Consider the following 225,314-nt stretch of genomic DNA (forward strand, 5'->3'; position numbering starts at 1 on the left):
CCTCGGCGAAAAGGTCGATATCGGCCTACTCCCCTTCGTACAGGCACAGCTCATGGCAAGGTGTCTGCGTGGAGATCTGGATGGTTATCCCGCATTCTTGTGGAAGTGAAGGGGAATTGCATCATGATGGTTTTAGTCAGTTACGATGTCAGCACCAGCTCCTTCGGCGGTGAAAAACGGTTACGCAAGGTCGCCAAGGCCTGCCGCGACCTTGGCCAACGGGTGCAGTTCTCTGTCTTCGAAATCGAAGTGGAGCCAGCGCAGTGGACGCAATTGCGGCAACGTCTGTGCGACCTGATAGATCCTACGGTAGATAGCCTGCGCTTCTATCACCTTGGCGCCAAATGGGAAGCGCGCGTCGAACATATCGGGGCAAAGCCCAGTCTGGACCTGAAGGGGCCACTGATCTTCTGATGCGAACCCCAAGCGTCCTGCAAATACCCAGCAGACTCGCGCTCCCCCTAAGCAATTGATCCATAAGAATAAAGGCTCATCGCGGATTCGTGTGGGTGCCTTGAGGCCCCTGAATCTGCGTTGAGCCTTGGAAACAGGCCCTTTCCACCGTCCCAGAAGGTGGTACATCCTGTGCTGACTTCTTGACGCGGTGTTCTGCATGAAAACGGGCCGTCGGCTGAGTGAGTTGTTTTCCTTCCCCGGCTTTGCGGCGGAGTCCACGCTCAAGGGCGTGTTCGGCGCCCCGAAGGCGCGGATCGTGACCTTGCGGCGCCGAAAAAAACGGCCGTGTGTTCCAACTGTGGCCATCGGTGTCGCAGCCGCTACGACAAGCGCCTGTGCCGCGCCCGCGACTTGCGGGCGGCCGGCTGGATGCTGTTCGTGGAGTTCGAGCGCTGGCGGGTCGATTGCCCGGGGTGCGGCGGCGTGCACGTAGAGCGGCTGGACTGGCTGGCCAAGAATCCGCGCTACACCGAGCGATTCGCCCTGCATGTGGGCAATCTGTGCCGAAGCATGACGCACAAGGCCGTGGCTGAGCTGGAGCGCCTGCACGACAGCACGGTCAAGGAGCTGTCCAAGCTGTACATGGCCGAGCAGGTGCGCCGGGCGGGGACGCCGGCGCCGCGCGCCATCGGCATCGACGAGATCGCGATCCACAAGGGCCATGACTACCGCGTTGTGGTCAGCGATCTGGAGCGCGGCCGACCGATCTGGTTCGGCGGCAGTGGGCGCACCGAGGCGGACATCGACCAGTTCTTCGCCGAATTGGGCCCAAAACGTAGCGCCGGCATCGACGTGGCGGTGATGGACATGTGGCGGCCGTTTCGCAACTCGGTGGGCAAGAACGTGCCCAACGCCAGCATCGTGTTCGACAAATTCCACATCATGCGCCACCTGTCCGACGCGCTCGATCAGGTGCGGCGCGACGAGTACAAGCGCCTTCAAGGCCAGGATCGCAGTTACATCAAGGGCCAGCGTTACACCCTGCTGAGCAATCGCGAAAACCTCACCCTGGACGGTCGAAAGGCGCTCGCCAAGTTGCTGGCGGCCAACAAACGTCTGAACACGGCGTACCTGCTGAAAGAGTCCTTCGGACAGCTGTGGAGCTACCGCACCGAGCGTGGTGCACGGGAGTTCTTCGAACGCTGGAAGCAGAGTCTGCGCTGGCAGCGGCTTGCGCCCTACCAGACGTTCGTGGGGATGATCGAGCGGCACTGGGACGGCATCGCGGCGTACTGCAGGCCGGAGAACAAGGTCAGCCTCGGCCTGGTGGAAGGGCTCAACAACAAGATCCGGGTCATCCAGCGCAGCGCCTACGGCTATCGCGACGAGGAGTTCCTGAGGCTCAAGATCATCGCCAGCTTCCTGCCCGCGCTACCCGAAAATGCTCGATTGCACCCACAGTGATCCGCGAAGACCCAGAATAAATTTATATTTTTGCAAAAATACTGAGAGAAATTCGGCTTCCTCGTGTCCGCTCGTCAAGAGGTTCGCGGAAAGCCCAGTTTTTTTGTAGTTCTGGCAAACCCTTTATGCTAGGGCAGTCGCGCCCTCACGGGCGCGTGGATTGAAACAATGATGGTTATATGATGGTTAGGCGGCGCCCCGGTCGCGCCCTCACGGGCGCGTGGATTGAAACCCCTTAAGCGCCTGGCGCCTAGTATTTATATATGCGTCGCGCCCTCACGGGCGCGTGGATTGAAACGCTTCAACTACTGCATCGCGCGAAATTTTACTGTGTCGCGCCCTCACGGGCGCGTGGATTGAAACCTTTCGATAGTGGTATTGCAGAAAATTCGCTGCGCGTCGCGCCCTCACGTAAGCGTCCGCCAACCTCACCTATACAAGCAGCCAGCAGCCCGTTGGGATATCGCGTTCTTCCCAACGGATCTCCCCGATGTCTTCAAAGCACGATGATTGGTCCCACCGCATTGCTGCCTGGTCCGCCAGCGGCGCCACGCCATCGGCGTGGTGCCGCGAGCACAGTGTCTCGTTGAGCAGCTTCACCTACTGGCGCGGCAAACTTGCAGCGTCCGCAGCGCCTGCAGCACTTCCAGCCACACTACCGCTGCACATCACCCCCGCCGTTCCCACGACCAGCGTGGAGATCCGTCTCGCCGGTGGCATCAGCCTCAGCGTGGCGGCCGGTGATCCGTAAGCGTCCGCCAACCTCACCTACCCCGAAACCTCACTCCGTGCGCAACGGCAGCAATTGATCGATGTCCCGATCCAAGGTCGTCGGCAGCCGCGCCAGGGTGTCATGCAGCCAGGCATGCGGTTCGATACCGTTGGCCTTGGCGGTGGCCAGTAGGCTCATGATCGCCGCCGCGCGCCTGCCCGCCTGCGCTGAGCCGGCAAACAGCCAATTCTTGCGTCCCAGCGCCACCGGACGAATCGCGTTTTCGATCAGGTTGTTGTCGATCGGGTAACGTCCGTCCTGGACATAACGCGTCAGCGCGTCCCATCGCTTGAGCGTATAGGCCAGTGCACGCGCGGTGCCGCTGTTGCCCATCACCGTCTGCTGCAACTCCAACAACCAGCAGTTCAGCCGCGATAGCACCGGCACGGCGTGTTCTTGTCGGTAAGCCAGACGCTCATCGGGCTTCAGCGCGCTGGCTGCCGCTTCGATGGTGTAAAGCACGCCGATGCGCGCGATCGCTTCAGCCGCAATCGCGCTGCCGCTGGCCGCATGCTGCTCATGCCACTTGCGCCGGGCGTGGGCCCAACACCCCAGCTCCGTGACACCCTGCGCAAAGCTGGCTTTATAGCCGCTGTAGTCGTCCACCATCAGTGCGCCGCGCCACTTCCCAAGGAAATCGCGTGCGTGCTGGCCGCTGCGGCTGGTCTGGAACTGGAATACCACCATCGGTGGATCGGCGCCCGGGTGGTGGGCGGTGGCATACGCAAACAGATACGCACGCTTGGAGGAGCCTGCTGTTGGATCCAGCAGCTGCACCGGGGTTTCATCGGCATGCAGCACCGATTGCTGCTGCATCCGCACCGCCAGGCGGTCGGCCAACGGTTGCAGCGCCACGCCGATGGCGCCGATCCACTCGGCCATCGTGCTACGCGACAAGGCAACGCCGCTGCGTGCATAAATGGCTTCCTGCCGATACAGCGGCAAGTGATCGACATACTTTGCGACAGCGACCTGGGCCAGCAGGCTGGCATCGGCCTGGCCGCGCTCGATGATCGCCGCCGCCACCGGCTCGGCGACGATCAGCTCACAGCGACGGCAGCAATACTGCGGGTACACATCGCGCTTGACGTAGAACTCCAGCGGCTTGCAGGCCAGACGCTCGCTGACATGCTCGCCGATGGCCACCAGCGCGCTGTTGCACTGCGGGCAGTTGCAGTTGGCCGGCTCGTGCCGAGTTTCTACACGCTCAAGATGCTCGGGTAACGGCTTGCGCCCGGCGTTTGCTGCACGCCGACGCTTCTGGGTCACCGCTGCGGTCTCGCCCTCGGCCTGGAGCGCGGCCAACTGCGCTTCCACTGCGGCGATATCGGCGGCCATGGTGTCTTCGAACAGCTGGCGCTGGTCCGGGTCCATGCGCTCGGTCTTGGCCGAGAATTGCAGCCGGCGCAGGCGGGCGATCTCGGCGGTGAGCGCGGCGATCTGCGCATCGCGCAGGGTGATGGTGCGTTCGCGCGTATCGATCAACGCCTGCTGGCGTTCAATGGTGGTCTGCGCGGTCGCAAGCAAGGCGCGTGCAGCCTGGCGCAGCGCATGTGGATCATCAATCGTATCGAGGGCGGACAGGTCCATGTCCGCCACGATGCCATGGGTTACAGCTGCCGCACACCTGCCATTGGTGCAATGGACAATCGCTGCCAGTCCACGCCTGCACACAGCCAGGCCCACTGCTCAGCGCTCAAGGTCCACGCGGTATCGCCCACACGCGGCCAGATGAAGTGTCCCTGATGCAGCCGGCGCGCGCACAGCCAGACACCATGACGATCAACGCACAGCACCTTGAGGCGGCTACGCGCGCGATTGACGACGACGTAGGCCTCGCCCTCGGCCACGGGGCGATCCAGCAGTGACTGCATCTGCAGCAAGAGCCGGTCCATGCCACAGCGCAGATCCACCGGGGCGGTGACAAGATGCCACGCCGACACGCTCAGCATGCACCAAGCTCGCGCAGCAGACGCGCAAGCCAGCCCGGATCACCGGCCGCCACGCTGAGGCTGATGCCACCGGCGAGACGGATCTCCACGCTGGTCGTGGGAACGGCGGGGGTGATGTGCAGCGGTAGTGTGGCTGGAAGTGCTGCAGGCGCTGCGGACGCTGCAAGTTTGCCGCGCCAGTAGGTGAAGCTGCTCAACGAGACACTGTGCTCGCGGCACCACGCCGATGGCGTGGCGCCGCTGGCGGACCAGGCAGCAATGCGGTGGGACCAATCATCGTGCTTTGAAGACATCGGGGAGATCCGTTGGGAAGAACGCGATATCCCAACGGGCTGCTGGCTGCTTGTATAGGTGAGGTTGGCGGACGCTTACGGTGATCCGGGCTGGCTTGCGCGTCTGCTGCGCGAGCTTGGTGCATGCTGAGCGTGTCGGCGTGGCATCTTGTCACCGCCCCGGTGGATCTGCGCTGTGGCATGGACCGGCTCTTGCTGCAGATGCAGTCACTGCTGGATCGCCCCGTGGCCGAGGGCGAGGCCTACGTCGTCGTCAATCGCGCGCGTAGCCGCCTCAAGGTGCTGTGCGTTGATCGTCATGGTGTCTGGCTGTGCGCGCGCCGGCTGCATCAGGGACACTTCATCTGGCCGCGTGTGGGCGATACCGCGTGGACCTTGAGCGCTGAGCAGTGGGCCTGGCTGTGTGCAGGCGTGGACTGGCAGCGATTGTCCATTGCACCAATGGCAGGTGTGCGGCAGCTGTAACCCATGGCATCGTGGCGGACATGGACCTGTCCGCCCTCGATACGATTGATGATCCACATGCGCTGCGCCAGGCTGCACGCGCCTTGCTTGCGACCGCGCAGACCACCATTGAACGCCAGCAGGCGTTGATCGATACGCGCGAACGCACCATCACCCTGCGCGATGCGCAGATCGCCGCGCTCACCGCCGAGATCGCCCGCCTGCGCCGGCTGCAATTCTCGGCCAAGACCGAGCGCATGGACCCGGACCAGCGCCAGCTGTTCGAAGACACCATGGCCGCCGATATCGCCGCAGTGGAAGCGCAGTTGGCCGCGCTCCAGGCCGAGGGCGAGACCGCAGCGGTGACCCAGAAGCGTCGGCGTGCAGCAAACGCCGGGCGCAAGCCGTTACCCGAGCATCTTGAGCGTGTAGAAACTCGGCACGAGCCGGCCAACTGCAACTGCCCGCAGTGCAACAGCGCGCTGGTGGCCATCGGCGAGCATGTCAGCGAGCGTCTGGCCTGCAAGCCGCTGGAGTTCTACGTCAAGCGCGATGTGTACCCGCAGTATTGCTGCCGTCGCTGTGAGCTGATCGTCGCCGAGCCGGTGGCGGCGGCGATCATCGAGCGCGGCCAGGCCGATGCCAGCCTGCTGGCCCAGGTCGCTGTCGCAAAGTATGTCGATCACTTGCCGCTGTATCGGCAGGAAGCCATTTATGCACGCAGCGGCGTTGCCTTGTCGCGTAGCACGATGGCCGAGTGGATCGGCGCCATCGGCGTGGCGCTGCAACCGTTGGCCGACCGCCTGGCGGTGCGGATGCAGCAGCAATCGGTGCTGCATGCCGATGAAACCCCGGTGCAGCTGCTGGATCCAACAGCAGGCTCCTCCAAGCGTGCGTATCTGTTTGCGTATGCCACCGCCCACCACCCGGGCGCCGATCCACCGATGGTGGTATTCCAGTTCCAGACCAGCCGCAGCGGCCAGCACGCACGCGATTTCCTTGGGAAGTGGCGCGGCGCACTGATGGTGGACGACTACAGCGGCTATAAAGCCAGCTTTGCGCAGGGTGTCACGGAGCTGGGGTGTTGGGCCCACGCCCGGCGCAAGTGGCATGAGCAGCATGCGGCCAGCGGCAGCGCGATTGCGGCTGAAGCGATCGCGCGCATCGGCGTGCTTTACACCATCGAAGCGGCAGCCAGCGCGCTGAAGCCCGATGAGCGTCTGGCTTACCGACAAGAACACGCCGTGCCGGTGCTATCGCGGCTGAACTGCTGGTTGTTGGAGTTGCAGCAGACGGTGATGGGCAACAGCGGCACCGCGCGTGCACTGGCCTATACGCTCAAGCGATGGGACGCGCTGACGCGTTATGTCCAGGACGGACGTTACCCGATCGACAACAACCTGATCGAAAACGCGATTCGTCCGGTGGCGCTGGGACGCAAGAATTGGCTGTTTGCCGGCTCAGCGCAGGCGGGCAGGCGCGCGGCGGCGATCATGAGCCTACTGGCCACCGCCAAGGCCAACGGTATCGAACCGCATGCCTGGCTGCATGACACCCTGGCGCGGCTGCCGACGACCTTGGATCGGGACATCGATCAATTGCTGCCGTTGCGCACGGAGTGAGGTTTCGGGGTAGGTGAGGTTGGCGGACGCTTACGGATGATCCGATCTACTTGAAGCTGCTTCTGGACCATGGCGGCGATCCGAACACGAGAAATGCAAACGACGAAACGTTGCTTTTGCAAGCATTCCTTACTCAAAACAAATGGGAGAGCGTGAAGCTGCTGGTGGAGCGGGGGGCGGATGTAAATGCCAAGAGTCAGGGTGTTCCTATCCTTTTCAATTATGCTGCTCGTGGTGGTTTTGAGCAGGCCTACTGGCTACTTGAACATGGTGCAGATCCAGGAGAAGGAAGCCCCCCTCCGCTTCCAAAAAATCTTTCTATCGTAGAAAGTATTTTTTGGCACCCTGGCAATCCAAATGATCCAACCTGGCAGCGCAAGTGCCAGCAATGGTTGTTGCAGCGGGGCTACCAACGCCCCCCTTTACCTGAAAATTTCCGAAGTATGCGTAAATCCTTCGGCTTCCCATCCGAAGAAAAAGACATTCCGTTACTTTGATCGATCACTGAAGAAGGATTTTTCAAATGTCGACTCTCGCAGACCACCAGCATCAGCGCACCGTACTTGAGCAACTGCGGACTAGCAGCGATCCAATAGCCCGGCAGCATGCCGAAGAATTGCAACCGCTCTATCACGACCGTGAAATGGCCGGGCTAGCCGATGATGTGTATGACTCGGCCAAAGGCGAAGGACGGCCGAGCGCCGGATGGATTCGCGCCAGCGAGCATCTGGACAAGCTGCGCGAGTACGCGCCGCAGCTGAACATGACTGACGATCAGATAAGAGACTTGCTGAAGCCTGACAGTTCAGGCTTCCGCGCCGAAATCTACCTCCCCGACCCTGCCATCCTCGGCCCGGGCTACAAGCCCACCGTGGCATACAAAGGCTCGGCCGGTGAAGTCCTGACACCCGACCGTCTCCGCCCCACTGGCAGCGAAGACTTTGTCGCCAACAACTTCCCCCAGTCGGTAGGGTTGAGGACCTATTGTTACGACCGTGCGATGAACCATGCTACATCGCAAGGTGTGCAGGTGGGGCGCAGCCTGGGTGGGCGGGGTAGCGCACGCCGTGCAGCGCGCTTTGCACAGGCCGCTTGCCAGGTCTAGGCTAAGGGCATCTTCGGCCGGCAGACAAGCGCTGGCCGCCTTCACCGCTTCATAAAGGGATGCGCCGTGTCCAGGCTGGTACGAATCCTCGTTCTGTCGTTGTCTTTGGTCTGCGCCAGCTGCGGCGGCGTGTCGTTGCCTGCGCCTGCGCAGCAGTCGGCGTATCCGCTGCGCTCGTATTTCCCCGATCCCAAGGCACAAGCGCTGGCGCTGGCCGCCGAACATGGCAACGTCGAGGAAGTGCGGCGGTTGATGAAAGAAAAGCATGTCGATCCTGATGTGATCTTCTCCAAGGACGGCTACCCGCTGCTGATGTGGCCCATCCTCACGCAGAACCCGGAGGGATTGCGGGCGATGCTGGAGAATGGCGCAGACCCCAATGCACGCAAGCTACACCCGCAGCAGAATACGACGCGATTCAAAGGGCGCTACGAAGACAATGCGATGATCTGGGCAGCCAAGCAAGAAGATTCGATCTATCTGAAATTACTGCTCGATCATGGCGGCGATCCGAACGCTCGTAACTCCAATGGCGAAACGCTGCTTCTGCAAGCATTTCTTACTCAGAATAAATGGGAGAACGTGAAACTACTGGTGGAGCGCGGAGCGGATGTGAATGCCACAAGTCAAGGCTCTCCCATAATTTTTCATTACGCAGCCAGGGGTGGGTTCGAGCAGGTCTTTTGGCTGCTTGAACATGGCGCAGATCCAAAAATAAACGATCTAACGAGGAATCCTGACGGCTCACATGAATATCCCGTGGTCGCAGATGTATTTTGGCATCCGGGGAATCCAAATGACCCAACCTGGCAACGCAAGTGCCAGCAATGGCTGCTGCAGCGCGGGCACACTCGCCCACCACTACCAGATTACTTACAAAAGATGCGCAAAGCCTTCGGCTTCCCCTCCGAAGAAAAAGACATTCCGTTACTTGGATCTTCGCGGATCACTGTGGGTGCAATCGAGCATTTTCGGGTAGCGCGGGCAGGAAGCTGGCGATGATCTTGAGCCTCAGGAACTCCTCGTCGCGATAGCCGTAGGCGCTGCGCTGGATGACCCGGATCTTGTTGTTGAGCCCTTCCACCAGGCCGAGGCTGACCTTGTTCTCCGGCCTGCAGTACGCCGCGATGCCGTCCCAGTGCCGCTCGATCATCCCCACGAACGTCTGGTAGGGCGCCAGCCGCTGCCAGCGCAGACTCTGCTTCCAGCGCTCGAAGAACTCCCGTGCACCTCGCTCGGTGCGGTAGCTCCACAGCTGCCCGAAGGACTCTTTCAGCAGGTACGCCGTGTTCAGACGTTTGTTGGCCGCCAGCAGCTTGGCGAGCGCCTTCCGACCGTCCAGGGTAAGGTTTTCGCGATTGCTCAGCAGGGTGTAACGCTGGCCCTTGATGTAACTGCGATCCTGGCCTTGAAGGCGCTTGTACTCGTCGCGCCGCACCTGATCGAGCGCGTCGGACAGGTGGCGCATGATGTGGAATTTGTCGAACACGATGCTGGCGTTGGGCGCGTTCTTGCCCACCGAGTTGCGAAACGGCCGCCACATGTCCATCACCGCCACGTCGATGCCAGCACTGCGTTTTGGGCCCAATTCGGCGAAGAACTGGTCGATGTCCGCCTCGGTGCGCCCACTGCCGCCGAACCAGATCGGTCGGCCGCGCTCCAGATCGCTGACCACAACGCGGTAGTCATGGCCTTTGTGGATCGCGATCTCGTCGATGCCGATGGCGCGCGGCGCCGGCGTCCCCGCCCGGCGCACCTGCTCGGCCATGTACAGCTTGGACAGCTCCTTGACCGTGCTGTCGTGCAGGCGCTCCAGCTCGGCCACGGCCTTGTGCGTCATGCTTCGGCACAGATTGCCCACATGCAGGGCGAATCGCTCGGTGTAGCGCGGATTCTTGGCCAGCCAGTCCAGCCGCTCTACGTGCACGCCGCCGCACCCCGGGCAATCGACCCGCCAGCGCTCAAACTCCACGAACAGCATCCAGCCGGCCGCCCGCAAGTCGCGGGCGCGGCACAGGCGCTTGTCGTAGCGGCTGCGACACCGATGGCCACAGTTGGAACACACGGCCGTTTTTTTCGGCGCCGCAAGGTCACGATCCGCGCCTTCGGGGCGCCGAACACGCCCTTGAGCGTGGACTCCGCCGCGAAGCCAGGGAAGGAAAACAACTCACTCAGCCGACGGCCCGTTTTCATGCAGAACACCGCGTCAAGAAGTCAGCACAGGATGTACCACCTTCTGGGACGGTGGAAAGGGCCTGTTTCCAAGGCTCAACGCAGATTCAGGGGCCTCAAGGCACCCACACGAATCCGCGATGAGCCCGTTACTTTGATCGATCACTGAAGAAGGAGTTTTCAGATGTCCACTCTCGCAAATCACCAGCATCAGCACACCGTACTTGAGCAACTGCGGGCCAGCAGCGATCCACAGACCCGGCAGCACGCCGAAAAACTGCAACCGCTCTATCACGACCGTGAAATGGCCGGACTTGCCGACGATGTGTATGACTCGGCCAAAGGCGAAGGACAGCCGAGTGCCGGATGGGTTCGTGCCAGCGAGCATCTGGACAAGCTGCGCGAGTACGCGCCGCAGCTGAACATGACGGACGATCAGATAAGAGACTTACTGAAGCCTGACAGTTCAGGCTTCCGCGCCGAAATCTATCTCCCGGACCCTGCCGTCCTAGGCCCGGGCTACAAACCGACCTTGGCATACAAGGGATCCGCAGGCGAAGTCCTGACGCCGGACGGGCTACGCCCCACCGGCAGCGAAGACTTCGTCGCCAACAACTTCCCGCAATCAGTGGGCTTGAAGACCGATTACTACGACCGAGCAATGAGTCTTGCATATCAGTTAAGTCGCGCGCATCTCGACTTCGAAATCACCGGCCACTCCCTAGGCGGCGGCATGGCCTCCGCAGCCGCCGCCGTGACCGGTATGCACACCACCACCTTCAATGCCGCCGGCCTGCATCCGCTCACCGCCCAGCGGTTTGCCCAGGAAAATGGGCTGCCGGTCTACGACCCCCAGCAAAGCGTCATCGCCTACCAGGTCAGCGGCGAGGTCCTCAACGACGGCATCCAGCAGAATATCCATCGCCTGGATGCGTTCCGGCGCGCAGAACTCGGCGCGGTGCTGAAGGAAACCTGCACCGTGCTCAATGAGTTGCCGCAAGGCAAGGCCTTGCTGGCCAGCCAGCTGGATGCAACGCTGCCGGCCCATGCACAACCGGCAGCCCACGCGTTCCTGGACCGGCTGCAACACGGCAACACCGCACAACTGTTGCGCGAATTGCCGTTGGCCGCTGGCCAGATGCAGCCGCTGCTGGCGGCCAAGCAGCATGCAACCGATGGTCAAGCCATCGTCGATCGCCCGGCGCGGCTGTCGCTGCGCGATGTTTCCAATTTCGCCGGCCCCGCACTGGATGCGCTGCACGTCACTTCGCAAGGTGTGCGGGTGGGACGCAGCCTGGGTGGGGTGGTCGCCGAGTCGGGCCAGGTGGCAGGCCAGGGGCTGGACGCTGCGGGCGACCTGGCACAGCGCGCGGCACTGGCCGCAGCGCAGATCCGCCAGTCGACCACCCAGCGGCTGGGGGCGGCGGCGGGAGAAGGCGTGGAGCAAGCTGGTGCACTCGCCGCACAGGGGCGGCAGGTCCTGGGCGAGGTACAGGCCGGTGCGGAGCGGTTGCAGGGGCAAGCGCAGGGCGAAGCCGCATCGTTGGGCGCGGCGGCGCTGCGTGGTCTGGGCGGGATGCTGCCGCAAGGGTTGGAGGCACAGCTCACTGCACAGGCCGAGCGCCTGGCGCAGGCCGGTGCGGCCGCAGAACAACGCGGGCAGAACCAGGCCACACAGCTCTTGCATGAAGCGGCCGATGACGCCCGCCAGATTCGCCAGCATGGCCAGGTAGCCGGCCAGGCGTTGAATACGGCCGCCAGCCAGGTTGGGCAGGCCGAACACGCCAGCTGGACCGCGGCAGGAGCCCAGGCCAATGCGCTGCTGGACACGACAGGACGGTATGCCACGGCAGCCTCCGCACTGGCACCCGAGATCTACGCCACGCAGGCCGGCGTGGCCACGGCCGCGGTGGCCACCTACGCCACGCACAACCCGACCAATCCGCAAGGCCTGTTCAATCTGGGCAAGACGGGTGAATTCGCCAGCAAGCTGGGCGACAGCCTGGACGAGGCCACCGAACGACACCTGATGACCGAAACCGTGCTGCCCAGCATGGACGCGCTCATCCAGGAGGTCGAACGCAAGGCGCGCACACAGGCCGCGCCGGAGCAGGCCCAGACGCAAGCCGCCGCGCTCGGACCGGGCGACCGCGGCACCGAGGTGCAGGCGCTGCAAGCCAGCCTGATCCAACTGGGCATCAACGAACGCATCAAGACGCCCGTAGCGATCAACGGCCTCTACGACCAACCCACCCAGCGCGGCGTACAGGCGTTTCAGTTGATGCACGGCATGGACGAGGTCAACGGCATCGCCGACCACCACACCCGTGCAGCGGTGCAACAGCAAGCCAGCGTTGCCATTGCCCCGCGCGACATGGTTCCACCGTACAGTGCGCCTGCCGTGCAGGCCACCACGGCCACGGCTGCGAGCGCATCGGTTGCAAGCGCACCCGAGCGCCTGCAAGTGGAGCTCTCCGCGCAACAACAGCAACAGGCGCTGGAACAGCAACGCCACTGGCAACTGCACATGGAGCAAACGGTGCAGCAGGAGCGTGAGCGGCTGGCAGAGGAGGAAAAGGCCGCCGCGCAACGCGAGCAGGCCACCGTGGCAAGCGACGACGCACGCCAATCGCCCGGCCTGCTTCCCTTCAGTGACCCGGCGCATCCAGGCCATGCCTTATACGCAGACGTCAAGCATCGACTGGATGCCAAGGGCACGCCGTTGCCGGAGGACCGCCTGACCCAGGTCACCGCAGCTGTCTACATCGACGGCTTCCGAGCTGGCTGGCGCGGACGGGTGGATGTGGTCAACGAGAACTTCTTTGCACAGCACTACGACGACATTACCAAGCGCGTGAATATGTCACTGACCGGTGCGGCACCATCGGTGCAGGAATCGATGCAGCAGGTACAGACGCATGCACTCGAAACCGCGCGGCAGCAGGAAGCCATTGCGCAAGCCAGCCGGGATCAGCCAACCCCACCGGTGCCGGTCGTATGAAGACCATGCACCACGGTTATGCGCTAGTGTTCACCCGCACGCCCGCACACATGGGCGCCGACGCAGGATAGGCGGTGAAATGACGGACACGACCACGCTGGCAAGCGCGGCATTTGCTGCATTCGAGCACGCCGACTGGCATGGCCTGCAGCAGGGCCCTTACGTGGTGTACCTGCTGGCGTATGCACGGCGAGATGCGTTCTACATCGATGTGGCAAGCGACTTGCTCGCTATCGAAGGGCGATGCCGGCATCTGGTGGCACAACAACGCGCCACCCTACCCGAGCCCGGTGTGAGGGCGCTATTGATGACGTGGTTCGAAGTGTGCAACGACCCCGCAGCTGCGCAAGCACGCGCGAACGAGATCCGTCGTTGGACGCATGCGTGGCAACGACGGCTGGTTGAGACCTTGAATCCGCAATGGCTGGACCTAGCGGCGTATGCCCTTGGATTTCCAGGCAAGCTGGCACAAGTGGGAGAGCGCCAAGTCCAATTCAGCACCATCCTCAATTCCGGCGACACATGATGCACCTGACCCGACGGGCCGTGGGCCAGCAGCACAGAGCCGGGGCGCACTGGCACCCTGCCCGCTCCGACGATTGCCTTCACCACTGATCGTTGGCGTGACCGGCCTGTTGCGCGGCGAGCGGAGCAGCGAAGGCCGGCTCAGCCCGCCATGCCGTTGTGCCGCAACAGCGCATCGATGGTTGGCGCGCGGCCGCGGAATGCACGGAAATTGTCTGCGGCGCTGCGACTGCCGCCGCGCGAGAGGACCTCCAAGCGGAAGCGGGAGCCGGTGTCGGCCACCTGATCGGGCGCTTCTTCGAACGCGGCGTAGGCATCGGCGCTGAGCACTTCGGCCCATTTGTAGCTGTAATAGCCGGCCGCATAGCCGCCGGCAAAGATATGGCTGAACTGATGCGGGAAGCGATTCCATGCCGGCGGGCGATTGACCGCCACCTCGTCGCGCACGCGCTCGATCAGCTGCAGCACGCTGTCCTGTGCCGGGTCGAAGTGGCTGTGCAGCTGCATGTCGAACAACGCAAATTCCAGCTGGCGCACGGTGAACATGCCGCTCTGGAAATTGCGCGCGGCCAGCAGGCGGTCGAACAGGTTGCGCGGCAGCGGTTCGCCGGTCTGCACATGCGCGGTCATCGCCTGCACGCGCTCCCATTCCCAGCAGAAGTTCTCCATGAACTGGCTGGGCAGCTCCACCGCGTCCCACTCCACGCCGTTGATGCCGGCCACGCCGAGTTCGCCGATGCGGGTGAGCAACTGGTGCAGGCCATGGCCCATTTCATGGAACAGCGTGGCAACCTCGCCATGCCGGAACGTGGCCGGTGCATCGCCGCTGCCGCGGCCGAAATTGCACACCAGATACACCAGCGGCGTCTGCACGCCGTTGGCGGTGTCGCGGCGATTGCGGCAGTCATCCATCCAGGCGCCGCCGCGCTTGCCTTCGCGCGCGTACAAATCCAGATAGAACTGGCCGACCAGCGCGCCCTGCGCATCTTCCAGGCGATAGAAACGCACATCCGGATGCCACACCGGCGCGCTATCCGGCGTGACCGTCAGCCCGTACAGGCTGTGGATCACATCGAACAGGCCGGCCAGCACTTTCGGCTCGGTGAAATACTGCTTCACTTCCTGTTCGGAGAAGCTGTAGCGCGCCTGCTTGAGCTTTTCGCTGGCATAGGCCAGGTCCCAGGCCTGCAGTGTGTCCAGGCCGAGTTCGTCGCGGGCGAAGGCTTCCAGTTCGGCGCGGTCACGCTGCGCATAGGGCTTGGCACGCACCGCCAGGTCGCGCAAGAACCCCATCACTTCATCGGGGCTCTGCGCCATCTTGGTGGCGATGGAATACTCCGCGTAGCTGGCAAAACCGAGCAGCTGCGCCAGCTCGGCGCGCAGCGCCAGAATGCGATCGATGTTGGCGCTGTTGTCCAGCGCGGCATCGCCGAATTCGGAGGCACGCTCGGCGTTGGCGCGATAGAGCGTTGCGCGCAGCTCGCGGTTATCGGCATCGCTCTGCACCGGCAGATAACACGGCATCTGCAGAGTGAACTTCCACCCCGGCACGCCGTCCTTTTCTGCCGCAGCGCGCGCGGCGGCGATCACTTCGGCCGGCAGACCGGACAGCTGGGTGTCGTCTTCGGTCACGTACGACCAGGCATCGGTGGCATCGAGCACGTTCTGCGAGAACTTCGCCGCCAGTGCCGACAATTCTTCCTGGATCTGTGCAAAGCGCGCCTTGGCGGCGTCATCCAGCTCCGCACCGCCGAGCCGGAAATCGCGCAGCGCGTTGTCCAGTACCTTGCGCCGGGCTTCATCGTAGTGCGCAGCGTCCGGCGACTGCGCCAGCGCCTTGTACTGCGCGTACAGCGCCAGGTTCTGCCCCAGCGCGCTGCCGAAGCGGCTCACCTTGGGCAGGTTGCTGTTGTAGGCCTCGCGCAGCTCGGGGCTGTTCATCACTGCCTGCAGATGGCCCACCTGCCCCCAGGCGCGCCAGAGCCGCTCGGTGGCATCGTCCAGCGGCACCACGAAACTGTCCCAGCTGACCGGGCTGACCTGTTCGGCGGCCTTCACTGCCGCCTCGGCCTGCGCCAGCAGCTGGTCGATCGCCGGGCTCACATGCTCGGGACGGATCGCATCGAAGGACGGCAGTCCGGAGAGGTCGAGCAAGGGGTTGGTCATGGAGCGCTCCGGCGGTGGACTGGATCAGGGGAAGGGACAAGCGGCACGCGGCGGTGCACACAGGTGCATGCACCATCTATCGCAACGATATGGCGGTCATTCCAGCGCCGCACAAGGCAGCGGCGGCAATGCGCCGCCGTTCACGGCGCTGGCGATGGCCGCGTCGCTGTCGGCGGTGTCGAGCTCGCGCGCCGCATACCAGGCCGGGTCGTAGTAGCTGTGCGCGTAACGCTCGCCGGCATCGCACAGGATGGTGACGATGGAGCCCTGGCGGCCTTCCTCGCGCATGCGCTGGGCGGCCTGCAGCACGCCGACGAAGTTGGTACCGGTGGAACCACCCACGCGGCGGCCCAGGGTGGCGCTGACGTGGCGCATGGCCGCCAGGCTCAGCGCGTCGGGCACTTTCACCATCGCATCCACGCAGGTGGCAATGAAGCTGGACTCCACCCGCGGCCGGCCGATGCCTTCGATGCGCGAGCCGCCGGTGATGGCCAGTTCCTTGGGGCACTGCCCGTCTACCGCACGGCAGTAGCCGTCGAAGAACACCGACACTTCCGGGTCGGCGCACAGGATGCGGGTGGCGTGGCGCCGGTAGCGCACATAACGCCCCAGGGTGGCGCTGGTGCCGCCGGTGCCGGGGCTGCAGACGATCCATTCCGGAATCGGGTGCGGCTCTTCGGCCAGCTGCTTGAAGATCGATTCGGCGATGTTGTTGTTGGCGCGCCAGTCGGTGGCGCGCTCGGCATAGGTGAACTGGTCCATGAAGTGCCCGCCGGTCTCGCGCGCGAGCTGGTGCGAGACGCTATCCAGGTCGCAGGCGCGCTCCACCAGATGGCAGCGCCCGCCCTGGAACTCGATGGCGGCAATCTTTTCCGGCGAGGTCGAGGCCGGCATCACCGCGATGAAAGGCACCCCCAGCAGCCGCGCGAAATACGCTTCGGACACGGCGGTGGAGCCGCTGGAGGCCTCGATCACCGGGCGGCCGGCACGCAGCCAGCCGTTGGTCAGCGCGTACAGGAACAGCGACCGCGCCAGCCGGTGCTTGAGACTGCCGGTAGGGTGGCTGGACTCGTCCTTGAAGTACAGGTCGATGCCTGGGTAGCCCGGCAGGTCCATGGGAATCAGGTGGGTGTCGGCCGAACGGTTGAAATCGGCCTCGATCTTCTGGAGGGCGGCGGCCACCCATTGGCGCTGCGACATGGCAGGACTGTGCGACGAAGGAAAGGTCGATTCTACCGCCGCTGGACGCGCCCCCGAGGTGGGCGGTCATCGGGCGGACAGTCGGGCGCCTATGCTATGCTCGCCGGACCTGTTCCCGCCGCGAGCGCCCGTGCTGCGTTGCCTGCTCCGCCTGCTGCTGTGCCTGTGCCTGGTTGCCAACACGGCCACTGGCGCGTGGGCGTCGGTGGGCATGGCCATGCCGCAGGTAGCCATGCCGCCAACTGCCGATGCTGCTGCGCTTGGGATGGGGCATATGGCAAGTGCCAGCTCCATGCCCTGTCATGAGGACATGGCGCCGCCAGCACCGACCCAGCCCGACAGCACGCCCAGCCACGCGCACGCGGCCGACTGCTGCAAGCTGGGCAGCTGCGACTGCCTGCAGCACTGCAGCCTGGCCTTGCTGACCCTGCCAGCGGTGCCCGCCGGCCTACCTGGCCCCCCGTCCCTGCCCGCGATTCCAGCCGTCGGGCGCGGCAACCCGGTGCCTGAACAACCGGTTCGACCTCCCATCGGCTGAGCGCAGCCGACACCCCGGCGGCGCTCAGCGTCAGCTGCGTACACCGGTCGCAGGAATCTTCCCGCCCCGTGTGTTCACGCCCGCTCACCGCGTCGCCCATGCCCCTGTGCCGTTTCGCGCGGATGTGTTGGCTGCCCTGATCGCTCTTCGCCCTGCATCGATGGATGCCGGATTTCTCAGCGATGCGTTGCGTCTACCGGTCCGGTGGGCGCATCGGAGGTGTCATGTCGTCCGATACTCCTGTCTTCACCCCAACTGCCAACCACGGAATCAGCCGGCGCCGTTTCGTGCAGGGCCTGGCCCTGGGCGGTGTTGCCGCCACCGGCCTGTGGCGCGGCGATGCCCGCGCTGCCGGCGCGATGGCCACGCCGGTGCTGCGCGGCAGCAGCCAATCACTGCAGATCGGCCAGCGTCCGGTCAATTTCACCGGGCGCACGCGCCCCGCCATCACCGTCAACCAGAGCCTGCCGGCACCGATCCTGCGCTGGCGCGAGGGCGACACGGTGAGCGTGCGGGTGCGCAACGCCCTGCCCGATACGCCTACCTCGGTGCATTGGCACGGGCTGCTGCTGCCGGCCAACATGGACGGCGTGCCGGGCATGAGCTTCGACGGCATCGCGCCGGGCCAGGAGTACCACTATCGCTTCGCGCTGCGGCAATCCGGCACCTACTGGTACCACAGCCATTCCCTGTTCCAGGAACAGGCCGGTCTGTACGGCGCCATCGTGATCGATCCACTGACACCGCCGCCGTATCGCTACGATCGCGAGCATGTGGTGCTGCTCTCGGACTGGACCGACCTGGATCCGGCCGCACTGTTCCGCCGCTTGAAGCAGATGCCCAGCCACGACAACTACGCCCAGCGCACGGTGGGCGATTTCCTGCGCGATGCGCGCGAGGACGGCGTGCGGGCAACGCTGGCCGATCGCGGCATGTGGGGACGCATGCGCATGACGCCGACCGACCTGTCGGATGTCAACGCCAATACCTACACCTACCTGCTCAATGGCGTGGCGCCGGCCGGTAACTGGACCGGATTGTTCGCGCCGGGCGAAAAGGTGTTGCTGCGTTTCATCAACGGCGCGTCGATGACCTACTTCGACATCCGCATCCCCGGCCTGCGCATGACCGTGGTGGCGGCCGATGGCCAGTACGTGCATCCGGTCAGCGTGGACGAGCTGCGCATTGCCGCAGCCGAAACCTTCGACGTGCTCGTCGAGCCGATCGGCCAGGACGCCTTTACGCTATTTGCGCAGGACATGGGACGCACCGGCTTCGCCTGCGGCACGCTGGCAGTGCGCAACGGCCTGCAGGCACCAATTCCGGCGCTGGACCCGCGCGCGATCCTGACCATGCAGGACATGGGGCATGGCAATGGCATGACGCACGCAGCCCATGCCATGCAAGCAGGCGATGCCATGCAAAGCGACCCGCATGCCGCTCACGCGATGCCAATGCCGATGCCGATGCCGATGCCGATGCCGGCACAACATGCGCACACCGCCAACACGGCATCGGACAAGACCCCCCACCATCTCGCCAGCGAAGACGGCAACCCGCTGATCGACATGCGCAGCAATGCCACCGCACCGCGCCTGGACGACCCCGGCGTGGGCCTGCGCGACAACGGCCGCCGTGTGCTGCGCTACGGCGACCTGCACAGCCTGTTCGAGGACCCGGATGGCCGCGAACCCGGGCGCGAGATCGAACTGCACCTGACCGGGCATATGGAAAAGTTCGCCTGGTCGTTCGACGGCGTGGCGTTCGCCTCGGCCGAGCCCCTGCGGCTGCGCTACGGTGAGCGGCTACGCATCGTGCTGGTCAACGACACCATGATGCAGCACCCCATCCACCTGCACGGCATGTGGAGCGACCTAGAAGATGCCGATGGCAATTTCCAGGTCCGCAAGCACACCATCGACATGCCGCCGGGCACGCGGCGCAGCTATCGCGTGCGCGCCGATGCACTGGGCCGTTGGGCCTATCACTGCCATCTGCTGTACCACATGGAAGCAGGCATGATGCGCGAAGTGCGGGTGGAGGCATGAGCATGCGCGCGCTACGCCCGCTGGTGATAAGTACCTGGTTGTTCAGTGCATCGCTGGCCGCGCAGGAACAGACGCATGCGATGGATGCCGCTGCCCATGGCGAGCATGCAGCCGCGCTGCAGGCCGACGACAACGCAGCTTTCCCCGCCTCGCCAGACTCGCAGGCAGCAACGGCTGATGCGCCACCAACCGCGCAAGAGGCCATGCCAGTAACGCCGATGGACCATGCGCAGAGGTCGCATGCGGAAATGGACCATGCCGCAATGCATCACGCCCAGATGGAGCACGCCGAGACAGAGCACGCTGCGATGGATCATCATGCGATGGGCCATGGTGCACACACCGCAGCGCCACCCGCATCCCCGGCCAGCACCGCGTTGCCACGCGAACCGATTCCCGCAGTGACCGACGCAGAAATCGCTGCCGCGTTTGCGCCACTGCAGGCGCACGCGATGCACGGGATGGGCATCAACCATTACATCCTGCTCGATCGCCTGGAAGCGGTCGACACCGATCGCGGCACCGGCCAGGACTGGGAGGCGCGTGCATGGATCGGTGGCGACATCGACCGCCTGTGGCTGCGCAGCGAAGGCGAACGCGCCAACGGCCGCACGCAATCGGCGACGTTCGAAGCGTTCTACGGTCACGCGATCTCGCCCTGGTGGGATGTACTGATCGGCGCTCGCCAGGATCTTGCATCGGACGATCGTCGTAGCTGGGCCGCCATCGGCATCCAGGGCCTGGCACCGTACAAGTTCGAGACCGAAGCCACCCTGTCCCTGGGCAACGCCGGGCGTGCCGCGCTACGCCTGGAAGGCGAGTACGACGTGTTGCTGACCAATCGCCTGATCCTGCAACCGCGGCTGGAAGCCGATATCGCGCTCACCGACGATGACCGCCGCCGCATCGGCAGTGGCCTGGAACAGGTACAAGCGGGCCTGCGGCTGCGCTACGAATTCACCCGCCGCTTCGCGCCCTACATCGGCTGGGTGCATACCCGCCGCTTCGGCGATGCCGCCCGCAATGCCATGGCGGACCAGCAAGCCCCACACGACAGCCAGGTTGTTGCCGGCATCCGCATCTGGTTCTGACACCGTGCTGCCTGCCTCGCCAGTATCGTCCTACCGGCCACGCTTGCCGCCGCAGGCAAGCGCGCGCCGGACGCCGAGCCACCGGCTGGCAATCGGCGTGCCCGCCGATCGCGGTGGACGCATGCGACAAACCACTCGACCCTCTGACACACCCCGGGCAGCGCATGCCGCAGACGCGCCGCCCACCCACCCCTCGCTAAACTGTCTACCCCACGCGCCTGTCCCGCGCGCCCGATTCGACCGAGGAGACCGCAATGCCTTTGACCGACCTGCAACATGTCCCCGGCGCCAGTGCCGCCCCCGCCGACACCCACGGCTTCGTCTTCAACCACACCATGCTGCGCATCAAGGATGCACAACGTTCGCTGGATTTCTATACCCGCGTCCTGGGCTTCCGCCTGCTCGATGCACGCCACTTCGCCGATGCGAAATTCAGCCTGTACTTTCTGGCCTTGCTGCCGGCGAGCACCGCCATTCCCGACCAGGATGACGAGAGGCGGCTGTGGATGGCCGGCATTCCCGGCGTGCTGGAACTCACCCACAACCATGGCACCGAAACCCAGGAGGGCACGGTGTATCACGATGGCAACAGCGACCCGCGCGGCTTTGGCCACATCTGCGTGTCGGTGCCGGACATCCACGCCGCCTGCGCCCGCTTCGACAGCCTGGAGGTGCCCTATCAAAAACGCCTGGAAGACGGCCGCATGAAGCACCTGGCCTTCATCAAGGACCCGGATGGCTATTGGGTGGAGATCATTTCCAATACCGCGCTGGCGTAGGCGGCAGCTCACCTGTGTGTCGTGCGCCGCAAACGGCGTGCGTCGCACGCGACGACGACTGCATGCGTGAAGGCGCTGTGCCGCCGCTGCGCCAGTCCGGCCGGCCGACCGGCCGGTAACAGCACGCGCTCAAACGAGTGAATGGACACGTCACCGGGCTGGAGTAGACTTTTTCCGCCCTTCGCAATGGATGCATCCCAATGCTCGTCAGGAAGATTCCACTGATCCTTGCGCTGGCAACGGTCGCTGCGTGCAAGCCGGCACCGCCGCACACCGCCGCCGCCACGCCAACCACCGCCAGCACCGCCCCCCACCCTTCAGACAAGGATGCCACTGCCATGCAGGATGCGACCCAGGCTACCACCCAGCAATTGCAGCCGCCGCGCCCGGACAGCGTGCTGTACTTCATCAGCAACGTCGATGGTGACGGCGCACTGTCGTACGAGGTCGCAAACGGCAGCTGGATCAATTACTGGTACGGCTTCGAATTCACCCTCGGCGGCACGCGCTATTACACCGGATTTGCCTGGGAAACCCCCGAGCTTTACGGTGCCGATCGCGAGAATCACTCCCCCGCCCCAGAGACCAAGGTCACCCTGGCCCATGCCACTTTCGTCACCAGCGCACCGGGCAGCAAGTCGCCGTGGAAGCTGCTGGGCGCCGAACCGTATATCGGCGAATTCGGCGGTATGGAACAGGCCAATACCATCGACACCGCGCGCAAGCCGCAGACCCAGGTCACCGACGATGGCCGCCTGGTCCTGGCGCTGCCGACCTGGAGCCTGCAGTCCGGGGTGCGCATCCTGTCCTACGACCTGCTGGCGTTCAATCCAAAGGACACCGCCGAGGTCGACGATACGCACTGGACCTATGTGGGCAACCTGCCGGCCGGCCAGGACAACAGCGCCAATTGCGGCGAAGATGCGCCCGGCAAGATCGCCTGCGTGAAGAACGCCAGCACGCTGGCATTCGTCCAGCAGCCGGGCCTGCCTGGCGTCCGCGTCACGGTTTCCGGTGATCCCTCGGCGAACGGGGGTGACGCGGCGGTGCAATACCGCTACGATAGCGCCCGCAAATCGTATGTGCCGACCCCTTGACACAGGACCAAAGGAATTGGTTCGGGCGGCGTACCGCTGCAGCCGCGTGGCTGCGGCACTCAATGAAAGGATGATGAGCGATGCCGACCAATTACTCACGAGCCGAAGTGCTCGACATTATCGAACGTGAAGCGCAGGAGCGGAATATTCCGCGCGACGACTTCTTTCGATTCGCCTACGCGGAAACCGGCGGCAGTTTCAACGAGCTGGCAAGCCGTGGCCCGAACGGCGCCAAGGGCTTGTTCCAGTTCACGCCGCCAACTGCTGCCGAGTACGGTATTTCAGGACGCGAACTGGATGCGGTGGCCAACACCGATGCGGCAGCCCGCCTCTACCTGAATAATCGTAACTCGCTGGTGGACCGGCACGAACGCGATGGCCGGCCCTACCTGTCGGGCAAGCCCGAACCCGATGGCCTGGACATGTACATGGCCCATCAGCAGGGAGCCGGTGGCTATCGCTCCATCCAGGCCGCGATCGCCACCGGGTCCTTCAGTCTCGACGGCACGCGCGCCAACATCCTCAACAACATCGGTGGAAAAGAGCTGCAGTCCTTGACCGGCGTGGATGCGGCCACGTTCAGGGCCATGTCCGACAAGGGCATGGCGCAGACCTTCATCCAGTACTGGGATACGAAGATGGACCGCATCCATCTTCCAGAAAAAGGCATCCAGCCGCTGACCGGGCAACCGCAGGCCCCGTCGCCTAGCCAGGCAACGCCTGCGCAATCGGCAGCACAACCGGCAGCGCCCACGCCGGCGGGCACGCAGCCCATCGCCCTGGGTGCGGCCTACGCGCTGACGAACAAATACGACCATGTGAAATACGGCCTTGGCGCCAAGGATCCGGACCAGGGCAGGGTCGATTGCTCGGGCTGGGTGGTCGAGATGCAGAACGCCACCATGGACGAGATCAACCGTGGCGCGGGCAGGGCGATTTTCAGCAAGGCCGACAAGTTCAGCCCGGGCTTCGATAGCGCCTCCGAATTGCTGCGCAAGGCCGAGCAGCGCTCCGGCGTGCTGATACAGGGCAACGAGGTCACCGCCGACAAGCTCAAGGAAGGCATGATTATCGGCGAGGACAACGGTGCCAAGAGTTGGGATGCCGGCCGCTACAAGGGCATCGACCACATCACCATGGTGGTGCGCGACCCCAAGGATGGTGAGCTGAAGATCAGCCAGTCGCGCGGCGGCGAGGGTGTCGAACTCAGCTCGCTGGAGACCTACCTGGAACGCAAGCACGCCCGGGGCGTCAAGCTCTTCGCCAGCGACCCGCTCGCCGAGGCACGCGAACTGCTGCAGGACCGCAGCCACGACAGGCAGCAGTCGCAGGGCAGCGACACGCACCGGCCCGCAGCTGCGCAGGCTGGCGCGGGCACCCCCGGTGTGCTGCGCGAGGACGCGCACGGCCCCGAGGTCCAGAAGCTGCAGCACACCTTGCAGCTGCTCGGCTACCGCGATGCGAACGGCAATGCCTTGCAGGCCGATGGCGCGTATGGTTCCCGCACCGGCGAAGCGGTCAAGGCGTTCCAGCGCGCGCACGGCCTGCAGGACGACGGCATCGTCGGCCGCGATACCTTCAATGCGCTCAAGCAGGCCGACAAGGCGCCCTTGCTGTCGGAAAAGACCAATCCCGACCATCCGCTGTACACCCAGGCGGTCGGCAAGCTGGAGCAACTGGGTCCGCAGGCGTTTCCCAACCGGCGCGCACTGGAAAATGCAGCGGGCGCACTGGCGTTCGAAGCCAAGGTGGGCGGCATGCAGCGCATCGACATGGTGGTGCAGAACAAGGACGGCAGCGGGCTGTTTGCCGTGCAGGGGCAACCCAACGATCCCGCGCATCAACGCATCTATGCCGACAAGGCAGCCGCGTCGGAGCGCTCACTGGAACACAGCAGCACTGCGCTGCGACAGGAAGCCCAGGCGCAGCAGCCTTCGCAACAGCCGCAACACCAGCACGATCCCCAACGCAATCCGTCACAGCCGGTGATCTGACCGGACGCTCCGGCGATGCAGGACCGGGCCAGACGTTACCGACGTCCGGCCCGGTCCTGCTGACGGTGGCGGCACGCCGCCACTGCTTCAGTTGGACGCCGCCACCGCCGCGGTATCGGGAAACCATTGCGGCAGGCCGTCTGCGAACCTGGCCGCGCACTCGTCCGTATAGGCCTGCGCCGCCTGCTTGACCAGGGCGTAGTTGTCGGCCTCCCACTCCTGCAACGACGCGGTGCGCGGGGTTGGCACGCACGCCATGTGCACCCGGCTCGCCTTGCGCCTGAGCAAACCGGTGCGTTCTCCACCGATGGTCACGCTGTAGCGCAGCTCATAGGGCGAGTTGGCGTCGGACAGGCTCTGATAGATCAGCGCCCAGTCGGACATGACCACCTGCAACGGGAAGGGATCGACTGGAATCGCGCCCGGATGCCCGGCGAAATAGCGCTTCAGCTGTCCGTTGACCGCATCGCGCTGCAGGACATAACCGGGATTGCCGATGTCCTTGATCTTCTCGCCCCTCAGTTGGTCCTTGCTGAAGCTCGACGCCACCAGGCCACGCGCGAACAGACTGGCTGCAACCTGCAATCCGACAGAGGCGCCGGTATGGCCGCGCCGCACCACGCGCAACATGTCGTCGCCATTGGGCAGGCCGTCCGCGCCCAGGTTCAGCTGTGCGCTCAACGGCAGCTGCAACGCCCAATCCGCCGAGGAAGCGATCGCCGCATCGGTGCCGTCGGTGGCGGACGCAGGCGCTGGCGCCTGCTCTGCCACGACCAGGGTCCCGGCTGCAGCCGCTGCCGCATACGCCGTTGCGGCCGAAAAATCACCACCGACGAACGCCGGTAGCACGGCGCTCGCCTCGGCGCTGCGCGTTGGCGTACAGAAGCTGCTGGCCGCACGCATCTGCGTCTCATGAAACCCGATGCCGTTGACCTGGTGCACGGCGGCCGACTGGCCGTACTGTTCGACCAACTTGGCGATCACCGCCTCGGACACCGGCTGCTGCGCACACACGTTGGTCGCGGCGATGCGCGACCAGGCGAATTGCAAGGCCGGGTCCTGCCCCATGGCGTCTTCGCCGACGAAACCGTGGTCGTAATGGTAGGCATAGATCGCAGGATCGATCTCGTGCAGCGTCATCCCGCCCTGACCGGCGTAACCGGGCGGAATGCCCTGCGCCGTCGCCACGCCGGCTGCGGCGAGCAGCCCGGCCAAAATACAGATCCGCATCGTGTCCTTCCCATGGAATAAGTGCCGCACTGCGCGCCCCCACGCAGTGCGGCAAGACATCACCGCACAGGCTGTGCGGCGGTCGCTGGCACAGGATCGACCCATCCGGAACACTGCAGCGTCGCCCGGCGGATCAAGTCTGCCGGGATAGTGTGGGCCGCTGCTGGTGTTTTGGCAGTCGGGACGGTCCCCACCGCGCTGTCGGGACGTCCCCCGTGCCGGGCTTATGGATCAGGCATGCAGGATCCCGCTGCTCGCGCACTGCCACTGACGCGGCGTGCGCAGTGCGGCCAGGGTATGCACCAACTCGCGATAGCCATCGGCCAGTTGTGCGAACAGGCCGGCATCGCTGCAGCGCGTGTCGGCCACCCCGGCATAGGCGCCGCGCCCCAGGTCGATGAAGTAGTCCACGCTGAGACGGCGGCGCTGCGCCACGCCGGGGAACAGCCCGGCAATCAGCAGGCAGCCATCGCCGACATCGCGCAACAGGTCGGCGCGCACGCTGCCCACCTGCTCCTGCGCATGCAGCCAGGCCAAGGCCTGGGTGCGCGAGAGCAGATGCGCATCGCGCTGGAAGCGCAACAGCACGAACACCAGATACTGCTCGCGCGATTCGTCCAGCGGACGCGCGGTCCGCTGCCCCGCCTCGCGCACCAACGCCTGCCACAACTCGGCCGGCGCGCCCTGCTTGAAAGACTCGTGCATATGTCCCCCTGCGTGGTGTGGACCCTCGCCAGGAGCTTATGCAGGAACCGGGCCAGCGGACTGGCACTGCGCATGGACGAGTGCCAGGCGGCCGGCACCGATCGCGCCCCGCCGTGCTCAAGCCGTGGGGATGATCACGACGCTGACGCCGATGCCGGCCTGGCTGTCCTCCAGATCCCTCTTGAGCAGGTCCGCGTTGACGAGCAGCCGCGACGGATCGTAGATCAGGCATACAAGGTGCCGGCACCGGGGGTTATTGGAATAGCGCACGATGTCGATGCTCAGCTCGTTGGTGATCTCGCGATCGCGTAGGCCAGCGCGGGTCATCTTCACTTCGATGGCGATCTGCTCCTCGGCCAGCAGGAAGTCGATACGCGAGTGGTTGCCGGCATAGCTCGGCGTGTATTCCTCCGGATGCAGGTACGGGTAATGCACCTTCAACAGCGCGTGCAGGGCGTCCTGCACGTCGTACTCATCGGCGAAGGCCATCGCAGGCCGCGATGCGTGCCTGATCCCGAGTTGCTGGACGAAGACATGGAAGCGCCGAAGCAATGGCAACAGCGCCGCCACGCCAGTCTCCGCGCCGGCGCAGGGAGGCAGCACCACGAGAGAATAGGTGTGTTCGAGCACCTGCTCCTCGAAGCGTCGCTGCGCATCGGGTGGCTTCCGGATCACCGCGTGCAGACACAGGCACAGGCCGATCATCAGCACCAGATAACCGACCAGATACAGCGGATCGAGCCTGATCGCGACATGCGGTACGTAGCGATACCGTGCCGGTGCGGCGTGGCCTGCGCCCGTCATCTCCGGTGCACGCATCAATCGATAATAGACGACAACGATCAGCCCGTCGCTCGATCCGCTGCTGGCATACAGGTCGTGCAGGTCCGACGGCAGATCCGCCGCGCCAGCCGCCGACGCCGACGCCGACGCCGCGTTGTAGCGCTTGAGCCGCTCGAACATCGGTGCGGTCGTGGCCTGGAAACTCTCCGATGTCAGGAACTGGATGGCTCTCGGATTGCGCAGGTCGTGCGGCAGGAAAAACGACCAGATACACACCATGTAGGCCAGCGTGAGCAGCAGCGCGGATGCGATGAGCGCGTAGGCGCAAAGGCGTCGATAGCGCTGCAACCGCAGGACCAGGGTCGCCAGCGAGGGGGTGTCCTGGCCATGGCCGGTCTTCGATTCCTGCATGACGCACTCCTTGATCGTTCAGACGTCGATGCCGGCACTTCGCCGCCACCGCAGACAGCACGGCCTGCCATGCCGCCGCCCTGGTCGACCGCGGCTGGCATGGATGGCCGCGTCATTCCACCGTGACGGACTTGGCCAGGTTGCGCGGCTTGTCCACGTCGGTGCCTCGCGCCAGCGCGGTGTGGTAGGCCAGCAGCTGTACCGGGATGGTGTGGATCACCGGCGACAGCACGCCGGCATGGCGTGGCGTGCGGATCACATGCACGCCTTCGGACTCGCTGAAGTGGCTGTCCTGGTCGGCGAACACGAATAGTTCGCCGCCGCGCGCGCGCACTTCCTGCATGTTGGATTTGACCTTCTCCAGCAAGCGGTCGTTGGGCGCGATCACCACCACCGGCATGGCCGCGTCCACCAGCGCCAGCGGGCCGTGCTTCAACTCGCCGGCTGGATAGGCTTCGGCATGGATATAGGAGATTTCCTTGAGCTTGAGCGCACCTTCCAGCGCGATCGGATAATGCAGACCACGCCCCAGGAACAAGGCGTTTTCCTTCGCAGAGAATCGCTCGGCCCAGGCCACGATCTGCGGCTCCAGGCTCAAGGCGTGCTGTACGCTGCCGGGCAAGAAGCGCAGCTGCTCCAGGTACTCGGCTTCTTCGGCTTCGTTGATGCGGCCCTGCAGCTTGCCCAGCACCATGGTGAGCTGGAACAGCACCGCCAATTGCGTGGTGAAGGCCTTGGTCGAGGCCACGCCGATCTCGGCGCCGGCACGCGTGTAGCACACCAGCTCGCTGGCACGCGGGATCGCGCTCTCGGGCACGTTGCAGATCGATAGCGTATGCAGGTGCCCCAGCGATTTGGCGTATTTCAGCGCTTCCATCGTGTCCAGCGTTTCGCCGGACTGGGAGATGGTGACGATCAGGTGCCTGAGGTTGGCATGCGCGGCGCGGTAGCGGTATTCGCTGGCAATCTCCACGCTGCACGGCAACCCGGCGATGGCTTCGATCCAGTAGCGTGCCGTCATGCCGGCGTAGTAGCTGGTGCCGCAGGCCAGGATCTGCACGCCGTCGATGTCGCGCAATACCGCTTCTGCGTTGGGACCGAACAGCGATGCCGGGAATCCCTTCGCATCGATCGCCGCCTCGATGGTATCGGCCAGCGCACGCGGCTGTTCGTGGATTTCCTTCTGCATGAAATGGCGGAACGGGCCGAGCTCCAGCGAGGCCAGCGACACATCCGACAGATGCAGCGGGCGCTCGACCGGTGCGTTGTCGCCATCGAAGATACGCACGCCATCGCGGCGCAGCTCGGCGGTGTCGCCCTCTTCCAGGAAGATCACCTGGCGGGTGGCCTGCACGATCGCCGAGACGTCGGAGGCGACGAAGGTCTCGCCCTCGCCCACGCCGATCAGCAACGGGCAGCCCATGCGCGCGCAGACGAAGCGTTCCGGCTCGGCCTGGCTCATCACCGCCAGCGCATAGGCGCCGGTGAGTTCCTTGACGGTACGCTGCAAGGCGGCCAGCAGGTTGCCGGCATCGCCCAGGTGGTGGTGGATGAGGTGGGCGATGACTTCGGTATCGGTCTGCGACTCGAAGGTGTAGCCGAGCGCACGCAGCTTTTCACGCTGTTCTTCGTGGTTTTCGATGATGCCGTTGTGCACCAGCGCGATGCCGTCGCTGATGTGCGGGTGCGCATTGGCTTCGGTCACGCCGCCATGCGTGGCCCAGCGGGTATGGCCGATGCCGAGCATTGCCTCGAACTGCTCGGCGTGTGCGGCCTGGGCCATTTCGGCCACCCGCCCGGTGCGGCGCACCCGGCGAAGCTGGTCGCCATCGAGCACCGCGATACCGGAGGAGTCATAGCCGCGGTACTCCAGTCGCTTGAGTCCTTCGATCAGGACCGGTACCACATCGCGCCCGGCGATCGCTCCGACAATGCCACACATAGGGACAGCTCATGAGGAAAGAAGATCGGCATTTTAGCGTGTCCGCTGTTGTCCACTGCATGACCGCAGCCGGACAGCGTGTCCGCCCGAGTGTCCGCGGACACTGCGGACACTTGCAAACCCGCCATTAACTCTATGTATTTCAAATACTTGGGAGTTGGCACGACGCCTGCTTTGTCCTCTGTGACGCCATCGAGCACGCCCGCCATGATTCGTGACACTTCCGCCCAGGACCAGGTCATCCGCACACCCGCCCAAGCTGCGCCGTGGCGTCGCTGGCTGTGGCCCGGGGTGGCTGCGATCGCGGTGCTGGCCGGCGTCGGCTGGGCAGTCAGCGCCTGGAGCGCGGGCAGCCGCTCCTTCGATGCCAACCGGGTGCGCATTGCCATTGTCACCCAGGGCGAGCTGGTCCGCGACATCGCCGCCGATGGCCGGGTGATCGCCGCCAATAGCCCGGTGCTGTACGCCATCTCCGCCGGCACGGTGACGCTGAGCGTGGTGGCCGGCGACGTGGTCAGGCAGGGCCAGGAGCTGGCGCGCATCGACAGCCCCGAGCTGCGCAGCAAGCTGGCACAGGAGCAAGCCACCCTGGCCGGGCTGGAGGCCGAATCCAGCCGCGCCGCGCTGGATGCCACGCTGGCCCGTGCCAACGCCAGCAAGCTCACCGACCAGGCCAGGATCGACAAGCAGGCCGCCGTGCGCGACCTGGAACGCTACCAGCGCGGCTTTGACGGTGGCGCGGTGCCGCAGGTGGACCTGGCCAAGGCCCAGGACACCTTGAAGAAGACCGATATCGATCTGCAGCACGCCCAGCGCGATGCGGCCTTGAAGAGCCAGGGCGCGGACCTGGACTCGCGCAACAAGCGCCTGCTGGCAGACCGCCAGCGCGCGGTGGTGGCCGAGGTGCAGCGCCAGGTGGACGCGCTCACCCTGCTGTCGCCGTTCGATGGACAGGTGGGCCAGGTGCAGGCCGTGCAGCACACCCAGGTGGCAGCGAACGCGCCGATCCTGGGCGTGGTGGACCTGTCCAAGTTCGAGGTCGAGATCAAGGTGCCGGAAAGCTTCGCGCGTGATCTGGCGATCGGCATGCCGGCCCAGCTCACCAGCGGCAACGGCGAGCCGTTCCCCGGCGCCATCTCGGCGGTGTCGCCGGAGGTGGTCAACGGCGAAGTCACCGCACGCATCCGCTTCACCGACAAACAACCGCCCGGCCTGCGCCAGAGCCAGCGCATGAGCGCGCGTGTGCTGATGGATACCCGCCGCAACGTGCTCAAGGTCGAACGCGGCCCCTTCGTCGAACAATCCGGAGGCCGCTACGCCTACGTGATGGATGGCACCACCGCCGCGCGCCGCCCGGTCAAGCTCGGTGTCAGCAGCCTTGGCGAAGTGCAGGTGCTGTCCGGCCTGCAGGCAGGCGACCGCGTGGTGGTCTCCGGCGCAGACAACTTTGGCGACGCACCGCGCGTCACCGTCCACTGATCCTCTTTCACACCTCACCTTTCGCAAAGGAATCGGCAATGCTCAAGATGCAAGCGGTCTCCAAGGTCTTCCGCACCGAACAGGTGGAAACCCACGCGCTGCGGTCGCTGGACCTGCATGTGCGCGAAGGCGAGTTCGTGGCGGTGACCGGGCCCTCCGGCTCGGGCAAGACGACCTTCCTCAACCTGGCCGGCCTGCTGGAAACCTTCACCAGCGGGCAATACCTGCTCGATGGCGAAGACGTCAGCCACCTGTCCGACGACGCGCGCTCGCGGCTGCGCAACCGCAAGATCGGCTTCATCTTCCAGGGCTTCAACCTGATCCCGGACCTCAACCTGTTCGACAACGTCGATGTGCCGTTGCGCTACCGTGGCATGCCCGCCGCCGAGCGCAAGCAGCGCATCGAAGAGGCCCTGACCAAGGTCGGACTGGGGTCGCGCCTGAAGCACTACCCCACCGAACTGTCCGGCGGCCAGCAGCAGCGCGCCGCCATCGCCCGCGCACTGGCCGGCAGTCCGCGCCTGCTGCTGGCCGACGAACCCACCGGCAACCTCGACTCGCAGATGGCGCGCGGGGTGATGGAACTGCTGGAAGAGATCAACAGCCAGGGCACCACCATCGTCATGGTCACCCACGACCCGGAACTGGCCGCGCGCGCGCAGCGCAACGTGCATATCGTCGATGGCCAGGCCACCGATCTGGAGCGTAATCCCAGCCTGATGCGTGCGCGCGATCTTGCACCCACCCAGGCCGACTGAGGAGAGCGCCCATGTTCGGTTACTACTTCACCCTGGCGCTGCGCAGCTTCCGCCGCAACAAGGTACTCACCGCGCTGATGGTGCTGGCCATCGCGCTGGGCATCGGCGCCAGCATGACCACCTTGACGGTGTTCCATGTGTTGTCGGGCGATCCGATCCCGCAGAAGAGCGATCGCCTGTTCTATGTGCAGGTGGATGCACAACCGAAGGCCGGTTATCAGCCTGGGGAGGAGCCGGATTACCAGTCCACCCGCTTCGACGCCGAAGCGCTGCTGCGCGAGAAGCGTGCCAAGCGCCAGGCCATGATGACCGGCGGCAATGTGGCGATCGAACCGCAGAACGGCGCAATCACTCCCTTCAAGATGAAGACGCGCTTCACCTCGGCCGATTTCTTCCCGATGTTCGACACGCCGTTCCTGCAGGGACAGGGATGGTCGAGCGCCAGCGACGAGCGGCACGAGCGCGTTGCGGTGATCGGCAAGGCGCTGAACGACAAACTGTTCGATGGTGGCAACAGCGTCGGGCGCGAGCTGCGCGTGGATAAGCACACCTTCCGCATTGTCGGCGTACTCGATACATGGGAGGCCGCTCCGCGTTTCTACGACATCACCAGCACCTACGGCTCGGACGAACAGCTCTACGTGCCCTTCAGTACGGCGATCGAGCTGAAAATGAGCCATGAGGGCGGAACCAACTGCAATGGCAAGGCCGAAGGCGGCGATACCACCGCCCTCAATGCCCCCTGCAGTTGGGTGCAGTATTGGGTGGAGCTGGAGAACGCAAGGCAGGCCAGCGATTACAAAGCGTATCTGGAGAACTATTCCGATCAGCAACGCAGTGCCGGGCGTTTCACCCGCCCCAACAACGTGCGCTTGCGCAACGTGATGGAGTGGTTGGACCACAACAAGGTCGTACCGGGTGATGTCCGTCTGCAATTGTGGCTGGCGATGGGCTTTCTGCTGGTCTGCCTGCTCAACACGGTGGGCCTGCTGCTGGCCAAGTTCCTGCGGCGCAGTGGGGAGATCGGCGTGCGCCGCGCGCTGGGTGCATCGCGCCGCGCCATCTTCGCGCAATGCCTGGTGGAGGCGGGCACGATCGGCCTGGCCGGCGGCATCGGCGGGTTGGCGCTGGCGTGGCTGGGCCTGTGGGCGGTGCGCCAGCAACCGGTGGAGTACGCCTCATTGGCGCATCTGGATCTCACCATGCTGGTGCTGACGTTCGCGATCGCGGTCTCCGCCAGCCTGATCGCCGGCCTGTTGCCGTCCTGGCGGGCCATCCAGGTCGCCCCGGCATTGCAGCTCAAATCGTCCTGATCCTCACGCCCGCGGCGCTGCAGCGGGCCAAGCCCACCCCTCCAAGGTCAGTCCCATGGACATCCGCCCTATCGTTTCCACCCTTCGCCGCCACAAGACCGCGGCCGCGCTCATCGTGCTGGAGATCGCGCTGGCCTGCGCCATCATCTGCAATTCGCTGTTCCTGATCGGCAACCGCGTGGAAACGCTCGGGCGCGCCAGCGGCGTTGCCGAACAGGAACTGCTCAGCATCTCCTTGGGCGGCATCGGCACGCAGACCAACGCCGACGTGCGTACCCAGGAAGACCTGGCGGCGCTGCGCGCCATCCCTGGCGTGCGCAACGCGGCCATCACCAATCAGATGCCGTTCGTCAATTATTCGTCCAACACCGGATTGTCCCTGACCCCGGAGCAGGAGCGCTCCACGCTCAATGCCGCGCAATACCTGGTCAGCGAAGGCAGCTTGAAGGTGCTTGGCCTGCAACTGACAGGCGGGCGCGACTTCACCCCGGAGGAATACATCAGTCTGGAAAAAGCAGACAACGACGACAGCGTTCTCAAGAAAGGCCTTCCGATCCTGCTGACGCAGGCCGCCGCAGACAAGATGTTTCCCGGCAACAGCGCACTGGGCAAGACCGTCTACTCCGGCGACGTGCCGATGCGGGTGATCGGGATCGTGCATACCCTGGCGCGCCCGAACAACGTCAATGGGCCGGAACAGCGGCACTACTCGATGCTGCTACCGATCCGCGTCCCCTACACCGAGGGCCAGTACATCCTGCGTGTCTCCGATCCGTCACGCCGGCAAGAGGTGCAACAAGCTGCGGTGGCGGCCTTGATGCGGCTGGACAACAGCCGTCTGGTCCTGAAGCAGCAGACCTACACCGAGATCCGCGACAGCTATTTCCGCGACGACCGCGCGATGATCTGGCTGCTTGGGGCGGTCTGCATCGCACTGCTGATCGTCACCGCGCTGGGCATCGTCGGCCTGGCCAGTTTCTGGGTGCAGCAGCGCACCAAGCAGATCGGCATCCGCCGCGCGCTGGGCGCCACACGCAGCCAGATCCTGCGCTATTTCCAGATGGAGAATTTCCTGCTGGCGACGATCGGGATCGTGCTCGGCATGCTCATGGCCTATTCGATCAACGTCTGGCTGATGGCCCGGTATGAATTGCCGCGGCTGCCCGCGATCTACCTGCCGGTCGGTGCGCTGCTGCTCTGGCTGCTTGGCCAGGTGGCGGTGTTCTGGCCGGCCCGCCGCGCCGCCGCCGTGCCGCCCGCAGTCGCCACCCGCAGTGCATAGGCAGACCCTTGCCCTACACGAGACCAGCCTTCCATGAACTCGAAACCGCAAAAAATCCGAAGTCTCCTGCTCGCTGCCCTGTCGCTGTTCTGTCTCCAGGCATCTGCAGAAGAACTGGCCGGCAATACCGGAGCCGACCTGCGCTCCACCATCGCCGCCCTGGACCGCGAGGTCTTTGACAGTTTCAACCGCTGCGCCGATCCTGCGCAGCTGCAGAAGCACGCCGGCTACTTTGATCCCGCCGTCGAGTTCTACCACGACACCGGCGGAGTGACCTGGAACCGTAACGCCATGCTCGCCAATACCCGCGAGCACGCCTGCGGGCACTACACCCGCGAACTGATTCCTGAAACCCTGAAGGTCTATCCGGTGCGTGACTTCGGCGCGATTTCCCAGGGCCAGCACCGTTTCTGCGATACAGCGACCGGCAAGTGCGAAGGGCTTGCCGACTTCGTGATGGTCTGGCACGTCCACGACGGGCAATGGACGATCACCCGCGTGCTGAGCTACGCCCACCGCTCCGCGGCGAACGACTAGCCGTTACGATGGCGTCCCACCGGATCCAATCCATCATGTCCCAGATCCTCATCATCGACGACAACACCGCCGTGGCCACCGCGCTGGAGGTGCTGTTCTCGCTGCACGACATCGAAGCGCAGCACGCGTCGTCGCCGCAGGCCGGACTGGCGCTGCTGGACGAGCGGGCGTTCGATCTGGTGATCCAGGACATGAACTTCACCGCCGACACCACCTCCGGCGAAGAGGGCGAGGCCTTGTTCGCGCAGATCCGCCAGCGCCACCCGGATCTTCCGGTGATCCTGCTCACCGCCTGGACCCATCTGGGCAGCGCGGTGGGGCTGGTCAAGGCCGGTGCGGCGGACTACATCGCCAAGCCCTGGGACGACACCAAGCTGCTGACCACGGTCAACAACCTGCTGGAACTGTCCGAGGCGCGGCGCGAACTGGAACTCCGGCGCGAGCGCGAGCGACGCGGCCGCGATCAGTTGCACCAGCGCTACGACCTGCGCGGCGCGGTATTCGCCGACCCCGCCAGCGAACGTGCCATCGCACTGGCCTGCCAGGTGGCACGCTCGGAGCTGCCGGTGCTGATTACCGGCCCCAACGGCAGCGGCAAGGAAAAACTCGCCGAGATCATTCAGGCCAACTCCGCAGTCAGGCACGGGCCGTTCATCGCGGTCAATTGCGGCGCGTTGCCGGGTGAGTTGATCGAAGCGGAGTTGTTCGGCGCCGAGGCCGGTGCCTATACCGGTGCCAACAAGGCGCGCGAAGGCAAGTTCGAAGCCGCCGACGGCGGCACGCTGTTCCTCGACGAGATCGGCAACCTGCCGCTGGCCGGGCAAATGAAGCTGCTGCGCGTGCTGGAAACCGGGCGCTACGAGCGGCTGGGCTCCAACCGCGAGCGCCACGCCAAGGTGCGCGTCATCAGCGCCACCAATGCCGACCTGCCGGCAATGATCCGCGATGGCAGCTTTCGCGAGGATCTGTATTACCGGCTCAACACCGTGGAGATCGCCTTGCCCGCACTGGGTGAACGGCCCGGCGACATCGGGCCGCTGGCCGAGCACTTTCTTGCCGGCGCCAAGCCACTGTCCACCCAGGCCCATGAGGCGCTGCAGCGGCACGCCTGGCCAGGCAATGTGCGCGAACTGCGCAACGTGCTGCAGCGGGCCGGATTGCTGGCGCAAGGCGCGCGCATCGAGATCGGCGATCTCAACCTGCCGCGCGCCGCCGCGCCACGCCCCGTCGCGCCGGCCGGCAGCGAGCCGGACCGTGCGCGCATCGAGCAGGCACTGGCACGCGCGCAGGGCGTGATCGCCCAGGCAGCCGCCGAGCTGGGGCTGAGCCGACAGGCGCTGTACCGGCGCATGGACCGCTACGGCATCGGCAGCGAATGAGCATCGGCATGCGCCAGCGCTCCTTCACGTTTTCGCTGTTTCTGCGGTTGCTGCCGGTGCTGGCGCTGGCCGCCGCCCTGCCCTGGCTGCTGGCGTACTGGCTGGACCGCGGCTGGGAGGTGACGGTGTTGTCGGCGCTGGTCCTGCTGACGGCGATGTGGTGGAGCCTGAGCCATGCGACCGCCCCGATGCGCTCGCTGTTCCGCGCGCTGGCCGGCACCACCAGCAGCTACCGCGACGGCGAATACAACTTCGGCGTGCACTGGCGCGGCAACGACGAACTGGCGCAACTGGTGCAGGCGCATGCGGAACTGGGCGATGTGCTGCGCGCGCAGCGGCGCGACCTGGTGCAGCGCGAATTGATGCTGGACACCATGCTGCAGAACACCCCGGTGGCGATGCTGCTCGTCGTCGCCGGCGGCGACGGCGTGCGCCGGATCGGCTTTTCCAACAATGCGGCGCGCAAACTGCTGCACGGCGGACGCAAGCTAGAAGGCCAGCACCTGGACGACGTGCTTGAACGCATGCCCGGCGAACTGCGCGACGCGCTGGCGCGCGGCGGCGACTGCCTGTTTGCGGTGCGCGAAGACGGCGATGACGAGGACGACGAACAGATCTACCACCTGTCGCGGCGTAGCTTCCATCTCAATGGTCGTGGTCACGAGTTGCTGCTGATCCGCACCCTGACCACCGAATTGCGCCGCCAGGAAGTGCAGACCTGGAAGAAGGTGATCCGGGTCATCAGTCATGAACTGAACAACTCGCTCGCACCGATCGCCTCATTGGCGCATTCGGGCGCCGAACTGCTGCGGCGCGAGCGCACCGACCGGCTGAGTACGGTGTTTGAAACCATCGAAGAACGCGCCCGGCATCTGGAAGGATTCATCCGCGGCTATGCGCGCTTTGCCAAACTGCCGCAGCCGCAATTGCAGACCATCGAGTGGGCGCCCTTCCTTGGCCGCCTGCAGCAACAGATCCCGTTCGACCTGCAAGGCGACCTGAGCGAGGTGTGCAGCCGCATCGACGCCGCGCAGATCGAGCAGGCACTGCTTAACCTGCTGAAGAACGCGCACGAAGCCTGCGACGAAGCGCAGCCTCCCAACAGCGACGTGGCGCTGCGCGTCACGCGGGTACCGCAATGGCTACGTATCGAGGTACTCGATCGCGGCAACGGCATGAACGAGGCGGTGCTGCACAACGCGCTGATGCCGTTCTACTCCACCAAGCGCAATGGCACCGGGCTGGGCCTGGCGCTCACCCGCGAGATCGCCGAAGCGCATGGCGGGCGTCTTTCGCTGCATAACCGCGAACACGGCGGGCTGTGCGTGACCTTGCTATTGCCGTTGGGCGCAGCTCCGCGCACGTCGTAGGAGCGCACCCGGGCGCGACGGGCATTACCGGTAACGCCGGTCGCGCCCGGGTGCGCTCCTACGCGTTCGGTGCGAATACCAGCAGCGCCGCCTACTTCTTGCTGGGCCGCTTCCACCCTTCGACCACGGTCTGCCGCGCACGCGTCACGCTGAGCTGGCCCACCGGCGCATCGCGGGTGATGACCGAGCCGGCGCCGATGGTGGCCATCGCGCCGATCTCGACCGGCGCCACCAGCGCGCTGTTGGATCCGACGAAGGCACCATCGCCGATGATGGTCTGCGACTTGTTCACGCCATCGTAGTTGCAGGTGATGGTGCCGGCACCGATGTTGACCTTGCTACCGATCGTCGCATCGCCCAGGTAGGTCAGGTGGTTGGCCTTGCTGCCCACGCCCATCGCGACCTTCTTGGTCTCCACGAAATTGCCGATATGCACGCCATCGGCGAGCACCGTCCCCGGCCGCAGCCGCGCGAACGGACCAATCTGCACCGCACCTTCGGTTACCACGCCTTCCAGGTCGCAGTGCGCACGCACCTGCGTGCCGGGACCGAGATTGACGTCGCGCAGCCGGACGAACGGGCCGATCACCACGCCATCGCCCAGAACGACCTCGCCCTCCAGGATCACGTCGATGTCCAGTTGTACGTCGCGCCCCACCTGGACCGTGCCGCGCTGCTCCACGCGCGTGGGGTCGGCCATGCGTACGCCTTCCAGGCACAGCGTGCGGGCGGCGCGATGCTGCCACGCGCGTTCGAGCTGCGCGAGCTGCCACGGATCGTTGGCGCCCTCCACGTCCTGCGGGTCGGCCACCTGCACCATGTCGGCCGGAGTGAAGTCGGCGGCGGCGCTGGCGAAGACGTCGGTCAGATAGAACTCGCCCTGCGCATTGTGATTGGACAGACCGGACAGCCAGCGGCGCAGTGCGGTGGATTCGGCGGTGAGGATGCCGGTGTTGACGGTGCGCAGCCGGCGTTGCTCCTCGCTGGCATCCTTCTGCTCGACGATCGCCGCGACCTTGCCTTCCGGGTCGCGCACGATGCGGCCGTAGCCGGTGGGATCGGCCAGCTCGGCCACCAGCACCGCCATGCGGCCGGGCGCCTGCAGCAGCTCCTGCAGGCTCTGGCTGCGGATCAGCGGCACATCGCCATACAGCACCAGCACGGTCGCCGCGTCGGGGATGGCATCCATCGCCTGCTGCACCGCATGCCCGGTGCCCAGCTGCTGATGCTGCTCGGCCCAGTGCAGATCGGCTTGTGCTGCGAATGCCGCCCGCACCTGGTCGCCGCGATGACCGTAGACCACATGGATCGCCGCTGGCTGCAGTTGCCGCGCGGTGGCGATCACATGCGCCAGCATCGGCTGGCCCGCCAGCGGCTGCAGCACCTTGGGCAGCGCCGAGCGCATGCGCTTGCCCTCTCCGGCAGCCAGGATCACAACGTGCAAAGGCAAAGTCATCAACGCTTTCCGGCAACCATGAAGTGCCCGAATTCTAATCGCTGCGCAACCAGGCGTCCCGCCTGGGCAGAAGCGACCTATTGCAGTAACGGTACGTGAGCGCCGCGACCGTTAGGATGGGCGCCCTTTCGCTTCCCCGCGCACGCATGAGCCTGTTCCGCCAAGGCAGCCAGTTCACCCTGATCGGCGCGCTGCAGCTGGCGGTGGATTGCGGCATCTTCATCGCCGGCACCGCCGCCGGCCTGCCCGCCGTGCCCGCCAACCTGCTCGGCCGCATCGGCGGGGCGGCCCTGGGCTTCTGGCTCAACGGCCGCTTCACCTTTGCCCGGCAGGATGGCGCACGCCTGGGCTGGCAGCGCTTCCGCCGCTTTGCGGTGATGTGGCTGATATTGACCCTCATCAGCACCTGGCTGGTCTCGGCCACCGTTGAGCTGGTCGGCCTGCGTCAGGCCTGGCTCGCCAAACCGCTGGTCGAAGGCGGGCTGGCGGTGGTGTCGTTCTTCCTGGGCCGGCAGGTGGTGTATCGCTGAGCCTAGCCTGTGCCTGTCAGCCTGCGGCGGCGACGCAGTCAGTGCGGTCGGCTGTCGATGCAAACCCGCGTGGCACAGGCCCCGCTAGCTGCAGCAACCAAACGCCACCTGCCTGCGCGCTGGCAGGTGATCGCCGCAGAGGCTCCCTTCGCGGCCTACCTGTCCGCTGCCGGCGTGGCGCGTTGGGCGGGCGGCTGACAGAAATCGCCAAGACTGCGCACCAGGGCCGCGTGGTGCACCGCGTCCAGCTGCCATTTCGCCACATAGCGCGCGGCAGCACGCGCGGTGGCAGACGGACAATCGAGCGCCTGCCGTTGCGGGGCCGCCTGCGCAAGTGCATCCAGCAGCTCGCCTTGCAGCTGATCCAGGCGCGCGCGCAACGCGGCCAGATCCGGCCGCGCGGTATCCGGCGCGCGGCCACGCTCGTGCCAGCGGTTCAACAGCGCGTACTGCACCGCCTTGTTGGCCTCGATCTGTGCGGTAAAGAAACGCACGGCGTCGTCCGGCTCCAGTCCGTGCGCCGCGGCCTGATCGCGCACGCTCGACACCACCGCCGCCTCGCGCGTCTGATCCAGCACTGGCTTGCCGCTGTCCCATTTGCTCAACGCCACCGCATCGCCGATGGCATTGCGCTGCACGATGCGGTCCAGCAGCGGATCCAGCGACGGCTGGCTACGTGCCGGCAAGGCACAGCCCAGCAATGCGGCGGCCAGCGCGCCAGTCAGTACGTAACCACGAAAGCGATCTACCAAGCGGGTCATGCGGTCATCCTCAGTGACAGGTCGGCCATGGCAGTGACGCCTGGGCATCGACCACGGTGCGAGCGTGCAGTGTGCCTGTTGGTCGCAGAACCAGGTTTTTTGCCGCGCAAGCGCGGCTTCATAAACGAAAACGCCGACCCAACGGTCGGCGTTTCCACTCCACACCTGCGTGTGGCAACACTGCTGGATCGCATCACGCGCCCATCAAGGGTCGATCAGTCGATCAGTCGATCAGTGCTTGAGGTTGCGGCGCAGGCGTTCCAGCGCCTGCAGCTGCACCGTTGCCTCGGCCAGCTGACGCTGTGCCTGCGCCACATCCACCGTGTTGCCGCGGTTGGCCAGCAGCCGCTCGGCCTCTTCCTTGACCTTGCGCACGGCCGCTTCGTCGATGTCCTGCGCACGCACCGCGGTGTCCACCAGAATGGTCACCACCTGCGGCTGCACTTCCAGGATGCCGCCGGAAATGGCGAAGTCCAGCTGTTCGCCACTGGCGGTGGTCACCACCACCTTGCCCGGCTTCAGGCGGGTAATCAGCGGCGCGTGCTTGGGCGCGATGCCCAGCTCGCCCAACTCGCCGGTGGCCACGACCAGCGTCGCCTCACCGTGGAAGATTTCCTTCTCGGCGCTGACGATGTCGCAACGGATAGTGCTCATGCTGCCTCACTTTGTGAGGCGGGGAATTGGGAATCGGGAATCGGGAATGGGAAGAGCGGCTGGCTGCGCACTCTTCGTGATCCCGTACTTCCAACTCACCTACGACCCGCCTTTACGATTCCCGATTCCCGATTCCCGATTCCAGCCGCACAGCGGCTGGGATCGCATCAGGCCTTGGCGCTCATCTTGTTGGCTTTCTCGACGGCTTCTTCGATGCTGCCGACCATGTAGAACGCCTGCTCCGGCAGGTGGTCGTATTCGCCGTCGCAGATCGCCTTGAAGCCGCGAATGGTGTCCTTCAGCGAGACGTACTTGCCCGGCGAGCCGGTGAACACTTCGGCCACGTGGAAGGGCTGGCTGAAGAAGCGTTCGATCTTGCGTGCGCGCGACACCGACTGCTTGTCTTCTTCGCTCAGCTCGTCCATGCCCAGAATCGCGATGATGTCCTTCAGTTCCTTGTACTTCTGCAAGGTCTGCTGCACGCGCTGGGCGGTGTCGTAATGCTCGTGGCCGATCACCAGCGGATCCATCTGGCGGCTGGTGGAGTCCAGCGGATCCACCGCCGGGTAGATACCCAGCGAGGCGATGTTACGGCTCAGCGTGACGGTGGAGTCCAGGTGGGCGAAGGTGGTCGCCGGCGACGGGTCGGTCAGGTCGTCCGCAGGCACGTACACGGCCTGGATCGAGGTGATCGAACCGCTCTTGGTCGAGGTGATGCGTTCCTGCAGCACGCCCATTTCTTCGGCCAGGGTCGGCTGGTAACCCACTGCCGACGGCATACGGCCGAGCAACGCGGACACTTCGGTACCGGCCAGCGTGTAGCGGTAGATGTTGTCCACGAACAACAGCACGTCCTTGCCCTTGCCGTTCTCGTCCTTCTCGTCGCGGAAGTACTCGGCCATGGTCAGGCCGGTCAGCGCTACGCGCAGACGGTTGCCCGGCGGCTCGTTCATCTGGCCGTACACCATCGCGACCTTGTCCAGGACGTTGGAATCCTTCATCTCGTGGTAGAAGTCGTTGCCCTCGCGGGTACGCTCGCCCACGCCGGCGAACACGGACAGACCCGAGTGCGCCTTGGCGATGTTGTTGATGAGTTCCATCATGTTGACGGTCTTGCCGACGCCGGCGCCGCCGAACAGGCCCACCTTGCCGCCCTTGGCGAACGGGCACATCAGGTCGATGACCTTGATGCCGGTTTCCAGCAGCTCGGTGCTGGAGGACTGGTCTTCATACGACGGCGCGCCGCGGTGGATTTCCCAATGATCCGATGCCTGCACCTCGCCGGCCTCGTCGATCGGGCGACCCAGCACGTCCATGATGCGGCCCAGCGTGCCAGCACCGACCGGCACCGAGATGGCGCGTTCGGTGTTGGTGGCGACCAGGTTGCGCTTCAAGCCGTCGGTGGAGCCCAGCGCAATCGTGCGCACCACGCCGTCGCCCAGCTGCTGCTGCACTTCCAGGGTGATTTCGGTGCCATCGACCTTGAGCGCGTGATACACCTTCGGCACTTCATTGCGCAGGAATTCGACGTCGACGACCGCGCCGATGATCTGAACGATCTTGCCCTGACTCATTTGGATAACTCCACTCATGTCTGTTCGATTCTGGTGTCGGGAATGGGGAATCGAGAATGGGGAATGGGAAGATCAAGAGCACCGACGGCCTTGCCTATTCCCGTTTCCCGATTCTCCATTCCCGGCTACACAGCGGCCGCGCCGCTGACGATTTCCGAAATTTCTTGGGTGATCGCCGCCTGGCGCGCCTTGTTGTAGACCAGTTGCAAGGTGCCGATCATCTTGTTGGCATTGTCGCTGGCGGCCTTCATCGCCACCATGCGCGCCGCGTGTTCGGAGGCCACGTTTTCCAGCACGGCCTGGTACACCAGCGACTCGATGTAACGCGTCATCACGTGCTCCAGCACGGTCGCGGCATCGGGTTCATACAGGTAATCCCAATCGTGGTGCGCCACCTTGTGCTCGGCGGCCGGCAGCGGCAGCAGCTGGTCGAAGCTGGCCTTCTGCGTCATGGTGTTCACGAAGCGGTTGTAGACCAGATAGACGCGGTCCACCTTGCCTTCGATGAAGGCATCGATCATCACCTTGATGACGCCGATCAGCTGCTCGACCTGCGGGCTGTCACCCAGGTGGGTCACGCTGCCGACCATGTTGACCTTGACGCGACGGAAGAAGGCCGAGGCCTTCTGGCCGATGGTCACCACGTCGATCTCGGCGCCGCTGTCCTGCCAGGGACGCACTTCGCCCAGCATCTTGCGGAACAGGTTGTTGTTCAGACCGCCGGCCAGGCCGCGATCGGAAGAGATCACGATGTAGCCGACCCGCTTGACCTGCTCGCGCTCGACCAGGAACGGATGCTGGAAATCGGTGCTGGCCTGCGCCAGATGCCCGATCACCTGCTTCATCGCCTGCGCATACGGACGCGAGGTCTTCATGCGGTCCTGCGCCTTGCGGATCTTGGAGGCCGAGACCATTTCGAGCGCGCGCGTCACCTTGCGGGTGTTCTGCACGCTCTTGATCTTGGTTTTGATTTCGCGTCCGCCTGCCATTGCTCGCTCGCTTCGCTCGTGGGATTCGGGATTGGGGATTCGGGATTGGCGAAAGCCCCCGAAGTCACCTCACCTACAAACCCCTAAATACCTGAATCTGAAGATCCGGAGTGGTGACCAGGAGCGTTCAAGCCCTCAGATCACCGCCTTTACGAATCCCGAATGCCCAATCTCGAATCCCGGCTTCTTTACCAGGTGCCCGTGGTCTTGAACTCTGCGATGCCCTTCTTGAACGCGGCTTCGATGTCGTTGTCCCAACCGCCGGTGCTGTTGATCCTGGAGACCAACTCGCCCTGGGTGTTGGCGAAGTGCGCGTGCAGGCCTTCTTCGAACGCCAGCAGCTTGTTGACCGGCACCTCGTCGAGGTAACCCTCGTTGACGGCGTAAATCGACAGCGCCTGGTTGGCGATGGACATCGGTGCGTACTGCTTCTGCTTCATCAGCTCGGTGACGCGCTGACCGCGCTCGAGCTGCTTGCGGGTGGCTTCGTCCAGGTCCGAGGCGAACTGCGCGAATGCTGCCAGCTCGCGGTACTGCGCCAGCGAGATACGGATACCGCCGGACAGCTTCTTGATGATCTTGGTCTGGGCCGCACCACCGACGCGCGACACCGAGATACCGGCGTTGACGGCCGGACGGATACCGGCGTTGAACAGGTCGGTTTCCAGGAAGATCTGGCCGTCGGTGATCGAGATCACGTTGGTCGGCACGAACGCGGACACGTCGCCGGCCTGCGTTTCGATGATCGGCAGCGCGGTCAGCGAGCCGGTCTTGCCGGTCACCGCACCGTTGGTGAACTTCTCCACATATTCCTCGGACACGCGCGCGGCGCGCTCCAGCAGGCGGGAGTGCAGGTAGAACACGTCGCCCGGATAGGCTTCGCGGCCCGGCGGACGCTTGAGCAGCAGCGAGATCTGGCGGTAGGCCACGGCCTGCTTGGACAGATCGTCGTACACGATCAGCGCGTCTTCGCCGCGGTCCATGAAGTATTCGCCCATGGTGCAGCCGGCGTACGGGCTGATGTACTGCATCGCGGCCGACTCGGACGCGGTTGCCGCCACCACCACGGTGTGCGCCAGCGCGCCGTTCTCTTCGAGCTTGCGCACGATGTTGGCAACGGTCGAGGCCTTCTGGCCGATCGCCACGTACACGCACTTAATGCCGGTGCCCTTCTGGTTGATCACCGCATCGATCGCCAGCGCGGTCTTGCCGGTCTGACGGTCACCGATGACCAGCTCGCGCTGGCCACGGCCGATCGGGATCATCGCATCGACCGACTTGTAACCGGTCTGCACCGGCTGGTCGACCGACTTGCGCCAGATCACGCCCGGGGCAACACGCTCCACCGGTGCGGTCTGGGTGGCGCCCAGCGGGCCCTTGCCGTCGATCGGCTCGCCCAGCGCGTTGACCACGCGGCCGAGCAACTCCGGACCCACCGGCACTTCCAGGATGCGGCCGGTGGTCTTGGCCACGTCGCCTTCGCGCAGGTTTTCGTAATCGCCCAGCACCACGGCGCCGACCGAATCGCGCTCCAGGTTCAGTGCGAGCGCGAAGGTGTTGTTCGGCAGTTCGATCATTTCGCCCTGCATCACGTCGGCCAGGCCGAAGATGCGCACGATGCCGTCGGACACGCTGGTCACGGAGCCTTCGTTGCGCGACTCTGCGGACAGCTTGACCGCCTCGATGCGGGTCTTGATCAGGTCGCTGATTTCGGAGGGGTTGAGCGTGGTTGCCATCGTTCAGTCCTAGGTGCCGGCCGCAGGGGCCATGCGTTTATGTGAATTCAGTGGGCGAGCGAGCTTTGCAGACGTGCAAGCTTGCCCTTCAGCGAGCCGTCGATGACCACCTCGCCGGTGTCGATCACCGCGCCGCCGATCAGCGAAGCATCCACCGCCGTGGTGATGTCCACTTCGCGGCCGAAGCGCTTCTTCAGCGCAGCGGCGATCGTATCCAGCTCGGCCTGGCTCATTGCAGCGGCCGAGGTCACGGTGGCTTTGACAACATGTTCGGCATCGGCACGCAGTTGTTCGTACAAGCCTGCCACTTCCGGCAGCAGCGCCAGCCGCTGCGCTTCGGCCAGCACGCCGAGGAAACGCAGATAGTCATCGCCCGCCTGCGGCGGTGCCAGCAACGTCACTGCCTGTTCCTGGCCCAAGGCCGGGTTGAGCAGCAGCGCGGCCACGCGCGCATCGCCGGCCACCTGCGCCGAGAACGCCAGCGCAGCGGACCAGGGCGCGAAACTGCCGCCCTCACGCGCGATCGCAAACGCGGCACGGCCGTAGGGACGGGCAAGTGTGAGGGCCTGACTCATCGCTTAAATCTCCGCCGCCAGCTCGTCGAGCAGCGCCTTGTGGGCGTTGGCATCGATTTCGCGCTTGAGCAGCTTCTCGGCGCCGCTGACCGCCAGCACCGAGACCTGCTTGCGCAGTTCTTCGCGGGCACGGGTGGCAGATGCGTCGATTTCGGTCTGGGCCAGATCCTTTTGACGGTTGGCTTCGGCAATGGCCTCCAGCTTGGCCGCTTCGATGATCTGGTTGGCGCGCGCGTGGGCCTGATCGATGATCTCGTTGGCCTTGGTGCGTGCGTCCTTCAATGCTTCGTTGACCTTTTCCTGCGCCTGCGCCAGATCCTTCTGACTCCGATCGGCAGCCGCCAGACCTTCGGCGATCTTTTGCTGACGCTCTTCGATCGCCTGCAGCAGCGGCGGCCAGATCTTGGTCGCGACGATCCAGATCAGACCGGCGAAGGCCAGCGCCTGGGCAAAGATGGTAAGGGTGATATCCATGGGTCGCTCAATCGCTGTTTAGGGGTGAAAACGCCGCCGCAATGGCGACGCTTTCCGACCTTCATCCGCGAAGGCAACCACAACGGTTGCCTCCACATCCTGCTACCGCTGGATCAGCCGGCAGCCTGCGACAGACGCTCGATGAACACCTGGGCCAGCGGGTTGGCGAAGGCGAACAGCAAGCCGACGGCGACGCTGATGATGAACGCGGCGTCGATCAGGCCGGCGGTGATGAACATACGCACCTGCAGCACCGGGATCAGTTCCGGCTGGCGCGCGGCCGATTCCAGGAACTTGCCAGCCATGATGGCCAGACCGAGGCCGGCACCCAGCGCGGCCAGGCCGATCATGATGCCGACGGCGAGGACGGTGGAGCTCTGGACTTGAGCGAGGTTGGTCAGGACGGCGAGGTACATGGTGATCTCCGAACGAAAGTTTCTAAGGGTGATGGATGAAGCGGAATGAAGCAGATGCAGGGTGACGCAAACTCAGTGACTGTCTTCGGCCAGGCTCAGATACACGATCGACAGCATCATGAAAATGAAGGCCTGCAGCGGAATCACCAGCAGGTGGAACAGCATCCAGCCGAGGCCGAATACGCCGCCAGCGACCATGCCGGCGATGCCCGCACCGCCCAGCACCCAGATCAGCAGGAAGACGATCTCGCCGCCGAACATGTTGCCGAACAGTCGCATCGCCAGCGAAATCGGCTTGCTCAGCCACTCGACGATGTTCAGGAGCAGGTTGAACGGCATCATCCACTTGCCGAACGGCGCCGTCAGGAATTCCTTGGTCATGCCGCCCACGCCCTTGGAGCGCAGCGAGAAGGCGATCATCAGGAAGAACACGCTGATCGACATGCCCAAGGTGGCATTGACGTCGGCGGTGGGCACCGGCTTCCAGGCGTGGATGCCTGCCCAGCCCAACGGGATGGCAATGAAATCGGCCGGAATCATCTTGATGAGGTTCATCAACAGGATCCAGAAGAAGATCGTGATCGCGATCGGCGTCACCAGCTTGCTGCTGCCGTGGTAGGTGTCCTTGGCCTGACGATCCACGAACTCCAGGCAGATCTCCACGAACGCCTGCCACTTGCCCGGCACGCCGGCGGTGGCCTTGCGGGTGGCCAGCCAGAACGCGACCACCATGACCAGGCCCATCAACACGGCCATGACCAGGGTGTCGAGATGGATGGTCCAGAACGTACCGCCACCCTCGCGAACCGGGTAGACCAGGTTCTGCAGGTGGTGCTGGATATAGGAGGTAGGTGTCGCTGCCTCGCCCGCCATGTGTACGTAGCCTTTTTAGTTCGGATCAACGCCTGGCCAGAGCCAGAACCTGAAAAATCAGCCCGATGGCGATACCCGCCAACAGGGCCAGAGGAGGCAGCCGCCACAAGCCGAAGCCCAGCGCCAGCGCCACGAAAACCAACACCCACTTCACCACCATGGCCAGGATCAGCCGGACCATGGCAATGCCGGCCGCCTGGATACCGCCTCCAAGCGCGGTGCGTGCCGCCACCCAACCGCCCAGCACCGTCGCCAACCCGGTCAATGCCACCCCGGCAGCGTACCGGGGACCAACCAGCAGCAACCCCAGACTGGTTATAGCTACAGCAGCAAGCGGATATACCGCAGCGCGCAGCATCAACCGCCGACCCGCCTCAACGGAGTTCAGCACTACGGTTACCTTGCGTATGAATGGGTGGGAAGCGCAGCTGCGCCTCGTCGAGCCGCGAGAGTATAGCAATGGGACAAATTGCGAGACAACCGGCAGAGGTCACGCGCGCGACGCAGCACGACATGGCATGTCGCGCTGCGTCACCCCGCGACGGCGGATGGAACTTTGCCACACATCGGCGGTCACAGATGGCGAGGCCTGCACATCCTCGTCGAAAGGTCGCACCGCAGGCTGCGTCCGGGAGCCCCGGGAGACCCGGGCTCCTGCTTTTGCAGGCCGCTGCCACGCCTGTCACTCTCCCATCGACGGTCCAATCCCGGATCCTTTGCCTGCCGGCGCTGCCACGGGCGGCGAAGCTTGCGTGCGGCAGCTGGATCCCTGCGCAATTGGCACTACGTTCCGTACTACAGAGCATGCGTTACCGCACAGTTTGCGCCTGCCGCCAAATCGATCGCTGACACCGGCTACTGCGCGCGACGCCTGCGCCCCTTGCCGATCCGGACCGTTTTGTCCGATTGCTATGTCCGCCTTCACGGATATGCGACGCGTCCTTCACTTTTGAAAGACGCCGCGCTACCGATAGTGCGCGCCACTGGCCCAACGGCCTGACCATCCAAGCAATCGGAGCTCCCATGAAACACCTCCTCGCACTGGCGATCCCGTGCGTGCTGGCCGCCGCCTACGCCGCGCCTGCCCACGCCGAAGATACCGACGACCGCTTCCAGCTTCGCCTGGGTGCGATGAATATCGACAACGACAACACCCTGCGCGGCAATACGCTGCTGGCCGGGAACAATGTCTCGGTCAACGAAGATTTCGAACTGGGCGGCAAGGAGTGGGAGCCGCGCGTGGATGGCGTGTTCCGTATCAGCACCCGCCAGCGCCTGATCTTCGACTACTTCAAGTACGACAAGGATCGCCGCGAGACGCTGACGCAGGACCTCAGCGCCGCTGGCGTCAGCGTGCCGTCCGGTAGCTTCATCAAGGGTGAGCTGAAGTACCAGGTCGCCAGCCTGGTGTACGACTACTCGGTGATCGATTCGCCGGAATTCAGCCTGGGCCTGCAGCTCGGTGCGGAATACGCCAAGGTCGAGGCCAATGCCTATGCCGACCTGGGCAGCGTGTTCGAAGGCGAGGTGCTGAACGAAAGCGCCGATGGCGCCGCACCGGTGGTCGGCATCCGCTTCACCGCGCGCCCCAGCGAACACTGGCTGTTCAATGTGCAAGGCCAGTACCTCAACACCAGCTGGGGAAGCTTTCGCGACTACGATGGCGACCTGAGCCGAGCCAACGCCATCGCCGAGTACCGCTTCACCAAGAACTTCGGCCTGTTCGCCGGATATGACTGGTTCAAGCTCGATGTCGATCGCAGGGGCCGCGATGGCTTGATCGGCCTGAAGCAGGAATTCAAGGGCCCGGTGGCCGGCGTGACGCTCGCGTTCTGATCTGCTCCACCCTCGTACCCGAGAGGCCCGCGTTTTGCGGGCCTCTTGCGTTCTGGGCGCAGCCATAGGGAACGATGCCAAGCACTGCCCTGCCTGGCGCACCGGGTGAACCACTTCGCAGCATTCCAATACCACGACGCCCCGCACATGGCGGGGCGTCGTGGAAGACCAAGCGCGGGCGCTTATTTCTTCTTGGGGATGTACAGGTCGGTGATGGTGCCGTCGTAGACTTCGGCCGCCATGCCGACCGACTCGCTCAGGGTCGGATGGGCGTGGATGGTGTGGCCGATGTCTTCGGCTTCGGCGCCCATCTCGATGGCCAGGCCGATCTCGGCCAGCAGGTCGCCGGCATGCACGCCGACGATGGCGCCACCGATGATGCGGTGGGTGTCTTCGTCGAAGATCAGCTTGGTGAAGCCTTCGGTGCGGCCGATGCCGATCGCGCGGCCGCTGGCGGCCCACGGGAACTTGGCCACGCCGACCTTCAGGCCCTTGGCCTTGGCCTCGGTCTCGGTGACGCCCACCCAGGCGATTTCCGGGTTGGTGTACGCCACCGACGGAATCACCCGTGCCACCCACTCTTTTTTCTCGCCGGCAGCCACTTCGGCAGCCAGCTTGCCTTCGTGGGTGGCCTTGTGCGCCAGCATCGGGTTACCGACGATGTCGCCGATGGCGAAGATGTGCGGCACGTTGGTGCGCATCTGCCGGTCCACCGGAATGAAGCCACGCTCGGTGACCGTGACGCCGGCCTTGTCCGCGCCGATCTTCTTACCATTGGGCGAACGGCCCACCGCGACCAGCACGCGATCATAGGTGGTCGCATCCAACCCCGGCTTCTCGCCCTCGGCGGCCGCTTCGAAGCCAACGGTGATGCCCTTCTTGTCGGCCTTGACGTCGGTGGCCTTGGTCTTGAGATGGACCTCGACGCCCTGCTTCTTCAAGCGATCGGCCAGCGGCTTGACCAGGTCCTTGTCGGCGCCCGGCATCAGCTGGTCCATGAACTCGACCACGGTGACCTTGCTGCCCAGCGCGCTGTACACCGTGGCCATTTCCAGCCCGATGATGCCGCCGCCGACCACCAGCAGGGTCTTGGGGATGTCGTGCAATTCCAGCGCGTCGGTGGAGTCCATTACGCGCTTGTCGTCCCACGGGAAGTTGGGCAGCTTCACCGCCTGCGAGCCGGCCGCGATGATGCAGTGCTCGAAGCGCAGCAACTGCGTCTTGCCGTCGTCGCCGACGATCTCCAGCTCGTTGGGCGAAACGAACGTTGCCACGCCGGTGACGGTGCGCACCTTGCGCTGCTTGGCCATGCTGGCCAGCCCGCCGGTGAGCTTGCCGACCACCTTTTCCTTGTACTCGCGCAACTTGTCCAGGGTGATCCTGGGCTGGCCGAAGTCCACGCCGAAGTCGCCGGCATGGGCCACTTCATCGATCACCGCAGCGGCATGCAGCAGCGCCTTGGACGGGATGCAGCCCACGTTGAGGCAGACACCGCCCAGGCTGGCATAGCGCTCGATCAACACCGTTTCCAGGCCCAGGTCGGCGGCGCGGAAGGCGGCGGTGTAGCCGCCGGGGCCGGCGCCGAGCACCACCACCTTGCAGTCGATATCGGCGGTCTTGCCGCTGGCCAGCGCCGGCTTGGGCGCAGCCGGTTCGGCCGGGGCACGATGCGACGGTGTCACCGGCGGCTTGCTGCCGGGTGCGGCGGCCGCGGGAGCCGCAGCAGGCGCAGCGGCCTTGGTCTCGGCGTTCGCAGGCGCAGGCGCGGCGGCCTCGCCTTCGGTTTCCAGCAGCAGCACCACCGCCCCTTCGGACAGGGTGTCGCCCATCTTGACCTTGAGTTCCTTGACCACGCCGGCCGCCGAGGACGGCACTTCCAGCGTGGCCTTGTCCGACTCCAGTGTCACCAGGCCCTGGTCCTTGGCCACGCTGTCGCCCACGGCGACCAGCACTTCGATGACAGGGACATCGCTGTAATCGCCGATGTCGGGAACCTTGATTTCAATGACCGCCATTTGCTTCTCCTGTAGCTCAACCGGCCGTGCCGGCAAGCGTCTGCTGGAGTTCATCCAGCGACGATTCGATTTGGGTCCAGCGCTTGTCGCGCTTGTTTTCCTTGCCTTCGCTGGCGTCGATCAGCAGCGCCGCCTGCTGCAGCAGCAACTCGCCAGCGCCGCAGCTCGGGCGGGCGCCGCTGTAGCGCACGCCGTCGACCTGGAACGACAGCACCTCGCCTTCGGTGACCGGTGCGGTGCGGCCAGTGGGGGCCAGTTGGGTCAGGGCGTTGGTCCAGTTGCTGACCAGGCGCTTGGCCAGGGCGGCCGGGATCGGGATCTCGACCGTTTCCGGGGTCTGTTCGGTGCGGAACTGCACGCTGCCGCGACCCGCCTCGCTGACCCAGCTGTAGACGCGCTCGTCGCTACGGCTATGCCGCAGGGTCCAGTCGGCACCGTCCTTGCCCGGCAGCAGCGAGACACCGCTCTCCACGCCGCGCACGGGCAGCGTCAACAACGCCAGCGAGGGTTTGCTGCCGCCATCGAACAGCGTGGTGACGGCGGTGCCGTAATTGCCCACTGCCGGCGGCCAGCCGCGCCCCAGGGTGCTGCTGCACTCGCGGGCGACCGCGCCGGTCCACGGCAGCACGCCGAGCACGGCGATGGTCAGCAGCGCGCGCCTCACAGCAGGACGCGACGCATGTCGGCCAGCACTTGGCTGAGGTAGGTGGTGAAGCGGGCCGCCAGTGCGCCGTCGATGACGCGGTGGTCATAGCTCAGCGACAACGGCAGCATCAACTTGGGCGCGAACTCCTTGCCGTTCCACACCGGCTGCATCGCCGACTTGGACACGCCCAGGATCGCCACTTCCGGCGCATTGATGATCGGGGTGAACGCGGTGCCGCCGATGCCGCCCAGCGAGCTGATCGAGAAACAGCCGCCGCTCATGTCGGCCGGGCCCAGCTTGCCGTCGCGCGCCTTCTTGGCCAGTTCGCCGCTTTCCCGGGCGATCTGCAGCACGCCCTTCTTGTCGACCTCGCGGATCACCGGCACCACCAGGCCATTCGGCGTATCGGCGGCGAAGCCAATATTGATGTACTTCTTCAGGGTGAGGTTTTCGCCGGCCGCATCGAGCGAGGCGTTGAACTCTGGGAACTGCTTCAACGCCGCGGCGCTGGTCTTGACCAGGAAGGCGAGCATGGTGAGCTTGATGCCGGCCTTCTCATTCTCCTTGTTCAGCGCCACGCGCAGCGCTTCCAGGTCGGTGATGTCGGCCGATTCGAACTGGGTGACGTGCGGAATCATCGCCCAGTTGCGCGCCAGGTTGGCGCCGGAAATCTTCTTGATGCGCGACAGCGGCTGGGTTTCGGTCTCGCCGAACTTGCTGAAGTCCACCTTCGGCCAGGCCAGCAGGTTCAGGCCATTGCCGCCACCGGCCGGCGCAGCACCTGCTGCGGCAGGCGCGCCGCCGCTGAGTGCGGCCTTCACAAAGCGCTGCACGTCTTCGCGGGTGATGCGGCCACCCTTTTCGCTGCCCTTGAGCTGATTCAGGTCCACGCCCAGCTCGCGCGCGAACACACGCACCACCGGGCTGGCGTAAGCCACCTTGGACGGCAGCACGCTGTCGGCATCGAAGGTCACCGGTGGGCTGCTCGGGCTGCCGGCCGACGGCTGGCCGCCCTGCGTCGCGGCGCCCGAGCGACCGCCCTGCACCTGCGCGATCTCGCGCTGGGCCAGCTTGTCCGGCTCGGCCGACACGGCGACCGGCTCCACCTTGTCGGCGGTTTCGGCGGTCTCGGTGCTGGCCTTGGCCGGCGCTTGCGCCGCGCCGGCACCGCCATCGCTGGCGGCGATGATCGCCACCACATTGCCCTGCGAGAGGGTGTCGCCGACCTTGACCTTGAGTTCCTTGACCACGCCGGCAGCCGAGGACGGCACTTCCATGGTGGCCTTGTCCGATTCCAGCGTGACCAGGCTCTGGTCCTTGGCGACGGTATCGCCCACGGCCACCAGCACTTCGATCACCGGGATGTCGGTGTAGTCGCCGATATCCGGCACACGCGCCTCGACCAGGCCACCATCGGCGGCGGCGGGCTTGGCGGTCGCCGGTTCGGCCTTGGCGGCCGGCGCCGGGGCGGCAGCAGGCGCGGCCTTGGCCGGCGCAGCGGCAGGCGCTGGCTTGGCGGCAGTGTCGGCGCCGGCATCGGCCACTTCGATCAATGCCACCAGGGCGCCCTGCGACAGCGAATCGCCGACCTTGACCTTGAGTTCCTTGACCACGCCAGCCACCGACGAGGGCACTTCCATGGTGGCCTTGTCCGATTCCAGCGTGACCAGGCTCTGATCCTTGCTGACCGTATCGCCGACGGACACCAGCACCTCGATTACCGGGACGTCGCTGTAGTCACCGATATCGGGGACACGTGCTTCCTTGATTTCGGCCATACGGGGGAACTCCGGCAACAGATGGGGAAACCCCTATTGTGGCCGGCCACGGCCTACAGCGCCAACCATTGCCGATGAAAAGATCGCTTGGCCGGCGGAATGCAGTGTCTGCGCACGGCATTGCAGGATCATTTCGACGTGCATGGATCCACCTGCAACAGCTGCAACGACGCGTCCGATGGCAAACGATACGCCAGCGCATTGTCCAGCGCATCGAGGACCTCGACCTGGTTGCACAGCTGCTGCGCGCGCGGCCGCAATGCGCGTGCCTGCGGCTCCACCAGGCGCTCGCTGCGCTGCGCCAGGCCATCGAGCGAGCGCAGCCGCGCGGCCTCTCCGGTCTGCGACGATTGCACTGCGGACGATGGCAGTGCGCCGGCAACCAGTTCACCGATGTCGTCATCGATAGCGATGGGGGTGAGCTGGCGCTTGCGCAGGCTCTGCTGCAAACGCAGGTCGATCTTCTCGCGCACGCCAGGCAGCTGCGACTGGCAATGATGGACCCGCAGGCGCGCGGCATCAGCCCTGCACGGCAACGCACACCGGCTGCCACGCCGCACACAGGCGTGGCAGGGACCAGGCGGCATTGGCAGGGCTGGTGGACGGCAAGGCCAGCATCGGCACCGCGCATGCGTCGGCCGACAGCAGCGGTTGCACATGCCGACGCCAGGCCTGCGCCGCCGCTGCGCCATTGCAGGCCACCAGGCGTAGCTGCGGCAACGTGACCAGCAGCGCGGGCAACGGATTGACCACGATGCTGCCGGCGACGATGGCCGAATCCAGACTGCCGTGACGTTCGCAGCGGCCAATCACATCCCACAGGCCGACGCCGCGTGCGTTCAACGCCTGCAGGCGCGATAGGTAGCTTGCTGCCGCATCAATGCCCAATAAGGCATGCATCAAATGCCAGAACCGATTGCGTGGATGCGCGTAGTACCGGCCTGCGTCCAACGATGCGACGCCTGGCATCGAACCCAGCACCAGTACACGGCAATCATGACGAATGTGCGCTGGCAGGCCGTCGCGGGCGTGGTTTTTCGTCACGACAATCGCATCTGCGTGAATATGTTTTTCAGCCTGCATCGTGCAACCACGGCCTTCTCGGAGAAATTTCTGAACAAACGGAATTTTAGCGAGCCGCAGGTGGGCGTGGATTCAGATTTTCAGGAATAGTTTTGGCGCGGCCCACTCCACGGGCCCAACAACAAGACGAGGAGACCCTCATGCGTTCCATTTCCATCCTGAGCCTGGCTGCTGTATCTGCACTTGCGATTGCACCGTCCGCGTTCGCGCAGGACACCACCTATACCGGCGACACCTCCTCGACTTCCACCACTGCCGATAGCGCCTCCGGCAAGCATTGGGCTGTGGTCGGCGGCGTGGCCCTGCTGAACCCCAAGAACAATCCGGCTCCGGGCCTGGACGTGGACGGTGGCCCGGCGCCCACGCTGAGCGCCAGCTACTACATCAACGACAATTGGGCGATCGAACTGTGGGGCGCTGCCGACAAGTTCAATCATCGCGTCAACTCGGCCACCGTAGGCAAGATCGGCACCGTCGATCAGCAGCCGATCGCCATCAGCGGCCAGTACCACTTCGGCCAGGCCGACAATGTGTTCCGTCCGTTCGTGGGCGTGGGCTACTACGAGTCGAACTTCAGCAACGAGCGGATCGACGCCGCATCGCCCAATGGCCAGCATGTCGGCATCGACACCGCCAAGGGCGTGATCGGCACCGTGGGCGTGGACATGAACATCAACTCCACCTGGTTTGCACGCGCCGACGCCCGCTACATGCGTTCGCGCCCGGAACTGCGCGTGGGCGGCCAGGGTACCGGCAGCGAGCTGGAACTGGATCCGTGGACCGTTGGCTTCGGTATCGGCGCGCGCTTCTGATCCAGCGCACACACGCATCGCCGAGTACAAGAAACGGGCCGCAAGGCCCGTTTTTTGTAACAGCCGGCGGCAAATAGCGAGAGGCGCACGTAGCAGGTGGGTAATCGGCGATCGGTGCGGTGGCACATGCGCGATTCAACGCCAATAGACGCTGCCGCGCAGACGTGCGGTGCGCCAGCGCCACCAGAGCAGGCTGGCATAGGCCAGCGCATAGCCAAGCAGCACGCCCGCGGCGCCCAGCAGGCTGGCATGACTCATCCAGCCATCGACCGGCCACACCGCCCCCTGCCAGGTGCTGCGCCAGCCCTGTACCAGACCGGCAAGCAGCCGTCCCAGCAGCAGCGCCGCCAGGCCCAGCACCAGCCACAGGTTGGGGCGGTAGAACAGGCCTTGCGGTGTGCGCTCGAAGCGGGTCAGGCGCAAGGCCAGCACGCCCAGCAGCAGCCCGCAGGCCCAACCGAACGCGGCATGGCCGAGTGCACCGGGCCAGAACGCGGCGGCGATCAGCGCGAACACGCCGAACACCACGCTGGACAGACCGGCCGAGACCAGATTGACCATCAGCAACCAACCGCGCGCCTGACGGCGTGCGGTTCCCATCCGGAAACGCTGCAACAACGACAACGGGAACAGCACCGCGAACACGGCCAGGGCAACGATCACGGCCAGTGGAATGGCGAGCAGCAGGGGCATGACGCAATCGCCGGAAGGAAGGCAGGCAACGCTACTACGCCGGTGTCATCGTGAGGTGTTGGCGCTATCGCACACACCGCCCGCGCACGCCTGGCGAGCGCTGCGCAACCCGGAGCGAACAGCGGCCGGTGGGAGTCGCCGAACGCTGTTTCGCTGGACCTGGCGCACCGGCAGTGGCCCAAGCCCACGCCACTGCCGCCGCACGGCCCGATTGCCGCGCTCAGAACGCCGGCAGTACCGCGCCCTTGTACTTCTGTTGGATGAATGCCTTGACCTCCGGGCTGGTCAGCGCCTTGGCCAGCTTCTGCACGCGGACATCGTCCTTGTTGTCGGCACGCGCCACCAGGAAGTTCACGTATGGCGAGTCCTTGCTTTCGATCGCCAGCGCATCGCGGGTCGGATTGAGCCCGGCATCGAGCGCGTAGTTGGTATTGATCAGCGCCAGGTCCACCTGGTCCAGCACGCGCGGCAGCATTGCCGAATCGAGTTCGCGGAATTTCAGCTGCTTGGGGTTGTCGACGATATCGCGCTGGGTCGACAGCGCGTTGCTCGGGTCCTTGAGCTTGATGATGCCGGCCTTGTCGAGCAGGATCAGCGCGCGGCTGTTGTTGCTCGGATCGTTAGGAATGACCACATCGGCACCCGTGGGCAGGTCGGCCAGCGCCTTGAAACGGCGCGAGTACGCACCGAACGGCTCGATGTGCACGCCGACCACGGTCACCAGCTGGCTCTTGCGGTCGCGGTTGTACGCATCCAGGTAAGGCTCGGTCTGGAAGTAATTGACGTCGATCTGCTTCTGCACGACCTGGTCGTTGGGCTGCACGTAATCGTTGAACACGCGCACGTCCAGCTTCACGCCCTGCTTGGCCAGCAGCGGTTCGACCACTTCCAGAATCTCGGCATGCGGCACTGCGGTGGCGGCGACAGTCAGGGTGTCGCCACCGCTGCCACCGGCGCTGCCGCCGCAGGACGCCAGCGCCAGCGTGGCGGCGGCCAGAAGGGAACGAAACGCAAGAGTGCTCATGTTGGGGTCCGTGGGGGAAAGGAGTGCGGCAAGCCGCTGACGTCAAAGCTAGCAGACCGCGGCCACGGCGATCCAGCGGCCCAGGGCCGAGCCATTACGCGCACCGTTGGCGCAGCCCGAACCCGCACGCGGCACTGCCTGGAGGCGACGGCTGCCGCCAGCGCAACAGCTGCGCGGCCGAATGCGCCTTGCGCCACAACCGGCTCAGCGCCGGCTGTAGTGCGCCACCAGCCGGTCGCCCAGCATCTGCAGCAGTTGCACCAGCACCAGTAGCGCGATCACGGTGATCAAGGCGACATCGGCGTGCGAGCGCATATAGCCCTCGCGGTAGGCCACATCGCCCAGCCCGCCGGAGCCGATCGCCCCGCCCATGGCGGTGAAGCCGATCAGCGCGATGGTGGTCACGGTGGCGCCGGCGATCAGGCCCGGCCGCGCTTCGGGCAGCAGCACCCGCAGCACCAACTGGCCAGTGGTGGCGCCCATCGCCTGGCTGGCTTCGATGATGCCGCGATCGACCTCGCGCAACGCGGTTTCCACCAGCCGCGCATAGAACGGTGCGGCGCCCACCACCAGCGGCAGGATCGCGCCACGCACGCCGAGCGAGGTGCCCATCAGCATCAGCGTCAGTGGAATCATCGCGATCATCAGGATGATGAAGGGCACCGAGCGCAGCAGATTGATCGCCAGCGCCAGCGCGCCGTACAGCAGCGGGCGCCGGCGCAGCTGCGGAGCGCCGCACAGGAACAGCGCCACGCCCAGCGGCAGGCCGATCAGCAAGGTCAGCGGCAGCGCGCCGGCCAGCATCAGCAAGGTGTCCAGGGTGGCCTGGCCGATGTCGCCCCACTTGGCGGCATCGAGGTTGCGGAAGAAACCGCCGGCGGCGTCAAGTATCGACGTCATGCGCGCAGATCCTCTACCTGCACGCCGGCCGCCACGAAGCCGGCCAGCGCCGCGTTCTGGTCGCCACCGGTCAAGGCGACGATGAGCTGGCCGTACGGGGTGTCCTTGATGCGGTCCACGCGCCCGGACAGGATGTTGTAGTCCACCCCGGTCTCGCGGGCGATGCGGCCCAGCACCGGCTCGTAGGTGCCGTTGCCCAGGAAGGTCAGCCGCACGATGCGTCCGCCGACGGCGGCGAAATCGCGATGCAGTTCGGCTTCGTCCACATGTTCGGCTTCGGACACGAAGCGCCGGGTGGTGGCGTGCTTGGGGTGCAGGAAGACCTCGGTGACGGGGCCGGTTTCCACCAGCTTGCCGGCATCCAGCACGGCCACGCGGTCGCAGACGCGGCGGATCACGTCCATTTCGTGGGTAATCAGCACGATGGTCAGGCCCAGCTCGCGGTTGATCTGCGCCAGCAGCTGCAGCACCGAGGCGGTGGTCTGCGGGTCCAGCGCGCTGGTGGCCTCGTCGCACAACAGGATCTGCGGCCGGGTGGCCAGCGCGCGCGCGATGCCCACGCGCTGCTTCTGCCCACCGGACAGTTGCGCCGGATACTTGTTGGCCTGATCCTGCAGCCCGACCCGGGCCAGCAGTTCGGCCACCCGCGCATCGATCTGCGCACGCGCGGTGCCGGCCAGCTCCAACGGGAAGGCCACGTTGCCGGCCACGGTGCGCGAAGACAGCAGGTTGAAATGCTGGAAGATCATGCCAATGCGCCGGCGCAGCGCGCGCAGGCCCTGGCTGTCCAACGCGGTGACGTCGTCCTCTCCGATCAGCAGGCGCCCGCCGCTGGGCTCTTCGAGCCGATTGATGAGCCGGATCAGCGTGGACTTGCCGGCACCGGAATGGCCGATGATGCCGAACACCTCCCCGGCACCGATCCGCAGATCGAGCGGGTGCAGCGCCACGATCTGACGACCGTCAACGGAGTAGGACTTGTGCAGGCGCTGAAACTGGATCACCGCGCGTGGCCGGTTGGGGGGTCGTGAAGCCTACCAGTCAATGTTCGCTGCCGGGAGTCGGGATTGGGGATTGGGGATTCGCAAAGGCAGCCTGCTTTGACGAATCCCCAATGCCGAATCTCGAATCACGGCCGTTCAAGCGGCAACGGCCTGTCCGCCTTGCGGATGCGCTCCCGGCGCAGCAAATACAGCCCGCTGGCGACGATGATGCCGGCGCCGGTCCAGGTCCAGCCATCGGGCAGGGTCTGCCACAGCAGCCAGTCCCAGCCGATCACCCAGACCAGGCCGCTGTACTCCAGCGGGGCGATCATCGAGGCCTCGCCGCGCAGGAAGGCCTGGGTCAGCGCGATCTGGCCCAGCGCACCCGCCAGGCCCATGCCGGCGATCAGCCAGCCGTGGCTGCCCTGCAGCGGCACCCATCCGGGAATGGCCAGCAAGCCGGCACCGATCGCCATGAACAGCAGAAACCACACCACCATCGCCTGCGGGGTGTCGGTGCGGGTCAACAGGCTCACCGTGATCGCGGCTATCGCGTAGGCCGTGGCTGCCAGCAACACCATCAGGCCGGGCAGCGAGATCAGCCCGTCCACGCCCGGGCGCAGCACCACGATCACACCGACCAGGCCGATGCCAATCGCGGTCCAGCGGCGCGGCCCGACCTGCTCGCCCAGCAGCGGCACCGACAAGGCCGCCACCAGCAAGGGCGCCACGAAATACAGCGTGTAGGCGGTGGACAGCGGCATCCGCTTCAGCCCATAGACGAAGCAGCCGATCATCACCATGCCCAGCATCCCGCGTAGCAGATGCAACCCCCAGCGCACCGGCACGATGGAGCGCGGCCCGGCGGTGGCCAGCACCCACACCAGCACGAACGGCAACGAGGCGGCGCCACGCAGCAGGGTCACCTGCAGCGGTGGATAATGCGCCGACAGCAGCTTCATGCCCGCGTCCATCAGCGAGAAGCAGGCCACGGCGGCCACCATCCAGGCGATGGCGGGAAGCGGAGAATGGGTGGTGGGCATAAGACCATTATCGCCGCCGCAAAGCGAACGCCGCCAATGCGTGGATGCAAGCAGCCTGGCCCGATGGCCTAGAATGGCCGCCATCCCCAGATAACAGGAGCCTTGCATGCCTTCCTTCGACGTCGTGTCCGAAGTCGACAAGCACGAATTGACCAATGCGGTGGACCAGGCCAATCGTGAACTGGACACGCGTTTCGACTTCAAGGGCGTCGAGGCCAGGTTCGCGCTGGAAGACGGCAAGACGATCAACCAGTCCGCTCCCAGCGACTTCCAGCTCAAGCAGATGACCGACATCCTGCGCGCGCGGCTGCTGGCGCGTGGCATCGACGTGCGCTGTCTGGAGTTCGGCGAGGTGGAAACCAACCTTGCCGGCGCGCGGCAGAAGGTCACCGTCAAGCAGGGCATCGAGCAGAAGCAGGCCAAGCAGCTGGTGGCCAAGCTCAAGGAGGCCAAGCTCAAGGTGGAAGCGCAGATCAACGGCGATAAACTGCGCGTGACCGGCAAGAAGCGCGACGACCTGCAGGATGCGATCGCCTTGTTGAAGAAGGCCGATTTCGAGCTGCCGCTGCAGTTCGACAACTTCCGCGATTGAGTGCAATCCTGCGATGGCAGCGTGTGCGGTGATCGACCCGGTGGTGCCACGGCCAGCTGCGTGCATGCCGCGCACCGGGCTGCGGGTGTAGCGGCCCGCAATGCGCGCCCTGCTCGCCAGCCTGTTGCATCGTCTACGTCTGCACGCCGTGCGGCAGGCAGACGCGCGTGCGCCGGGCACCACGGCAGCAACGCAGCAGGCGAACGCGCAGCCGCAGATTGCAACCGGATCGACGCTGCACTGCATGGCCGGCCTGGACCCGGGCGAGGCGGCCGCCTTCGCCGATGCCTTCGCGGCGGAGATCGACCGCGCCATCGCACAGTGCACGCTGGGCGATGCCACCACCAGCAAGGCGCAGGCGCTGGAACAGATCCACTCGCTGAAGAACACCCTCTCGCTGACCGGCTCACCGCAATTGCTCAAGGCCTGCGACCAACTGCGCGACGAGGTGGAGCACGACGCCTTGAGTGACGCGCTTGTGCCCCGCTTCACTGCGGTAGCCACTGCCGCCGGTCTACTGGTCAGGCAGTACCGGCTCAGCCTTCCTCTCGACGACGCGAAGCCTCATGCCTAGTCCTTCCCACCGCGCAGCGCCTGGGTTGATCCCTGCGGCCAGACAATTGCGCAGCGACCGGCTGGTGCGGCTGCTGGAGTCGTTCCTGGAGTACCGCGCTTGCGTCGGCCGCGTGGTCGTGCAGACCGTGGTGATGCTGTGGTGTCTTGGCTGGCTGTACGGGCCGCAGCCGGTGCTGGTCAAGGACGCGCACGCGGTGTTCCCGACCGCGGTGACCTTGTGGATCATCGCATTGGTCTGGATGGTACTGGTGCGGCGCAAGCGTGTGCCGCAGGGAGAATGGCTGGATGCGGCGGGCTTTGCGATGAGCCTGCTGTTCATCGGTCTGCAGACCTCGCTGGCCTTCATCCTGTTGATGTCGTTGAATGCGTTCCTGCCGTTCATCACCATCGCCGCGGTGGCGCGCTACGGGCAACGCGCCACCGTCCCGGTCCTGGTCAGTACCTTCGTGCTGATGCTGGTGACCGCACCGGCGGGCTACTGGCTGTCGCGGCCGGCGTATTTCGTCTACGCCGTGGCGCTGAGCCTGGTGTTGCCGCTGCTGGTGTCGCGCATCGTCATCGCCATGCAGGAAGTGACCTTGCAGGCGCTCGCTTCTCGCGATGCGCAGAGCCGCTTCATCAGCACGATGAACCACGAGCTGCGCACGCCGTTGAACGCCGTCATCAACTGCGCCCAGCTGATCGATACCGATACCCTGTCGGCCGAACAGCGCGACCTGATTCAGGCGGTGACGGTCAATGCCGCCGCCCTGCGCCACCGCGTCAACGAAGTCCTGGACGTGGCCGGCATCGACGGCGGGCACCTGCAACTGCAGAGCAAGCCATTGAACATGCTGGACGTGCTGACCACCGTCAAAGCGGTCTGCGCGAGCGCCGCCTCCACCAAGGGGGTATCGCTGAGCGTGCGCATGCAGGCGGCGCAGACGCCCTACCTGCTGGGCGACGAAGGCCGCATCGAACAGGTCATCACCAACCTGGTGGTCAATGCGATCAAGTTCACCCCGGCCGGCGGCGCAGTGGAGCTGTTGATCGAGGCAACCCTGGCCGACGAACGCTGGCTGGTCGAGGCGACCGTCACCGATACCGGCATCGGCGTGCCCGACGACAGGAAGGCCTACATCTTCACCCCGTTCACCCAGCTCAGCACCGGCTTCAGCCGTGCCGAGGGCGGTGTCGGGCTTGGCCTGTACATCGCCTTGTCGGTATCCGATGCGATGGGCGGCAGTTTGACGGTGAACGACAACCCGGCCGGCGGCAGCATCTTCCGCTGGATCTTCGAGCTGCCGGCCGCTGCGGCCAACAGCAGCCGCACGCGCGATTTGCGCGATGCGCTGGCAGAGCACGCACGCACGGTACCGCCGCTGCACTGCCTGGTGTTCGAGGACATGGACACCAACCGCCTGGTGATCGGCAACCTGCTGACCCGCGCAGGGCACCGGGTGAGCTTTCATGCCGATGGCAGCGACGCGGTGGAGCGCATCGCCCGCGCCGCGCCAGACATCATCTTCCTCGACCTGCACATGCCGGGCACCTCCGGCTGGGATGCGCTGGGACAGGCAGGCGATGCGATCGGCACGTTGCCGCCGATCATCGTGCTGACCGCCGACACCCGCAGCGATTCGATGCGCAAGGCCGCGGCAATCGGTGCGGCAGGCTATCTGTCCAAGCCGATCAACGCGTACGAACTGCTCGCGCTGCTTGCCCAGCATGCCGGGAAACGCTAGCCCAGGGCTGAAACCAGGCAATGCGGCGCGCTGTCACTGGCGCACCGCAGCGCCGGTACGCAGCGACCTGGCGTTGCTGTACCTGCATGGGTTTTCCGCAAGCCCTGGCGAGGCCGGCGCGCTACCCGAACGGATGGCCGATGCGCTGGACGCCAATGGCTACGTGCACCGCTGGCCGGGACATGGACAACACGCCGCCGATGCCTTGGCCGGACTCACCCCGGCCGCGATGCAGGCCTCGGCGCTGCAGGCGCTCGGCCAGGCGCAGCGCATGGGGGAACGCGTGGCCATTGTCGGCTCGTCGCTGGGTGGCACGCTGGCGCTGTGGCTGGCCGCACAGTGCCCCGCGCAGGTGGCGGCGGTGGTGGCATGGTCGCCCGGCATCCGGCCTGTCAATGCCGGCTTGCTGGATCGGCTGTGCGAGGCGCAGGCGCCGGTGACCGACCCCTACCCGCGCAACGAGGCCGTCCAGGCATTCTGGTCGGACACCCTGCACCCGGATGGCTTTCGCACGCTGCGTGGCCTGCTCGACCTGTTTGCAGCCTCTCCGCCGTGGCCGCAGGTGCGCTGCCCGGTCATGCTGGGCTATTACCGCGCGCCCAACGGCGACGAAGACCCGATCTCCTCGGTGCCGGCGATGCTGAGCATGTTCGACGCACTGGGCACGCCGCCAGCGCGCAAGCAGGCCATCGCCTTCGCCAGCGGCGCGCATGCCATCGGCTCGCCGCACAAATCCCCGATGGCCGAGCAAGTAGCGCACGCATCGGTGCAATTCCTGCGCACGCAGCTGTGTACCGACGCCGCGGGCACGGCCAACCACCGCAACTGACCGTGCGCCCTGCAGCGGCGCTGCCGCGCAGCCGACGCCCTGCGTTGCGTCACCGGCAACACCGCAACAGTGGCATCGGCGGCCCTGCCGGCAGCGATCGCATACACTGGCGCGCCATCACGCCGCCGCCACGATGACCACCACGCCCGCCCTGCCCGACCCCCTGGCCGCCACCCGCAGCTGGATCGAGCGCGCGGTGATCGGGCTCAACCTGTGCCCGTTCGCCAAGGCGGTCTACGTCAAGGAACAGGTGCGCCTGGTGCTCAGCGATGCCAGCACGCCCGAAGCGCTGCTGGAGCAACTGGTCGAAGAACTGGTGCTGCTGCGCGACACCCCGGCCGAGCGGATCGACACCACGCTGATCGTGCATCCGGACGTACTGACCGACTTCCTGGACTACAACGACTTCCTCGACAACGCCGATGCCGCAGTGGGCGCGCTGGATCTGCAAGGCGTGCTGCAGGTGGCCAGCTTCCACCCCGATTACCAGTTCGCCGGCGCTGCGCCGGGGGATGTGGCCAACTTCACCAACCGCTCGCCCTTCCCCACCCTGCACCTGCTGCGCGAAGACAGCGTGGAGCGTGCAGTGGCCGCGTTCCCGGACCCGGACGTCATTGTCGAACGCAATATCCAGACGCTGGAACGCCTGGGCCACAGTGGCTGGGAACGCGTTCTGAACGGTGCCGAGCACTGAGCGTTCGACGCGCTGGCGTGCCGCAGCGATCGACCACGCGCATGAGTGTTCGGCGACAGTTGCAGCGCAGGCCGAGCGCAGGCAACACCTGCGTGCACATGTACGCAATGTTGCTGCGACGCTGACAGCCTGGGCGCTACAGTGCCGCATCCCCTGGAAACCTGCGCGTGCCATTGCCCTGACTCCCGGCGTTTCCGCATGGAACCCCTCCCCCTTGCAGGACCGCGTGATCGTCGTCACCGGTGGTGCGCAAGGCATCGGGCGCGGCATTGCGCAGGCCGTCCTGGGTGCGGGCGGCACCGTGGTGATCGGCGATCTCGACAGCGATGCCGGCAACGCCTGTCTGCAGGACTGGGCACTGCCGCGACGCAGTGCCTTCGTGCGGTGCGATGCCGCGCGCCAGGCGCAGGCTGCGCGCTTGATCGCCACCACGCTCAAGCGCTTCGGCAGACTCGATGGCCTGGTCAATAACGCCGGTGTAGCCGACCCGCACATCGCGCCCTTGCCGCAGCTGGAATGGGACCAGTGGAATGCCCGCCTCTCCAGCCTGCACGCGGCATTTCTGTGCAGCAAACAGGCCTTGCCTGCGTTGACCCAGGCCGATGGTGGCGGCGCGATCGTCAACATCGCCTCCACCCGCGCCTGGCAGTCGGAGCCGCATAGCGAAGCCTATGCGGCCGCGAAAGGCGGGCTGGTGGCCTTTACCCATGCGCTGGCGCTGAGCGAAGGCCCGCAGGTACGCGTCAACAGCATCAGCCCGGGATGGATCAGTACCGATGCCTGGCGTGCACCGCAGCGCCGGCGCGCACCCAAGCTATCGCGACGCGACCATGCGCAGCATCCGGTCGGGCGTGTGGGGACACCGGAAGATATCGCGCAGCTGGCGGTGTATCTGCTGTCGCCGCGGCTGTCCGGGTTTGTCACCGGGCAGGATTTCGTCGTCGACGGCGGCATGTCGCGCAAGATGCAGTACGTGTGAGGACATGCGCTCGCGTGCGGATGCCTTCGCGCGCGTTCGGAACCGATATGGGTGCGGTTGGCCAGGCAATCCTTCGATGTGCGCCGGGTGTTGTTCATGCGAAGAGTGATGGGTGTCGGTTGCGTCGTACCCTCACCCCAACCCCTCTCCCGCCGGGAGAGGGGCTTTGTTGGTCGCGTGCTCGGTCATGCGGTGGCTTCGCGGCCGAACAGCACCTGCAGGTCGGCCGCCTGCAGCGCGCGCCATTGCCCGGACGGCAGCGTCTCCAGCGACAAGCCGCCGATGCGGCTGCGATGCAACGTCACCACATGGTTGCCGACGGCCGCAAACATGCGCCGCACCTGGTGGTAGCGGCCTTCGTGCAGGGTCAGGCTCGCCTGGCGTGGTCCAAGCACCTCCAGTTCGGCTGGCAGCAACGGCTTGGTCTCGCCTTCCAGCAGCAACGTGCCACTGGAAAACAGCGCCGCTTCGTCGCCACGCAGGTCCTCGGCCAGGGTGATTTCGTACACCTTGTCGAGTGCGGATCTGGGCGAAATGATCCGGTGCAGCAGCGCGCCGTCGTCGGTCATCAGCAGCATGCCGCTGGTCTCGCGGTCCAGCCGGCCAACCGGCGCCAGCACCGGTGCGCGCAGGCGGAAGCGCGGCGGCAACAGCTCATAGATCAGCCGGCCGGTGTCCTTGGTCGAACAGGTGTAGCCGCCGGGCTTGTGCAACAGCAGACTGAAACCCGGCGGCGGATCCAGCGGTTCGCCATCGATGCGGATGGCGTCATGCTCCACCTGATCGTCGGCATACAGCACCTCGCCCTGCGCGTCGGTGATGGCGCCCTGGCGGAACAGCTGGGTCACCTGCTTGCGGCTGCCATAGCCCAGGTTGGCGATGTGCTTGACCAGCTTCATGCGCGCGCTCCACGGCCGCGGGTGGCGGCGATCAGCTTGAAGCCGTCGCGCTCGGCGGCCACGCGCACCTGGCCGAAGCTCTCGTTGAGGATCTGTTCGTAGGGCAGATGCCGGTTGGCCACCAGCAACAACTGCCCTCCCGGACGCAGCGCCTGCGCGGCCACGGCGATGAAGCGCTGCCCGATGTCGGGGCGATCGGCGCGCGACGGTGTGTGGAACGGCGGGTTGCTGACGATGAAATCGTACTGGGCCGCCAGCCCGGCAGTGACGTCGCGCCAGTGATAGTGCAGCTGCGCCGAGTGCGGGCTGTCCTGCAGGTTGCGCCGTGCCAGATCCAGCGCGCGCGCCTCCGCTTCGTACAGGTCCAATGCGGTGACCTTGGGGCAACGCGCCAGCACTTCGGCCGACAGGTAACCGAAGCCCGCTCCCAGGTCGGCGCCATGCCCGGCCAGCGTGGGCGGCAGATGCTCGACCAGCAGCGCCGATGCCGGATCGATGCGATCCCAGGCGAACACGCCCGGGCGGCTGATGAAACGCCCGTCGACGATCTTGCGCGGGGCATCCAGCGCGGCCCAGCGCGCCTGCAACGCGACATCGGTGGCGGCCGGCAGCGGTGCGGTCCAGTAGCTGCGGCAGTGATACTTGGTCAGGCTGCCGGCCAGGCCGCAGAGCTGGCGCAGATCGGCCTCGCCGGAGCGCGCGCCCTCGTTGTTGGACTGGCAGGCCACCACGCGTCCGCCGGGTGCGGTCAACGCCACCGCCCGCGCGAACAGCGCGCGCGCTTCGTCGCGCTGACGCGGCGGCAATACCAGCACCAGCGCATAGCGGGTGCTGTCGGCCTCGATCTGGCGCTCTTCACGCACCTGCCAGCCGCTGTGCTCCAGCGCCTGCGCGAACGGGCGAAAACTCTGTTCGCAGATCAGCGTGTCGGCGGTGGCATGCTCGCGCAGCACCACGCCATCGCGGGCACGCAGGAACAGCACCGGACCTTGCGGCCATGGCAGCGCGCCCTGGGCGAACGGCAGGAACAGGGCTTGAAGCGGAGCATCGTGCGGGCCAGCCATTGGATCATCGGGTCGGGAACAGGCCGCCATTGTAAGGGACCGGCGCCGTCGGCCCAGTTGCCCTTCCAATGTGTATACGGACTATTGATGCGCTCGCAACATCTGCCCACCTAGGCTGCAGGCACGCCCACAGTGGAGAGACACGATGCGTGCATTGTTCGTAGGTGGAGTTGTCGACAACAGCGAAATGGACCTGGACGACGCTCCGCCGCCGATGCATTACCCCGAAAATACCGGCGCCGGCAGGCCTCGCTACCGCCTGCACCAGGTGGGCGAGCGTGCCGATGGCAGCCTGGCCTATGCGGTGTACGGCGCCCCGGAAATGGCCGATGACGACATCGTGCGTATCACCGAGGAACGTGGCTACGCGCGGCGTTTCAGTGCGTCACCGGAGTTGCCGCGCTGAGCGCATGTGCCAACGAACTGGCGCCCATGCACCGCGCGCATGGCATGCGTTCTGCCAGCGCGCGCGGCATGCTCAACGCGGCTTGGGCGTCGCCCGCCAGATCACATTGCCAACATCGTCGGCCACCAGTAGCGCACCGGCATTGTCGAGTGCTACGCCCACCGGACGCCCTTGCGCATTGCCTTCGGCATCCAGGAAACCATCCAGCACGGTGATCGGTGTCCCGCTGGGCTTGCCGTCGATGAAGGGGACGAACAGCACCTTGTAGCCACTCGGCGGGTCGCGGTTCCACGAACCATGCTGGCCGATGAAGGCGCCCTGGCGAAAGCGCTCCGGCAGCAGCGTGCCAGCAGCGAAGGCCAGGCCCAGTGAGGCGGTGTGCGGACCCAGTGCATAGTCCGGTTTGATCGCCCTGGCCACCAGTTCGGCATTCTGCGGCTTCACCCGCTCGTCCACATGCTGCCCGTAATAACTGTACGGCCAGCCATAGAAGCCGCCATCGCGCACCGAGGTCAGGTAGTCGGGTACCAGATCGCTGCCGATCTCGTCGCGCTCGTTGACCACGGTCCACAGCGTCTTGCGCTGCGGCTCCCAGGCGGTACCAACCGGATTGCGCAAGCCGCTGGCAAATACGCGACTGCTGCCGGTAGCCGGGTCGATCTCCAGGATGGCGGCGCGATTGAGTTCGGCCTCCATGCCGTGTTCGGCCACGTTGCTGTTGGATCCCACGCCCACGTACAGCTTGCTGCCATCGGGACTGGCCAGCAACGACTTGGTCCAATGGTGGTTCAGCCCGCCGGGCAGGTTGGCTACGAAGGTCGGCTTGGCGGTGATATGCGTGTCGCCGGGCTTGTAGGGGAAGCTCACCAGCGCATCGGCGTTGGCCACGTAGAAGCGGTCGCCGACCAGCGCCATGCCGAACGGCGAATACAGGCCGCTGATGAACTGGGTCCGCACTTCGGCCACGCCATCGCCATCGGCATCGCGCAGCAAGGTGATGCGGTTGGCACTGGGCACCACCGCGCCGGCCTTCTTCATCACCACGCCCTGCACCTTCTTGCGCAGTCCACCGCCCTCGTCGGCATTCTCGGGCTTGGGTGGCCCGGCGGTTTCGGCCACCAGCACATCGCCATTGGGCAGCACATACAGCCAGCGCGGGTGGTCCAGGTCGCGCGCGAAGGCATTGACCTGCAGATCGGCAGCCGCCGTCGGCCTGGCATCGGCGGCCCAGCGCTTGACCGGCGCAATCTTGACCGTGGGAATCAGCCACTTTACCGGCTCGGGCAATTGCGGGTTGGGGCCGGTGCCCTGTTCGATGGCCAAGGTGGCGGTATCGCCGCAACCGGCAAGGACGGCCACAGCCAGCAGCGGCAACGGCCAACGGACGAACGAGCACAGTGATGCAGTCATTGCGGCGGATCCTGAACAGTTGCGGCAGCGGACCATCATGCCGCCAACCGCGCGCAGAGAAGTAAACGCCTCGTCAATACCGGCCCGGCTCGCTTTGACGTATCGGGCGCTCCCCGCCAGACCAGTGACCGTGAACGGGGCGGCAACCACCCGCGATCCGTGCGCCTGTCGCCATCAGTCCACGCGGTGCCCAAGCCGTGCCGGCATCACTCCAGCCGTTCGCGCGCCGCGCGCACCGCGGTCACCAGCTGCGCCACGCTATACGGCTTGGCCAGATGTTCCTGGAATCCCGATTCCAGCGCGCGCTTGCGGTCGTCATCGCGGGCCAGCGCGGTCACCGCCACCGCCGGCAGCGCATGCGCATCCAGCCCCAGGTTGTCGCGCACGGTACGGATCAACCCATAACCATCCATGCCCGGCATGCCGATGTCGGTGAGCATCGCATCGAAGCGCGCGTGGCCGTGATGATCGATCAACGCCAGCGCATCGGTGGCGCTGCCGGCAGTGACGACCTCGGCACCCTGCTCTTCGAGCAGGCGGCGCAGGTAATCGAGCATATCCGGCTGATCCTCCACCGCCAGCAGGCGCAGGCCGTTGAGCGCGCGCGCTTCGACGATCTGCTCGGACATCAGGCGACGACGCAGCTCGCGTCGCGGGCGTTTGCCCTGGTCGGGCGCATGTTCGGGCAGGCGCACGGTGAAGATGGCGCCCTTGCCGCGGCCGCCGCTGCTGGCGCTGACCTGGCCGCCATGCATTTCCACCAGCTGTTGCACGATTGCCAGCCCCAGGCCCAGGCCGCCGTGCTGGCGCGTGGTGGTGCCATCGGCCTGCCGGAAGCGGCCGAACAGATGCGGCAGGAATTCGGCGGCGATGCCGTCGCCGGAATCGCGCACCGCCACCCGCAGATGGCCGTCGTCGCGCTCGATGCTGACATCGATACGGCCATGCGCCGGGGTGAACTTGATCGCATTGGAGAGCAGGTTCCACAGCACCTGCTGCAGCCGCGTGGCATCGCCCAGCACCAGGCACGGTGTGGACGGCGCATGCAGTTGCAGCACCTGGTCCTTGCCCTGGACAGCCAGTTCCTGGGTCGTGAGCGCTTCGCGCACCTGCTCCACCAGATCCAGCGACTCGACTTCCAGTTGCACCTTGCCCAGCAACATGCTGCTGAGATCGAGCATGTCCGAGATCAGCCGCTTCTGCGCGCGTGCGCTGCTGGCGATCACCGACAAACCCTTGTAGTTGGGATGCCCTTCCTCGACCCGCTGCAGCAGCAACTCGCTCCAGCCCAGGATGGTGGTCAGCGGGGTGCGCAACTCGTGCGACAGGGTCGCCAGGAATTCGTCCTTCAGCCGGGCCATGCTCTCGGCTTCGTTGCGTGCGCTGCGCTCGGATTCAAGCAATTGCTCGCGGGCCAGTTCGATCTCGCGCTGCTCGGTCACGTCCGGGCTGCTGCCGGCCAGGCCGATGAAGCGCCCATCGGCCGAATAGCGCGGCGTGGCAGTCATCTCGATCCAGCGCCACTGGCCATCGTGGCGGCGCGCGCGCACCAGAGCGCGCAGGCCGCGTTGTTCTTCCAGCGCGGCCGACAATTCGAACTGGAAGATCGGCAGGTCGTCCGGATGCAACAGGTCGCTCCACGCCGACACCGTGCCGCTGGAAATGTCCAGGCCGAAGAATTCGCCATAGGCGCTGTTGACGAAGCGCACCACGCCCTGCGCATCCAGCACCCAGACCGGCATCGGCAGGCCATCGGCCAACGCGCTGAAGCGTGCCTCGCTTTCGGCTAGCTCGCGCTCCACGCGCTTACGCTCGGTGATGTCCATGAACAACACCGCCACCCGTGCCTGCTCCGTGCGGCCCACCCGGAATGCATCCACCGAATACCAACGTCGCAGCGCCTTGGCCTGCATCTCGAAATGGATGCGGTTGCCGGTGCGGGCGACCTGCCCGTACCTGTCGAACCATTCCTGCTCATGGTCGGGGAGCAGGTTCCGAATGGAGACGTCGACCGCGTTCTCCAGCCCGGTGTAGCGCTCGAACGCTGCGTTTGTGTTGCGGATCAGGTAGTCAACCGCGCGATCGCCTTCGAACACCAGGTCGATGACGCAAAAGCCGGCATCGATATTGTGGAAGATCTCGTGATACATCCCCGGGTCGAGGCAGGATTGACCACTGGCGGCCGGCAACGCGACGGCCAGCTCGGGGCTAAGGCTAGGGGTGCTCAAGTCGGGGACCACGGGTGCTGCCGGAGCGGATGACGGAAAGATCAAACCACGGCCGATGTCGTCAGCGGGTGCACACGCTGGCGGCCGAGGTCACACATGCGCCCTGACCGGCCGCAGGCATTCCCGGACCAGCACCAACGCTGCAAGCCTGCGCGGTTTCACCACAACGTTGCCGACGCCAGCGCGATGCAGGCTGCCAGCAGCACGATGCCGCCCACCACGCCGCGAAATACCCACTCACCCTCGCGGCGCAGCTGTTCGTCCATCCAGCGCTGGGCTTCCTCGCGCCAGGCGGTGGATCGCGCGTAGTCGGCATCCAGCAGCAGCACCCGTACCCGGCTCAGACCCAGCTCGGCGCATTCGCTGCGACAGCGCTGGCTGAATGCGTCGTCGGGCGGGGTCACCTGCGCGCCCAACGGCAGGTCCAATTCCAGTTCATGCCTGGACATAGCGCGGTCGCTCCTGATCAAGCTCATTTTCCAGCGCCATTCGCGCCAGTTGGGTGTAGTTGGCACGCGGCCCTTGGCCGCGCCCGGTCAGCATGCCCTGGTAATCCAGGCCCTGCCAGACCCGCCCGGTCCACTCCACGCAATCTTCGGCAATCACCAGCATCAACGAATAGCGGTAGTCCACCCCGGTCGCGCTGGAATACGCATAGACCGGCGGAAACTGCACTGCGACATCGACCTGACGGCCGAGTGCCGCCAGGTGGTCGCGCAGCGCGGTGCGCGCGTCCGCGTCGGGAGCCAGTTGCAGTGGCCGGGTGGCCAGGTCCAGATCCACCTCACTCTGCAAGGCGACAAAGGCCGCCGCGCCGGTGACCGGGTTGTGCCCGTGCTGTTTTGCCCAATCGATGAACTGTAGACGGACATCTGCCGGCATGTGGCCAGGCGGCGAGCCGACGGATTTTGTGCGGTGGGGGTGGGTGTCCATGTTGGCGATCTTCCTGGCCTGACCGTGAAGCGCGAGCGCAGGCGCGGTGAACTCGCCGTCACGGGTGTGAACGCTCGCGCACGGCGCCGGCCATTAACCGCACGGCAACGCCGCGCCGGCCGGAACCACGCCACGCGTTGCGAGCAACGCATTGCATCCCCACACTGCAATCGTCACGGTACGCGGTTTACCAGCCTGGAGGCCTTGCATGAAAACGTCCCATGTTGCCGCCCATGTCCTGTTGCTGGTTGGTCTGCTCACTGCTGCTGGCGCCGGCGCGCAGACCGGCGCCCGCTCCGTCACCGACCCGCAGGCGCCGCGCGCGTTGAGCAGCGACGGCCGGGTGGACGTGCGCTGGGCAGACCCTGCTCAATTCTCCGAGATGCGCTTCAGCGGCAACCGCTGGGAAGCGCAACGCGGTGACTGGGTGACGCAGCTGGCAACACATTTCCGGCGAAGTGCCGCACGCCGGCTGCCGGCGGGCCAGCACCTGAGCGTGACCATCACCGATATCCGCCGTGCGGGCCAGTACGAGCCCTGGCACGGCCCACGCATGCAGGACGTGCGCGTGGTCAGGGAAATTTATCCGCCACGCCTGAGCTTCCACTACACCTTGACCGATGCCAATGGACGGGTGATCGACCAGGGCGAACGCAAGCTGGTGGACGCCGCCTTCCTGATGAGTGGCCCGCGCCTGACCGACAGCGATCCGCTGCGGTTCGAGAAGGCGATGATCGACGACTGGGTGCGCAAGCAGTTTCGCGGGGATCGCAGGACTGCCGGGTTGTGAGCTGCCGCGTAAAGCCCCTCTTCCCTCGGGGCGGGAGCGCACAGCGTGCGCGCCACAGACGCGTGTGCCCTGGAGCGCCTGCGCCGCAGGCGCGGGCCGAGGTGTGGAGCGAGGGTTGGGGTGAGGGTACGGGACAAGAGCGATACACCTACCGCGCTGCAACCTCGCCCGACGCCGCTTCGCCCACATACACCCTCGGCACCCGCTTCAGACCACACAGCAGCTGATACGCGCTGACATTGCAGTGCGCCGCCAACGCGCCGGGCCGTGGTGCATCGCCCCACAGCTGCACCGGCGTGCCGATATCCGCCTGCGGATGGTCGGTCAGATCCACCGTGAGCATGTCCATGGAAACCCGCCCGATCAGCGGGCAGACCTGGCCGTCCACCAGCACCGGGGTGCCATTGGGCGCGAACTGCGGGTAACCGTCGGCATAGCCCATCGCCACCACGCCCACGCGGGTGGGCCGCTGCGCCACGAAGCGGGCGCCGTAGCCCACCGGTTCGCCGGCCGGCAGCTCGCGCACCGAGATGATCCGCGAGCGCAACGTCATCACCGGGCGCAGTTGCACGGTATTTTCGGTGTCGTGCGGAAATGGATTGGCGCCGTACAGCATCAGGCCCGGGCGCGACCAGTCGTTGCGCAACGCCGGCCAGCCGAGCAGGCCGGGCGAATTGCGAATGCTGGTTTCCGCACGCATGCCGCCAGCGGTGAGCGCGAAGGCCACCGCCTGTTCGTCGGTGCGGCTGCACTCCAGTTCGTCGGCGCGCGCCAGGTGGGTCATCAACACCACCGAGGCGATCTGCGGCAGCCCGCGCAAACGCAGCCAGGCGGCGCGGAAATCCTCCGGCGACAGGCCAAGCCGGTGCATGCCGCTGTCCAGCTTCAACCAGATGCGCAGCGGCTGCGGGCTCTGGAACCCGGCCAGCGCGCGCACCTGCTGCGAGGTGGACACCACCGTCCACAGGTCGTGCTCGGCGATCAGGCGCAGCTCGTCCTGTTCGAAAAAGCCTTCCAGCAGCAGGATCGGCGCACGGATGCCGGCCTGGCGCAGTTCCAGCGCTTCTTCGATGCAGGCCACCGCAAAGCCGTCGGCTTCCGGCTCCAGTGCCTGCGCGCAGCGCACCGCACCGTGCCCGTAGGCATCGGCCTTCACCACCGCCAGCGCCTTGCTGCCGCCCAGTTGCTTGGCCAGCCGATAGTTGTGACGCAACGCGTCCAGGTCGATCAACGCTTGCGCAGGACGCACTACGCGGCCTCCCGCTGCGGGCGCGCAGTGCGCGGCGACAGGTAGCGGAACACGTCCAGCCCTTCGGTATCGATCTCGGGCGTACGGCCCTGCATCAGATCGGCCAGGTAGCGCCCGGAGCCGCAGGCCATGGTCCAGCCCAGCGTGCCGTGGCCGGTGTTGAGGAACAGGTTGGCGAACGGGGTGGCGCCCACCACCGGGGTGCCGTCCGGCGTGGCCGGGCGCAGGCCGGTCCAGAACTCGGCCTGGGCCAGATCACCGCCGCCGGGATACAGGTCGTTGACCACCATTTCCAGCGTGGCGCGGCGACGCGGATTCAGCGACAGGTCGAAGCCGGCCACCTCGGCCATGCCGCCGACGCGGATGCGGTCGTCGAAGCGGGTCAGCGCGATCTTGTAGCTTTCGTCCAGCACCGTGGAGGTCGGCGCCCGCTGCGCATCGCGGATCGGAATCGTCAGCGAGTACCCCTTCAGCGGATACACCGGCAAGTGCAGGCCCAGCGACAACAGCATGTCGGCCGAATAGCTGCCCAGCGCCAGCACGTAGCGGTCGGCGGTCTCGCTGCGGCCATCGATCTGCACGCCGGTGATCTCGCCGCCAGCGTGCTGCAGCCGCTCGATCTGCTGCCCGTAACGGAACTGCACCCCGGCCTGCGCGGCCAGTTCGGCCAGGCGCTGGGTGAACAGCCGGCAGTCGCCGGTCTGGTCTTCGGGCAGGCGCAGGGCACCGGCCATCTGCGCACCGCCGCCGGCCAGGCCGGGTTCGTACTGGGCGATCTGCGCCGGGCCCAGCAGTTCGTACGGCACGCCGTACTGGGCCAATATCTCGATGTCCTGCGCGGCGGCGTCCAGCTGCTGCTGGGTGCGGAACAGCTGGGTGGTGCCGAGCTGGCGGCCTTCGAATTGGATGCCGGTGTCGGCACGCAAGGCATTGAGGCAGTCGCGGCTGTAGTCGGACATGCGCACCATGCGCGCCTTGTTCACCGCATAACGCTCGGCGGTGCAGTTGCGCAGCATCTGGCTCAGCCACGCCAGCTGGCGCAGGTCGCGGGTGGGGCGGATCGACAGCGGCGCGTGCTGTTCGAATAGCCACTTCACTGCCTTGCCGGGCACGCCGGGGGCGGCCCACGGCGAGGTGTAGCCGAACGACAGCTGGCCGGCATTGGCGTAGCTGGTCTCCAGCGCCGCCGCCGGTTGGCGGTCGATGACGGTGACCTCGCAGCCGGCCTGGGCCAGATACCACGCGCTGGTGGTGCCGATGACGCCGCTACCGAGAATGAGCACCCGCATGTCGCTCTCCTGAAAGGGTATTCCCCCACAACCAGGCGCTGCGGGAGACAGTTAGACGCAGTATATTGCGATCCAGGCAGTGCGATTACTGGAATCGACTCGCCATTGCAGTGAAACTTCCTGCCAAACCTTGTGGAGACAAAGCCCATGGCCACCCGCACGCGCGAGCTGGACAAGATCGACCGCAAGATCCTGCGCATCCTGCAGCAGGAGGGGCGGATTTCGTTCACCGAACTCGGCGAGCGGGTGGGGCTGTCGACCACCCCCTGCACCGAGCGCGTGCGCCGGCTGGAGCGCGACGGCGCCATCACCGGCTACTACGCACGGCTGGACCCGCACTACCTCAAGGCCAGCCTGCTGGTGTTCGTGGAGATCAGCCTGGCCTACAAATCCGGCGACATCTTCGAGGAATTCCGCCGCGCCGCGCTGAAGCTGCCCAACGTGCTGGAATGCCATCTGGTCTCCGGCGATTTCGACTACCTGCTCAAGGCGCGCATCAGCGAGATGGCCTCCTACCGCAAGCTGCTCGGCAGCACCTTGCTGACCTTGCCGCATGTGCGCGAATCCAAGAGCTACATCGTGATGGAAGAGGTCAAGGAGACCCTGACGTTGCCCATCGCCGATTGAGCGGCCGTCCGGCCGGCCAGGGCAGGCCCGGAAACGGCGGCCAGGCGACGCGCCAGACCGGCTGCGCCTGGGCATTGCCTCATCCGGCAACCGGCACGCGATGGCCGGGCAGGCCGGCCTGGCGCCGAGCGGAGCGCCCACACGGGCCTGTGCTGCTGCCGGTAGCCACCGCCAGGACGGCCACCTGCGGCGCCCTGCCCACCTGCCGCGGCCGGCGACGCGGGGCGCCCGCCGTCAACGCACGATCCGCAGCCCGTCGCCGGCAGGCACTGCGTCGTAATACCGCCCGGTCCGGGTGTCCAGCACCCGGTTGGGACCGGCCGGTTGCATGCCGGGCAACAGGCGGCCAGTGCGGTCGTAGACCATCGGCGCCATGGCCGGCATCCCCTGGGTGGTGGCAGGCGAGGCCGCCCCCCGGGTCGGAAGGGTCGGCGTGGTCGGGCGTTGCCCCAGTTGCGTCGGAATGGTCGGTGCGGCCGGGCGTTGCCCCAGTTGCGATGGCACCTGCACAGGCTGCGTCGGCGCGGTGACCGGTTGCAGGGGATTGGACGCGCGCGTGGTGGTGGCCGATTGCGCCTGCGCCGCCCCGGCGGCGGCCAGCAGCAGGCAGAACGCATTCGTGCGCATCGAAGACTGGATGGCCATGTCGGCCCCCGGGTGTGTGGGTCGTCCGTATGCAATGGGGGTGGCCGGCCGGCGCCGCAATGCACCGGCCCGGCCGGCGGATGAACGCGTTGGGTAGCACGCGCCGCTGGGTGGATCCTCGCCCACGTCTGCGCGCCCGGGATGAAACATGCCCGCCTGCGCCTTCGCACCGTTCGCGCCTGCCAAAGCGACGGGCGTTTTCGTTGCCGGAGAAGCCCATCCGCAGCACCCGGCGAACGTGATGGCGCGGCCGCGTCCGCATGGTCGCCGGCGATGCTGGACCAGGGCTGCGGCGCCTTGGCGGCTACGGGCGGTTGAACCCTTCCACCAACGCCCACATCACGGGACACAGGCGCCGGCCGTCCGCCGGCCGTAGATGCGAGAGCCTCATGAGCCAGTTCGATCTCACCCCGCCGTCCCCCGCCCAGCGCCAGACCCTGGTTGCCGGACTCAGCGCAGAGGAACGCCGTGTCTTGCTGCAGCACGGCACCGAGGCGCCGTTCTGCGGGGTGTTCCTGGACAACAAGCTCGATGGGGTCTACACCTGTCGCCTGTGCGGGTTGCCGCTGTTCCGCTCCAGCGCCAAGTTCGACTCCGGCACCGGCTGGCCCAGCTTCTTCGCCCCCTACGACAGCGCCCATGTGCGCGAGATCCGCGATACCAGCCACGGCATGATCCGCACCGAAATCGTGTGCGCGCGCTGCGACAGCCATCTGGGCCATGTCTTTCCGGACGGCCCGCCGCCGACCGGCGAGCGCCACTGCCTCAACTCGGTGTCGCTGGGCTTCACCGAGAACGGCCAGCCACTTCCCAATCGGTTGCAGCGCAGCGGCGTCGAGGCCCAGCCAGCCTGACGCCAGGCGCCGCCGTGCACGACAGCGCGGTGGCTGCAATGCCCCGGATCGGGCCATGTCGATCGCGTCGCCAATGCGGCCAGGCCAACGCTGGAAGGCCGCAGTTCGCCCGCCCGGTTGCAAGGGCGGCGCCCGGCACGTGCTTGCCGAGGCCTGGCGCAATCGGTACGGCAGGCCTGTCGGCGTCGCAGCTGCGGGCGCCGGTGCCGGACGACGGCAAGAGCGGCCATCGCCTGCATGAGGCCGCTGCGACACTCGTGCATTGGTTCAGTTGCGCGACACCTGCCGCTTCAAGAATCGGCGGCGCAAGCCGAAACCACTAGTACCCCCCGTCCGTGTCTGGCTGCGCCATGCTCATCATCGTTGGCTTCATCGTCGTCATCGTCAGCGTCCTCGGCGGCTATGTGCTGTCGCATGGAAAGCTGGGCGCGTTGTGGCAACCCTACGAGTTGATGATTATCGGCGGCGCGGCGCTGGGCGCGTTCCTGGTCAGCACCCCGGGCAAGATCGTCAAGGAGACGCTCAGCGGCATCATGGGCGTGTTCAAGGGCCCGCAGTACAGCTCCGACGACTACAAGGCCACCTTGAGCCTGATCTACGAGCTGTTGAACAAGGCCCGCCGCGATGGCTTCATGGCACTGGAAGACCATGTCGAAAGGCCCCAGGACAGCACCATCTTCGGCAACTATCCCAAGGTGGTGGCCGACCATCACCTGCTGGACTTCATCACCGATTGCCTGCGCCTGATGATCGGCAGCAACATCGAGCCGCACGAGCTGGAACCGCTGCTCGAACTGGAACTGGAAAAGCATCACCACGAGGCCCTGGCGCCGGCGCACGCGCTGAGCAAGGTCTCCGACGGCCTGCCCGGCTTCGGCATCGTGGCCGCCGTGCTGGGCATCGTGATTACCATGGGCTCGATCGGCGGGCCGATCGAGGAGATCGGCAAACACGTCGGCGCCGCGCTGGTCGGCACGTTCCTGGGCATCCTGCTGGCGTATGGCTTCGTGTCGCCGCTGTCGGCGGCGATGGAAGCGCGCGCCGAGCAGGACGGGCGCATCTATGAGGCCGTCAAGACCGCGCTGCTGGCCTGCCTGCGCGGCTACAACCCGAAGATCGCGCTGGAGTTCGCCCGCAAGACCCTGCCGTCCAATGTGCGTCCGAGCTTCGGCGATTTCGAAACGCACCTGAAGACGATCAAGTAGGACCGCGGTCATGGCCGAGGGCAAATCCACCGTCATCATCCGACGGGTCAAGAAGGTGCAGGGCGGCGGCCATCACGGCGGCGCCTGGAAGGTGGCCTTCGCCGACTTCGTGACCGCGATGATGGCCTTCTTCCTGGTGTTGTGGCTGATGGCGGCCACCACCAAGGAACAGCGCGCGGCGATCTCCGAATACTTTCGCAACCCCAGCCCACTGACCGGCAAGTCGCCGGCGCCTTCGCCCGGCATGAGCGGGCCCGGCGGCGCCAGCACCTCGATGATCAAGCTCGGCGGCACCGCCGACATGGCCAAGGGACAGAAGGACGAAATGGGCCGCAAGCGCGACAACGCGGCCGACACCGACACGGACAGCCGCGCCAAGGACAAGCGGCGCCTGGAAGCGCTGATGCAGGACCTGAAGGAAGCCATCGACAAGAGCCAGGCACTGGAGCCGTTCAAGGACCAGCTGCTGCTGGATCTCACGCCCGATGGCCTGCGCATCCAGATCGTGGACAAGCAGAACCGCCCGATGTTCGACATCGGCCGCGACCAGCTCAAGCCGTATACGGTGGCGATCCTGCATGAGCTGTCCAGCTTCATCAACCAGGTGCCCAACCACATCAGCATCACCGGGCATACCGACATCACCGCCTACAGCAGCGACGCCGGCTACACCAACTGGGAACTCAGCGCCGATCGCGCCAATGCCGCACGCCGCGCGCTGGTGGGTGGCGGCATGGAAGATGCCAAGGTGACCCGCGTGGTGGGGCTGTCTTCGTCGGTGCTGTTCGACCAGACCGACCCGCAGAACCCGGTGAACCGCCGCATCAGCATCGTGGTGATGACCCAGGACGCCCAGCGGGCCGCGCTGGCCGGCGCCGGCCAGGGCGTGGCGCTGGGCAAGCCGACCCCGGATGCGGACACGCAGGTGCCAGACCTGAGCGGCGCGCCGGCCACCGGCACCGCCACCGTCGAAAAGCCGACCGCAGGCGCGGTGCCGACCGCCACCGCAGCAACACCGGCAGCGACTGCCGCCGCCACCCCGCGCACTGCCGCACCACGGGTGTCCTCCAGCGCCCAGGTGGCCTCTGCCGCCGCACTCGCCAGGGCAGCCGAAGCGGCCGTGGCCGCGCCGCAGGTGGCGGTGGACACCTCACCGTCCGCGCAATGAGCCGCCGCCCCGGCCGCTGACACAGGCGGCGCCCGCCGCCGGAACGGGGAGATTTCTCCGTTCTGTGTCCGTGCCGCCACGCGGCGCGCAACGCATCGTGTGGTGCACGCTCTAGAATGACCGACCATTCCCAGCGTCGAGAACACCGTGTCCCGCAATTCCAAGGCCAAGCGCGACAAGCGCAAGAAGCAGCAGCCCAAGCGCCCCTTCGTCCGGCTGGGCCAGGCGCCCCAGATCACCAACCATGCCGTGTTGCAGGATGCCGACGGCCGCGTCGTGGCCGCCATCGGCCTGCAGGACGACAGCGAGTGGATGCTGTCCATCGGCGGCCAGACCATGGGCAGCGCCGACAACCCGGTGCCCATGCTGGCCATGCTCAAGCACCTGGCCAACCTGCAGGAAGCCGAGGGCAAGACCATCACGCTGGAGTATTCGTTCCAGCTGCAGCAGATGATCGACGACCTGGCCGCCGAGGAAGGCCAGACCGCGGAGGAATACCTGACTCAGCTGGTGGAAGAGTTCCAGAACGCCGATGCCGATGAGGAAGACACGAACGACGCGGACGACGAGGACGAAGACGCAGCTGGCGACGAAGCGGGCAGCGCAGACGACGCGACCGTCGACAGCGCAACCGACGAAGCGGCCGACGCCGACAGCGCCGACAAGCATCCCAACACCGCCAACAAGCAGGCCTGACCCGGCCGATGGCCGTCTACATCGACGATGCAGTGCAGCTATGGCGCGACCAGCGCTGGGCGCATCTGCTAGGCGACACGCTGGACGAGTTGCATGCCATGGCGGCGCGGCTGGGCATTCCTCGCCGCGCCTTCCAGAACAAGCTCAGCGGCGCGCACTACGACGTGCCCGCCCCGCTGCGCGCCGAGGCGATCGCCCTGGGCGCCATCCCCATTTCCCGCCACACCGACCGCGCACGGCTCAAGGCATTGATCGCCAATGCACGGGCGCAGGCGCGGGGTGAGCTGCCGTGAATCGGGAATCGGGAATGGGGAATCGTAAGAGCGGGGGCGTCGTGGGCTGCGGTGTCCTTGAAAAAGCCCGGTACGGAGTGCTTTTACGCAAGAACGTCATGGCGTAGCGGCACCTTTCGTTTCACGTTCCGTCGTTCAACACCCATGCGATGCAGCTGCGGCAAAAACCCTGCACCAGTTGCGGTGACGGCGCATTGCACACAAAAAACCACCCCCATACCCCAAATCACTCGGGAACCGCTCTTGCGATTCCCGATTCCCCATTCCCGATTCCCGTCACTCAGAACGCCTCATTGCCCAGGCGCACTTCCACACCCAGCAACGAGGTCAGTGCCAGCATGGCGTCGTCGTCGCGGCTGAGGGCCATCCAGCCGGCGTAGGCATCGCCGCCGGTGTTCCAGTTCCACAGCGAGTAGCCGTGCTCGCGCAGGCGGTCGAAGGCCACCGCCATCAGGTCGGGCACGTCGAGCTTGCCGGCGAAGTCTTCGTCGTCCAGGTCGCCGCCCCAGTCGATGCGCAGGTTCCAGCGCGCGCTGAGCTCGTCGATGGCGGCGATGAACGAATCGGTGTCCTTCCAGTCGACATAGAAGCCCGAGCGCCAGTCGATCACGTCCTTCAGCGTCCACAACCAGGCGTCATCGCCGTCGTCGGCTGCACCGGCCTGTGCCTCGCGCCAGGCGTCGAACTGAGCCAGGGCGGTGTCTTCGTCACCCGGGTTGATCAGCACCAGCAGGTTCCAGACCCGCGCCGGATGATCGTCCACATCGTCTTCGTCGCCTTCGGGCTGCAGGCCTTCGTCGTCTTCGTAATCGGCACTGTTGTCGGGCATGGCGGTCTCGCTCCAGGATTGCAGGTGCGAAGTGTGAGGCCTGACGCCGCGCAAGCAAACCAGGCTCCCGCCTGCATCGCCCACGGCGGGGCTGGTCTTCCCGGCGCAGGCCCGTATCCTGTGCGGCCGAAGACCGCCATCCCGGTCGGTCATGACGCCTTTCCCATGAGCGATACTCCTCCCGATCACCTGGCCATCGATGCACGCAGCCCGTTCCACGATGCCGATGCCCTCAACCGTGGCGTCGGCGTGCGCTTCAACGGTGTCGAACGCGACAACGTGGAGGAATACTCGGTCAGCGAAGGCTGGATCAAGGTGCAGGTCGGCAAGGCCCGCGACCGTCGCGGCAACCCGATGACGACCAAGGTCAAGGGCGAGGTGGTGGCGTATTACCTGGACACCAAACCGGCCACCGAGTGAACCGCGCATGGCGGTTCCGGCGGTTCCGGCGCTGCCTGAGCCGCAATCGCCTCAAGCCTTGAGCCGATAGCCGCTGCGGAAGATCGCCGCCACCACGCCCAGGCATACCACCAGGAACAGCAAGGTCATGCCGGTGCTCACCGCGATGTGCACGTCGGCCTTGCCATAAAAACTCCAGCGGAATCCGCTGATGAGATAGACCACCGGGTTGAACAAGGTGACCTTCTGCCATAGCGGCGGCAGCATGCTGATCGAATAGAAGCTGCCGCCCAGGAAGGTCAGCGGCGTCACCACCATCAGCGGAATCACCTGCAGTTTCTCGAAGCCATCGGCCCAGATGCCGATGATGAAACCGAACAGGCTGAAGGTCAGCGCGGTGAGCACCAGAAAGCCTAGCATCCACACCGGATGGGCGATCTCGTAGGGCACGAACAGCCGCGCGGTGAGCAGGATCAACAGCCCCAGCATCACCGACTTGGTGGCCGCCGCACCCACGTAGCCGATCACGATCTCCCACCACGCCACCGGCGCGGACAGCACCTCGTAGATCGTGCCGGCCCAGCGCGGCATGTAGATGCCGAACGAGGCATTGGAGATGCTCTCGTTGAGCAGCGACAGCATCACCAGGCCGGGGATGATGAAGGCGCCGTAGCTGATGCCGTCGATATCACCCATGCGCGAGCCGATCGCCGCACCGAACACCACGAAGTACAACGAGGTCGACAACACCGGCGAGGCGATCGACTGGGTGAGCGTGCGGAAGGCGCGCGCCATTTCGAACCGGTAGATCGCGGCAATCGCGTGCAGATTCATGCGCGCACCTCCGCGTTGCGTGCGCCATGCACCAGATTGACGAAAATCTCTTCCAGCGAACTTTCGCTGGAATGCAGGTCCTTGAAGTCGATTCCGTGCTCGTTGAGCCGGCGCAGCACCACGCCGATGCCGGTCTGCTCGGCCTGCGTATCGAAGGTGTAGATCAGGCTGTTGCCATCGGCCGACAGTTCCAACGGCAGGTCCGCCAGCGTGGCCGGCACTGCCTGCAGCGGCGATTGCAGGCTCAGCGTCAGCTGCTTGTTGCCGAGCTTGCGCATCAAGGTGTGCTTGTCTTCCACCAGCACCAGCTCGCCGCGGTTGATGACACCGACACGGTCGGCCATGTCTTCGGCCTCTTCGATGTAATGGGTGGTCAGGATGATGGTGGTGCCCTGTTCGCGCAGCCGGCGCACCATCTGCCACATGTCGTGGCGCAGCTCCACGTCCACCCCGGCGGTGGGCTCGTCCAGGAACAGGATGCGCGGCTCGTGCGCCAGCGCCTTGGCGATCAGCACGCGCCGCTTCATGCCGCCGGAAAGCGTGGAAATCTTGTTGTGGCGTTTGTCCCACAGCGACAGCTCGCGCAGGATGGTTTCCAGGTACTGCGGGCTGGCCGGCTTGCCAAACAGCCCGCGGCTGAAACGCACCGTGGCCCACACCGTTTCGAACGCATCGGTGGCCAGTTCCTGCGGCACCAGCCCGATGCTGGCGCGCGCGGCGCGGTAGTCGCGCACGATGTCATGGCCATCGGCCAGGACGGTGCCGGTGCTGGGGTTGACCAGCCCGCAGACGATGCTGATCAAGGTGGTCTTGCCGGCACCGTTGGGACCAAGCAGCGCGAAGATCTCCCCGCGCTGGATCTGCAGATCCACCTGCTTGAGCGCCTGGAAGCCGCCGGCGTAGGTCTTGCTCACTCCCTGGATGGAAACGATGGGTGTCATGGGCTCTGCACGGCAACGATGAGCGCCACAGGGTAGGCGGCGCGCCGTGACGATGGGAGGGGGTCTGGTGGGATAGTGTCTCCCGACCCAGGATTTACTGGGTGCCTGCTGCCCACCGGACAACACCCGCCGCTGCGCGCCGCGTCCGCTCAGCGGCTGCGATGCCCACGCGCGATGTCGTAGGAGCGCACCGGGGCGCGACGAAGCTGTCCAGAGAACGCCGCTCGCGCCCAGGTGCGCTCCTACAGCGGCCGTGATCATTTCGCCGGGTGCCTGCTGCCTACCGGACAACACCCGCCATTGCGCAGCGCGTCCGCTCAGCGGCTGCGATACCCAAATCCTCCTATCGCCCGCGATGTCGTAGGAGCGCACCAGGGCGCGAGAGGCGTTACCGGTGCGTCGCGTCGCGCGCCCAGGTGCGCTCCTACAAGACACGGCGCCACTGCTCCGGCTCTTCCGATTCCCCATTCCCCATTCCCGCGCGCTCACGCGCGCTTGCGCGACTCGATCAGGTCCAGGTTGCGCACCAGCCGCCGCGACAGGTCGTCGGAAATCTCGCGCCGCCGGGCCAGCTTGAACAACTCGTTGCGCTCGGCCACCAAGGCGGTGTGGCGGAACTGGCGCAGGGCCTGCTCGTAGGCGCCAGCTTCTTCCGGATCGGTCTCGGCCATGTCCACCGCGCCCAGCTTGCGCTGATAGCGCTGGCTGACCTGGTTGGCGGCAGCGTTGTAGCGCTCGGCATGCGCGCTGTCTTCCACCAGCCGCTGGCGCAGCTTTTCCACCGCGTCCAGCGCCGCCTGCGAGGCTGCCTTGATGGCCAGGTCTTCCTTCTGCTGCTCGTCTTCTTCTTCCGGCAACTCCAGCCCGCGCAACAGCTGCGGCAAGGCGACGCTGGCCACCAGCAGCGACACCAGGATCACCGAGGCCGCCAGGAAGATCGCCAGCTGGCGGGCGGGAAAGGGCGTGCCGTCCTGCAGCACCAGCGGCAGGGTCAGCACGCCGGCCAGGGTGATCGCCCCGCGCACGCCGGCCAGCGACACCGCCACCACGATCCGCCATGGCGGGCTCACATGCTGCTCGCCGCGTCGCTGCGCCTTGAAGATGTTCCAGCGCAGCGACAGGAATACCCACACGAACCGCAACGCCATCAGGCTGGTGCTGATGGTTGCCACATACACGGCCAGCCACCACGGATTGAGGTGCCCGGCCTCCTGCACGCTGCGCACTGCGCCATCCAGGATACCCGGCAGCTGTTCGCCCAACAGCACGAAGATGATGCCGTTGAAGGTGAACTGCACCGTGTCCCACACCGCCGAACGCTGTAGGCGCATATTGCCCGGCGCATTGCCGGCCATTTCCACGTAGCTCATGGTGATGCCGGCGGCCACGGCGGCCAGGATGCCGGAGGCATGGAAGGCTTCGGCCAGCAGGTACGCCGCAAACGGGTTGAGCAGATTGACCAGGATCGCCGAACCGGGCTCTTCGCCGAAATGCCGCCAGATCCAGGCCTGGATGCGGCTCAACCCGAAGGTGGTGGCAACGCCCAATCCCAACCCGGCCAAGGCCACCCACAGGAAGGTCAGCGAGGCGGTGGCCACCGAGAACGTGCCGGTGAGCACGGCGGCCACTGCGAACTGGAAGCACACCAGGCCGGAGGCGTCGTTGAGCAGCGACTCGCCTTCCAGGATATGCATCAGGCGCTTGGGAATCGGCACCTTGGAGGCGATCGAAGAGACTGCCACCGGATCGGTGGGCGACACGATCGCCGCCAGCGCGAATGCCACCGCCAACGGCATCGCCGGGATCAGCCAGTGAATCAGGAAGCCGGCACCAATGACGGTGAAGACGACCAGCCCCAGCGCCAGCTCCAGGATCGCCGCCTTGTCGCGAAACAGGCCTTGCTTGGGGATGCGCCAGCCATCGAGAAACAGCAGCGGCGGCAGGAACAGCAGGAAGAACAGTTCCGGTTCCAGCTCGTGCCCGGCATCGAACACACCCGAGACCACCGCGCCAAGCGCGATCTGGACCAACGGCAATGGCAGCGAGAACGGCAGGATACGGATCAGGTAACCGCTGGCCGCGACCGCCAGCAACATGGCGAGGACGACATCGATCGAATGCATGCAAAGCCCGGAAGATAAAGATGGCGCGCGCCGCATCGGCCTGGGCGACAGCGGACAGCGCACCCACGGGACCATACCGGTTTGCAACCGGTGATGAAACCACCGGTGCCGCACGCGCCGCACCTGGCGTTGCTTGTGCATTTGGAAGCGCAGGCGTCATCGGCATGCCGACGTTGGCATCGCATGCTGTGCTTTCAACCACCCACGACTGCCGCAGCCCGGCAGGGTCATGCGGCGGTGTGCTGACTGGATGGATCGCCTGGCCGGACTGCTGCGCCCGGCTGCGCGATCAGCTGTGCCGAGCGGGCCTGTGTCCGGTCTTCTTCGCAGGCAGCGCGGCCTGCACCGGGACCACGAAGGTGGCCTCATGCAGGACCCGCTTGGAATCGTAATGGCTCACTGTGACCTTGACCGTCTTGACCTGCTTGGCAAAGGCGAACGGCCACTGCGCCTTGGTCATTTCCTGGCCGACCTTGCGGCCATCGACATCCTGCACCAGCGCGATATCCACCGGATAGCTGCCTGAACCAACGTTCTGCGAATCGTGCGCATCGACCATGCCGAGGTGGGCTTTTGAGAACGCCAGCGTCGACGGCCCACCATCCTTGAAGTTGGCGCTGTCGTCGAAGCCCAGATTCTTGTAGCTGTATGTCAACACCACCACCTGTGTGGGAATCCAGGCGCCGCCACCGTCATCGCGAATCCTGACCTTGGCAACGCGCACCGAATCGACGCTGAACTCCCACTCGCCCGGAACACGCCATTGCTGGTGGGGCCGATAGTTCACAGCGGCAGGCGCCTGCACAGCAGCTGTTGGCCCCGGCGCTACAGCCGCAGCCTGCGTGACACCGGACAGCATCAAGCACCCGGTAGCCAGGCAGGCGGTGAGAACTGGCGCGATAGCGCGCGGTGTAATCGACGTCATTGCGTGCAGCCCTTGTTCGATGTGATTCGTCGCGCAGTGGCACTGCGCCGTTGGATGTTGCCGATTGGCCACACACGCGAGCCATCCATGCGAGTTTGCACCCTACGAGATGGCGATCCATGTGTGGTGTACGACATTACGTTCGGCTTGCTGACTGCAGCTTGATGGAAGCGAAGATTGGTACGACTTTTGGAGTCCTTCAGCTGTGTCAGCTGCACGGCGACCGCGCGCATCGGCACGCGCTGCACCGCACCTGTCTCGCCGTCTCATCAGGTGCAATAGGCGTACGTCGTAGCGAGCCCAAGCGATCACTTCATTATGTAAAAACCACGTGATGCATCCGGACGGCATCTGCCGGCGTATCAGGATCTACGGTCGCCACCCAGGCGCCCGCCTACCCAAAGGATCGCTGCCTCATGAAGACCTCGTTGAAGTCGCTTGCCATTGCCACCGCCATTGCCCTCACCACCGCAACGGCGCCGGTCTATGCCGCCTCCAACCCGATGGTGGGTGGTGCGCCGATGCTGGTCACCAAGGACATTGTCGATAACGCGGCCAACTCCAAGGATCACACCACCCTGGTCGCCGCAGTCAAGGCCGCAGGCCTGGTCGAAACCCTGAAAGGCCCGGGCCCGTTCACCGTGTTTGCACCCACCAACGCGGCCTTCGCCGCATTGCCGGCCGGCACCGTGGACACCCTGTTGAAGCCCGAATCCAAGCCCACCCTGACCAAGGTGCTGACCTACCACGTCGTACCGGGCAAGGTGGATGCAGCGTCGCTGATCGCAAAGATCAAGGCCGGCGGCGGCAGTGCCAAGCTCACCACCGTGCAGGGCGAATCGCTCACCGCCAAACTCAACGGCAAGAAGGTCACCCTGACCGATGCCAAGGGCAACACCGCCAACGTCACCATTGCCGACGTCGTGCAGAGCAATGGCGTGATCCACGTGATCGACAAGGTCCTGATGCCGTAAGCGCTGCGCTCGCCCGGTCAGCGCGACCGGGCGGGCGTGCAGTCCAGCAGACGGGTAACGTGTCATGCAGGGGCGCCCCGGCCCGCGCGATGCGTCATTGGGATGCCTTACCGCATGCCTGGACGCCCCTGCACCTCGGCGACAACTGCGCTGCGCGTTGGCCGACCTTGCCTTGCGCAAGAGCCAGCCGCCGGTGTCGTCAGCATCACCGCGACGCCGCGTACCGCAACGCGTGACAGGCCGCTGGCTCCTTTGGTGTCAATGGAACTGCGACACCACGCGCATGCGCCTGCACGCGCTTTTCTGGTTTTTTCGGCAGGACCTTCCTGCTGGTGTCCTACGCGCCGTTGGCGCCATGCGGTGGCACTGCGTCGGGTGCCGCAAGCAGTTGGCGCAGATCCTCCACGAAGCGCCGATATCCCTCCTCCCGCGCCGACTCCGATTCCTGCCGCAGCACCCAGGATGGATGCACCGTGGTCAGCACCGGTGTGCCGTCGTCCAGGCGTAGCCACTGCCCGCGCTGCTGCATCAGCCGGAACGTGCTGCCCAGTACCGCCTGTGCTGCGGTGGCGCCCAGGCAGACGATCTGCGCGGGACGCAATTGCGCGCGCTCGGCCTGCAACCAGCCGCTGCACGCCTGCACATGCGTGCGCTCGGGGTTGCGATGCAGGCGGCGCTTGCCGCGTTGCTCGAAGCGGAAGTGCTTGACCGCATTGGTGAGGTAGAACGTTCCGCGATCCACGCCCAACTCGCCCAAGGCCATGTTGAACAGGCGCCCGGCAGGCCCGACGAAGGGACGCCCGCTCAGATCCTCTTCATCGCCGGGCTGCTCGCCGATCACCATCACCGCTGCATTCTCCGGCCCTTCGCCGAACACGGTCTGGGTGGCCGGCTGCCACAACGCGCAGCGCCGGCAATCGCGCGCGGCCGTGCGCAACTGCGCGATGCTCTGCGCCGGCTCGGCGGCAGCGGGGATGGGAGCCACCGGCACCCGCCGCCGTACCGGCTCGGGCGCACGCTCGGCCATTTCGCGCACGCGCACGCCGGCCTCGCGGATCAGCTCCGGCAACAAGGCTGCTTCGGGCAGGTTCTTCCAGTATTTCTGCGGCATTTCCTGCCGCATCATGGTGGGATTGAGCCGCGCCGGATTGAAGATGTGCGCATAGTAGGTGCGCCACAGGGTTTCCTGCGCATCGTCGGCCGGCACCTGCGTGCGCACCGCCCCCTCGCCGAACGCCAGGGCCTGACCATCCCAGCGTACGCTGCGATACGGGGTCAGGATCGCCCAGCGCATGCCAGCAAAGCGCCGCGCAAAGAACGGGGCAACGCGGTCCACGATGTGATGTTCCGGCTCGAACCAGGCCACGAAGTCTTCGTCTTCGCCAGGCAGCCGGCGAAAGCGCACGAACGCCTTCATCTTGTGCGTATCACGCTGCACCGCCTTCTGCCATTGCCGCAAGCGATGCACGTCCACATCGGTGGCGCGCTCCAGCAGCGCCTTCTCGCCCGAGGCAATCCGCCACAACAACCGGTACAACACCGCGTGCCGCTGCGGATCGCGATGGCACAGCACCGATGCGGCCAGCTGCATGAACTCCGCCGACACCCGTGGCGGTGCGGCCAGCACCGGCAATTCCAACATCCCCTGCCCCATCAGCAACCCACCCTGCGCCCCGCCATTCCACGCCACATGGTCCGGCTCCACCTGCGCACACCACCCCGCCCGCGCCAACGCACGCCACGCCTCGAAACTCCACGCAGGTTCCACCTCAGCGCTGAACATCGCTCACACCACACTCCATAAAGACAAACGCCATCAAGTCCTGTTGCTGGTGCCGTTGCTGGTGCCGTTGCTGTTGCCGTTGCTGTTGCCGTTGCTGTTGCCGTTGCTGTTGCCGTTGCTGTTGCTGTTGCCGTTGCTGTTGCCGTTGCTGTTGCCGTTGCCGTTGCCGTTGCCGTTGCTGTTGCTGTTGCTGTTGCCGTTGCTGTTGCCGTTGCTGTTGCCGTTGCTGTTGCTCTTGATCTCGATCTCGATCTTGATCTTGATCTTGCTTCACCCTGTCGCCTTAAAGCGAGCCGAGCACCGCAGTCATGCGTGGCCGAAGAGGCGCCCTTGTTTGAGCGAAGCGAGTTTGGGCGCCGTGCCGCGCATGGCGAGGAGCGCAGGGGACCGGTGCGGCTGTATCGCACCGGATCGCGTCGGCGACAACGGTTTTGGTGACTTTTGCCAAGACAAAAGTCACTCGCGCCGCAGGCGCGAAAGCCTTGCACTTGCACTTGCTGTGCCTTGCACTTGCTGTGCCTTGCACTTGCTGTGCCTTGCACTTGCTGTGCCTTGCACTTGCTGTGCCTTGCACTTGCTGTGCCTTGCACTTGCTGTGCCTTGCACTTGCTGCGCCCTACACTTGTTGCGCTCCGCTCCGCACCCACCCCCTTCAACCGCAGCAACCATCACCCGCACATCGCACACGCATCCCGCCCACACCTCAATCAAACAACCCCGCCTGCCGAGGCGCCGGCGCCAACTGCGCCCGTAGCCGCACCGGATCATCCAGGCGCTGCCGCGGATGATGATCCAGCACACTCACGAACGGCAGCAGCTTCTTCATCGGCACCCGCAACCGCGCCAGATCGCCCACGCGCAGGCGTGCATGCCGGCGCGACAACAGCAGCCGCTCCACATTGCGCGTCCCCAGGCCCGGCACCCGCAGCAGCATCTCGCGCGGCGCCTGGTTCAGATCCACCGGAAAGCGCTCGGGATTGCGCAACGCCCAGGCCAGCTTCGGGTCCACGTCCAGATCCAGCATGCCGCTGGACTGCGCCGGCGCGATCTCTTCCACGCTGAATTCATAGAACCGCAGCAACCAGTCGGCCTGGTACAGCCGATGCTCGCGCTGCAGGGGCGGCGCCTGCAGCGGCAGCTTGGAGGATGCATCCGGAATCGGGCTGAAGGCCGAGTAATACACCCGACGCATGCGGTAGTTGCCGTAGAGATTGTGGCTGGTGTCCAGGATGCTGCGGTCGTTGGCATCGTCGGCGCCAACAATCATCTGCGTGCTTTGCCCGGCCGGCGCAAACCGCGGCGGCTTGGCGCGACGCACGGTTTCGGCCTTGCGCTCGAGCTGGTTTTCCTCGATGCGCCAGCGCAGCTCACCCATGGCCGAACGGATGCCGCCCACGCTTTTTTCCGGCGCCAGTTGCGTCAGGCCCTGCTCGGTGGGCAGTTCAACGTTGATGCTCAGGCGGTCCGCATAGCGGCCGGCCGCAGCCAGCAGGTCCGGCGCGGCATCGGGAATGGTCTTGAGATGGATATAGCCGGCGAAGTGATGCTCTTCGCGCAACTGCCGCGCCACTTCCACCAGCTGCTCCATGGTGTAGTCGGAGTTGCGGATGATGCCGCTGGACAGGAACAGGCCTTCGATGTAATTGCGCTTGTAGAAATCCAGCGTCAGCGTGACCACTTCTTCCGGCGTGAAGCGCGCGCGGCGCACGTTGCTGGACACGCGGTTGACGCAATAGGCGCAATCGAACACGCAGAAGTTGGTCAGCAGGATCTTCAACAGCGACACGCAGCGGCCATCGGGCGTGTACGAGTGGCAGATACCCATGCCCTCGGTACTGCCGATACCGCCGGTACCCAGCGAATTGCGCGTGTTGGCGCCACTGGACGCGCAGGACGCGTCATATTTGGCAGCGTCGGCGAGGACGGCGAGCTTGTCGAGGATTTTCACGCGAGCAGCATGTGGCCATGGCGTCTCAGCCTATGAGACTGCGACGCAGCCAATCGTGAATGCTTCAGCGCGTGCCGGTGCAGCCGCTGTCACGGCCACACCGGCTGCGCCCGCTCACGCAGCAAGTGCGGTGTTGCCGTCGAAGCGGTAGAGGTCCATGGCCAGAAAACCGTGGTCGATACCGGCATCGATGCGCTGCGCGCCTAGCTGTTCGCTCCCGGCGGCACCCATCGCCACATACAGCGGCAGCAGGTGTTCGTCGCTGGGATGCGCGCGCGCAGCAAACGGTGCCTGGCGACGGTAGTCGAGCAAGGCCGGGACGTCGTCGTCCAGCAGCTTGCGCTCGGTCCATTCGATGAAGGGCCGCACGTACGGCGCTTCGCGCTCGGCGTGATAGCCGTGATGGAAGTCGTGCAGGTTGTGGGTGATGCTGCCGGAGCCGATCACCAATACCCCTTCCTCGCGCAACGGTGCCAGTGCACGCCCCAACGCGAACTGATGGGCCGGGCCGAGTTCTGGCTGGATCGACACCGACACCACTGGAATCTCCGCCGCCGGATACAGCAGCCGCAACGGCACCCACACGCCATGATCGAAGCCGCGCTGCGGGTCCAACTGCGGATGCAGCCCGGCCTGCTCCAGCCGCCGCACCATCTGCTGCGCCAGTGCAGGCTCGCCGGGCGCCGGATAGCTCAGCGCATACAGCGGTGCAGGGAAGCCGCCAAAGTCATGCAGGGTGTCTGGCCGGGCCGCGCCGCTGACCAGCGGGCGACGCCCCAGCCAGTGCGCACTGGCCACGACGATGGCGCGCGGCTGCGGCAACAGCTGACGCAGTTCCTCCAGCCTTAGCCCCAGCTGCCCTGGCTGCAGTGCCGTCATCGGCGATCCATGCGAGATGTACAGCGATGGCATGCGAAGCATGAGTGTCTCCTCGATAAGACCAGCAGGGTTCAGCGCGCCGGCTTCAGCGCAAACGCGCCATCGCCCAGCAAGGACTGCACGATCAGCAACACCGACCACAGCGCCGGGTATTCCCAGCCGCCGCCCGGGTTGGAGAAACCGAACCCGTTGGCGCCATGCACGCTGACGATGGTGCCCAGCAGCAGCGGCACACCCAGCAGCGCCGCCCAGCGCGCCCGGATTCCCAACAGCAACGACACCCCCAGGCCCAGTTCCAGCACCATGCTGACGTAGGCCACTGCCGCGGGCAGGCCCAGCGAGTGGAAATAGGCCACGGTGCCGGCTGGCGTGAACACCAGCAGCTTGGTCAGGCCGTGGACCAGGAACAGCACACCCAGGCTGATGCGCAACAGCGCCGCGCCGTAGGCGGCAGTGCCTGGGAGGACAGGTTTGATGGACATGACAGACACTTCGTTGAGGACAGCCACAGCGTATTAGCGACGAATTTTCTGATAAATACGCAATTTTCGGATAATTTATTGCATCCAAAGCAAAAATATGGAAAGTCATGGACACCCTGGATGCGATGCGCGTGTTTACCGCCGTGGCCGAGCGCAGCGGCTTCAGTGCCGCCGCTGCCGCGCTGGACCGCTCCACCGCCAGTGTCACCCGGCAGATCGCCGCGCTGGAACAACGCCTGGGCACGCGCCTGCTCAACCGCACCACGCGCCGGGTCAGCCTGACCAGCGCCGGCACCGCCTACTACCAGCGCTGCCTGCAGTTGCTGGCCGACCTGGACGACCTGGAAGCCACCATCGGTGCGCAGGCGCTGGAGCCGTCCGGGGTGCTGCGGGTCAATGCGCCGGTGAGCTACGGGATCGAGCGCCTGGGCGCGTTGCTGCCCGGCTTTCGCACCCGTCACCCGCAGGTGGAACTGGACCTGTCGCTGTCCGATCGTCTGGTCGACATGGTCGAAGAAGGCTTCGATGTCGCCATCCGCATCACCCGCCAGCCGGCGCCGATGCTGATCGCGCGGCAACTGGGCAAGGTCAGGCTGCTGGCCTGCGCGGCGCCGGCCTATCTGGAACGCGCCGGCACCCCAAAGCACCCCGCAGACCTGGCCGGCCACGAATGCCTGCTTTATCACTACTCGCCCACCGGCGACGTCGTGCGCTTTCACGGGCCGGACGGCGATATCGAGGTGCGCGTGCACGGTGGGCTGCGCGCCAACAATGGCCATGTGCTCAACGCCGCGGCGCTGGCCGGCCAGGGCATCGTGATGCAACCGGATTTCCTGGCCGACGCGCACCTGGCCAGCGGCCGCCTGGTGCGCATCCTTCCCGAGTACGAGCTCGGCGATATCGGCATCTTCGCCGTGTACGCCAGTCGCAACCACCTGGCACCGAAGGTCCGCAGCTTCATCGATTACCTGGTCGAGCACCTGGCCGACCCGGCGCCCGGCTGAACGGCCCGGACAACGGGTCGTCCCGCCTGCGGTCATTCTCCTGTCGCGGCGGGTGTGCCCACAATCCGGTTCCCCCCATCTGCAGGAGTGTCCATGAGCAAGATCGCCATCGTGTATTTCAGCGGTTATGGCCATACCGCCAAGCAGGCCGAAGCCGTGCATGCAGGCGCCGCCAGCGTGGGCGAGGCCACGCTCTACCGGATCGACCAGGATGGCAACCTGCCCGACGGCGCCTGGGAAGCCATCGGTGCCGCCGATGCCATCATCTACGGCAGCCCTACCTACATGGGCGGTGCGGCATGGCAGTTCAAGAAGTTTGCCGACGACAGTTCCAAACCGTGGTTTGCGCAGGCATGGAAGGACAAGGTTGCCGCCGGCTTTACCAACTCCGCCTCGGCCAACGGCGACAAGTACGCCACCATCCAGTACCTGTGGACCCTGTCCCAGCAACACGGGCAGGTCTGGGTCGGCACCGGCCTGCCGCCGTCCAACACCAAGGCGCACGGGCCGCAGGACGTGAACTGGACCGGCGGCTGGGGCGGCGCACTGGCCATTTCGCCATCGGATGCCTCGCCAGAGGAGGCGCCGCGTGCGGGCGATCTGGAAACTGCCCGGTTGTTCGGCAAGCGCGTTGCCGAATTCGCCAACAAGCTCAGCGGCTGAGCCAACACACCTGCGCGCGCAGGCGTGTCTGACGCAGGCGCGCGCGGTGGCTGCTCACGTTCGCGTTGCCCGCGTGGGCCGGCGCCCTGGCCCACGCGGGTGGTCGATGCGTTTACGGCGGCGAGCCTGTCTGCAGACAACACGCGATGCACTCCTTCACCGTCACCTCGCGACGCGTTTATGCCGTCGCGATCGAACCACAGCACGCTAACGCACCCCACACCACCCTGCCCGCCTGCCCTGCCGCACGGAGCCTTCCGCATGCAAACTCGTACCCTTGGCCGTTCCGGCCCCACCGTTTCCGCACTTGGCCTGGGTTGCATGGGCATGAGCGCGTTCTATGGCGATCGCAGCGATGAAGCGGCGTCGATCGCGGTCATCCATCGCGCGCTCGACCAGGGTGTCAGCCTGCTCGATACCGCCGACATGTACGGCCCACACACGAACGAGGTACTGGTCGGCAAGGCGATCGCCACGCGCCGGCACGAGGTCTTCCTGGCCACCAAGTTCGGCATCAAGCTCGATCCGGACAACCCGCAAGCGCGCGGCATCGATGGTAGACCGGCCTACGTGCAATCGGCCTGCGAAGCCAGCCTGCGTCGCCTGGGCGTAGAGCACATCGACCTGTATTACCAGCATCGCGTCGACCCTAACGTGCCGATCGAAGACACCGTGGGGGCGATGTCGCGCCTGGTCGAACAGGGCAAGGTGCGCTTCCTCGGCTTGTCCGAGGCGGCGGACACCACCATTCGCCGTGCGCATGCGGTGCATCCCATCACCGCCGTGCAGACCGAATATTCGCTGTGGTCACGCGAGCCGGAACACAACGGTGTGTTCGCCACCGTGCGCGAACTGGGCATCGGCTTCGTGCCGTACTCGCCGCTGGGGCGCGGTTTTCTCACCGGTGCGTTCTCTTCACCCGACGACTTCGATGCCGACGATTACCGCCGCCATTCGCCGCGTTTCCAGGGCGAGAACTTCACCCGTAATCTGCAGCTGGTGGAGCAGGTCAAGACGATCGCCGCCGACAAGGGCATCACGCCCGGGCAACTGGCCCTGGCCTGGGTGCTGGCACAGGGTCAGGACCTGATACCGATCCCTGGCACCAAGCGCCTGGCCTATCTGGAAGAGAACCTCGCCGCGCTCGACGTGGCGTTGATGCCCGACGAACTGGCGCGCATCGATGCGATCTTTCCGCCACAGGCCGCTTCCGGCACCCGCTACCCGGAAGCGGCCATGGGCACGGTGCATCGCTGACGATCGCCGCCTGGCCGCCACGACGAGGCGGCCAGGCATTCGGGGCCAGGCAGTGTTTTCCAGGCACGGACACACCAGGCCTTGCAACCGGTCTGCTGATGGCGGCCGTTGCGCTGTCTATCTGGATCTCGCCTGCACCGCGCAGTGGATCAGCACGCTGGCCACTTACTCACGCTAACGCATCGCCGCCGTCCGCACACTTGCCTTCTCCTTTCCACCGGCCGCACCCATGCTGTCCTTCGTGATCCCCGCCCACGACGAAGCCGCGCTGATCGGCGAAACGCTACACGGCCTGCATGCCTGCGCGCAGGCAATGCAGTTGGACTACGAAGTGATCGTGGTGGCCGACGCCTGCGAGGACGACACGGCCGCCATCGCCCGCGCCAACGCTGCTCAGGTGCTGGAAGTGCAGCTGCGGCATATCGCCGCCACCCGCAACGCCGGCGCGCAGGCCGCACAAGGCGAGCGCCTGCTGTTTCTGGATGCCGACACCCAGGTCAACGCGCAGGTGGTCGGTGCAGCACTGCAGGCGCTGGATGCCGGCGCAGTGGGCGGCGGCGCGCAGGTCCACCTGCATGGCAAGCGCGTCTGGCTCGAACGCACTGCGCAGGCCATCTTCGGCTGGCTGTTCCGCATTGCCGGCATCGCGCCGGGGTGCTTTCTGTTCTGCACCCGCGTGGCCTTCGTCAGTGCAGGCGGCTTCGATGTGCGCTACTACGCCGGCGAAGACGTGGCCCTGAGTCGCGCGCTGGCGCGCTGCGGACGCTTCGTGATCTTACGCCAGACCGTGCATACCTCCGACCGCAAGTTGCGCAGTTTTTCCAAGCGGGAACACCTCGGGTTGCTGCTGCGCTTTCTCTGGCGCGGGCGAGGCATGCTGCAAACGCGCGATGCGCTGGGCTTCTGGTATCAGCGGCGGCGCTGAACCGGGCGTGTCCATGGCGGGCGGTCACGCATCGGTGCCTGCCCTCGAATCGGGACGTAGCACCGCAAGCCACCTACACTGCCGCTCTTGTTCCGGTTTCGAGCTTCACCGCATGGCCTCCTTGCATCGCCCTGTCCTGATCGCTGCCATGGCTGCCGCGGTACTGACCACTGCAGCGTGCCAACGCGAAGGCGCCGCGCCTGCCGGCGATAGGCATGCCACCCCGCCGTCCACCGCACCCAAGCTTGGCCAGTTCGGTTTCGATACCGCAGGCATGGACCGCAGCGTGGCTGCTGGCGAGGACTTCTTTGGCTATGCCAATGGCGGCTGGGTCAAGCGCACGCAGATTCCCGACGACCGCTCCAGTTTCAACAGCTTCGTCAGCATCGCCATCGACACCGAACGCCACAGCCGCGACATCATTGAAGGCGCCGCCGCCAACGACCGCGTCACCGGTGAAGACAAGCAGATCGGTGATTACTACGCCGCCTACATGGACGAGGCCAGCATCGAGGCCAAGGGCGTGCATCCGGTCCAACCGGAACTGGATGCGATTGCGCAACTGGACGACAAACAGGCGCTGGCGCGCACCTTGGGCGGGCAGTTGCGCGCCGACGTGGACCTGCTCAACGCGACCAATTTCCATACCGACCGCCTGTTCGGCCTGTGGGTCTCGCAGGACCTGCACCACCCCGGCCGCTACGCGCCGTATCTGGTGCAAGGCGGCCTGGGCATGCCCGAGCGCAGCTTCTACCTGGACGGCGGGCGCATGGCGCAGCTGCGCGAGGCCTACCGCGCGCATATCGTCACACTGCTGGAGCTGGCCGGCATCGACGACGCACCGGCCAGAGCAGAGCGTATCCTGGCGCTTGAAACGGCGATGGCGCGCGTGCATGCCAGCCCCGAGCAGACCAATCACGTCCAGGCCGGCGCAAACGCCTGGAAACAAGCTGATTTTGCCCACAATGCGCCGGGCCTGGATTGGAGCGTGTTCTTCGATGCCGCCGGCCTGAGGGCGCAGCAGGATTTCATCGTCTGGCAGCCACAGGCGATCAGCGGGCTGTCGGCGCTGGTGCACTCCGAACCGCTGCAGACCTGGAAGGACTATCTGCGTTTTCGTGCGCTTGATCGTGCATCGCCGTATCTATCCAAGGCGTTTGCCGATGCGCACTTCGCGTTCTACGGCAGCACCCTGGAAGGTACGCCGCAGCAGCGCCAGCGCTGGAAGCGCGGGATCGACGCCACCAACGCTGCACTGGGCGAAGCGGTGGGCAAGCGCTATGTGCAAAAGTACGTCAGCGCGCAGACCAAGGCGCGCGCCGAAGAGATGGTCAAGAACCTGATCGCCGCCTTCGGCAAGCGCATCGATGCGCTGGAGTGGATGACGCCGCAGACCAAGCAGCACGCCAAGGCCAAGATCGCCGGATTGACGGTGGCGGTGGGCTACCCGGACAGCTGGCGCGACTACAGTGCGCTGGATGCGCGGCGCGACGATGCGCTGGGCAACGTGGAACGCGCCGGCCTGTTCGAGTACCGCCGCCATCTTGCCAAGCTCGGCAAGGCCGTCGATCACCGCGAGTGGTACATGCTGCCGCAGGAAGTCAACGCACTGAACGTGCCGCTGGAAAATCGCCTGATCTTTCCCGCCGCGATCCTGCAACCGCCGTTCTTCGACCCGGCCGCCGACGATGCCGTGAACTACGGCGCCATCGGCGCGGTGATCGGCCACGAGATCAGCCACAGCTTCGACAACATGGGTGCCCTGTTCGACGAGCATGGCGAACTCCACAACTGGTGGACACCGCAGGATCTAAGCAAGTTCGAAACCGCCGGCAACGCACTGGCCGCGCAGTTTGGCGCCTATAAACCGTTCGACGATCTATCGGTGAACGGCAAGCTGACCCTGGGCGAAAACATCGCCGATGTCGCCGGCCTGGCCACCGCGTACGATGCCTATCAGCTATCGCTGCAGGGCAAGCAGCCGCGGACCATCGACGGCTTCAGCCCGGATCAGCGTTTTTTCCTTGGCTTCGCGCAGGCCTGGCGCGGCAAGTACCGCGACGCGGCGCTGCGCAACGCCGTGCTCACCGACGTCCATGCGCCTGGGCGCTTCCGCGCACAGACGGTGCGCAATGTAGACGCGTGGTATCCGGCGTTCGACGTGAAACCGGAGCAGCCGCTGTATCTGGCACCCGAGCAGCGGGTCAGGATCTGGTAGGTGATGCCGCCGCTGCGTGACCAGCTCCCTCTGCCACCGCGAGGGGGCTTGGGGGAAGGAGCGTCACTGCAGCGACGCCAGCAAGCGGAAAGCCCCCCTTGTTTCGCGCCGGTCACGCAGATGCAGCAGGGCCCGATGCAGGCCCACCCGGCCCTGCTTACGCAGGCCACTCCAGCAACAGTGTCTGCGGCAATTGCATGCGGCGGCAGGCGCGCGCGGACAGGCCATCGCGCAGCGCGGTGCGGAACAACGGCGACAACGCGCGCAGCAGGCGTGCCGATGCGCGTGCCTGTGCACGCTGCGCAGTGGTACGGCCAAGCATGTCGCGGGCCCAGTCCGGCAGCAGCGCGGTGCCGGCACCGAGAAACACGCCGCGCGACAACCCGGCCGCCGGCACCGGCAACTGGATACTGGTCAGGATGTCGAGTACCTCGCGGGAGCGAGCATCCATGCGGAGTTCGCCGCGCACCGAGGCGAAATACGCCTCCACCTGCGCCTGGCTGGCGGGCACATCGCCGGCGCCCAGCGCCTCGGCCACGCGGCGTGCTTCGTCGTAGTAGCGGTCGGCGATGGCCGCCGGCACGTCGCGGCAATAGCGGCGGCACCCCTGCAGGAAGCCGTAGGCTTCGGTGACGTGCACCCAGGTCAGCAGCGCAGGATCGTTGGCGTCGTAGGGCAGGCCGTCGGCGGTATGGCCGCGGATCTGCGCGTGGATGCGCCGCACGCGCGCGATGAGCTGCTCGGCCTCTGCCTGCGGTGCGTAGGTGGTACCGGCCACGAAGTTGGTGGTGCGCCGCAGCCGCCCGATCAGGTCGGTGCGGAAGTTGGAATGATCGTACACACCGGCCAGCGCGCGCGGATGCAGCAACTGCAGCATCAAGGCGCACAGCCCGCCCGACAACATGCCCGGAAACTCCGAGTGCACGCGCCAGGTGACACTGTCGGGCCCGAAGATGCCGGGGTCGCCGAGCGGCTGATCGTATTCGATGCTGCTCTGCCCACGCGGAAACGCGCCCAGCACCCAGCGGCGGATCTGTTCGGCGGCGGGTGCGCTGAGGGCGCGTAGAACAGAAGACATGTAGCGATGATACCGGCCCGCCTGCCGTCGCAGGCCAGGGATGTGCGTGTCCCGCCGCTGGGCCACCGTCGCAACGCGGCGCCTGGCGCCATATCCCGGTGTGCAGTGCAACAAGATTTCCCGCATACAAGATCCCCGGTTTCGTTCGATCGCCGCAAAACCGCCTGAATTCAGCGTTTTGTGCGCCACTGCGCAGGATCTGGCGGCCATCGGTTCGCCCCAGGCATTGCCATGCGCAGCGAAAGTGCTAGAACTAGGGCTGTCCGATCTCCGCCCCGTATTGCACGGCGGCGCGTCGGTCGCTCCAGGGCACCAGCCACCACCGGTGCAGCAAGCCGCTCGTACCAGCCACCCGTCAGGAGCCTGTCATGATCGCTTTGTTCCAGGGTTTAGGCCTGCTATTGCAGGACAACGCACTCCATCGGCGCTCCTTCGACGAGCAGGTCGCCTTCTGGCGCGACAAGACCGATGAGCAGCTCGACGAAGAGCTCACTCTGCTCAAGGTGGCCAAGAAGCAGTGGGTGATCGCCTCGATCATCGGCTGGCAGGCGATCTCGCTGGTCCTGCTCGGTGTCATTACCCATCAGCTATGGCAGAACGACTACCACCTCACCTTCAGCAGGGTGGTGATTATCTTCACCTCGTGGGCGTCGATCCTGTTCATCATGTGGTACATCGCCGACCTGTTCGACCACAGCGCCGGCTTCGAGCGCTGGCTGCGCGCCTTCAATAGCCGCGCACGCGTGGCACCGGACGCCGACTCGGTGGAGTGCGTCGCCGACGCGCTGGACATGACCCGTCGCTACCCCGAAGTGCTGCACTACAAGCAGGAAGTGACCTCCAAGCGCGAACTGCGCCACGAGGACATCGTCAACATGCGCGAAATGGGCCGGCTGCGCCGCTACACCGAGCTGCTGCGCGACCTCGACCGCTTCGACGGCGCACCGCGGCTGGTGGCCAACGCCGGCTAGCCGTCATACCGCCGGCCAGGGTTCCGCCGGGTGGGTCTGTTCCAAGCAGTGTTTCAGAGACACGAACGGCCGGTGCACAGTGCACCGGCCGTTTGTATTGGCGCCATGACTGGGGAGATGAGAGACCCCGGTTGTCGCTGGCGACAGAGTCAATGCCCTGTCGCCGATGCTGCGCCGCGCCACCGTCGGGCGACAACAACGGCACGCCCCGCAGGTAGAGCTGCACGAGCCACTCAGGCCCGCGCCACCGCCTGCTCCACCGACGGGGTGCGCCAGCCGCTACGCACGCCCCAGAGGTAGAACACCACGCCAACCACCGCGACCACGGCCAGGTCGGTGCCGTAGCTCAGGTAGCCATGGCCGCCGAAGTCGGTACTGCCGGCCCAGGACACCAGCGCGATGGTGGGCAGGTAGCAGATCATCCAGGCCGCGCCTTTGAGGTTGCGGCGCAGGTCCGGCCAGCCCTGCTTTGCCTGGTAGTAGCAGTACACCGGCAAGGCCACCACCATCAGCAGGATGATCTCGCCGGTCAGCGGCCAGCGCGCCCAGTACAGCAGCTCGGTCGCCATCACGAAGGCCACGCCGGCCAGCACCGGCAAGGCGGCGATGCGCAGCGGGCGGTGCAGTTCCGGTGCATGCCGGCGCAGCGCCATCGCGCTGATCGGGCCGGTGAGGTAGGAAATGATGGTCGCCACCGAGATCACCGCCGCCAGCGTGCCCCAGCCGCGGAAGAAGAACAGGAACACGAACGACACCGCCAGGTTGAAGAACATCGCCATGCGCGGCACGCCCCACACCGGGTGCAGCTTGCCCAGCACGGCCGGCATGGTGCCGTTCTTTTCCATGCCGTAGACCATGCGCGCGGTGGTGGCGGTATAGGTGATGCCGGTGCCGCTGGGGCTGACGAAGGCATCGATGTACAGCAGCATCGCCAGCCAGTGCAGGTTGACGATGATAGCCAGCTCGGCGAACGGCGAGCGGAAGTCGATGCCGTGCCAGCCGGCCTTGGCCAGCAGGTCCGGCGGCACCGCACCGATGTAGGCCACCTGCAGGATCACGTAGACCAGCGTGGCCAGCGCGATCGAGCCCAGCACCGCGAACGGAATGCTGCGGCCCGGGTTACGCGCCTCACCCGCCAGGTTCACCGGGCTCTGGAAACCGTTGAAGCTGAAGACGATGCCGGCGGTGGCCACGGCGGTCAGCACCGCGGCCAGGTCGATCACATGCGCATCGCCGTGGATGCCGACGCTAAAATTTTCGGTATGGAAACCGCTGGCGATCAGGGCCAGGCCGGTGGCGGCCGGCACCACCAGCTTGAATACGGTAATCAGCGTATTGGAGCGCGCGAACAGCTTGACGCTCCAGAAATTCAGGAAGAAGTACACCAGCACCAGTACCGCCGAAATCAGCAGCCCCGGAACCGACAGTTCGCCGGCCCCGCCAGGCGCCTGCACGTACAGCCCTTGCGCCCAGGGCCAGGGCCAGGAGGCCATGTATTGCACCGAGGCCTCGGCTTCGACCGGGATCACCGAGACGATGGCAATCCAGTTGGCCCAGCCGGCGATGAAGCCCACCAGCGAGCCGTGCGAGTAGTGGCTGTAGCGCACCATGCCACCGGATTCGGGGAACATGGCACCGAGCTCGGCATACGACAGCGCGATGGTGGTGATGATCGCCGCGCCCAGCACCCAGGCCCAGACGGCGCCGGGGCCGGCCAGACCGGCCGCGCGCCAGGCGCCGAACAGCCAGCCGGAACCAATGATCGAGCCCAGGCCGGTGAGCATGAGCGCAAAGGGGCCAACGTCGCGGCGCAACGAATGTTCGGACATGAAGAAGCCTGGCAGTGATGGCGCCGTGAACCGGCAACAAGCCGGCAATCATCGCAGAAGCGGCCGCTTGCCGTCAGTGCGTATTCAGGCGAGTGTCGATACGGCGCCGGGATCGACAGCCCTGGCAGACCTGGGTGTCACGGTTGCGGCGCCACGGCGCTCGCCTACACGGGCGGGAAGCACACGCACGACACCGCTGCCGCCCGCGATCGCGGTGCATGCGCACACCCCCTGGCCGCCGCTACACGCTGGATGCGCCCTAGCCATGGCAGTCGGCGCCGGGCGCGGTGGCATCCACGCAGGTATGCGCGGCCTTCGGCACGCCACGCAAGGCGCGGATCTGGCCCGGCAGCAGCGCGAACTGGTCCAGCGTCCGGCGTGCGCAGCCCGGTGCCGGCGTCCTGCTGCCTGGGTCGGCAGCGGGGCATTGCTCCTCATACACCAGGTAATGGCATTGGCCGCTGCTGCTGGCCAGGCAATGCACGTTGGTCTCGGTGTCGGTGACCAGGGTCTTGCTGAAGATCACATCGCGGCCATCGCTCATGGCGCGGGTGATCGAGGTGGTGCCGGTGCGTTCGTGGCAGCCGGCCAGGGCAAGCAGGCAATAGACCAGGGAGGCGAGCAGGCGCATGGAGGCAGTCCTTTCAGTCGATGCGAATGGGGGAATGACGAATTACATGCCGCGGAACAGGCTCATGAAGGGCTGGCTGACGGTGAGCGTCTCGCTGCGGCCGCGCAGATGCAGCCGGCCCTTACCGGTGTCGTCGCGGATGACCGAGGCCACCGCCTTCATGTTGACGATCGTCGAGCGGTGGATCTGCTTGAACACCTGCGGGTCGAATGCGTCGAGCAACTCGCGCAGCGGGGTGCGCAGCACCGCTTCGCCGGCGGCGGTCATCACCGTGGTGTATTTCTGGTCGGCCTGGAAATACGCCACCTCCTCCAGTGCGATCAGGCGCGTCTCGCGGCCGCTGCTGGCGGTCAGCCAGGCCAGCGGCGGAGGCGCATTGGCGGCGGCCGGGCGTGCGGACAGGCGTTGCAGCAAGGCGTCCAGCAGGCCGCCACCGGGCTGGCCGGCGGCGGCGCGTTGCTGCACGCGCTGCCAGGTGGCCTGCAGGCGCTGCCGGTTGATCGGTTTGAGCAGGTAGTCCACCGCGCCGTGTTCGAAGGCATCGATGGCGTACTGGTCGTAGGCGGTGACGAACACCACCTGGGTGTGCGGGCTGACCTCGCGCATCGCACGCGCCACCTCGATGCCGGTCAGCCCGGGCATGCGGATATCCAGGAACACCACATCCGGCTGCTGGGTGGCGATGGTCTCCAGTGCGCTGGCACCGTCTTCGCACTCGCCCACCACTTGCAGTGACGGGCATACGTCGGCCAGCAGCGCCAGCAGCGACTGCCGCAGCAGTACCTCGTCTTCGGCAATCACCGCACGCAGCGCGCTCATGCCTGCACCTTGGTGATGTCGACCGCCGTCTCGGGCAACGGCGGCAGCTGGCGCACTTCGCCAATGAACGAGGCCGGCAGCGGCAGGGTGATGGTGGCCGCCACGCCGCTGGGAAAATTGGAGACGATGGCAAAGCTCGCCTGGCCGGCATAGATCAGCTGCAGGCGCTCGCGCAGATTCTTCAGGCCGATGCCGGTGCCATGGCTGTGCGTGTTGAAGCCCTGGCCGTCGTCGGCCACGGTCAGCGTGGCTTGGGCGTCGAGGCGGCGTGCCAGGATCCACACGGTGCCGCCGCCGGGCTTGGGTTCCAGCCCGTGCTTGATGGCGTTTTCGACCAGGGTCTGCAGCATCATCGATGGCAGCGGCAGACTGCGCAGCGCGTAAGGCACTTCCACCTGCAGCGCCAGCCGCGCGCCCATGCGGATGCGCAGGATCTCCAGGTAGGCCTGGGTGCGTTCGAGTTCTTCGCCCAGGGTGGAGGTGGCATCGTCGGCGCTGGGCAGCGAGCGGCGCAGGTACTGGATCAGGTGCCCGATCATGATGTCCGCGCGCGGTGGATCGGTCCGCGCCAGCACCTGCGCACTGGCCAGCGTGTTGTAGAGAAAATGTGGTTCCACCTGGGCATGCAGCAGGTTCAGCCGTGCCACCGCCAGTTCCTTCTCCATCACCGACTGCTCCACCGTGGCCTGCTCGTCGCGGCGTTGTTCGCCCACCCGGCGCACCACCGCGCGGTTGACCGCCTCGGCGTTCTCGTAGTTGCTGCCTTCGTCCACCGCGAACAGATCCACCCAGGCACCGGCATCGGGTTCGCACAGCACGGTGACGCTGCTGGTGCCCTGCCCCGGGGTGATCGTCACCAGTACCTGGTTGTGGGTGATGGCAAAGCGCGCGAACAGATTCCAGCGTGAGGGCTTGCGGCCTTCGTACGGGTCGATGCGACGCACCCGCGCGCGGATCAGCAGGCTACCCGGTGCGCATTCGATGTCCTGCACGCGCGGCAACGCGCGCACCGCCTCTTCCACCACCGCAAAGCTGGCCCGCGCTTCCAGCGGCACTTCGATCTGGCGCCGCTGGCGGGTGGACAAGGTGTCGTGGTCCAGCCGCCCGGCGATCAGGCGCACGCGCCGCACATGGGTGATCGCACTCATCAAGGCCAGTGTCAGCAGCACGATGCACGCCAGCCCGAAGAACGCGCCGGTCGAGCCGAACAGCTGCGCCCACATGATCGCCGCCACCACCAATGCGGCAGCCCAGGCAAACATGATACGCACGATCAGGAAGACGCTGGCAGACACGGACAAGGCGCTCGTTGAGTGGACGGGAGCGAGCATAGCCGCCGCGCGTGGCGGGAAAAGCCCCAGGCGACGAATGGCCGCCGATACGACCTCAAAGACCGGAATCGGCGGACGAAATCGGGCAGGCCAGGCAACGTAACGGTATGCCTGCGTCGCGCTTGCCAGCTTACCTGGCCAGCGTAACTGTGCCGCAGACAAGGCGTTACCATCAAGGCGCAGCGTGAGCGTGCAGCCGCATGTGCACCGCTGTTGCTGCAGGATTTCCTGCAGGCCGGCGGCGAACTGTACACGCGCAGTTTCGAAGACCCGCGCCAGTTCGGTCAGTTGCACGAAAGAATCCTGGTCAATGCCACCGGCTACGGCGCGCGCGCCCTACTGGGCGATACAAGCGTGATCCCGGTGCGCGGGCAGACCGCGCGCCTGATCCCGCAACCGGAGGTCAGCTACGGGCTGGTCTGGCGCGGCCACAACCTCAACGTGGTGCCGCAGCGCGATGGATTGCTGGTGCAGTCGCAAGGTGCCCACGACTTCGACAATGCCGATGACAGGCCCGACCGCGCAGCGAGCGAAACAGCCGTGCGCGAACTGGCACGGCTGTTTCCCGCGGCCTGAGTCGCTGCGCCGACCGGTGGTCCTCTCGCGCCACGGCACAGGCCGTCATCGCAACGGGATCACCGTACCCAGTAATCCCGCTAACACGCGCGGCGCTAGCGTAGCGATCACGCCGTACCGCCCCGAAGGCACGCTGGCTCCAGAGCAGCACTGCGCGATGTATCCCAGCTATGCAACTCGCTGCAGCGTTCCAGCTTCAAAGGCGATGCGCCACAGCGTGTCACCCCTCATTACCCCAAAGGAATCATCCATGGCGATCAAGACCGTCGAAGATCTGTTCATCCACGAATTGTCGGACATCTACAGTGCCGAGAAGCAGCTCACCAAATCGCTGCCACGCCTGGCCCGCGCCGCCACCGAGCCAAAGCTCAAGCAGGCCTTCGAAACCCATCTGGACGAAACCCAGGGGCAGATCGAACGCATCGACCAGGTGGTGGAATTGCTCGGCATCAAGCTCAAGCGCATCAAGTGCGCGGCAATGGAAGGCCTGGTGGAAGAAAGCCGCGAAATCATTGATGAAATCGAAGCCGGCCCTGTCCGCGATGCGGCATTGATCGGTGGTGCGCAAAAGGTGGAGCACTACGAGATCGCCTCGTACGGCACCATCGCCGCCATGGCCAAGCAGCTTGGCTATGCCGACGCGCTGCCCTTGCTGCTAGCCACACTGGAAGAGGAGAAGGCCACCGATGAAAAGTTGACCCTGCTGGCCGACCAAGGGGGTAACGCGAAGGCAGCCAAGGCCAGCAAGGCAGCCTGAAGGTTACTGCGCGGCGATGCCGTCCCGGTAGAAGTGGATGCAGTGTCGGTGTCAGCGGTTGCGTCGACTGTCGTCTTCCGCCGGCACGGCCTCCCCGGTGCCGTGCCCAGCCTGCTGCAGCGCGCGCTCTTGTTCCCCCAACTGGTCCACCAGCGCAGATGCGGACTGATGCGCGCTGCGCAAGGTCTCCATCGGCTTGGAGGTGTCGGCGCGCAGCGCGTACAGCGCAAAGCCCATGACGTTGAGTCGGTTTCGCAACTGGTGCAGCAGTTCGCGCTGCCCCTGCAGTATCTGCTCGGCCATTACGCGTCCTTGTCGCTGAGCCGATTGTGCAAGGTCCGCACGCTGATCCCCAGTTCGCGTGCCGCAGCCTTCTTGTTGAAGCGCGTGCGGGCCAGTGCCGTTTGGATCATCGCATCCTCGGCCTGGCGCATGGTCCACCCGGCCGGAATCAGCAGGCCGTCCTCGGCAGCCTGCGGTAGCGCGTGCTCGGTCTCGGGTGCGCTCAGCAAGTCGCCGTCCGAACGCAGGTACAGGTAATGGATGAACGAGCGTAGCTCGCGCACATTGCCCGGCCAGGCGTGATGGGTCAGGTAGCGCAACAAGGCCTTGGTCGGCGTCTTGCGCGTGCCGTACTTGACGTTGAGTTCGTCGATGGCGCGCAGGCCCAGCGCCCGCGCATCGCCGCGCCGCTCGCGCAACGGCGGGATCTGGATCGGATATTCGTTGAGGCGGTAGAACAGATCCTCGCGCAGCACCGCCTGCTCGCGTTGCACATGCTGATGCGTGGCGGCGACCACCCGCGCATTCAATGGAATTTCCTCGTTGCCGCCCACCCGCATGAAACTGCGCGACTCGATTGCGCGCAGCAGATACACCTGCAGACGCTTGGGCATCTCGCCGATTTCATCCAGGAACAGCGTACCGCCGGCGGCCTGCTCGAGGAATCCGGCATGCCGCCGGTCCGCACCGGTGAAGCTGCCGCGCTCATGGCCAAACAACTGGCTGGCCAACAAATCTTCGGGAATCGCCCCGCAATTGACCGGCACGAAGCGGCCGCGACGGCCCGACACGCGATGGATGGCCCGCACGACCAGATCCTTGCCGGTTCCGGTTTCGCCGGTCACCAGCACGTTCAGATCGGTCGGTGCCACGCGCACGATGTCCTTGCGCAACAACGCCATGCACTCGCTATTGCCGATCAGGCCCAGGTTGCCTTGACGCGCATCGCGCAGCCCGCCCAGCACGCGCTCCAAGCGCTCGGGCGCGAACGGCTTGGTCAGGAACTCGCTGGCCCCGCACTGCTGCGCACGGCCCTGCGTCTCATAGGCATAGTCACCCGAGACCACCACGATCTGCGGGGTATGATCCGGGTCCAGACGTTCGATCAGGTCGAACCCGCTCCCATCCGGCAGGCCAACGTCCACCACCAGCAGGTCCGGGAAATTGCTGTCCAGCCAGCGGCTGGCTTCGCCCAGGGTGTGGATGCCCTTGGCGCGGAAACCGCTATCGGTAGCCAACTCCACCACCTGATCGCAGAATTCCACGTCGTCGTCGATGATGGCGCAGGAAAGACGGTCCATGAGCGCTCCTGTCCGAAGTGACTGATACATGTTCGGTTGCGAATTGTGACGACGGCGCGAAAGCGCCTGCGCATCACCCGCAGGTGTGCATGCGAGGGTGCAAGGATGGTCGGTGCAATCGGGCAATGCTCGCCTCCCAAGCCGAGCTCGCCATCATGGCGGTTGTCGTAGTACGCACGGATGCGTGCTGACTTTCCAGTGCCAAGCGTCATGCTCGGGTCCGCTGAGCGGCGCGGCATCGCCAAACCGCCAAATAGCGCAAAGTTTATGTCGCCCTCGCGGCGCAAGGAGAACCCGCTGCAACGCGCCTAATAAGATGGATCAGCTCGCGCTGGCAATGTCGCGCGCCTGGTCTGTCTTCAAGACATGGGGTGTTTTTAGTCGGACACAAGTACAAAGAAGTACATTGCCGCATTTGAGACGGATGCGGGCACAGGCAGATGACGAGAAAGGCACCACGTAGGCACCTGTCCATCACTCAGTCGCAAGCGCCTGCCAGGATATCGGTGAGATCAGCGCTTCTCTGAGCCGTCGGGACGTTCATAGTCACGCTCCGGGTCGACTTTGTTCACGTCCGGGTCCTCATCGGGCATGTCGCGATCCTTCCACCGCGCATCTTCGTTGCGATGCTCCTGTGGCGTGAACGGCTTTTGTTGATCGGATTTGGGGTCCCAGGGTTGTTTTGTCTCACGACTCATTATAGGTCTGCCTTCAGTGGTGTCGAACCAGCGTAGGTGGCACCGCATTGCAGGACGATGAACATCGCCGTGCGATCACGTGAAATTCCACACTGCATGCTTCTCGCCGTTGAAAGCTCGATCTGCTTTCGTCCGGCCAGCCCCACTTGTACGCATGCAGCACCTATCGACTGCACTGCGACGCAACCTCACCTGAGCCCGAGCCAGCACGGCGATGATTCACCGCAACGCAAACGCATGAGCCACGGCGTGCGACGTCATAAGCCACAGCCGCACCGACACATGAGCGATGACGACGCATTCCACGAGCGCGGCGATTCACAATACACGCCTCAACGACACCGCCTAGCCCGATTATTGACGTTGGCACGCTTACACTTTTTTCTCCATCCCAAACATTCATTTTCTGGAGAAGACCGTGCCCACAGACAATTATCCGCGCCCTCCCTTCAAGCCACAGCAGCAGGAGTTCCCCGGCCGCACCGAGCGCATGAACCCACGCCCGGATCACGGCGAGCACAGCTACGTCGGCCATGGTCAATTGAAAGGAAAGCGCGCTCTGATTACCGGGGGCGACAGCGGCATCGGTGCAGCGGTGGCGATTGCCTATGCGCGCGAAGGTGCTGACGTGGCAATCGCCTATCTGCCTGACGAGCAGGACGATGCCGCCGCAATCGGCGCATTGATCGAAGCGGCCGGTGTCAGGGCATTGCTGGTCGCCTGCGACATTAGCGACGATCACCAGGCGCAGACGCTGATGAAAACGGTACACGAACATTTCGGCGGGCTGGACATCCTGGTGAACAACGCTGCCTACCAGGCATTTTATCAGCGCTTCGAAGACATTACCCTGGAGGAGTGGCGCAAGACGTTTGACACCAACGTGCATGCGGCATTCCATTTGGTGCAGCTGGCCGTGCCGTTGATGACCGAAGGCGCGTCGATCATCAATACCGCGTCGGTACAGTCCAAAAAGCCCACTCCGAACATCCTGCCGTATGCAGCCTCGAAAGGAGCGCTGGCCAACCTCACCATCGGCCTTGCCGGTGTACTAGCCGAAAAGAAGATTCGTGTCAACGCAGTCTTGCCCGGTCCGATCTGGACACCCTTCATTCCAGCCGGTATGGATGAAGAATCGGTGCGCACATTTGGTGAGCAGACCCCGATGGAGCGCCCGGGCCAACCTGCCGAGCTGGCATCGGCGTACGTCATGCTTGCAGCGGACACCGCCAGCTACACGTCAGGTGCGTTGCTGACAATCGCCGGTGGTGCGGTCACGCTCTAGGTGTAGACACCGGGCGGACGTTGCGCGCCAACCGACGGCCGGCGACGCTGATACGCGCCTGGTGTCTTGATAGCACACCGATGCTTGAAGTAAAGCCAGAGAAACACCAGGTGGGCGACGGTGCGCACGACGCGGGCGGGTGATTCGGCGGTCAGCCGCGTCCCGACAGACGACGGCCGTCTGGTCGCCCCATGTCCAGTGCCGGACAGCACTTGAAAGTGGCCTAGTTCAGTACAAACAGCCTGAGACCAGGGCCGTGGCGCCACGTTCTGCAGCGCCACGCCCCCTCGTGTCAATGCGACTGGGTCTGTTTCGCGCACAAAGCCTTTGCCTGGGCAAGATGCTCGGCAATCGCAATGCGCACACGCTGCAGCGCCTTGCCCAGATCGCTCGAACCCGGCTCGCCATTGAAGCGGGTATCGAGCAATGCCAACGCCTGCTCATGGCTGGTCACGCTGGCCTTTAGGTACTGCGTCTGGAAGTTGCGACCCTGCAACTGCTCCAGCTGCTTGCGTGCCGCCTCCCAGCTGGCTGCGGCCGCTTTGCCCAGATCGCCGCCGCGCTCGGGCGCAAAACGACTCAGGTCGGTCAGTGTTGCGCTATGCGCCTGATCCATCTTGCGGGCGAAGTGCAGCACTGGCCCATCCACGCCCTTGATGATGGCCAGTTGCGCCAACGCGCGTTCCTGTTCGTTGAAGACCGACAACGCGCCCAGGGCCTGCCGGGATTCCGGGCTGCTATCGGCCGAGTACTTCGATGTGTGTCCGTACGATGATGTTGCGTGGCGTGCTGCATCCTGCCGGTCCTGAAGCCTGTTGAACACGCCAGGCGCATGCTTGGCACGGCCCTGATGCCGCTGCCAGGCCTTGTAGGCCACATATCCCACTGCACCTGCCGTTACCATTCTCAAAAGTCCCATCACCCACTCCTGATGATCGCGCTCAAGCGATCGTTGTCGATTGCATTTAATACCCGCTGCCACATCGGCCCTCGGGTGCGAAGCGTCAGCCTGCGAGCGCGCGAGTTATCCAGACGTGACCTGTGCATCAACGCGGCGTGGCCGCAGCCACTGCGTGTACACCGCACCGCTGCAACATGCCGTCTCGTCTGGTCGACCTGCGGGATATCGCATGGGGAGTCCATGGCGTCATGGCCCGCAATGTCGATCAGCTGGACGAGCGGACGCAACCGATCGTGGCGCAGCCGGATGGACGCGGCGTGGAAGTCGGCAGTAGAGCAGCAGGATGAGCGCGAAACCAAGCCTGGGGAGCGCTGCGCGCGCGGGCATTGCATCCACCACGGTGCAAGCGCATGTTCACACTCCGCCGCATCCAGGGTGTATGGTGCGAGCGCATCCGTACACCGGACTGCCCCTGCCCCCTCTGGTCTTCCCCATCAAGACTCTCTGCGAACGCTGCGACGCCGTTTGTTGCCGGCTCACCGTCTTGGTCGATCCATCCGACCACATTCCTCACCACTTGACCAGCGTGACACCGGAAGGCTGGCATGTGATGGCGCGCGATGAGGAAGGCTGGTGCGTGGCGATCGATGCCGCGCGCATGTGCTGTTCGATCTATGACACGCGCCCGGCGATCTGCCGCCGCTTCGTCATGTCCGGCCCGTATTGCCGCGACGTGCGTGCCACCTACCAGGACCAGCGCCGCCAGGGCATCCCCCTGACGCTCTACACCACCTGACCCTGCACGCCCGAGGTCGCGCGCGGCCTCGCCACTGCTGCGCCGCGCGGCTGAATGCCTGCGGGCAAGGCCGGCCGGAGCAGCCCCCACGCGCGCATAGCCGCCTCGAAGGGTGGCATTCCCGTGTAAACTGCGCGGTCTTTGACCGAAACAATGGCGAAAGCTGCTCCACGGGCACCCCTGCCGGGCCCGGCGTTCATTCGCCTGCTGGCACGTCTGGGCGACGCCCGTATCGCCCGCTCCAGCCCCGCGTTGGCCGACCGGCTGAGCCAGTGGATCGACTGGACGCGCGCGGTAGCCGTGTCCAAGGCATTGGACGGCAAGCTGCCTGAAACCGCCGACCTGCACGAACCACGTCCGCTGGATGCGCAGGCGTGCGCGCGCGTGCGCGCGGGCCTGGCCGCCAGCAGTGTGGCCGACCTGGACGCCGTGGTGGCGCGCCTGCGTGCCGCAGCGCGCAGCGCCACCGATGCGCAAGCAACACCTGCAGCGCCTGACTACGCGCCGTTTCGGCAGCACTACCTGGCCATGCAACGCGCCATGCGCACCGCCACCGGCGACCTGCGCGGGCGGCTGCGCGACCTGCTGGCGCTGGTGTCGGCCGACATGGCGCGGCTGGCCGAAGTGGACGCGGTGATGGAGCTGACCTTGAGTCCCCGCGAACAAACCTTGTTGAACACCGTGCCGGGCCTGCTCGGCACGCATTTCGAACGCCTGCGCGAAACCGCGCATGCGCATGGCTCAGCAGCCGACAGCGAGGCCGCGCCACGCGCGGTGTCCGATAGCTGGCTGGATCTCTTCCGCAAGGACATGCAGAGCGTGTTGCTCGCCGAACTGGATGTTCGTTTTCACCCGATCGAAGGCCTGCTTGCAGCGCTTCGTACCCGCTAACTGGGACCTCATGTTCAGAACTCTCGTACACGTGTGTGTGTTTCTCATCGGCCTGCTGGCGGTTTGCTGGGTCGGTATCGGCTATCTGGGTTCCAACCCGCTGGGTGCCTGCATCGCAGCGGTCATCGGCGCCTGCTACGTGGCCGGCGCAGTGGAGCTGTACCGCTATCGCCAGGCCACGACCACGCTGGACACTGCGCTCGCCGGGGTGACCACGGCCCCCACCGCGCTGGATGCGTGGCTGGGGCAACTGCACCCCAGCCTGCGCAATGCGGTGCGCCTGCGCATCCAAGGCGCACGCGTGGCCTTGCCGGCGCCGGTGCTCACGCCGTACCTGGTGGGTCTGCTGGTGTTGCTCGGCATGCTCGGCACCCTGCTCGGCATGATGGCCACGCTCAAGGGCACCGGCGTTGCGCTGCAGAGCGCGACCGACATGCAGGCCATTCGCGGCGCGTTGGCCGCACCGGTGGAAGGCCTGGCCTTCGCCTTCGGGACGTCCATCGCCGGCGTTGCCACCTCGGCCATGCTCGGCCTGTTGTCGGCGCTGTGCCGGCGCGAGCGCCTGCAGGCGGTACAGCGGCTGGACCTGAAGATCGCAGCCGAATTGCATCCGCATTCGGAAGCGCATCAGCGTGGCGAGGTGTTCAAGCTGCAGCAGCAACAAAGTGCCCTGATGCCCGCGCTGATCGATCGGCTGCAGGCCTTGATGACCAGCATCGCGCAGCAAAGCCTCGCCGCAGACGAGCGCCTGGCCACGCAGCAGGCCGCGTTCCACACCAGGACCGAAGCGGCGTATGCGCGGCTGGCGACCGCGATGGAGCAGTCATTGCAGGCTGGCGTCGCCGCGAGCGCACGCGCGGTCGGCGCGGCCCTGCAGCCGGCAATGGAGGCCACCATGGCCAGCATCGCGCGCGACACCGCCACGTTGCACGAGCGGCTGACCCAGGCAGTGCAGCAGCAACTGGACGGCATCAGCAGCGGCTTTGAACGCAGTGCCGACAGTGCCGCCACGCACTGGGCCGGCGCGCTGGCCGCACAGCAGCAGGCGCAAGCCGCCCTCAATGCACAGGTGCAGGCCACGCTGGAGCAGATCACCCTGCAGACCACCGCGTTGCAGGAGGGTGTGGGCACGGCCGTGCAACAGCAATTGCGCGGGCTCAGCGCGGGCTTTGAAGACAGCGCTCGCACCGCGGCCGAGCACTGGCAGGCCGCACTGGCTGCGCAGGAGCGCACGCAGCATGCGCTCAGCGAACAGGTGCAAACGGCCCTGGCGCGGGCCGATCAACGCAGCGCCGCGCTGCAGGACAGCGTGGGCGTAGCCGTGCAACAGCAACTGCATGCGCTCGACGAGGGCATTGCACGCAGCAATGCCACCACCGCCGAGCACTGGACGGCGCTGCTGGCCGAACAACGCAGCGCCACCCAATCGATCGGCACGCAGCTGCAGGCCACGCTGGAACAGCTGGCCCTGCAAGCCACCGCATTGCAGGACGGCGTCCGGCAGGCCGTGCAGCAGCAACTGGAAGGCTTGACCACCGGCTTCGAGGCAAGCAGCGCCGCCGCTGCGGCAGGCTGGACCTCGGCGGTCGCCGAACAGCAGCGTGCCAACCACGCACTCACCCAGGACCTGCAGCACAGCCTGACCGCATTCGCCAGCACCTTCGATGCACGCTCCGGTGCGCTGGTCGATGCGGTATCCGCGCGCCTGGACCAGTCCAGCAACGAGGCGACCACGGCCTGGACACAGGCACTGGCGCAGCAGCAGCAGGCCGGCGCGGCATTGGCCAACGAGCACCAGCGCGCACTGGCCGCGGCAAGTGCCAGCTTTGAGACGCAAGCCGCCGCCCTGGTCGGCAGCCTGCAGCAGTCGCATGGCGAATTGCAGGCCGCCCTGGAGGCACGCGACACCCAGCGCCTGGCGCTGTGGAGCGAACGCTTCACCAGCATGAGCGCGGCGCTGGGCAGCCAGTGGGAACAGACCGGCGCGCGCGTGGCGCAGCAGCAGCAGGCCATCTGCGACACCCTGGCCAGTACGGCGAGCGAATTGTCCACGCAGGCGCAGGCGCAGGCCAGCGCCACCATCAGCGAAGTCTCGCGTCTGATGCAGATCGCCTCCGAAGCGCCCAAGGCCGCCGCCGACGTGGTGGCCGAACTGCGCCAGAGCCTGTCCGAGAGCATGGTGCGCGACACCGCCATGCTGGAAGAACGCAGCCGCCTGCTGGCCACGTTGGAGACCTTGCTCAACGCGGTCAATCATGCCTCCACCGAACAGCGCGACGCGGTGGATGCGCTGGTGACCACCTCAGCCGATCTGCTGCAGCGCGTGGGCAACCAGCTCACCGAGCAGATCGGCAGCGAAACCGGCAAGCTCGGCGCGGTGGCTGCGCATGTCAGCGGCAGCGCGGTGGAAGTGGCCAGCCTGGGCGAAGCCTTCGGCATGGCGGTACACCTGTTCAGCAGCGCCACCGGCGAACTCAACGAACGCCTGCAGCACGTCGCCAATGCACTGGATGCCTCGCTGACACGCAGCGACGACCAGCTGGCCTATTACGTGGCGCAGGCGCGCGAAGTGGTGGACCTGAGCATGCTGTCGCAGAAGCAGATCATCGAAGAACTGCGCCAGCTCGACCGTGGCCACAGCGATGACGGCGCCGCGGAGCCGGCATGAGCGACGAGATCGACATCGACGGCGAATCGGGCACTCCGATCTGGGCCGCGTTCGGCGACCTGATGTCGGTGCTGCTGGGCGCCTTCGTCTTGATCCTGGTCGGGGTGATCGGCGTGCAGTTGCAGCTGTCCAGCCGCCTGGACGCGGCGGTCAAGCAACAGCAGGCCGAGGCGCAGCGCCGCAAGACGCTGGAGCAGGCGCTGGCCGCGCCGCTGGCGGCCGGCCGCGTGACCCTGGTCGATGGCCGCATCGGCATCCGCGGCAATGTGCTGTTCGCCTTCAACTCCGATGAATTGCAGCCGGAAGGCCGCGAAGTGTTGAAGTCGTTGGCTGCGCCGCTGGCGCAGTACCTGGCCGCGCGCGAGGAGATCCTGATGGTCAGCGGATTCACCGACGACCGCCCGGTGCTGGGCGGCAACCGCCGCTACGCCGACAACTGGGAGCTGTCCGCGCAACGCGCGCTGACCGTGACCCGCGCGTTGATCGCCGAAGGCGTGCCCGCCGCCTCGGTCTTCGCTGCCGCCTTCGGTTCACAGCAACCGGTGGATTCCAACGCCGACGAAGCGCGCCGGGCAAGGAACCGCCGGGTGGAGATCGCGCCGATCGCACGTCCATCCACCAAACGTCACGACGCGCCTGCGCCGGCCGCAGCGTCACGATGAGCAGGCGGGCAGCATCCAGCCGCGCGCGCCTGCAACGCTGGCACGCCGAAGGTGCCGGCCAGGTGGATCCGGTGCGCTTCCACCTGCTGCAGACGCTGGCAGCGCGCGCCGAGGCCCAGGCCGACGCGGCGGTGCGTGCGGTGCTGGAAGACAAGCTCGCCGCGCTGGTCGATCAGTACGCCACAGTGATCGAGCAGGCCGCCGCGCGCGCGACATCCCGCGCCGTCTCGCCCGCACCGCAGCGCAGCCGGTTGGGTGTGCTCAGCGACCAGCTCGCCGGCCACGCGGCGCTGATGGAAGTGGACAGCCGCAAGACCGCCGCCGCCGATGCACTGCAGTTTCCCGAGCTACCGGCACTGGACGACTTCCGCCGCACCTGGACCACCGTGCGCACCGCCAGCCAGGTGCGGCAATCGCTGCAGGATGCGCCCAAGGACGCCGGCCCGCTCAATTCCAGCGTGCTGGTGCATCGCTGCATCACGCTGATGCGTGCGCATTCGCCCGGTTATCTGCAGCACTTCCTCGGCTACGTGGACGCATTGTCGTGGCTGGAGCAGATGCACGACGGCGGCGCACTCACCGACGAAACGGCCGCGCCGGTCACGGCGGCAGGCAGGAAACGCGGCGGCGCGGCGAAGCGACGCGGTTAAGCCAACACGTCCGATTGCCTTGGCAGTTCGTGGACACGCAGCCGGCGCGCTGGCTCTACAGTGTGCCCCTGCACCGCTCAGGCTTCGGCGAAATGCGCCACGATCGGCGCGTCGCCGTGCGCGCTCTGCTCGATCACCTTGCGCTGCATCGCCGCCAGGTAGGCGTCCAGTTCCTCGGCAGAGGCGAACACATCGCTCAGCGGCACCGCCTTCACCATGTCGAAGACCTTGCGGATCTGCGGCTGCGGATGTGTCACCAGCACCTTGCCCTGACGCGTGGCCAGCGCCTTACGCGCCTTGAAGATGCTGCGGATACCGGCGCTGGAAATGTATTCCAGCGCGGCCAGGTCCAGCACCAGCGTGGTGATGCAAGTCCCCAGCAACGGCGACAGTGCCGCGTCCAGGTCTTGATAGGTATGGGTGTCCAGCCGGCCGGTCAGGATGACGCGTTGACGGGTGTCTTGCGGCGGATCGATCTGGATGGCGAGCGTGGTCATGACAAAGCCTCGGGGACAGGGGCGTACGGGTGCAACAGGGTGATGCGCACGATGTTGTATGCACCATCGCGGCGGTAGTCGATGTGATCGGCGAACTGATGCACCAGAAATAACCCCAACCCGCCGATCTGGCGCTTGTCCAGCTCGCAATCCAACTCGGGCAAGGCCGCCGCGCAGGGGTCGAACGCGGTACCCGAGTCGTGCATTTCCAGCACCAGCGCCTGCGGGTCCAACTGCAACTGCAGGCGCAGCGGCTGCTCCACGCATTGGCCGTGGGTGAGTGCATTGCAGCCGAGCTCTTCCACGATCAGCCGCACCTGGCCGATGCGCTCGGCATGCAGGCCTTCGCGCGTCAGCGAGGCTTCCAGCGCGTCGTTGGCGCCAGCCAGTTGCGCCAGCGACGGTGCGATGGCCAGGTCCAGCTTCATGCAGTCGATGCCTTTCCGGGGCTGTCCCGGCCAGCCTCTGCCAGGTGCCCAGCATGCTCCTGCCGCAGCCGGATCGCCAGCAGGGTGATGTCGTCATAGGGCTCGGCCTTGCCGGCGAAGCGGGCGATATCGGCAACCACCGCGTTGCACTGCGCCGCCGGACTGCGGCGTGGGTCCAGCGCGACCAACAGTCGCTTGAGCCCATAGCTGGCGCCCCGCTCGTCCATCGCCTCGGTCACCCCATCGGTGTAGCCCAGCAGGGTCTGCCCGGCACTCATGCGGCCCTGCAGCACCGGGAACGCCACCTGTGGCTCGATGCCCAGCGGTGCGCCGGTTTCCAGCGGCAACGCACGCACACTGCCGTCGGTGCCGATCAACAGCGGCGGCTCGTGTCCGGCGCTGGCCAGCCAGTAATCGCCGCTCACCACGTCGATCAACCCGCACAGCACGGTGGCGAACATGCAGGTGTCGTTGTTCTCGGCCAGGCGGGTGGAGGCGGCGATCAGGATGCCGTCCGGGCGCGTGTGCCGGCGCGCGGCGATCTCCAGCACACTCACGGCGCGCGCCATGAACAGCGCCGCCGGCACCCCCTTGTCGGAGACATCCCCCACCACAAACCACAGCAGGCCCGGCTCGGTTTCGAAGAAATGGTAGAAATCGCCACCCACCGCTTTGGCCGGCTCCAGCCAGGCACAGGTTTCCAGATGCGAGCCGGCGCGATCGAAAGTGCGCCCGGATGGCAGCATTGCCTGCTGGATCTCGCGCGCAATCTGCAGCTCGCTGTGCATGCGCTCGCGCGCGGCGGTCATCTCGCCGATCTTCGCAATATGATCGCGGATCGCATCGCGCGCGCTGTCGAACGCGCGCGCCATCACGCCCACTTCGTCACGCCGTTCTATATGCCGCAGTGGGTACTCGAATTCGCCACGCCGGAAATGCTCGGCGGTGTCGGTCAGTTCCTCGATCGGCCGTGTCAGCGCGCAGGTGATCCGCCGCATCAACCACCACCACACCCCCGCCCCGAGTACGGCCGCGGCCGCCACCCGCGCCGCCAGCCAGTTCAGGCCCGACAGCACGTAGGCCTCGGACGCGGACAGCACGAAGGTCCAGCCGCTGTGCCCGACCGCCGCGCTATGGGTGAGGAAGCGCTCGCCATCGGGCGCGGTGTGCGAGAACGAAATTGGCTGGCCTGCCGCCACCGCGCGCTGCAACGGGCGTAGATCCGGGCGCGCGCGCGCCACGTAGCTGTCCAATGTGTGCTGCAGATTGAGCGCCGGGTCCGGGCCGAACACCAGCCGGTCTTCCGGCGACAACAGCATCGGCTGGATGCCGATATCGCGCGGCAACTCGTCGATGATCTCCTGCAGATGCTGCAGCGGAAGATCCACGCTCACCATGCCCACCGGCGCCGCATCCGGTGCATCGCCGGGCCGGCGCAGCGGCAGGTTGTAGCTGGTGTACAGCATCGTGCCGCCATCGCTGCCGAGAAACGGCTCGGACCACCACGCCCGGCCTTCACGCTGGGTGCGCTGGTACCACGGCATCGCGTGGTAGTCGTAGCCCACCTCCAGCGCCGACTTCTCCCCCAGTTGCGTGCCGTTGCGATACACGTTCCACACAAAACCGGTGTCGCCGGCCTTTTGCGTGTGCGGTTCGATTATCAGCCGCGCCGAACCGATATCCGGGTCGCCATCGAGCGTGGCCAGCAACAGGGCGCGCAGGTTGAAGGGTTGCAGCCCCACCGCGCTGCTGCTGGCGGCCAGCGTACGGCCGCTGACCTGCGCCGAATCCAGCATGGCTGCCAGGCTGCGTGCGGTCTGCTCGGTCAGCCCGTCCACCTCGATGCGGGCAGCTTCCACCAACTCCGCGCGTGCGCCCAGGTAGAACACCGTCCCCAATACGATCAGCAGCATCACCAGCAGCACGGTGGCAGCCAGCAACACCCGCACGCGTAGGCTATTGCGCCAGTGCACACGCGGGGTGACCGGTGTTGGTAGGCCGCTGGCCTCGGGCCGGGTGACGGAGGTGACGATGACACGCGCTCCCTGGCGGCTGGTACTGCCGATCATGGCACTTTTGCCCAGCGCGACAAGGCCTGAAAGCGGCCTCGTCCTCACCCGCTCCTCATTGACCCTGCGGGCGCTACCGAACTAGATTGGCGGCCCAACTGCCACGGAGGCCGGCCTTGCGCCAGATTCTTGTTCCGAGCCTGCTGGCCCTTTTTTGCACGGCCTGCAGCCCCCCGGAGACCAGCATGAACCAGACCCCATCCCCCACCGCCGAGGCTGTTGCGCAAGCCGATGTCGATGCCGGCGGCCGCGGCCTAGCCAAGTTGAATCCCAGCCCGCGCAAGGCCTTCGAGGTCACACTGACCTTGAAGAATGCACCGGGTACCTTCGGCCTTGTACAGGGTGCGGCACAGTACGACGTCAGCAACGAGGCCGAGTGCGGCAAGATCCAGCCGGAGACCGGCACCGCCGGGCGCATCACCAGCCAGGAAGACTTCGCACTCAAGAAGATCTCCGACACTGAATATCGCGGCACCGTCTATCTGGATCTGATGCAGGACGAGGACTATTACGGTCGCGGCGTCTGCCACTGGGAATTCAGCGGGGCCAGCGTGTTGTTGAAGGCGACCGGGGCGGACGCAGACACCCGTTTTCTGTCTTTCGTCGAAGGCAAAACGGTGACTGCACAGCAGTCGCAGACGAAGTATTACTGGAGAGAGGGTTATCCGCACTCAGGAATGGATGACTTCCCGGATGTCGGTGAGTTGACTCCCGAGAAGTTCAAGCCGGAGATTCGTGACAACCTCTTCACCATCACATTGGCTGCCAAGGAAGTTGCGCCATGAGCATCCCCTCACCGCAGTATGCGGGCTTGTCTGAAGATGCCTACAAGGACCGTGCTGTCGGTCGGCGCGCACCGGGGCAGGAAGAAATTGTCACCGTCGAGGGGCAGCGTTACGCCGTTCTCGAGCACGTCAACAACAAGACCAATGGCTATCAAGGCACGATCTATCGCCGCGAAGGCAGTGGCGAAATCGTGGTTGCGCATCGAGGCACCGAAGGTGCAGTCAATGACGTTCTCACCGATGCAAAAATGGTCACTTCACGGACCAATCCGCAAGCCGCGGATGCATTGGCGTTGACAAAACACGCACTCGATTATTCGGAGATGGCTGGCAAGCGGACGGGGCACGCGCCCGAAGTCACCGTCACCGGCCACTCCCTCGGCGGTGCGCTGGCACAGATTTCTGCTCACCATTACGATCTCAAGGGCGAGACGTTCAACGCCTATGGCGCAGCCAGCCTGGGCTACCGGATTCCCGAAGGTGGCACCAGCGTGGTCAATCACGTCATGGCCTCCGATCCGGTCAGCGCGGCGTCACCGCATTTCGGACAGGTGCGCATCTACGCCAAGCCCGACGAAATCTCCACGCTGAGCGCCAGCGGTTACAGCAACAGCAAGGCCAACTTCCTGATTCCGGACTATCCGCTGGTGGCGGCCGGCGGCTCGTTGGGTGCGCACAAGCTGGGCAATTTCCTCGGCGAGCAGTCTGCGCTGAAGGACCCCAACGCGCGCCCGCTCGCCGCACAGAATGCGCGGATGATCGACGAATACCGCAGCGACGTGAACGGCCTGCGCACCGGCACCACCATCCTCACGCGCAGCGCTCCCGGCCTTGGGCAGGACCTGATCGATGCCGTCCGCGGCCCGCTCGCACCAGGCGAACCGGCCAGGCGCGATGCACGCGAGCATGCCAACGATCACACGTCACTGCGCATCGACCACTCGGGGCACCCCGGCAATGCGCTGTTCCAGGACGCACAGCGCGGCGTGCACGCGCAGGATGCGCGTGCCGGGCGCACTCCCGACCAGCACAGCGCGCAACTGTCTGGCTCGCTCGCTGCGGAAATGCATGCCGCCGGTGGCCAGCGCATCGACGCGGTATTGATGAGCCCAGACGCGGCGCGCACGTTTGCCGTGCAGGGACGCGTGGACGACCCCGGGCAGCTACGCGTCGGCGTGGACACCATGACCGCCATCAACACCCCGCTCGAGCAGAGCAGCCAACGTGTGGCCGACAACGCCGCACGTCAATCGCCGGCGCTGGAGCAACAGCAGGCGCAGACCCAGCAACAGCAGCAGGCTCCACGCGCAATGGTGTGAGGTAGACGCTGCGTTGGAGGCGATGGCCTTCTCCGGCCCCGTTTCGCGTCACCCCGGCGGCGGCATGGTCATGCCGTTGCGCCAATCAACGCTGCAAGAACACGCCGGCCAGTCCGGCGTTTTTCATTTGATCGCGCGCTCACGCGCGGGTTTCCTGCTGCACCCGCACAACGTCGTGGTAACGCAGTGCCTGCTCGCTCAGCATTTTGCTGCCATGACCTATACCGCAATAGCGGCCCGCCTATAGCGGCCTCAAGCGCCTTGCAGCGCCGTGTTTGAATCGCCACCGGTTTGCAGTGAGGCCAGGCCAACACGATCCGACGCTTGCATCACCGCAGACACGTCACCGGATCCGGGGGGGCCAAACAGAGCGCCGTCTGGCGCGACATCCATCGACCAAGGGAGCGATTCATGCGCATTTTTCAGTCCAGCTACGGCCGCGTGCTGTGGGTGATGCTGCTGTCTGTCCTCAGTGCCGGCGCCTACGCCCAGGGCATCGCCAAGGGGGCCGATGTCAGCTGGCTCAATCAGCAGGCGGCGAACAATCCACCGCAGGTGTTTCGCGATGCCTCGGGCAAGACCACCGACTTCATCAAACTGTTCAAGGATGTGGGCGGCAACGCCATTCGCCTGCGCGTGTGGGTCAACCCCTCCGGCGGCTGGAACGATGGCCGCGACACCCTCGATAAAGCCAAGCGCGCCGCGCAGGGCATGCGCATCATGATCGACTTCCACTACAGCGACAGCTGGGCCGACCCGGGCAAGCAGACCAAGCCGGCCGCCTGGGCCGGCCACAGCGTGGCCCAGCTCAACACCGATGTGTATAGCCACACCCAGGGCATCCTCAAGTTCCTCAAGGACAACGGCATCACCGTCAGCTGGGTGCAGGTAGGCAACGAGATCAACAGCGGCATGCTGTGGAACGACGGCAAGACGCCCAACTTCGCCACCCTGGGCCAGTTCATCAACAGCGGCTACAACGCCACCAAGGCGGTGTACCCCAACGCCAAGGTCATCGTGCATCTGGCCAATGGCTACGACAACGCCAACTTCCGCTGGTTCTTCGACAACCTGCGCTCGGCCGGCGGCAAGTGGGACGTCATCGGCATGTCGCATTACCCCCCCGTCGGCAGTTGGCAGGACTACAACAACCGCCTGGACACCAATATGCGCGACATGATCTCCCGCTACGGCAGCGACGTGATCGTGGCCGAGGTCGGCATGGATTGGCAGCAGGCCACCACCACCCGCGCCATGCTCACCAACCTGCTCAGCCGCAGCAACACCATCGGCGCGCGCGTGCTCGGCGTGTTCTATTGGGAACCCAACGCCTACCCAGGCTGGCAGGGCTACACCATGGGCGCCGTCAACAACAACGGCCAACTGACCGAAGCACTGCAAGCATTCTGAGTCGCACCCCGCCCCTGTAGGAGCGCCCCCGGGCGCGAGGGCTCTACCGGGAAAGCCCTTCGCGCCCTGGGGCGCTCCTACAAAGCCGAGCGCGTACGCACGCCCAGACGCAGACGACGCCAAGGCCATCCCCAGCCACCTCCCACGACCACCCGGACAAAACCATCCCCCCCCCCCTGTAGGAGCGCCCCCGGGCGCGAAGGCTCTACCGGGAAACCCCTCGCGCCCGGGGGCGCTCCTACGAAACCGCGTGCGCCCACGCATGACACCCTCCCACTCCATACGCCACCGTAGCGAGGAATGCCAACAGGTGCGTGCGGTACACTTGCGGGTTCACGAATTCACGATGTCGACACACCCGCGGGGTGTGTCCCCCCGGGAGCGCTAATGAACTGGTTGAACGAAGTGCTGCACAACGATCCGAACCCGCTAGAGACGCAGGAGTGGCTCGAATCGATCAAGGCCGTCATCGACGTTGAAGGCCCGGAGCGCGCCCATCAACTGCTGGAAGGCATGGTCGAGCAGACCCGCCGCGCTGGCGCCTACCTGCCGTTCTCGCCCACCACCGAGTACGTCAACACCATCTCCCCGGCCAACGAGGCCAAGAGCCCCGGCGATGCCGCGCTGGAGTGGAAGATCCGCTCGATCATCCGCTGGAACGCCATGGCCACCGTCGTGCGGGCCAACCGCAAGCCGGGCGACCTGGGCGGCCACATCGCCTCGTTCGCCTCCAGTGCCACGCTGTACGACGTGGGCTTCAACCACTTCTGGCGCGCGCCCTCGGGCACCCATCCGGGCGACCTGCTGTTCATCCAGGGCCACAGCGCGCCGGGCATCTACGCCCGCGCCTTCCTGGAAGGGCGCATCAGCCAGGCCCAGCTGGACAACTTCCGCATGGAAGTGGACGGCCAAGGCATCTCGTCCTATCCGCACCCTTGGCTGATGCCCGAGTTCTGGCAGACCCCCACCGTGTCGATGGGCCTGGGCCCGCTGGCCGCCATCTACCAGGCGCAGTTCATGCGCTACCTGGAAAACCGCGGCCTGATCGAGAAGTCCGACCGCAAGGTGTGGTGCTTCATCGGCGACGGCGAGAGCGACGAGCCGGAAACCCTCGGCGCCATTGCCCTGGCCGGCCGCGAAGGCCTGGACAACCTCATCTTCGTGGTCAACTGCAACCTGCAGCGCCTGGACGGCCCGGTGCGCGGCAACGGCAAGATCATCCAGGAACTGGAAGGCGTGTTCCGTGGCGGCGGCTGGAACGTCATCAAGCTGCTCTGGGGCGGCTACTGGGATGCCCTGCTGGCTAAGGACACCAACGGTGTGCTGACCAAGCTGATGATGGAAACCGTCGACGGCGAATACCAGAACTGCAAGGCCTTCGGTGGCGCCTATACCCGCGAGAATTTCTTCGGCAAGTACCCGGAGACCGCGGCCATGGTCGCCGGCCTGTCCGACGACGACATCTGGCGCCTCAACCGTGGTGGCCACGACCCGCACAAGGTGTACGCCGCCTACCACCAGGCCGTGAACACCACCGGCATGCCCACCGTGATCCTGGCCAAGACGGTCAAGGGCTACGGCATGGGCTCGGCCGGTGAGGCGCTCAACCCCACCCACCAGACAAAGAAGCTGGACGACGCAGCGGTCAAGCACTTCCGCGACCGCTTCAACATCCCGGTGACCGACGCCCAGCTGGAAGACGGCCAGGTGCCGTTCTACCACCCCGGCGAAGATTCCCCGGAAGTGCAGTACCTCAAGGAGCGCCGCGGCGCCCTGGGCGGCTTCCTCCCGCAGCGCCGTCCCAAGGCCAGCAAGTCCTTCGTCGCGCCCACGCTCGACAAGTTCGAGCGCCTGCTCAAGGACAGCGGCGAGCGCAGCTATTCCACCACCATGTCGTTCGTGCAGAGCCTCAACATCGCCCTGCGCGACAAGGAACTGGGCCCGCGCATCGTGCCGATCGTGGCCGATGAGGCGCGCACCTTCGGGATGGAAGGCATGTTCCGCCAGATCGGCATCTATGCCCCGTTCGGCCAGAAGTACAAGCCGGTCGATGCCGACCAGCTGATGTACTACCGCGAAGACCAGACGGGCCAGGTGCTGCAGCAGGGCATCAGCGAACCGGGCGCGATTGCCTCCTGGATGGCCGCCGGCACCAGCTACTCGGTGTCCGATGTGCCGATGCTGCCGTTCTACATCTACTACTCCATGTTCGGCTTCCAGCGCGTGGGCGACATCGCCTGGCAGGCAGCGGACATGCGCACCCGTGGCTTCCTGCTCGGCGGCACCGCCGGCCGCACCACGCTCAATGGCGAAGGCCTGCAGCACGAAGACGGCTTCAGCCAGGTCATCGCCGGCTCCATCCCGAATGTGCGTAGCTTTGATCCGACCTTCGGCTTCGAAGTCACCGTCATCATGCAGCACGGCATGAAGGCGATGATGGAAGACCAGATCGACGAGTACTACTACATCACCCTGATGAACGAGAACTACGCCCACCCCGGCATGCCGGACGGCGCAGCCGAAGGCATCATCAAGGGCATGTACCTGCTCAAGGACGCCGGCAAGCCCAAGAAGGGCGAACTGCGCGTGCAGCTGCTGGGCAGCGGCACCATCCTGCGCGAGGCCATTGCCGCGGCCGAGCTGCTGGACAAGGACTTCGGCGTCACCGCCGACATCTGGTCCTGCCCCAGCCTCAACGAAGTGCGCCGCGACGGCTACGCCGTCGAACGCTGGAACCGCCTGCACCCGGAAGCCGAACAGCGCAAGCCCTACGTCACCCAGCTGCTGGAAGGCCGCCAGGGCCCGGCGATTGCCGCAACCGACTACGTGCGCGCCTTCGCCGACCAGATCCGCGCCTTCGTCCCGATGACCTACACCGTCCTCGGCACGGATGGGTTCGGTCGCTCGGATACGCGTGCCAACCTGCGCCGGTTCTTCGAGGTCGACCGTTACTACATCGCGCACGCGGCGATTGCCGCGCTGGCGAAGGATGGCAAGATGACGGGCAAGGATGTGGCCCGGGCGATCAAACAGTACAAGATTGATCCTGAGAAGGCTAATCCTGTTGGGGTTTGATGCCGTGCATTTAGTTGGTAGTTGGACATCTTTGCTAATTGCACTTTAGGTGGCGGTTTCGGTCAGACACTTACGAAGCTATCCTACTAAGATACCTTCAGCTTCTGGATGCACTGGGAGTTGTGGGTGAGAAGGCCGCCCATAGGGCGGCTTTTTCCTATGTGCAATTCGGATCCAACCTAGGATGGCCCACTCAACGGGCATGTACGCTCTGAACTCAGCGCTTGAAAGCTGACTACCTATTGGAAAAGCAAATGATTGAGACCATCTGGGGCGCAACGTCCAAGCCCGTAGCAAGCAAGCAATTGGCTGAAACGCTAGAAAAGGTCAAGGGCCTAGACGGAACCCTATACATCGGCTATCCAGTGATCGGCACTCCCGAAGGGGCATACCCGTTCGATGCGCTTTTACTTAGCCCCAGCAAAGGACTCATCACTTTTCATATTGTTGAAGGAAAAGTGCTGGACGACTATGTTTCTGTCCTAGATGAAAATTACAACAGGCTTCAGGCTAAGCTGTTGAATTACAGCGCGCTTACTAAGAAGCGCAAGCTTGGAGTGCTGATTTCCACACTGGCTTTCGCCCCTGCTGTTAATGTAGATGCTCAGATGGTAGATGAAGATCATCCATTAGTTGGAATAGATTCACTCCCAGCGGCCCTCGAAGAAATTGAATGGGAGAGTCCAGAGCTTTACGCGACTCTTGCTTCGACCGTTCAGGCAGTATCGACCATTCGTCGTGGTCGGAAGCGGCGTGAGGTTAAAAAGGCGGACTCACGAGGCGCTCGCCTCAAAGGCGTCGAAGACTCAATTGCAAACCTTGACTCGCACCAAAGCGCTGCGGTCATCGAAACTGTTGATGGCGTTCAGCGGATTAGAGGGTTAGCTGGCTCCGGGAAAACAATTGTCCTTGCGCTTAAAGTTGCGTATCTACATGCCCAGCATCCGGATTGGAAGATCGCTGTAACATTCAACACCCGGTCGCTCAAGGGGCAGTTCGAGCGATTTATCAATACATTTGTTGCCGAACAAACTAACGAAGAGCCTGATTGGGATCGTATCGAAATCATCAATGCTTGGGGTGCTCCGGGCGACAGGCAGCGCGACGGCATATATCACAAATTTTGCGTTCTAAACGGACTGAACTACCTCGATTTTAAGTCGGCCGAGAATGAATTTGGCTCAAACTAACGGGGTCAGGTTCTTAGGTATCCCCACGTTTTTACGGCACCAGCGTCATCTGCTCGCGCACTGCGTCGGGCAATGTGCGCAAGATTTCTAGCCAGCGTGAGACAGCTTCCATCGGCCAACGCCTGACCAACGCCTCGCGGCCGACACGTAGCGTCGAATACGCAAAAGGCGCGCAAAAGGGAGAAAAGACAAAAGGGGACGGAGGTAATTAAGCGAGCCGATCGTACAGGCCCACACGGCGATGTCTGATAGCGAGTCTGCATCACTCCCGGCAGGCTGAGGTCTTCTTCTTGAGCAGGAGGCCCCACCGTGCGCGTCAGCCACGTCTGGAACTGCCCGGCGTTCCGATGCATGTTGTCCAGCGAGGCGTGAACCGCTGCGCGATCTTTCTGGACGATTAGGATCGGCATCACTATTGCCTGCTGCTAAGTGTGGCCTGCGAGCGCTTTGCTGTGCGGGTGCATGCGTTTGTTCTGATGGACAACCACGTGCACCTGCTGGTCTCCGCAGACTAGGCAAAAGGGGACGGAGGTAATTAAGCGGTTAGGGTCTAGGCGTCAATCCAATGATGCCGAATAATATAAGGCGCCTTGCATGGTATCCGACTGCTTTCGCTTCTTGATCCCACTTTTCTTATCTCTGCGGCCGATTGGATTGGAAATGCCCCAATAATGGGACGCCTCTGTTGTCCCGAATCGCAGCAGAGCGCTGCTGCCAAGTGCAATCACTTTCTTGGGGCGTTGCGGCTTGACCCCTAATGCGCGTATAACCTCGCTTGCGACCGCCCGAGCTAGAGGCGGCGGAACAGCATTTCCTATTTGGCGCGCTCCGTGCCACTTGGTCGTGTTGAAGCGGAACCAATCGGGAAATCCATGAAGTCGCGCCATTTCGCGCACAGTGATGCAGCGTTTCCACTTGTAATGGATGGGGCGCGGGCTAGTAAAAGCGCCACGCGCCGAATCGGTGCCGGCACGAAGAGTATTGGAGACCCCAGACGGATGAAGCTTGAAGAACCGAGAAACCGGTTCGACCTCGCCGGGAAGGGTTGCCGCAAAACGTTCGCGTGAGATGTCGCTATGATTGGAACGAGCGCTCGAAGTCAAAAGAGTTGGGTCCCAATCCCGTTTGTATCCGTAAGCCCAGCCTGCTAAATCCGAGCAGCGCATAAGGGCTGCGTAGCTGCTGGGGTCGCTCCACCTCGCAACACGGGCCTCGTCGTTCCCATTCAGTCGAGCGTACCGTTCTGCGTCCGGCAGGTCGCCCAACGCGTCTAGGCAGGTTGGCGCTGTGGGGAGCGTAGTCTCAACACTTCCTGGTTTGCGCGTCGTTGGTTTGGGATAGGATGGAAGCGGAAGTCCTCGCTTGGCGCCAAGTAGAAAAAGCCGCTGCCTATCTTGGGGGACTCCATACGAGTAGGCGTTCAGAACTTTCCAGTCCTCCACCACGTCATAGCCCGCCTCCTTGAACTCTTCGATGATTTCGAAAAGAAATTTCCGATGCTTGCCGACAGTAAGCCCTTTAACGTTTTCGAATACGAAGTAGCTAGCGTCCAGTTCTCGAACGATCCGCACGAAGTCCTTCACCAGCGAATTTCTTGGGTCGTCCAGGACGCGCTGCCCAATAAGGGAGAAGCCTTGACAGGGGGCGCCGCCAAACACTACGTCGACAGTACGTTCGCCTATCCCGGCCGCAGCGCGAATACGTGAGCCGTTCAGTTCTGTAACTGATTGCGGAATCACCCGACAATGCTGAAAATTGTACTCATGGACCGAGGCGTGTACTGGATCGATTTCTACCGCCGCAACTACATCGAATCCAGCTTGTTCAAAGCCAAGGCTAAGGCCGCCGGCACCGGCGAAGAGGTCGATTCCAAGAGGTCTGTTCATGGGTGGAAGTATAGTGTGCCCGCGATCATTTGTCGATCGAAAGAGGTCGTTCTGCATGGTCAGAGATCCTTCTCTTGAGGGTTGTGGACATTGCAAGAGATCAGTCTCACGGCATGAGATGGGTTGCTCGTGGACAGGTTGACTGCAGAGCGACGCAGTTGGCTTATGTCGCGGATAGGCTCGAAGAACACCAAGCCAGAGCTTGCGCTGCGATCATTGCTGCATGGACTCGGGTTCAGGTTCAGGCTGCATAGACGAGACCTGCCGGGTACGCCAGATGTCGTCCTCCCTGGTCGTCGGACCGTCATCTTCGTCCACGGATGCTTCTGGCATGGGCATGCCTGCAAACGAAACAAAATGCCGAAGTCCAGGACGGAGTATTGGGGGCCTAAGATCGATGCCAACCGGAAGCGAGATGCGAAGAAGCGGAGGATGCTGCGTAAGCTTGGCTGGCAGGTACTCACAGTGTGGGAGTGCGAGCTGAGAAATCCTTCTAAACTTTCGGATAGACTTGTACGTATGATCGATAATTAGGAAGGGTGTCGTGGGGCCTGTAGCTAAGAAGCTGAATCGATATTCGGAGATCATTGCCGAAGTATTCCGCCGCCATTACACGCAGGGGAGTAGGCGGGTCGCATTCGAGCGGGAGGAGTTCGAGCGAGTGGCGACCGAGAAAGGCATAGATCAAATAAAAAATTTGGGGGACGCGATCTACTCATTCAAGTACAGAGTGTCGTTGCCTGACTCCATCGTCGAGACGGCTCCTGAGGGGTACGAGTGGGGTATCTTCGGAGTGGGGCGCGCTAAGTACGAGTTCCGGTTGGTAGCTCCGTTGGATATTACTCCGCGGCCTAACAGGCTTGTGATAAAAATACCAGATGCTACCCCCGAGATAATCGGAGCATATGCTCTCGGCGACGAGCAAGCGCTGCTGGCGAAGGTCAGATATAACCGCCTAATCGATGTATTCCTGGGAGTCACGGCATCTTCGCTCCAAAATCATCTGCGTACAACAGTGAAAGGGATTGGGCAAATTGAAATCGACGAGCTCTACGTGGGTGTTGATCGCTACGGCTCTCAATATGTCATTCCGGTTCAGGCGAAAGGTGGGAAGGATCGGCATGGTAGGCAACAAACCGAACAAGATATCGCTTGTTGCATAGAGAAATTTCCGAATCTAAGATGTAGAGCGGTTTCTGCGCAGTTTATGCAGAATGGGCGAATCGCGATGTTCGAGTTGGCAATGCAGGACGATGACATTAAAGTGGTTGCTGAGGAACAATATGAGTTGGTTCCTGCCGCATCTATTACGTCGGAGGACCTGGACGTATACCGAAGAGGTCGTGGATAAATAATTGATATTTGTAACTTGGGGGCATGGGGTTTTAGCGAGCAAAGGGGACGGAGAAAATTAAGCGAACGGTTCGTACAGGCCGACCAATAACGGGGTCAGGTTAGCTTATCAGTCGGGGGTGTTCGGTTTGCTTGGCCGATGAGCTGGCCTGACGCCTGCAAAGCGGTTGGTCTTGGCTTCGACCATTGCGCGGAAGGCGTCGTGGCCCAGGGCTCGCTGCTGCTGCAGATGAAGACGAATGCTGGTAAGCAGTTCGTCGGAGAGGGCTTCATCGAGCAGAGCACGGTAGGCGTTGGATCGCTCGATCGGGTCGCTGCCAAGCGCAAGCCAACAGGGATGTGGTGTCAGTGCGGAGTGCTTGCGCTGGCCTAGGTTCGCTGGGCAGCTGGACCAACGATACGCTGCCGGGTTGTCTGTCAGGCGAGCACGCACCGGATTGAGCTCAACGTAGCGATAGCAGCGAAGGACGTAGTCCGCACTGTCCACAAGACACGCTTTGTACCGCCCCTCCCATAGCGTACCAGTGCGCCCGTGGCGGCCATTGAACAATGCGACGTAGTTTCGTCCAAGCCGCTGCATCAATTGCCCGATCCGTCCCGCATCAGGTGGCGTGACTAGCAAGTGCACATGGTTGTCCATCAATACGAAAGCATGCAGCTGACAGCCTGTGGCGTGCAGGGCCTCATGCAGCAGGTGCAGATAGCGCAATCGATCGCCATCATCCAGAAAGCAGGGCAACCGGTTGTTCCCGCGCTGCACGATGTGCTGCGGGATGCCGGGAAGGTCGATGCGTGGAAGTCTGGCCATGGCACAAGACTCGCAGCCACGCGTTGGTGCTGATAGCGAGGAAACTTCTCGAAAGCTGACAAGCTAGCCTGAAATTTGTGTAGGAAGTGAACCTGACCCCGTTAGCTGTAGCTGGAAGTGAACCTGACCCCGTTAGCTAACCACCTAGATGCGTGAATCAATGATGTCAGGAGCATGACAGTCAAAGTGGGCGACAGAGTGGTGACGGCGCGCACGCACTGAGAGTCAACATTTTGACGCCACGGCAAAATGCAGATAGGTTAACGCTGGGGAGGCAACGGACTGCTGTCCACACCCGGGGCTTTCCCATTCCCCCGAAATCATGGAGTGATACATGAAGCGATTCAATTATGGCAAGTCAACAAGGATGCTCCCCGAGCTTCGCTACGTGTGTGCTGCTATCGCGTTCACAGCAGCCCTAGCTCTCGGCGCGCCGGCGCTGGCAAACCCTGCTCCCCCCAGCATGGCAAGCCTAACGACTCAACAGAAGGCCGACCTGAGCAAGATGCTGACGGCTGAACTTCAGCAAGCCGTCAACAAGCAAAAACGACTTCCAGGACAGAAAGTACAGCCGATCGCTGTGCGGTTTGATAGCCAGACATCAACTGTGATGATCGAAATGGGCCGCGACTTCATTCCGAAGGGCGAAAAATACATCTCGGGAGACGTGGAAGAACAACTCCACCAACTCGAAGTAGTGGCTTTCCAAATCTTGAGCGACTCCTTTGTGGTCGAAGCAACTACCTTTACATTCGGCGGCGTCCCAGGGGACAAATTGTTCGCACCAACCGAATGGAAGCCCAAGCACCTAAGAGACAAAACAACTATGGGTCTTCGCGGATCACTGTGGGTGCAATCGAGCATTTTCGGGTAGCGCGGGCAGGAAGCTGGCGATGATCTTGAGCCTCAGGAACTCCTCGTCGCGATAGCCGTAGGCGCTGCGCTGGATGACCCGGATCTTGTTGTTGAGCCCTTCCACCAGGCCGAGGCTGACCTTGTTCTCCGGCCTGCAGTACGCCGCGATGCCGTCCCAGTGCCGCTCGATCATCCCCACGAACGTCTGGTAGGGCGCAAGCCGCTGCCAGCGCAGACTCTGCTTCCAGCGCTCGAAGAACTCCCGTGCACCTCGCTCGGTGCGGTAGCTCCACAGCTGCCCGAAGGACTCTTTCAGCAGGTACGCCGTGTTCAGACGTTTGTTGGCCGCCAGCAACTTGGCGAGCGCCTTTCGACCGTCCAGGGTAAGGTTTTCGCGATTGCTCAGCAGGGTGTAACGCTGGCCCTTGATGTAACTGCGATCCTGGCCTTGAAGGCGCTTGTACTCGTCGCGCCGCACCTGATCGAGCGCGTCGGACAGGTGGCGCATGATGTGGAATTTGTCGAACACGATGCTGGCGTTGGGCGCGTTCTTGCCCACCGAGTTGCGAAACGGCCGCCACATGTCCATCACCGCCACGTCGATGCCGGCGCTACGTTTTGGGCCCAATTCGGCGAAGAACTGGTCGATGTCCGCCTCGGTGCGCCCACTGCCGCCGAACCAGATCGGTCGGCCGCGCTCCAGATCGCTGACCACAACGCGGTAGTCATGGCCCTTGTGGATCGCGATCTCGTCGATGCCGATGGCGCGCGGCGCCGGCGTCCCCGCCCGGCGCACCTGCTCGGCCATGTACAGCGTGGACAACTCCTTGACCGTGCTGTCGTGCAGGCGCTCCAGCTCAGCCACGGCCTTGTGCGTCATGCTCCGGCACAGATTGCCCACATGCAGGGCGAATCGCTCGGTGTAGCGCGGATTCTTGGCCAGCCAGTCCAGCCGCTCTACGTGCACGCCGCCGCACCCCGGGCAATCGACCCGCCAGCGCTCGAACTCCACGAACAGCATCCAGCCGGCCGCCCGCAAGTCGCGGGCGCGGCACAGGCGCTTGTCGTAGCGGCTGCGACACCGATGGCCACAGTTGGAACACACGGCCGTTTTTTTCGGCGCCGCAAGGTCACGATCCGCGCCTTCGGGGCGCCGAACACGCCCTTGAGCGTGGACTCCGCCGCAAAGCCGGGGAAGGAAAACAACTCACTCAGCCGACGGCCCGTTTTCATGCAGAACACCGCGTCAAGAAGTCAGCACAGGATGTACCACCTTCTGGGACGGTGGAAAGGGCCTGTTTCCAAGGCTCAACGCAGATTCAGGGGCCTCAAGGCACCCACACGAATCCGCGATGAGCCGTAAAACGTTTCTTCACGTCCAATCTCCTCGGGGTAGGGAATTGGACTCCAAACTGGGGCGCTACTCAAAATCGGGGGGACGTCGCTAGCCGCACCAGGCTATACAGCCTTCGCGATGTCGGGTAAGGATTGAGGTTGTCCTGCGCATTGATCGCTTCGGCGGCCGTTCCCGCCAGCCATGAGACGAACATCGCCAGTGCGTGCAGTAGCAACAGCATCTCGATGCGCTCTCGCTTGCGGGTCAGGTTGTCCTCGAAGGCATGGCCGATCCACGCCATCATCCAGAAAGCACGGCAAGCGATTGTTGCGGCGCTGCACGATGTGCTGCGGAATGCCGGGAAGATCGATGCGTGTGAGTCTGGCTATATCGTAAGACTCGTCGCCAGGTATTGCTGCTGATATCGAGAAAGCCTCCCGAACTCTGAAGGCGTAGTCTGAAATTTCTGTAGGAAGTGAATCTGATACCGCTTGCGCCGGTCATCCGTCAAAGACTGATCGGTGGGCCCTGCGGAGCGCCTTGCTGTTGTCCTTGCGCCGCTTCTTGCTGACTTGATTGGGCCTGGGCCTGGGCCTGTTCCTGAGCAATCATGTGGTTGGCGGCGTGTAACTTTGCATCCGACTGTTCCAAAGGTATGTGAATTGCCTGGTCGATCGAGACAGATACGCGCTTATGCACTGGATCGTCGATGCGTCCTTCGATCGCGAAGAGGTTGCCGGTCTTGCCCAGCAATACATGATCCACGCGTTGCAGTGCGTTTGCTGCAAGCGAGGTGTCGTGCGCATCAGGATTGCGTTCGCGATTGTCCTTGCAGGCCGCCAGCAGGCAGCGGCTGACGCGCTCGCTCATGTCGTCATACGGCTTGCCGACGCTCTCATCGATCTTGGCCACGCCCTCGCGGATCTGCTTCAACATGGCGTGATCGGGATGATCCGGATCTTGCGGGCCGGAAGCGTGCGCTCGTGCGGGTCCGCTATTGTCCCGTGCCCCGATGTTTTGCTCAACTTTCTCCCGTGAGGCATCTGCGTTGCCGTGGTGTTGCACACGCGGTGCAGTGACATGGATCGTGTCTAGCGTAGTGATCGGTACGGCGGCAGCTTGGGACGGTGGCTGTGCCGTCACACGTTGACCGGCAGAGACCTGGGCGGCATAGGTTCCTTCAAGCTCCAGCTTCAGATTTCCTTTGGCCTGGCTGTCCCAGAGCATTCCGTCGTGCGTCCATTGACCGTCTTTGTTGCGCTCATAGAGATCACCGTCTGAAGCGACAATGCGCCCAGGATGCGTCAGGGCATCCTGCACTGCGGCAGGGAATACCGCGTGACGCGTCCAGCCATTCTGGTCGTAAGCCTCTTTGTACTGCGCAGCCATCGCCGCTGACATCTGCATCGCGTTCTGTTGAATGATCTGCTGCGATGCTTCATCGAGTTGTGCTGCACGTTGAGGGCTTGCTGTCTCGGTGTGGGTGCTCATTGTCCGATCGACCAATCCGTCGGCTATCTGGCGCGTCCATTGCTGCGTGCCCGGCTCGTGTACCCAAGGGGCCTCGCGCAGGCTGCGAGTATCACTTGCGTTGGCAGGCAGGGTATAGGGATCTCTATTCTGCGGCGGCGCCCCCAGAGCCAGCTCGATGGACGTACGGGATGCTTTGAAGGTCAGCACATCCGCGACTTCCGGCGTGGCAACTTCCGCCCGCGTCTTGTAGAGCGGTACACCGGCCTCGCCAAAGGCGATGGCGGCTGGATCGACTTCGCCGGTACTGACGTCACGCGCCCACCGCGCTCCAGTTTGATGATTCTCAAGACGCCAGGTGTTGCCTTGCGCGTCCTGTTGATGGGAAATGCGATGGTCGTTGATGGCATCGGCCAGCTTGTCGCCGCCCACCGCGCCAACGATGCCGCCGATCGCTCCCGTGACCAGCAAGCCCGGGCCAGACTCCACGCCTAGCGCCGCACCTACACTTCCGCCAAGCGCGGCCCCGCCGATGGCGCCCAGATTGCGTGTGGCGTAGCGTGTGACCTCTGCTTCGGCTGCCGTGCTGTTGCCCTGCCCGTCCAGCCGCTCGGTGTCTCTAGCCGTAGCGCCCAAGTCGTACACGGCGGCCGCTGCACCCACAACGCCCAGTCCACGTACGGTGCCGGGAGAGAGCCTGCGTGACGCGGCTGCTTCTGCGGTAAGCGCTTTTCCACCAGAACTCGCGGCTGGCGCATCGAGCCCAGTTGGCGCCCGGACCATGCCCGATGCAGTGAGTTCTGCGGATGGCTTGAAGCGTGTTTGCTGTAGTTCCAAACTTACAGCGAATTCGCGTGCGAACGTGACGTTCTTGATCTCTTTCCCAATGCTCTGCGGCGTTGTGAAGATTCCTTTGGGTGCTGCTTGGATAAACTGTGTTTGCACTTCCGGCAGCACTGCACCCACACCACCTTGGGTATACAGCGCCTGCAGCTTCGGAATAGGTTGTCCGCCTAACGAGGTAACATTCGGGTTGTTCAGGACGGCTGGCACTTCTACCTGACCGAAGACACGCTCTAGGTTGGCAGCGGAAGCAACAACTTTGATATCACCGCGCAGGGGGTGGATTCACTCACGAAGTGCAAGGGTATCGTAGTTGAAAAAGACCTCGGCTGGAGTGAGATAGCTCAATCGTTTTCTGGGTCGGTTGTTGAGTGAATGTTCAACCTGCTGCAGCTCTTGCGCCGTGATGGTGCTGAAGTCACGACTGCGCGGAAAATACTGCCGGAGCAGTCCGTTGAGATTCTCATTGCAGCCGCGTTGCCAAGGGGCATGTGGGTCGGCAAAGTACACCTTGGTCGATAGCCGGTCCTCGATGCGGGCATCCTGGGCGAACTCGCTACCGCGATCGCAGGTCAGCGTCAGCACCTTATCGCGCACACGCCATAGGCGCGCGCAAATGACCTCGGCAACAGCATCGGCGGTGCCGTCAGGACTCCAGCCCAGACGCACATAGCCACTGCTGCGTTCGACATGCGTCACCAGCACGCCAGTGCCGCGCGATGGGCGGACCGTATCCAATTCCCAATGGCCTAACTGCGCACGTGAAGCCACATGCGCGGGGCGTTGGTGAATGGATTTGCGCTCTTCAAATCGCTTGGCACGGCCACGCCCATAAGGACGCCGCCGTGTTGGCAGGCGTAGCAAATGCCGTAACCGGTGACGCTTGAGATAGCGATACACACTGGCCACCCCTACCATCGGTTGACCCAGCAAGCGCGCACGGCCGTGGATCTGCGCAGGGCTACATTTTTCGGCCAGCCCGGCCAGCAATGCAGCCTGCATCGGCGCGTCCATCTGCGCGTGGCTACTGCCTTGACTGCGACGCTGGCGGGCGGTGCGGTGCGCCTGCTGGGCACGGTACGTTCCACTACTGGCATTACGATTGCGCGCGCGCTCGCGGCCAATCGTACTGGCATGACGACCGAGCTGACGGGCGATGTCCGCATTGGAGACAGAGAGATCACACCCCCAGGCAATCTGGTACCGTTCGTCCTGGGTCAGGTGTCGATAGCGCATGTGCAACTCCACTTGGTCGTGTAGGGGCTCAGGCTACGACACCTGGCCCGCTACGTTATAGGACTGTTGCACTTCGCGGGCGAATCCACCGGGAACTTGCGAACTCGTGGGAGGCCTCGCCCCAGAGGCACCTCGACAAAGACGTCGGGTTCTGCGATGGGACGTTCGGATCGCCGTATAGGAATGAAGTTGCAGAATTCCTCGCTGTGGCCGCGTCCTGACCAAAATCTTCGAAGATTTCTCTGGCTTTCTTTTCGATTGAACTACGAACTTTTTCATCAGAAAGAAAGTGTGCTCGGGGAGTTTCATTGATGATCGGGAGCCCGGTTTCCTGCGACAGGTTGACTGATATCCTTTCGGAAGAGACATTTCCGATGGGCCTGCTATATAGAATTCCGCCTTCTTTTTCGGCTGTAGCAGCATATTGTCGTGCAATGCTTGCTATTTCTTCCAGGCTATTGGATTGTCTAATGAGTGCGACATCGCTTTTGTAGTCATTCATCTGCACATCCCCTACGAATGAGCCGATGTAACTAGCGCCCAGTCCTGCTCAAAGATCAGTTGCCCGGTGAAAAACGACTTTTTCGACTCCATTAGCACAGCTGGCCTGTCTTCGAATTGCAAACCTGCCGCAATCAACTTATTAATTAGGACCTTGACCCTCTCTAGCTCTTCAAGAGTGAATGTCTTTGTTGAGAAAGAAGGCAGTGGCATTCCGACCTGTAATTGATCTAGATATCCGAAGCGGGTGATATGGACATTGAAGTGGACCTTGTCGTCCATCCACTTTGGCTCTATCTCACCAAAGATCTCAGTTTGATCGACTTCGACCGCGAATGTGTCGTGGCCCATTTCGTCGAATCCACGAATGCCTCCAGAAAACCGTGCCCGGCCTTCTGAGAAGCTGATCCACTCAAAGGTCTCTGACATCTCAATTCCTTCTATATCAGACTATGTTGGCTTGGTAATGACAACACTTATCTAGCTGGGCAGGTGTACGGTTAGGGACTTGCAGGTTCGCCATCACAGCACAAGTAGATATCTAAGCTCGCCAGCCGATTATTTGATAAGATTACCATCTTGCCGGTTTGCCTCAACCAATAATTGCTCGTACGACTGCACACGCATACGTAGGCGAATGAGATGCCATGACGTCGCAAAGGCAAACAGCAGCGAGAAGGCCAGCACGCCCTGGATTAGGGTGATCTTGCTCAAGACCGTCCAGCCACCCCAACGCCAGTCTTTCAGTTGCAGATACAGGGCTAGCAAGACTGGCATGAAGCCCAGCTTCTCCATGCCGCCAGTGAACAACCCCAGACGGTCGTGCATGTTGCTACGACGATCGCGCATGAATGCCTCGCGCCGACGGCGTTGTTCCAGCGGAAATCTGCGAAGTGCTGCCACGATCGATTGATACTGATGGAACTCCCGCTCCATCTGTTCTGCGTGGTCTGCATAGGGGCGGCGGAACCCCCGCCATTCGCGCTTGACGGTGAGCGCTGCCGAAATCAGGAACCCTGTCAGCTCAGTCACAAGTCCGAAAACAGCTAAATAGCTGCCAGCTTTTCCGTCCAATAGAACGCCGGCCAAGATCCCAACGCCCGCACCGATCAAGCCGATCGCCAAGCTCCAGCGCTCGACTGGGCCGGCGCGGCTCTGTTCGGTCACCTGGGTGTAGTGAGCCATTGCCGCAGAGAGCGATAGAAAGCTCGGGTCTGTGAGTGTGATCGCTTCCACATCAATGTCGGCACTATGTCCGGTTACCACTTCATCCATTGAACTCATCTAGATTCCCTCGGCGATCGCGCATCGAACCAACGTCTGTGATCGTCAGTATTCCTCGGCGGCCGGCAGTACGCCACTCAAACACGCCAAGTGTCTTCTTCAGTTGCTACTGACGCGCCGCATTTTGCGTTCGCAATCTAGACTCGAGGAGCTTCGAAACTCCTTACATGGCGGTACCCACCTCCGTCAAACCAGTGGGGTTTTTGTGCCTGCATCCGGCAGGTGCAACCGACACGATGTCTGCGTCGGGAGGGCGGCTAATACAACACCCGCAAGGGGAATACGCCCGCCGGCTGTGTGCGGTTTCGAACCTCCCGACATCCCGTCGCCGTTGGTGACGGTTCTTGGGTTGTTCCAGGAGGGCGTTGCCATGTCTACCGCACCATCCCTGCCGGCATCTGTGCCGGTTGATCTGTTGCCAGCCTTCGCTCACCGCCTGCGGTGGGATATGCGTGAGGTGCTGCGCCGGCTTGCCGCATGCGCTGCGGTTGAGCAGGCGAGCGACACTCCAGCGCATCCGCTGAGTCGCCAGCTCACTGTGTTGCCGCACACCTGCAGCCGCCAGTTCGCACGCAGGACCATGGCATTGCAGCAGTGCGTCGCCGCATCCATCACCTACCGCTACCCGGAGGCGCCATGACACGCCACCGCCCACCCACGGCATCTGCCAGCGCACGGCCCACCCGCACGCGTGCGCGCCCTGCGCCACCCAAGCGGGTGCAGTGGGTGGTTGTGGAGCCCGACCGCACCAAGCTGCCACCGATGCTGCCGCCCGACCCGGACACCCTCCCGCAAGGACCCGGCACGCTACACGCACCCCGCCGCGCCCGCCGCCCGCGCCAATGCACCGTCAGCTACACGCACTATCCCGGCGCCCACGACCACGGCGGCGACCAGCACGTCCCCCACGTCCGCCTCAGCGGCCTGTGGCTAGAACAACTGGGCTTTGCCATCGGCACCAAGCTGCGCATCACCGCCAGCGCGGGGCAGGTGTTGATGGAGGTGTTGCCGCAGCGGGAGATGCCGGCCAAGGCGCGTAGCATGCGGCGGTAGACGGAACAAACAGGGCAGGTTCTTGGATATCCCCATGTCTCACGGGACCATCGTCATCTGCGCGCGCACCGCTGCCGGCGATCTGCGCAAGCGGTCCAACCAGCGCGAATCGGGTTGGATCGGCCGACGCCTGCAACGCCTCGCGGCCGACACGCAGTGTGCAATATGGCGTGCGTATGCTGTTGAAGGACGATAGCCGCTATGCGATGCCGGTGGCTTCGCAGGCCAATCTTGCCCGCCAACTGGCAGACATCGCCAGCATATGAGCAGCCACAACATCTCCGTCGCTCATCCTGCAGTTCCTTGAGTTGGACACCGTCGAGGCGTCCATGCCGCCGAACGCGCTGCGTCATCTGTGGAACGTGACCAAGGATGCCGTGCTGGCCCACACCGCTCGGAAACGGGCACGCCGCCATTGGCCTACGTGGGACGGGCTAGACAAGTTCCCGAAGAGTCACCCGCACAATGCAGCGGTGGTTTTGCGGATGCGAGCGCCGGCCTTGCATGGTGGGCCCAGAAGGATTCGAACCTTCAACCAAAGGATTATGAGTCCTCTGCTCTAACCGTTGAGCTATGGGCCCTGTTGCATCGCACTCCGATCCCGCCTCGCCATGCGTCCGGCTTGAAGGGAGCGGAGCAAGTCTACCTGCGTGCCAGCGAACTTGTCTGCTGGCTTCTGCAGGCGCGTGCGTGGGAATGGGCCGTAGGCGTTGCGAGAGTTTGTGCTGCGGCGATCAACCGCTCGATCCTGGCCCGTAGATGCCTCTCGCTGTCATGTAGACCGCGCGCGATGCAAGGCTGCGCATCAGGCATCGGCTGTTAGGCACTGCCGCTCGATCAGCTGCCGTCCGGCACGGAATCCGTCGGCGATGGCATCCTGGCAGGTGTCCAGTGTGCGGGTGTGGTCGTCGATGCGCGGCAGGCGTGTGTTGCCGCCGTCCGCATAGACATCTACCCACACTGTCCACTTGGCCGTTGGCGAGGCCTGTTCGGCGCGCACGCGAATCTCATGATCGCGGTAGGTAGTGGTCTCGAAGCGGCTTTGCCTGCTCATCGGGCGGTCTCGTTTGCAGTCGTGCGTCACTCTAGATGCCGCAGCGGAACACCGCGTGAGATTGGAAGAAACATCTACTTAATGCGCTGTTGTGGTGCGGTTTTGTCGCCAGGGCGTGAAGCCGCCTCATCCGCTTTGGTGCATTGATCGACACCGAGTCCGCACGCATGGCCGTGCCGTGCCGCAAACGCCACGGCCCCGCGTGTGCGGGGCCGTGGTGTCATCACTGCATTGACGCCTAAGCGATCAATCAATGTCCAGGAACGAGCGCAGCTGTTCCGAGCGGCTGGGATGACGCAGTTTGCGCAACGCCTTGGCCTCTATCTGGCGAATGCGCTCGCGGGTGACGTCGAACTGCTTGCCCACTTCCTCCAGCGTGTGGTCGGTGTTCATGTCGATACCGAAGCGCATCCGCAGCACCTTGGCTTCACGCGGGGTCAGGCCGGCCAACACGTCGCGCACCGTCTCGGAGAGATTGATGTTGGTGGTGTTGTCGATCGGAGACTCCACATTGGTGTCCTCGATGAAGTCGCCCAGATGCGAATCCTCGTCGTCGCCGATCGGGGTTTCCATCGAGATCGGCTCCTTGGCGATTTTCATCACCTTGCGGATCTTGTCTTCCGGCATGTCCATTTCCTTGGCCAGTTCTTCCGGCGTGGCCTCGCGGCCGAACTGCTGGAGCATCTGGCGGGAAATGCGGTTCAACTTGTTGATCGTTTCGATCATGTGCACCGGGATACGAATGGTGCGCGCCTGATCGGCGATCGAGCGGGTGATGGCCTGGCGGATCCACCACGTTGCGTACGTGGAGAACTTGTAGCCGCGACGATATTCGAACTTGTCCACGGCCTTCATCAGGCCGATGTTGCCTTCCTGGATCAGATCAAGGAACTGCAGGCCGCGGTTGGTGTACTTCTTGGCGATGGAGATGACCAGGCGCAGGTTGGCCTCGACCATTTCCTTCTTGGCCTTGCGTGCCTTGGCTTCGCCATAGGCCATCGCGCGGCTGATCTCCTTGATCTCGCCCAGGGTCAGGTAACTGGCCTTTTCCATCTCCATCGAGCCTTGCTGCTCGGAGACGATCTGGTCCTTGACGTCGCGCAGCGCGGACGACCACTTCTGCTTGCGCTTGAGTGCGTCTTCCACCCATTCCAGATTGGTCTGGTTGCCTTCCCAGGAGCGGATGAAGTCCTTGCGCGGCATGCGTGCGACGGTGGTGGCCAGGTGCAGCACCTTGCGCTCGTGGTCCTTGATGCCGTTGACCACGCCACGCAGCTGGGTGACCAGCGCGTCGGTCAGCGGCAGCGGCAGCTTGAGCGTGGTGAAGATGGCGGCCATGTCTTCGCGCGCCTTGACCACCAGCTTGTGCTCGGCGCCGTTCTTGGCATACACCTTCTTGAACTTGGCGTATTCGTTGGCCAGGTTCTCCATGCGCGTGGCCACTTCCACCGGGTCCGGGCCGGTCGGGCCGGCTTCTTCCTCGGCAGCGTCGTCATCGCCGTCTTCGTCGTCGTCGTCTTCAGCAGCGTCGTCTTCGGAGGCAGCAACCGGGCCGGCGGCCGCCAGCGCCGCAGCGGCGGCGTCGGCTTCTTCGATCAGGTCGTTGAAGCCGACCACGATTTCAGCCAGGCGCTTCTTGCCTTCCTTGTGCGCTTCGTAATCGGCCAGCAGCAGTTCGGTGGACAGCGGGAATACGCCCAGCGCGGCCTGGACCTGGCTCAGGCCTTCTTCGATGCGCTTGGCGATGGCGATTTCGCCCTCGCGGGTCAGCAGCTCCACCGTGCCCATCTCGCGCATGTACATGCGCACCGGGTCGGTGGTGCGGCCACCTTCGGTATCCAGCGCGGTCAGCGCGGCAGCAGCTTCTTCGGCGGCGGTGTCGTCCACCTCGCGGTTGCCGGTGTTGCCGTCGTTGAGCAACAGGGTTTCGGCATCGGGTGCAACTTCATGGACATCGATGCCCATGCCGTTGATCATGCTGATGATGTCTTCGATCTGCTCCGGGTCGACCAGGTCGTCGGGCAGATGGTCGTTGACTTCGGCGTAGGTCAGATAGCCCTGTTCCAGGCCCTTGCTGATGAGGAGCTTGATGTCGGATTGCTGGGCAGGACGTTCGTTGGCCATGAGTGCTCGCGCCACCGGCTTTGAGATTGGAAAGAGAACCTAGCATTATACCAGCGTGAAGCCCGGTCTGCCGGATTCAAGACAGGACCGCTGGTGGACGTGGGTTTCTAGGGTCTGAGAAGGAAGGTCACCGGGCCATCGTTGACCAGGTCGACAACCATATGGGCGCCGAAATGCCCGGTTTCCACCCTGCCCTGGTGCAATTGACGGCAGATCCCTACCAATTGATTGAACGCCCGTTCAGCCTCCCCGGGCGGCGCGGCCGTACTGAAGCCCGGTCGGTTGCCGGAGCGGGTGTCGGCCGCCAGCGTGAACTGGCTGACCAGCAGCAGCCCGCCGGCGGTATCGGTGAGTGAGCGGTTCATCTTGCCGGCATCGTCGCCGAAGACCCGGTAGCCGAGCAGGCGCTGGGCCAGGCGCCGGATCTGCGCGTCGCTATCGCCGGGCTCCACGCCAACCAGCACCAGCAGCCCGGGGCCGATCTGCCCGACGATCCGGTCATCGACGCTGATCGAGGCCCGGGTGACGCGCTGGATCAAGGCGAGCATGCAGAGTCCTGGGTAGCAAAGTGTGCCGGGCAGCATGCCCAGCGCTGCCTGTCCTGTCACCTGCGGGCCTTCGCCGGCCACGCTGTTTAGAATTGCGGCGATGACACCTGATCTTCGCGCTCGCCTGCTCTACGCCACCGCTGCCACCGTGGGCCGCCTGCCATGGCCGCTGCTCAAGCGCGTGGCCGATACGCTGGCCTGGAGCTGGCGCAAGCTCAATGCGCGCGAAGCGCGCGTGGCACGCCGCAATCTGGAACTGGCCTACCCGGAGCTGAGCGATGCGCAGCGCGCGCAGCTGCACGCACAGATCCTGCGCTCGACCGCACGCCAGACCCTGGAAGTGCTGCGCACCTGGACCCGCCCGCCGGCCGAAAACCTGGCCCGCCTGCAACGCAACGGCCAGGCACTCTACGACGCTGCCCTGGCCTCCGGGCGCGGGGTGATCGTGGCAGCGCCGCACTTCGGCAACTGGGAATTGCTCAACCAGTGGCTGTCCGAACGCGGCCCGATCGCCATCGTGTACCGGCCGCCTGCGTCCGAGGCGATGGACGGTTTCCTGCAGCTGGCGCGCGGCGGCGACAACGTGCGCCAGGTGCGTGCCGAAGGCCCGGCGGTGCGCCAGCTGTTCAAGGTCCTCAAAGACGGCGGTGCGGTCGGCATCCTGCCCGACCAGCAACCGAAGATGGGCGATGGCGTGTTTGCGCCGTTCTTCGGCAGGCAGGCGCTGACCATGACCCTGGTCAACCGGCTGGCCGAGCGCACCGGTGCCACCGTGTTGTATGGCTGGTGCGAGCGTGCAGGCGAGGATCTGCAGTTCGCGCTGCATGTGCAGCCGGCCGACCCGGCGGTGGCCGACCCTGACCCTGTACGCGCGGCCAGCGCGCTCAATGCCGGGATCGAGCAGATCGCCCGGCGCGATCCGGCGCAGTACCAGTGGACCTACAAGCGCTACACGCTGCGCCCGCCGGGCAGCGGCGAGGCCAACCCGTACGCGACCGAGCGGCATCCGCACTAGCGCGGCGGCGCTCCGGTCACGGTGGCGCGCACGCGGCCACAGTCTGTAAGCGGCGCGCACGCTGCAACGTTGCGCTTCAAACGTTGCGCTTCAATCGTCGTGCGGGTCGGCGGGCGTGGCCAGGATGCGCTGATAGAACGCCAGGTCCAGCCAGCGCCCGAACTTGAAGCCGGCCTCGCGCACCGTGCCGGCATGGGTGAAGCCGAACTGTTCATGCAAGGCGATGCTGGCCTGGTTGCTGGCGTCGATGCCACCGACCAGCACATGCACGCCGCGCTGCTGCGCCGCCTCGATCAAGGCCTGCAACAGCAGCCGCCCCAGCCCCTTGCCGCGATGATCGTGGTGGACGTAGATCGAGTGCTCGACGCTGTACTTGAACGCCGGCCACGCCCGGAAGGTGCCATAGCTGGCGAAGCCCATCAGGGTACCGGCGGCGTCTTCCACCCCGATGACCGGGAAACCACCCGCCTGTTTGGTGGCGAACCAGCCGACCATGCTCTCCGGCGGGCGCGGCCGGTAGTCATACAACGCGGTCGATTGCGCGATGGCCTCGTTGAAGATGTCCAGGATGGCCGCGGCATGGCGCGCTTGGCTGCAGTCGACGATACGCATGGGATCCGCGGCGGGGGAAGGTGGTGGAATTAGAAAGCATTGCCGGGTGCTGAACAACGCGAGCGGCACACAACCAATCGGCGCCTGTCCCGCCACTCAGGGGGCAACCGTTTGGATGCAGCGTTCCATCTGCCCGTGCCACTGCCTGACGCGAACCGCGCCACAATGGCGCCGCGCGACCACCTGGCGACCGGCTGCGGCGCGACTGGCCGAGGGGCGTCGCTGTCGCGCGTGCGGTGGCGCGGCGCGCGACCGTGGCATGGCCGCGCCGGGCGCCGCATGAGCGTCTTGAAGCAGCCGTGGCAATCCCCATCTGGAGTCGTGCATGAGCAGCCCCGTCCCCTCCCCCAGCGCACAGGCCTTCGGCGATCCGGCAGCGATCCGCTGCGAGCGCGCCGCCTCCGAACTGCGCGCCGGCCGGCCGGTGCTGCTGACCGCTACCGCTGGGCAGGCGCGCGCGGTGCTGGCGCTGGACAGCAGCACCGCGCCATCGTACGCAGCATTCGCGCGCGCCGCGCAGGGGCGCCACTATCTGTTCGTGACGCCCACACGCGCGCAGGTGCTGGGGCTGACCGCACCGCAGGGCGCACGCGTGGCCTTGCGTGAACTCAGCTACGACCAGCTGGCTGCGCTGGCCTACCTGCGCGATACCCCGGTGCCAGCGCAGTGGAGCGCAGGCGATGCACTGGATGCCGGGAGCGTGGAGATTGCGCGGCTGGGGCTGCTGCTGCCGGCGCTGCTGGCAGTGGATCTGCGCGATGTGCACGACCATGCCGCCTTCGCCGGCTGCCAGTCGCTGGCACTGGACGACCTGGGCAGCGGGTGCGCCAAGTCGGCTGCTGCCGGCTACGAGCTGGTCACCCGCACCCCGGTGCCGCTGCGCGGCCTGGGCATGAGCGAATTCGTGGTGTTCCGTGGCGGCGTGGCGCAGCGCGACCAGGTGGCGATCGTGGTCGGCCAGCCCGACCTATCGGCGGCGGTGCCGGTGCGTGTGCATTCCTCGTGCCTGACCGGCGACCTGTTCGGTTCGCTCAAGTGCGATTGTGGCGACCAGTTGCGGCATGGGCTGGCCAAGCTGAAGGAGCTGGGCGGTGGCGTGCTGCTGTATCTGGACCAGGAAGGTCGCGGCACCGGCATCGCCGCCAAGATGCGCGCCTACGGGTACCAGCATGCCGGCCTGGACACCATCGATGCCGATGCGCAGCTGGGCTTCGGGCCGGACGAGCGCCGTTACGGCGGCGCGGTGGCGATGTTGCACGGACTGGGCATCGACCACATCCGCCTGCTCACCAACAACCCGGCCAAGGTCGAGCGCTTGCGCGCGGCCGGCATCGCGGTGGACGACCGCATTCCGGTCACCGGCGACATCACCCCGGAAAACGAACAGTATCTGCGGACCAAGGCCACGCGCGCCGGCCATGCGCTGGATGTGGATGCGCTGATCCTGGCGGCGCAGTAGCGCGCTTCGGACCCTCGCTCCGGCCTGGCGCGGGCGGCGGCCGCGTCGCGCGGGCGCCCAGCAGCGGCGCCTACCGCTCCCCGCCCGCAAGCGCAGCGGCCAGGCCGGCCTCGCGCTACAGCCCGGGCAGCGCATCGGCGTGCTGCCACCGCAACCTCGGTCCCGCGCGGCTGGCACAGCCCGGCCGGCAGGCTCGCGGCCGCAGCGGCGGCATCGGCGCCGCGTCGGATGCAGAGCGTCCGTGTGCCCGGCTATGCTGGCGAACCGCTTTAGCAGGCCCGCCTCGTGCACGACGCACCACCGCCGCACCCCGACATCCTGGTTCGCGCAGAGCCCACGCCGCCGGTCCCGGACCATGCGCAGTGGCAACAGCTGCCGCAACGCGGTGCCTACGTGGCGGCAGTCAATGGTGCGCTGGGCGGCGGCGGCACGGCCTTGATCGCGGCCGGGGTGGCCGCGACGGTGCTGCACGTCTGGCGGTACTGGCCGGCCGTGCTGGGCGTCATGCTGGTGGCTGCGCTGCTGGGTGCCTGGTTGGCGGTCAAACGCCACCGACTCACGCTGTGGAAACTCGACACGCATGGACTGGCGCTGCAGCGCGGCCATCTGTGGCAAAGCGATACCCGGGTTCCGATGTCGCGCGTGCAGCACGTCGACCTACGCCGCGGCCCGATCGAACGCGCCACGCGGCTGACCACGCTGGTGGTACACACCGCCGGCAGCCGGCTCAACGCCGTGGCGCTGTCTGGCCTGGATCAGGCCGATGCCGAACGCTTGCGCGACCGTCTTGCGCGCCAGCTCGATCACCACGACGACGCGCTGTGAGTGCGGTCCAGCACGCCGGCGACGACGACGAGCAGCGCCTGCATCCGCTGTCGTGGGTGTTCGTGCTGCTGCAGCAGATCCGCCAGTTCCTGATCCCGCTGGTGGCCCTGATCGTCTTCGGCAGCCGCGACGGCAACCGCGACTCGGCCGATCACATCGCCACCGGCCTGGTGATCGCGGCGCTGGTGGTCATTTCGGTGCTGCGCTACTTCACCTATCGCTACCGCATCGGCCAGGACAGCGTGGCCATCCGCAGTGGGCTGCTCGAACGCAGCCGGCGCGACATTCCGTTCGCCCGCATCCACAACGTGGTGGTGCATCAATCCTTGCTGCACCGGCTGACGGGAGTGGCCGAGGTGCGGCTGGAATCGGCCGGCGGCCGCAAGCCGGAAGCGCAGATGCGCGTGCTGCGGCTGGACCAGGCACTGGCGCTGGAAGACCTGATCCGGCGCCGCGTGCACCATGCCGCGCCGCTCGCCGCGCCCATGGAAGAGCACAGCACCCTGCTGCGCCTGCCGGTGGCCGAAGTGATCCGCCTGGGCCTGATCTCCAACCGCGGCATGGTGGTGGTGGCTGCCGCCTTCGGCGTGATCTACCAGCTGATTCCGCGCCGCGTGGCGTCCAATTTCATCGAAACCAACGGCGAGCTGGCCTACCGCTATGTCAGCCAGGTGCACCCGGGCGCTGCGGTGACCGCCACGCTGGTGACGATCGCCTGCCTGGCGGTGCTGCTGGCGATGCGCGCATTGTCGGTGGCCCTGGCCGTGGCGCAGTACCACGGCTTCCACCTGAGCGAATCGGAACGCCGCCTCACCGTGGAACGCGGCCTGCTGACCCGCATCCGCAGCAGCGTGGCATTGCGGCGCATCCAGGCGTGGACCGTGTACGAAAGCCGGCTGCATCGGCTGTTCGGTCGCCGTCAGTTGCGCGTGGATACCGCGGTGGCCGGCGCGGGCGACAACCAGGACAGCGCATTGAAGGAGCTGGCACCGATCGCCGACCCACACCGCTGCGATGCCCTGTTGCAGCGCTTGTTGCCCGGTATCGCCTGGCCGCCGGCGCAGTGGCAGGCCATCGCCACCCATTGCTGGTGGCGCCTGAGCCTGCCGACGGCGTTGCTGTTGCTGCCACTGGTGGCCGCGCTGGCGTGGCAATTTGGCCATCAGGCGGCCTGGTTGCTGCTGTGGCTACCGTGGAGTGCGTTCAAGGCCTACCGGCAGGTGCAGCGCATGGGCTATGCCGTGGATGCGCGTTACGTGGCCGTGCGCGGTGGCTGGTGGAAGCGCTGGTGGCGGCTGGCCGAACTGGACAAGTTGCAGGCACTGCAGTTGCAACGCTCACCGCTGGATCGCCTGACCGGCACCGCCACGCTGTGGCTGGACACCGCCGGTGCCAGCGCCACCGGCCCGGCCTTGCGGTTGCGCTTCGTGCCCTTGGTGCAGGCGCAGGCGCTGCAGGCGCAACTTGGCGCCGCGCTGGCCCGTCGCAAGCTGCGCTGGTGATCGGGAATCGGGAATCGGGATTGGGGAATCGGGATCGGGTGGACGTTGCTGTTGGCAGCGTTATCTCGGCAGCGATCGACCAGTGGCCATCAATGCTGCGCCGGACCCCAATAGCCAAGTTCGCGCCGGATCTGTAGTCCTCGCCATCGCGCGCCCAGCGGCTTGCTGCGCAATGTGCCGAGCCTGCCGGCGATGAAGTCCTCGGTGGCGGCAATCACCCGCTCCGACGAATGCCCGTCGCGATACGGGTGGATCGCATCGGCATAGGCGGCCAGTGCGCTACGCAACTCGGCATCCGATGCCAGCGCGCGCGCCAGCTGTTGCGGCAGTTGCTCGGGCTGCGCGAAGTTGAGCATATGCGGCTGCGGCACGCGGTTGCGAAAGGTCACCACCGGTTTGTGCTGCACCACGAACTCGGACACGATCGACGAGGTGTCCGACACCAGCACGTCGGCCGCACGCTGCGCGGCCATCACCTCTTCCGGCTCGACGAAGCGTGCATTGGCGCCGGCCAGCGCGCGATAACGATCGAACAATTCCGGCGCGCACTTGGGATGCAGTGTCAGCAACCAGTAACGCGTGCCGCGCGCGATGTCGGCGGCAATCTCATCAAAGAGCACCGGTGCCGCGCTCAACCGCTCGGTGAAGGTGGAACCGAACAGGATCGTCGGGCGTCCGTTGGCCGGGGCGCGCAGTGCGGCACTGTGTCCGCCATCGTCGCGGAACACCGGGTCGAGCTTGGGCCAGCCGGTCTCGGCCACCGCAAAATGCCCTTCGCGCGCGGCCAGCGCACGGAACGGTGCGGTGGTGGCCGGGCCTTGCGTGCAGTACAGATCGAACAGCCCACGCACGCGGAAATGCCCACGGTTGTCTTCGCGCTTTTGCACGTTGAAGCCATGGAACAGCTGCACCTTGGCGCCGGACACGAACGGTGCCACCCAGTTGGCCGCGCTGAACACCGCACGCGGACGCAAGGCCAGTGCGTCGCGCAAGCCCACTTCGCGCACGCCCGGCAGCGTCAGGCCGCGCGCGCCGCCTTCGTACCAGGCGGACACCGCATCGCCACGGGCCTGTAATGCCTGCGCCAATGGCGCCAGAATAGGCAAGGCGTAACGTTCCGTTGCGAACAGCAGGTAATCGGCCATCACATGTCCTCTTCGACCGCACCCGACCAACGGCCGCGCATCAGCGCCTGCATTATCGCGTTCAACGAGGCCGATCGCCTACGCGACTGCCTGACCTCGCTGGCATTTTGCGACGAGATCGTGGTGGTGGACTCCGGCTCCACCGATGCCACCGCCGCCATCGCCGGCGCGCAGGGCGCGCGCGTGCTGCAACGCGCCTTCGACGGCTACCGCAGCCAGAAGGCCTACTGCGTCCAGCAGGCCAGCCACGATTGGGTGCTGTGCCTGGATGCGGACGAACGCATCAGCGACACCCTGCGCGATGCCATCCTCGCGGCGCGCGATGCCGGCTTCGCCGGCGCCGCCGGCTACCGATTTGCGCGGCTGTCGGATTACTTCGGTCGCTTCCTGCGCCACGGCAATGCCTATCCGGACCACGTGCTGCGCCTGTTCGACCGACGCCGTGGCGGCTGGCGCGGCAAGCGCGAGATCCACGAAGCGGCCAGCGTGGATGGCGCGGTCATCACCCTGGCCGGCGACCTGATCCACTACCCCTACCGCTCGCTGGCACAACAACTGGCCAAGACCCAGCGCTATGCGCAGATGATGGCCGAACACGATCACGCACGCGGCAAGCGCGCCACCTGGAGCAAGCTGGTGCTGGCGCCGGCCTGGCGCTTCTGGCGCGGCTACCTGCTGCGTGGCGGGTTTCGCGATGGCTGGCACGGTCTGATCTATGCCTACGTGCGCGCCAACTACGTGCGCCAGAAGACCATCATGCTGTGGCTGTTGCAGCACGACCAGCCCGTGCAGGACCCACCGCGCACATCGGATCGGCGTGACGATTGAATGCGGCGTGCGCGGCGGGCGGTGCCGTGGGCAATCGGCCGCCGACACTTCGGCATGCCAGGCGCCATTGGCACGCGCAGCTCAGGCAGTGCCCAGCGCTTGCCTGGCCTGCTCCGCCTGACGCACCGCAAGGCCGGTCAGCACGCCCACCATGGCCGTGTAGAAGCTGGCCGAGATCTGGTGCGCGAACATCGATTGGGTCAGCCCGCACAAGGCGTAACCGACCACGATCATCACCCCGGCGGCCGCCGGGCCGCGGAACTGCGTCTGCCCGCTGCGCCGGTGCAGGCGCACGAACATCCACAGCGGAATCCCATAGACCGCCAACAGCAGGAACACCCCCGGCACGCCCTGGGTGGCACCCCATTCGGCCAGGTCGTTGTGCGCATGGCCCAGGTGGCACCGCAGTCTCCAGGTATCGCCGGCGCAGACCGGCAGCTCGCGCATCGCATCGTCGAAACGGCCCACGCCCACGCCGGTCAGCGGGTGCGCCAGCAGCGTGTCCCAGGCCACCTGCAGACGCTCGATGCGCGCCCCGGCCGACGAATCGGCATCGCCGACCTCATACCGTTGTAGATCGCTTTGCAATTCACCCAGACGCATCTGCTCGGTCAGCGCCGGCACGCTGACGACCACCGCCACCGCCACCGCCGCGCTGCCCACGAAACTCAACAACCGCAGCCGCGCGCTCTGCCAGGGTGCCTCCCAAATCAGCACGCCCAGCGTCAGCAACGCGGCCAGCCACACCCCGCGGCTACCGCTGAGCACAATCACCACCACCGCGGCGATGGCCGCACCCAGCAACCAACGCATGCCGCCGACCGGCCGACAGAACGCCACCACCACCAGCAACAGCACCGTCAGGTCGGCGAACACGATGGCGTTGGTCCATCCCTCGGCACGGTCGGCGCCGTTACCGACCTGCACCACGGCGATCAACGTGGCCGCGAACACGCCAACCAGCGCTCCACGCCATAGCCAGACCTGGCGCGGCTGCAGGGCGTAGGCCCACAGCGCCGCCCACGGCAGCACCAGGAAGCGCGAGCGGTTGTCGACATCGCGTAACGCCGGCTCGAACAAGGCGATCGACAGCAGCGACATCGCGATCACCGCCACCGTCAGCCAGCCCAGCGTCCGCAACGGCCAGCGGCGCGCGCCGATACCGGCACCCAACGCGCGCCACCCAACCAACGTACCGAGCAACAGGCACAGGCCAAACGGCAGCAGGCCACCGGGGATGCTGACCACCAACGCGGTCAGGCAGAACAGACCCAGCTCGGCGATGCCCCGTCCCGCCCGCGACGATGCGATGGAGCCAAGCGGTGTGGGCGAAGTGGACGGGGGACAAGAGAAAGTCATCGGCACTTCGATGGCAAGGAATGAAGGGAAGCGCCCATGCCCAGCAGCGGCGACGCCGGCCAAGCTAACGCTGCGCCGCATGAATCGTTGCTAGACAGCGGCAGGCGGCGACGTTTCGGGTCGGGTGGACGATTGCGCTGCGGCCGACTCATTCGGTGTCCAGGTTGCCTTGCTCGCGTGCCTCCACGGCTTTCTCCGTGGCGCTGGCCACGCAGTCGCCCTGCACGGCGTCGGCGGGCACCAGCCACCAGCGGCGCCGGTTCGCCACCCCCACCAGCACGCTACGGCTGCGGTCCACGCAACCCAGCAGTGCGGTTTCCTGCACCATCAGCCAACGACGCTGCGGGCGGGCGGCCTGCCACGCCACGCCGTCGCGCAACTGCACGTCCCAGGGCACCTTGAAGCCGAAGGTGCGTGCCGGGCGATCGGCCATCAGCAGGTTCTGTTCCTTCCAGGCCACCAGGCCAAGTTCTGCCTCCGGGCCGACGCAGCGCCCGGCCTCGCGCATCACCGCGCCGGCCGAGCTGGAGTCGTTGAAGATGGGATAGCAGACCAGGCCGAACGCCACCCACCACGCCCCCAGCAACGAGGCCACCGCCAGCGCGGAGCGCCGGACCCGCAGCAACAGCACGCTGGCCACGCCCCAGCTGCCCACTGCCAACAAGAGCCAGCCCAGTGGGTCGGTGGCTTCGCTGCCCACCCCGCGGCTGTCCATGATCTTCTGCTCGAACCCCGGGTGCCCGATCAGCATCGCTGCCCCAGCCGCGGTGAACGCCACGGTCAGCAGCACCACGAAACCGAACAGCAACCGCTGCACGCCCACCCGGCGCAGCAGGCCCGCCGCCAGGGGTGCCAGCGCCAGGCAGAACATCGGCAGCGCCGGCAGGATGTAGACATCGCGCTTGCCGCTGGGAATGGTGAAGAACACCAGCACCAGCAGCCACCACGCCAGCGGCAGCAGGTAGCGCGCATCGCGCCGCCGCAACCGCCGCCGCCACGCCGGGATCGCCCACGGCAGCAGCAGGATGGGCGGCAGCCACATCGTGGCCATGCTCTGCAGGTGGTACCACACCGGCTGCGCATGATCCCAGGAACTGGCATAGCGCTTGGCGGTCTGGCGCAGCAGGATGTCGTTGAGGTACACGCGGTACTCAGGCTGACCGGCGGTCAGCGCGGTCACCATCATCGGCACGAACCACAGCGCGATGGCGACGAAGAAGAGCAGCGGCCCCAGCCAGAACCGGCGGTCGCGCACATGCACGCGCACGCCCGGCCAGCCGCGCGCCGCGGCGATCCCGGCCGGGATCAGCATCAGCAGCGCAATGATGCCCACGCCCTTGGTGATGACCCCCAGCCCGGCGGCGAACCAGCCCAGCGCCCACCAACGCCACGCCGGCCCCATCAGCAAGTGACGCAGCAGCCCGTAATTGGCCAGGGTGATCCAGAACACCACCAGCGGATCGATCTGCGCTTTCTTGGCCTGGAAGGTGAAGTGCAGGGTGAACAGCAGCATCCATGCCGCATAAGCGCCCACGCGCCGGGTCCATAGCCGCCGCCCCAGGTCGTAGACGCAGACCAGCGTGCCCAGTGCCGCCAGCAGCGAGGGCAGCAGGAAGGCCACCCGCCAGTTGCCCAAGACCGTGTAGAACAGCGCCTGCAGCCACATCAGCATCGGCGGCTTGTCCGAATACAGCTCGTTGCCGCGATGCGGGAACAGCCAGTCTCCGCTGAGCACCATCTGCTTGGCGACCAGGGCAAAGCGCGGCTCGTCCGAGGGCCAGGGATCGCGCAGCCCCAGGCCGGCACCGATCACCAGCACTGCGGTGATCGTCAGTAACCAGAAATCCAGGGAAGGGCGGGGTTTTGACATGGTGGCCACGGGCTGGGGAGCGCTGCGGTCAGCGCACGGACGATCAGGACGTTTTTAGCAGACGCGCATAGAAAAAACCGTCGCAGGACTGCTCGCCGGGGAAGCGCTGCCGCCCCGGCCCTGCCACATGCCCGAACGGCGCACCCAGCGGTTGCGCCTGCGCACCGGGCGTGCGCTGCAGGAATGCGGCGATCTGGCCCTGGTTTTCGCGCGCGAGCAGCGAGCAGGTGGTGTAGAGCAACTGCCCGCCGGGCCGCAAGGTACGCCAGGTGGCATCCAGCAGGCGCGCCTGCAGGGCGCACAACGCATCGATGTCGTCGGCGCGGCGGTGCAGCAGCACGTCCGGTTGCCGACGCACCACCCCGGTGGCCGAACACGGTGCATCCAGCAGCACCGCATCGAAGGGCTGGCCGTCCCACCACGCCGCCAGGTCGGCGGCGTCGGCGGCGTGCAAGGCCACCAGCACATCCGGCACGGTGCGCTGCAAGGTCTGCCGCACGCGCTCCAGGCGGCGCGCATCCACGTCCAGCGCGGTGAGCTGCACGCCGGGATGGCGTTCCAGCAGATGCGCCGCCTTGCCGCCGGGCGCAGCGCAGGCGTCGAGCACGCGGGCCGAGGGATCCAGTACCAGCGCATCGGCCACCTGCTGCGCGGAGCCGTCCTGCACCGAGACCACGCCCTCCGCGAAGCCCGGCAACTGGCTCACCGGCACCGCGCCCTCCAGCCGCAACGCATCCGGCAATGCCGGGTCGGTGTGTGCAGCGATGCCGGCCTCGGCCAGCCGCACCGCATAGGCCGCCGGGTCGGTGCGCCCGCGATGCACGCGCAGCCACATCGGCGCCATCTGCGCGCTCGCCACGAAGATGGCCTCGGCGCGCGCGCCCCAGTCCGTGCGCAGCTGCTTGCGCAGCCACGATGGCCAGCCGGCATCGTCGGCCACCGCCGGGAATCCTTCGCGCTGCGCGCGTCGCAGGAGTGCATTGACCATGCCGGCCTGACGCGGCCGGCCCAGCGCACGGCAGGCCTCCACGGTGGCCGACAAGGCCGCGTGCGCGGGCAGTTGCAGGACATCGAGCTGGGCGAAGCCGGCCATCAGCAAGGCCTTGAGTTCGGCGTCGCGCGGGGGCAGCGGGCGCTCCAGCCACTGCCGCAGCGCCACGTCGTAGGCAGGCCGGCGCCGCAGCACCGCGAAACAGATCGCCTCCACCAGCGCGCGGTCGCGCGGGTCGGCCAGGCCGGGCAGCGCCGTGGCCAGCTCGGCCTTCAGCGAACGCCCCTGATCGAACACGGCCGTCAGCACCCGCGCCGCCACCAGGCGCGAGGCGACGCCGGCCGCCCCCGTGTCGGTCGTCATCAGCGCAGCGCCGGCAGGTCGCGACGCGCGTTGAGGTAGTCGGCGGCGGTGATCGCCTTGCCGCCCTCACGCTGCAACACGCGCACCCGCAGCGCGCCCTGCCCGCAGGCGATGTCGATGCCCTGCTTGCTGGCGGCCAGCAAGGTGCCCGGAGGCTGTTGATGCGCCAGCTCCAGCGCCACGGCGCCATGCAGGCGCACGCGCTCGCCGGCCAGGATCGCCTCGGCGACCGGCCAGGGATTGAACGCCCGCACGCGCCGCGCCAGCTCCTGCGCCGGCTGCGCCCAGTCCAGCCGCGCCTGCGCCTTGTCCAGCTTGTGCGCATAGGTCACGCCTTCGGCTGGCTGCGGTTGCGCCACCGGGCGGATACCGGCGCGCAGCAGCCCCAGGCCGTCGGACAGCACCTGCGCACCCAGCGCGGCCAGGCGGTCGTGCAGTTGGCCGCCGGTTTCCTGTTCGCCGATCTCGATGCGCTGCGACAGCAGCACCGGGCCGGTATCCAGCCCGGCTTCCATCTGCATCAGGCACACCCCGGTGTCGCGATCGCCGGCTTCGATCGCGCGCTGGATCGGCGCGGCGCCACGCCAGCGCGGCAGCAGCGAGGCATGCACGTTCCAGCAGCCGTGGGTCGGCGCGGCCAGCACCGCCTTGGGCAGGATCAAGCCGTAGGCCACCACCACCATCAGGTCGGCCTTAAGACCGCGCAGCGTGGCCAGCGCCTCGGGCGAACGCAGGGTCTGCGGCTGGTAGACCGGAATGCCGCGTGCGATCGCTTCCAGCTTGACCGGCGACGGCGTCAGCCCGCGCCCGCGCCCGGCCGGGCGATCGGGTTGGGTGTAGACCGCCACCACTTCATGCCGCTGCGCGGCGGCACGCAACGAAGCGACAGCGAAGTCCGGGGTACCGGCGAAGACGATTCTCATAAGGGGATTCGGGATTCGGGAGTGGGGATTGGCAACGGCGGGAGCCGGATGACCGAGGCGGAACCGGGGCCGGTGCAGTGGGAGGCGTCAGCGCTTGAGTGGCGACAGCGGTGGCGGTGAGTGCCCCAGGGCCGGAAAGGCGGTGCAGCGGGATAAGGCGGTGCAGCGGGATTCGGATGGAAAACCGTGGCTCACCGGCGCGGCGTGTCCGTGCAAGCGGGCAGACGGCGCCGCATCAAAGCGCGATACCACCCTGGCATCCCGGCCCAGCGGCCCCATCCTTCCGCCTGCGCGCAATGGGGTGACCAAGTTCGGGCAATCAGCAGCGCGCGCAGAACCGCCGTTGCCAATCCCCAATCCCGACTCCCCAATCCCCGCCCTCAAGCCACATGCTTGCGCAGCTTGGCCAGCTTCTTGCGCACCATTTCACGCTTGAGCGGCGACAGATAGTCCACGAACAACTTGCCGTCCAGGTGGTCCATCTCGTGCTGGATGCAGACCGCCAGCAGGCCATCGGTGTTCAGCTCCTGGGCCTGCCCCTGGCGGTCGAGATAGCGCACGGTGATCGTCTCGGCGCGGCTGACGTCGGCAAAGATGCCCGGCACCGACAGGCAGCCTTCCTGGTAGACCTGCTCGCCCTGCCGGGTGAGGATCTTGGGGTTGACGAACACCTGCGGGGCGTTCTTCTCCTCGCTGACGTCGATCACCATGAAACGCTTGTGCACGTCCACCTGACTGGCAGCCAGGCCGATGCCGGGCGCCTCGTACATGGTCTGGAACATGTCGTCGAGCAGCGTCTGGAACGCCGGGCTGACCACCTCGGCGGCGTCGACCGGCACGGCCTTGGTGCGCAGCCGCGGGTCGGGAAATTCAACGATAGGAAGCACAGCCATGCGATTACCCGTCTGGGAACACCGGCCCAGCGCCGGCAAGACAGTGTCATTCTAGCGCAATGCTTGCGTAGCGCCCCGGTTTCTGGACTATAGTGCGCGGACCTGTTGGGGAATCAGGCAAGAAGGCACTCATGTTGAACCGACTTCGTACGGTCGTCGCTGCGGCGATGCTGACCGTCGCGACCTACGCTGCCGCGCAAGCGGTGGGCGAACATCCAGACACCTATGTGGTCCGCAAGGGCGATACCTTGTGGGACATTGCCGGGCGTTTCCTGCAAAAACCGTGGCTGTGGCCGGAGATCTGGCAGGCCAACCCGCAGATCCAGAACCCGCACCTGATCTACCCGGGCGACGTCATCAGCCTGGCCTACCTGGACCGCGTCGGCAAAGGCACGGTCCAGCCCGGCCCGCGCCAGGAAGCGCCGATCAACGCCATTCCACTGGCCGACGTCGAGCCGTTCCTGAAGAACCTGCGCGTGGTCGAGGACTTCGACGAGCTGCCCTACGTGGTCGGCCTGGAAGGCGGCCGCTCGCGTGCCACCTCCGGACAGGTGGCCTATGTGGTCGGCCTGGAGGACGCGCAGCCGGGCCAGCGCTTTGCGGTGGTGCGCCCAACCGTGAAGTTCACCCTGCCCAAGCACAACGAAGACCTGGACATGGCGGGCAATACCACCGCTGGCGCCGGCAATATCTGGAAGAACTTCATCGCGCCGAGCACGCGCCGCGAGTTCCTCGGCTACGAACTGGCCCAGGTGAACGTCGGCACCATCACCCGCAGCGCGGCCGGCGGCAACTCCAAGGCAGCGACCCTGCTATTGCAGGACAGCGGCCGCGAAGTGCGTGCCGGCGACCGCATCGTGGCGGTGGAAGCGCAGCCCTACGACCTGCAGTTCATTCCGCACCCGCCGTCCGAACAGGCGCTGCAGACCGAATTGCGCGTGCTGGCCGTCTCCGACGCCTTCATCGTGGGTGGCACCCGCGATGTGATCGCCATTTCCGGCGGCGCCCGCGAAGGCATCAACAACGGCACGGTGTTCTCGATCTGGCGCAAGGGCCGCACGGTCAGCGACCGCGTCAAGCACGCGCGCTTCTCGCGCACCGATGACGACTTCGACGGCCCGTCCGGGTCCACCGTTGGCCTGCCCGACGAATACGCCTCGCACGCGATGGTGTTCCGCACCTACGACAAGGTCAGCTACGCGCTGGTGATGGAAAGCGCCAAGCCGACCGGCCTGGGGTATTTCGTCAAGCATCCTGACGCGCAGTAAGCGTCAATTCCGATGCGATCACGCGACGGCGCCTGAGGGCGCCGTCGTCGTTTGCGGCCCAGGCTATGCACATGGCCCACACCGACTCCGATCTCCGCGCATTGCTGACCTTGCTGCTGGCCGGTGGCCGCAGCCCGCCACGGCGCGCCTTGCTGGGCGACTTCGCCAGCCCCGCCGGCGTACTGGCGGCCGGGCCGGATGCCTGGCGCGCAGCCGGTTGCGATGCACTGCAGACAGCCCGCTTGCAGGCACCTGACGCGCCCGCCCTGGAAGCCGCCCTGCACTGGTGCGCGCAGCCCGGGCATCATCTGGTCGGCTGGCAGGATCCGGATTACCCCGCGCTGCTGCGTCACATCGCCAATCCACCACTGGCCCTGTTCGTGGATGGCGACCCGGCCGCGCTCTGGCATCCCGGCGTGGCCGTGGTCGGTAGCCGCTCGGCCACCGCTGGCGGGCGCGACCATGCCCGCGCGTTTGCCTCCAGCCTGGCCGGCGCCGGGCTGGGCATCGTCAGCGGCATGGCCGCCGGCGTGGATGCAAACGCGCACGAGGCCGCGCTGGCCCACGCCGACGGCATGACCGTGGCAGTGGTCGGCACGGGCGTGGATGTGGCCTATCCCGCCCATCACCAACGCCTGCGTGAGCGTATCGCCGCACGCGGCGCGGTGGTCAGCGAATACCTGCCGGGTACCGGCGCGGTGGCGGCGCACTTCCCGGCCCGCAACCGGATCATCGCCGGACTGGCGCTGGGCACCCTGGTGGTCGAGGCCGCGATGCGCTCGGGCGCACTGATTACCGCGCGCCTGGCCGCCGAGGCCGGGCGCGAGGTGTTCGCCCTGCCCGGCTCGCTGCACAACCCGCTCGCGCGCGGCTGTCATCACCTGATCCGGCAAGGCGCCACCCTGGCGCAGGAACCTGCCCAGGTCCTCGATGGGCTGCAACTGCTTTCGGGCGAATTGGCTGCGGCCTTGCGCGAGCGCCTGGCCGCCCCCACTCCTGTTTCCGCCAGATCGTCCGGCTCCGCCCCGGCACGCCGGGACCCCGACTACCAGCGCTTGTGGCAGGCACTGGGCCACGACCCCACCCCTATGGATTCACTGATCCAACGCACTGGATTGACGGCCGCAGCGCTGTCCTCCATGCTGCTCATCATGGAACTGGAGGGAGACGTGGTTGTCGAGCACGGTCGCTATACCCGCAATCCCTAGTTTCTTCACCTCCACAGCGTCGCGCGACGCAGGCCGAGGGCAATGAAAGAGAGCATTCTCGATGTACTGCTGTACCTGTTCGAACACTATTTCAGCGAAGACGCGGACCTGGTTCGCGACCGTGATTCGCTCCAGAATGGCCTGATCCAGGCCGGTTTCAGCCCCGCAGAAATCAGCAAGGCGTTCGACTGGCTGGACGCGCTCTCCGAGCAGCGGCCCAGTGTGGCGAGCCCGCATGTCGATGGACCAGTGCGCATCTACCACGGCCCGGAGCTGGACAAGCTCGATGTGGATTGCCGTGGTTTCCTGCTGTTTCTCGAACAGCAGCGCATCCTCGACGCCGACCAGCGCGAGCTGGTGCTGGACCGCGCCATGGCGCTGGACCAGGACGAGCTGGACCTGGACGACCTCAAGTGGGTGGTGCTGATGGTGTTGTTCAACCAACCGGGCGCAGAGGCGGCCTATGCCTGGATGGAAACCCAGATGTTCCTGGACGAGCCTGAACCCGTACACTAAAGGTTGAAGCCGCCATGGACGTGCGCGCGAGGGGACGGGGATGAGCAGTTGGTATTACGCCGGAGGCAACCACCAGCGGCGTGGCCCGGTGACCGACGAGGTCCTGCGCGGCCTGTATCGCGATCGCCAGATCGCCCTGGACACGCCGGTCTGGCGCGACGGACTGGACCAGTGGCAGCCGCTCTCCGCCTGCGCCGACGAACTCGGCCCGCCGGTGTCCACCGACCTGCACGCTGCACCAGCTCCACCGCCGCTACCGATGGCGGCACCTGATGCCTGGCATGCCCGCCCCGCTGCGACGACGCCCCACCCGTCGAGAAGCTCGGGCTGGCCGCTGGTGTTGACGCTGATCGCGATCATCGGCGGCTTCGTCGTCGTGGCCGCAGCCGGCATGCTGGCAGCGATCGCCGTGCCCGCCTACAAGGACTACCTGGCCCGCGCCAAGGTCACCCAGGCAGTTACCGCATTGGCACCGCTGAAGCCGCAGATTGCCGCCTTCCGTGCCCGCGAAGGCCGCTGTCCGGTCAATGCCGACGCCGGCTTCCAGCCGCCGGAACACTACGCGACCGATGTGCTGGCCAGCGTGCAGATCGGCCGCTTCGATACCGCCAACTGCGGTATCGAAGCGCTGCTGCAGTCACCGGACTCGCCCAGGATCGACGGCAAGGTCCTGTGGCTGGACTTCGATGCCGATGCCGGTCGCTGGCACTGCAGTTCCGAGATCGACGACCACCAACTTCCGCAGCAGTGCCGCGGCTGAGCGGCTGCTGCACGCACATCGCACCATCAAGGGGACATTCATGACGCAGTGGTATTACGCCGACGCACAGCGGCAACGCCAGGGGCCGGTGGACACGGACACGCTGGTCGCACGCCTGTCGCGGGGCCTGGTCGACCGTCGCAGCCTGGTCTGGCGCGAAGGCCTGCCACAGTGGGTGACGCTGGGCGATGTCGCGGCCGAATTGGGGCTGGATGCGCCGCTAGCGGCCTCCGCGCCGCCGGCCGCCGATCCCGCTGCGGTCGGCTTGGCGAAGGAGGGGGCGCCAGTGGCGGGCACATCGACCGCCGATGCCACAGAGCAGGACTGGTCGCAGCAGGCAACCCCTGTCGTGGCCAAGCCGGACGCGCCGGCCGAGCCAGCGCCAGCTGCCGCCAGCGCGCCCGTGGCGCCCGCAACTGCCTCACCGCTGCCCGGCTCACGCGCAGAAGACCCGCTGCAGACGGCCTTGCACCCGGACGCCGCGCAGCCCCTGTCCGGCGCCAGCGGCCCGGCGGGGTCGCAAAGCGATGCATCTTGGTCCAGTGCAGCGGATGCCACGGCGCCACTCCCGACCTCGGCAGCGGCATCCCCACGTCAACCGCCATCGACCACCAAGCCGCTGCCAACCGCCTGGGATACCCCGGCCGGCTCCGCACCGTTCGCCGGCAGCGCAGCACCTGACGCAGCGGTCGTCTACGCCGGCCTGTGGCGCCGCGTGGCGGCCAGCATCCTGGACAGCCTGGTCACCACCTTTGCGGTCTACCTGATCGTGATCCCGCTGGTGTTCCTGCTGGCCTTCAGTGCCGGGATGAGCGATGCCGGCGCTGCGCTGGACGATGGCAGCGCGTTCAGCATTGCGCTGCTGGTGCTGGCCTACGGCATCGGGCTGGCCATCCCCACGCTGTACTTCGCCTGGATGCAGTCCAGCCGGCTCCAGGCCAGCCTGGGCAAGCTCGCCTGCGGCATCAAGGTGGTGCGCGCCGACAGCCATGGCGCCCGGGTCGGCTTCTGGCGCAACCTGCTGCGCTACGTGGCCTACATGCTAATCAGCGTGCTCACCCTGGGCATCGGCGTGATCGTGGCCGCCTTCATGGCCGGCATGAGCGCGCGCAAGCAGGCCCCGCACGACAAGGTGTGCAAGACCCTGGTGGTGGACCGCTGGGCCTTCACCGACCATCCAGAGCGGCAGTCCAAGGGACTGGATACGGTCTCGATCGTGGTACTGATCATCTATGCGGTGCTGCTGGTGCTGTCCATCGTGGTCGGCGCGCTCGTGATGGCGACGATCGGAATGAGCCGGAGCTAGCAGTTCGCGGTGCCGGCCGCTTGACACGGCGGCGTCCGCCGTGATCTTTCTAATCGGCCAACTGAACGCCCGGGAGCACTCCCCGGGCGTTAACGTGTGGGAAACGGCCGATCTGCTTCCCTCGACCGGCCAATTAGGCCACGCTACCCGCCCCCCGGGCTCTGCCCCAAGAAGTTGCCACCATGCCCAAGCACCTGCTCATCGTCGAATCGCCCGCCAAGGCCAAGACGATCAATAAATACCTCGGCAAGGACTTCACCGTCCTGGCCTCGTATGGGCACGTGCGCGACCTCGTCCCGAAGGAGGGCGCGGTCGACCCGGACAATGGCTTCGCGATGCGCTACGACCTGATCGAGAAGAACGAAAAGCACGTCGAAGCCATCGCGCGCGCCGCCAAGGGCGCCGACGACATCTTTCTGGCGACCGACCCGGACCGCGAGGGCGAGGCGATCAGCTGGCACATCGCCGAGATCCTGAAAGAGCGCGGCCTGCTCAAGGACAAGCCGATGCAGCGGGTGGTGTTCACCGAAATCACCCCGCGCGCGATCAAGGAGGCCATGCTCAAGCCGCGCGCAATCGCCGCCGACCTGGTGGATGCGCAGCAGGCGCGCCGTGCGCTCGACTACCTGGTGGGCTTCAACCTGTCGCCGGTGCTGTGGCGCAAGGTGCAGCGCGGGCTGTCGGCCGGCCGCGTGCAATCGCCGGCGCTGCGCATGATCGTCGAGCGCGAGGAAGAGATCGAAGCCTTCATCGCGCGCGAATACTGGTCCATCGACGCGCATTGCCGGCATCCCTCGCAGGCCTTCAATGCACGGCTCATCAAGCTGGACGGGCAGAAGTTCGAGCAGTTCACCGTCACCGACGGCGATACCGCCGAAGCGGCGCGGTTGCGCATCCAGCAGGCCGCGCAGGGCGTACTGCACGTCACCGACGTGGCCAGCAAGGAGCGCAAGCGCCGCCCGGCCCCGCCGTTCACCACCTCCACGCTGCAGCAGGAAGCCTCGCGCAAGCTGGGCTTCACCACCCGCAAGACCATGCAGGTGGCGCAGAAGTTGTACGAAGGCGTGGCGCTGGGCGATGAAGGCTCGGTCGGCCTCATCAGCTACATGCGTACCGACTCGGTGAACCTGTCGCAGGACGCGCTGGCGGAAATCCGCGACGTGATCGCGCGTGACTTCGGCACCGCCTCGCTGCCGGACCAGCCCAACGCCTACACCACCAAATCCAAGAACGCGCAGGAAGCCCACGAAGCGGTGCGCCCGACCTCGGCACTGCGCACCCCTGCACAGGTGGCGCGCTTCTTGTCCGACGACGAGCGCCGCCTGTACGAGTTGATCTGGCGCCGCGCGGTGGCCTGCCAGATGATCCCGGCCACGCTCAACACCGTCAGCGTGGACCTGTCGGCCGGCAGCCAACACGTGTTCCGCGCCAGCGGCACCACCGTGGTGGTCCCAGGTTTCCTGGCCGTCTACGAAGAAGGCAAGGACACCAAGAGCAGCGAGGACGAGGATGAAGGCCGCAAGCTGCCGCTGATGAAGGCCGGCGACAATATCCCGCTGGACCGCATCGTCACCGACCAGCATTTCACCCAGCCGCCGCCGCGCTTCACTGAAGCAGCACTGGTCAAGGCGCTGGAGGAATACGGCATCGGCCGGCCGTCCACCTATGCCTCGATCATCCAGACCCTGCAGTTCCGCAAGTACGTGGAGATGGAAGGCCGCAGCTTCCGTCCCACCGATGTGGGCCGTGCGGTATCCAAGTTCCTGTCCGGGCACTTCACCCGCTACGTGGATTACGACTTCACCGCCAATCTGGAAGACGACCTGGATGCAGTGTCGCGCGGCGAAGCCGAGTGGATCCCGCTGATGGAGAAGTTCTGGGGCCCGTTCAAGGAACTGGTGGAGGACAAGAAGGATTCGCTGGACAAGACCGATGCCGGTAGCGTGCGCGTGCTCGGCGCCGACCCGGTCAGCGGCAAGGAAGTGAGCGCACGCATCGGCCGCTTCGGCCCGATGGTACAGATCGGCACCGTGGAAGACGAAGAAAAGCCGACCTTCGCCTCGTTGCGTCCGGGCCAGAGCATCTATTCGATCTCCATCGAAGATGCGCTGGAACTGTTCAAGATGCCGCGCGCACTCGGTCAAGACAAGGATCAGGACGTCAGCGTCGGCATCGGCCGCTTCGGTCCGTTCGCGCGCCGTGGCAGCGTGTACGCCTCGCTCAAGAAGGAAGACGACCCGTACACCATCGACCTGGCGCGGGCGGTGTTCCTGATCGAAGAGAAGGAAGAGATCGCACGCAACCGCGTCATCAAGGAATTCGACGGCAGCGACATCCAGGTGCTCAACGGCCGCTTCGGCCCGTACATCAGCGATGGCAAGCTCAATGGCAAGATCCCCAAGGACCGCGAGCCGGCCTCGCTGACCTTCGAGGAAGTGCAGCAACTGCTGGCCGACACCGGCAAGCCGGTGCGCAAGGGCTTCGGTGCCAAGAAGGCCACGCTCAAGAAGACTGCGGTGAAGGATTCGGCGCCAAAGAAGACGGCCGTCAAGAAGACCGCGACCAAGACCGCGGCCACCAAGACGGCGGCGAAGAAGGCACCGGCCAAGAAGGCCGCCGCCAAGAAGGCGACCAAGCGCGTGGTCAAGAAGGCCGCGAGCAAGGCCGCAGGCTGAGCCACGCCATGGATCACGCACTCCGCCTGGATGGCGCTGTCGCCGCCCTGCGCCAGGGCGGCGTGATCGCCTACCCCACCGAAGCGGTGTGGGGGCTGGGCTGCGACCCGGCCCAGGAAGCGGCGGTGCTGCGGCTGCTGCAGATCAAGCGGCGGCCGGTGGACAAGGGTGTGATCGTGGTGGCCTCCGATGTGGCGCTGTTGCGCGACTGGGTCGACCTGGACGCACTGGAACCGGCCCGCAGACAGGCTGTGCTGGCCAGCTGGCCCGGGCCGAACACCTGGATCCTGCCGATCACCGGCCGCGCCCCGCGCTGGGTCACCGGCACGCATGACGGGCTGGCGGTACGCATCAGCGCCCATCCACTGGTGGCGGCGCTGTGCGCGGCCTGGGGTGCGCCGCTGGTATCCAGCAGCGCCAACCTCGCCGGGCAGCCGCCGGCGCGCAGCCGCGACGCGCTGGACCCGGCCCTGCTGACCGCCATCGACGGCGTGCTGGCCGGCGACGTCGGCGGGCACGCCCAGCCCACCACCATCCGCGATGCGCGTAGCGGCCAGGTCCTGCGCGACTAGCTCACCAGCCGGCCTGCTGCATCGCCAGCGGTGGCCGCGCACTTTGCGGCGCGGCCGCCGAGCGCGCACACTCAGGCCATGCGGACTTCCCTGACCCTTCTGTTGTTGGCCGGCGCGCTGCCTGCAGCGGCGGCGAGCACAGCCACCAAGCCCGACCCGAACGTGCGGGTCTACCGCTGCGTCAGCAGCACCGGTACGGTGGCCCTGCAGGACGCGCCCTGCAGCAGCGGTCGCCAGCAGGTGCTGGACATGCAACGCCCGCAGGACCCGCCCCCTCGCCCCCGCGCCGTGCAGGCACCTGCGGCGGCGGCACCGCCCGCGCGCGAGGTCCGCATCGTCACCGTGCAACCGCCGCAGCCGATGTACGAATGCACCACCGAGGATGGCACCCGCTACACTAGCGACAGCCCGGAAGGAAACCCGCGCTGGGTGCCGACCTGGGGGCCGGCCTATGTGGGCAATGGCATCGCCTCGCCTGCGCCACCGGCCGGCACCCTGCGCCCGCCTGTACCGATCAACCCGCGCCCAGCACTCTCGGTGCAGGGCGGCCCCGGACGCGGCGGCGGCATCCGCGGCAGTGCCAGCTTCGGCAGCGACGGGTATCAGGGTCGCTATCAAGGCAATTATCAAGGCGGTTATGGCGGCACGGTGATCGTGCCCTACGGCAATGTGCAGATCCGCGACGAATGCCATGCGCTGCCCGAGCAGGAAGTGTGCGCGCGCCTGGCCGACCGTCGTTGGGAGCTGATCCGTCGCTACAACAGCGCCCTGCAAAGCGAGCGCGTGGACCTCAGCCGCGAACAACGCGGCATCGAAGCGCGCCAGCAACGCGATTGCGGTGGCGCATGACGTGCATGCGCCTGGCCGTTTTACTGCTGCTGGCCTGGGTGTCGGGTAGCGATGCCCAGCCGGTGGCCATCTATCGCTGCACCGACCCCGCTGGCGCGCTCACGGTGCAGAACATGCCGTGCCCCAAGGGCATGCAGCAGCAGAAAAAACTGATGACCGCACCGGCGGCGGTGCCATTCACGCCGGGCGGCGCGCCTGCACCGGCTGTGACGCGTCCCGCACCGGTGTCGCCCACCCCGCCGGCCGCTCCTGCGTCAACAGCGGCCACGGCGCCGCCACCGGCCCTGTCTCCCACCTCGACGTTGCCCCCGCCGCCATTGTTCGAATGCACCGCACACGACAATGGCCGCTACTTCACCGAAGACCGCGAACCGGCCACGCGCTGCCTGCCGATGCAGACCACCAACCTGGCTGGCGGCCCGGCCACCGGTGGCGGCAGCGCCTGCGAAGTGGTCACCGACCGTTGCGCACCAGTGCCGGACCAGCGCCTGTGCGAGGCCTGGCGCGCACGTGCCGAGCAGGCCGAATCGACCTGGCGCTTTTCCGACGAGGCGCAATCGGCCGAGCGCAAACAGCGCTACGACCAGATGCGGCGCGTGCTGGACGAAAGCCGCTGCGCCACCCCCGCCGCCACGCCGTAAGTACCCGGCCCGATCACGGGCGGCGCTGCGTCGCTGCAACGACCCTTGCACGGAATGTGTCGACAGTTCTCGCAGCAACGCCGCTGCCGCAAGCGAATACGCCAGAGCAACGCTACGCGCTCGCCTACTGTTGCGCTACCGCGCACCTCGCGGGACCATGTCGTCGCACTCAGAACCCGTACCGCAGGAAGCCACCATCCACCGCGATGCATTCGCCGGTGATGTAGCTGGCAGCCGGCAGGCACAGGAAACCGACTGCGGCAGCAACTTCCTCCGGTTCGCCGATGCGGCGCATCGGCGTGCGTTCGATCACCTGTTCGTAGTAGTCCGGATCCGACAACGGCCCGGAGGTGCGCCGCGTACGGATGTACCACGGCGCCACCGCGTTGACGCGGATGCCGTCCTGCGCCCATTCCACTGCCAGGTTGCGCGTCATCTGCTGCAACGCGGCCTTGGTCATGCCATACGGTGTGCCGCTGCGTACATGGGTGATGCCCGAGACGCTGCCGACATTGACGATCGCCGAGGCCGCGTGCCGGGTCAGCAGCGGATGTGCGTAACGCGAGAGTTCGAAGGCGGAAAACACGTTGGTTTCGAAGATGCCGCGCCACTGGTCCTCGGTGTAGTCGATCGCCGCTCGGGTGATGTTGCCGCCAGCGTTGTTGATGAGCAGGTGCAGGCCATCGGCGTGGTCTTCCACCCAGTCCAGGATCGCGCGACGCTCTTCGTCGTCGGAGACATCGGCCGCCAGGCCGTGCAACTCGCGCTGCGGAAACTCGTCGGCCAGTTCGTCGCGCGCCTGCGCCAATGCATCGGCGTCGCGTGCCACCATCAACAGGTCCGCACCGAAGCCGAGCAGTTCGCGGGCGATGGCCAGGCCAATACCGGCACTGGCGCCGGTGATGAGCGCGGTCTGTCCATCCAGCCGCCAGCGGTGCGTAGTCATGGGGGGTGATCCTCTTTCAAGACGCAGAAATCGGCCGCAGCAATGCGTTGACGCACCGCTGCGGCAGCGGCGTTAGGATACCGTCACACCGCGCGAGGTCACGACGATGAAATTGCCCTGGATGCTTGCCGCCGTTGTGGCGCTACTGTTGGCCGCCTGCCAACACCCGCAACCCGCCCCCACCGAGCAGAAACCCGAGCCGCAGGCGACCGCGTTGCGCGACCACATCCAGCAACCCTTGAACGCCGCGCATGCGGTGCAGGCGGCCACCGATCAGGCCGCGGAAGATCAACGCAAGGCCATCGATGCCGCCACGCAATAAGCCCGCCACGCTCCTGTAGGAGCGCCCCCGGGCGCGACAGGACAGCGTGCACTCCAAGGCATCGCACTAGATGCACATCCCACGCGCGCCGCCTGCGCGCTGCGCCCATTGCGCAACACCGCCGCCCCCGCTCCACAAAAACGACAACGCCGGCACAGGGCCGGCGTCATCGCGGGATGCAGTAGCAGAACCTGCCGCGTCAGAACCCGCAGAAACAGTACGCCAGCGCCTTGACCGGGGTACCGCCGGCCTTGCTGTCGTGCACCGCGTCCTCGACGAAGCGCAGCTGGGTGTCCACTTCCGGCAGCGAACGCGCCAGCAGCGCGCGGGCCATGCCCGAGTCACCCAGCATCCACGCCCCCATGCGGCTGCCGGCAAAGCCGCTCATGAACTGCGAGAACGGGGTGGCCGGCTTTTCGACGTAGCGCACGCGGAACTTGCCCTTGCCCAGCTTGGCGCGGTTGGCCGCATCGGCCAGCGCTTCGGACATGCCGCCGAAGGCATCCACCAGACCGTGCTGCTTGGCCTGCGCACCGCTCCACACGCGACCGCGCGCCACCTTGTCGATGGCCTCCACCGACTGGTGCCGTGCCTGCGCCACCTTGCCGGTGAAGTCGGCATAGCCCTTGTTGATGACGGCCTGGATCACCTGGCCGGCGGCCGGGTCCAGCGGGCGCGAGATGTCGAAGGCGCCTGCAAAACGGGTGGTGCCCACGCCATCGGTGTGCACGCCGATCTTGTCCAGCGCGCGGGTCAGGTTCGGCACCATGCCGAAGATGCCGATCGAGCCACTGATGGTCGATGGGTCGGCGTAGATGCGATCGGCGTTCATGCTGATCCAGTAGCCACCGGAGGCCGCCAGGTCGCCCATCGACACCACCACCGGCTTGCCGGCCTGCTTGAGCGCGACCACCTCGCGGCGGATCTGCTCGGAGGCGAATACCTCGCCACCGGGCGAATCCACCCGCAGCACCACCGCCTTGACCTCGTCGTCGTCGTGCGCCTGGCGCAGCAACGCGGCGGTGGACTCGCCACCGATGCGGCCGGCCGGCTGTTCGCCGCCGGTGATCTCGCCGGCGGCCACCACCACGGCCACCTGCGGGCGGCTGTCCATCGGCGAGCGCTGGCCCTGCAGCAGGCCCAGGTAATCGTCGAAGCCGATATTGCGGAAGCCGCTGTCGGCATCGCTGTCGGCCACGCCACGCTTGGTCAGCAAGGCATCGACTTCGCTACGCGTCTTGAGCCCGTCGACCAACTTCTGCTGCAGCGCGAAGCGGGCCAAGTCGCCGCCGGCCGCCACCACGCCCTCGGGCAAGGTATCGATACCGGCGGTCAGCTGCGCGGGGCTGAGCTTGCGCGCGGTGCCCACGTCGGCCAGATAGCGCTGCCACACATCGTTCATCCAGAACAGGTCCGCTTCCTTGGCATCGGCCGAGGCCGCGTCGAGGATGTAGGGTTCGGCTGCGGACTTGTATTCGCCCACGCGGAACAGGTGCACGTCCACGCCCAGCTTGTCCTGCAGGCCCTCGCGGAAGTACTGGCGGTAGCGACCAAGCCCTTCCAGCATCACGCTGCCCATCGGATCCAGGTAGACCTCGTTGGCCTGCGCAGCCAGCAGGTACTGGCTCTGGCTCATGCTTTCGCTGAAGGCCACGACCTGCTTGCCGGAGGCGCGCAGCGTCTGCAATGCAGAAGCCACTTCGCGCTGCGAGGCGAAACCGGCCGGCTGCAGCTTGTCCAGGTTCAACATCACCCGCTCGATCTTGCGGTCCTTGCCCGCCGCCTCGATCACCCGTAGCAAGTCGCGCAGCTGCACTTCTCCGGCGCTCTTGTCGCCCACCGCCTTGGCCAGCGACCGGCTCACCGGGTCGGCGCTGAACTGCTCGACCAGGGTGCCCTCCGGATTGATGACCAGCGTGGTGCGCTCGGCCAGCGGCTTGGTGCCGTCGCCGCGCGCGATGGCCACCACCAACAACAGCAGCAACAGGAACAGAAAGCCGAAGAACACCAGGTTGAAGATCAGGCGCCGGGTGAAATTCATCACGTCCCACAGGCCGACGAAGAAGCTGGCGATGGGATTGCGACGCACGGGGTGGTTCATGGAAAACTCCGTCGAAAAGACGCTGCGGATCGAGATTGACGTCCAGCATACCGGCTGCGCGGCGCGCGCGGCATGCGCTGAAAGTCAGGGTGCCAGGCCGGCAGTCAGCCGTCGGCTGCTATGCCGGAATCGCAGGCCCATCAGGATCGACGCCACGGTCAGCCCCAGGATCAGCCCGATCCACATGCCGCGCGGCCCCCAGCCCAGGCCCAGGCCAAGCCCGGCGCCAACCGGCATGCCCACCCCCCAATACGAGAACGTGGCCAGGAACATCGGCACCTGGGTGTCCTTGAGCCCGCGCAGCGCGCCGGCCGACAGTACCTGGATGCCATCGGGGAACTGGAAGGTGGCAGCGAACAGCAGCAGCGCCGAGGCCAACGTCGCCACCGCCACATCCTCGGTATACACGCCCACGATGGCGTCGTGCCCGAGCAACAGCGTCGCAGCCGACAGCGCCTGCGTTCCCAGCACGATCGCATAACCGGCCCAGGCGGCACGCCGCACGCCCAGCGGGTCGCCGCGGCCGACCGCGTGGCCCACGCGCACGGTGGTGGCCTCGGCCACACCCATCGGCACCATGAAGCACAGCTGCGCGACGTTGATGGCGATCTGGTGCGCGGCCGCCTCGGTCGAGCCCAGCCGGCCGATCAGCAGCGCGGTGACGATGAACAGCCCGCCTTCCATCAACACGGTGATGCCGATCGGAAGGCCCGTGCGCAGCAGATCGCCGATCGCCCGCCAGCGCGGCCCTTCCAGGTGAGTGAACAGTTCCAAATGGGTGAACCGGCGCGCGCGCCACAGATACAGCGCAAACACGCTGGCCTGCACCCACATGGTGATGGCCGAGGCCATGCCCAGCCCTTCGGCCCCGTGCTCGGCAAAGCCGAACCGGCCGTAGGTGAGCGCGTACCCCAGCGGCGCCAGCACCAGCAGGCCGCCGAACCCCAGCAGCATGGTCGGCAGTGTCCAGTGCATGCCTTCGCACAGATACCGCATGCAGAAGTAGAACGTCAGCGCCGGCACCCCCCAGCGCACCGCGTGCAGGAAGTCGGTGGCACCGGGCACGATGTCCGGCGCGATGCCGAAGGTGGGCAGCAATGGCGGCACCACGCTCAGGAACGCGAACATCAGCGCGCTCAGCACCAGCGACAGCCACAGCGCCTGGCGGAACAACGGCCCAATCTCGCGCTCGCGCCCGGCGCCCAGCAGTTGCGAGACCGAGGCGGTCAACGAAATCAGGGTGCCGATCGGCACCAGCATCGGCAGCCACAGCAGCGAGGTGCCGATGGTCACTGCCGCCAGCGTGGCGGTGCCGTGGTGGCCGGCGATGACGTTATCGACGAAGCCGATCAAGCCGGTGGAGACGTGACCGAGCACCAAGGGCAAGGCCAGCAGGCCGGTGGTGCGCACTTCCGAGGCAAAGCGTGGCGTCGCGGGAGTAGATGCGGGGGAGACTGACATGGGCAACCGATCGCTGCGCGGACTACGGCCGTGCCGGAAGGCGCTGGCACCGGGTCGCACGGGGCCGCCATCTTACGCGGACCGCCACGCCGGGGGGCGCGGCTGTCGGCCGCGGTGACGGGCGCGGCCGTATGCCGATGTGGGGCTATCTGCCTGGCGCCTGGCAGTCCTCTCCCACCAGCCGGCGCTAGCGGCCACTGCGCGGGCCTGATGTGGCAGGCGATGGCGCGACCGCCGCCCGGCCTGGCCGGTGACCTGGCGGCAGGCGATCAGCGCGCCAGCTGGCGCTTCAGCCAGGCGCTGCGCGTGGCCGGCGGCTGCGCCAGCAGGTCTGCGCGCAGGCCATCGCGCTGCGTCGGCGGGGTGCGTTGCGCCAGCACCGCCAGCTGCGCCAGCTGACCGGCATCCAGGCGACGCAGCAGCGTCAGCAGGCGCTCGCGTTCGGACGCCGGCACATACCCCACCAGCGGCTGCAGCTGCGGATAGAACGCTCCCAGCTGCGAGCCCAGGCGCCAGCCGTCGCGATACAGGCGATCCATGGCGGTGAACTGGGTGCGCAGGGCGCGTTGCTGGTCCTCGGGCAGGCCATGCAGACGCTCGCGTGCCTGCCGCAGCACCACCCGGTCGGTGGCGGTGAGACCGTTCCACGCCGCATAGCGGGCACGCAGCTCAGCCTGCTGGGCCGGCGTCAACGCGGCCCAGCGCGCGCGTTGCTGGGCGGCGCTGGGGATGGTCGGCGTCACCGCGCCGGGCGAAGGCGCCGTGGCGCCACCTTCATCCAGCGCCGCCGGCAGGGCCTGGGCCGAGGCGCTGCCGAGCGCGGCGTACAGCAGCAGCCCGGTCCACTTAGTTCGCATCATCGACGGTCTCCAACGGCGCGGACGGCTGTTCGGCGGCGGTGGCATGCGCGCCGGATTCGTCTGTCGGAACCGGGTGCCCGGCCGCATACCAGGCATAGAAATCGGCCGAACGGGCCAGCTCCAGGTCCGGATCGGCCAGCATCGCCTGGTCGCGTGAATCCAGCGCGGGGGCGGTGGCCGGCTCCGGCAGGTCGGCCGCGGGCAATTCTTCCACCAACACCGGGGCGGCATCGGTCACATGCAGCACGCCGGCGGGCGCCTGCGACACCGGCTCCGGCGGCAAGGCCGGCCGGCGATGCGTCCACCACCAGGCCAGCACCGCCAACAGCAGTGCCAGCGCCAGGACGCCCAGCACGATGCCGGCCTGGCGGCGATCGACCCGAGTCCATTGCCATTGCCGGGTGCTGCGCACGCGGGCGGGACGCTGGCGCGCCGGGGCCGGCGACGGCGCTGCCGGGGCGGCCGGCTGCAGCGGCATGCCGGCCAGCGCCGCATCGCGCAGCTGGCTCAACCGGCTGAGCTGGGATGGGCTGAGGTCGCGCAATTCCTGTTGCGCCGCCTCGGCCAGCACCCGCCACGCCTGGGCATCCGGGTTGCCGGCCGCATCGCGCGGACAGGCGCGGGCCAGCGCCTGGCGATAGTCCGCCACGGCCACCCCCTGTACCTGGCTGGCGGCGTCCTCCTCCAGCCCGGCCACGATCCGCAGCAGCAGCGCCAGCCGGTCGGAAGTCTGCAGCCGACCCACTGCCGTGAAGGGCGGCAACCAGGTGCCCGGCATGGGGTCGCGGCGCAGCGGTGGAGCGGCCGCCAGCAGGCTCCAGAAGCGCGTTGGCCAACCCGCCATCGGCCGCCCGGCGGCCTGGCTGCCGAAGGCGCGCAACGCCGCTGCCAGGGCGCGCTCGGCCGCCGCCACGTCACCGCACTGCAACTGTGCCAGCACCAGACCCCGGCGTTCGACACCGCGCAGGAACGCAGACAGCGCAGCGGGAGTCGCGGGGGTATCGGGAACAACGGTCATGGGAACTCCAGCATCGGCCGGCATGATACCGACGCAGATCCTTGACGCGACGGCTTGACAGATCGCACCACTGTTGCTCCGCTCGCGACCGCTGCCTGCGCAGGTTGTGCACAGCAGGCGCGATGCCGATACACGGCCGTCTGTCAACTCCGGGTTTTTCTTTATTGCATTCGTGTTTCACGCCTAACATACTGATTTTATTTATCTTTATCCATGTGGCTAAAAAATGTCCAAGAGGTTGGGAAGGCCTGTGATGCCGCCTTCACGGCGTGGAGCATGCGACTAATTCACAGCCTTATCCACAGGCGGTGTGGATAAACCTGTTTTCTCAGTCCTCGTATAGGTTTACGTCGTGTTTATTACCCAGGTCACAGAAATGCGTCGCAACGCATCACGCCGGACTCACGCGCAGGAATCGTGTCCGTCGGTGGTGGCCGGCGGGGTCGGTAGACTGCGTGGATGCCTTCGACCGTCCCTACCTTGCGCATCGCCCTGCCGGTGCCATTGCCGCAGTTATTCGATTACCTGCCCCCCGCTGCTGCTCCGCTGACCGACCCGGCAAGGATCGGCTGCCGGGTGCGGGTGCCGTTCGGCCCGCGCGAGCTGGTCGGGGTGGTCGTGGAGATCGGCCAGCTGCCGTCGGCCGAGGGGCTGCGCCTGGCGCTGGACTGGTGCGACGAGGCGCCGCTGCTGGTGGAGGAACTGGCCCGCTCGCTGCAATGGCTGGCCCGTTACACCCATGCGCCGCTCGGCGAGGCCCAGGCCAGCGCCCTGCCTGGCCCGCTGCGTCGCGGCGAACCGCTGGCCGATACCCACGCCTGGGCCTGGCAGCTCACCGAAGCCGGGCAGACCGGGACGAGCAGCCTGCGCGCCGGCAGCCGGCCAGCATTGCTGGCGACCCTGCTGCAGGCCGGCGCGGTGAGCGAAGACCAACTGGACCCGCTGCTACCGCAGTGGCGGCAGGCCGCGCGCAGCCTGACCAAGCGTGGCCACGCCGAACGCGTGGCGGTGGCCGCCGATGCCCTCCCGCCCCGTCCCGGCAACGGCCCGGCGCTCAACGACGAGCAACAGGCCGCCGCTGCGGCGATTCGCGCGCGCAGCGGCTTTGCCACCTATCTGCTCGATGGCGTCACCGGCAGCGGCAAGACCGAGGTCTATCTGCAGGCGATCGCCGACTGCCTGGCCGCCGGCCGGCAGGCGCTGGTGCTGGTCCCGGAGATCGGCCTGACCCCGCAGACGCTGGGCCGCTTCCGCGCGCGCCTGGGGGTGCCGGTGCATGCACTGCACTCGGGCCTGTCCGATGGCGAGCGCGCCCGGGTCTGGGCCGCGGCCTGGCGCGGCGAAGCCCAGCTGATCGTCGGCACGCGCTCGGCGGTGTTCACCCCGCTGCCCAAGGCCGGGCTGATCGTGATCGACGAGGAGCACGACGGCAGCTACAAGCAACAGGACGGCATCCGCTATCACGCCCGCGACTTCGCCTTGGTGCGTGGCAAGGCACTGGACGTGCCGGTGATCCTGGGCAGCGCCACGCCCTCGCTGGAAAGCCTGCACAACGCCTACGCCGGCCGCTACCAGCACCTGCGCCTGTCGCGCCGTGCCGGCGAAGCACGCCCGCCGCGCGTGCGCGTGCTGGATGTACGCAAGCGCCCGCTCAAGGACGGGCTCTCGCCGGAGGTGCTGGCCGGCATCGGCGCCACCCTGGCGCGTGGCGAGCAGGTGCTGGTGTTCAAGAACCGCCGCGGTTACGCCCCGGTGCTGCTATGCCACGACTGCGGCTGGACCGCCGCCTGCCACCGCTGCAGCACGCCGCTGCACCAGACCCCGATGACCGTGCATGCCGGCGGTCGCCGCCTGCAATGCCATCACTGCGGCGCGCGCCAGCCCGCACCGCTGGCCTGTCCGGCCTGCGCCAGCCTGGCGCTGCAACCGCAGGGCATCGGCACCGAACGCCTGGAAGAACGCCTCAGCGAGGCCTTCCCGGACGTGCCGGTGGTGCGCATCGACCGCAGCACCACCCAACGCCGCGACGCCCTGGAAACCCAACTCGCCCGGCTCGGCAACGCGGCCGGCATCCTGGTCGGCACCCAGATCCTGGCCAAGGGACACGACCTGCCACGGCTGACCATGGTGGTGGTGGTGGGCATCGACGAGGGCCTGTTCTCTGCAGACTTCCGCGCGGCCGAAAAACTCTCCCAGCAGCTGATCCAGGTGGCAGGGCGCGCCGGGCGCGCCGAACGCCCGGGCGAGGTGTGGCTGCAAACGCACCATCCCGATCATCCCCTGCTGCAGACCCTGGTCAACGGCGGCTATCACGCCTTTGCCGATGCCGAACTGCAGCAACGCGAGGCCGCCGGCTTTCCGCCGTTCGCCCACCTGGCACTGTTCCGCGCCGAGGCCAAGGACGTGGCGGCAGCCAACCAGTTCCTGCAGGCGGTGCGCGGGCTGACTGTAGACGCGGCCTCCACGCCATCACCCGCGTTGACGGCCGTGGAATGCTATGGCCCGATGCCTGCACCGATGCCGCGCCGCGCCGGATTCCAGCGCACCCAACTGTTGCTCTCCGCCCAGCAGCGCCCGGCGCTGCACCGCCTGCTCGATGCCCAATTGCCGGCAATCTACGCGCTACCGCAGGCACGCCGCGTGCGCTGGTCGCTGGATGTGGATCCGATCGATTTGTATTAGCTGGATAAACAGTCTCGTCGTAGGAGCGCGCCTGAGCGCGACGGGCTTGGTGCGCGAGGCGCAACGCGTCCTCACACTGGTGGTACTTGACGCATAGTCGTAGGAGCGCGCCTGAGCGCGATGAGGCGTTATCGGTAACGCCTCATTGCGCTCAGGCGCGCTCCTACGACACACGTGATCTTCGACGATGCGGTCATGCGCATTGCAGGGGTGGTTTTCATTTGCCTGGAGCAGGCTTGGCGGGTGCACGCACGGTTGGCTTGCTCTCCGATGCGACAGGTGGTGCGGTCTTCGCGCCTTTGGGCGTGTCGCGCACCCACAGTGCCTGCTCGTCCTGCTTGATCTCGAACACGCCGATCGCACGCACCAGATCGCTGAGCTTGCGATAACCGTAGTTGCGCGGATCGAACGAGGCCTGGTTGGCCACCTGCTTGCCCACCGCGCTCAGCAACGCCCAGCCATCGTCTTCGCAGGCGCTGACGATGGCGTTGCGCAGCATCTGCACCAGCCGCGTGTCGCCGCGCAGCGCGGTGGCATCCTTGCGCCCGGCGGCAGTGTCGCTGGCTGCGGCGGCCTGTTCGCCCAGGGCTTCCACGTAGGTGAATTTGGAGCAGGCATTGACGAACGGTGCCGGTGTCTTTTTCTCGCCAAAGCCATAGACCTTCATGCCATCGGTCAGCAGGCGCATCACCAACGGGGTGAAGTCTGCATCGCTGGAGACGATGGCAAAGCCATCCAGATTGCGCGCGTACAACAGGTCCATCGCATCGATCACCATGGCCATGTCCGAGGCGTTCTTGCCGGAACTGTAGGCAAATTGCTGGATCGGCCGGATTGCATAATCGTGCAGCGCCGCTTCCCAGCCCTTCAGGTGCGGGCTCTTCCAGTTGCCATAGGCGCGGCGCACATTGGCCACGCCGTAGCGCGCCACTTCCGCCAGCACCACGTCGATCTTGCCGGCGGGCGCGTTGTCGGCGTCGATCAGCAGGGCGATCCGCTTGTCGGGATGATCGGTCATGCTCAATGCTCCATTGCAGTGTCGGTGGCGCTACCAATTGCCGATTCCGGTTCTGCGTCGGTCTCGAACGTCGTCGCTGCAGCCGGCAAGGTGTACTCGGTGCCATCGCGCAGTGTCAGCACGCCATCGCTCAGGATCTCCCGATCGGCGCCGGCAGTGACCCAGGTCGCCTTGACGCGGCCGGCGCCGCGGTCGCCTTCCACGTCGAACACGAACTCTTCCCCGCTTGAGGTCATTCCCGTGCGCAGCAGATCCAGCCGCATGCTGCGGATCTGACCAATATGTTCCTGCACCAGCGCATCGTCCTGCATGGCGCTGCGCGCCTGGTCGGCCAACAGCGACCAACCCATATTGACCAGCCACAGGGCCGCAGCCAGCACCACCACCCCGAACACGCTGGCGCAGGCCAGGATGCCGATCAGGCCAATGGCCACGCCGCTGCGCTTCTGCTCGGCGGCCGGGGCACGCGGTGCTGCGGTGTGCGCTGGCGCCGTTGGCAGCGGGGGCAAGGGCGGTGGGAGCGAGGACATGCAAAGACCGTTGAAGGTGGATGCCACAGGATGCTGCAGGCGCGCCGTGCCCCAGGCGTCATGTTCATTGGCACCTTGGCATGCTGTAAAGCCCGCGTCGCGTTCCATCGGACTTCTACGATGACCTCTTCCCCCTCCTCCGCTCCGCTGCATCTGGTCGTGGTAGGTGGTGGTTTTGCCGGTTTGTGGGCGACCCGCGCGCTCGACGATCCCGGCATCCGCATCACCCTGATCGATCGCCAGAATCACCACCTGTTCCAGCCGCTGCTGTACCAGGTGGCCACCGCCGGCCTGTCGGCGCCGGACATCGCCGCACCCTTGCGACACATCCTGCGCGCGCAGCGCAATGTCGAAGTACTGCTCGGCGATGTGGCCGACATCGCACCTGGCCGCCGCGAGGTGGTGCTGGCCGACGGCAAGACGGTCGGTTACGACCTGCTGCTGCTCGCCACCGGCGCCACCCATGCCTACTTCGGCAACGACCAGTGGGCCGAGCACGCACCCGGGTTGAAGACGCTACACGACGCGCTGGTCCTGCGCCGCAAGCTCCTGCTGGCCTTCGAGCGTGCCGAAGCCGAGACCGACCCTGCCGCACGCGCCGCCTGGCTGAGCTTTGCGGTGGTCGGCGGCGGCCCCACCGGCGTGGAACTGGCCGGCACGCTGGCCGAGATCGCCCGCCACACGCTCAAGAACGAATTCCGCCACATCGACCCGCGCCAGGCACGCGTCCGCCTGGTCGAAGCCGGCCCGCGCGTATTGCCGTCGTTCCCGGAAGATTTGACCGACAAGGCACGCAAGCAGCTGGAGCGGCTGGGCGTGGAAGTACACACCGGCACCCCGGTGACGCAGATCGATGCGCTGGGCTACCAGCTCGGCCAGACCTTCGTGCCCGCGCGCACGGTGGTGTGGGCCGCCGGCGTGGCGGCCTCGCCGCTGGCGCGCACGCTGGGCGTGCCGCTGGACCGCGCCGGCCGGGTGCTGGTGGACCCGGACCTGAGCGTGCCCGGCCACCCGCAGATCTTCGTCGGCGGCGATCTGGCCTCGGTGCAGCAGAACGGCCGGCCGGTCCCGGGCGTGGCGCCAGCGGCCAAGCAGATGGGCAAGCACATCGCCAAGGCGATCCGTGCGCGTCAGCGCGGCCAGCCCGCGCCGGCTTTCCGGTACCAGGACTACGGCAACCTGGCCACCATCGGCCGCATGGCGGCCATCGTGCACGTGGGCAAGCTCAAGTTGTCCGGCATCGTGGCGTGGTGGTTCTGGCTGGCCGCGCATGTCTATTTCCTCATCGGCTTCCGCAACCGTTTCGTGGTGCTGGTGAACTGGGCGATGGCGTACTGGAGCTACCAGCGCGCCGCGCGCATCATCTTCGGCGGCGCCAGCGACGACCCGCCACCCAGCAGCAAGGACGGATGACAGCGGCGCGTGCGGTACGCGATGCTGTGCGGCCCGATTCGATGGCCTGACCGTGGCGACTGCCTTGTTTCTGCTGGATCTGCTCGGCACCTTCGTGTTCGCCTTGAGTGGTGCGACGGTGGCGGTGCGCAATCGCCTGGACCTGTTCGGCGTGCTGGTGCTCTCGTGCGCGGCGGCGGTTTCCGGCGGCATCGTGCGCGATGTGCTGATCGGCGCTACCCCACCGGCCGCGTTGGTGCAGCCGCACTACCTGCTCACTGCCTGCCTGGCCGGCGTGGCCGGTTTCTACTGGCATGCGGCAGTGGAGCGGCTGCGCAACCCGGTGCAACTCTTCGATGCGGCGGGGCTGGCGCTGTTCGCGGTGTACGGCACCAGCAAGGCGCTGGACTATCACCTCAGCCCGCTCAGCGCGACCTTGCTGGGCATGCTCAGCGGCATCGGCGGTGGCATCGCGCGCGACCTGCTGGTGGCACGCACACCGGTAGTGTTACAGGCCGAACTGTATGCCGTGGCGGCGCTCGCCGGTGGCGGCCTGGTGGCGATCGGGCATGTGCTGGACGTACCGCAGGCCTGGTCGCTGGCCATCGGCGCCGGGGTCTGTTTCGGCCTGCGTTTCATGGCCATCCGCTATGGCTGGCATCTGCCGGTGGCGCGCTTGCCGGAGTGAGGTGCCGGCCAGCGCTTCGGGGCCAGGCGCCGCCCTCGCGCGCAATGCGCCGCAACGCAAAACGGCCCGGATCGCCCGGGCCGTTTGTGCAGGGGTTACCGCCTATCGACTGGATCAGGCGACGAACAGCGCCTTCATCTTCTTCAGCGCATTCGCCTCGATCTGGCGGATGCGCTCGGCCGACACACCGTACTCATCGGCCAGTTCCTGCAGCGTCACCTTGGACTCCGCATCCAGCCAGCGACGCTTGACGATATCGCGCGAACGCGTGTCCAGGCCGGCCATGCCTTCGCGAAGCAACTGCAGCTGGTTGTCTTCGCTGTCGTGCCGCTCGTAGGCCTGCGAGGGATCTTCCTCGTTGGCCACCAGGTAGCTCACCGGCGACGGCGGACCATGGTCGTCGTCCTCGTCCGAGGAGGCATCGAACCCGATATCCCGGCCGGACAGGCGCGACTCCATCTCCATCACTTCACGCTCGGAGACGTTCAGGTCCTTGGCGACCGCGGTCACTTCGGAGGCATTGAGCCAGCCCAGGCGGGTCTTGGACTTGCGCAGGTTGAAGAACAGCTTGCGCTGCGCCTTGGTCGTGGCGACCTTGACGATGCGCCAGTTCTTCAGGATGAACTCGTGCATTTCCGCACGGATCCAATGCACCGCGAAGCTGACCAGGCGCACGCCCATGTCCGGATCGAAGCGCTTGACCGCCTTCATCAGGCCGATATTGCCTTCCTGGATCAGGTCGCCCAGCGGCAGGCCGTAGCCGTTGTAGCCGCGGGCCACATGCACCACGAAGCGCAGGTGGGAATGGACCAGTTCGCGCGCGGCGTCCAGATCCAGCTCGTCGCGAAAGCGGCGGGCCAGAGTCTGCTCCTCATCGACCGACAGCACCGGGATCTGGTGCACGGCACCGATGTAGGCGTCCAGCGAACCGAGCGCACTGGGAATCGGGAGATTGTTTGCCACGAGGGCAGTGGAAGTCGTCTGGTTCATAGGCACCATCTTAGCAGTCGAACTATTGGACTGCCGGGTATAGAAAGAGTTCCCAGCGTTCCATTCATAGGACATTCGGGCTTGAGATCCCCACGGCGTTCCACCGTAGAACTCCCCGATTTCAAGGCCTACGCTACCACCGCCGCCCTGCGCAGACCGTGACAAAACGGCCGCCAATGCGCCCGGCGCTGGCGCCGTTCAGCCGGCGGCCGAGGTTGTGTCCAGCGCGTTGCGGGGCGGCAGCGACCAGTCGATCAGGCCCAGACCACGGCGCTGCAGATGCTCGTTGGTCCTGGAGAAATGCGTGCACCCCAGGAAACCGCGATGCGCCGACAGCGGCGAAGGATGCGGCGCCTTGAACACCCGGTGCCGGGCCTGGTCGATGACCTTGCCCTTGGACTGTGCATAGCTGCCCCACAGCAGGAACACCAGGCCCTCGCGCTCGCGGTTGAGGGTCTCCACCACATGGTCGGTGAAGCCTTCCCAGCCCTTGTTCTGGTGCGCGCCGGCACGGCCCTGCTCCACCGTCAGCACCGCGTTGAGCAGCAACACGCCCTGCCGCGCCCACGGCATCAGATAGCCATGATCGGGACGCGGGATGCCCAGATCGTCCTGGATTTCCTTGTAGATATTGAGCAGCGACGGCGGCACCGGCACACCCGGCAGCACCGAAAAGCACAGCCCATGCGCCTGGCCTTCGCCGTGATACGGGTCCTGCCCGAGGATCACCACCTTGACCTGATCGAACGGGGTGGCATCGAAGGCGGCGAAGATCTGCGGGCCGGGCGGAAATACCCGCGCGCCGGCCGCCTTGCGCTGACGCAGGAAAGCGGAGAGCTCCTGCATTTCCGGGCGCAGCAACCAATCGCCCACCTTTGCCTTCCACGACGGTTCCAGCTGGATGCGCCCTTCCACTTCGCTCACAGCGTGACAGCCTGATCCTCAAGACGGGCCAGCCGCAGCTGGAACAGCACCTTGGTCACCAGCAGGCGTTCTTCGATGGGCTTTTGCACCAGATCGTTGGCACCGGCACGCAGCAGCTCGGATTGGTTGCGCGGGTTGGTGTCGCCGGTCATCACCAGCACCGGCAGGCGGCGCTTGCCGTAGGCGAAGTCGATCCGGATGCGCTCGACCACATCGCGCCCGTTGAGCTCGCCCTTGAGGGTGACGTCGGTCAGCACCACGTCGATGCGGCGCTCGGTGCGGCCCAGCGATTCGGCGGTGAGCAGCGCGAACGCATCTTCGGCGGTGAGCACGTGCACCACTTTCAGGCTCTGCCGTTCGAGCATGCGCTTGGTCGCCTCGGCCACCACGCGGCTGTCCTCGATGTACAACACGGTGGCACCCACCACCGGCTCGGGCTGCACGTAGCCGCGGATGAAGGTGGCCAGCGCTTCGTGGCCCAACGCCTTGTCGAAATAGTCGGTGACGTATTCGGTGAAGCGGCGTTCGACCAGATGCTGTTGCGCATCGCCAGACACCACGATCACCGGCACATAGGCCTGGCCGGCCGCTTCGCGCACGCTGCGCGCCAGCGCCAGGCCATCGCCATCGGGCAGGGACAGCGAGGTGGTGACCAGATCCATGGCGCCGGCTTCCAGCGCATCGCGCGCGTCGGCGATGCTGGCGCAGCCGATCACCTGCACATTGGGCAGGTCGCGCTTGAGCACGTCGGCAATGAGCTTGCGCACCAGCTTCGAGCCATCGACGACCATCACGCGCGGTGCATCGCTGATGAGGTGCTTGAGATCTGGTGGGTGCATGGCAGGCCTCAGGTCTCGGTGGGACGGGTCTGGCGGAGGAAGTGGCCGGTGACCAGCCAGGCCCCCAGCCAACCCAGGACCAGGGTACCGACAAGCACCGTCACAGAATGCAGCAGATCCAGCCCGTGCAGCGTAAAGGAGCTGCCGTAGCTATCGGCCAACGTGGCCAGTGGCGCACGCAATGCCAGGCCCGATGCGGCGATCAAGGCGAGCGCGACCGCGCCAGCACCCAGGCCATACCACGCGCCCAGATACAGGAACGGGCGGCGGATGAAGCCGTCGCTGGCGCCGAGCAGCTGCAGCACGCCGATCTCTTCGCGCCGCGACTGGATGTCCAGCCGCACGGTGTTGCCAACCACCAGCACCGCGCCGATGCCGAGCAGCGCCGACAGCACCTGCACCAGGCGCTCGCCGAAGTGCAGCCAGCCATCCAGCCGCTTGCGCCACAGCGCATCGTGCTGCACCTGGTCGGCCTGCGGCAGCGCCTGCAAGGCGCCGGCCAGTTGCGCATCGTCGGTGGCGTCGGCCGGGGTCACGACCAGCAGCGTGGGCAGCGGGTTGTCGCCCAGCACGTCGATCGCCTCGTCCAGCTTGGCGCTCTCGCGCAGCTCGGCCAGCCCCTGCGCCGGCGTGCGCACGGTGACCTGTGCCACGTCCGGGCGCGCACGCAGCTGGCCGGCCAGCGCCTGCGCCGCATCGGCAGCCACATCCACCTTCAGGAACAGATTGATCTCGCGCGACTGCTGCACGCTGCCAGCCAGCAGCTTGACGTTGTCCAGCGCGATCGACAGCCCCAGCGGCAGTGCCAACGCCAAGGCCATCACCACGATGGTCAGCAAGGTGGCCCATGGCTTGCGCATCGCGCGGCCCAGGCTGAAGGCGATGCTGTGCAGATGGTGGTCGACCCAAACGCCAACGCGCGAGGGTGCCACCGCTTCGGTATTGGCAAGCTTGCTCATTCGGCCAGATCCTGCGGCGAGATGTCGTCGACCAGGCGACCGTGGTCCAGGATCAGCACACGCTTGCGCATCTGCTTGAGCAGCGCCAGGTCGTGGCTGACCACCAGCACGCTGGTGCCGCGGGCAGGCAGTTCGGCGAACAGCTGCATGATCTCCGCGGCCAGGGCCGGGTCGAGGTTGCCGGTGGGTTCGTCGGCCACCAGCAGGCGCGGCTCGCCGACGATGGCACGGGCGATGCCCACGCGTTGCTGTTCGCCGGCGGAGAGTTGCGATGGCAAGGCTTTCTCACGATGGGCCAGGCCGATGCGTTCCAGCGCCGAGCGCACGCGCTTGCCGATCTCGGCGCGGCGGGTGCCACGCAGGATCAGCGGCAGCGCCACGTTCTCGGCAATGCTGCGGTCGTTGAGCAGACGGTGGTCCTGATACACCGCACCCACCTGCCGGCGATGCAGCGGAATCTGCCGGCCACGCACCTTGAGCAGGTTGCGCTCGCCCAGCAGCACCGTGCCGTGGCTGGGCCGCTCGCTGAGGTGGATCAATTTGAGCAAGGTACTTTTGCCGGCGCCGGAGTGGCCGGTCACGAACAGCATCTCGCCATCGGCCACTTCGAAGCTGACCTCGGTCAGCGCCTGGTGGCCACCGGCGTAGTGCTTGCTGACGTTGTCGAAACGCAGAACGGTCATTCAGCGATTATGCCGGAGCGCCAGCGCTTGCGTCGCATCGCCGACCACCGGCGATGCGATTGCTTCGCCCGGACGTCAGTTGCCCGACACCAGCGAGCGCAGGCGGCGTCCGATCCGGCTCAGCAACGACGGGCTGCCGGCCGGCTTGGCTGCGGCACGCACCGGCTTGGCGACCACCTGGGTGGGCTTGCGCGGCGCGGCGGGTGCCGGCACGGGCGTGGATGCCACGACCGGCTCGCCCCCTTCGACCGGCCGGCCGTTGCGACGACGACGGCGCTTGCGCGGCGCGCGCTCGGCGTCGCTGACGATCGTCGAGGGTGCCTGTTCGGCCGCTGCCGCTACCACGGGTGCGGCGGCGGGCGTTGCAGCCGCCTCGCCTTCCACCCGCGGCTTGCGGCGCGGACGCGGCTTGCCATCGGCACTGCCGCCTTCACGACGACCGCCACCACTGCGCGAACCGCCACCGCCCGGACCGCTGCGACCGCCGCCACGGCGGGCTTCATCGGCCGCACGCTGTTCGCGTGCCTCGCGGAAGATGGTGCCCACGCTGTCGCCAGCGTCGGCGTCGGCGTCTTCGCCTTCCACCGGCGTGCGCGGCGCGCGCGGCAGCGGGGTCAGCAATTCGGAGGTCACCGGCTCGACCGGGATCTTCTGCTCGATGTAGGCCTCGATGTCCGGCAGGCTCATTGCGTAGCGCTCGCAGGCGAAGCTGATCGCATCGCCCTCCTCGCCCAGGCGCGCGGTGCGGCCGATGCGGTGCACGTAGTCTTCCGCATCGAACGGCAGGTCGTAGTTGTAGACGTACTTGACCCCGTCGATATGCAGGCCGCGCGCGGCCACGTCGGTGGCCACCAGGATCTCCAGCTGGCCCTTCTGGAAGCGGTTGAGCAGCGACTCGCGCTTTTTCTGCGGCACGTCGCCCGACAGCACGCCCACCCGGTAGCCATGACGCTCCAGGGTGCGCGCCACCCGCTCCACGAACGCCTTGGTGTTGACGAACACCATGGTGCGCGCGCCTTCGCTGCGCGAGAGCAGGCCCAGCAGCAGCGTCTGCTTCTCTTCGTCGGAGGGGAAGTAAATGCGCTGGCGCACCCGTGCGGCGGTGATGGTCTCGGTCTCCACCACCAGCTTTTCCGGCTCGTTCATGTGCTCGTAGGCCAGCTCCAGCACGCGGTGGCTGAGGGTGGCCGAGAACAGCAGGGTCTGGCGGGTGCCGCGCTCGGGCATGCGCCGTAGCAGGAAGCGGATGTCCTTGATGAAGCCCAGGTCGAACATGCGGTCGGCTTCGTCCAGCACGCAGATCTCGCAGGCGTGCAGCGAGACAACCTTGTGCTGCTTGACGTAGTCGATCAGCCGGCCCGGCGTGGCGATGATGACGTCCACGCCCTGTTGCAGCAGCTCGCGCTGCTTGTCGTAGTCCACCCCGCCGTAGACCAGCGCAAAGCGCAGCCCCAGCTCGGCGCCGAACTTGACCGCATCCTTGTGGATCTGGATGGCCAGCTCGCGGGTGGGCGCCAGGATCAGCGCGCGCGGGTCCTCCGGCTTGCGGTCGGCCAGCGCCGGGCGGCTCAGCAGGCGGTTCATCACCGCCACCAGGAACGCCAGCGTCTTGCCGGTGCCGGTCTGCGCCTGGCCGGCGACGTCACCGCCGGGCAGGGCCACCGGCAGGGTGAGCGCCTGGATCGGGGTACAGCGGGTGAACCCGGCGCTCTCCAGCCCGGCGACCAGCGCCGGATGCAGCTCGAACGAGGAAAAAGTCAAATCAGTCAGCGGTTTGTCGCTCATTATTCCGTCTTCATAAGGCGCCCTGGGCAGCCCGGGCGCGGCTTGCATCAATGCCGACAGCGTCGCAAACTGCGGCTCTTGTGGCGGACAGCGCGGCTTCAGAAGTGACTCTTGATTCAGTCGCGCAATGCCCCAGTTTAACGCAATGTGGCGGCCTGCCCGATCGGGTGGGCCGTTTGGTTTCCAGGAGACCCAACGTGAGCGACAAGGTTCAACATGTCGGCGATGCCGACTTCGAGACAGCGGTACTGCAATCGGGCGAACCGGTTCTGGTGGATTTCTGGGCCGAATGGTGCGGCCCGTGCAAGATGATTGCCCCGGTGCTGGACGATCTGGCCGACACCTACCAGGGCAGGCTCAAGGTTGCCAAGGTCAATGTAGACCAGAACCGCGCCCTGGCCATCAAATATCATGTGCGCTCCATTCCGATGCTGCTGCTGTTCAAGGATGGTCAGGTGCAGGCCACCCAGATCGGGGCGGTCGGCAAGGGCCAGTTGACCCAGATGATCGACAAGACCCTCGGCGGTGCCGTCGCCTGAGTGGCCGGGCGCCCGGCGTTGGGCGCCCGGCGCGGTTCGCCGGCGGTTAAATCCGGCCTGAGCCAGTGCTTGCGCGGTTGCGCGCAGCGGTGATAGTGTCAGTGGGTCCGGCACACGTTCGTGCGCCGCCGCACCCCTCTAGAAGCTCTTCTAGACTCCCATCTACCAATAGTTCGCCCCCTAGCTGGGCGCTCGCACCTTAGCGAGGAATCACGCACTTGTCCGATCATCCTTCCTCCGATACCGGGAGCAGCGTCGACGCTCCCGTCGAGAAGCGCGTGCGCAAGCCGCGCGCGAGCAAGACCGCCGTCGCCCACGACGATGCCGGCACGCAGCAACCCAACCTGCCCTTGCCCGCCAGCCCCGCACCCGACGCGCCCCGCGCCCCGCAAGCACCGTCGCGCGCTGCCGAATCGGCGCAGACGTCCGGCGATGGCGCAGCGACCAGCAGCAGTGCGCCCAGCACCCACCAGGGCGGCGAACAGGGCGAGCCCCGCGAGGGCGGCCAGTCGCAGCAGCAGCGCTTCAATCAGGCGCAGCAACAGCAGAACCAGAATCAGGCGCAAAGCCAGGGCCAGGGCCAGAACCAGGGCCAGAACCAGGGCCAGAACCAGGGCCAGAACGGCGGCCAGCACCAGCAGGGCCAGGGCCAGAACCAGCAGGGCAATCGCCGCGACCGCTTCCGCAACCGCCGCGACCGCGGCCCGCGCGACCGTTTCGGCAATGACGGCGGTGGCATGCCGTCCTCCGACGGCAGCAACGAGCCGTTCGTGGCGCGCCCGCACCCGGCCGTGCCCGAGGGCTTCCCGGTCTATTCGCTGAGCGACCTCAAGCGCATGCCGGCGCAGAAGCTGCTGGATATCGCCGACCAGCTCAACATCCAGGAAGGCGTGGCCCGCGCGCGCAAGCAGGACGTGATCTTCGCCCTGCTGAAAGTGCTGACCCGTCATGGCGAAGGCGTGGCCGCCGACGGTGTGCTGGAAATCCTGCCCGACGGCTTCGGCTTCCTGCGCGCTGCAGAAGCCAGCTACCTGGCCGGCCCGGACGATACCTATATCTCGCCCAGCCAGATCCGCCGTTTCAACCTGCGTACCGGCGATCACCTGTCCGGCCGCATCCGCTTCCCCAAGGACGGCGAGCGCTATTTCGCGCTGTCGATCGTGGACACCATCAACGGTGAGCCGCTGGAAGCCAGCAAGAACAAGGTGCTGTTCGAGAACCTGACCCCGCTGTTCCCGCGTCGCCGCTTCCGGCTGGAACGTGGCGATGGGTCCACCGAGGACATCACCGGCCGCATCCTGGATCTGATGGCGCCGCAGGGCAAGGGTCAGCGTGCGCTGATCGTCTCCCCGCCCAAGGCCGGCAAGACGATGATGATGCAGCAGGTGGCCACGGCCATCACCACCAATCATCCCGAAGTGCACATGATCGTGCTGCTCATCGACGAGCGCCCGGAAGAAGTGACCGAAATGCAGCGCACCGTGCGCGGCGAGGTCATCTCCTCCACGTTCGACGAGCCGGCTGCGCGCCACGTGCAGGTGGCCGAGATGGTGATCGAGCGGGCCAAGCGCCTGGTCGAGCACAAGAAGGACGTGGTGATCCTGCTCGACTCCATCACCCGCCTGGCGCGCGCCTACAACAACGTGGTGCCCAGTTCCGGCAAGGTGCTCACCGGTGGTGTGGACGCCAACGCCCTGCATCGCCCGAAGCGTTTCTTCGGTGCGGCGCGTAACGTGGAAGAAGGCGGCTCGCTGACCATCATCGCCACGGCGCTGGTGGAAACCGGCAGCAAGATGGACGAGGTGATCTACGAAGAGTTCAAGGGCACCGGCAACAGCGAAGTGCATCTGAACCGTCGCATCACCGAAAAGCGCGTGTATCCGGCGATCGACATCAACCGTTCGGGCACCCGCCGCGAAGATCTGTTGATCGAGCCGGAGCTGCTGCAGAAGATCTGGATCCTGCGCAAGCTGCTGCACCCGATGGACGAGATCGCCGCGATGGAATTCCTGCTGGACAAGATGAAGACCACCAAGTCCAACGACGAGTTCTTCAGTTCGATGAAGCGCTGATTCGGTTCTGCGTCATCGTTGCAGGAAAGCCCCGCATCGCGGGGCTTTCTTATGTACGCAACTGCCGATTACTGGCGCAGGTCGCGGAAGATCGATAGCGGCAAGGGCACGCCGGGCGAGCTGCGCAACGGATTGATATCCAATCCGCCGCGACGGGTGTAACGCGCCTCGACCACCAGCCATTCGGGCGCACACCGCTGCAGTAGGTCGTTGAAGATGCGCTCCACGCACTGCTCGTGGAATTCGGCGTGGTCGCGGAAACTGACCAGGTAGCGCAGCAAGCCCTCCCGGTCGATCGGCGCACCGCGATAACGCAGGCTCAGGCTGGCCCAATCCGGCTGGCCGGTGACCGGGCAGTTGGATTTGAGCAAGGCAGAGGTGAGCACTTCCTCCACCGCCGCCCCGGCGTGGGCATGCAGATACGCAGCATTGGGCGGGCCGTAATCGTCGATGCTGATATCCAGCGCATCGATGGACTCGCCCTCGCCCACCGCGTCGATCGGCGGCAGGCCGAATTCCACCACCACATCGGCACCAGCCCGCGTGGACAGGTCGGTGGCGATGCGGGTCCGCACGGCTTCGGCGCTATTGAAGCGGGTGGCGTTGAGCGAATTCAGATACAACTTGAGCGACTTGGATTCGATCAGCGAAGGCGAGTCGCAGGGCACATGCAAGGTCGCCGTGGCGACACAGGGCTTGCCGTGCGCATCGAGCCAGCTCAGCTCGTAGGCATGCCAACGGTCACGCCCGATGAAGGGCAGCGCGCCGGCCAGACCGATCGCCGCGCGCCCGGCCGCGCGCGGAATCGGAAACAGCAGCGACAGATCGTAGCCACTGGGATAAGCGACCTCACGACCAAGGGTGGACTCTTCAGGGGTATTCATCCGGCCATTTTAGGCCGTTCGTGCTGGCCGTGAGGTGTATGGCGAGGTCGGATAGACGGGACCGACGGACACCTCGCCACCTGGCTCATCACCTAGCCGCACATCTCAACCGAAAGCGGGAATCGTCCAGCCGCAGACGATTCCCGATTCCCGATTAACCCTGCTGCAGATAATCCAGCGACACCTGCAACAACGCGCGCAAACCCACATCCAGCGAGGACTCGTCCAGCAGGAACTGCGGCGAGTGATTGCTGGGCGCGGTGGCCGGGTCGATGCCCTTGGCAGTGGAGCCGACGAAGAAGAACATCGACGGCACCTGCTGGGCGTAGAACGAGAAGTCTTCCGCGCCCATCTGCAACGGCGGCTCGTAGACATTGTCCGCGCCCACCACCGCCTGCAGGCTGGGCAGCATCCGGGCGGTCAATGCGGGGTCGTTCACGGTGGCCGGGTTGCCGGGCTGGTCCGGTACCTGTGCCTGCACCTTGGCGCCGTGCGCGGCGGCGGTGTGCTCGGCCACGTTCTTCAAGTCAGCGAAGATCTGCTGGCGCATGCCCTCATCGAAGGTGCGGATGGTGCCGACCATGTCCACATCGTCGGGAATGATGTTGTAGCGGATGCCGCCCTTGATCGCACCGAAGCTGAGCACCGCCGGCTGCTTGGACAGGTTGGCGCGGCGGCTAATCACCGTCTGCGCGGTGGAGATCATGTCGGCGCTGGCCACGATCGGGTCGATGCCGTTCCACGGGGCCGAGCCATGGGTCTGGCGGCCAATCATCTTGATCGCAAAGCGATCCGACGCGGCCATCAGCGGGCCGCTGCGCACCGCGATCTTGCCAGCCTGCACGCTGGAGAACACATGCAGGCCGAACACCGCCTGCGGCTTGAAGTCGGCGAACAGGCCTTCCTTCAACATCAGCGAGGCACCGCCCTCCTCGTTGCCCGGTGCGCCCTCTTCGGAGGGTTGAAAGATCAGCATCACTTCGCCGGGCAACTGGTCGCGCATGCCCACCAGCGCTTCGGCCACGCCGAGCAGGATGGCAGTGTGGGCGTCGTGGCCGCAGGCATGCATCACCCCGACCTGCTCGCCGCGGTACTCGGCGGTGGCCTTGGAGGCGAACGGCAGGCCGGTCTGTTCGGTCACCGGCAGTGCGTCCATGTCCGCGCGCAGGGCGATCTTCGGGCCAGGCTTGCCCCCCTTGATGATCGCCACCACGCCATGGTGCGCGATGCCGGTGCGCGGCTTGAGGCCCAGCTTGCGCAACTGCGCGGCCACGGTGGCGGCGGTGCGCTCTTCGCGGTTGGACAGTTCCGGATGCTGGTGGAAGTCGCGCCGCCACTGCACCACCTTGGGCTGCAGCGTGGCGGCGACGGTGGCCACCTCCGGGCGTGGCGCGGTCTGCGCAGGGGCAAGCAGGGGCAGGGCGAGCAACAGCACGCCGGACAACAGGCAGGAGTGGCGCATCGACGATCCTTAAATGAACTCCTTGCACTGTAGTGTACCTGGGCAACCAGGTCTCGCCATGCGACGCAGGCCACGTCCCGGGTAACCAGACCCAGGCTGGCCCACTTGGGCGCGACCGGGGCGGCGATGGCGCGCCGGCGTGTCGGGGCCGGCAGTTGCCGGGCACCTACGCGGAGTCGGCGCTGACCGGGACCCGACTGCCGAGCCGGTTCAATTGGCGGCAGTCGGCGGGCGCGTGGCCGCTGCTGCGCCCCCCTCTGTGGGCGGGTAGTGGGTCCGGATTCAGCACGCTGGTCAACCGTTGCCACCGCCGCGCGTTCCCGCCCCGTCGCAGAAGTGAACGTTGTGGCGGTCTCGCAAGGCAAGCCGTTACTTCAGTAACGCTCAATCTCCCGGGCGCAACGATATGCTTCGCAACGCCGCCCCACGGTCGCTCCCAGCGCCCGGCCCGCCATCAGGAGTTGTCGCATGTCGCGTTTTTGGAAGATCGCACTGTTGGTGCTCGCAGTGCTCGTGGTTGTGTTCGTCGCCGTGCGGATGGTGGGCGGAAATAGCCGGGGCAAGCCGGCAGGTGCAGCAGACGGCAATGGCAACGAAGACGCCGGCCCGGTTCCGGTGACGGTGGTGGCCACGACCAGCCAGGATGTGCCTGTCTACGCCAGCGCGCTGGGCACGGTGACCGCGCTCAATACGGTCACGGTCAGCCCGCAGGTCGGTGGCCAACTGATGAGCCTGAACTTCAAGGAAGGCCAGGAAGTGAAGAAGGGCCAGGTGCTGGCGCAGATCGACCCGCGCACGCTGCAGGCCAGCTACGACCAGGCGCTGGCGGCCAAGCGCCAGAACCAGGCGCTGCTGGCGACGGCGCGGGTGAACTACCAGCGCTCCAACGACCCGGCCTACAAGCAATACGTTTCGCGCACCGATCTGGACACCCAGCGCAACCAGGTGGCGCAGTACGAGGCCGCGGTGGCCGCCAACGATGCGCAGATGCGCTCGGCGCAGGTGCAGTTGCAGTTCACCCGCGTCACCGCGCCGATCGACGGCATCGCCGGCATCCGCGGCGTGGACGTGGGCAATATCGTCACTACCACCTCCACCATCGTGACGCTGACCCAGGTCCGCCCGATCTACGTGTCCTTCAACCTGCCCGAACGCGAGCTGCAGGCGGTGCGCAGCGGCCAGGCGGCGGCGCCGTTGGGCGTGGCGGCGCTGGACCGCGGCGATGCACATGTCATCAGCGGCGGCGGCAAGCTGGAGGTGATCGACAACCGCATCGCCGCCGACAGCGGCACCTTCGGCGCGCGTGCGATCTTCGACAACACCGACAACGCCTTGTGGCCGGGCCAGTTCGTCAACGTGCGGCTGCAGCTGCGCACCATCTCCAACGGTACCGTGGTGCCGACCCAGGCCGTGCAGCGCGGTCCGGACGGCGATTACGTCTACGTGGTGGGCAGCGACAGCACCGCGCAGATGCGCACCGTGGTGCAGGGTGTGGAACTGGACGACAGCCATGTGCAGGTCACCAAAGGCCTCAAGCCGGGCGAGCGCGTGGTCACCGAAGGCCAGTTCCGGCTCAAGCCGGGCAGCAAGGTCAGCGCGCTCAAGCCGGGCGAAACGCCGCCGGAGCCGACCGAGGCCGAACTCAAGGCCGCGCAGGACAAGCAGAAGGGCGGCGGCGGTGGCCGTCGTGGCGGCGGCCCGCGCTAATGCCTGACCACTGGCGACGGGACGCCCCGTTGCCAGTGCGCGTCGGCGCCCTGCGCGCCGGCACCGATTGACGTCTTCAGCAAGGACTCCCCCCGTGGGCTTTTCGACCATCTTCATCCGCCGCCCCATCGCCACCTCACTGTTGATGGCGGGCGTCCTGCTGCTGGGCATCCTGGGCTACCGGCAACTGCCGGTATCGGCGCTGCCGGAAATCGATGCGCCCAGCCTGGTAGTGACCACTCAATATCCCGGCGCCAATGCGACCACCATGGCCTCGCTGGTGACCACGCCGCTGGAGCGCCAGTTCGGGCAGATCTCCGGGCTGCAGATGATGACCTCCGATTCGTCGGCGGGCCTGTCCACGATCATCCTGCAGTTCTCGATGGACCGCGATATCGACATCGCCTCGCAGAACGTACAGGCGGCGATCCGCCAGGCCACCCTACCCTCGTCGTTGCCGTACCAGCCGGTCTACAACCGGGTCAATCCGGCCGATGCGGCGATCCTCACCCTCAAGCTCACCTCCGATTCGCTGCCGCTGCGCGAGGTCAACCGCTACGCCGATGCGATCCTGGCCCAGCGCCTGTCGCAGGTGCCGGGCGTGGGCCTGGTGTCGATCGCCGGCAACGTGCGCCCCGCGGTGCGCATCCAGGTCAACCCGGCGCAGCTGTCGAACATGGGCCTGACCATGGAGTCGCTGCGCAGCGCGTTGACCCAGACCAATGTCAGCGCGCCCAAGGGCTCACTTAACGGCAAGACCCAGTCCTACAGCATCGGCACCAACGACCAGCTGACCAATGCGGCGCAGTACCGCGACACCATCATCAGCTTCGCCAACGGCCGCCCGGTGCGGCTGGCCGACGTGGCCAAGGTGGTCGATGGCGTGGAGAACGATCAGCTCGCTGCGTGGGCCGATGGCAAGCCGGCCGTGCTGCTGGAAATCCGCCGCCAACCCGGCGCCAACATCGTGCAGACGGTGGAGCAGATCCGCAGCATCCTGCCGCAGCTGCAGGCGGTGCTGCCGGCCGACGTGCACCTGGAGGTATTTTCCGACCGCACCGAAACCATCCGCGCCTCGGTGCATGAAGTGAAGTTCACCCTGGTGCTGACCATCGCGCTGGTGGTGGCGGTGATCTTCGTGTTCCTGCGCCGGCTGTGGGCCACCATCATTCCCTCGGTGGCAGTGCCGTTGTCGCTGGCCGGCACCTTTGCGGTGATGGCCTTTGCCGGCATGTCGCTGGACAACCTGTCGCTGATGGCGCTGGTGGTGGCGACCGGGTTCGTGGTCGACGATGCGATCGTGATGATCGAAAACATCGTGCGCTACATCGAACAGGGCAAGAGCGGGCCGGAAGCGGCGGAGATCGGCGCCAGGCAGATCGGTTTCACCGTGCTATCGCTGACCGTGTCGCTGGTGGCGGTGTTCCTGCCGCTGCTGCTGATGCCTGGCGTCACCGGACGGTTGTTTCATGAGTTTGCCTGGGTGCTGTCGATCGCGGTGGTGATCTCGATGCTGGTGTCGCTGACGCTGACACCGATGATGTGCGCCTACCTGCTCAAGCCCGATGCGCTACCCGAAGGCGAGGACGCGCACGAACGCGCCGCGGCCGCCGGCAAGACCAACCTGTGGACGCGCACCGTGGGCAGCTACGAGCGCAGCCTGGACTGGGTGCTGGCCCACCAGCCACTGACCCTGGCGGTGGCGATCGGCGCGGTGGCGCTGACGGTGGTGCTGTACGTGGCCATTCCCAAGGGCCTGCTGCCCGAGCAGGACACCGGCCTCATCACCGGGGTGGTGCAGGCCGACCAGAACGTGGCGTTCCCGCAGATGGAAGCGCGCACCCAGGCGGTGGCGGCGGCGCTGCAGAAAGACCCGGCGGTGACCGGCGTGGCGGCCTTTATCGGCGCCGGCACCATGAACCCCACGCTCAACCAGGGCCAGCTCTCCATCGTGCTGAAGACGCGCGGCGACCGCGACGGCCTGGACGAGGTGCTGCCGCGCCTGCAACAGGCCGTGGCCGGCATCCCGGGCGTGGCGCTGTTCCTCAAGCCGGTGCAGGACGTCACCCTGGACACCCGCGTGGCGGCTACCGAATACCAGTATTCGCTATCGGACGTGGACAGCACCGAGCTGGCCACCTGGGCCGGGCGCATGACCGAGGCGATGCGCAAGCTGCCCGAGCTGGCCGACGTGGACAACAACCTGGCCAACCAGGGCCGTGCGCTGGAGCTGACCATCGACCGCGACAAGGCCAGCATGCTCGGCGTGCCGATGCAGACCATCGACGACACGCTGTACGACGCCTTCGGCCAGCGCCAGATCTCCACCATCTTCACCGAGCTCAATCAATACCGGGTGGTGCTGGAAGTGGCGCCGGAATTCCGCAGCAGCACCGCGCTGATGAACCAGCTGGCGGTGGCCAGCAACGGCAGTGGCGCGCTGACCGGCACCAATGCCACCAGCTTCGGCCAGGTCACCTCGTCCAATTCGTCCACCGCCACCGGCGTGGGCGCGCAGAACACCGGCATCGTGGTCGGTGCCGGCAGCAGTATTCCGCTGGCCTCGCTGGCACAGGCCAAGGTCACCAACACGCCGCTGGTGGTGAGCCACCAGCAGCAGCTGCCGGCAGTGACAATCTCGTTCAACCTGGCGCCGGGGCACTCGTTGTCGCAGGCGGTGGCGGCGATCGAACAGGCGCGCGACGCGCTCAAAATTCCCACCCAGGTGCATGCGCAGTTCGTCGGCAAGGCGGCCGAATTCACCGGCAGCCAGACCGACATCGTGTGGCTGCTGCTGGCCTCGATCGTGGTGATCTACATCGTGCTGGGGGTGCTGTACGAGAGCTACATCCATCCGCTGACCATCATCTCCACGCTGCCACCGGCCGGCGTCGGCGCATTGCTGGCGCTGATGATGTGCGGGCTGAGCCTGTCGGTGGACGGCATCGTCGGCATCGTGCTGCTGATCGGCATCGTCAAGAAGAACGCCATCATGATGATCGACTTCGCGATCGAGGCACGACGCGACGGCGCCAACGCGCACGACGCGATCCGGCGCGCCTGCCTGCTGCGCTTCCGCCCGATCATGATGACCACCGCCGCCGCCATGCTGGGCGCGTTGCCGCTGGCGCTGGGCACCGGCATCGGCTCGGAACTGCGCCGCCCGCTGGGCATCGCGATCGTGGGTGGCCTGCTGCTGTCGCAGCTGGTCACGCTGTACACCACCCCGGTGATCTACCTGTACATGGAACGCGCCGGCGAGCGCCTGCGCGCCTGGCGCGCGCGGCGTGCGGCACGCCGTGACGGCACGAATCCGGCACCGACCTCGGGGCGCCCGGCATGAGGACCGGTAGCTTCATCGCTGACCGGTCCGCCTGCCCGCAGCATCGATTTCCCGCACGCACGCGTGGCAGCTGCCGTGGATTTGGCTTTGGCCTCTACCGATTCCCCACTCCCGATTCCCGATTCCCGGCGCCACAGCCATGAACATCTCCGCGCCCTTCATCAAGCGCCCGATCGGCACCTCGCTGCTGGCGATCGGTTTGTTCGTGATCGGAGTGATGTGCTACCTGCGCCTGGGCGTGGCGGCGTTGCCGAACATCGAGATTCCGGTGATCTTCGTGCATGCCACGCAGTCCGGTGCCGATGCCAGCACCATGGCGTCCACCGTCACCGCGCCGCTGGAGCGGCACCTGGGCCAGTTGCCCGGTATCGACCGCATGCACTCTTCCAGTTCGGAGAGCAGCAGCCTGGTGTTCATGGTGTTCCAGAGCAGCCGCAACATCGATTCGGCCGCGCAGGACGTGCAGACCGCGATCAACGCGGCACAATCGGACCTGCCGTCCGGGCTTGGCACGCCGATGTACCAGAAGGCCAATCCGAACGACGACCCGGTCATCGCCATCGCACTGACCTCGGACACGCAATCGGCCGATGAGCTGTACAACTTGGCCGACTCGCTGCTGGCACAGCGGCTGCGCCAGATCACCGGCATCAGCTCGGTGGACATCGCCGGCGCCTCCACCCCGGCGGTGCGCGTGGACGTGGACCTGCGCGCGCTCAATGCGCTGGGTCTGACCCCGGACGATCTGCGCAACGCGGTGCGCGCGGCCAATGTCACTTCGCCAACCGGTTTCCTGTCCGATGGCAACAGCACCATGGCCATCATCGCCAACGATTCGGTGGCCAAGGCCGCCGATTTCGCGCAGCTGGCGATCTCCACCCAATCCAACGTGCGCATCGTGCGGCTGGGCGATGTAGCCACCGTCTACGACGGCCAACAGGACGCCTACCAGGCGGCCTGGTTCGACGGCAAACCGGCGGTGGTGATGTATGCCTTCACCCGCGCCGGCGCCAACATCGTGGAAACCGTGGACCAGGTGAAGGCGCAGATTCCCGAGCTGCGCGCCTACCTGCAACCCGGCACCACACTCACGCCCTACTTCGACCGCACGCCCACCATCCGCGCCTCGCTGCACGAGGTGCAGGCCACGTTGATGATCTCGCTGGCGATGGTGGTGCTGACCATGGCGCTGTTCCTGCGCCGGCTGGCGCCCACGCTGATCGCCGCCGTCACCGTGCCGCTGTCGCTGGCCGGCTCGGCGCTGGTGATGTACGTGCTGGGCTTCACCTTGAACAATCTCAGCCTGCTGGCGTTGGTCATTGCGATCGGGTTCGTGGTGGACGATGCGATCGTGGTGATCGAAAACATCATGCGCCACCTGGACGAAGGCATGCCGCGCCTGGAGGCCGCGCTGACCGGTGCACGCGAGATCGGCTTCACCATCGTCTCGATCACCGCCTCGCTGGTGGCGGTGTTCATTCCGATGCTGTTTGCCAGCGGCATGATCGGCGCGTTCTTCCGCGAATTCACCGTCACCCTGGTGGCGGCGATCGTGGTGTCCATGCTGGTGTCGCTGACCTTGACCCCGGCGCTTTGCAGCCGCTTTCTATCCGCCCATACCGAGCCGGAACAACCTGGCCGCGTCGGCGCCTGGCTGGACCGCATGCACGAGCGCATGCTGCGCGTGTACACGGTGGCGCTGGACTTCTCGCTGCGCCACGCGCTGCTGCTGTCGCTGACGCCGCTGCTGCTGATCGCCGCCACCGTGTTCCTGGGCGGTGCGGTCAAGAAGGGCTCGTTCCCGGCGCAGGACACCGGGCTGATCTGGGGCCGTGCCAATTCCAGCGCCACGGTGTCGTTTGCCGACATGGTCAGCCGCCAGCGCCGCATCGCCGACATGCTGATGGCCGACCCGGCGGTGAAGACCGTCGGTGCCCGGCTTGGCTCCGGCCGCCAGGGCTCCAGCGCCTCGTTCAATATCGAGCTGAAGAAACGGAGCGAAGGCCGCCGCGACACCACCGCACAGGTGGTCGCGCGGCTGAGCGCCAAGGCCGACCGCTACCCGGACCTGGACCTGCGCCTGCGCGCCATCCAGGACCTGCCCAGCGACGGCGGCGGCGGCACCAGCCAGGGCGCGCAATACCGCGTGTCACTGCAGGGCAACGACCTGGCGCAGTTGCAGGAATGGTTGCCCAAGCTGCAGGCCGCGCTGAAGAAGAATCCGCGCCTGCGCGATGTGGGTACCGACGTCGATAGCGCTGGCCTGCGCCAGAACATCGTGATCGACCGTGCCAAGGCAGCGCGGCTGGGCATTACGGTCGGCGCGATCGATGGCGCCCTGTACGGCGCATTCGGCCAGCGCTCCATCTCCACCATCTATTCCGATCTCATCCAGTACAGCGTGGTGGTCAATGCGTTGCCGTCGCAGACCGCCACTCCCAAGGCACTGGACCAGATCTTCGTGCCCAACCGGGCCGGCCAGATGGTGCCGATCACCGCGGTGGCCACCCAGGCCCCCGGCCTGGCGCCGCCGCAGATCATCCACGAAAACCAGTACACCACGATGGACCTGAGCTACAACCTGGCTCCCGGGGTGAGCACGGGCGAAGCGGACCTCATCATCAAGTCCACCGTGGACGGTTTGCGCATGCCCGACGGCATCCGCCTCAGCGGCGACGACAGCTTCAACGTGCAGCTCAGCCCCAACTCGATGGGCATCCTGCTGCTGGCGGCGGTGCTCACCGTCTATATCGTCCTGGGTATGCTCTACGAGAGCCTGATCCACCCGGTGACCATCCTGTCCACGCTGCCGGCCGCCGGTGTCGGCGCGCTGCTGGCGTTGTTCCTCACCAAGACCGAGCTGTCGGTGATCTCGATGATTGCGCTGGTGCTGCTGATCGGCATCGTCAAGAAGAACGCCATCATGATGATCGACTTCGCGCTGGTGGCGCAGCGCGTGCATGGCATGGATGCGCGCGCGGCCGCACGCGAGGCCTCGATCGTGCGCTTCCGCCCGATCATGATGACCACCATGGTGGCGATCCTGGCAGCGGTGCCGTTGGCGGTCGGCCTGGGCGAAGGCTCGGAACTGCGTCGCCCGCTGGGCATCGCCATGATCGGCGGGCTGGTGTTCTCGCAGAGCCTGACCCTGCTCAGCACCCCGGCGCTGTATGTGATTTTCTCGTGCCTGAGCGAACGCTGGAAGGCACGTCGCGCCCGCAAGCGCGCGCAGCGGGCCGAGCGCGCGGCAGCGCGTCGTCCGGCGGCGCAGATGCAGTGATCAACGGCGGTGACCGCGGCGCCTTGTCACCGTCTTACGCCGCTGCACAGGACACCAGCGTCGAGACGTCTTCCACGGCCGCCGTGCGCCGCGCCGGCTACGCCAGCAACCCCTGCAAGGAGTCGCGTTCCAGCCGCGCATACAGCGCGAATTCGTCGTGCACCTGCGCGCCCAGCGCCTGCTCGAAGCTGCGCTGGCTCGAGTGTGCGGCATAGGCGCGCTGCTCGGCGCCGCCCAGGTTGGACTGGAAGATGCCGGCGGCACTGACCGGCAGGAAGTCTTCATAGACGATCGGGTCGGCGCTGACCAGGCCGAGCGCGATGGCGGTCTCCGCCGGCATGGCCGCCACCTGCGCCGGGTCGGCGCGGCCGGCCTCGGTGAGCGCATAGCGGAAATAGCCCAGGCCCTCCTGCCGCAGCAACGCCTCGTCGTCGGGGAAGGCCACGAAGGCGGTCTGCAGGCGCGTGGCGTAATCGGTGCCGGTGCTGCCGGCGCCATCGGCATCGCGTGCCTGTGCCAGCAACGCGTCGTACAGCGCGCGGCCCTTGGGCGTGAGCGCAAGCCCGCGCTGTTCGATCTCGCCAAAGCGTGCGGTATGCGTGCCATGCTCCGGCTGCCCGCCATCGCCGACAAAGCGCACCGGTTCTTCCAGCGCCTTGAAACTGGTCTGGCGCAGCAGGATCGGCACCCGCCGCCGCGGCGGCCCTTCGATCACCGCCTTGGCATCGATACCGGCCTGCTGCATCTGCGCCTGCGCCGCATCGATGTCCAGCGTGCGCGGGGTCAGGTGGTTGATGTGCGGGCCGTGGAAACTGACCACATCGGCGATCAATTTGTGCGCATCGCTCAACGCGCGGTAGGTCGGCAGCGACACCGTCGCATCGCCATGCCAGCGGAAGGTTTCCAGCGCTTCGGCCACGAACTGCTGCGCCTGGGCCGCATCCAGCCCGCCTGCATGTTCGCACTGCGCGATCAACTGCAGCGCGCCGGCGGTGAAGATCTGCCGCTGCTGGAGGATCTGCGTGGCCTGCGCGCGCAGGCTGGCATCTTCGATCAGCTCCAGCCGCAGCAGCGAGGTGAACACGCGGAACGGATTGGCCGACAGCGCGGCCTCGTCGATCGGCCGGAACGCGGTGGAGTGCACCGGCACGCCAGCCACCGACAGGTCGTAATAGCCCACCGGGTGCATCCCCATCACCGCGAACAACCGGCGCAAGGTGGCCAGTTCTTCCGCAGTGCCCACGCGGATCGCACCATGCCGCTCCAGATCCAGCCGTGCGCGCTCGTCGTTGCGCTGCAAGCGCAGTGCAAGGGCCGCATCGGCCTGCAGCGTCTGCGCGTTGACCTGCGCCACCAGCGCCATCAGGTTGCCGTACAGGGGCACCTCGGCGCGGTACATGTCTGACATGGCCTGCGCGAACAGGCTGCGGATGTGATCGGGAGAGACAAACACGGTATCGCGCATGGACGGGTCTTGGCAGGAGCCGGCGGATGCCGACGTTGCCCGCATTCTCGCCGACCACGCCCTGCGGCGACCAGCTGCACGGCAGCATCGCCACTGCGTGTTGGCGCGCAGACAGCCGGTGCGCGCACGCTGCACAGCCTGCGGCGCTACAGCCCTGCCTGCACCGCCGCCTCGGCCGCCTCGCTGGCCTCGCGTGCGGCCTCCAGCCGCTGTGCGTAGTCACCGAGCTGGCGACGCAACAGCGCGTCCAGGGTGATCGGGCGTTCCCAGCGGTCGTAGCTGGCAACAATGGCGTGCCGCAGCGCGCGCAGGTGCGCATTATCCGGCTCCACCGACAGGCGGGTGATGACGCCCTCCCAGCCGTCATGGTGATCGCGGCTGTAGGCGCGCACGCTGTCGCGACAGGACAGCTGCACCGTCTGCGCCCAGAAGCAGGCGAAATACAGATCGCCGGCGTGCCAGCCGTGTACCTGCAGCAACGCCTGTACGTAGGCGCGCGGCGTGCCGGTATAGCGCGCCACCTCGTCGATGAAGCTGTCCGGATAGCGCTGCGCGTAGCTGCCCATGTCGGCCAGATGCTGGTCCACCCACGCATCGCCGGTGCCAGGCGTCGCCGCCGACGCCGGTTGTCGGGCTGGGGCGGCAACCTCCACTGCACCGGCCGGCACGGCGCCGGTCTGCGCGGCCGCCAGCGTGGGCAACCACAACGCCGCCAGCAGTGGCAGCGATCGCAGCAGTGAGGAACGTGGCACGGGCATGCGCCGATGATGCCGCATGCCCGTGCCGCTGTCAGGCCGTGCTCTGGCAGGCCCTGCTCCGTCAGGCCGGAAGCGGCTGGCTGGCCGACGGCGGCGCGATGACGTGCGCGATGGCCGCCACCTGGCTCACCTCGGCGCCTGCTGCCGGGCCTGGGCATCGAGCGCGCACACCGCCGCCGGCCAGCCGGCGGCATCGGGCACTTCGCGCATGCGCGGCTCGTCGGCCGCCACGCCATGCTCCTGCTCGTGTGCCCAGGTCACCGCATACGGGGTGTAGATGCCCCAGCCGCCGATCGCCAGCACCGGCTCCACGTCCGAGCGCAGCGAATTGCCGATCATCACGAAGTGCTGCGCCGGCAGGTCGAATTCGCCCAGCACGCGTGCGTAGGTCCTGGGGTCTTTCTCGGACACCACTTCCACGCGTGGAAACAGGTCGGTCAACCCGGACTGTTCGATCTTCTGCTCCTGGTGGAACAGATCGCCCTTGGTAATCAGGACCACCGCGTAGTCGGCGGCAATGGCGCTGACTGCCTCGCGTACACCGGCAATCACCTCCACCGGATGTTGCAGGGTGGCGCGGCCGATCTCGACGATGCGCTGGATATCGCGCGCCTCGATGCGAGCGTCGGTCAACTCGATCGCCGTCTCGATCATCGACAGCGTCATGCCCTTGGCGCCGTAGCCGAACACCTTGAGGTTGCGCCGCTCCACCGCCAGCAGATGCTGCTGCATGCGGCTGTCGCCGAGGTCGAGGTAGCGTGCCAGGATGGCTTCGAAATCCGCCTCGGCACTGCGATAGTAATCCTCGCTCTTCCAGAGAGTATCGTCGCCGTCGAAGCCGACCAGTTGGATCGCCTGGCCGTCGCGCTGTGCAATCGGGGTCATCGCGCAAGTCTAGCAGCGCACCGCAGCGCCGCTGCGCTCAATCACCTGCGGCGTCGCCTGGCCCAGGTTGGTACGCGGCGAACTCATCGCGCGACAGGCGGCCGTCGCCGTTGCTGTCGAACCCGGCAAAGTTCTCGCGCAGGATCGGATCTGCGCCGGCCTCGGCCGGGGTCAGCGAGCCGTCGGCATCGCTGTCCAGGCTACGGAAGCTGCGCGGGGCGAGCGTACCGTCCGGCGGCGTTCCCGATGGCTCGGCACCGCCCTTTGCGCTGGAGAGCCCGGCCGGGCCGACGGGCAGCAAGGGGGTCGCCGCCGGGGCCGGCGGGGCAATCGGCAGCGGTGACATCGCCGGCCTGTTGGTCGTCGGCTGGGCAGGCGGCACCGGCGGCGCATCGGCCGGCGACGATTGCACAGGCGCCGCCACCAGGGGCCAGGAATTCATCAGCGCCGCCAGCAGTACACCGCGTAGCAACGGGGGAGTGGGCAGCGAGGACATGCTGGAGACGATATCGCAGCGCCCGTCAAGACTGCGCCATGCAGGCTCGCCACAAAAAACGGGAGCGACCCTGGCAGGTCGCTCCCGATGCTCCATCCTGTCACTGCCAGCGCTCATGCAACTGGCCTGCCATCGCACGACGCGTGCGATGGTCTGGCGATTCGCGCCGCGCTTGCTGATTCGCTCAGTTCCCCTGCGAACCGGCTGCCCCCGCAGCGCCCTGCTGCTTGGCGACGAATGCCTTGTACTCGTCCGGGGTCAGCTTGCCGTCGGTGTCGCCATCGGCCTGGTCGAAGATCTGCGCCAGGCCCGCATTGACCTGCGCTTCCTGCTTGCTGATGGCGCCATCGCTATCGGTATCCACGCTGGCCCAGGTCTGGCCACCGCCAGAGCTGCCGCCGGCAGCCTGCACCGACGTGGCCGAGCTACCCGCCTGGGCCGCACTGGCCGGCTGGCCTGCGGCGTCCTGCGGAGCGCTTTGCGCCATGGCCGGCAAGGCCAGGGCGGCGGCAAGGGCGGCAGTGGCGGCCAATAGCGAGGTGCGATTGCGGTTCTTCATTGGGTGGTCTCCTTGGTATGGGCATGAGCGGTGTCGCCGCACATGGCACCACCCTACCCAGCGCGCATGAACCGTCGGACCGGCAGGATTCGGCGAAAAACATCCTTTTAACCACCGCATCGGCGTTTACGCCTAGCCGCCTGTTAGCCGTTGGTGAGTCAAACCGAAGCGATGCATTCATCGCCGCGATTTCTGAGAACCAGGCCGCGTTTCACGGCCTTGCCTCAGGCAGCGGGTGCGTCGCCATCCCAGCGGTCGGAACTGAATATTTCCCAACCCACCACGACACCGGCGATGGCGCCGGCCACTTCGAGTACCACCCGCGATCCCAATTCGTTCGGATCGTGGATGCGTGCCAGGGCCAACCGCGCATACAACGGCGACTCGAGCCGCACGATGCTGGTGTAGACGAGATTCCAGAGGTCGTAGCCGGCACCGATGGCCACCGCCAGCAGGCAGGCCGTTCCCAGCGTATGGCCCTGGTTGAACTGCAGCCGTCGGCCGCCGCGCTCGACCAGGGCGAAGAGGACGATGCCCAGGACCAGCGCGATCAGGCCGGCTTCCAGCGAACCAAGCAAGCCGAAGTGCAGGGGCAGATTCATCGTGACGATCCAGGCGACAGGCGCGCCAGTCTAGCGGCTGGCGGCGTCGGCGTCGGCTTGCGTGCGCATCGTCAGGTGTCGTCCTGGCCGCGCGCGGTTACCTGCGCCTCGCCCTCCTCGTCCCATTGCACGGTGACCGTGATCGGCTTGCAGCACACCTGGCAATCTTCGATGTAGTGCTGATCGCCACCGCTGAGATCCAGGGCCAGGGTGATCCACTCCCCGCAATACGGGCAGGCAATATCGATGAAGCGTTCAGGGTCGGTCATGGCGATTCCTGGGTCGGGTGAAACGGCGCCGCGGCGCCGCGACGAGCATGCCGGGTCGGCATCGCCCTCATTCCACCGGCACATCGTAGGCGGTCTGCGGCGTCGGCTCCGGTCTGAGGGTGAAGTGCCACCATTCCATCGGGTAGTTGGCAAATCCCTCGGCGGCCATGGCGCGCAACAGGCGTTGGCGATTGGCGCGCTGCGCCGCGTCGAGATCTGGCGCATCGGTATGCGCGCGTGGGTCGAAGAAATCGAACCCGGTGCCCATGTCCACCGGCCGGCAGGGCGACCGCCGGCACTCCAGCAAGCCGGCATCCAGCGTTGCGCCACGGCTATGTCCAGAGGTGTCTGCAATGTAGTGACCGAGCAGCGCGCGCTTGTCCACGCGCGGGTAATAGCGCGCCTTGGTCGATTGCGCCTGCAGGTCTGCGGCCCACGCCACGAATGCCCGCACCGCCCGCACCGGCCGGTAACAATCGAACACCTGCAGCCGGTACCCCTGCGCCTTCAGCGCCTGCGCAACCCGCACCAACGCATCGGCGGCCGGCCGCAGCAGATAGCAACGCGCCGCGCCATAGCCGGGCACCACCTGCCCGGTGAAGTTGTCGTCTGTGGCGTAGCGCATGTCCACCGCGATGCCTGGCGCCAGGGTCGCGACGTCGATCAACCCCGCCTGCGCCGGCGTGGTGGCCGGCGAGATCACCGGCGTCGCCATCGCGCTGCCGCAGATACAGGCGGCCCACGCCACGGCCAAGCACCAGTGCCGCAGGTGTCGTCGTGGGGCAAGGAGCAGCGGTACGTCGCTGGATGCATGGAATGCTGTCATGCGCACAGAATATTCGAGTGGTCGGGCAACCACCTCGCCAGGCGGCGTGTGCCGGCATCGTGCGGCACAGCCAGCGGTGTCGGACCACGCCACGCCACGGCACGCGCATCAACGCATCGATCGACACCAGCCCAGGCTACGGAATCTCGGCGCCTGCATCGGGAATCGCGACCGGCCGCCCACCCGGCGTCGGCTGGCTCAAGGCCTGCAGGATGCGCAAATCCTCCGCATCCAGCGTGCTGGCGCTGTTGCCGCGATAGTGATGATGGAACGCCCGCAGCGCGGCAGCGCGGTCGTCCACGCTGTAGCCCAGCAGTGCCAGAGCCTGCCAGGGGTCAAAGCCTGGCGGCGCGGGCGGGGCATCGGCGGCAGGCCAGCGGCCGAAGCCGGCCTCGGCCAGGCGCTTCCACGGAAACAGCGGGCCGGGATCGTTCTTGCGTGTCGGGGCCACATCTTCGTGACCGACGATCTGGGTGCGCGGAATGCGCAGCCGCGTGCACAGGTCGTCCAGCAGGACCAGCAAGCTGTCGATCTGCGCCGGCGCGAATGGCTCGCTGCCGTCGTTATCCAGCTCGATGCCGATCGAGGCCGAATTGATATCGGTGATGCTGCCCCAGCGGCCGGCGCCGCCGTGCCAGGCGCGCTGGTCGTCGGCGACCAGTTGATAGCGTTGCCCATCCTCGCCGATCAGGTAATGCGCGCTGACCCGTCCACCGGCGTTGCGCCCGCGCAGTGTGGCCAGACTCTGCTGCACCGACTGCTGGTCGGTGAAATGCAACACGATCAGGATCGGCCGCCGTGCATCGTAGTTGGGCGAGGGCACCCACTGCGCCAGCGGATTGCGCTGGGGTGCGTGCGCGCAGGCCGCCAGCGACAGCACCAGCGCGCACACCGCTCCCCGTCGCCAGGCCGATGAGGACAGATGGAAGGTTGGCGACACCGGTGTTCTCCTTGCAGTGGGTACCCAGGCCTGCGCTGTCTTTGCCCAACGGGACTGCCATGGCCGGGCCATTATCCGCCGAGTTGTCGCCGACGCGGGCAATCGCGCGACGCGTGGCATGGGCACGGTTGGAGTGTGCACCTACCAGCGACGCATCCGTGGATCGCTTCACGTCGATGTATTGGGCGCAGCGGGTTGGCCAACCACCGGCTGCCGCCCACCTCCCGCCGCTGGCGCCCTGCGCACGCGCTAGGCCCCGCGTACACTGCCGATCATGGCCGAAACGACGGCTGTCGTCGTCAGCACTGCATCGCATAGGCACCTGCCGTATGGTTCGTTCGGATCTGCCCGCAATCGCCAGCCACCATTCCTTCGTTTAGAGCTTTCGATGCCATCGACGCGCCGCCTGCTGCCATTGCTGTGGATTGCACTCGCCCTGCCTTGCGGCGCGGCGCCTTCGGCTGCCAGCGAGCCAGCCACCCAGGGCGCCCCCTTCGCCGTTGACGCGGCGCAGCTGACGCCGGAGTACTGGGTACAACGCAGTTTGCAGGCGCAGCAGCCACTGCTGGACACGGCGCAGATCGCAGCCTTCAACGCGCGGCTGCTGCGTGACGATGCCTCGATGCACGATCTGTCGCAGCTGCCCTCGGTCATGCCGGGCGCTGCAGTGCGCGCACGGATCCAGGCGTTGTCTGCGGCGCCCACGCGGGTGCTGTACGACGCGCAGGGGCGACCCATTACGGCGAGCCGCCTGGCCGAGCTACAGCGCGCATTGGCGCTGGATGCACTTCCTCCGCAGGTCGCCCCGCGCTTCGCGCTGGTGGTGCGGCGCGCGGCATTACGCACCTTTCCCACCACCCAACGCGTGTTCACCGATCCGCACGATCACGATATCGACCGCTTTCAGGAATCGGCACTCTACCCTGGCACGCCGGTGGCCGTGCTGCATACCAGCGCCGATGGCGCATGGCGGTTCGTGCTGGCGCCCAACTACGCGGCGTGGATTGCCGCCGCCCATGTCGCCGAGGGCAGCCGCCGCCAGGTGCTGGACTACGCACAGGCCGGCGCGCGCCTGGTGGTCACCGGCGCCCGCGTGCAGACCGCGTACACCCCGGAGCTCCCCGCCGTCTCGGCGTTGCCGCTGGACATGGGCAGCAGCCTGCCGTTGCTGACCAACTGGCCGCCGCAACAACCGGTCAACGGACAGTCGCCCGTCGCCGCCCACGTGGTGCAACTGCCGCTGCGCGGAACCGATGGCCGCCTGCAACTGGTGCCGGCGCTGGTGCCGCGTGGCGCCGATGTCCGCATCGGTGCGTTGCCGGCCACCCCTGCGGTACTGCTCCGGCAGGCCTTCAAATTCCTGGGCGAGCGCTATGGTTGGGGCAACGATTACGATGCGCGCGATTGCAGCGGCTTCGTGCTGGATGTCTACCGCAGCCTCGGCATTGCGCTGCCGCGCAATACCGGCGATCAGGCGCGCAGCCCGGTGCTGCGCGCCGTTGCCTTCGCTGCGCACGCGCCACGAGCGCAGCGCCTGAAACAGCTGGCGCAACTGCGCATCGGCGACCTGATCCATCTCCCCGGCCACGTGATGCTGGTGATCGGGCATGCGCACGGCAGCCCGTGGGTGATCCACGATGTGGCCGGTGCCAGCTACCGCGGCAGCGATGGCCGCGTGCAGCGTGCCGCGCTGAACGGTGTCTCGGTCACACCATTGCTGCCCTTGCTGGCCACCGATGGCAGCCCCTTTATCGACCACATCACGCGCATCCAGCGCGTCGCACCGATCGGTTCCCCATGAAGATCACCGGCTTGCGTCTGGGCATGCTGCGCGTGCCACTGAACACCCCATTCAAAACGGCGCTGCGCACCGTGCAGGCGATCGAGGATGTGGTGGTGGTGCTGCACACCGACAGCGGCCATCTCGGGTATGGCGCCGCGCCGGCCACCGCAGCGATCACCGGCGATACGCACGGCAGCATCATCGCCGCGATCACCCACTGCATCGGCCCGCGCCTGATCGGCCAGGAGGTGGCCGACCTCAATCGTCTCTGTGGGCTGGTCCAGCACGCGCTGGAGCGCAATACCAGCGCCAAGGCCGCCGTGGAGATTGCGCTGTACGACCTGTGGGCCCAGTCCTTCGGCGTGCCGCTCTACCAAGTGCTCGGCGGCGGCACGCCGCGCATCACCACCGACATCACCATCAGTGCCGACAGCATCGAGGTCATGGTGGCGCACGCGCAGTCGGCATTGGCGCGCGGCTATGCGGCCTTGAAGATCAAGGTGGGCAAGGACAGCGCGTCGGATGTGGAACGCGTCATGGCGATCCATGCGGCAGTCGATGGGCGCGCAACGCTGCGCCTGGATGCCAACCAGGGCTGGACACCCAAACAGGCGGTACGCAGCATGCGCAGGCTGGAAGACGCCGGCATCGTGCTGGAGTTGCTTGAGCAACCCGTCAAGGCTGCCGATATCGACGGGTTGGCCTTTGTCACCGCGCATATCGATACCCCGGTGATGGCCGATGAAAGCGTGTTCTCCCCGCCACAGGTCATCGACCTGCTCCAGCGCCGCGCTGCCGACATCGTCAACATCAAGTTGATGAAGACCGGCGGGCTGTCCAACGCGATCCGCATCGCCGATATCGCCGCGCTGTACGGCGTGCCCTGCATGATCGGCTGCATGATCGAGTCCAGCGTCAGCGTGGCTGCCGCCGTGCATCTGGCGGTGGCCAAGGCCGACAGCATCACCCTGGCCGATCTGGATGCGCCGGCGTTGGGGCAGTTCGATCCCACCGAAGGAGGTGTGCATTTCGACCAGGCGCAGATCCAGATCGACGACGCGCCCGGCCTGGGCATCCGTCGTATCCGCGGCTTGGAACTGTTGCCGTCGTAGCGGCAGCGATCAGCCAACCCGCCAGCAACCGCCACGCGTGACGGCAGACGGCGTGCGTCACTCCACTGACGCACGCATGCCGCGTGCGCCGCTGCTGCGAACATGCGCCACGGGCGCGCATTGCTGGGTACAGTAGCCATCGGCGAGCGATCCATGGCGCCACCGATGTCGCCGGGGCCGCGCTACGACTCGCAGCAAGCTGCCAGGCGTCCTCTCAGCTCACCCACTGCCTTGCGGAGACTGCATGCGCCTGACCACCCTGTTGCAATCCATCCTGCTGATGACGCTGGCGCTGTGCAGCGGCGCTGTTGTCGCAGGTGCGCCGATGCAGGCGCTGCAGCAGGCGCGCGCGCTCGTCGTGGTCACCACCCCGGACTGGAACAGCACGCAGGCGCGGCTGCAGACCTTCCAGCGTGTGGATGGCCGGTGGCAGCCGGCCGCCCCCGGATTCGCGGTGGCACTCGGCCGCAACGGCAGTGCCTGGGGCGACGGCCTGCACCCGGCGCAGCCGCAAGGCCCGCACAAACGCGAAGGCGACGGCCGCAGCCCGGCCGGGGTGTTCGCCATCGGCCCGGCCTTCGGCTACGCCACGCGCATCGACAGCGCCATGCCGTATCAGGCCATGACCGCCACCCATTACTGCATGGATGTGCCCGCCTCGCCGCTATACAACCGCATCGTCGATGCGGCGCAGGTGGGCGAAGCGGCGGTGGCCGGCTCCACCGAGCCGATGCGGCTGGACCTGCGCACCCAAGGCGACGGACGTTACCGCGAAGGCTTTGTCATCGCGCACAACCCTGATCGCATCGCCGGGCGCGGCAGCTGCATCTTCGCGCACCTGTGGCGCAGCCCGGGCGAGGTCACCGCCGGCTGCACCGCGATGGATCCTGCGGACATGCAACGCCTGCTTGCGTGGTTGAAGCCGGCCGACCATCCGTTGTTCGTGCTGCTGCCGCGCGCCGACTATGCGCGCCTGCAATCGCAATGGCAGCTGCCGGCCCTGGACGAGGCCGTACCATGACCACGCCCGCCCCCGCAGCCGATGCCACCGGCCTGGTGCGCGTCGTCAGCCGCTGGCAGATCGTCGGGCTATCGATCAACGATGTGATCGGCAGCGGCATCTATCTGTTGCCCGCCGCCACTGCCGCCCTGCTCGGCCCGATGAGCCTGTGGGCGGTGTTGCTGGCCGGCCTGGCGGTGGCCTTGCTGGTGTTGTGCTACGCGCAGGCGGCCAGCTATTTCGACACGCCGGGCGGCAGCTATCTGTATACGCGCGAGGCGTTCGGCCCATTCGTGGGATTCCAGATCGGCTGGATGATCTGGCTCACCCGCATCAGCTCGGCCGCTGCGCTGAGCAATGGCCTGGCCGATGCGGTTGCGCGCTTCTGGCCAACCGCCTCCACCGACACCTGGGCACGCCTGCTGGTGGTGGTCGGTGCGTTGGGTGTGCTCACCGCCATCAACGTGATCGGCGTGAAGTCGGCCGCACGCACCGGCATCGCCCTGGTGATCGGCAAGCTGGTGCCCTTGCTGTTGTTCGTGGCGATCGGACTGTTCTACGTGGATTGGTCGTGGGCCTTCGCCGGCAAGTCGCCGGACCTGCGCGACCTGGGCAATCTCGGTGAAGCGGCCTTGTTGCTGTTGTTCGCCTATGCGGGCTTCGAAAATATTCCCGCCGCCGCTGGCGAATACCGCAACCCACGTCGCGATGTGCCGTTCGCGCTCATCACCATGATCGTCACCGTGACCTTGATCTATGCCGCCGTGCAGGTGGTGGCACAGGGCACGCTGCCCAACCTGGCGGCATCGCCCACGCCATTGGCCGATGCCGCCAGCGGCTTCGGTGGCGAAGCCCTGGCGCTGATCCTGACCGTGGGCGCCACCATTTCCATCCTGGGCACTACCAGCAACACGGTGATGCTGGGGCCACGCTTCCTGTTCGCACTGGCCAGGGACGGCTATGGCCCGGCATTCCTGGCCCGCGTGCATCCGCGCTTTCATACTCCCGCTGCGGCCGTGCTCACCCAGGGCGTGCTGTCGCTGGCGCTGGCCTTGTCTGGTTCGTTTACCCAGCTGGCCTTGCTGTCGATGGTGACGCGCCTGTTTGCCTATATCGGCACTGCGGCGGCCGTAATCGTGCTGGCGCGCCGCTATCGCCAACGCGCCGACGCCTTGCGCCTGCCGGGCGGCCCACTGATTCCGGTTGCCGCCGTGCTGTTGTCGCTGGGCCTGCTCGCCAGTGCCAGTTGGCAGAACCTGGCCGCCGCCGGTGTGGCCCTGCTAGTGGGCTGGGTGTTTTATCTGTTTCCACGCAAGCCGGCGTAAGTTTCGCAGCACACTCGTACAGCGCCATTATCGACCAGGCCCAGCGGCGTTGATTCGACCTTCACCTGGCGTGCCACGCCGTTAACACGGCGGCACCTAACGTCACCGTACATTCGAAACGACGGAGGCGTGCATGAACGTGCCGTATCAGATTCCGGGCCGCGCACCGGACGAAGACCGCAGCCAGAACGTATCCACCTACTGGCGCGAACGTTTCACCGAAGAGCCGTACTACACCGATGGCGAACGCTACGAGGATTACGAAGGCGCCTATCTGGCCGGCCATGAAGCGCGCATCCGCGACAATGCGCGTGCGTACGACCAGGTGGAAGCAGAGCTGCATCGTGATTGGGAGGCCAATCGAGGCACGTCGTCACTGAGCTGGAGCAAGGCGCGTCACGCCGTCAAGCGTGCCTGGGAAAACGCAGCCGATTTCGTCAGCGGCGACCATCCGCCCAAGCGCTGAAACAACAACGCCACCGTCGAGGTGGCGTTGTTGTTGGCGCCTTGCACGTAGGCAGTCAGTCCAGCGGTGGCGGCACCGCATGCGTCCCATGCGCGGCGGCGGACCCCTGCATTGCATCGCGGGTGTTCTTCTGCACCGCGACCGCGCCGAATAGGCTCAGTGCGTAAGCCATTGCATAGAAGCCTTTTTCGCTCAGCAGCAAGGTGGCGTTGAACAGGCCAATGGCCAGCAGGACCAGCGCGATGATTAGCGAGAACCAGCAGATCGCGTAGTACAGGCCAGTGACCGGAATGCCGTCGTCGCGGTCGCGCACGCTCTTCTGCAACGACACCGAGGCGAACAGGCCGAACAACAACAAGGTGAAGTAGTACCCCTTTTCATTGAGCAGCATCCGCGCATTCCACAAGCCGATCAGGTACGCCGCGCTGCCCAGCAGCAGGGCGGCCCAGGAGGCGGCGATGAAAGCGGGTGACGTTTTTTGCGTGGCCATGGAACTTCCTTTTCATGGTGATATTTTAGATTGAAACAGCGATGTGAGACGCGTCCGCCTGGCGGAGAGTGACCTGCGACAAGGGCGGCCTCGGCAGCGTCGTGTAAGGTACTTGAAAACCCGACGCGGGACACGTTGCGGGAGGGCTGCAGCGTGACCGTGCCCCACCCCTGAGGACCTCATGTCTGCCCGACGTCTGCTTGCCCTGGCCTGCTCGGCCACCCTGTTCACCACCGGCGCTGTCCTGGCGGCTCCCGCAGCGGCACCCGCCGCCGCCATTCCCAAGGCGCAATGGCCGTTCCAGGCCACCACCGTGGCCGATTTCGACGAACCCTGGGCAATGACCTTCCTGCCCGATGGCACGCTGCTGGTCAGCGAGAAGCGTGGCACCTTGATGCGGCTGGATCCCACGACCAAGCGCAAGAGCGCAGTGTCCGGCGTGCCGGCGGTTGCCTATGGTGGCCAGGGCGGCTTCGGTGACGTGCTGGCGCATCCGCAATTTGCGAAGAACGGCCTGGTCTATCTGAGCTATGCCGAACCTGGCCAGGGCGATACGCGGGGCGCGGCAGTCGCCCGCGCCAAGCTCACCCTGGACGCCAACGGCGGCGGCAGCTTGTCCGGGCTCAAGGTGATCTGGCGCCAGAGCCCCAAGGTGTCCGGCAATGGTCACTTCGGCCATCGGCTCGCATTCGACCCCAGCGGAAAACTGTGGATCACCTCCAGCGAACGGCAGAAGTTCGATCCCGCGCAGGACATGAAGGCCAATCTCGGCAAGTTGATCCGGCTCAACGACGATGGCAGCGTGCCAGCCGATAACCCGTTCGTTGCACAGGGCGGCGTGGCTGCGCAGGTGTGGTCGTTGGGACACCGCAACATCCTGGGTATTGCGTTCGATAGCCAGGGCCGGCTGTGGGAACACGAAATGGGCCCGGCCGGTGGCGATGAGCTCAACCTGATCCAGCGCGGCGCCGACTACGGCTATCCGATCGTGTCCAACGGCGATCACTACGATGGCCGGCCGATCCCGGACCACAACACCCGGCCCGAATTCGCTGCTCCCAAGATCAGCTGGACACCAGTAATTTCACCAGCCGGCTTTGTGATCTACAGCGGCAAGCAGTTCCCGGCGTGGCGCGGCAATGGCTTCATCGGCGGGCTGTCGTCGATGGCACTGGTGCAGGTCTCGCTTGGCGATCAGCCGCGCGAAGTGGCCCGCTACGACATGGGGGCCCGCATCCGCGAAGTGGAGCAAGGCCCCGATGGCGCACTGTGGTTGCTCGAAGACTAGGCCAGCGGCAGCACCGGGCGCCTGCTCAAGCTGACCCCCAAGAGCAAGGCGGCGGTCGAAAACGGCGCCTGAGTGCAGTGATGTAAAAGTGGCAAGCACTGCCTGCGCGCCCATCGGCGCAGGCAGTGCGTGGTTCAGCTGCTGCCCAACGCGAATGACACCGCCTCGCCGCTCTTGGCGGATGCGCAGACCCACACGTCGAACACGCCCGGCTCGGCGCCGAAGACGCCTTTGGGATTGGTGAAGGACAGCGCGTCGCGGGCGAGGGTAAACACCACCTCCGTGCTTTCGCCCGGCTGCAGCAACACCTTGCGAAACCCCTTGAGTTCGCGCACCGGGCGCACCCGGCTGGCTACGCGGTCGTGCACGTACAGCTGCACCACTTCCTCGCCGGCCACGCGGCCAGTGTTGGTCACGCGTGTGGTGATGGTGAGCGTGTCATCCCAGCCCAGCTGCGCGGTGCTCAACTGCGGCGGTGCATAGGCAAAGGTGGTGTAGCTCAACCCGTGGCCGAACGGATACAACGGCTCGTTGGGCATTTCGCGCCAGCGCGCCTTGTACTCGGACAGGGTCGGCAATTCAGGACGACCGGTGCGCAGATGGTTGTAGAAATACGGCTGTTGCCCGGTAACCTGCGGAAAGCTGATCGGCAGGCGTGCAGATGGGTTGTAGTCGCCGAACAGCACATCGGCCACGCCAGTGCCGGTTTGTGTCCCCAGATACCAGGTCACCGCAATTGCCTGCGCATCGCGTACCGCACCGTTCAACGCCAGCGCGCGCCCGTTGCGCAACAGCACCACCAGTGGCGTGCCGGTGGCGGCAACCGCCTCGGCCAGCGCCTGTTGCGCCGGCGGCAAGGTGATCTCGGTGCGCGACTGCGCCTCGCCGCTGAAGCGCTGCGGCTCGCCCAGCGCCAGCACCACCACGTCGGCCGCCTGTGCGGCGTCGATCGCTGCGGAAATCCCACCCGGCAGCGCCTCTTCCAGGCCGCAACCGGCCACCACGCTCAGGTATTCGTGGCCGACCACCGCACGCATCCCCTGCTCCAGGGTCACGTAGCGCGCTTTGTCGCCGAACAGCGTCCAGCAACCTTCGATGTTTTCGCGGTCCTGCACGAATGGCCCGATCAAGGCGATGCGCTGCCCGCTCTTGCTCAACGGCAGCACCGCATCGTCGTTCTTCAGCAACACGATCGAGCGCCGTGCCGCATCGCGCGACAACGCATCGTGCGCAGGCAGGTACGCAGTGTCGGCTTCGCGCGCCGGATCCAGCGACCGATACGGGTTATCGAACAGGCCAATGGCCTGCTTCAGCTGCAGGATGCGCCGCACGCTGGCATCCAGCGCCGCCATCGGCACCTCGCCGCTGTCCACCAGCGACGGCAGGTGCGCGGCATAGAAGCCGCTCTGCATGCTCAGGTCCAGCCCGGCCAGGAACGCCTTCTTGGTCGCGTCGCGCTCGTCGGCGGCGTAGCCGTGCGCAATCAGCTCCATGTCGGCGGTGTAGTCGGAAATCACCACGCCCGGGAACTGCCATTCACCACGCAGGATCTCGGTGAGCAACTCGTGGTTGGCACTGGCCGGTACACCGTTGATGTCGTTGAAGGAAGACATCACCGTCAGCGCGCCGGCATCGAATGCGGCCTTGAACGGCGGCAGATGCACATCGCGCAAGGTCTGCGGCGCAATATCCACCGTGTTGTATTCCATGCCCGCCGCCACCGCGCCGTAGGCGGCGAAGTGCTTGGGCGTGGCCAGCAGGCAATCGTCGGCGGTCAGGTCGGGGCCCTGGAAGCCGCGCACGCGCGCCGCGGCGAACGCCATGCCCAGCACCACGTCTTCGCCGGCGCCCTCGGCGCCACGGCCCCAGCGCTGGTCGCGGGCGATGTCCACCGCCGGCGCATAGGTCCAGTGCAGCCCGGCCGCAGTGGCCTCGATGGCGGTGGCGCGCGCAGTACGCTCGGCCAGCGCCGGCTCGAAGCTGGCCGCCTCGCCCAGCGGGATCGGGAACACCGTGCGCATGCCGTGGATCACGTCTGCGGCCAGGATCACCGGAATGCCCAGCCGGCTCTCCTCCACCGCCGCTTTCTGGATCTGCACGCCCAGCGCGGCGCCCGCGCCGTTGAACAGCGAGCCCACCCGGCCCTCGCGCACCTGCTGCAACACCTCGTCGGCATTGCGCACGTTGGCCTCCGGATTCACGTCCGGTGCGAACGGCCGCACCATGTCGGCGAACACACCCAACTGTCCGACCTTCTCTTCCACGGTCATCCGGGCAATCAGAGTTTCGATGCGATCAGCAGCCATGAGATCCTTGAGAAAACGTTTACATGGCCGGCAATTCTAGCTTGCTGCAGCCGCAGGGGGGGAAGTGTCGAAGGCCGGGATTCGAGGTTCGGGAGTTGTCGAGGCCGGTTGCAGGCATGGTGCGCGCCAGCGCGGGCGCAGCGCTCGGCCCCCGCGACCCTCAAGACCAAGTCCCCGCATGCAGCAAGAAGGTTCGCGACAATCAGGCCGCCCGCTCCCGCTCGATGATGACGCCCACCGCCTGCGCGCCACGCACCGCACCGGGCTTGCTCAGTTTCAGCCGCAGCCAGTGCACGCCGAATTCGTCCAGCACGATCGCCGCGCAACGCTCGGCCAGGGTTTCGACCAGCCCGAAATCCGAGCCCTGCACGAAATCGATCAACCGCTTGCTCACCGCCTTGTAGTTCAGCGTATCGGCAATATCGTCGCTGGCCGCCGGAATGCGGTTGTCGAAGCCCATCTCCAGGTCGAACCGCAGCGTCTGGCGAATCCGCCGCTCCCAGTCGTAGATGCCGATCAGCGCATCGATTTCCAGGCCTTCAATAAACACTTTATCCATGGGGAATAGGGAGTCGGGAATGGGGAATGGGGAGAAGCAAGGGCAATAACACGCAGCACTAACAGGATCGGGGTATCGCTCTTCCTATTCCCGATTCCCGATTCCCGATTCCCGCGTCGCCACAAGTGGCGACAGCGCAGCCATATCCCAACGCGGCGTCACATGCACCGCGGCATCGGCGTGTTCGCCGGCCTGCAACCGCAGCGCGCCGGCGAAGGCGATCATCGCGCCATTGTCGGTGCACAGCGCCGGGCGCGGAAAACAGACCCGGCCACCACGGCGCTGCGCGGCCTGCTGCAACTGCGCGCGCAGGCGCTTGTTGGCGCCGACCCCGCCCGCCACCACCAGCGTGTTGCAGCCGGCCGCGTCCAGCGCGCGCAGGCATTTGATCGCCAGCGTCTCCACCACGGCATCCTCGAAGCCGCGCGCGATGTCCGCCCGCGTGGTGTCGGACTGGTCGCTGCCGCGCCAGGCCAGCAGCACCTGGGTCTTGAGCCCGCTGAAGCTGAAATCCAGACCGGGGCGGTCAGTCATCGGCCGGGCGAACCTGTAACGTCCGGGCGTGCCGGTTTCGGCCAGCGCCGCCAGCTGCGGGCCGCCCGGGTACGGCAGGCCCATCATCTTGGCGGTCTTGTCGAAGGCCTCGCCGGCGGCATCGTCCAGGGTCTCGCCCAGCACTTCGTAGCGGCCCAGCGCCTTGACCGACACCAATTGGGTATGCCCGCCGGAGACCAGCAGCGCCACGAAGGGCGGCTGCGGCGGGTCGTCTTCCATCAGCGGTGCCAATAGGTGCCCTTCCATGTGGTGGACGCCGATCGCCGGCACCTCCAGTGCCCAGGCCAGCGAGCGCGCCACCCCGGCACCGACCAGCAGGGCGCCCACCAGGCCGGGCCCGGCGGTGTAGGCCACCCCGTCCAGTTCGTCGATGCGCAGCCCGGCCTCGCCCAGGGTCTGGCGGATCAACGGCAGCAGCTTGCGCACGTGGTCGCGGCTGGCCAGCTCCGGCACCACGCCGCCGTATTCGGCATGCAGCGCGATCTGGCTGTACACCGCATGGGCGCGCAACGCCGGCACGCCGGTCAGGGCGGTGTCGTAGACCGCCACACCGGTCTCATCGCATGATGATTCGATCCCAAGGACTTTCACGGTAGCTCGGCAGATAAACGTGTGCGGCCATTTTCGCAGCTTTTGCGTTGCGCAGACCGGCCCGCCCGCAGAGGCGGCTCTGCCGTGCCGGCCACCCCGAAACGCGCGCCGGCGCACGCTCTGCCGGGCCATCTGCGGCAATTCCCCCCAGGGGCTTGCAGGCCGTTCGCAAGTCGTTATAATGCGTGGCTCGCCGGGGCAACCCGGAAATTCCGTCACGCGAGTCCGCTCGCACCCGCCCGGGGCTCCCGGACGGAAAAATCCCAATCTGGAGAACACATGCCCAGCGTTAAAGTCCGCGAGAACGAGCCCTTCGAATTTGCGCTCCGCCGCTTCAAGCGCACCTGCGAAAAGGCCGGCGTGCTGGCCGAAACCCGCAAGCGCGAGTTCTATGAAAAGCCGACCCAGGAGCGTAAGCGCAAGGCTGCCGCTGCCGTGAAGCGTCAGCTGCGTCGTTCCTCGCGCGACGTCACTAAGCGCCAGCGCTTGTACTGATCGAACGCGGTTCCTTGCCGCCGGGTCTGCGCTGTAGGCGCGACCCGACCGGATCGAACCCAGGAGCCGGCACGCGCAAGCGTCGCCGGCTTTTTGCATTGGTTCGCGGCCATCCCGGCAGCGCAATCCATGCAACGCCACACCGTCGCTGGATCCGGTGTTGCCTCACATCCCTGCCGCCGCCCTCGCCTGCCGGGGCGCGTCGCACCCGTTCACCTGCAACCCAGGAGTTACCCCATGCCCCTCAAGCAACAGCTTACCGATGACATGAAGGCCGCGATGAAGTCCGGCAACAAGCACAGCCTGGGCGTCATCCGGCTCATCAACGCGGCGATCAAACAGAAGGAAGTGGACGAGCGCATCGAGATGGACGATGCCGCCGTCATCGCCGTGCTGGACAAGATGGTCAAGCAGCGCAAGGACTCGGTCACCCAATACGAAGGCGCCGCGCGCGACGACCTGGCACAGATCGAACGCGAGGAAATCGTGGTGATCGAGCGTTACCTGCCGGCCAAGATGGACGAAGCCGAAATCGTGGCCGCCATCCAGGCCGCGATTGCACAGACCGGCGCCAGCAGCCCCGCCGACATCGGCAAGCTGATGGGCGCACTCAAACCCAAGCTCGCCGGCCAGGCCGACATGGGCCTGGTGTCCACGCTGGTGAAAAAGCACCTGGCGGGCTGACACAGCGCTGGCGTTGACGCCTGCCCTGCGCAAGCAGCCGGGGCAGGCGTCACACAGCCACCACTTTTCACCGCACCTTCGATCCCGGCCTGTTAGAACGGTGGCGCCAGCGCAGGCGCGGGCCAGGCACTCCGCATACCGGTCTGGCTCCATGCCACCTGCGTCCGCGACGGTATGCGCCAAGGATTCTCGCCGGTGACGACGCTTTCAACCGCCTATCTGCAAAAGCATCTGAGCCGCCTGCAGCGCAGCCTGCCAATGGCGCTGCTCAACCGCTTTCTCGAAATAGACGTGATGACGCAGGCCGCGTCGCTGTCGTTCTATGCGCTGCTGTCGCTGGCGCCGTTGCTGGTCTTGCTGCTGTGGTTGACCGCCTCGCTGTATCCGCCGGCGCAGGAAGCATTGGTGCAGCAGATCGCGCAACTGGCCGGTGGTAGCGCCGCCGAGGTCGCCGACACGGTGATCCGCAATGCCACCGACCAGCCCGGCGTCGGCACGCTGGCCGGGCTGTGGAGCACGCTGCTGCTGTTCATCGGCGCCACTGCGGTGTTTGCGCAGTTGCAGAATGCGCTGAACCTGATCTTCCGCACCGACAAGCAGCGCCTGGACGGCATCATGGCGTGGCTGAAGAAGCGCGTATTTTCCTTTGGGGTGATCCTGGCGCTGGGCTTTCTGCTGATCGTGTCGATGATCGCCACCACCGCCCTGCAGGTCGTGTTCGCGCGGCTACCGTCGGTGCTGCCGGCGGTGGGCTATGTGACCACGCTGGCGCTGTACTCGCTGGCGTTCGCGTTTCTGTACCGCTACCTACCCGATCGCACCGTGAACTGGCGGCAGGCCTTCGTCGGCGGCGTCATCACCGCCCTGCTGTTTGCGCTGGGCCGCTACGCCATCGGCGTCTACATCGCCCAGGCCGCGCCGGGCAGCGCCTATGGTTCGATGGGTACCCTGGTGATCCTGCTGGTGTGGATGTACTACGCCTCGGTGGTGTTCTTCGTCGGTGCCTTGCTGACCGCAGTCATCGACGAGCGCGTGCGCTCGCAGCGCAAGCTACGCGAGGCTGGCGTGGACCCGGATCACCTGCCCGAAGCCATCGCCATGCCCGTGGCGGCCACCGCAGCCACGCTGCCGGACACGCCTGTGCGCCGCTGAGCCAGCATGCAGCTTGCAACCGGCCGACTCAGGCTGGCGCCAGCGGCTGGGATATCCTAGCGGGATGGCCCGCATCCCCGACGCATTCATCGACGAACTGCTTACACGTACCGACATCGTCGAGGTGGTGGGCGGCCGCGTGCCGCTCAAGCGTCAGGGCAAGGAATATTCGGCACGCTGCCCGTTCCACGACGAGCGCTCGGCCTCGTTCACCGTCTCGCCGACCAAACAGTTCTATCACTGCTTCGGCTGCGGTGCGCATGGCACCGCGATCAGCTTCCTGATGAACTACGACCGCCTCGAGTTTCTCGACGCGGTCGACGAGCTGGCCAAGCGCGCCGGCATGGAGATCCCGCGCGAGACCCAGCAGCGCACCCCGCAACAGCAGGACGACAGCCGAGAGTTGTACTCGGCGCTGGAGGCGGCGACCAAGTTTTTCCAGCGCCAGCTCGAAGGCAACGCACGCGCCACCGAATACCTGGACGGGCGCGGCGTGGATGCGGAGAACCGTGCACGGTTCCAGATCGGCTACGCGCCCGATGGCTACAGCGCACTGAAGGACACCCTGGGTACCGATGCGCGCCGCATGAGCGTGCTCGAACGCGCCGGGCTGTTTTCCAAGAACGACCGCGGCCATGTCTACGACAAGTTCCGCGACCGGGTGATGTTCCCGATCTTCGACCGCCGCGGCCGCGTCATCGCCTTCGGCGGCCGCATCCTGGGCGCGCCGGCCGATGGCCGCGACCCCGGCCCGAAGTACCTCAATTCGCCGGAAACCGCGCTGTTCCACAAGGGCCGCGAGTTGTACGGCCTGTGGCAGGTGCGCCAGGCCAACCAGAAGATCGAACGGCTGATCGTGGTGGAGGGCTACATGGACGTGGTCTCGCTGTTCCAGTTCGGCGTGACCCAGGCGGTCGCCACCCTGGGCACGGCCACCACGCCCGAACATGCCGAGCTGCTGTTCCGCAATGCACCGGACGTTTACTTCTGTTTCGATGGCGACAACGCCGGGCGCAAGGCCGGCTGGCGTGCGCTCGAATCGGTGCTGCCACGCATGAAGGATGGCCGCCAGGCGTTCTTCCTGTTCCTGCCCGATGGCGAAGACCCGGACACCATCGTGCGCAAGGAAGGCGCGCAGGCCTTCGATACGCGCCTGAAACAGGCCACGCCACTGTCGCAGTTCTTCTTCGACGAGATGTCGCGGGACATCAACCTGCAGACGCTCGATGGCAAGGCCCGCCTGGCCGAGCGCGCGCGCCCGATGCTGGCGCAGATTCCCGACGGCGCATTTGGCGACCTGATGCGGCAGGAACTGGCGCGCATGACCGGTGTCGCTGCCTCGCCCGGTTCGCCCGGCCACGGCGCCACGCCACAGGCGCGCGTGCCCGCACGGATGGGTGCGCCGGTGCAGCGGCGCAGCCTGGTGCGCGCGTCCATCGCGATCCTGCTGCAGCAGCCTTCGCTGGCGATGGGCCTGGACCGCCACCACGACCTGGCCGGGCTGCGCCTGCCCGGCGTGGAGCTGCTGATGGAGTTGCTGGACATCGTGCAGCAGCGCCCGGAAATCAGCACCGGCGCGCTGCTGCAACACTTCACCGAACGCGAAGAACAGGCCGCCCTGCAGAAGCTGGCCGCGCAGGTGCTGCCCGGCGACGAACAGAGCTGGGCCATGGAGCTGCACGACGCCATTGCCCAGTTGGAAAAACAGCTGCTGCAGCAGCGCCTGGAAGAACTGCAGGCCAAGCAGCGCGCGCAGGGCCTGGACGAGACCGACAAATACGAACTGCGCGAACTGCTACGGCTGCGTCCCGGCGCGCGCTGAGTTGCCGGCGCACGCCACGGCCCCATGACCGACGCGCGCGGCCGGCGGCAGCCACCGCCGACCGCCGATGATTCAGATCTGCTTGAACAAGGTCCTGGCCATCGACTCCAGCACCCCACCGACCGCCTCCACCTTGCCGGCATCGGCCAGCGCGGTCTGCCCGGCATGCGCAACCAGCCGCTCGACCAGCGCGTCGCGCGCCTGCGTGGGGTCCACGCTCTGCGTTTGCGGCGCCCCCGCCGGCGGCACCGGCACCGGTGTCAGCCATTCGGCGATCAGCTCCTGGTAGGCGGTGGTGTGCTGGTGGGCCATCTGCTCGAGGAATTGCAAGATGGTGGTGGGGATGCCGGTCAGGGTGCCATCCAGCGGCTGGTTGGCGATCTGCGCATAGCTCACCGTGGAGGCCAGGGTATTGGCGATGGCGACATCCACCAGCACATCGATTTCCTTGATCGGATCGTTGCGGTAGAGCGTCTTGATCTGACTGAGCATCGGCACGGTCCAGGCATGCGGTACGCAATCGAGCGTATTCCACAGGTCCGCGTTCCAGATCTGATACGGCGCCTGGCCGGGTGCCGGCGATGGCAGCGTTTGCATGTACAACGCGGTGAACTCGCCGTTGCCGGGTGTCGCCCCGGCAGTGGGATAGCAGTGCACGGCGTTGAAATGGTCCAGCTTCCCATTGCTTTTCAACCAGGTCGCCAAGGTCGGCGACAGCGCGCCACCCAGGCTGTGCCCGGCAAAGATCACCGTGGCCTTGCTGCCATCGCGCGACTGCAGGAAATCCAGCAGCCCGGTAGTGGGCGCCAAGGCCGTGGACGGGCTCACCATGTTCAGCAGATGCCACACGCCGGTGGCCGCGCCCATCGAGATCACCGTGCTTCCCGGTTTGACCGGCTTTTTTGCGGCAACCGGTGCGGTGGCCAGCAACGGCGCGAAGCTGGTGAAATCCACCACCGAGGAGACGTCGAAGTCTTCGGTGAACCAGTCGTAGAACGATTCCGGATTGGTGGCACTCAGCGCAACCACATACGCCTCGCCGATGCCGGGCATGGCATCGGTGTGGGCGACATACATCGCATTGCCCGATAACGAGGACCCGGGCACTTGCCAGACCTGAGGCCCCCACAACAGCTGCCAATCGCCGATCCTGTCCTGGGTATCGGCAGAGGCCAGCGTCTGCAGCAAGGTGGTCTGGTAGTCCGCCTGCAGCGCGGGTTGGGTGCCCCTGCGGTCGCCGATCCAGTTGGCCAGTGCCGATAATGCAAACGTCTGCTGATATTGGTCGTAACGCATGAAGCGACTCCTTTCCCTGGCGCTGCGCGAAGAGGTGGGCGGACACGGGCGCAGCCCCGGTTTCACCCGGACACGCCGCTGGCGTGCGCAGCTGGAATCTAGCAAGGATTTGCCTGCCTGGATGGCAAACGCAGCAGACTTTGACCGACCGCACGGATCGCATCGACAACCACCGGGAACCACCCCGGCCCGACCGTTGCGGACCGGCATGCCGGTGTCCCCGGTACGCATCTGCCGCGCGG

At 65.9% G+C, this 225,314-nt stretch carries 208 protein-coding genes, 1 tRNA gene and 8 pseudogenes (1 of these 217 running past the window's edge); 104 read left to right on the plus strand and 113 right to left on the minus strand.

What is annotated here, in order from left to right; all coding sequences use genetic code 11:
• The 4 genes from cas1c to tnpA (ACCQ13_RS17545) form a co-directional block, all read left to right on the plus strand.
• A protein-coding gene (gene cas1c, locus ACCQ13_RS17530) for a type I-C CRISPR-associated endonuclease Cas1c (RefSeq protein WP_159407654.1) crosses the window boundary here: on the plus strand, positions 1-109 show its end. Its footprint begins 926 nt before the window's first position; only the last 109 of its 1,035 coding nucleotides appear in the window; its start codon lies beyond the left edge, outside the window; the stop codon is at positions 107-109.
• A 14-nt stretch (positions 110-123) separates the two neighbouring features.
• A complete protein-coding gene (gene cas2 / locus ACCQ13_RS17535; protein ID WP_104603861.1) occupies positions 124-414 on the plus strand; it encodes a CRISPR-associated endonuclease Cas2 in 291 nt (96 codons plus the stop codon).
• Between the two features lie 327 nt (positions 415-741).
• A complete protein-coding gene (locus ACCQ13_RS17540; RefSeq protein ID WP_159407655.1) occupies positions 742-1,860 on the plus strand; it encodes an ISL3 family transposase in 1,119 nt (372 codons plus the stop codon).
• 490 nt (positions 1,861-2,350) lie between these two features.
• The gene (tnpA, locus tag ACCQ13_RS17545) at positions 2,351-2,611 is read left to right on the plus strand and encodes an IS66 family insertion sequence element accessory protein TnpA (protein WP_159407656.1); all 261 of its coding nucleotides are present in this window, start codon (positions 2,351-2,353) and stop codon (positions 2,609-2,611) included.
• 30 nt (positions 2,612-2,641) lie between these two features.
• Here tnpA (ACCQ13_RS17545) and tnpC (ACCQ13_RS17550) read toward each other — a convergent pair whose 3' ends face one another.
• From tnpC (ACCQ13_RS17550) to tnpA (ACCQ13_RS17560), 3 genes are read right to left on the minus strand one after another with little or no spacing between them, the layout of a single operon-like run.
• Positions 2,642-4,222, minus strand: a complete 1,581-nt coding sequence (tnpC, locus tag ACCQ13_RS17550) for an IS66 family transposase (RefSeq protein ID WP_159406550.1) — start codon at positions 4,220-4,222, stop codon at positions 2,642-2,644.
• 20 nt (positions 4,223-4,242) lie between these two features.
• Complete coding sequence (gene tnpB / locus ACCQ13_RS17555) at positions 4,243-4,584, minus strand: IS66 family insertion sequence element accessory protein TnpB (protein ID WP_104605767.1); 342 nt, start codon at positions 4,582-4,584, stop codon at positions 4,243-4,245.
• The gene (gene tnpA / locus ACCQ13_RS17560; protein WP_146090374.1) at positions 4,578-4,877 is read right to left on the minus strand and encodes an IS66 family insertion sequence element accessory protein TnpA; all 300 of its coding nucleotides are present in this window, start codon (positions 4,875-4,877) and stop codon (positions 4,578-4,580) included. The genes tnpB (ACCQ13_RS17555) and tnpA (ACCQ13_RS17560) overlap by 7 nt, the downstream gene beginning before the upstream one ends.
• Positions 4,878-5,000: 123 nt before the next feature.
• Between tnpA (ACCQ13_RS17560) and tnpB (ACCQ13_RS17565) the strand changes: the two genes are divergently transcribed.
• The 5 genes and pseudogenes from tnpB (ACCQ13_RS17565) to ACCQ13_RS17585 all read left to right on the plus strand — a co-directional run bounded on the left by tnpB (ACCQ13_RS17565) (position 5,001) and on the right by ACCQ13_RS17585 (position 9,050).
• Entirely contained in the window at positions 5,001-5,342 is a 342-nt protein-coding gene (tnpB, locus tag ACCQ13_RS17565; RefSeq protein WP_104605767.1) for an IS66 family insertion sequence element accessory protein TnpB, read from the plus strand.
• A 20-nt stretch (positions 5,343-5,362) separates the two neighbouring features.
• Entirely contained in the window at positions 5,363-6,943 is a 1,581-nt protein-coding gene (gene tnpC / locus ACCQ13_RS17570; RefSeq protein WP_159406550.1) for an IS66 family transposase, read from the plus strand.
• A 20-nt stretch (positions 6,944-6,963) separates the two neighbouring features.
• Positions 6,964-7,440 (plus strand): annotated as a pseudogene (locus ACCQ13_RS17575) (ankyrin repeat domain-containing protein); the annotation flags it as partial.
• 26 nt (positions 7,441-7,466) lie between these two features.
• Positions 7,467-8,048: a Tle-like phospholipase domain-containing protein gene (locus ACCQ13_RS17580; RefSeq protein WP_208800408.1), complete on the plus strand. Its 582-nt coding sequence runs from the start codon at positions 7,467-7,469 to the stop codon at positions 8,046-8,048.
• Positions 8,049-8,114: 66 nt separating this feature from the next.
• Positions 8,115-9,050, plus strand: coding sequence for an ankyrin repeat domain-containing protein (locus ACCQ13_RS17585; protein ID WP_159407657.1), 936 nt, complete (start codon positions 8,115-8,117; stop codon positions 9,048-9,050).
• Here ACCQ13_RS17585 and ACCQ13_RS17590 read toward each other — a convergent pair.
• On the minus strand, positions 8,995-10,113 hold the full coding sequence (locus ACCQ13_RS17590) for an ISL3 family transposase (RefSeq protein WP_159406429.1): 1,119 nt from the start codon (positions 10,111-10,113) through the stop codon (positions 8,995-8,997). The two genes, ACCQ13_RS17585 and ACCQ13_RS17590, sit on opposite strands and share 56 nt — an antisense overlap.
• Positions 10,114-10,404: 291 nt before the next feature.
• Here ACCQ13_RS17590 and ACCQ13_RS17595 point away from each other — a divergent pair, with 291 nt between their 5' ends.
• Together ACCQ13_RS17595 and ACCQ13_RS17600 are read left to right on the plus strand one after the other, a co-directional pair.
• Positions 10,405-13,221 carry a peptidoglycan-binding domain-containing protein gene (locus tag ACCQ13_RS17595; protein WP_159407658.1) on the plus strand — a complete coding sequence of 939 codons (2,817 nt, stop codon included), beginning with the start codon at positions 10,405-10,407 and terminating at the stop codon, positions 13,219-13,221.
• Positions 13,222-13,300: 79 nt separating this feature from the next.
• The gene (locus ACCQ13_RS17600; protein WP_104602904.1) at positions 13,301-13,747 is read left to right on the plus strand and encodes a GIY-YIG nuclease family protein; all 447 of its coding nucleotides are present in this window, start codon (positions 13,301-13,303) and stop codon (positions 13,745-13,747) included.
• Between the two features lie 140 nt (positions 13,748-13,887).
• Here ACCQ13_RS17600 and ACCQ13_RS17605 read toward each other — a convergent pair whose 3' ends face one another.
• Positions 13,888-15,912 (minus strand): M3 family metallopeptidase, encoded by a 2,025-nt coding sequence (locus ACCQ13_RS17605; RefSeq protein ID WP_159407659.1) that lies wholly within the window; start codon positions 15,910-15,912, stop codon positions 13,888-13,890.
• A 96-nt stretch (positions 15,913-16,008) separates the two neighbouring features.
• On the minus strand, positions 16,009-17,112 hold the full coding sequence (locus ACCQ13_RS17610) for a PLP-dependent cysteine synthase family protein (RefSeq protein ID WP_159407660.1): 1,104 nt from the start codon (positions 17,110-17,112) through the stop codon (positions 16,009-16,011).
• A 91-nt stretch (positions 17,113-17,203) separates the two neighbouring features.
• On the opposite strand from ACCQ13_RS17610, the gene ACCQ13_RS17615 reads away from it, so the two are divergent.
• The 6 genes from ACCQ13_RS17615 to ACCQ13_RS17640 all read left to right on the plus strand — a co-directional run bounded on the left by ACCQ13_RS17615 (position 17,204) and on the right by ACCQ13_RS17640 (position 24,659).
• On the plus strand, positions 17,204-17,650 hold the full coding sequence (locus ACCQ13_RS17615) for a CopL family metal-binding regulatory protein (protein ID WP_167526957.1): 447 nt from the start codon (positions 17,204-17,206) through the stop codon (positions 17,648-17,650).
• A 224-nt stretch (positions 17,651-17,874) separates the two neighbouring features.
• Entirely contained in the window at positions 17,875-19,698 is a 1,824-nt protein-coding gene (locus tag ACCQ13_RS17620) for a copper resistance system multicopper oxidase (protein WP_104602901.1), read from the plus strand.
• On the plus strand, positions 19,695-20,789 hold the full coding sequence (locus ACCQ13_RS17625; protein WP_104602900.1) for a copper resistance protein B: 1,095 nt from the start codon (positions 19,695-19,697) through the stop codon (positions 20,787-20,789). The genes ACCQ13_RS17620 and ACCQ13_RS17625 overlap by 4 nt, the downstream gene beginning before the upstream one ends.
• Before the next feature lie 254 nt (positions 20,790-21,043).
• The gene (gene gloA, locus ACCQ13_RS17630) at positions 21,044-21,568 is read left to right on the plus strand and encodes a lactoylglutathione lyase (protein WP_104602899.1); all 525 of its coding nucleotides are present in this window, start codon (positions 21,044-21,046) and stop codon (positions 21,566-21,568) included.
• 338 nt (positions 21,569-21,906) lie between these two features.
• Positions 21,907-22,665 carry a hypothetical protein gene (locus ACCQ13_RS17635; RefSeq protein ID WP_159408031.1) on the plus strand — a complete coding sequence of 253 codons (759 nt, stop codon included), beginning with the start codon at positions 21,907-21,909 and terminating at the stop codon, positions 22,663-22,665.
• A gap of 107 nt (positions 22,666-22,772) precedes the next feature.
• The gene (locus tag ACCQ13_RS17640) at positions 22,773-24,659 is read left to right on the plus strand and encodes a peptidoglycan-binding protein (RefSeq protein ID WP_159408032.1); all 1,887 of its coding nucleotides are present in this window, start codon (positions 22,773-22,775) and stop codon (positions 24,657-24,659) included.
• A gap of 87 nt (positions 24,660-24,746) precedes the next feature.
• Here ACCQ13_RS17640 and ACCQ13_RS17645 read toward each other — a convergent pair whose 3' ends face one another.
• From ACCQ13_RS17645 to glmS, 4 genes are all read right to left on the minus strand, one after another.
• Entirely contained in the window at positions 24,747-25,889 is a 1,143-nt protein-coding gene (locus tag ACCQ13_RS17645; RefSeq protein WP_159407661.1) for a hypothetical protein, read from the minus strand.
• A gap of 231 nt (positions 25,890-26,120) precedes the next feature.
• Complete coding sequence (locus ACCQ13_RS17650; protein ID WP_104602897.1) at positions 26,121-26,594, minus strand: hypothetical protein; 474 nt, start codon at positions 26,592-26,594, stop codon at positions 26,121-26,123.
• Between the two features lie 117 nt (positions 26,595-26,711).
• Complete coding sequence (locus tag ACCQ13_RS17655; RefSeq protein ID WP_159407662.1) at positions 26,712-27,788, minus strand: PD-(D/E)XK nuclease domain-containing protein; 1,077 nt, start codon at positions 27,786-27,788, stop codon at positions 26,712-26,714.
• Between the two features lie 112 nt (positions 27,789-27,900).
• A complete protein-coding gene (glmS, locus tag ACCQ13_RS17660; protein WP_159407663.1) occupies positions 27,901-29,730 on the minus strand; it encodes a glutamine--fructose-6-phosphate transaminase (isomerizing) in 1,830 nt (609 codons plus the stop codon).
• Between the two features lie 207 nt (positions 29,731-29,937).
• Here glmS and ACCQ13_RS17665 point away from each other — a divergent pair, with 207 nt between their 5' ends.
• Genes ACCQ13_RS17665 through ACCQ13_RS17695 form a run of 7 tightly spaced genes read left to right on the plus strand, consistent with a single transcriptional unit; the run spans position 29,938 to position 37,848 of the window.
• Entirely contained in the window at positions 29,938-31,209 is a 1,272-nt protein-coding gene (locus tag ACCQ13_RS17665) for an efflux RND transporter periplasmic adaptor subunit (protein ID WP_159407664.1), read from the plus strand.
• Between the two features lie 38 nt (positions 31,210-31,247).
• Entirely contained in the window at positions 31,248-31,967 is a 720-nt protein-coding gene (locus ACCQ13_RS17670) for an ABC transporter ATP-binding protein (protein ID WP_159407665.1), read from the plus strand.
• Between the two features lie 11 nt (positions 31,968-31,978).
• On the plus strand, positions 31,979-33,280 hold the full coding sequence (locus ACCQ13_RS17675) for an ABC transporter permease (RefSeq protein ID WP_159407666.1): 1,302 nt from the start codon (positions 31,979-31,981) through the stop codon (positions 33,278-33,280).
• 55 nt (positions 33,281-33,335) lie between these two features.
• Complete coding sequence (locus tag ACCQ13_RS17680) at positions 33,336-34,562, plus strand: ABC transporter permease (RefSeq protein ID WP_104602891.1); 1,227 nt, start codon at positions 33,336-33,338, stop codon at positions 34,560-34,562.
• Between the two features lie 33 nt (positions 34,563-34,595).
• Positions 34,596-35,099 carry a nuclear transport factor 2 family protein gene (locus ACCQ13_RS17685; protein ID WP_159407667.1) on the plus strand — a complete coding sequence of 168 codons (504 nt, stop codon included), beginning with the start codon at positions 34,596-34,598 and terminating at the stop codon, positions 35,097-35,099.
• Between the two features lie 35 nt (positions 35,100-35,134).
• On the plus strand, positions 35,135-36,478 hold the full coding sequence (locus ACCQ13_RS17690) for a sigma-54-dependent transcriptional regulator (protein ID WP_159407668.1): 1,344 nt from the start codon (positions 35,135-35,137) through the stop codon (positions 36,476-36,478).
• An 8-nt stretch (positions 36,479-36,486) separates the two neighbouring features.
• The gene (locus ACCQ13_RS17695) at positions 36,487-37,848 is read left to right on the plus strand and encodes a sensor histidine kinase (RefSeq protein WP_159407669.1); all 1,362 of its coding nucleotides are present in this window, start codon (positions 36,487-36,489) and stop codon (positions 37,846-37,848) included.
• A gap of 91 nt (positions 37,849-37,939) precedes the next feature.
• On the opposite strand, the gene glmU is transcribed toward ACCQ13_RS17695, so the two are convergent.
• On the minus strand, positions 37,940-39,304 hold the full coding sequence (gene glmU, locus ACCQ13_RS17700) for a bifunctional UDP-N-acetylglucosamine diphosphorylase/glucosamine-1-phosphate N-acetyltransferase GlmU (protein WP_159407670.1): 1,365 nt from the start codon (positions 39,302-39,304) through the stop codon (positions 37,940-37,942).
• A gap of 146 nt (positions 39,305-39,450) precedes the next feature.
• Here glmU and ACCQ13_RS17705 point away from each other — a divergent pair, with 146 nt between their 5' ends.
• The gene (locus ACCQ13_RS17705) at positions 39,451-39,834 is read left to right on the plus strand and encodes a GtrA family protein (protein WP_167526958.1); all 384 of its coding nucleotides are present in this window, start codon (positions 39,451-39,453) and stop codon (positions 39,832-39,834) included.
• A 155-nt stretch (positions 39,835-39,989) separates the two neighbouring features.
• Here ACCQ13_RS17705 and ACCQ13_RS17710 read toward each other — a convergent pair whose 3' ends face one another.
• From ACCQ13_RS17710 to ACCQ13_RS17755, 10 genes are all read right to left on the minus strand, one after another.
• Positions 39,990-40,595, minus strand: coding sequence for a chorismate mutase (locus ACCQ13_RS17710; protein WP_159407671.1), 606 nt, complete (start codon positions 40,593-40,595; stop codon positions 39,990-39,992).
• A 231-nt stretch (positions 40,596-40,826) separates the two neighbouring features.
• The gene (locus ACCQ13_RS17715; protein ID WP_104602885.1) at positions 40,827-41,249 is read right to left on the minus strand and encodes a F0F1 ATP synthase subunit epsilon; all 423 of its coding nucleotides are present in this window, start codon (positions 41,247-41,249) and stop codon (positions 40,827-40,829) included.
• Positions 41,250-41,416: 167 nt separating this feature from the next.
• Positions 41,417-42,823 (minus strand): F0F1 ATP synthase subunit beta, encoded by a 1,407-nt coding sequence (gene atpD, locus ACCQ13_RS17720; RefSeq protein ID WP_159408033.1) that lies wholly within the window; start codon positions 42,821-42,823, stop codon positions 41,417-41,419.
• 125 nt (positions 42,824-42,948) lie between these two features.
• Positions 42,949-43,812 carry a F0F1 ATP synthase subunit gamma gene (gene atpG / locus ACCQ13_RS17725; protein WP_159407672.1) on the minus strand — a complete coding sequence of 288 codons (864 nt, stop codon included), beginning with the start codon at positions 43,810-43,812 and terminating at the stop codon, positions 42,949-42,951.
• A 188-nt stretch (positions 43,813-44,000) separates the two neighbouring features.
• On the minus strand, positions 44,001-45,548 hold the full coding sequence (gene atpA, locus ACCQ13_RS17730; RefSeq protein ID WP_159407673.1) for a F0F1 ATP synthase subunit alpha: 1,548 nt from the start codon (positions 45,546-45,548) through the stop codon (positions 44,001-44,003).
• Positions 45,549-45,595: 47 nt separating this feature from the next.
• Complete coding sequence (locus ACCQ13_RS17735) at positions 45,596-46,123, minus strand: F0F1 ATP synthase subunit delta (RefSeq protein WP_159407674.1); 528 nt, start codon at positions 46,121-46,123, stop codon at positions 45,596-45,598.
• Positions 46,124-46,126: 3 nt separating this feature from the next.
• Entirely contained in the window at positions 46,127-46,597 is a 471-nt protein-coding gene (locus ACCQ13_RS17740) for a F0F1 ATP synthase subunit B (protein WP_003483999.1), read from the minus strand.
• Positions 46,598-46,710: 113 nt separating this feature from the next.
• Positions 46,711-47,013, minus strand: a complete 303-nt coding sequence (gene atpE / locus ACCQ13_RS17745; protein ID WP_002814105.1) for a F0F1 ATP synthase subunit C — start codon at positions 47,011-47,013, stop codon at positions 46,711-46,713.
• Positions 47,014-47,085: 72 nt separating this feature from the next.
• On the minus strand, positions 47,086-47,886 hold the full coding sequence (gene atpB / locus ACCQ13_RS17750; RefSeq protein WP_104602880.1) for a F0F1 ATP synthase subunit A: 801 nt from the start codon (positions 47,884-47,886) through the stop codon (positions 47,086-47,088).
• Between the two features lie 25 nt (positions 47,887-47,911).
• Positions 47,912-48,277, minus strand: coding sequence for a hypothetical protein (locus ACCQ13_RS17755; protein WP_104602879.1), 366 nt, complete (start codon positions 48,275-48,277; stop codon positions 47,912-47,914).
• 632 nt (positions 48,278-48,909) lie between these two features.
• Here ACCQ13_RS17755 and ACCQ13_RS17760 point away from each other — a divergent pair.
• Positions 48,910-49,722, plus strand: coding sequence for a hypothetical protein (locus ACCQ13_RS17760; RefSeq protein WP_167526959.1), 813 nt, complete (start codon positions 48,910-48,912; stop codon positions 49,720-49,722).
• A gap of 182 nt (positions 49,723-49,904) precedes the next feature.
• Here ACCQ13_RS17760 and lpdA read toward each other — a convergent pair whose 3' ends face one another.
• The 5 genes and pseudogenes from lpdA to ACCQ13_RS17785 form a co-directional block, all read right to left on the minus strand.
• Entirely contained in the window at positions 49,905-51,737 is a 1,833-nt protein-coding gene (gene lpdA, locus ACCQ13_RS17765) for a dihydrolipoyl dehydrogenase (protein WP_159407675.1), read from the minus strand.
• A gap of 16 nt (positions 51,738-51,753) precedes the next feature.
• Positions 51,754-52,401: a hypothetical protein gene (locus ACCQ13_RS17770; RefSeq protein ID WP_104602877.1), complete on the minus strand. Its 648-nt coding sequence runs from the start codon at positions 52,399-52,401 to the stop codon at positions 51,754-51,756.
• A complete protein-coding gene (gene aceF, locus ACCQ13_RS17775; RefSeq protein WP_159407676.1) occupies positions 52,398-54,161 on the minus strand; it encodes a dihydrolipoyllysine-residue acetyltransferase in 1,764 nt (587 codons plus the stop codon). Before aceF ends, ACCQ13_RS17770 begins: the two co-directional genes overlap by 4 nt.
• 128 nt (positions 54,162-54,289) lie before the next feature.
• Positions 54,290-54,652: pseudogene (locus ACCQ13_RS17780) on the minus strand (DUF2884 family protein); the annotation flags it as partial.
• A 28-nt stretch (positions 54,653-54,680) separates the two neighbouring features.
• The gene (locus ACCQ13_RS17785; RefSeq protein WP_159407678.1) at positions 54,681-55,244 is read right to left on the minus strand and encodes a DNA-deoxyinosine glycosylase; all 564 of its coding nucleotides are present in this window, start codon (positions 55,242-55,244) and stop codon (positions 54,681-54,683) included.
• Here ACCQ13_RS17785 and ACCQ13_RS17790 point away from each other — a divergent pair.
• Together ACCQ13_RS17790 and ACCQ13_RS17795 are read left to right on the plus strand one after the other, a co-directional pair.
• Complete coding sequence (locus tag ACCQ13_RS17790) at positions 55,158-55,334, plus strand: hypothetical protein (RefSeq protein WP_274392116.1); 177 nt, start codon at positions 55,158-55,160, stop codon at positions 55,332-55,334. The genes ACCQ13_RS17785 and ACCQ13_RS17790 overlap by 87 nt on opposite strands.
• Positions 55,335-55,384: 50 nt before the next feature.
• Complete coding sequence (locus ACCQ13_RS17795; RefSeq protein ID WP_159407679.1) at positions 55,385-56,056, plus strand: OmpW/AlkL family protein; 672 nt, start codon at positions 55,385-55,387, stop codon at positions 56,054-56,056.
• A 135-nt stretch (positions 56,057-56,191) separates the two neighbouring features.
• On the opposite strand, the gene ACCQ13_RS17800 is transcribed toward ACCQ13_RS17795, so the two are convergent.
• The 5 genes from ACCQ13_RS17800 to ACCQ13_RS17820 all read right to left on the minus strand — a co-directional run bounded on the left by ACCQ13_RS17800 (position 56,192) and on the right by ACCQ13_RS17820 (position 60,699).
• Positions 56,192-56,749 (minus strand): CcdC protein domain-containing protein, encoded by a 558-nt coding sequence (locus ACCQ13_RS17800; RefSeq protein ID WP_159407680.1) that lies wholly within the window; start codon positions 56,747-56,749, stop codon positions 56,192-56,194.
• Positions 56,750-56,969: 220 nt separating this feature from the next.
• A complete protein-coding gene (locus tag ACCQ13_RS17805; RefSeq protein ID WP_159407681.1) occupies positions 56,970-57,773 on the minus strand; it encodes a MetQ/NlpA family ABC transporter substrate-binding protein in 804 nt (267 codons plus the stop codon).
• Positions 57,774-57,977: 204 nt separating this feature from the next.
• Positions 57,978-58,673 (minus strand): methionine ABC transporter permease, encoded by a 696-nt coding sequence (locus ACCQ13_RS17810; RefSeq protein WP_372372314.1) that lies wholly within the window; start codon positions 58,671-58,673, stop codon positions 57,978-57,980.
• Positions 58,670-59,677 (minus strand): methionine ABC transporter ATP-binding protein, encoded by a 1,008-nt coding sequence (locus ACCQ13_RS17815; RefSeq protein ID WP_159407682.1) that lies wholly within the window; start codon positions 59,675-59,677, stop codon positions 58,670-58,672. Before ACCQ13_RS17815 ends, ACCQ13_RS17810 begins: the two co-directional genes overlap by 4 nt.
• Positions 59,678-59,802: 125 nt before the next feature.
• A complete protein-coding gene (locus ACCQ13_RS17820; protein WP_104602868.1) occupies positions 59,803-60,699 on the minus strand; it encodes a DMT family transporter in 897 nt (298 codons plus the stop codon).
• A 106-nt stretch (positions 60,700-60,805) separates the two neighbouring features.
• Between ACCQ13_RS17820 and ACCQ13_RS17825 the strand changes: the two genes are divergently transcribed.
• From ACCQ13_RS17825 to ACCQ13_RS17850, 6 genes are all read left to right on the plus strand, one after another.
• Positions 60,806-61,291, plus strand: coding sequence for a YajQ family cyclic di-GMP-binding protein (locus ACCQ13_RS17825; RefSeq protein ID WP_159407683.1), 486 nt, complete (start codon positions 60,806-60,808; stop codon positions 61,289-61,291).
• Positions 61,292-61,391: 100 nt separating this feature from the next.
• Positions 61,392-61,865, plus strand: coding sequence for a hypothetical protein (locus ACCQ13_RS17830; protein ID WP_159407684.1), 474 nt, complete (start codon positions 61,392-61,394; stop codon positions 61,863-61,865).
• Positions 61,858-63,591 (plus strand): ATP-binding response regulator, encoded by a 1,734-nt coding sequence (locus ACCQ13_RS17835; RefSeq protein WP_159407685.1) that lies wholly within the window; start codon positions 61,858-61,860, stop codon positions 63,589-63,591. The genes ACCQ13_RS17830 and ACCQ13_RS17835 overlap by 8 nt, the downstream gene beginning before the upstream one ends.
• Positions 63,575-64,420, plus strand: a complete 846-nt coding sequence (locus ACCQ13_RS17840; protein WP_159407686.1) for an alpha/beta hydrolase — start codon at positions 63,575-63,577, stop codon at positions 64,418-64,420. The genes ACCQ13_RS17835 and ACCQ13_RS17840 overlap by 17 nt, the downstream gene beginning before the upstream one ends.
• Before the next feature lie 133 nt (positions 64,421-64,553).
• Positions 64,554-65,114, plus strand: coding sequence for a DUF1415 domain-containing protein (locus ACCQ13_RS17845; RefSeq protein WP_104602863.1), 561 nt, complete (start codon positions 64,554-64,556; stop codon positions 65,112-65,114).
• A gap of 172 nt (positions 65,115-65,286) precedes the next feature.
• A complete protein-coding gene (locus ACCQ13_RS17850) occupies positions 65,287-66,093 on the plus strand; it encodes an SDR family oxidoreductase (protein ID WP_159408034.1) in 807 nt (268 codons plus the stop codon).
• 185 nt (positions 66,094-66,278) lie between these two features.
• Here the strand turns inward: ACCQ13_RS17850 and ACCQ13_RS17855 are convergent, their stop codons facing one another.
• Both ACCQ13_RS17855 and ACCQ13_RS17860 read right to left on the minus strand, forming a co-directional pair.
• Complete coding sequence (locus tag ACCQ13_RS17855) at positions 66,279-66,992, minus strand: pseudouridine synthase (protein WP_104602861.1); 714 nt, start codon at positions 66,990-66,992, stop codon at positions 66,279-66,281.
• Positions 66,989-68,056 (minus strand): class I SAM-dependent methyltransferase, encoded by a 1,068-nt coding sequence (locus ACCQ13_RS17860; protein WP_159407687.1) that lies wholly within the window; start codon positions 68,054-68,056, stop codon positions 66,989-66,991. Before ACCQ13_RS17860 ends, ACCQ13_RS17855 begins: the two co-directional genes overlap by 4 nt.
• Before the next feature lie 145 nt (positions 68,057-68,201).
• On the opposite strand from ACCQ13_RS17860, the gene ACCQ13_RS17865 reads away from it, so the two are divergent.
• On the plus strand, positions 68,202-68,462 hold the full coding sequence (locus ACCQ13_RS17865; RefSeq protein WP_104602859.1) for a hypothetical protein: 261 nt from the start codon (positions 68,202-68,204) through the stop codon (positions 68,460-68,462).
• A gap of 72 nt (positions 68,463-68,534) precedes the next feature.
• Here ACCQ13_RS17865 and ACCQ13_RS17870 read toward each other — a convergent pair whose 3' ends face one another.
• The 4 genes from ACCQ13_RS17870 to ACCQ13_RS17885 all read right to left on the minus strand — a co-directional run bounded on the left by ACCQ13_RS17870 (position 68,535) and on the right by ACCQ13_RS17885 (position 72,982).
• Positions 68,535-69,872, minus strand: a complete 1,338-nt coding sequence (locus tag ACCQ13_RS17870; RefSeq protein WP_159407688.1) for a PQQ-dependent sugar dehydrogenase — start codon at positions 69,870-69,872, stop codon at positions 68,535-68,537.
• Between the two features lie 206 nt (positions 69,873-70,078).
• On the minus strand, positions 70,079-72,112 hold the full coding sequence (locus tag ACCQ13_RS17875; RefSeq protein WP_159407689.1) for a PAS domain-containing hybrid sensor histidine kinase/response regulator: 2,034 nt from the start codon (positions 72,110-72,112) through the stop codon (positions 70,079-70,081).
• Positions 72,113-72,258: 146 nt separating this feature from the next.
• Entirely contained in the window at positions 72,259-72,549 is a 291-nt protein-coding gene (locus ACCQ13_RS17880; protein ID WP_159407690.1) for a hypothetical protein, read from the minus strand.
• Positions 72,536-72,982: a hypothetical protein gene (locus ACCQ13_RS17885; protein WP_167526960.1), complete on the minus strand. Its 447-nt coding sequence runs from the start codon at positions 72,980-72,982 to the stop codon at positions 72,536-72,538. The genes ACCQ13_RS17880 and ACCQ13_RS17885 overlap by 14 nt, the downstream gene beginning before the upstream one ends.
• A 259-nt stretch (positions 72,983-73,241) precedes the next feature.
• On the opposite strand from ACCQ13_RS17885, the gene ACCQ13_RS17890 reads away from it, so the two are divergent.
• Positions 73,242-73,823 (plus strand): DUF3016 domain-containing protein, encoded by a 582-nt coding sequence (locus ACCQ13_RS17890; RefSeq protein WP_159407691.1) that lies wholly within the window; start codon positions 73,242-73,244, stop codon positions 73,821-73,823.
• A 148-nt stretch (positions 73,824-73,971) separates the two neighbouring features.
• Here ACCQ13_RS17890 and alr read toward each other — a convergent pair whose 3' ends face one another.
• Both alr and ACCQ13_RS17900 read right to left on the minus strand, forming a co-directional pair.
• Positions 73,972-75,072: an alanine racemase gene (gene alr / locus ACCQ13_RS17895; RefSeq protein WP_159407692.1), complete on the minus strand. Its 1,101-nt coding sequence runs from the start codon at positions 75,070-75,072 to the stop codon at positions 73,972-73,974.
• Entirely contained in the window at positions 75,072-76,361 is a 1,290-nt protein-coding gene (locus tag ACCQ13_RS17900) for a D-amino acid dehydrogenase (protein ID WP_159407693.1), read from the minus strand. The genes alr and ACCQ13_RS17900 overlap by 1 nt, the downstream gene beginning before the upstream one ends.
• A 147-nt stretch (positions 76,362-76,508) precedes the next feature.
• Here ACCQ13_RS17900 and ACCQ13_RS17905 point away from each other — a divergent pair, with 147 nt between their 5' ends.
• Entirely contained in the window at positions 76,509-76,988 is a 480-nt protein-coding gene (locus ACCQ13_RS17905; protein ID WP_159407694.1) for an Lrp/AsnC ligand binding domain-containing protein, read from the plus strand.
• A gap of 234 nt (positions 76,989-77,222) precedes the next feature.
• Here the strand turns inward: ACCQ13_RS17905 and ACCQ13_RS17910 are convergent, their stop codons facing one another.
• Entirely contained in the window at positions 77,223-77,633 is a 411-nt protein-coding gene (locus ACCQ13_RS17910; RefSeq protein WP_159407695.1) for a hypothetical protein, read from the minus strand.
• Between the two features lie 389 nt (positions 77,634-78,022).
• On the opposite strand from ACCQ13_RS17910, the gene msrB reads away from it, so the two are divergent.
• From msrB to ACCQ13_RS17935, 5 genes are all read left to right on the plus strand, one after another.
• Positions 78,023-78,487: a peptide-methionine (R)-S-oxide reductase MsrB gene (gene msrB, locus ACCQ13_RS17915; RefSeq protein ID WP_159407696.1), complete on the plus strand. Its 465-nt coding sequence runs from the start codon at positions 78,023-78,025 to the stop codon at positions 78,485-78,487.
• A 350-nt stretch (positions 78,488-78,837) separates the two neighbouring features.
• The gene (gene motA, locus ACCQ13_RS17920; RefSeq protein ID WP_159407697.1) at positions 78,838-79,692 is read left to right on the plus strand and encodes a flagellar motor stator protein MotA; all 855 of its coding nucleotides are present in this window, start codon (positions 78,838-78,840) and stop codon (positions 79,690-79,692) included.
• A gap of 10 nt (positions 79,693-79,702) precedes the next feature.
• Complete coding sequence (motB, locus tag ACCQ13_RS17925; RefSeq protein ID WP_104602848.1) at positions 79,703-80,860, plus strand: flagellar motor protein MotB; 1,158 nt, start codon at positions 79,703-79,705, stop codon at positions 80,858-80,860.
• A 147-nt stretch (positions 80,861-81,007) separates the two neighbouring features.
• On the plus strand, positions 81,008-81,556 hold the full coding sequence (locus ACCQ13_RS17930) for a hypothetical protein (protein ID WP_159407698.1): 549 nt from the start codon (positions 81,008-81,010) through the stop codon (positions 81,554-81,556).
• A gap of 8 nt (positions 81,557-81,564) precedes the next feature.
• Complete coding sequence (locus tag ACCQ13_RS17935) at positions 81,565-81,849, plus strand: DUF4031 domain-containing protein (protein WP_104602846.1); 285 nt, start codon at positions 81,565-81,567, stop codon at positions 81,847-81,849.
• 280 nt (positions 81,850-82,129) lie between these two features.
• On the opposite strand, the gene ACCQ13_RS17940 is transcribed toward ACCQ13_RS17935, so the two are convergent.
• Positions 82,130-82,678, minus strand: a complete 549-nt coding sequence (locus ACCQ13_RS17940) for a DUF6630 family protein (RefSeq protein ID WP_104602845.1) — start codon at positions 82,676-82,678, stop codon at positions 82,130-82,132.
• A gap of 165 nt (positions 82,679-82,843) precedes the next feature.
• Between ACCQ13_RS17940 and ACCQ13_RS17945 the strand changes: the two genes are divergently transcribed.
• Positions 82,844-83,098 carry a DUF3297 family protein gene (locus ACCQ13_RS17945; RefSeq protein ID WP_104602844.1) on the plus strand — a complete coding sequence of 85 codons (255 nt, stop codon included), beginning with the start codon at positions 82,844-82,846 and terminating at the stop codon, positions 83,096-83,098.
• A 51-nt stretch (positions 83,099-83,149) separates the two neighbouring features.
• Here ACCQ13_RS17945 and ACCQ13_RS17950 read toward each other — a convergent pair whose 3' ends face one another.
• The 4 genes from ACCQ13_RS17950 to ACCQ13_RS17965 form a co-directional block, all read right to left on the minus strand.
• Entirely contained in the window at positions 83,150-83,911 is a 762-nt protein-coding gene (locus tag ACCQ13_RS17950) for an ABC transporter permease (protein ID WP_104602843.1), read from the minus strand.
• A complete protein-coding gene (locus ACCQ13_RS17955) occupies positions 83,908-84,852 on the minus strand; it encodes an ABC transporter ATP-binding protein (protein WP_104602842.1) in 945 nt (314 codons plus the stop codon). Before ACCQ13_RS17955 ends, ACCQ13_RS17950 begins: the two co-directional genes overlap by 4 nt.
• Before the next feature lie 485 nt (positions 84,853-85,337).
• Positions 85,338-86,975, minus strand: a complete 1,638-nt coding sequence (locus ACCQ13_RS17960; RefSeq protein ID WP_104602841.1) for a Na+/H+ antiporter — start codon at positions 86,973-86,975, stop codon at positions 85,338-85,340.
• Between the two features lie 289 nt (positions 86,976-87,264).
• Entirely contained in the window at positions 87,265-87,972 is a 708-nt protein-coding gene (locus ACCQ13_RS17965; protein WP_223214369.1) for a hypothetical protein, read from the minus strand.
• A gap of 344 nt (positions 87,973-88,316) precedes the next feature.
• On the opposite strand from ACCQ13_RS17965, the gene ACCQ13_RS17970 reads away from it, so the two are divergent.
• Positions 88,317-88,874, plus strand: a complete 558-nt coding sequence (locus tag ACCQ13_RS17970) for a fasciclin domain-containing protein (RefSeq protein WP_167526961.1) — start codon at positions 88,317-88,319, stop codon at positions 88,872-88,874.
• 337 nt (positions 88,875-89,211) lie between these two features.
• Here the strand turns inward: ACCQ13_RS17970 and ACCQ13_RS17975 are convergent, their stop codons facing one another.
• The 5 genes from ACCQ13_RS17975 to ACCQ13_RS17995 form a co-directional block, all read right to left on the minus strand.
• Entirely contained in the window at positions 89,212-90,657 is a 1,446-nt protein-coding gene (locus tag ACCQ13_RS17975; RefSeq protein ID WP_104602840.1) for a UdgX family uracil-DNA binding protein, read from the minus strand.
• Complete coding sequence (locus tag ACCQ13_RS17980) at positions 90,644-90,931, minus strand: hypothetical protein (protein ID WP_372372315.1); 288 nt, start codon at positions 90,929-90,931, stop codon at positions 90,644-90,646. The genes ACCQ13_RS17975 and ACCQ13_RS17980 overlap by 14 nt, the downstream gene beginning before the upstream one ends.
• Before the next feature lie 429 nt (positions 90,932-91,360).
• Entirely contained in the window at positions 91,361-92,605 is a 1,245-nt protein-coding gene (locus tag ACCQ13_RS17985; protein WP_104602839.1) for a putative DNA modification/repair radical SAM protein, read from the minus strand.
• A 114-nt stretch (positions 92,606-92,719) separates the two neighbouring features.
• Positions 92,720-93,526: a DODA-type extradiol aromatic ring-opening family dioxygenase gene (locus ACCQ13_RS17990; protein WP_104602838.1), complete on the minus strand. Its 807-nt coding sequence runs from the start codon at positions 93,524-93,526 to the stop codon at positions 92,720-92,722.
• A 29-nt stretch (positions 93,527-93,555) separates the two neighbouring features.
• Positions 93,556-93,966, minus strand: a complete 411-nt coding sequence (locus ACCQ13_RS17995) for a DoxX family protein (RefSeq protein WP_104602837.1) — start codon at positions 93,964-93,966, stop codon at positions 93,556-93,558.
• Between the two features lie 107 nt (positions 93,967-94,073).
• Between ACCQ13_RS17995 and ACCQ13_RS18000 the strand changes: the two genes are divergently transcribed.
• The 5 genes from ACCQ13_RS18000 to ACCQ13_RS18020 all read left to right on the plus strand — a co-directional run bounded on the left by ACCQ13_RS18000 (position 94,074) and on the right by ACCQ13_RS18020 (position 100,033).
• Positions 94,074-94,970, plus strand: a complete 897-nt coding sequence (locus ACCQ13_RS18000; RefSeq protein WP_104602836.1) for a LysR family transcriptional regulator — start codon at positions 94,074-94,076, stop codon at positions 94,968-94,970.
• 93 nt (positions 94,971-95,063) lie between these two features.
• Positions 95,064-95,633 (plus strand): flavodoxin family protein, encoded by a 570-nt coding sequence (locus tag ACCQ13_RS18005; RefSeq protein WP_104602835.1) that lies wholly within the window; start codon positions 95,064-95,066, stop codon positions 95,631-95,633.
• Positions 95,634-95,894: 261 nt separating this feature from the next.
• The gene (locus ACCQ13_RS18010; protein ID WP_104602834.1) at positions 95,895-96,890 is read left to right on the plus strand and encodes an aldo/keto reductase; all 996 of its coding nucleotides are present in this window, start codon (positions 95,895-95,897) and stop codon (positions 96,888-96,890) included.
• Positions 96,891-97,119: 229 nt separating this feature from the next.
• Positions 97,120-97,815, plus strand: a complete 696-nt coding sequence (locus ACCQ13_RS18015) for a glycosyltransferase (RefSeq protein WP_104602833.1) — start codon at positions 97,120-97,122, stop codon at positions 97,813-97,815.
• A 148-nt stretch (positions 97,816-97,963) separates the two neighbouring features.
• Complete coding sequence (locus ACCQ13_RS18020; RefSeq protein ID WP_104602909.1) at positions 97,964-100,033, plus strand: M13 family metallopeptidase; 2,070 nt, start codon at positions 97,964-97,966, stop codon at positions 100,031-100,033.
• A gap of 157 nt (positions 100,034-100,190) precedes the next feature.
• Here ACCQ13_RS18020 and ACCQ13_RS18025 read toward each other — a convergent pair whose 3' ends face one another.
• Positions 100,191-101,111, minus strand: a complete 921-nt coding sequence (locus ACCQ13_RS18025; RefSeq protein ID WP_159407699.1) for an oxygenase MpaB family protein — start codon at positions 101,109-101,111, stop codon at positions 100,191-100,193.
• 368 nt (positions 101,112-101,479) lie between these two features.
• Between ACCQ13_RS18025 and ACCQ13_RS18030 the strand changes: the two genes are divergently transcribed.
• On the plus strand, positions 101,480-102,082 hold the full coding sequence (locus ACCQ13_RS18030) for a hypothetical protein (protein WP_223214370.1): 603 nt from the start codon (positions 101,480-101,482) through the stop codon (positions 102,080-102,082).
• Between the two features lie 233 nt (positions 102,083-102,315).
• Here the strand turns inward: ACCQ13_RS18030 and ACCQ13_RS18035 are convergent, their stop codons facing one another.
• The 4 genes from ACCQ13_RS18035 to ACCQ13_RS18050 form a co-directional block, all read right to left on the minus strand.
• Positions 102,316-103,911 carry an APC family permease gene (locus ACCQ13_RS18035; RefSeq protein WP_104602830.1) on the minus strand — a complete coding sequence of 532 codons (1,596 nt, stop codon included), beginning with the start codon at positions 103,909-103,911 and terminating at the stop codon, positions 102,316-102,318.
• 259 nt (positions 103,912-104,170) lie between these two features.
• The gene (locus tag ACCQ13_RS18040; protein WP_104602829.1) at positions 104,171-104,542 is read right to left on the minus strand and encodes a hypothetical protein; all 372 of its coding nucleotides are present in this window, start codon (positions 104,540-104,542) and stop codon (positions 104,171-104,173) included.
• A gap of 42 nt (positions 104,543-104,584) precedes the next feature.
• A complete protein-coding gene (locus ACCQ13_RS18045) occupies positions 104,585-105,361 on the minus strand; it encodes a LytR/AlgR family response regulator transcription factor (protein ID WP_104602828.1) in 777 nt (258 codons plus the stop codon).
• Positions 105,358-106,656, minus strand: coding sequence for a sensor histidine kinase (locus ACCQ13_RS18050; RefSeq protein ID WP_159407700.1), 1,299 nt, complete (start codon positions 106,654-106,656; stop codon positions 105,358-105,360). The genes ACCQ13_RS18045 and ACCQ13_RS18050 overlap by 4 nt, the downstream gene beginning before the upstream one ends.
• A gap of 231 nt (positions 106,657-106,887) precedes the next feature.
• Here ACCQ13_RS18050 and ACCQ13_RS18055 point away from each other — a divergent pair.
• Together ACCQ13_RS18055 and ACCQ13_RS18060 are read left to right on the plus strand one after the other, a co-directional pair.
• Positions 106,888-107,268 (plus strand): annotated as a pseudogene (locus ACCQ13_RS18055) (FAD-dependent oxidoreductase); the annotation flags it as partial.
• 250 nt (positions 107,269-107,518) lie between these two features.
• Positions 107,519-108,025 (plus strand): YciE/YciF ferroxidase family protein, encoded by a 507-nt coding sequence (locus ACCQ13_RS18060; protein ID WP_104602827.1) that lies wholly within the window; start codon positions 107,519-107,521, stop codon positions 108,023-108,025.
• 51 nt (positions 108,026-108,076) lie between these two features.
• Here the strand turns inward: ACCQ13_RS18060 and ACCQ13_RS18065 are convergent, their stop codons facing one another.
• The 3 genes from ACCQ13_RS18065 to ACCQ13_RS18075 all read right to left on the minus strand — a co-directional run bounded on the left by ACCQ13_RS18065 (position 108,077) and on the right by ACCQ13_RS18075 (position 110,306).
• Complete coding sequence (locus tag ACCQ13_RS18065; RefSeq protein ID WP_104602826.1) at positions 108,077-108,328, minus strand: hypothetical protein; 252 nt, start codon at positions 108,326-108,328, stop codon at positions 108,077-108,079.
• The gene (locus ACCQ13_RS18070; protein WP_104602825.1) at positions 108,328-109,608 is read right to left on the minus strand and encodes a sigma-54-dependent transcriptional regulator; all 1,281 of its coding nucleotides are present in this window, start codon (positions 109,606-109,608) and stop codon (positions 108,328-108,330) included. The genes ACCQ13_RS18065 and ACCQ13_RS18070 overlap by 1 nt, the downstream gene beginning before the upstream one ends.
• Before the next feature lie 512 nt (positions 109,609-110,120).
• Complete coding sequence (locus ACCQ13_RS18075) at positions 110,121-110,306, minus strand: hypothetical protein (RefSeq protein WP_104602907.1); 186 nt, start codon at positions 110,304-110,306, stop codon at positions 110,121-110,123.
• A gap of 418 nt (positions 110,307-110,724) precedes the next feature.
• Here ACCQ13_RS18075 and ACCQ13_RS18080 point away from each other — a divergent pair, with 418 nt between their 5' ends.
• Complete coding sequence (locus ACCQ13_RS18080; RefSeq protein ID WP_104602824.1) at positions 110,725-111,591, plus strand: SDR family oxidoreductase; 867 nt, start codon at positions 110,725-110,727, stop codon at positions 111,589-111,591.
• A 292-nt stretch (positions 111,592-111,883) separates the two neighbouring features.
• Here ACCQ13_RS18080 and ACCQ13_RS18085 read toward each other — a convergent pair whose 3' ends face one another.
• The gene (locus ACCQ13_RS18085; protein ID WP_104602823.1) at positions 111,884-112,510 is read right to left on the minus strand and encodes a DUF4142 domain-containing protein; all 627 of its coding nucleotides are present in this window, start codon (positions 112,508-112,510) and stop codon (positions 111,884-111,886) included.
• Positions 112,511-112,686: 176 nt separating this feature from the next.
• On the opposite strand from ACCQ13_RS18085, the gene ACCQ13_RS18090 reads away from it, so the two are divergent.
• The 6 genes from ACCQ13_RS18090 (at position 112,687) to ACCQ13_RS18115 (ending at position 118,159) form a co-directional block, all read left to right on the plus strand.
• Positions 112,687-112,839, plus strand: coding sequence for a hypothetical protein (locus tag ACCQ13_RS18090; protein WP_158251438.1), 153 nt, complete (start codon positions 112,687-112,689; stop codon positions 112,837-112,839).
• Between the two features lie 92 nt (positions 112,840-112,931).
• Positions 112,932-113,288 carry a YkgJ family cysteine cluster protein gene (locus tag ACCQ13_RS18095; RefSeq protein ID WP_104602822.1) on the plus strand — a complete coding sequence of 119 codons (357 nt, stop codon included), beginning with the start codon at positions 112,932-112,934 and terminating at the stop codon, positions 113,286-113,288.
• Between the two features lie 153 nt (positions 113,289-113,441).
• Positions 113,442-114,179, plus strand: coding sequence for a DUF3348 domain-containing protein (locus ACCQ13_RS18100; RefSeq protein WP_104602821.1), 738 nt, complete (start codon positions 113,442-113,444; stop codon positions 114,177-114,179).
• Between the two features lie 10 nt (positions 114,180-114,189).
• Positions 114,190-116,847, plus strand: a complete 2,658-nt coding sequence (locus ACCQ13_RS18105; RefSeq protein ID WP_159407701.1) for a DUF802 domain-containing protein — start codon at positions 114,190-114,192, stop codon at positions 116,845-116,847.
• Entirely contained in the window at positions 116,844-117,509 is a 666-nt protein-coding gene (locus ACCQ13_RS18110; protein WP_104602819.1) for an OmpA family protein, read from the plus strand. The genes ACCQ13_RS18105 and ACCQ13_RS18110 overlap by 4 nt, the downstream gene beginning before the upstream one ends.
• Entirely contained in the window at positions 117,506-118,159 is a 654-nt protein-coding gene (locus ACCQ13_RS18115; RefSeq protein WP_104602818.1) for a DUF2894 domain-containing protein, read from the plus strand. Before ACCQ13_RS18110 ends, ACCQ13_RS18115 begins: the two co-directional genes overlap by 4 nt.
• Before the next feature lie 77 nt (positions 118,160-118,236).
• Here ACCQ13_RS18115 and ACCQ13_RS18120 read toward each other — a convergent pair whose 3' ends face one another.
• The 3 genes from ACCQ13_RS18120 to ACCQ13_RS18130 are packed head-to-tail and all read right to left on the minus strand — an operon-like array spanning position 118,237 to position 121,153.
• On the minus strand, positions 118,237-118,656 hold the full coding sequence (locus ACCQ13_RS18120) for an STAS domain-containing protein (RefSeq protein ID WP_104602817.1): 420 nt from the start codon (positions 118,654-118,656) through the stop codon (positions 118,237-118,239).
• Positions 118,653-119,084, minus strand: a complete 432-nt coding sequence (locus ACCQ13_RS18125) for an ATP-binding protein (protein ID WP_104602816.1) — start codon at positions 119,082-119,084, stop codon at positions 118,653-118,655. The genes ACCQ13_RS18120 and ACCQ13_RS18125 overlap by 4 nt, the downstream gene beginning before the upstream one ends.
• Entirely contained in the window at positions 119,081-121,153 is a 2,073-nt protein-coding gene (locus tag ACCQ13_RS18130; RefSeq protein WP_159407702.1) for a SpoIIE family protein phosphatase, read from the minus strand. The genes ACCQ13_RS18125 and ACCQ13_RS18130 overlap by 4 nt, the downstream gene beginning before the upstream one ends.
• Positions 121,154-121,338: 185 nt before the next feature.
• On the opposite strand from ACCQ13_RS18130, the gene ACCQ13_RS18135 reads away from it, so the two are divergent.
• The 6 genes from ACCQ13_RS18135 (at position 121,339) to ACCQ13_RS18160 (ending at position 128,932) form a co-directional block, all read left to right on the plus strand.
• Positions 121,339-121,938: a hypothetical protein gene (locus ACCQ13_RS18135; protein WP_167526962.1), complete on the plus strand. Its 600-nt coding sequence runs from the start codon at positions 121,339-121,341 to the stop codon at positions 121,936-121,938.
• Entirely contained in the window at positions 121,935-123,257 is a 1,323-nt protein-coding gene (locus ACCQ13_RS18140; protein ID WP_159407704.1) for an XVIPCD domain-containing protein, read from the plus strand. Before ACCQ13_RS18135 ends, ACCQ13_RS18140 begins: the two co-directional genes overlap by 4 nt.
• 22 nt (positions 123,258-123,279) lie before the next feature.
• On the plus strand, positions 123,280-123,504 hold the full coding sequence (locus ACCQ13_RS18145) for a hypothetical protein (RefSeq protein WP_159407705.1): 225 nt from the start codon (positions 123,280-123,282) through the stop codon (positions 123,502-123,504).
• 164 nt (positions 123,505-123,668) lie between these two features.
• Positions 123,669-124,667 carry an arabinogalactan endo-1,4-beta-galactosidase gene (locus ACCQ13_RS18150; protein ID WP_159407706.1) on the plus strand — a complete coding sequence of 333 codons (999 nt, stop codon included), beginning with the start codon at positions 123,669-123,671 and terminating at the stop codon, positions 124,665-124,667.
• 387 nt (positions 124,668-125,054) lie between these two features.
• Positions 125,055-127,742, plus strand: a complete 2,688-nt coding sequence (aceE, locus tag ACCQ13_RS18155) for a pyruvate dehydrogenase (acetyl-transferring), homodimeric type (RefSeq protein ID WP_159407707.1) — start codon at positions 125,055-125,057, stop codon at positions 127,740-127,742.
• A gap of 224 nt (positions 127,743-127,966) precedes the next feature.
• The gene (locus ACCQ13_RS18160; protein ID WP_159407708.1) at positions 127,967-128,932 is read left to right on the plus strand and encodes a DEAD/DEAH box helicase; all 966 of its coding nucleotides are present in this window, start codon (positions 127,967-127,969) and stop codon (positions 128,930-128,932) included.
• Between the two features lie 31 nt (positions 128,933-128,963).
• Here the strand turns inward: ACCQ13_RS18160 and ACCQ13_RS18165 are convergent.
• A pseudogene (locus ACCQ13_RS18165) lies at positions 128,964-129,092 on the minus strand (IS4 family transposase); the annotation flags it as partial.
• A gap of 187 nt (positions 129,093-129,279) precedes the next feature.
• Between ACCQ13_RS18165 and ACCQ13_RS18170 the strand changes: the two are divergent.
• Positions 129,280-129,444: pseudogene (locus tag ACCQ13_RS18170) on the plus strand (transposase); the annotation flags it as partial.
• 45 nt (positions 129,445-129,489) lie between these two features.
• Here ACCQ13_RS18170 and ACCQ13_RS18175 read toward each other — a convergent pair.
• Positions 129,490-130,875 carry a DNA cytosine methyltransferase gene (locus ACCQ13_RS18175; RefSeq protein WP_223214371.1) on the minus strand — a complete coding sequence of 462 codons (1,386 nt, stop codon included), beginning with the start codon at positions 130,873-130,875 and terminating at the stop codon, positions 129,490-129,492.
• A gap of 108 nt (positions 130,876-130,983) precedes the next feature.
• On the opposite strand from ACCQ13_RS18175, the gene ACCQ13_RS18180 reads away from it, so the two are divergent.
• The gene (locus tag ACCQ13_RS18180; protein WP_167527024.1) at positions 130,984-131,352 is read left to right on the plus strand and encodes a very short patch repair endonuclease; all 369 of its coding nucleotides are present in this window, start codon (positions 130,984-130,986) and stop codon (positions 131,350-131,352) included.
• A 10-nt stretch (positions 131,353-131,362) separates the two neighbouring features.
• Positions 131,363-132,169 carry an endonuclease gene (locus ACCQ13_RS18185; RefSeq protein ID WP_159407709.1) on the plus strand — a complete coding sequence of 269 codons (807 nt, stop codon included), beginning with the start codon at positions 131,363-131,365 and terminating at the stop codon, positions 132,167-132,169.
• A gap of 111 nt (positions 132,170-132,280) precedes the next feature.
• On the opposite strand, the gene ACCQ13_RS18190 is transcribed toward ACCQ13_RS18185, so the two are convergent.
• Positions 132,281-132,979 carry a transposase gene (locus ACCQ13_RS18190; protein ID WP_104605757.1) on the minus strand — a complete coding sequence of 233 codons (699 nt, stop codon included), beginning with the start codon at positions 132,977-132,979 and terminating at the stop codon, positions 132,281-132,283.
• Between the two features lie 334 nt (positions 132,980-133,313).
• Between ACCQ13_RS18190 and ACCQ13_RS18195 the strand changes: the two genes are divergently transcribed.
• The gene (locus ACCQ13_RS18195) at positions 133,314-133,853 is read left to right on the plus strand and encodes a hypothetical protein (protein WP_159407710.1); all 540 of its coding nucleotides are present in this window, start codon (positions 133,314-133,316) and stop codon (positions 133,851-133,853) included.
• Here the strand turns inward: ACCQ13_RS18195 and ACCQ13_RS18200 are convergent.
• The 7 genes from ACCQ13_RS18200 to ACCQ13_RS18230 all read right to left on the minus strand — a co-directional run bounded on the left by ACCQ13_RS18200 (position 133,821) and on the right by ACCQ13_RS18230 (position 140,504).
• A complete protein-coding gene (locus ACCQ13_RS18200) occupies positions 133,821-134,939 on the minus strand; it encodes an ISL3 family transposase (protein WP_159406412.1) in 1,119 nt (372 codons plus the stop codon). The genes ACCQ13_RS18195 and ACCQ13_RS18200 overlap by 33 nt on opposite strands.
• Before the next feature lie 319 nt (positions 134,940-135,258).
• On the minus strand, positions 135,259-135,474 hold the full coding sequence (locus ACCQ13_RS18205; protein WP_146090368.1) for a hypothetical protein: 216 nt from the start codon (positions 135,472-135,474) through the stop codon (positions 135,259-135,261).
• A 203-nt stretch (positions 135,475-135,677) separates the two neighbouring features.
• Positions 135,678-137,693, minus strand: coding sequence for an XVIPCD domain-containing protein (locus ACCQ13_RS18210; protein ID WP_338063388.1), 2,016 nt, complete (start codon positions 137,691-137,693; stop codon positions 135,678-135,680).
• A gap of 75 nt (positions 137,694-137,768) precedes the next feature.
• Positions 137,769-138,719 (minus strand): IS30 family transposase, encoded by a 951-nt coding sequence (locus tag ACCQ13_RS18215; RefSeq protein WP_159407712.1) that lies wholly within the window; start codon positions 138,717-138,719, stop codon positions 137,769-137,771.
• Positions 138,720-138,774: 55 nt separating this feature from the next.
• Positions 138,775-139,221: a hypothetical protein gene (locus ACCQ13_RS18220; RefSeq protein ID WP_159407713.1), complete on the minus strand. Its 447-nt coding sequence runs from the start codon at positions 139,219-139,221 to the stop codon at positions 138,775-138,777.
• An 11-nt stretch (positions 139,222-139,232) separates the two neighbouring features.
• Entirely contained in the window at positions 139,233-139,649 is a 417-nt protein-coding gene (locus ACCQ13_RS18225; protein ID WP_146090328.1) for a hypothetical protein, read from the minus strand.
• Positions 139,650-139,778: 129 nt separating this feature from the next.
• A complete protein-coding gene (locus ACCQ13_RS18230; protein WP_167526963.1) occupies positions 139,779-140,504 on the minus strand; it encodes a hypothetical protein in 726 nt (241 codons plus the stop codon).
• Between the two features lie 334 nt (positions 140,505-140,838).
• Here ACCQ13_RS18230 and ACCQ13_RS18235 point away from each other — a divergent pair, with 334 nt between their 5' ends.
• On the plus strand, positions 140,839-141,144 hold the full coding sequence (locus ACCQ13_RS18235) for a hypothetical protein (protein WP_249027646.1): 306 nt from the start codon (positions 140,839-140,841) through the stop codon (positions 141,142-141,144).
• Positions 141,141-141,557, plus strand: a complete 417-nt coding sequence (locus ACCQ13_RS18240) for a SymE family type I addiction module toxin (RefSeq protein ID WP_104603743.1) — start codon at positions 141,141-141,143, stop codon at positions 141,555-141,557. Before ACCQ13_RS18235 ends, ACCQ13_RS18240 begins: the two co-directional genes overlap by 4 nt.
• Positions 141,558-141,596: 39 nt before the next feature.
• On the opposite strand, the pseudogene ACCQ13_RS18245 reads toward ACCQ13_RS18240, so the two are convergent.
• The 5 genes and pseudogenes from ACCQ13_RS18245 to dtd all read right to left on the minus strand — a co-directional run.
• Positions 141,597-141,816: pseudogene (locus tag ACCQ13_RS18245) on the minus strand (IS4 family transposase); the annotation flags it as partial.
• A gap of 246 nt (positions 141,817-142,062) precedes the next feature.
• Positions 142,063-142,138 (minus strand) — tRNA-Ile (locus tag ACCQ13_RS18250).
• Positions 142,139-142,362: 224 nt separating this feature from the next.
• A pseudogene (locus ACCQ13_RS18255) lies at positions 142,363-142,685 on the minus strand (DUF6566 family protein).
• Between the two features lie 172 nt (positions 142,686-142,857).
• Positions 142,858-144,735 (minus strand): RNA polymerase sigma factor RpoD, encoded by a 1,878-nt coding sequence (rpoD, locus tag ACCQ13_RS18260; protein ID WP_159407714.1) that lies wholly within the window; start codon positions 144,733-144,735, stop codon positions 142,858-142,860.
• A 107-nt stretch (positions 144,736-144,842) separates the two neighbouring features.
• The gene (gene dtd / locus ACCQ13_RS18265; protein ID WP_159407715.1) at positions 144,843-145,283 is read right to left on the minus strand and encodes a D-aminoacyl-tRNA deacylase; all 441 of its coding nucleotides are present in this window, start codon (positions 145,281-145,283) and stop codon (positions 144,843-144,845) included.
• A gap of 100 nt (positions 145,284-145,383) precedes the next feature.
• Here dtd and ACCQ13_RS18270 point away from each other — a divergent pair, with 100 nt between their 5' ends.
• Positions 145,384-146,298 carry a lauroyl acyltransferase gene (locus ACCQ13_RS18270; protein ID WP_159407716.1) on the plus strand — a complete coding sequence of 305 codons (915 nt, stop codon included), beginning with the start codon at positions 145,384-145,386 and terminating at the stop codon, positions 146,296-146,298.
• Positions 146,299-146,388: 90 nt separating this feature from the next.
• On the opposite strand, the gene ACCQ13_RS18275 is transcribed toward ACCQ13_RS18270, so the two are convergent.
• A complete protein-coding gene (locus ACCQ13_RS18275; protein ID WP_159407717.1) occupies positions 146,389-146,910 on the minus strand; it encodes a GNAT family N-acetyltransferase in 522 nt (173 codons plus the stop codon).
• A 325-nt stretch (positions 146,911-147,235) separates the two neighbouring features.
• Between ACCQ13_RS18275 and ribA the strand changes: the two genes are divergently transcribed.
• The 3 genes from ribA (at position 147,236) to ACCQ13_RS18290 (ending at position 150,696) form a co-directional block, all read left to right on the plus strand.
• Positions 147,236-148,369, plus strand: coding sequence for a GTP cyclohydrolase II RibA (gene ribA / locus ACCQ13_RS18280; RefSeq protein WP_159407718.1), 1,134 nt, complete (start codon positions 147,236-147,238; stop codon positions 148,367-148,369).
• Between the two features lie 285 nt (positions 148,370-148,654).
• A complete protein-coding gene (locus tag ACCQ13_RS18285; protein WP_104603750.1) occupies positions 148,655-149,194 on the plus strand; it encodes a PH domain-containing protein in 540 nt (179 codons plus the stop codon).
• Positions 149,191-150,696, plus strand: a complete 1,506-nt coding sequence (locus tag ACCQ13_RS18290; RefSeq protein ID WP_159407719.1) for a PH domain-containing protein — start codon at positions 149,191-149,193, stop codon at positions 150,694-150,696. Before ACCQ13_RS18285 ends, ACCQ13_RS18290 begins: the two co-directional genes overlap by 4 nt.
• Before the next feature lie 89 nt (positions 150,697-150,785).
• Here ACCQ13_RS18290 and ACCQ13_RS18295 read toward each other — a convergent pair whose 3' ends face one another.
• Positions 150,786-151,844 carry a CDP-glycerol glycerophosphotransferase family protein gene (locus ACCQ13_RS18295; RefSeq protein ID WP_159407720.1) on the minus strand — a complete coding sequence of 353 codons (1,059 nt, stop codon included), beginning with the start codon at positions 151,842-151,844 and terminating at the stop codon, positions 150,786-150,788.
• Between ACCQ13_RS18295 and ACCQ13_RS18300 the strand changes: the two genes are divergently transcribed.
• Positions 151,845-152,669, plus strand: coding sequence for a glycosyltransferase family 2 protein (locus ACCQ13_RS18300; protein ID WP_159407721.1), 825 nt, complete (start codon positions 151,845-151,847; stop codon positions 152,667-152,669). It begins immediately after the preceding gene.
• An 81-nt stretch (positions 152,670-152,750) separates the two neighbouring features.
• Here ACCQ13_RS18300 and ACCQ13_RS18305 read toward each other — a convergent pair whose 3' ends face one another.
• The 5 genes from ACCQ13_RS18305 to def all read right to left on the minus strand — a co-directional run bounded on the left by ACCQ13_RS18305 (position 152,751) and on the right by def (position 159,068).
• Positions 152,751-154,028 carry an O-antigen ligase family protein gene (locus tag ACCQ13_RS18305; protein WP_159407722.1) on the minus strand — a complete coding sequence of 426 codons (1,278 nt, stop codon included), beginning with the start codon at positions 154,026-154,028 and terminating at the stop codon, positions 152,751-152,753.
• 148 nt (positions 154,029-154,176) lie between these two features.
• On the minus strand, positions 154,177-155,898 hold the full coding sequence (locus tag ACCQ13_RS18310; protein ID WP_104603755.1) for an ArnT family glycosyltransferase: 1,722 nt from the start codon (positions 155,896-155,898) through the stop codon (positions 154,177-154,179).
• 43 nt (positions 155,899-155,941) lie between these two features.
• Complete coding sequence (rsmB, locus tag ACCQ13_RS18315) at positions 155,942-157,252, minus strand: 16S rRNA (cytosine(967)-C(5))-methyltransferase RsmB (protein ID WP_159407723.1); 1,311 nt, start codon at positions 157,250-157,252, stop codon at positions 155,942-155,944.
• Complete coding sequence (fmt, locus tag ACCQ13_RS18320) at positions 157,252-158,175, minus strand: methionyl-tRNA formyltransferase (RefSeq protein WP_104603757.1); 924 nt, start codon at positions 158,173-158,175, stop codon at positions 157,252-157,254. Before fmt ends, rsmB begins: the two co-directional genes overlap by 1 nt.
• A 380-nt stretch (positions 158,176-158,555) precedes the next feature.
• The gene (def, locus tag ACCQ13_RS18325; RefSeq protein ID WP_104603758.1) at positions 158,556-159,068 is read right to left on the minus strand and encodes a peptide deformylase; all 513 of its coding nucleotides are present in this window, start codon (positions 159,066-159,068) and stop codon (positions 158,556-158,558) included.
• A gap of 131 nt (positions 159,069-159,199) precedes the next feature.
• Between def and ACCQ13_RS18330 the strand changes: the two genes are divergently transcribed.
• From ACCQ13_RS18330 to ACCQ13_RS18370, 9 genes are all read left to right on the plus strand, one after another.
• Positions 159,200-160,336 carry a LysM peptidoglycan-binding domain-containing protein gene (locus tag ACCQ13_RS18330; RefSeq protein ID WP_104603759.1) on the plus strand — a complete coding sequence of 379 codons (1,137 nt, stop codon included), beginning with the start codon at positions 159,200-159,202 and terminating at the stop codon, positions 160,334-160,336.
• 71 nt (positions 160,337-160,407) lie between these two features.
• The gene (dprA, locus tag ACCQ13_RS18335; protein WP_104603809.1) at positions 160,408-161,544 is read left to right on the plus strand and encodes a DNA-processing protein DprA; all 1,137 of its coding nucleotides are present in this window, start codon (positions 160,408-160,410) and stop codon (positions 161,542-161,544) included.
• 42 nt (positions 161,545-161,586) lie between these two features.
• Positions 161,587-162,060, plus strand: a complete 474-nt coding sequence (locus ACCQ13_RS18340; RefSeq protein ID WP_104603760.1) for a DUF494 family protein — start codon at positions 161,587-161,589, stop codon at positions 162,058-162,060.
• A gap of 40 nt (positions 162,061-162,100) precedes the next feature.
• The gene (locus ACCQ13_RS18345; protein WP_159407724.1) at positions 162,101-162,820 is read left to right on the plus strand and encodes a pilin; all 720 of its coding nucleotides are present in this window, start codon (positions 162,101-162,103) and stop codon (positions 162,818-162,820) included.
• 40 nt (positions 162,821-162,860) lie between these two features.
• Positions 162,861-164,126 carry an RDD family protein gene (locus tag ACCQ13_RS18350; RefSeq protein WP_372372316.1) on the plus strand — a complete coding sequence of 422 codons (1,266 nt, stop codon included), beginning with the start codon at positions 162,861-162,863 and terminating at the stop codon, positions 164,124-164,126.
• 182 nt (positions 164,127-164,308) lie between these two features.
• Positions 164,309-166,801 (plus strand): DNA topoisomerase I, encoded by a 2,493-nt coding sequence (locus tag ACCQ13_RS18355; protein WP_104603763.1) that lies wholly within the window; start codon positions 164,309-164,311, stop codon positions 166,799-166,801.
• An 8-nt stretch (positions 166,802-166,809) separates the two neighbouring features.
• Complete coding sequence (gene tsaC, locus ACCQ13_RS18360) at positions 166,810-167,373, plus strand: L-threonylcarbamoyladenylate synthase type 1 TsaC (RefSeq protein ID WP_159407726.1); 564 nt, start codon at positions 166,810-166,812, stop codon at positions 167,371-167,373.
• A gap of 78 nt (positions 167,374-167,451) precedes the next feature.
• Complete coding sequence (locus ACCQ13_RS18365) at positions 167,452-168,222, plus strand: hypothetical protein (RefSeq protein WP_104603765.1); 771 nt, start codon at positions 167,452-167,454, stop codon at positions 168,220-168,222.
• A 5-nt stretch (positions 168,223-168,227) separates the two neighbouring features.
• Complete coding sequence (locus tag ACCQ13_RS18370; RefSeq protein ID WP_104603766.1) at positions 168,228-168,863, plus strand: hypothetical protein; 636 nt, start codon at positions 168,228-168,230, stop codon at positions 168,861-168,863.
• A gap of 169 nt (positions 168,864-169,032) precedes the next feature.
• Here ACCQ13_RS18370 and ACCQ13_RS18375 read toward each other — a convergent pair whose 3' ends face one another.
• A complete protein-coding gene (locus tag ACCQ13_RS18375) occupies positions 169,033-169,809 on the minus strand; it encodes an SDR family oxidoreductase (protein WP_104603767.1) in 777 nt (258 codons plus the stop codon).
• Between the two features lie 106 nt (positions 169,810-169,915).
• On the opposite strand from ACCQ13_RS18375, the gene ACCQ13_RS18380 reads away from it, so the two are divergent.
• Complete coding sequence (locus ACCQ13_RS18380) at positions 169,916-170,131, plus strand: hypothetical protein (RefSeq protein WP_159407727.1); 216 nt, start codon at positions 169,916-169,918, stop codon at positions 170,129-170,131.
• Between the two features lie 199 nt (positions 170,132-170,330).
• Here ACCQ13_RS18380 and sppA read toward each other — a convergent pair whose 3' ends face one another.
• From sppA to ACCQ13_RS18400, 4 genes are all read right to left on the minus strand, one after another.
• Positions 170,331-172,232 (minus strand): signal peptide peptidase SppA, encoded by a 1,902-nt coding sequence (gene sppA / locus ACCQ13_RS18385; protein WP_159407728.1) that lies wholly within the window; start codon positions 172,230-172,232, stop codon positions 170,331-170,333.
• Positions 172,233-172,316: 84 nt separating this feature from the next.
• Complete coding sequence (locus ACCQ13_RS18390; protein ID WP_104603770.1) at positions 172,317-173,693, minus strand: MATE family efflux transporter; 1,377 nt, start codon at positions 173,691-173,693, stop codon at positions 172,317-172,319.
• A 269-nt stretch (positions 173,694-173,962) separates the two neighbouring features.
• A complete protein-coding gene (locus ACCQ13_RS18395) occupies positions 173,963-174,553 on the minus strand; it encodes a DUF3106 domain-containing protein (RefSeq protein ID WP_159407729.1) in 591 nt (196 codons plus the stop codon).
• The gene (locus ACCQ13_RS18400; RefSeq protein ID WP_159407730.1) at positions 174,540-175,571 is read right to left on the minus strand and encodes a hypothetical protein; all 1,032 of its coding nucleotides are present in this window, start codon (positions 175,569-175,571) and stop codon (positions 174,540-174,542) included. Before ACCQ13_RS18400 ends, ACCQ13_RS18395 begins: the two co-directional genes overlap by 14 nt.
• 459 nt (positions 175,572-176,030) lie before the next feature.
• On the opposite strand from ACCQ13_RS18400, the gene ACCQ13_RS18405 reads away from it, so the two are divergent.
• A complete protein-coding gene (locus ACCQ13_RS18405) occupies positions 176,031-178,253 on the plus strand; it encodes a primosomal protein N' (RefSeq protein ID WP_274391997.1) in 2,223 nt (740 codons plus the stop codon).
• Positions 178,254-178,470: 217 nt separating this feature from the next.
• Here ACCQ13_RS18405 and ACCQ13_RS18410 read toward each other — a convergent pair whose 3' ends face one another.
• On the minus strand, positions 178,471-179,277 hold the full coding sequence (locus tag ACCQ13_RS18410; RefSeq protein ID WP_104603774.1) for an NYN domain-containing protein: 807 nt from the start codon (positions 179,275-179,277) through the stop codon (positions 178,471-178,473).
• The gene (locus ACCQ13_RS18415; protein WP_104603810.1) at positions 179,274-179,801 is read right to left on the minus strand and encodes a hypothetical protein; all 528 of its coding nucleotides are present in this window, start codon (positions 179,799-179,801) and stop codon (positions 179,274-179,276) included. Before ACCQ13_RS18415 ends, ACCQ13_RS18410 begins: the two co-directional genes overlap by 4 nt.
• Before the next feature lie 120 nt (positions 179,802-179,921).
• On the opposite strand from ACCQ13_RS18415, the gene ACCQ13_RS18420 reads away from it, so the two are divergent.
• Together ACCQ13_RS18420 and ACCQ13_RS18425 are read left to right on the plus strand one after the other, a co-directional pair.
• Positions 179,922-181,214 (plus strand): NAD(P)/FAD-dependent oxidoreductase, encoded by a 1,293-nt coding sequence (locus tag ACCQ13_RS18420; RefSeq protein ID WP_104603775.1) that lies wholly within the window; start codon positions 179,922-179,924, stop codon positions 181,212-181,214.
• 52 nt (positions 181,215-181,266) lie between these two features.
• Positions 181,267-181,881 (plus strand): trimeric intracellular cation channel family protein, encoded by a 615-nt coding sequence (locus ACCQ13_RS18425; RefSeq protein WP_104603776.1) that lies wholly within the window; start codon positions 181,267-181,269, stop codon positions 181,879-181,881.
• 114 nt (positions 181,882-181,995) lie between these two features.
• Here ACCQ13_RS18425 and rpoH read toward each other — a convergent pair whose 3' ends face one another.
• The 6 genes from rpoH to rhlB form a co-directional block, all read right to left on the minus strand.
• The gene (rpoH, locus tag ACCQ13_RS18430) at positions 181,996-182,871 is read right to left on the minus strand and encodes an RNA polymerase sigma factor RpoH (protein WP_104603777.1); all 876 of its coding nucleotides are present in this window, start codon (positions 182,869-182,871) and stop codon (positions 181,996-181,998) included.
• 198 nt (positions 182,872-183,069) lie between these two features.
• Complete coding sequence (gene ung / locus ACCQ13_RS18435; RefSeq protein WP_159407732.1) at positions 183,070-183,795, minus strand: uracil-DNA glycosylase; 726 nt, start codon at positions 183,793-183,795, stop codon at positions 183,070-183,072.
• On the minus strand, positions 183,792-184,634 hold the full coding sequence (locus ACCQ13_RS18440; RefSeq protein WP_167526965.1) for a response regulator: 843 nt from the start codon (positions 184,632-184,634) through the stop codon (positions 183,792-183,794). Before ACCQ13_RS18440 ends, ung begins: the two co-directional genes overlap by 4 nt.
• An 8-nt stretch (positions 184,635-184,642) precedes the next feature.
• Positions 184,643-185,593, minus strand: coding sequence for a permease-like cell division protein FtsX (gene ftsX / locus ACCQ13_RS18445; protein ID WP_104603779.1), 951 nt, complete (start codon positions 185,591-185,593; stop codon positions 184,643-184,645).
• On the minus strand, positions 185,590-186,276 hold the full coding sequence (gene ftsE, locus ACCQ13_RS18450; protein ID WP_104603780.1) for a cell division ATP-binding protein FtsE: 687 nt from the start codon (positions 186,274-186,276) through the stop codon (positions 185,590-185,592). Before ftsE ends, ftsX begins: the two co-directional genes overlap by 4 nt.
• A 75-nt stretch (positions 186,277-186,351) precedes the next feature.
• The gene (rhlB, locus tag ACCQ13_RS18455; protein WP_104603781.1) at positions 186,352-188,061 is read right to left on the minus strand and encodes an ATP-dependent RNA helicase RhlB; all 1,710 of its coding nucleotides are present in this window, start codon (positions 188,059-188,061) and stop codon (positions 186,352-186,354) included.
• 197 nt (positions 188,062-188,258) lie between these two features.
• Between rhlB and trxA the strand changes: the two genes are divergently transcribed.
• A complete protein-coding gene (gene trxA / locus ACCQ13_RS18460) occupies positions 188,259-188,600 on the plus strand; it encodes a thioredoxin TrxA (protein WP_104603782.1) in 342 nt (113 codons plus the stop codon).
• A gap of 218 nt (positions 188,601-188,818) precedes the next feature.
• Complete coding sequence (gene rho, locus ACCQ13_RS18465) at positions 188,819-190,672, plus strand: transcription termination factor Rho (RefSeq protein WP_372372317.1); 1,854 nt, start codon at positions 188,819-188,821, stop codon at positions 190,670-190,672.
• Positions 190,673-190,740: 68 nt separating this feature from the next.
• Here rho and queF read toward each other — a convergent pair whose 3' ends face one another.
• Both queF and ACCQ13_RS18475 read right to left on the minus strand, forming a co-directional pair.
• Entirely contained in the window at positions 190,741-191,556 is an 816-nt protein-coding gene (queF, locus tag ACCQ13_RS18470) for an NADPH-dependent 7-cyano-7-deazaguanine reductase QueF (protein ID WP_104603784.1), read from the minus strand.
• 154 nt (positions 191,557-191,710) lie between these two features.
• Positions 191,711-193,018: a M20 family metallopeptidase gene (locus tag ACCQ13_RS18475; protein WP_104603785.1), complete on the minus strand. Its 1,308-nt coding sequence runs from the start codon at positions 193,016-193,018 to the stop codon at positions 191,711-191,713.
• 468 nt (positions 193,019-193,486) lie between these two features.
• On the opposite strand from ACCQ13_RS18475, the gene ACCQ13_RS18480 reads away from it, so the two are divergent.
• The 3 genes from ACCQ13_RS18480 (at position 193,487) to ACCQ13_RS18490 (ending at position 201,348) form a co-directional block, all read left to right on the plus strand.
• Positions 193,487-194,725 carry an efflux RND transporter periplasmic adaptor subunit gene (locus ACCQ13_RS18480; RefSeq protein WP_104603786.1) on the plus strand — a complete coding sequence of 413 codons (1,239 nt, stop codon included), beginning with the start codon at positions 193,487-193,489 and terminating at the stop codon, positions 194,723-194,725.
• Positions 194,726-194,819: 94 nt separating this feature from the next.
• The gene (locus ACCQ13_RS18485) at positions 194,820-198,068 is read left to right on the plus strand and encodes an efflux RND transporter permease subunit (protein WP_104603787.1); all 3,249 of its coding nucleotides are present in this window, start codon (positions 194,820-194,822) and stop codon (positions 198,066-198,068) included.
• A gap of 139 nt (positions 198,069-198,207) precedes the next feature.
• Positions 198,208-201,348 carry an efflux RND transporter permease subunit gene (locus ACCQ13_RS18490; RefSeq protein ID WP_372372318.1) on the plus strand — a complete coding sequence of 1,047 codons (3,141 nt, stop codon included), beginning with the start codon at positions 198,208-198,210 and terminating at the stop codon, positions 201,346-201,348.
• Between the two features lie 97 nt (positions 201,349-201,445).
• On the opposite strand, the gene hglS is transcribed toward ACCQ13_RS18490, so the two are convergent.
• From hglS to ACCQ13_RS18535, 9 genes are all read right to left on the minus strand, one after another.
• Positions 201,446-202,813 carry a 2-oxoadipate dioxygenase/decarboxylase HglS gene (gene hglS, locus ACCQ13_RS18495; RefSeq protein ID WP_104603789.1) on the minus strand — a complete coding sequence of 456 codons (1,368 nt, stop codon included), beginning with the start codon at positions 202,811-202,813 and terminating at the stop codon, positions 201,446-201,448.
• A gap of 146 nt (positions 202,814-202,959) precedes the next feature.
• On the minus strand, positions 202,960-203,589 hold the full coding sequence (locus ACCQ13_RS18500) for a hypothetical protein (RefSeq protein WP_104603790.1): 630 nt from the start codon (positions 203,587-203,589) through the stop codon (positions 202,960-202,962).
• A gap of 108 nt (positions 203,590-203,697) precedes the next feature.
• Complete coding sequence (locus tag ACCQ13_RS18505) at positions 203,698-204,456, minus strand: HAD family hydrolase (protein ID WP_104603791.1); 759 nt, start codon at positions 204,454-204,456, stop codon at positions 203,698-203,700.
• A gap of 37 nt (positions 204,457-204,493) precedes the next feature.
• Entirely contained in the window at positions 204,494-204,880 is a 387-nt protein-coding gene (locus ACCQ13_RS18510) for an EF-hand domain-containing protein (protein WP_372372430.1), read from the minus strand.
• A 256-nt stretch (positions 204,881-205,136) separates the two neighbouring features.
• On the minus strand, positions 205,137-205,511 hold the full coding sequence (locus tag ACCQ13_RS18515; protein ID WP_159407735.1) for an EF-hand domain-containing protein: 375 nt from the start codon (positions 205,509-205,511) through the stop codon (positions 205,137-205,139).
• Between the two features lie 224 nt (positions 205,512-205,735).
• Positions 205,736-206,113 carry a hypothetical protein gene (locus ACCQ13_RS18520; protein ID WP_104603793.1) on the minus strand — a complete coding sequence of 126 codons (378 nt, stop codon included), beginning with the start codon at positions 206,111-206,113 and terminating at the stop codon, positions 205,736-205,738.
• 71 nt (positions 206,114-206,184) lie between these two features.
• Positions 206,185-206,382: a CPXCG motif-containing cysteine-rich protein gene (locus ACCQ13_RS18525; RefSeq protein WP_104603794.1), complete on the minus strand. Its 198-nt coding sequence runs from the start codon at positions 206,380-206,382 to the stop codon at positions 206,185-206,187.
• 67 nt (positions 206,383-206,449) lie between these two features.
• The gene (locus tag ACCQ13_RS18530) at positions 206,450-207,097 is read right to left on the minus strand and encodes a M15 family metallopeptidase (protein WP_104603813.1); all 648 of its coding nucleotides are present in this window, start codon (positions 207,095-207,097) and stop codon (positions 206,450-206,452) included.
• 247 nt (positions 207,098-207,344) lie between these two features.
• Complete coding sequence (locus ACCQ13_RS18535; protein ID WP_104603795.1) at positions 207,345-208,148, minus strand: N-acetylmuramoyl-L-alanine amidase; 804 nt, start codon at positions 208,146-208,148, stop codon at positions 207,345-207,347.
• A 388-nt stretch (positions 208,149-208,536) separates the two neighbouring features.
• On the opposite strand from ACCQ13_RS18535, the gene ACCQ13_RS18540 reads away from it, so the two are divergent.
• The 5 genes from ACCQ13_RS18540 (at position 208,537) to ACCQ13_RS18560 (ending at position 213,834) form a co-directional block, all read left to right on the plus strand.
• The gene (locus ACCQ13_RS18540) at positions 208,537-209,949 is read left to right on the plus strand and encodes a C40 family peptidase (RefSeq protein ID WP_104603796.1); all 1,413 of its coding nucleotides are present in this window, start codon (positions 208,537-208,539) and stop codon (positions 209,947-209,949) included.
• A complete protein-coding gene (locus tag ACCQ13_RS18545) occupies positions 209,946-211,043 on the plus strand; it encodes a dipeptide epimerase (RefSeq protein ID WP_104603797.1) in 1,098 nt (365 codons plus the stop codon). The genes ACCQ13_RS18540 and ACCQ13_RS18545 overlap by 4 nt, the downstream gene beginning before the upstream one ends.
• A 244-nt stretch (positions 211,044-211,287) precedes the next feature.
• Positions 211,288-212,064, plus strand: a complete 777-nt coding sequence (locus ACCQ13_RS18550) for a L,D-transpeptidase family protein (RefSeq protein ID WP_104603798.1) — start codon at positions 211,288-211,290, stop codon at positions 212,062-212,064.
• A complete protein-coding gene (locus tag ACCQ13_RS18555; protein WP_104603799.1) occupies positions 212,061-213,368 on the plus strand; it encodes an APC family permease in 1,308 nt (435 codons plus the stop codon). Before ACCQ13_RS18550 ends, ACCQ13_RS18555 begins: the two co-directional genes overlap by 4 nt.
• Before the next feature lie 133 nt (positions 213,369-213,501).
• Positions 213,502-213,834 (plus strand): hypothetical protein, encoded by a 333-nt coding sequence (locus ACCQ13_RS18560; RefSeq protein ID WP_104603800.1) that lies wholly within the window; start codon positions 213,502-213,504, stop codon positions 213,832-213,834.
• A 55-nt stretch (positions 213,835-213,889) separates the two neighbouring features.
• On the opposite strand, the gene yiaA is transcribed toward ACCQ13_RS18560, so the two are convergent.
• On the minus strand, positions 213,890-214,324 hold the full coding sequence (gene yiaA / locus ACCQ13_RS18565; RefSeq protein WP_159407736.1) for an inner membrane protein YiaA: 435 nt from the start codon (positions 214,322-214,324) through the stop codon (positions 213,890-213,892).
• A 181-nt stretch (positions 214,325-214,505) separates the two neighbouring features.
• On the opposite strand from yiaA, the pseudogene ACCQ13_RS18570 reads away from it, so the two are divergent.
• Positions 214,506-215,684: pseudogene (locus ACCQ13_RS18570) on the plus strand (PQQ-dependent sugar dehydrogenase).
• 62 nt (positions 215,685-215,746) lie between these two features.
• On the opposite strand, the gene ACCQ13_RS18575 reads toward ACCQ13_RS18570, so the two are convergent.
• The 3 genes from ACCQ13_RS18575 to tsaD all read right to left on the minus strand — a co-directional run bounded on the left by ACCQ13_RS18575 (position 215,747) and on the right by tsaD (position 219,623).
• On the minus strand, positions 215,747-217,918 hold the full coding sequence (locus ACCQ13_RS18575; RefSeq protein WP_104603803.1) for a glycoside hydrolase family 3 N-terminal domain-containing protein: 2,172 nt from the start codon (positions 217,916-217,918) through the stop codon (positions 215,747-215,749).
• A 202-nt stretch (positions 217,919-218,120) separates the two neighbouring features.
• The gene (gene folB / locus ACCQ13_RS18580; RefSeq protein WP_104603804.1) at positions 218,121-218,477 is read right to left on the minus strand and encodes a dihydroneopterin aldolase; all 357 of its coding nucleotides are present in this window, start codon (positions 218,475-218,477) and stop codon (positions 218,121-218,123) included.
• Between the two features lie 84 nt (positions 218,478-218,561).
• Entirely contained in the window at positions 218,562-219,623 is a 1,062-nt protein-coding gene (gene tsaD / locus ACCQ13_RS18585) for a tRNA (adenosine(37)-N6)-threonylcarbamoyltransferase complex transferase subunit TsaD (protein ID WP_104603805.1), read from the minus strand.
• Between the two features lie 279 nt (positions 219,624-219,902).
• Here tsaD and rpsU point away from each other — a divergent pair, with 279 nt between their 5' ends.
• From rpsU to dnaG, 4 genes are all read left to right on the plus strand, one after another.
• Positions 219,903-220,118 (plus strand): 30S ribosomal protein S21, encoded by a 216-nt coding sequence (gene rpsU / locus ACCQ13_RS18590; protein WP_002808376.1) that lies wholly within the window; start codon positions 219,903-219,905, stop codon positions 220,116-220,118.
• Between the two features lie 237 nt (positions 220,119-220,355).
• Complete coding sequence (locus ACCQ13_RS18595; RefSeq protein WP_159407738.1) at positions 220,356-220,802, plus strand: GatB/YqeY domain-containing protein; 447 nt, start codon at positions 220,356-220,358, stop codon at positions 220,800-220,802.
• Positions 220,803-220,997: 195 nt separating this feature from the next.
• A complete protein-coding gene (locus ACCQ13_RS18600) occupies positions 220,998-221,954 on the plus strand; it encodes a YihY/virulence factor BrkB family protein (RefSeq protein WP_104603814.1) in 957 nt (318 codons plus the stop codon).
• Between the two features lie 64 nt (positions 221,955-222,018).
• Positions 222,019-223,776, plus strand: a complete 1,758-nt coding sequence (gene dnaG, locus ACCQ13_RS18605; protein ID WP_274391999.1) for a DNA primase — start codon at positions 222,019-222,021, stop codon at positions 223,774-223,776.
• Between the two features lie 72 nt (positions 223,777-223,848).
• Here the strand turns inward: dnaG and ACCQ13_RS18610 are convergent, their stop codons facing one another.
• Positions 223,849-225,072 (minus strand): lipase family protein, encoded by a 1,224-nt coding sequence (locus ACCQ13_RS18610; protein ID WP_159407740.1) that lies wholly within the window; start codon positions 225,070-225,072, stop codon positions 223,849-223,851.
• Between the last annotated feature and the right edge of the window lie 242 nt (positions 225,073-225,314).

The organism is Xanthomonas sp. NCPPB 1638, from assembly GCF_041475635.2.
GTDB lineage: Bacteria > Pseudomonadota > Gammaproteobacteria > Xanthomonadales > Xanthomonadaceae > Xanthomonas > Xanthomonas cucurbitae.

Bases quoted from the DNA above. Each gene is read 5' to 3' on its own strand.
- cas2 (WP_104603861.1), top strand. From the start codon at position 124: ATGATGGTTTTAGTCAGTTACGATGTCAGCACCAGCTCCTTCGGCGGT.
- tnpA (WP_159407656.1), top strand. From the start codon at position 2,351: ATGTCTTCAAAGCACGATGATTGGTCCCACCGCATTGCTGCCTGGTCC.
- tnpC (WP_159406550.1), bottom strand. From the start codon at position 4,222: ATGGACCTGTCCGCCCTCGATACGATTGATGATCCACATGCGCTGCGC.
- tnpB (WP_104605767.1), bottom strand. From the start codon at position 4,584: ATGCTGAGCGTGTCGGCGTGGCATCTTGTCACCGCCCCGGTGGATCTG.
- tnpA (WP_146090374.1), bottom strand. From the start codon at position 4,877: ATGTCTTCAAAGCACGATGATTGGTCCCACCGCATTGCTGCCTGGTCC.
- tnpB (WP_104605767.1), top strand. From the start codon at position 5,001: ATGCTGAGCGTGTCGGCGTGGCATCTTGTCACCGCCCCGGTGGATCTG.
- tnpC (WP_159406550.1), top strand. From the start codon at position 5,363: ATGGACCTGTCCGCCCTCGATACGATTGATGATCCACATGCGCTGCGC.
- ACCQ13_RS17580 (WP_208800408.1), top strand. From the start codon at position 7,467: ATGTCGACTCTCGCAGACCACCAGCATCAGCGCACCGTACTTGAGCAA.
- ACCQ13_RS17595 (WP_159407658.1), top strand. From the start codon at position 10,405: ATGTCCACTCTCGCAAATCACCAGCATCAGCACACCGTACTTGAGCAA.
- ACCQ13_RS17600 (WP_104602904.1), top strand. From the start codon at position 13,301: ATGACGGACACGACCACGCTGGCAAGCGCGGCATTTGCTGCATTCGAG.
- ACCQ13_RS17605 (WP_159407659.1), bottom strand. From the start codon at position 15,912: ATGACCAACCCCTTGCTCGACCTCTCCGGACTGCCGTCCTTCGATGCG.
- ACCQ13_RS17610 (WP_159407660.1), bottom strand. From the start codon at position 17,112: ATGTCGCAGCGCCAATGGGTGGCCGCCGCCCTCCAGAAGATCGAGGCC.
- ACCQ13_RS17615 (WP_167526957.1), top strand. From the start codon at position 17,204: ATGCTATGCTCGCCGGACCTGTTCCCGCCGCGAGCGCCCGTGCTGCGT.
- ACCQ13_RS17620 (WP_104602901.1), top strand. From the start codon at position 17,875: ATGTCGTCCGATACTCCTGTCTTCACCCCAACTGCCAACCACGGAATC.
- ACCQ13_RS17625 (WP_104602900.1), top strand. From the start codon at position 19,695: ATGAGCATGCGCGCGCTACGCCCGCTGGTGATAAGTACCTGGTTGTTC.
- gloA (WP_104602899.1), top strand. From the start codon at position 21,044: ATGCCTTTGACCGACCTGCAACATGTCCCCGGCGCCAGTGCCGCCCCC.
- ACCQ13_RS17635 (WP_159408031.1), top strand. From the start codon at position 21,907: ATGCAGGATGCGACCCAGGCTACCACCCAGCAATTGCAGCCGCCGCGC.
- ACCQ13_RS17645 (WP_159407661.1), bottom strand. From the start codon at position 25,889: ATGCGGATCTGTATTTTGGCCGGGCTGCTCGCCGCAGCCGGCGTGGCG.
- ACCQ13_RS17650 (WP_104602897.1), bottom strand. From the start codon at position 26,594: ATGCACGAGTCTTTCAAGCAGGGCGCGCCGGCCGAGTTGTGGCAGGCG.
- ACCQ13_RS17655 (WP_159407662.1), bottom strand. From the start codon at position 27,788: ATGCAGGAATCGAAGACCGGCCATGGCCAGGACACCCCCTCGCTGGCG.
- glmS (WP_159407663.1), bottom strand. From the start codon at position 29,730: ATGTGTGGCATTGTCGGAGCGATCGCCGGGCGCGATGTGGTACCGGTC.
- ACCQ13_RS17665 (WP_159407664.1), top strand. From the start codon at position 29,938: ATGATTCGTGACACTTCCGCCCAGGACCAGGTCATCCGCACACCCGCC.
- ACCQ13_RS17670 (WP_159407665.1), top strand. From the start codon at position 31,248: ATGCTCAAGATGCAAGCGGTCTCCAAGGTCTTCCGCACCGAACAGGTG.
- ACCQ13_RS17675 (WP_159407666.1), top strand. From the start codon at position 31,979: ATGTTCGGTTACTACTTCACCCTGGCGCTGCGCAGCTTCCGCCGCAAC.
- ACCQ13_RS17680 (WP_104602891.1), top strand. From the start codon at position 33,336: ATGGACATCCGCCCTATCGTTTCCACCCTTCGCCGCCACAAGACCGCG.
- ACCQ13_RS17685 (WP_159407667.1), top strand. From the start codon at position 34,596: ATGAACTCGAAACCGCAAAAAATCCGAAGTCTCCTGCTCGCTGCCCTG.
- ACCQ13_RS17690 (WP_159407668.1), top strand. From the start codon at position 35,135: ATGTCCCAGATCCTCATCATCGACGACAACACCGCCGTGGCCACCGCG.
- ACCQ13_RS17695 (WP_159407669.1), top strand. From the start codon at position 36,487: ATGCGCCAGCGCTCCTTCACGTTTTCGCTGTTTCTGCGGTTGCTGCCG.
- glmU (WP_159407670.1), bottom strand. From the start codon at position 39,304: ATGACTTTGCCTTTGCACGTTGTGATCCTGGCTGCCGGAGAGGGCAAG.
- ACCQ13_RS17705 (WP_167526958.1), top strand. From the start codon at position 39,451: ATGAGCCTGTTCCGCCAAGGCAGCCAGTTCACCCTGATCGGCGCGCTG.
- ACCQ13_RS17710 (WP_159407671.1), bottom strand. From the start codon at position 40,595: ATGACCCGCTTGGTAGATCGCTTTCGTGGTTACGTACTGACTGGCGCG.
- ACCQ13_RS17715 (WP_104602885.1), bottom strand. From the start codon at position 41,249: ATGAGCACTATCCGTTGCGACATCGTCAGCGCCGAGAAGGAAATCTTC.
- atpD (WP_159408033.1), bottom strand. From the start codon at position 42,823: ATGAGTCAGGGCAAGATCGTTCAGATCATCGGCGCGGTCGTCGACGTC.
- atpG (WP_159407672.1), bottom strand. From the start codon at position 43,812: ATGGCAGGCGGACGCGAAATCAAAACCAAGATCAAGAGCGTGCAGAAC.
- atpA (WP_159407673.1), bottom strand. From the start codon at position 45,548: ATGGCAACCACGCTCAACCCCTCCGAAATCAGCGACCTGATCAAGACC.
- ACCQ13_RS17735 (WP_159407674.1), bottom strand. From the start codon at position 46,123: ATGAGTCAGGCCCTCACACTTGCCCGTCCCTACGGCCGTGCCGCGTTT.
- ACCQ13_RS17740 (WP_003483999.1), bottom strand. From the start codon at position 46,597: ATGGATATCACCCTTACCATCTTTGCCCAGGCGCTGGCCTTCGCCGGT.
- atpE (WP_002814105.1), bottom strand. From the start codon at position 47,013: ATGTACCTCGCCGTCCTGACCAACCTCGCTCAAGTCCAGAGCTCCACC.
- atpB (WP_104602880.1), bottom strand. From the start codon at position 47,886: ATGGCGGGCGAGGCAGCGACACCTACCTCCTATATCCAGCACCACCTG.
- ACCQ13_RS17760 (WP_167526959.1), top strand. From the start codon at position 48,910: ATGAAACACCTCCTCGCACTGGCGATCCCGTGCGTGCTGGCCGCCGCC.
- lpdA (WP_159407675.1), bottom strand. From the start codon at position 51,737: ATGGCGGTCATTGAAATCAAGGTTCCCGACATCGGCGATTACAGCGAT.
- aceF (WP_159407676.1), bottom strand. From the start codon at position 54,161: ATGGCCGAAATCAAGGAAGCACGTGTCCCCGATATCGGTGACTACAGC.
- ACCQ13_RS17790 (WP_274392116.1), top strand. From the start codon at position 55,158: ATGACGAATGTGCGCTGGCAGGCCGTCGCGGGCGTGGTTTTTCGTCAC.
- ACCQ13_RS17785 (WP_159407678.1), bottom strand. From the start codon at position 55,244: ATGCAGGCTGAAAAACATATTCACGCAGATGCGATTGTCGTGACGAAA.
- ACCQ13_RS17795 (WP_159407679.1), top strand. From the start codon at position 55,385: ATGCGTTCCATTTCCATCCTGAGCCTGGCTGCTGTATCTGCACTTGCG.
- ACCQ13_RS17800 (WP_159407680.1), bottom strand. From the start codon at position 56,749: ATGCCCCTGCTGCTCGCCATTCCACTGGCCGTGATCGTTGCCCTGGCC.
- ACCQ13_RS17805 (WP_159407681.1), bottom strand. From the start codon at position 57,773: ATGAGCACTCTTGCGTTTCGTTCCCTTCTGGCCGCCGCCACGCTGGCG.
- ACCQ13_RS17810 (WP_372372314.1), bottom strand. From the start codon at position 58,673: ATGACGTCGATACTTGACGCCGCCGGCGGTTTCTTCCGCAACCTCGAT.
- ACCQ13_RS17820 (WP_104602868.1), bottom strand. From the start codon at position 60,699: ATGCCCACCACCCATTCTCCGCTTCCCGCCATCGCCTGGATGGTGGCC.
- ACCQ13_RS17825 (WP_159407683.1), top strand. From the start codon at position 60,806: ATGCCTTCCTTCGACGTCGTGTCCGAAGTCGACAAGCACGAATTGACC.
- ACCQ13_RS17830 (WP_159407684.1), top strand. From the start codon at position 61,392: ATGCGCGCCCTGCTCGCCAGCCTGTTGCATCGTCTACGTCTGCACGCC.
- ACCQ13_RS17835 (WP_159407685.1), top strand. From the start codon at position 61,858: ATGCCTAGTCCTTCCCACCGCGCAGCGCCTGGGTTGATCCCTGCGGCC.
- ACCQ13_RS17840 (WP_159407686.1), top strand. From the start codon at position 63,575: ATGCCGGGAAACGCTAGCCCAGGGCTGAAACCAGGCAATGCGGCGCGC.
- ACCQ13_RS17845 (WP_104602863.1), top strand. From the start codon at position 64,554: ATGACCACCACGCCCGCCCTGCCCGACCCCCTGGCCGCCACCCGCAGC.
- ACCQ13_RS17855 (WP_104602861.1), bottom strand. From the start codon at position 66,992: ATGAAGCTGGTCAAGCACATCGCCAACCTGGGCTATGGCAGCCGCAAG.
- ACCQ13_RS17860 (WP_159407687.1), bottom strand. From the start codon at position 68,056: ATGGCTGGCCCGCACGATGCTCCGCTTCAAGCCCTGTTCCTGCCGTTC.
- ACCQ13_RS17865 (WP_104602859.1), top strand. From the start codon at position 68,202: ATGCGTGCATTGTTCGTAGGTGGAGTTGTCGACAACAGCGAAATGGAC.
- ACCQ13_RS17870 (WP_159407688.1), bottom strand. From the start codon at position 69,872: ATGACTGCATCACTGTGCTCGTTCGTCCGTTGGCCGTTGCCGCTGCTG.
- ACCQ13_RS17880 (WP_159407690.1), bottom strand. From the start codon at position 72,549: ATGTCCAGGCATGAACTGGAATTGGACCTGCCGTTGGGCGCGCAGGTG.
- ACCQ13_RS17885 (WP_167526960.1), bottom strand. From the start codon at position 72,982: ATGCCGGCAGATGTCCGTCTACAGTTCATCGATTGGGCAAAACAGCAC.
- ACCQ13_RS17890 (WP_159407691.1), top strand. From the start codon at position 73,242: ATGAAAACGTCCCATGTTGCCGCCCATGTCCTGTTGCTGGTTGGTCTG.
- ACCQ13_RS17900 (WP_159407693.1), bottom strand. From the start codon at position 76,361: ATGCGGGTGCTCATTCTCGGTAGCGGCGTCATCGGCACCACCAGCGCG.
- ACCQ13_RS17905 (WP_159407694.1), top strand. From the start codon at position 76,509: ATGGCCACCCGCACGCGCGAGCTGGACAAGATCGACCGCAAGATCCTG.
- ACCQ13_RS17910 (WP_159407695.1), bottom strand. From the start codon at position 77,633: ATGGCCATCCAGTCTTCGATGCGCACGAATGCGTTCTGCCTGCTGCTG.
- msrB (WP_159407696.1), top strand. From the start codon at position 78,023: ATGAGCCAGTTCGATCTCACCCCGCCGTCCCCCGCCCAGCGCCAGACC.
- motA (WP_159407697.1), top strand. From the start codon at position 78,838: ATGCTCATCATCGTTGGCTTCATCGTCGTCATCGTCAGCGTCCTCGGC.
- motB (WP_104602848.1), top strand. From the start codon at position 79,703: ATGGCCGAGGGCAAATCCACCGTCATCATCCGACGGGTCAAGAAGGTG.
- ACCQ13_RS17935 (WP_104602846.1), top strand. From the start codon at position 81,565: ATGGCCGTCTACATCGACGATGCAGTGCAGCTATGGCGCGACCAGCGC.
- ACCQ13_RS17940 (WP_104602845.1), bottom strand. From the start codon at position 82,678: ATGCCCGACAACAGTGCCGATTACGAAGACGACGAAGGCCTGCAGCCC.
- ACCQ13_RS17945 (WP_104602844.1), top strand. From the start codon at position 82,844: ATGAGCGATACTCCTCCCGATCACCTGGCCATCGATGCACGCAGCCCG.
- ACCQ13_RS17950 (WP_104602843.1), bottom strand. From the start codon at position 83,911: ATGAATCTGCACGCGATTGCCGCGATCTACCGGTTCGAAATGGCGCGC.
- ACCQ13_RS17955 (WP_104602842.1), bottom strand. From the start codon at position 84,852: ATGACACCCATCGTTTCCATCCAGGGAGTGAGCAAGACCTACGCCGGC.
- ACCQ13_RS17960 (WP_104602841.1), bottom strand. From the start codon at position 86,975: ATGCATTCGATCGATGTCGTCCTCGCCATGTTGCTGGCGGTCGCGGCC.
- ACCQ13_RS17970 (WP_167526961.1), top strand. From the start codon at position 88,317: ATGAAGACCTCGTTGAAGTCGCTTGCCATTGCCACCGCCATTGCCCTC.
- ACCQ13_RS17975 (WP_104602840.1), bottom strand. From the start codon at position 90,657: ATGTTCAGCGCTGAGGTGGAACCTGCGTGGAGTTTCGAGGCGTGGCGT.
- ACCQ13_RS17990 (WP_104602838.1), bottom strand. From the start codon at position 93,526: ATGCTTCGCATGCCATCGCTGTACATCTCGCATGGATCGCCGATGACG.
- ACCQ13_RS17995 (WP_104602837.1), bottom strand. From the start codon at position 93,966: ATGTCCATCAAACCTGTCCTCCCAGGCACTGCCGCCTACGGCGCGGCG.
- ACCQ13_RS18000 (WP_104602836.1), top strand. From the start codon at position 94,074: ATGGACACCCTGGATGCGATGCGCGTGTTTACCGCCGTGGCCGAGCGC.
- ACCQ13_RS18005 (WP_104602835.1), top strand. From the start codon at position 95,064: ATGAGCAAGATCGCCATCGTGTATTTCAGCGGTTATGGCCATACCGCC.
- ACCQ13_RS18010 (WP_104602834.1), top strand. From the start codon at position 95,895: ATGCAAACTCGTACCCTTGGCCGTTCCGGCCCCACCGTTTCCGCACTT.
- ACCQ13_RS18015 (WP_104602833.1), top strand. From the start codon at position 97,120: ATGCTGTCCTTCGTGATCCCCGCCCACGACGAAGCCGCGCTGATCGGC.
- ACCQ13_RS18020 (WP_104602909.1), top strand. From the start codon at position 97,964: ATGGCTGCCGCGGTACTGACCACTGCAGCGTGCCAACGCGAAGGCGCC.
- ACCQ13_RS18025 (WP_159407699.1), bottom strand. From the start codon at position 101,111: ATGTCTTCTGTTCTACGCGCCCTCAGCGCACCCGCCGCCGAACAGATC.
- ACCQ13_RS18030 (WP_223214370.1), top strand. From the start codon at position 101,480: ATGATCGCTTTGTTCCAGGGTTTAGGCCTGCTATTGCAGGACAACGCA.
- ACCQ13_RS18035 (WP_104602830.1), bottom strand. From the start codon at position 103,911: ATGTCCGAACATTCGTTGCGCCGCGACGTTGGCCCCTTTGCGCTCATG.
- ACCQ13_RS18040 (WP_104602829.1), bottom strand. From the start codon at position 104,542: ATGCGCCTGCTCGCCTCCCTGGTCTATTGCCTGCTTGCCCTGGCCGGC.
- ACCQ13_RS18045 (WP_104602828.1), bottom strand. From the start codon at position 105,361: ATGAGCGCGCTGCGTGCGGTGATTGCCGAAGACGAGGTACTGCTGCGG.
- ACCQ13_RS18060 (WP_104602827.1), top strand. From the start codon at position 107,519: ATGGCGATCAAGACCGTCGAAGATCTGTTCATCCACGAATTGTCGGAC.
- ACCQ13_RS18065 (WP_104602826.1), bottom strand. From the start codon at position 108,328: ATGGCCGAGCAGATACTGCAGGGGCAGCGCGAACTGCTGCACCAGTTG.
- ACCQ13_RS18070 (WP_104602825.1), bottom strand. From the start codon at position 109,608: ATGGACCGTCTTTCCTGCGCCATCATCGACGACGACGTGGAATTCTGC.
- ACCQ13_RS18075 (WP_104602907.1), bottom strand. From the start codon at position 110,306: ATGAGTCGTGAGACAAAACAACCCTGGGACCCCAAATCCGATCAACAA.
- ACCQ13_RS18085 (WP_104602823.1), bottom strand. From the start codon at position 112,510: ATGGGACTTTTGAGAATGGTAACGGCAGGTGCAGTGGGATATGTGGCC.
- ACCQ13_RS18090 (WP_158251438.1), top strand. From the start codon at position 112,687: ATGCCGTCTCGTCTGGTCGACCTGCGGGATATCGCATGGGGAGTCCAT.
- ACCQ13_RS18095 (WP_104602822.1), top strand. From the start codon at position 112,932: ATGGTGCGAGCGCATCCGTACACCGGACTGCCCCTGCCCCCTCTGGTC.
- ACCQ13_RS18100 (WP_104602821.1), top strand. From the start codon at position 113,442: ATGGCGAAAGCTGCTCCACGGGCACCCCTGCCGGGCCCGGCGTTCATT.
- ACCQ13_RS18105 (WP_159407701.1), top strand. From the start codon at position 114,190: ATGTTCAGAACTCTCGTACACGTGTGTGTGTTTCTCATCGGCCTGCTG.
- ACCQ13_RS18110 (WP_104602819.1), top strand. From the start codon at position 116,844: ATGAGCGACGAGATCGACATCGACGGCGAATCGGGCACTCCGATCTGG.
- ACCQ13_RS18115 (WP_104602818.1), top strand. From the start codon at position 117,506: ATGAGCAGGCGGGCAGCATCCAGCCGCGCGCGCCTGCAACGCTGGCAC.
- ACCQ13_RS18120 (WP_104602817.1), bottom strand. From the start codon at position 118,656: ATGACCACGCTCGCCATCCAGATCGATCCGCCGCAAGACACCCGTCAA.
- ACCQ13_RS18125 (WP_104602816.1), bottom strand. From the start codon at position 119,084: ATGAAGCTGGACCTGGCCATCGCACCGTCGCTGGCGCAACTGGCTGGC.
- ACCQ13_RS18130 (WP_159407702.1), bottom strand. From the start codon at position 121,153: ATGATCGGCAGTACCAGCCGCCAGGGAGCGCGTGTCATCGTCACCTCC.
- ACCQ13_RS18135 (WP_167526962.1), top strand. From the start codon at position 121,339: ATGAACCAGACCCCATCCCCCACCGCCGAGGCTGTTGCGCAAGCCGAT.
- ACCQ13_RS18140 (WP_159407704.1), top strand. From the start codon at position 121,935: ATGAGCATCCCCTCACCGCAGTATGCGGGCTTGTCTGAAGATGCCTAC.
- ACCQ13_RS18145 (WP_159407705.1), top strand. From the start codon at position 123,280: ATGGCCTTCTCCGGCCCCGTTTCGCGTCACCCCGGCGGCGGCATGGTC.
- ACCQ13_RS18150 (WP_159407706.1), top strand. From the start codon at position 123,669: ATGCGCATTTTTCAGTCCAGCTACGGCCGCGTGCTGTGGGTGATGCTG.
- aceE (WP_159407707.1), top strand. From the start codon at position 125,055: ATGAACTGGTTGAACGAAGTGCTGCACAACGATCCGAACCCGCTAGAG.
- ACCQ13_RS18175 (WP_223214371.1), bottom strand. From the start codon at position 130,875: ATGCAGAACGACCTCTTTCGATCGACAAATGATCGCGGGCACACTATA.
- ACCQ13_RS18180 (WP_167527024.1), top strand. From the start codon at position 130,984: ATGTCGCGGATAGGCTCGAAGAACACCAAGCCAGAGCTTGCGCTGCGA.
- ACCQ13_RS18190 (WP_104605757.1), bottom strand. From the start codon at position 132,979: ATGGCCAGACTTCCACGCATCGACCTTCCCGGCATCCCGCAGCACATC.
- ACCQ13_RS18195 (WP_159407710.1), top strand. From the start codon at position 133,314: ATGAAGCGATTCAATTATGGCAAGTCAACAAGGATGCTCCCCGAGCTT.
- ACCQ13_RS18205 (WP_146090368.1), bottom strand. From the start codon at position 135,474: ATGATGGCGTGGATCGGCCATGCCTTCGAGGACAACCTGACCCGCAAG.
- ACCQ13_RS18215 (WP_159407712.1), bottom strand. From the start codon at position 138,719: ATGCGCTATCGACACCTGACCCAGGACGAACGGTACCAGATTGCCTGG.
- ACCQ13_RS18220 (WP_159407713.1), bottom strand. From the start codon at position 139,221: ATGAATGACTACAAAAGCGATGTCGCACTCATTAGACAATCCAATAGC.
- ACCQ13_RS18225 (WP_146090328.1), bottom strand. From the start codon at position 139,649: ATGTCAGAGACCTTTGAGTGGATCAGCTTCTCAGAAGGCCGGGCACGG.
- ACCQ13_RS18230 (WP_167526963.1), bottom strand. From the start codon at position 140,504: ATGAGTTCAATGGATGAAGTGGTAACCGGACATAGTGCCGACATTGAT.
- ACCQ13_RS18240 (WP_104603743.1), top strand. From the start codon at position 141,141: ATGACACGCCACCGCCCACCCACGGCATCTGCCAGCGCACGGCCCACC.
- rpoD (WP_159407714.1), bottom strand. From the start codon at position 144,735: ATGGCCAACGAACGTCCTGCCCAGCAATCCGACATCAAGCTCCTCATC.
- dtd (WP_159407715.1), bottom strand. From the start codon at position 145,283: ATGCTCGCCTTGATCCAGCGCGTCACCCGGGCCTCGATCAGCGTCGAT.
- ACCQ13_RS18270 (WP_159407716.1), top strand. From the start codon at position 145,384: ATGACACCTGATCTTCGCGCTCGCCTGCTCTACGCCACCGCTGCCACC.
- ACCQ13_RS18275 (WP_159407717.1), bottom strand. From the start codon at position 146,910: ATGCGTATCGTCGACTGCAGCCAAGCGCGCCATGCCGCGGCCATCCTG.
- ribA (WP_159407718.1), top strand. From the start codon at position 147,236: ATGAGCAGCCCCGTCCCCTCCCCCAGCGCACAGGCCTTCGGCGATCCG.
- ACCQ13_RS18300 (WP_159407721.1), top strand. From the start codon at position 151,845: ATGTCCTCTTCGACCGCACCCGACCAACGGCCGCGCATCAGCGCCTGC.
- ACCQ13_RS18305 (WP_159407722.1), bottom strand. From the start codon at position 154,028: ATGACTTTCTCTTGTCCCCCGTCCACTTCGCCCACACCGCTTGGCTCC.
- ACCQ13_RS18310 (WP_104603755.1), bottom strand. From the start codon at position 155,898: ATGTCAAAACCCCGCCCTTCCCTGGATTTCTGGTTACTGACGATCACC.
- rsmB (WP_159407723.1), bottom strand. From the start codon at position 157,252: ATGACGACCGACACGGGGGCGGCCGGCGTCGCCTCGCGCCTGGTGGCG.
- fmt (WP_104603757.1), bottom strand. From the start codon at position 158,175: ATGAGAATCGTCTTCGCCGGTACCCCGGACTTCGCTGTCGCTTCGTTG.
- def (WP_104603758.1), bottom strand. From the start codon at position 159,068: ATGGCTGTGCTTCCTATCGTTGAATTTCCCGACCCGCGGCTGCGCACC.
- ACCQ13_RS18330 (WP_104603759.1), top strand. From the start codon at position 159,200: ATGTTGAACCGACTTCGTACGGTCGTCGCTGCGGCGATGCTGACCGTC.
- dprA (WP_104603809.1), top strand. From the start codon at position 160,408: ATGGCCCACACCGACTCCGATCTCCGCGCATTGCTGACCTTGCTGCTG.
- ACCQ13_RS18340 (WP_104603760.1), top strand. From the start codon at position 161,587: ATGAAAGAGAGCATTCTCGATGTACTGCTGTACCTGTTCGAACACTAT.
- ACCQ13_RS18345 (WP_159407724.1), top strand. From the start codon at position 162,101: ATGAGCAGTTGGTATTACGCCGGAGGCAACCACCAGCGGCGTGGCCCG.
- ACCQ13_RS18350 (WP_372372316.1), top strand. From the start codon at position 162,861: ATGACGCAGTGGTATTACGCCGACGCACAGCGGCAACGCCAGGGGCCG.
- ACCQ13_RS18355 (WP_104603763.1), top strand. From the start codon at position 164,309: ATGCCCAAGCACCTGCTCATCGTCGAATCGCCCGCCAAGGCCAAGACG.
- tsaC (WP_159407726.1), top strand. From the start codon at position 166,810: ATGGATCACGCACTCCGCCTGGATGGCGCTGTCGCCGCCCTGCGCCAG.
- ACCQ13_RS18365 (WP_104603765.1), top strand. From the start codon at position 167,452: ATGCGGACTTCCCTGACCCTTCTGTTGTTGGCCGGCGCGCTGCCTGCA.
- ACCQ13_RS18370 (WP_104603766.1), top strand. From the start codon at position 168,228: ATGCGCCTGGCCGTTTTACTGCTGCTGGCCTGGGTGTCGGGTAGCGAT.
- ACCQ13_RS18375 (WP_104603767.1), bottom strand. From the start codon at position 169,809: ATGACTACGCACCGCTGGCGGCTGGATGGACAGACCGCGCTCATCACC.
- ACCQ13_RS18380 (WP_159407727.1), top strand. From the start codon at position 169,916: ATGAAATTGCCCTGGATGCTTGCCGCCGTTGTGGCGCTACTGTTGGCC.
- sppA (WP_159407728.1), bottom strand. From the start codon at position 172,232: ATGAACCACCCCGTGCGTCGCAATCCCATCGCCAGCTTCTTCGTCGGC.
- ACCQ13_RS18390 (WP_104603770.1), bottom strand. From the start codon at position 173,693: ATGTCAGTCTCCCCCGCATCTACTCCCGCGACGCCACGCTTTGCCTCG.
- ACCQ13_RS18395 (WP_159407729.1), bottom strand. From the start codon at position 174,553: ATGATGCGAACTAAGTGGACCGGGCTGCTGCTGTACGCCGCGCTCGGC.
- ACCQ13_RS18400 (WP_159407730.1), bottom strand. From the start codon at position 175,571: ATGACCGTTGTTCCCGATACCCCCGCGACTCCCGCTGCGCTGTCTGCG.
- ACCQ13_RS18405 (WP_274391997.1), top strand. From the start codon at position 176,031: ATGCCTTCGACCGTCCCTACCTTGCGCATCGCCCTGCCGGTGCCATTG.
- ACCQ13_RS18415 (WP_104603810.1), bottom strand. From the start codon at position 179,801: ATGTCCTCGCTCCCACCGCCCTTGCCCCCGCTGCCAACGGCGCCAGCG.
- ACCQ13_RS18420 (WP_104603775.1), top strand. From the start codon at position 179,922: ATGACCTCTTCCCCCTCCTCCGCTCCGCTGCATCTGGTCGTGGTAGGT.
- rpoH (WP_104603777.1), bottom strand. From the start codon at position 182,871: ATGAACCAGACGACTTCCACTGCCCTCGTGGCAAACAATCTCCCGATT.
- ACCQ13_RS18440 (WP_167526965.1), bottom strand. From the start codon at position 184,634: ATGCACCCACCAGATCTCAAGCACCTCATCAGCGATGCACCGCGCGTG.
- ftsX (WP_104603779.1), bottom strand. From the start codon at position 185,593: ATGAGCAAGCTTGCCAATACCGAAGCGGTGGCACCCTCGCGCGTTGGC.
- ftsE (WP_104603780.1), bottom strand. From the start codon at position 186,276: ATGACCGTTCTGCGTTTCGACAACGTCAGCAAGCACTACGCCGGTGGC.
- rhlB (WP_104603781.1), bottom strand. From the start codon at position 188,061: ATGAGCGACAAACCGCTGACTGATTTGACTTTTTCCTCGTTCGAGCTG.
- queF (WP_104603784.1), bottom strand. From the start codon at position 191,556: ATGAATACCCCTGAAGAGTCCACCCTTGGTCGTGAGGTCGCTTATCCC.
- ACCQ13_RS18475 (WP_104603785.1), bottom strand. From the start codon at position 193,018: ATGCGCCACTCCTGCCTGTTGTCCGGCGTGCTGTTGCTCGCCCTGCCC.
- ACCQ13_RS18480 (WP_104603786.1), top strand. From the start codon at position 193,487: ATGTCGCGTTTTTGGAAGATCGCACTGTTGGTGCTCGCAGTGCTCGTG.
- ACCQ13_RS18490 (WP_372372318.1), top strand. From the start codon at position 198,208: ATGAACATCTCCGCGCCCTTCATCAAGCGCCCGATCGGCACCTCGCTG.
- hglS (WP_104603789.1), bottom strand. From the start codon at position 202,813: ATGCGCGATACCGTGTTTGTCTCTCCCGATCACATCCGCAGCCTGTTC.
- ACCQ13_RS18500 (WP_104603790.1), bottom strand. From the start codon at position 203,589: ATGCGGCATCATCGGCGCATGCCCGTGCCACGTTCCTCACTGCTGCGA.
- ACCQ13_RS18505 (WP_104603791.1), bottom strand. From the start codon at position 204,456: ATGACCCCGATTGCACAGCGCGACGGCCAGGCGATCCAACTGGTCGGC.
- ACCQ13_RS18515 (WP_159407735.1), bottom strand. From the start codon at position 205,511: ATGAAGAACCGCAATCGCACCTCGCTATTGGCCGCCACTGCCGCCCTT.
- ACCQ13_RS18520 (WP_104603793.1), bottom strand. From the start codon at position 206,113: ATGAATCTGCCCCTGCACTTCGGCTTGCTTGGTTCGCTGGAAGCCGGC.
- ACCQ13_RS18525 (WP_104603794.1), bottom strand. From the start codon at position 206,382: ATGACCGACCCTGAACGCTTCATCGATATTGCCTGCCCGTATTGCGGG.
- ACCQ13_RS18530 (WP_104603813.1), bottom strand. From the start codon at position 207,097: ATGGCGACGCCGGTGATCTCGCCGGCCACCACGCCGGCGCAGGCGGGG.
- ACCQ13_RS18540 (WP_104603796.1), top strand. From the start codon at position 208,537: ATGCCATCGACGCGCCGCCTGCTGCCATTGCTGTGGATTGCACTCGCC.
- ACCQ13_RS18545 (WP_104603797.1), top strand. From the start codon at position 209,946: ATGAAGATCACCGGCTTGCGTCTGGGCATGCTGCGCGTGCCACTGAAC.
- ACCQ13_RS18550 (WP_104603798.1), top strand. From the start codon at position 211,288: ATGCGCCTGACCACCCTGTTGCAATCCATCCTGCTGATGACGCTGGCG.
- ACCQ13_RS18555 (WP_104603799.1), top strand. From the start codon at position 212,061: ATGACCACGCCCGCCCCCGCAGCCGATGCCACCGGCCTGGTGCGCGTC.
- ACCQ13_RS18560 (WP_104603800.1), top strand. From the start codon at position 213,502: ATGAACGTGCCGTATCAGATTCCGGGCCGCGCACCGGACGAAGACCGC.
- yiaA (WP_159407736.1), bottom strand. From the start codon at position 214,324: ATGGCCACGCAAAAAACGTCACCCGCTTTCATCGCCGCCTCCTGGGCC.
- ACCQ13_RS18575 (WP_104603803.1), bottom strand. From the start codon at position 217,918: ATGGCTGCTGATCGCATCGAAACTCTGATTGCCCGGATGACCGTGGAA.
- folB (WP_104603804.1), bottom strand. From the start codon at position 218,477: ATGGATAAAGTGTTTATTGAAGGCCTGGAAATCGATGCGCTGATCGGC.
- rpsU (WP_002808376.1), top strand. From the start codon at position 219,903: ATGCCCAGCGTTAAAGTCCGCGAGAACGAGCCCTTCGAATTTGCGCTC.
- ACCQ13_RS18595 (WP_159407738.1), top strand. From the start codon at position 220,356: ATGCCCCTCAAGCAACAGCTTACCGATGACATGAAGGCCGCGATGAAG.
- dnaG (WP_274391999.1), top strand. From the start codon at position 222,019: ATGGCCCGCATCCCCGACGCATTCATCGACGAACTGCTTACACGTACC.
- ACCQ13_RS18610 (WP_159407740.1), bottom strand. From the start codon at position 225,072: ATGCGTTACGACCAATATCAGCAGACGTTTGCATTATCGGCACTGGCC.